At 61.5% G+C, this 227,198-nt stretch carries 206 protein-coding genes, 4 tRNA genes, 4 pseudogenes and 2 riboswitches (1 of these 216 running past the window's edge); of the genes and pseudogenes, 117 read left to right on the forward strand and 97 right to left on the reverse strand.

Going from position 1 to position 227,198, the window contains the following annotated elements; genetic code table 11:
• Positions 1-102 precede the first annotated feature (102 nt).
• The 6 genes from dnaA (at position 103) to gyrB (ending at position 9,290) form a co-directional block, all read left to right on the forward strand.
• Complete coding sequence (gene dnaA, locus ACM561_RS00005) at positions 103-1,530, forward strand: chromosomal replication initiator protein DnaA (protein WP_309774433.1); 1,428 nt, start codon at positions 103-105, stop codon at positions 1,528-1,530.
• A gap of 202 nt (positions 1,531-1,732) precedes the next feature.
• The gene (gene dnaN / locus ACM561_RS00010) at positions 1,733-2,851 is read left to right on the forward strand and encodes a DNA polymerase III subunit beta (protein ID WP_425907099.1); all 1,119 of its coding nucleotides are present in this window, start codon (positions 1,733-1,735) and stop codon (positions 2,849-2,851) included.
• 167 nt (positions 2,852-3,018) lie between these two features.
• Positions 3,019-4,170: a DNA replication/repair protein RecF gene (gene recF, locus ACM561_RS00015; RefSeq protein WP_425907101.1), complete on the forward strand. Its 1,152-nt coding sequence runs from the start codon at positions 3,019-3,021 to the stop codon at positions 4,168-4,170.
• A 194-nt stretch (positions 4,171-4,364) separates the two neighbouring features.
• Positions 4,365-5,447, forward strand: a complete 1,083-nt coding sequence (locus ACM561_RS00020) for a hypothetical protein (protein ID WP_425907103.1) — start codon at positions 4,365-4,367, stop codon at positions 5,445-5,447.
• The gene (locus tag ACM561_RS00025) at positions 5,444-6,508 is read left to right on the forward strand and encodes a hypothetical protein (RefSeq protein WP_425907105.1); all 1,065 of its coding nucleotides are present in this window, start codon (positions 5,444-5,446) and stop codon (positions 6,506-6,508) included. Before ACM561_RS00020 ends, ACM561_RS00025 begins: the two co-directional genes overlap by 4 nt.
• 340 nt (positions 6,509-6,848) lie before the next feature.
• A complete protein-coding gene (gene gyrB / locus ACM561_RS00030) occupies positions 6,849-9,290 on the forward strand; it encodes a DNA topoisomerase (ATP-hydrolyzing) subunit B (protein ID WP_425907107.1) in 2,442 nt (813 codons plus the stop codon).
• A gap of 155 nt (positions 9,291-9,445) precedes the next feature.
• Here the strand turns inward: gyrB and ACM561_RS00035 are convergent, their stop codons facing one another.
• The 3 genes and pseudogenes from ACM561_RS00035 to ACM561_RS00045 form a co-directional block, all read right to left on the reverse strand.
• Entirely contained in the window at positions 9,446-10,012 is a 567-nt protein-coding gene (locus tag ACM561_RS00035; RefSeq protein WP_425907109.1) for a PAN domain-containing protein, read from the reverse strand.
• Between the two features lie 225 nt (positions 10,013-10,237).
• Entirely contained in the window at positions 10,238-11,608 is a 1,371-nt protein-coding gene (locus ACM561_RS00040) for a glutamate--cysteine ligase (protein WP_425907110.1), read from the reverse strand.
• Between the two features lie 98 nt (positions 11,609-11,706).
• Positions 11,707-11,841 (reverse strand): annotated as a pseudogene (locus tag ACM561_RS00045) (MarR family transcriptional regulator); the annotation flags it as partial.
• Positions 11,842-12,255: 414 nt separating this feature from the next.
• On the opposite strand from ACM561_RS00045, the gene ACM561_RS00050 reads away from it, so the two are divergent.
• The 3 genes from ACM561_RS00050 (at position 12,256) to ACM561_RS00060 (ending at position 17,344) form a co-directional block, all read left to right on the forward strand.
• Positions 12,256-15,453 carry a hypothetical protein gene (locus tag ACM561_RS00050; protein WP_425907112.1) on the forward strand — a complete coding sequence of 1,066 codons (3,198 nt, stop codon included), beginning with the start codon at positions 12,256-12,258 and terminating at the stop codon, positions 15,451-15,453.
• A 179-nt stretch (positions 15,454-15,632) separates the two neighbouring features.
• Positions 15,633-16,559, forward strand: a complete 927-nt coding sequence (locus ACM561_RS00055) for a sulfite exporter TauE/SafE family protein (RefSeq protein ID WP_425909835.1) — start codon at positions 15,633-15,635, stop codon at positions 16,557-16,559.
• A gap of 2 nt (positions 16,560-16,561) precedes the next feature.
• Complete coding sequence (locus ACM561_RS00060) at positions 16,562-17,344, forward strand: TIGR02186 family protein (RefSeq protein ID WP_425907114.1); 783 nt, start codon at positions 16,562-16,564, stop codon at positions 17,342-17,344.
• Between the two features lie 19 nt (positions 17,345-17,363).
• Here the strand turns inward: ACM561_RS00060 and ACM561_RS00065 are convergent.
• The 3 genes and pseudogenes from ACM561_RS00065 to ACM561_RS00075 form a co-directional block, all read right to left on the reverse strand.
• Positions 17,364-18,634: pseudogene (locus tag ACM561_RS00065) on the reverse strand (NRAMP family divalent metal transporter).
• 184 nt (positions 18,635-18,818) lie between these two features.
• A complete protein-coding gene (gene pdeM / locus ACM561_RS00070; protein ID WP_425907115.1) occupies positions 18,819-19,559 on the reverse strand; it encodes a ligase-associated DNA damage response endonuclease PdeM in 741 nt (246 codons plus the stop codon).
• A 63-nt stretch (positions 19,560-19,622) separates the two neighbouring features.
• Positions 19,623-22,223 carry a ligase-associated DNA damage response DEXH box helicase gene (locus ACM561_RS00075; protein WP_425907117.1) on the reverse strand — a complete coding sequence of 867 codons (2,601 nt, stop codon included), beginning with the start codon at positions 22,221-22,223 and terminating at the stop codon, positions 19,623-19,625.
• 228 nt (positions 22,224-22,451) lie between these two features.
• On the opposite strand from ACM561_RS00075, the gene ACM561_RS00080 reads away from it, so the two are divergent.
• The 3 genes from ACM561_RS00080 to ACM561_RS00090 all read left to right on the forward strand — a co-directional run bounded on the left by ACM561_RS00080 (position 22,452) and on the right by ACM561_RS00090 (position 28,573).
• Positions 22,452-23,825, forward strand: coding sequence for an outer membrane protein (locus tag ACM561_RS00080; protein ID WP_425909836.1), 1,374 nt, complete (start codon positions 22,452-22,454; stop codon positions 23,823-23,825).
• A gap of 659 nt (positions 23,826-24,484) precedes the next feature.
• Positions 24,485-25,405 (forward strand): zinc metalloprotease HtpX, encoded by a 921-nt coding sequence (htpX, locus tag ACM561_RS00085; protein ID WP_425909838.1) that lies wholly within the window; start codon positions 24,485-24,487, stop codon positions 25,403-25,405.
• Between the two features lie 348 nt (positions 25,406-25,753).
• On the forward strand, positions 25,754-28,573 hold the full coding sequence (locus ACM561_RS00090) for a PAS domain-containing protein (protein ID WP_425907119.1): 2,820 nt from the start codon (positions 25,754-25,756) through the stop codon (positions 28,571-28,573).
• 133 nt (positions 28,574-28,706) lie between these two features.
• On the opposite strand, the gene ACM561_RS00095 is transcribed toward ACM561_RS00090, so the two are convergent.
• Entirely contained in the window at positions 28,707-29,375 is a 669-nt protein-coding gene (locus ACM561_RS00095) for an MBL fold metallo-hydrolase (protein WP_425907121.1), read from the reverse strand.
• A 290-nt stretch (positions 29,376-29,665) separates the two neighbouring features.
• Between ACM561_RS00095 and ACM561_RS00100 the strand changes: the two genes are divergently transcribed.
• Positions 29,666-30,157: an MmcB family DNA repair protein gene (locus ACM561_RS00100; protein ID WP_425907123.1), complete on the forward strand. Its 492-nt coding sequence runs from the start codon at positions 29,666-29,668 to the stop codon at positions 30,155-30,157.
• Between the two features lie 123 nt (positions 30,158-30,280).
• On the opposite strand, the gene ACM561_RS00105 is transcribed toward ACM561_RS00100, so the two are convergent.
• Positions 30,281-30,835 (reverse strand): ActR/PrrA/RegA family redox response regulator transcription factor, encoded by a 555-nt coding sequence (locus ACM561_RS00105; RefSeq protein WP_425907125.1) that lies wholly within the window; start codon positions 30,833-30,835, stop codon positions 30,281-30,283.
• A 91-nt stretch (positions 30,836-30,926) separates the two neighbouring features.
• Positions 30,927-32,267, reverse strand: coding sequence for an ActS/PrrB/RegB family redox-sensitive histidine kinase (locus ACM561_RS00110; protein WP_425907127.1), 1,341 nt, complete (start codon positions 32,265-32,267; stop codon positions 30,927-30,929).
• 306 nt (positions 32,268-32,573) lie between these two features.
• On the opposite strand from ACM561_RS00110, the gene ACM561_RS00115 reads away from it, so the two are divergent.
• Together ACM561_RS00115 and ACM561_RS00120 are read left to right on the forward strand one after the other, a co-directional pair.
• Positions 32,574-33,881: a polyhydroxyalkanoate depolymerase gene (locus tag ACM561_RS00115; protein WP_425907129.1), complete on the forward strand. Its 1,308-nt coding sequence runs from the start codon at positions 32,574-32,576 to the stop codon at positions 33,879-33,881.
• Between the two features lie 253 nt (positions 33,882-34,134).
• Positions 34,135-34,971 carry a M48 family metallopeptidase gene (locus tag ACM561_RS00120; RefSeq protein WP_425907131.1) on the forward strand — a complete coding sequence of 279 codons (837 nt, stop codon included), beginning with the start codon at positions 34,135-34,137 and terminating at the stop codon, positions 34,969-34,971.
• A gap of 74 nt (positions 34,972-35,045) precedes the next feature.
• Here the strand turns inward: ACM561_RS00120 and ACM561_RS00125 are convergent, their stop codons facing one another.
• Positions 35,046-37,223 (reverse strand): transglycosylase domain-containing protein, encoded by a 2,178-nt coding sequence (locus ACM561_RS00125; RefSeq protein ID WP_425907132.1) that lies wholly within the window; start codon positions 37,221-37,223, stop codon positions 35,046-35,048.
• A 295-nt stretch (positions 37,224-37,518) separates the two neighbouring features.
• On the reverse strand, positions 37,519-40,293 hold the full coding sequence (locus tag ACM561_RS00130) for a [protein-PII] uridylyltransferase (RefSeq protein WP_425907134.1): 2,775 nt from the start codon (positions 40,291-40,293) through the stop codon (positions 37,519-37,521).
• A gap of 287 nt (positions 40,294-40,580) precedes the next feature.
• Between ACM561_RS00130 and ACM561_RS00135 the strand changes: the two genes are divergently transcribed.
• Entirely contained in the window at positions 40,581-41,585 is a 1,005-nt protein-coding gene (locus ACM561_RS00135) for an Hsp33 family molecular chaperone (protein ID WP_425907136.1), read from the forward strand.
• 18 nt (positions 41,586-41,603) lie between these two features.
• Here ACM561_RS00135 and apaG read toward each other — a convergent pair whose 3' ends face one another.
• Positions 41,604-41,999, reverse strand: coding sequence for a Co2+/Mg2+ efflux protein ApaG (gene apaG, locus ACM561_RS00140; protein ID WP_079445262.1), 396 nt, complete (start codon positions 41,997-41,999; stop codon positions 41,604-41,606).
• 204 nt (positions 42,000-42,203) lie between these two features.
• Between apaG and ACM561_RS00145 the strand changes: the two genes are divergently transcribed.
• Genes ACM561_RS00145 through ACM561_RS00155 form a run of 3 tightly spaced genes read left to right on the forward strand, consistent with a single transcriptional unit; the run spans position 42,204 to position 45,162 of the window.
• On the forward strand, positions 42,204-43,451 hold the full coding sequence (locus ACM561_RS00145) for an OpgC domain-containing protein (RefSeq protein ID WP_425907138.1): 1,248 nt from the start codon (positions 42,204-42,206) through the stop codon (positions 43,449-43,451).
• On the forward strand, positions 43,448-44,209 hold the full coding sequence (locus ACM561_RS00150) for an SGNH/GDSL hydrolase family protein (protein WP_425907139.1): 762 nt from the start codon (positions 43,448-43,450) through the stop codon (positions 44,207-44,209). The genes ACM561_RS00145 and ACM561_RS00150 overlap by 4 nt, the downstream gene beginning before the upstream one ends.
• Complete coding sequence (locus ACM561_RS00155) at positions 44,209-45,162, forward strand: SGNH/GDSL hydrolase family protein (protein WP_425907140.1); 954 nt, start codon at positions 44,209-44,211, stop codon at positions 45,160-45,162. The genes ACM561_RS00150 and ACM561_RS00155 overlap by 1 nt, the downstream gene beginning before the upstream one ends.
• Positions 45,163-45,201: 39 nt before the next feature.
• Here the strand turns inward: ACM561_RS00155 and ACM561_RS00160 are convergent, their stop codons facing one another.
• A complete protein-coding gene (locus ACM561_RS00160) occupies positions 45,202-46,395 on the reverse strand; it encodes an O-succinylhomoserine sulfhydrylase (protein WP_425907142.1) in 1,194 nt (397 codons plus the stop codon).
• Between the two features lie 71 nt (positions 46,396-46,466).
• Positions 46,467-46,546, reverse strand: a riboswitch (SAM riboswitch).
• A gap of 172 nt (positions 46,547-46,718) precedes the next feature.
• Between ACM561_RS00160 and ACM561_RS00165 the strand changes: the two genes are divergently transcribed.
• The 4 genes from ACM561_RS00165 to ACM561_RS00180 all read left to right on the forward strand — a co-directional run bounded on the left by ACM561_RS00165 (position 46,719) and on the right by ACM561_RS00180 (position 48,827).
• Positions 46,719-47,825: a 2'-deoxycytidine 5'-triphosphate deaminase gene (locus tag ACM561_RS00165; protein ID WP_425907144.1), complete on the forward strand. Its 1,107-nt coding sequence runs from the start codon at positions 46,719-46,721 to the stop codon at positions 47,823-47,825.
• A 122-nt stretch (positions 47,826-47,947) separates the two neighbouring features.
• Positions 47,948-48,008, forward strand: a riboswitch (Fluoride riboswitch).
• A 55-nt stretch (positions 48,009-48,063) separates the two neighbouring features.
• Positions 48,064-48,273 carry a hypothetical protein gene (locus ACM561_RS00170; RefSeq protein WP_425907146.1) on the forward strand — a complete coding sequence of 70 codons (210 nt, stop codon included), beginning with the start codon at positions 48,064-48,066 and terminating at the stop codon, positions 48,271-48,273.
• Positions 48,270-48,650, forward strand: a complete 381-nt coding sequence (gene crcB / locus ACM561_RS00175; RefSeq protein WP_087881084.1) for a fluoride efflux transporter CrcB — start codon at positions 48,270-48,272, stop codon at positions 48,648-48,650. Before ACM561_RS00170 ends, crcB begins: the two co-directional genes overlap by 4 nt.
• Before the next feature lie 103 nt (positions 48,651-48,753).
• Positions 48,754-48,827 (forward strand) — tRNA-Gly (locus ACM561_RS00180).
• Between the two features lie 53 nt (positions 48,828-48,880).
• Here the strand turns inward: ACM561_RS00180 and ACM561_RS00185 are convergent.
• The 9 genes from ACM561_RS00185 to ACM561_RS00225 all read right to left on the reverse strand — a co-directional run bounded on the left by ACM561_RS00185 (position 48,881) and on the right by ACM561_RS00225 (position 53,812).
• Positions 48,881-49,222 (reverse strand): tyrosine-type recombinase/integrase, encoded by a 342-nt coding sequence (locus tag ACM561_RS00185; RefSeq protein WP_425907148.1) that lies wholly within the window; start codon positions 49,220-49,222, stop codon positions 48,881-48,883.
• Entirely contained in the window at positions 49,215-49,652 is a 438-nt protein-coding gene (locus tag ACM561_RS00190) for a DUF5681 domain-containing protein (protein ID WP_425909840.1), read from the reverse strand. The genes ACM561_RS00185 and ACM561_RS00190 overlap by 8 nt, the downstream gene beginning before the upstream one ends.
• Positions 49,649-50,428, reverse strand: coding sequence for a hypothetical protein (locus ACM561_RS00195; protein WP_425907149.1), 780 nt, complete (start codon positions 50,426-50,428; stop codon positions 49,649-49,651). Before ACM561_RS00195 ends, ACM561_RS00190 begins: the two co-directional genes overlap by 4 nt.
• A 581-nt stretch (positions 50,429-51,009) precedes the next feature.
• Positions 51,010-51,213 (reverse strand): cold-shock protein, encoded by a 204-nt coding sequence (locus tag ACM561_RS00200; protein ID WP_425907151.1) that lies wholly within the window; start codon positions 51,211-51,213, stop codon positions 51,010-51,012.
• Positions 51,214-51,349: 136 nt separating this feature from the next.
• The gene (locus ACM561_RS00205; RefSeq protein ID WP_425907153.1) at positions 51,350-51,709 is read right to left on the reverse strand and encodes a hypothetical protein; all 360 of its coding nucleotides are present in this window, start codon (positions 51,707-51,709) and stop codon (positions 51,350-51,352) included.
• Positions 51,706-51,840, reverse strand: coding sequence for a hypothetical protein (locus ACM561_RS00210; RefSeq protein WP_425907155.1), 135 nt, complete (start codon positions 51,838-51,840; stop codon positions 51,706-51,708). Before ACM561_RS00210 ends, ACM561_RS00205 begins: the two co-directional genes overlap by 4 nt.
• Before the next feature lie 294 nt (positions 51,841-52,134).
• On the reverse strand, positions 52,135-52,491 hold the full coding sequence (locus tag ACM561_RS00215; protein WP_425907157.1) for a cupredoxin domain-containing protein: 357 nt from the start codon (positions 52,489-52,491) through the stop codon (positions 52,135-52,137).
• A gap of 8 nt (positions 52,492-52,499) precedes the next feature.
• Positions 52,500-53,021 carry a DUF4142 domain-containing protein gene (locus ACM561_RS00220; RefSeq protein ID WP_425907159.1) on the reverse strand — a complete coding sequence of 174 codons (522 nt, stop codon included), beginning with the start codon at positions 53,019-53,021 and terminating at the stop codon, positions 52,500-52,502.
• Positions 53,022-53,116: 95 nt separating this feature from the next.
• On the reverse strand, positions 53,117-53,812 hold the full coding sequence (locus ACM561_RS00225) for an RNA polymerase sigma factor (protein WP_425907161.1): 696 nt from the start codon (positions 53,810-53,812) through the stop codon (positions 53,117-53,119).
• A 372-nt stretch (positions 53,813-54,184) separates the two neighbouring features.
• Here ACM561_RS00225 and ACM561_RS00230 point away from each other — a divergent pair, with 372 nt between their 5' ends.
• The gene (locus tag ACM561_RS00230) at positions 54,185-54,643 is read left to right on the forward strand and encodes a hypothetical protein (protein ID WP_425909842.1); all 459 of its coding nucleotides are present in this window, start codon (positions 54,185-54,187) and stop codon (positions 54,641-54,643) included.
• A gap of 362 nt (positions 54,644-55,005) precedes the next feature.
• On the forward strand, positions 55,006-55,602 hold the full coding sequence (locus ACM561_RS00235) for an SCO family protein (RefSeq protein WP_425907162.1): 597 nt from the start codon (positions 55,006-55,008) through the stop codon (positions 55,600-55,602).
• A 398-nt stretch (positions 55,603-56,000) separates the two neighbouring features.
• Here the strand turns inward: ACM561_RS00235 and ACM561_RS00240 are convergent, their stop codons facing one another.
• Positions 56,001-56,276, reverse strand: coding sequence for a glycosyltransferase family 2 protein (locus tag ACM561_RS00240; protein ID WP_425909844.1), 276 nt, complete (start codon positions 56,274-56,276; stop codon positions 56,001-56,003).
• A gap of 142 nt (positions 56,277-56,418) precedes the next feature.
• Between ACM561_RS00240 and ACM561_RS00245 the strand changes: the two genes are divergently transcribed.
• A complete protein-coding gene (locus ACM561_RS00245; protein WP_425907164.1) occupies positions 56,419-56,925 on the forward strand; it encodes a hypothetical protein in 507 nt (168 codons plus the stop codon).
• A 249-nt stretch (positions 56,926-57,174) separates the two neighbouring features.
• Here the strand turns inward: ACM561_RS00245 and ACM561_RS00250 are convergent, their stop codons facing one another.
• Positions 57,175-57,477 carry a helix-turn-helix domain-containing protein gene (locus tag ACM561_RS00250; protein ID WP_425907166.1) on the reverse strand — a complete coding sequence of 101 codons (303 nt, stop codon included), beginning with the start codon at positions 57,475-57,477 and terminating at the stop codon, positions 57,175-57,177.
• 9 nt (positions 57,478-57,486) lie between these two features.
• Here ACM561_RS00250 and ACM561_RS00255 point away from each other — a divergent pair, with 9 nt between their 5' ends.
• From ACM561_RS00255 to ACM561_RS00270, 4 genes are all read left to right on the forward strand, one after another.
• Positions 57,487-58,467: an IS1595 family transposase gene (locus tag ACM561_RS00255; protein ID WP_425907168.1), complete on the forward strand. Its 981-nt coding sequence runs from the start codon at positions 57,487-57,489 to the stop codon at positions 58,465-58,467.
• A 285-nt stretch (positions 58,468-58,752) separates the two neighbouring features.
• Positions 58,753-58,977, forward strand: coding sequence for a type II toxin-antitoxin system RelE/ParE family toxin (locus ACM561_RS00260; protein ID WP_425907170.1), 225 nt, complete (start codon positions 58,753-58,755; stop codon positions 58,975-58,977).
• 36 nt (positions 58,978-59,013) lie between these two features.
• Positions 59,014-59,337, forward strand: coding sequence for a helix-turn-helix domain-containing protein (locus ACM561_RS00265; RefSeq protein WP_425907171.1), 324 nt, complete (start codon positions 59,014-59,016; stop codon positions 59,335-59,337).
• Positions 59,338-59,500: 163 nt separating this feature from the next.
• Positions 59,501-59,686, forward strand: coding sequence for a YjzC family protein (locus ACM561_RS00270; protein ID WP_425907173.1), 186 nt, complete (start codon positions 59,501-59,503; stop codon positions 59,684-59,686).
• A gap of 312 nt (positions 59,687-59,998) precedes the next feature.
• Here ACM561_RS00270 and ACM561_RS00275 read toward each other — a convergent pair whose 3' ends face one another.
• Together ACM561_RS00275 and ACM561_RS00280 are read right to left on the reverse strand one after the other, a co-directional pair.
• Positions 59,999-60,469, reverse strand: coding sequence for a hypothetical protein (locus ACM561_RS00275; RefSeq protein ID WP_425907174.1), 471 nt, complete (start codon positions 60,467-60,469; stop codon positions 59,999-60,001).
• Between the two features lie 56 nt (positions 60,470-60,525).
• A complete protein-coding gene (locus ACM561_RS00280) occupies positions 60,526-61,896 on the reverse strand; it encodes a glycosyltransferase (RefSeq protein WP_425907176.1) in 1,371 nt (456 codons plus the stop codon).
• A gap of 78 nt (positions 61,897-61,974) precedes the next feature.
• On the opposite strand from ACM561_RS00280, the gene ACM561_RS00285 reads away from it, so the two are divergent.
• The 4 genes from ACM561_RS00285 (at position 61,975) to pyrE (ending at position 65,897) form a co-directional block, all read left to right on the forward strand.
• Positions 61,975-62,883, forward strand: a complete 909-nt coding sequence (locus ACM561_RS00285) for a transporter substrate-binding domain-containing protein (protein ID WP_425907178.1) — start codon at positions 61,975-61,977, stop codon at positions 62,881-62,883.
• Between the two features lie 56 nt (positions 62,884-62,939).
• Positions 62,940-64,571: a lysine--tRNA ligase gene (locus ACM561_RS00290; RefSeq protein ID WP_425907180.1), complete on the forward strand. Its 1,632-nt coding sequence runs from the start codon at positions 62,940-62,942 to the stop codon at positions 64,569-64,571.
• Between the two features lie 91 nt (positions 64,572-64,662).
• Positions 64,663-65,181, forward strand: coding sequence for a L,D-transpeptidase (locus ACM561_RS00295; protein WP_425907182.1), 519 nt, complete (start codon positions 64,663-64,665; stop codon positions 65,179-65,181).
• Positions 65,182-65,333: 152 nt separating this feature from the next.
• The gene (gene pyrE, locus ACM561_RS00300; RefSeq protein WP_425909845.1) at positions 65,334-65,897 is read left to right on the forward strand and encodes an orotate phosphoribosyltransferase; all 564 of its coding nucleotides are present in this window, start codon (positions 65,334-65,336) and stop codon (positions 65,895-65,897) included.
• 79 nt (positions 65,898-65,976) lie between these two features.
• On the opposite strand, the gene ACM561_RS00305 is transcribed toward pyrE, so the two are convergent.
• Both ACM561_RS00305 and ACM561_RS00310 read right to left on the reverse strand, forming a co-directional pair.
• Positions 65,977-66,549, reverse strand: coding sequence for a thermonuclease family protein (locus tag ACM561_RS00305; RefSeq protein WP_425907184.1), 573 nt, complete (start codon positions 66,547-66,549; stop codon positions 65,977-65,979).
• A 73-nt stretch (positions 66,550-66,622) separates the two neighbouring features.
• The gene (locus ACM561_RS00310) at positions 66,623-66,838 is read right to left on the reverse strand and encodes a DUF1674 domain-containing protein (RefSeq protein WP_425907186.1); all 216 of its coding nucleotides are present in this window, start codon (positions 66,836-66,838) and stop codon (positions 66,623-66,625) included.
• Positions 66,839-67,020: 182 nt separating this feature from the next.
• Between ACM561_RS00310 and ACM561_RS00315 the strand changes: the two genes are divergently transcribed.
• The 5 genes from ACM561_RS00315 (at position 67,021) to ACM561_RS00335 (ending at position 73,719) form a co-directional block, all read left to right on the forward strand.
• Positions 67,021-68,373 (forward strand): RsmB/NOP family class I SAM-dependent RNA methyltransferase, encoded by a 1,353-nt coding sequence (locus ACM561_RS00315; protein ID WP_425907188.1) that lies wholly within the window; start codon positions 67,021-67,023, stop codon positions 68,371-68,373.
• A gap of 127 nt (positions 68,374-68,500) precedes the next feature.
• On the forward strand, positions 68,501-70,255 hold the full coding sequence (locus ACM561_RS00320) for a heparinase II/III family protein (RefSeq protein ID WP_425907190.1): 1,755 nt from the start codon (positions 68,501-68,503) through the stop codon (positions 70,253-70,255).
• A gap of 193 nt (positions 70,256-70,448) precedes the next feature.
• Positions 70,449-72,041 (forward strand): bifunctional phosphoribosylaminoimidazolecarboxamide formyltransferase/IMP cyclohydrolase, encoded by a 1,593-nt coding sequence (gene purH, locus ACM561_RS00325; RefSeq protein WP_425907192.1) that lies wholly within the window; start codon positions 70,449-70,451, stop codon positions 72,039-72,041.
• A 41-nt stretch (positions 72,042-72,082) separates the two neighbouring features.
• Complete coding sequence (locus ACM561_RS00330; protein WP_425907193.1) at positions 72,083-72,739, forward strand: c-type cytochrome; 657 nt, start codon at positions 72,083-72,085, stop codon at positions 72,737-72,739.
• Positions 72,736-73,719, forward strand: a complete 984-nt coding sequence (locus ACM561_RS00335; protein WP_425907194.1) for a c-type cytochrome — start codon at positions 72,736-72,738, stop codon at positions 73,717-73,719. The genes ACM561_RS00330 and ACM561_RS00335 overlap by 4 nt, the downstream gene beginning before the upstream one ends.
• Positions 73,720-73,733: 14 nt before the next feature.
• Here ACM561_RS00335 and ACM561_RS00340 read toward each other — a convergent pair whose 3' ends face one another.
• The gene (locus ACM561_RS00340) at positions 73,734-75,122 is read right to left on the reverse strand and encodes an MFS transporter (RefSeq protein ID WP_425909847.1); all 1,389 of its coding nucleotides are present in this window, start codon (positions 75,120-75,122) and stop codon (positions 73,734-73,736) included.
• Between the two features lie 106 nt (positions 75,123-75,228).
• Between ACM561_RS00340 and ggt the strand changes: the two genes are divergently transcribed.
• The 3 genes from ggt (at position 75,229) to panE (ending at position 78,740) form a co-directional block, all read left to right on the forward strand.
• A complete protein-coding gene (gene ggt / locus ACM561_RS00345) occupies positions 75,229-76,983 on the forward strand; it encodes a gamma-glutamyltransferase (protein WP_425907196.1) in 1,755 nt (584 codons plus the stop codon).
• A gap of 117 nt (positions 76,984-77,100) precedes the next feature.
• Complete coding sequence (locus ACM561_RS00350; protein WP_425907198.1) at positions 77,101-77,697, forward strand: DUF2239 family protein; 597 nt, start codon at positions 77,101-77,103, stop codon at positions 77,695-77,697.
• Positions 77,698-77,819: 122 nt separating this feature from the next.
• On the forward strand, positions 77,820-78,740 hold the full coding sequence (panE, locus tag ACM561_RS00355) for a 2-dehydropantoate 2-reductase (RefSeq protein ID WP_425907199.1): 921 nt from the start codon (positions 77,820-77,822) through the stop codon (positions 78,738-78,740).
• A gap of 55 nt (positions 78,741-78,795) precedes the next feature.
• Here panE and ACM561_RS00360 read toward each other — a convergent pair whose 3' ends face one another.
• Entirely contained in the window at positions 78,796-79,488 is a 693-nt protein-coding gene (locus ACM561_RS00360) for a glutathione S-transferase family protein (protein ID WP_425907201.1), read from the reverse strand.
• Positions 79,489-79,705: 217 nt separating this feature from the next.
• On the opposite strand from ACM561_RS00360, the gene ACM561_RS00365 reads away from it, so the two are divergent.
• A complete protein-coding gene (locus ACM561_RS00365) occupies positions 79,706-80,512 on the forward strand; it encodes an undecaprenyl-diphosphate phosphatase (protein WP_425907203.1) in 807 nt (268 codons plus the stop codon).
• An 85-nt stretch (positions 80,513-80,597) separates the two neighbouring features.
• Here the strand turns inward: ACM561_RS00365 and ACM561_RS00370 are convergent, their stop codons facing one another.
• On the reverse strand, positions 80,598-81,566 hold the full coding sequence (locus ACM561_RS00370) for a complex I NDUFA9 subunit family protein (RefSeq protein ID WP_425907205.1): 969 nt from the start codon (positions 81,564-81,566) through the stop codon (positions 80,598-80,600).
• A 150-nt stretch (positions 81,567-81,716) separates the two neighbouring features.
• Between ACM561_RS00370 and ACM561_RS00375 the strand changes: the two genes are divergently transcribed.
• Positions 81,717-81,803 (forward strand) — tRNA-Leu (locus tag ACM561_RS00375).
• A gap of 428 nt (positions 81,804-82,231) precedes the next feature.
• Complete coding sequence (locus ACM561_RS00380; protein WP_425907206.1) at positions 82,232-83,053, forward strand: YkgJ family cysteine cluster protein; 822 nt, start codon at positions 82,232-82,234, stop codon at positions 83,051-83,053.
• A 39-nt stretch (positions 83,054-83,092) separates the two neighbouring features.
• On the opposite strand, the gene ACM561_RS00385 is transcribed toward ACM561_RS00380, so the two are convergent.
• From ACM561_RS00385 to ACM561_RS00400, 4 genes are all read right to left on the reverse strand, one after another.
• Positions 83,093-83,245, reverse strand: a complete 153-nt coding sequence (locus ACM561_RS00385) for a DUF2934 domain-containing protein (protein ID WP_425907208.1) — start codon at positions 83,243-83,245, stop codon at positions 83,093-83,095.
• 100 nt (positions 83,246-83,345) lie between these two features.
• Positions 83,346-83,498: a hypothetical protein gene (locus tag ACM561_RS00390; RefSeq protein ID WP_425907209.1), complete on the reverse strand. Its 153-nt coding sequence runs from the start codon at positions 83,496-83,498 to the stop codon at positions 83,346-83,348.
• 400 nt (positions 83,499-83,898) lie between these two features.
• On the reverse strand, positions 83,899-84,579 hold the full coding sequence (locus tag ACM561_RS00395; RefSeq protein ID WP_425907211.1) for an endonuclease/exonuclease/phosphatase family protein: 681 nt from the start codon (positions 84,577-84,579) through the stop codon (positions 83,899-83,901).
• Positions 84,576-86,600: a VTT domain-containing protein gene (locus ACM561_RS00400; RefSeq protein ID WP_425907213.1), complete on the reverse strand. Its 2,025-nt coding sequence runs from the start codon at positions 86,598-86,600 to the stop codon at positions 84,576-84,578. Before ACM561_RS00400 ends, ACM561_RS00395 begins: the two co-directional genes overlap by 4 nt.
• 307 nt (positions 86,601-86,907) lie before the next feature.
• On the opposite strand from ACM561_RS00400, the gene ACM561_RS00405 reads away from it, so the two are divergent.
• Complete coding sequence (locus ACM561_RS00405; protein ID WP_425907215.1) at positions 86,908-87,501, forward strand: tetratricopeptide repeat protein; 594 nt, start codon at positions 86,908-86,910, stop codon at positions 87,499-87,501.
• A 151-nt stretch (positions 87,502-87,652) separates the two neighbouring features.
• Here the strand turns inward: ACM561_RS00405 and ACM561_RS00410 are convergent, their stop codons facing one another.
• The gene (locus ACM561_RS00410) at positions 87,653-88,009 is read right to left on the reverse strand and encodes a hypothetical protein (RefSeq protein WP_425907216.1); all 357 of its coding nucleotides are present in this window, start codon (positions 88,007-88,009) and stop codon (positions 87,653-87,655) included.
• A gap of 477 nt (positions 88,010-88,486) precedes the next feature.
• Here ACM561_RS00410 and ACM561_RS00415 point away from each other — a divergent pair, with 477 nt between their 5' ends.
• From ACM561_RS00415 to lptB, 4 genes are all read left to right on the forward strand, one after another.
• A complete protein-coding gene (locus ACM561_RS00415) occupies positions 88,487-89,107 on the forward strand; it encodes a ribonuclease D (RefSeq protein ID WP_425907218.1) in 621 nt (206 codons plus the stop codon).
• Between the two features lie 230 nt (positions 89,108-89,337).
• A complete protein-coding gene (gene lptC, locus ACM561_RS00420) occupies positions 89,338-90,030 on the forward strand; it encodes an LPS export ABC transporter periplasmic protein LptC (RefSeq protein ID WP_425907220.1) in 693 nt (230 codons plus the stop codon).
• Complete coding sequence (locus ACM561_RS00425; protein ID WP_425907222.1) at positions 90,027-90,716, forward strand: LptA/OstA family protein; 690 nt, start codon at positions 90,027-90,029, stop codon at positions 90,714-90,716. Before lptC ends, ACM561_RS00425 begins: the two co-directional genes overlap by 4 nt.
• Before the next feature lie 198 nt (positions 90,717-90,914).
• Positions 90,915-91,931, forward strand: coding sequence for an LPS export ABC transporter ATP-binding protein (gene lptB / locus ACM561_RS00430; RefSeq protein WP_425907224.1), 1,017 nt, complete (start codon positions 90,915-90,917; stop codon positions 91,929-91,931).
• 59 nt (positions 91,932-91,990) lie between these two features.
• On the opposite strand, the gene ACM561_RS00435 is transcribed toward lptB, so the two are convergent.
• Positions 91,991-92,287 carry a hypothetical protein gene (locus tag ACM561_RS00435; RefSeq protein ID WP_425907225.1) on the reverse strand — a complete coding sequence of 99 codons (297 nt, stop codon included), beginning with the start codon at positions 92,285-92,287 and terminating at the stop codon, positions 91,991-91,993.
• A gap of 166 nt (positions 92,288-92,453) precedes the next feature.
• Between ACM561_RS00435 and ACM561_RS00440 the strand changes: the two genes are divergently transcribed.
• The 4 genes from ACM561_RS00440 (at position 92,454) to ptsN (ending at position 95,925) form a co-directional block, all read left to right on the forward strand.
• A complete protein-coding gene (locus tag ACM561_RS00440) occupies positions 92,454-92,843 on the forward strand; it encodes a DNA-directed RNA polymerase subunit N (protein WP_425907227.1) in 390 nt (129 codons plus the stop codon).
• 88 nt (positions 92,844-92,931) lie between these two features.
• On the forward strand, positions 92,932-94,572 hold the full coding sequence (rpoN, locus tag ACM561_RS00445; protein WP_425907229.1) for an RNA polymerase factor sigma-54: 1,641 nt from the start codon (positions 92,932-92,934) through the stop codon (positions 94,570-94,572).
• A gap of 56 nt (positions 94,573-94,628) precedes the next feature.
• The gene (gene hpf / locus ACM561_RS00450; RefSeq protein WP_079445226.1) at positions 94,629-95,225 is read left to right on the forward strand and encodes a ribosome hibernation-promoting factor, HPF/YfiA family; all 597 of its coding nucleotides are present in this window, start codon (positions 94,629-94,631) and stop codon (positions 95,223-95,225) included.
• A gap of 238 nt (positions 95,226-95,463) precedes the next feature.
• On the forward strand, positions 95,464-95,925 hold the full coding sequence (gene ptsN / locus ACM561_RS00455; protein WP_079445225.1) for a PTS IIA-like nitrogen regulatory protein PtsN: 462 nt from the start codon (positions 95,464-95,466) through the stop codon (positions 95,923-95,925).
• Positions 95,926-96,247: 322 nt separating this feature from the next.
• Here the strand turns inward: ptsN and ilvD are convergent, their stop codons facing one another.
• The 5 genes from ilvD to ACM561_RS00480 form a co-directional block, all read right to left on the reverse strand.
• Positions 96,248-98,092 (reverse strand): dihydroxy-acid dehydratase, encoded by a 1,845-nt coding sequence (gene ilvD, locus ACM561_RS00460; RefSeq protein ID WP_425907231.1) that lies wholly within the window; start codon positions 98,090-98,092, stop codon positions 96,248-96,250.
• 354 nt (positions 98,093-98,446) lie between these two features.
• Positions 98,447-98,713, reverse strand: a complete 267-nt coding sequence (locus ACM561_RS00465) for a DUF1150 family protein (protein WP_079445222.1) — start codon at positions 98,711-98,713, stop codon at positions 98,447-98,449.
• A gap of 99 nt (positions 98,714-98,812) precedes the next feature.
• Complete coding sequence (locus ACM561_RS00470; protein WP_009796516.1) at positions 98,813-99,238, reverse strand: Hsp20 family protein; 426 nt, start codon at positions 99,236-99,238, stop codon at positions 98,813-98,815.
• A 350-nt stretch (positions 99,239-99,588) separates the two neighbouring features.
• Positions 99,589-99,664 (reverse strand) — tRNA-Ala (locus ACM561_RS00475).
• A gap of 68 nt (positions 99,665-99,732) precedes the next feature.
• Positions 99,733-100,149 carry a TIGR02300 family protein gene (locus ACM561_RS00480; RefSeq protein ID WP_425907234.1) on the reverse strand — a complete coding sequence of 139 codons (417 nt, stop codon included), beginning with the start codon at positions 100,147-100,149 and terminating at the stop codon, positions 99,733-99,735.
• A gap of 145 nt (positions 100,150-100,294) precedes the next feature.
• On the opposite strand from ACM561_RS00480, the gene aroA reads away from it, so the two are divergent.
• From aroA to rpsA, 3 genes are all read left to right on the forward strand, one after another.
• Positions 100,295-101,641, forward strand: a complete 1,347-nt coding sequence (gene aroA, locus ACM561_RS00485) for a 3-phosphoshikimate 1-carboxyvinyltransferase (protein WP_425907236.1) — start codon at positions 100,295-100,297, stop codon at positions 101,639-101,641.
• Positions 101,638-102,276 carry a (d)CMP kinase gene (gene cmk / locus ACM561_RS00490; protein WP_425907238.1) on the forward strand — a complete coding sequence of 213 codons (639 nt, stop codon included), beginning with the start codon at positions 101,638-101,640 and terminating at the stop codon, positions 102,274-102,276. The genes aroA and cmk overlap by 4 nt, the downstream gene beginning before the upstream one ends.
• 417 nt (positions 102,277-102,693) lie before the next feature.
• The gene (rpsA, locus tag ACM561_RS00495) at positions 102,694-104,397 is read left to right on the forward strand and encodes a 30S ribosomal protein S1 (RefSeq protein ID WP_079445218.1); all 1,704 of its coding nucleotides are present in this window, start codon (positions 102,694-102,696) and stop codon (positions 104,395-104,397) included.
• Positions 104,398-104,556: 159 nt separating this feature from the next.
• Here rpsA and nth read toward each other — a convergent pair whose 3' ends face one another.
• Positions 104,557-105,294 (reverse strand): endonuclease III, encoded by a 738-nt coding sequence (gene nth / locus ACM561_RS00500; protein WP_425909848.1) that lies wholly within the window; start codon positions 105,292-105,294, stop codon positions 104,557-104,559.
• Between nth and ACM561_RS00505 the strand changes: the two genes are divergently transcribed.
• Genes ACM561_RS00505 through ACM561_RS00515 form a run of 3 tightly spaced genes read left to right on the forward strand, consistent with a single transcriptional unit; the run spans position 105,260 to position 106,948 of the window.
• On the forward strand, positions 105,260-105,460 hold the full coding sequence (locus ACM561_RS00505; RefSeq protein ID WP_425909876.1) for a hypothetical protein: 201 nt from the start codon (positions 105,260-105,262) through the stop codon (positions 105,458-105,460). The two genes, nth and ACM561_RS00505, sit on opposite strands and share 35 nt — an antisense overlap.
• Positions 105,461-105,470: 10 nt before the next feature.
• Positions 105,471-105,995, forward strand: a complete 525-nt coding sequence (locus tag ACM561_RS00510; RefSeq protein WP_425907239.1) for a DUF2244 domain-containing protein — start codon at positions 105,471-105,473, stop codon at positions 105,993-105,995.
• A gap of 53 nt (positions 105,996-106,048) precedes the next feature.
• The gene (locus ACM561_RS00515) at positions 106,049-106,948 is read left to right on the forward strand and encodes a methylated-DNA--[protein]-cysteine S-methyltransferase (RefSeq protein ID WP_425907240.1); all 900 of its coding nucleotides are present in this window, start codon (positions 106,049-106,051) and stop codon (positions 106,946-106,948) included.
• A 112-nt stretch (positions 106,949-107,060) separates the two neighbouring features.
• Here the strand turns inward: ACM561_RS00515 and ACM561_RS00520 are convergent, their stop codons facing one another.
• The 6 genes from ACM561_RS00520 to dnaK form a co-directional block, all read right to left on the reverse strand.
• The gene (locus tag ACM561_RS00520; RefSeq protein WP_425907242.1) at positions 107,061-107,684 is read right to left on the reverse strand and encodes a 2,3-bisphosphoglycerate-dependent phosphoglycerate mutase; all 624 of its coding nucleotides are present in this window, start codon (positions 107,682-107,684) and stop codon (positions 107,061-107,063) included.
• A gap of 18 nt (positions 107,685-107,702) precedes the next feature.
• The gene (gene dapB, locus ACM561_RS00525) at positions 107,703-108,515 is read right to left on the reverse strand and encodes a 4-hydroxy-tetrahydrodipicolinate reductase (RefSeq protein ID WP_425907244.1); all 813 of its coding nucleotides are present in this window, start codon (positions 108,513-108,515) and stop codon (positions 107,703-107,705) included.
• 94 nt (positions 108,516-108,609) lie between these two features.
• Complete coding sequence (locus ACM561_RS00530) at positions 108,610-109,203, reverse strand: NADPH-dependent FMN reductase (protein ID WP_425907245.1); 594 nt, start codon at positions 109,201-109,203, stop codon at positions 108,610-108,612.
• 284 nt (positions 109,204-109,487) lie between these two features.
• The gene (locus ACM561_RS00535) at positions 109,488-110,090 is read right to left on the reverse strand and encodes a class I SAM-dependent methyltransferase (protein WP_425907247.1); all 603 of its coding nucleotides are present in this window, start codon (positions 110,088-110,090) and stop codon (positions 109,488-109,490) included.
• A gap of 92 nt (positions 110,091-110,182) precedes the next feature.
• Positions 110,183-111,319: a molecular chaperone DnaJ gene (gene dnaJ / locus ACM561_RS00540; RefSeq protein WP_425907249.1), complete on the reverse strand. Its 1,137-nt coding sequence runs from the start codon at positions 111,317-111,319 to the stop codon at positions 110,183-110,185.
• A 151-nt stretch (positions 111,320-111,470) separates the two neighbouring features.
• Positions 111,471-113,369, reverse strand: coding sequence for a molecular chaperone DnaK (gene dnaK / locus ACM561_RS00545; protein ID WP_425907251.1), 1,899 nt, complete (start codon positions 113,367-113,369; stop codon positions 111,471-111,473).
• Between the two features lie 397 nt (positions 113,370-113,766).
• On the opposite strand from dnaK, the gene ACM561_RS00550 reads away from it, so the two are divergent.
• Positions 113,767-114,705, forward strand: a complete 939-nt coding sequence (locus tag ACM561_RS00550; protein WP_425907253.1) for a hypothetical protein — start codon at positions 113,767-113,769, stop codon at positions 114,703-114,705.
• Positions 114,706-114,893: 188 nt separating this feature from the next.
• On the opposite strand, the gene grpE is transcribed toward ACM561_RS00550, so the two are convergent.
• Together grpE and hrcA are read right to left on the reverse strand one after the other, a co-directional pair.
• Positions 114,894-115,487 (reverse strand): nucleotide exchange factor GrpE, encoded by a 594-nt coding sequence (grpE, locus tag ACM561_RS00555; RefSeq protein ID WP_425907254.1) that lies wholly within the window; start codon positions 115,485-115,487, stop codon positions 114,894-114,896.
• Positions 115,488-115,585: 98 nt separating this feature from the next.
• Complete coding sequence (hrcA, locus tag ACM561_RS00560) at positions 115,586-116,674, reverse strand: heat-inducible transcriptional repressor HrcA (RefSeq protein ID WP_425909849.1); 1,089 nt, start codon at positions 116,672-116,674, stop codon at positions 115,586-115,588.
• Positions 116,675-116,847: 173 nt separating this feature from the next.
• Between hrcA and rph the strand changes: the two genes are divergently transcribed.
• From rph to hemW, 3 genes are all read left to right on the forward strand, one after another.
• Entirely contained in the window at positions 116,848-117,561 is a 714-nt protein-coding gene (gene rph / locus ACM561_RS00565) for a ribonuclease PH (RefSeq protein WP_079445208.1), read from the forward strand.
• A gap of 142 nt (positions 117,562-117,703) precedes the next feature.
• Positions 117,704-118,339 (forward strand): RdgB/HAM1 family non-canonical purine NTP pyrophosphatase, encoded by a 636-nt coding sequence (gene rdgB, locus ACM561_RS00570; RefSeq protein WP_425907257.1) that lies wholly within the window; start codon positions 117,704-117,706, stop codon positions 118,337-118,339.
• On the forward strand, positions 118,326-119,486 hold the full coding sequence (hemW, locus tag ACM561_RS00575) for a radical SAM family heme chaperone HemW (RefSeq protein ID WP_425907259.1): 1,161 nt from the start codon (positions 118,326-118,328) through the stop codon (positions 119,484-119,486). Before rdgB ends, hemW begins: the two co-directional genes overlap by 14 nt.
• 135 nt (positions 119,487-119,621) lie before the next feature.
• On the opposite strand, the gene ACM561_RS00580 is transcribed toward hemW, so the two are convergent.
• Positions 119,622-120,842, reverse strand: a complete 1,221-nt coding sequence (locus ACM561_RS00580; RefSeq protein WP_425907261.1) for a penicillin-binding protein activator — start codon at positions 120,840-120,842, stop codon at positions 119,622-119,624.
• A 269-nt stretch (positions 120,843-121,111) separates the two neighbouring features.
• On the opposite strand from ACM561_RS00580, the gene rsmI reads away from it, so the two are divergent.
• From rsmI to ACM561_RS00605, 5 genes and pseudogenes are all read left to right on the forward strand, one after another.
• Positions 121,112-122,062: a 16S rRNA (cytidine(1402)-2'-O)-methyltransferase gene (rsmI, locus tag ACM561_RS00585; RefSeq protein WP_425907262.1), complete on the forward strand. Its 951-nt coding sequence runs from the start codon at positions 121,112-121,114 to the stop codon at positions 122,060-122,062.
• On the forward strand, positions 122,049-122,456 hold the full coding sequence (locus ACM561_RS00590; RefSeq protein ID WP_425907264.1) for a YraN family protein: 408 nt from the start codon (positions 122,049-122,051) through the stop codon (positions 122,454-122,456). The genes rsmI and ACM561_RS00590 overlap by 14 nt, the downstream gene beginning before the upstream one ends.
• A gap of 48 nt (positions 122,457-122,504) precedes the next feature.
• Positions 122,505-123,446, forward strand: coding sequence for a glutathione synthase (gene gshB / locus ACM561_RS00595; protein ID WP_425907266.1), 942 nt, complete (start codon positions 122,505-122,507; stop codon positions 123,444-123,446).
• A 45-nt stretch (positions 123,447-123,491) separates the two neighbouring features.
• Positions 123,492-124,193, forward strand: a pseudogene (locus tag ACM561_RS00600) (ATP-binding protein); the annotation flags it as partial.
• Positions 124,194-124,435: 242 nt separating this feature from the next.
• Positions 124,436-126,694 (forward strand): response regulator, encoded by a 2,259-nt coding sequence (locus tag ACM561_RS00605; RefSeq protein ID WP_425907267.1) that lies wholly within the window; start codon positions 124,436-124,438, stop codon positions 126,692-126,694.
• A 64-nt stretch (positions 126,695-126,758) separates the two neighbouring features.
• Here the strand turns inward: ACM561_RS00605 and coaA are convergent, their stop codons facing one another.
• The 7 genes from coaA to hisB form a co-directional block, all read right to left on the reverse strand.
• Complete coding sequence (gene coaA, locus ACM561_RS00610; RefSeq protein ID WP_425907269.1) at positions 126,759-127,715, reverse strand: type I pantothenate kinase; 957 nt, start codon at positions 127,713-127,715, stop codon at positions 126,759-126,761.
• An 83-nt stretch (positions 127,716-127,798) separates the two neighbouring features.
• Positions 127,799-128,122, reverse strand: a complete 324-nt coding sequence (locus ACM561_RS00615) for a phosphoribosyl-ATP diphosphatase (RefSeq protein ID WP_079445180.1) — start codon at positions 128,120-128,122, stop codon at positions 127,799-127,801.
• A gap of 76 nt (positions 128,123-128,198) precedes the next feature.
• Positions 128,199-128,975 carry an imidazole glycerol phosphate synthase subunit HisF gene (hisF, locus tag ACM561_RS00620; protein ID WP_425907271.1) on the reverse strand — a complete coding sequence of 259 codons (777 nt, stop codon included), beginning with the start codon at positions 128,973-128,975 and terminating at the stop codon, positions 128,199-128,201.
• 15 nt (positions 128,976-128,990) lie between these two features.
• A complete protein-coding gene (gene hisA, locus ACM561_RS00625) occupies positions 128,991-129,740 on the reverse strand; it encodes a 1-(5-phosphoribosyl)-5-[(5-phosphoribosylamino)methylideneamino]imidazole-4-carboxamide isomerase (protein WP_425907273.1) in 750 nt (249 codons plus the stop codon).
• Positions 129,728-130,378, reverse strand: coding sequence for an imidazole glycerol phosphate synthase subunit HisH (hisH, locus tag ACM561_RS00630; RefSeq protein ID WP_425907275.1), 651 nt, complete (start codon positions 130,376-130,378; stop codon positions 129,728-129,730). The genes hisA and hisH overlap by 13 nt, the downstream gene beginning before the upstream one ends.
• A complete protein-coding gene (locus tag ACM561_RS00635) occupies positions 130,375-130,899 on the reverse strand; it encodes a DUF2628 domain-containing protein (protein WP_425907276.1) in 525 nt (174 codons plus the stop codon). The genes hisH and ACM561_RS00635 overlap by 4 nt, the downstream gene beginning before the upstream one ends.
• A gap of 26 nt (positions 130,900-130,925) precedes the next feature.
• A complete protein-coding gene (gene hisB, locus ACM561_RS00640) occupies positions 130,926-131,519 on the reverse strand; it encodes an imidazoleglycerol-phosphate dehydratase HisB (protein ID WP_079445175.1) in 594 nt (197 codons plus the stop codon).
• Between the two features lie 363 nt (positions 131,520-131,882).
• On the opposite strand from hisB, the gene hslV reads away from it, so the two are divergent.
• The 3 genes from hslV to hslU are packed head-to-tail and all read left to right on the forward strand — an operon-like array spanning position 131,883 to position 134,295.
• Positions 131,883-132,437, forward strand: coding sequence for an ATP-dependent protease subunit HslV (gene hslV, locus ACM561_RS00645; RefSeq protein ID WP_425907278.1), 555 nt, complete (start codon positions 131,883-131,885; stop codon positions 132,435-132,437).
• Positions 132,438-132,440: 3 nt separating this feature from the next.
• Positions 132,441-132,950 carry a GNAT family N-acetyltransferase gene (locus ACM561_RS00650; protein ID WP_425907280.1) on the forward strand — a complete coding sequence of 170 codons (510 nt, stop codon included), beginning with the start codon at positions 132,441-132,443 and terminating at the stop codon, positions 132,948-132,950.
• Positions 132,951-132,993: 43 nt separating this feature from the next.
• Positions 132,994-134,295 carry an ATP-dependent protease ATPase subunit HslU gene (gene hslU, locus ACM561_RS00655; RefSeq protein ID WP_425907282.1) on the forward strand — a complete coding sequence of 434 codons (1,302 nt, stop codon included), beginning with the start codon at positions 132,994-132,996 and terminating at the stop codon, positions 134,293-134,295.
• Positions 134,296-134,514: 219 nt separating this feature from the next.
• Here hslU and ACM561_RS00660 read toward each other — a convergent pair whose 3' ends face one another.
• Genes ACM561_RS00660 through ACM561_RS00670 form a run of 3 tightly spaced genes read right to left on the reverse strand, consistent with a single transcriptional unit; the run spans position 134,515 to position 137,268 of the window.
• Entirely contained in the window at positions 134,515-135,084 is a 570-nt protein-coding gene (locus ACM561_RS00660) for a Smr/MutS family protein (protein ID WP_425907284.1), read from the reverse strand.
• The gene (gene mltA / locus ACM561_RS00665) at positions 135,081-136,643 is read right to left on the reverse strand and encodes a murein transglycosylase A (RefSeq protein ID WP_425907286.1); all 1,563 of its coding nucleotides are present in this window, start codon (positions 136,641-136,643) and stop codon (positions 135,081-135,083) included. The genes ACM561_RS00660 and mltA overlap by 4 nt, the downstream gene beginning before the upstream one ends.
• Entirely contained in the window at positions 136,567-137,268 is a 702-nt protein-coding gene (locus tag ACM561_RS00670; RefSeq protein ID WP_425907288.1) for a Tim44/TimA family putative adaptor protein, read from the reverse strand. Before ACM561_RS00670 ends, mltA begins: the two co-directional genes overlap by 77 nt.
• Before the next feature lie 423 nt (positions 137,269-137,691).
• Here ACM561_RS00670 and secB point away from each other — a divergent pair, with 423 nt between their 5' ends.
• On the forward strand, positions 137,692-138,180 hold the full coding sequence (gene secB, locus ACM561_RS00675; protein ID WP_425907290.1) for a protein-export chaperone SecB: 489 nt from the start codon (positions 137,692-137,694) through the stop codon (positions 138,178-138,180).
• A 150-nt stretch (positions 138,181-138,330) separates the two neighbouring features.
• On the opposite strand, the gene dnaQ is transcribed toward secB, so the two are convergent.
• The 4 genes from dnaQ to ACM561_RS00695 all read right to left on the reverse strand — a co-directional run bounded on the left by dnaQ (position 138,331) and on the right by ACM561_RS00695 (position 141,264).
• Positions 138,331-139,065: a DNA polymerase III subunit epsilon gene (gene dnaQ / locus ACM561_RS00680; protein WP_425907291.1), complete on the reverse strand. Its 735-nt coding sequence runs from the start codon at positions 139,063-139,065 to the stop codon at positions 138,331-138,333.
• Between the two features lie 124 nt (positions 139,066-139,189).
• Positions 139,190-139,789 carry a dephospho-CoA kinase gene (gene coaE, locus ACM561_RS00685; protein WP_425907293.1) on the reverse strand — a complete coding sequence of 200 codons (600 nt, stop codon included), beginning with the start codon at positions 139,787-139,789 and terminating at the stop codon, positions 139,190-139,192.
• Positions 139,790-139,805: 16 nt separating this feature from the next.
• Complete coding sequence (locus ACM561_RS00690) at positions 139,806-140,414, reverse strand: Maf family protein (protein WP_425907295.1); 609 nt, start codon at positions 140,412-140,414, stop codon at positions 139,806-139,808.
• A 7-nt stretch (positions 140,415-140,421) separates the two neighbouring features.
• Positions 140,422-141,264, reverse strand: a complete 843-nt coding sequence (locus ACM561_RS00695; protein WP_425907297.1) for a pyruvate, water dikinase regulatory protein — start codon at positions 141,262-141,264, stop codon at positions 140,422-140,424.
• 426 nt (positions 141,265-141,690) lie between these two features.
• Here ACM561_RS00695 and hemJ point away from each other — a divergent pair, with 426 nt between their 5' ends.
• Positions 141,691-142,113 (forward strand): protoporphyrinogen oxidase HemJ, encoded by a 423-nt coding sequence (gene hemJ, locus ACM561_RS00700; RefSeq protein ID WP_425907298.1) that lies wholly within the window; start codon positions 141,691-141,693, stop codon positions 142,111-142,113.
• Positions 142,114-142,392: 279 nt separating this feature from the next.
• Positions 142,393-143,658: a transcription termination factor Rho gene (gene rho, locus ACM561_RS00705; RefSeq protein ID WP_009796565.1), complete on the forward strand. Its 1,266-nt coding sequence runs from the start codon at positions 142,393-142,395 to the stop codon at positions 143,656-143,658.
• Positions 143,659-143,830: 172 nt separating this feature from the next.
• Here rho and ACM561_RS00710 read toward each other — a convergent pair whose 3' ends face one another.
• Complete coding sequence (locus ACM561_RS00710; RefSeq protein ID WP_425907300.1) at positions 143,831-145,861, reverse strand: thioredoxin domain-containing protein; 2,031 nt, start codon at positions 145,859-145,861, stop codon at positions 143,831-143,833.
• 104 nt (positions 145,862-145,965) lie between these two features.
• Here ACM561_RS00710 and mnmE point away from each other — a divergent pair, with 104 nt between their 5' ends.
• The 5 genes from mnmE (at position 145,966) to ACM561_RS00735 (ending at position 152,132) form a co-directional block, all read left to right on the forward strand.
• Complete coding sequence (gene mnmE / locus ACM561_RS00715; RefSeq protein WP_425907301.1) at positions 145,966-147,336, forward strand: tRNA uridine-5-carboxymethylaminomethyl(34) synthesis GTPase MnmE; 1,371 nt, start codon at positions 145,966-145,968, stop codon at positions 147,334-147,336.
• A gap of 165 nt (positions 147,337-147,501) precedes the next feature.
• On the forward strand, positions 147,502-149,376 hold the full coding sequence (gene mnmG / locus ACM561_RS00720) for a tRNA uridine-5-carboxymethylaminomethyl(34) synthesis enzyme MnmG (RefSeq protein ID WP_425907302.1): 1,875 nt from the start codon (positions 147,502-147,504) through the stop codon (positions 149,374-149,376).
• A gap of 174 nt (positions 149,377-149,550) precedes the next feature.
• A complete protein-coding gene (gene rsmG, locus ACM561_RS00725) occupies positions 149,551-150,249 on the forward strand; it encodes a 16S rRNA (guanine(527)-N(7))-methyltransferase RsmG (RefSeq protein WP_425907303.1) in 699 nt (232 codons plus the stop codon).
• A complete protein-coding gene (locus ACM561_RS00730; RefSeq protein ID WP_425907304.1) occupies positions 150,246-151,103 on the forward strand; it encodes a ParA family protein in 858 nt (285 codons plus the stop codon). The genes rsmG and ACM561_RS00730 overlap by 4 nt, the downstream gene beginning before the upstream one ends.
• A gap of 147 nt (positions 151,104-151,250) precedes the next feature.
• Positions 151,251-152,132 carry a ParB/RepB/Spo0J family partition protein gene (locus ACM561_RS00735; protein WP_425907305.1) on the forward strand — a complete coding sequence of 294 codons (882 nt, stop codon included), beginning with the start codon at positions 151,251-151,253 and terminating at the stop codon, positions 152,130-152,132.
• 64 nt (positions 152,133-152,196) lie between these two features.
• Here the strand turns inward: ACM561_RS00735 and holA are convergent, their stop codons facing one another.
• From holA to leuS, 3 genes are read right to left on the reverse strand one after another with little or no spacing between them, the layout of a single operon-like run.
• Complete coding sequence (gene holA / locus ACM561_RS00740; protein WP_425907306.1) at positions 152,197-153,225, reverse strand: DNA polymerase III subunit delta; 1,029 nt, start codon at positions 153,223-153,225, stop codon at positions 152,197-152,199.
• A 10-nt stretch (positions 153,226-153,235) separates the two neighbouring features.
• A complete protein-coding gene (gene lptE, locus ACM561_RS00745; RefSeq protein WP_425907307.1) occupies positions 153,236-153,820 on the reverse strand; it encodes an LPS assembly lipoprotein LptE in 585 nt (194 codons plus the stop codon).
• Positions 153,807-156,443: a leucine--tRNA ligase gene (gene leuS, locus ACM561_RS00750; RefSeq protein ID WP_425907308.1), complete on the reverse strand. Its 2,637-nt coding sequence runs from the start codon at positions 156,441-156,443 to the stop codon at positions 153,807-153,809. The genes lptE and leuS overlap by 14 nt, the downstream gene beginning before the upstream one ends.
• 142 nt (positions 156,444-156,585) lie before the next feature.
• Here leuS and ACM561_RS00755 point away from each other — a divergent pair, with 142 nt between their 5' ends.
• Together ACM561_RS00755 and ACM561_RS00760 are read left to right on the forward strand one after the other, a co-directional pair.
• Complete coding sequence (locus ACM561_RS00755) at positions 156,586-157,290, forward strand: glutathione S-transferase N-terminal domain-containing protein (RefSeq protein WP_425907309.1); 705 nt, start codon at positions 156,586-156,588, stop codon at positions 157,288-157,290.
• Complete coding sequence (locus ACM561_RS00760) at positions 157,287-157,961, forward strand: YggS family pyridoxal phosphate-dependent enzyme (RefSeq protein WP_425907310.1); 675 nt, start codon at positions 157,287-157,289, stop codon at positions 157,959-157,961. Before ACM561_RS00755 ends, ACM561_RS00760 begins: the two co-directional genes overlap by 4 nt.
• A 152-nt stretch (positions 157,962-158,113) precedes the next feature.
• On the opposite strand, the gene ACM561_RS00765 is transcribed toward ACM561_RS00760, so the two are convergent.
• Together ACM561_RS00765 and ACM561_RS00770 are read right to left on the reverse strand one after the other, a co-directional pair.
• Positions 158,114-159,127 (reverse strand): phosphotransferase enzyme family protein, encoded by a 1,014-nt coding sequence (locus ACM561_RS00765; protein ID WP_425907312.1) that lies wholly within the window; start codon positions 159,125-159,127, stop codon positions 158,114-158,116.
• 105 nt (positions 159,128-159,232) lie between these two features.
• Positions 159,233-159,781: a L,D-transpeptidase family protein gene (locus tag ACM561_RS00770; protein ID WP_425907313.1), complete on the reverse strand. Its 549-nt coding sequence runs from the start codon at positions 159,779-159,781 to the stop codon at positions 159,233-159,235.
• A 237-nt stretch (positions 159,782-160,018) separates the two neighbouring features.
• Here ACM561_RS00770 and ACM561_RS00775 point away from each other — a divergent pair, with 237 nt between their 5' ends.
• Together ACM561_RS00775 and ACM561_RS00780 are read left to right on the forward strand one after the other, a co-directional pair.
• Positions 160,019-160,705 (forward strand): response regulator transcription factor, encoded by a 687-nt coding sequence (locus ACM561_RS00775; protein ID WP_079445151.1) that lies wholly within the window; start codon positions 160,019-160,021, stop codon positions 160,703-160,705.
• Positions 160,706-160,859: 154 nt separating this feature from the next.
• Entirely contained in the window at positions 160,860-161,309 is a 450-nt protein-coding gene (locus ACM561_RS00780) for a cyclic nucleotide-binding domain-containing protein (RefSeq protein ID WP_079445150.1), read from the forward strand.
• A gap of 84 nt (positions 161,310-161,393) precedes the next feature.
• Here the strand turns inward: ACM561_RS00780 and ACM561_RS00785 are convergent, their stop codons facing one another.
• From ACM561_RS00785 to ACM561_RS00805, 5 genes are all read right to left on the reverse strand, one after another.
• Positions 161,394-162,209: an exodeoxyribonuclease III gene (locus ACM561_RS00785; protein ID WP_425907315.1), complete on the reverse strand. Its 816-nt coding sequence runs from the start codon at positions 162,207-162,209 to the stop codon at positions 161,394-161,396.
• A 50-nt stretch (positions 162,210-162,259) separates the two neighbouring features.
• Positions 162,260-163,006 carry an outer membrane lipoprotein carrier protein LolA gene (locus tag ACM561_RS00790; RefSeq protein WP_425909851.1) on the reverse strand — a complete coding sequence of 249 codons (747 nt, stop codon included), beginning with the start codon at positions 163,004-163,006 and terminating at the stop codon, positions 162,260-162,262.
• 383 nt (positions 163,007-163,389) lie between these two features.
• Positions 163,390-165,879: a DNA translocase FtsK gene (locus tag ACM561_RS00795; protein ID WP_425907317.1), complete on the reverse strand. Its 2,490-nt coding sequence runs from the start codon at positions 165,877-165,879 to the stop codon at positions 163,390-163,392.
• A gap of 12 nt (positions 165,880-165,891) precedes the next feature.
• Positions 165,892-167,142, reverse strand: coding sequence for an aminotransferase class I/II-fold pyridoxal phosphate-dependent enzyme (locus ACM561_RS00800; RefSeq protein WP_425907319.1), 1,251 nt, complete (start codon positions 167,140-167,142; stop codon positions 165,892-165,894).
• A 254-nt stretch (positions 167,143-167,396) separates the two neighbouring features.
• On the reverse strand, positions 167,397-168,617 hold the full coding sequence (locus ACM561_RS00805; RefSeq protein WP_425907321.1) for a ubiquinone biosynthesis hydroxylase: 1,221 nt from the start codon (positions 168,615-168,617) through the stop codon (positions 167,397-167,399).
• Positions 168,618-168,783: 166 nt separating this feature from the next.
• Here ACM561_RS00805 and tesB point away from each other — a divergent pair, with 166 nt between their 5' ends.
• From tesB to ACM561_RS00830, 5 genes and pseudogenes are all read left to right on the forward strand, one after another.
• A complete protein-coding gene (gene tesB, locus ACM561_RS00810; RefSeq protein ID WP_425907323.1) occupies positions 168,784-169,644 on the forward strand; it encodes an acyl-CoA thioesterase II in 861 nt (286 codons plus the stop codon).
• 283 nt (positions 169,645-169,927) lie between these two features.
• Positions 169,928-170,266, forward strand: a complete 339-nt coding sequence (locus ACM561_RS00815) for a P-II family nitrogen regulator (protein ID WP_425907325.1) — start codon at positions 169,928-169,930, stop codon at positions 170,264-170,266.
• Between the two features lie 175 nt (positions 170,267-170,441).
• Positions 170,442-171,758 (forward strand): ammonium transporter, encoded by a 1,317-nt coding sequence (locus ACM561_RS00820; RefSeq protein WP_425907327.1) that lies wholly within the window; start codon positions 170,442-170,444, stop codon positions 171,756-171,758.
• 389 nt (positions 171,759-172,147) lie between these two features.
• A pseudogene (locus ACM561_RS00825) lies at positions 172,148-172,485 on the forward strand (P-II family nitrogen regulator).
• Positions 172,486-172,522: 37 nt separating this feature from the next.
• Complete coding sequence (locus ACM561_RS00830; RefSeq protein ID WP_425907329.1) at positions 172,523-173,872, forward strand: ammonium transporter; 1,350 nt, start codon at positions 172,523-172,525, stop codon at positions 173,870-173,872.
• Positions 173,873-174,021: 149 nt separating this feature from the next.
• Here the strand turns inward: ACM561_RS00830 and ACM561_RS00835 are convergent, their stop codons facing one another.
• The 3 genes from ACM561_RS00835 to ACM561_RS00845 all read right to left on the reverse strand — a co-directional run bounded on the left by ACM561_RS00835 (position 174,022) and on the right by ACM561_RS00845 (position 176,184).
• Positions 174,022-174,222, reverse strand: a complete 201-nt coding sequence (locus ACM561_RS00835; RefSeq protein ID WP_425907331.1) for a Trm112 family protein — start codon at positions 174,220-174,222, stop codon at positions 174,022-174,024.
• 136 nt (positions 174,223-174,358) lie between these two features.
• Entirely contained in the window at positions 174,359-175,033 is a 675-nt protein-coding gene (locus ACM561_RS00840; protein WP_425907333.1) for an LON peptidase substrate-binding domain-containing protein, read from the reverse strand.
• A 215-nt stretch (positions 175,034-175,248) separates the two neighbouring features.
• On the reverse strand, positions 175,249-176,184 hold the full coding sequence (locus ACM561_RS00845; protein WP_425907335.1) for a tetratricopeptide repeat protein: 936 nt from the start codon (positions 176,182-176,184) through the stop codon (positions 175,249-175,251).
• Positions 176,185-176,473: 289 nt separating this feature from the next.
• Here ACM561_RS00845 and ACM561_RS00850 point away from each other — a divergent pair.
• The 3 genes from ACM561_RS00850 (at position 176,474) to ACM561_RS00860 (ending at position 181,265) form a co-directional block, all read left to right on the forward strand.
• Positions 176,474-176,548: transfer RNA gene (locus ACM561_RS00850), tRNA-Gly, on the forward strand.
• A gap of 555 nt (positions 176,549-177,103) precedes the next feature.
• Positions 177,104-178,792, forward strand: a complete 1,689-nt coding sequence (locus ACM561_RS00855) for a PAS domain-containing protein (RefSeq protein WP_425907336.1) — start codon at positions 177,104-177,106, stop codon at positions 178,790-178,792.
• A 232-nt stretch (positions 178,793-179,024) separates the two neighbouring features.
• A complete protein-coding gene (locus tag ACM561_RS00860) occupies positions 179,025-181,265 on the forward strand; it encodes a DUF2235 domain-containing protein (RefSeq protein ID WP_425907338.1) in 2,241 nt (746 codons plus the stop codon).
• 100 nt (positions 181,266-181,365) lie between these two features.
• Here ACM561_RS00860 and ACM561_RS00865 read toward each other — a convergent pair whose 3' ends face one another.
• On the reverse strand, positions 181,366-182,142 hold the full coding sequence (locus tag ACM561_RS00865) for an alpha/beta hydrolase (protein WP_425907339.1): 777 nt from the start codon (positions 182,140-182,142) through the stop codon (positions 181,366-181,368).
• Positions 182,143-182,350: 208 nt separating this feature from the next.
• On the opposite strand from ACM561_RS00865, the gene infC reads away from it, so the two are divergent.
• The 7 genes from infC (at position 182,351) to pheT (ending at position 188,247) form a co-directional block, all read left to right on the forward strand.
• Complete coding sequence (gene infC / locus ACM561_RS00870; RefSeq protein ID WP_425909852.1) at positions 182,351-182,890, forward strand: translation initiation factor IF-3; 540 nt, start codon at positions 182,351-182,353, stop codon at positions 182,888-182,890.
• A gap of 408 nt (positions 182,891-183,298) precedes the next feature.
• Positions 183,299-183,499 carry a 50S ribosomal protein L35 gene (gene rpmI, locus ACM561_RS00875; RefSeq protein ID WP_011508684.1) on the forward strand — a complete coding sequence of 67 codons (201 nt, stop codon included), beginning with the start codon at positions 183,299-183,301 and terminating at the stop codon, positions 183,497-183,499.
• A 71-nt stretch (positions 183,500-183,570) separates the two neighbouring features.
• Complete coding sequence (gene rplT / locus ACM561_RS00880) at positions 183,571-183,930, forward strand: 50S ribosomal protein L20 (protein ID WP_079445120.1); 360 nt, start codon at positions 183,571-183,573, stop codon at positions 183,928-183,930.
• Between the two features lie 33 nt (positions 183,931-183,963).
• Complete coding sequence (locus ACM561_RS00885; protein ID WP_425907341.1) at positions 183,964-184,464, forward strand: DinB family protein; 501 nt, start codon at positions 183,964-183,966, stop codon at positions 184,462-184,464.
• A gap of 5 nt (positions 184,465-184,469) precedes the next feature.
• Positions 184,470-185,552, forward strand: a complete 1,083-nt coding sequence (gene pheS / locus ACM561_RS00890) for a phenylalanine--tRNA ligase subunit alpha (protein ID WP_425907343.1) — start codon at positions 184,470-184,472, stop codon at positions 185,550-185,552.
• A 16-nt stretch (positions 185,553-185,568) separates the two neighbouring features.
• Positions 185,569-185,805 carry a methionyl-tRNA formyltransferase gene (locus ACM561_RS00895; RefSeq protein WP_425907345.1) on the forward strand — a complete coding sequence of 79 codons (237 nt, stop codon included), beginning with the start codon at positions 185,569-185,571 and terminating at the stop codon, positions 185,803-185,805.
• 3 nt (positions 185,806-185,808) lie between these two features.
• A complete protein-coding gene (gene pheT, locus ACM561_RS00900; protein ID WP_425907347.1) occupies positions 185,809-188,247 on the forward strand; it encodes a phenylalanine--tRNA ligase subunit beta in 2,439 nt (812 codons plus the stop codon).
• 51 nt (positions 188,248-188,298) lie between these two features.
• Here pheT and ACM561_RS00905 read toward each other — a convergent pair whose 3' ends face one another.
• Together ACM561_RS00905 and ACM561_RS00910 are read right to left on the reverse strand one after the other, a co-directional pair.
• Positions 188,299-188,967 (reverse strand): ATP-binding protein, encoded by a 669-nt coding sequence (locus ACM561_RS00905; RefSeq protein WP_425907349.1) that lies wholly within the window; start codon positions 188,965-188,967, stop codon positions 188,299-188,301.
• Positions 188,964-190,400, reverse strand: a complete 1,437-nt coding sequence (locus tag ACM561_RS00910; RefSeq protein ID WP_425907350.1) for a flavin monoamine oxidase family protein — start codon at positions 190,398-190,400, stop codon at positions 188,964-188,966. Before ACM561_RS00910 ends, ACM561_RS00905 begins: the two co-directional genes overlap by 4 nt.
• A 324-nt stretch (positions 190,401-190,724) precedes the next feature.
• Between ACM561_RS00910 and ACM561_RS00915 the strand changes: the two genes are divergently transcribed.
• From ACM561_RS00915 to ACM561_RS00965, 11 genes are all read left to right on the forward strand, one after another.
• Entirely contained in the window at positions 190,725-191,678 is a 954-nt protein-coding gene (locus ACM561_RS00915; RefSeq protein ID WP_425907351.1) for a YiiX/YebB-like N1pC/P60 family cysteine hydrolase, read from the forward strand.
• On the forward strand, positions 191,675-192,163 hold the full coding sequence (locus ACM561_RS00920; RefSeq protein WP_425907353.1) for a peroxiredoxin family protein: 489 nt from the start codon (positions 191,675-191,677) through the stop codon (positions 192,161-192,163). Before ACM561_RS00915 ends, ACM561_RS00920 begins: the two co-directional genes overlap by 4 nt.
• Before the next feature lie 228 nt (positions 192,164-192,391).
• A complete protein-coding gene (locus ACM561_RS00925; protein ID WP_425907354.1) occupies positions 192,392-193,129 on the forward strand; it encodes a sulfate transporter family protein in 738 nt (245 codons plus the stop codon).
• A gap of 175 nt (positions 193,130-193,304) precedes the next feature.
• Positions 193,305-194,282 (forward strand): signal peptide peptidase SppA, encoded by a 978-nt coding sequence (sppA, locus tag ACM561_RS00930; RefSeq protein ID WP_425907356.1) that lies wholly within the window; start codon positions 193,305-193,307, stop codon positions 194,280-194,282.
• 155 nt (positions 194,283-194,437) lie between these two features.
• Entirely contained in the window at positions 194,438-194,743 is a 306-nt protein-coding gene (locus ACM561_RS00935) for an integration host factor subunit beta (protein WP_009796612.1), read from the forward strand.
• Between the two features lie 84 nt (positions 194,744-194,827).
• Positions 194,828-195,175, forward strand: a complete 348-nt coding sequence (locus ACM561_RS00940) for a lipopolysaccharide assembly protein LapA domain-containing protein (RefSeq protein WP_425907357.1) — start codon at positions 194,828-194,830, stop codon at positions 195,173-195,175.
• 172 nt (positions 195,176-195,347) lie between these two features.
• Positions 195,348-196,025, forward strand: coding sequence for a phosphoribosylanthranilate isomerase (locus ACM561_RS00945; protein WP_425907359.1), 678 nt, complete (start codon positions 195,348-195,350; stop codon positions 196,023-196,025).
• A gap of 150 nt (positions 196,026-196,175) precedes the next feature.
• Positions 196,176-197,420, forward strand: a complete 1,245-nt coding sequence (gene trpB, locus ACM561_RS00950) for a tryptophan synthase subunit beta (RefSeq protein WP_079445109.1) — start codon at positions 196,176-196,178, stop codon at positions 197,418-197,420.
• Positions 197,417-198,283 (forward strand): tryptophan synthase subunit alpha, encoded by an 867-nt coding sequence (trpA, locus tag ACM561_RS00955; RefSeq protein ID WP_425907361.1) that lies wholly within the window; start codon positions 197,417-197,419, stop codon positions 198,281-198,283. The genes trpB and trpA overlap by 4 nt, the downstream gene beginning before the upstream one ends.
• Before the next feature lie 307 nt (positions 198,284-198,590).
• Positions 198,591-199,550, forward strand: a complete 960-nt coding sequence (gene accD / locus ACM561_RS00960; RefSeq protein ID WP_425907363.1) for an acetyl-CoA carboxylase, carboxyltransferase subunit beta — start codon at positions 198,591-198,593, stop codon at positions 199,548-199,550.
• Positions 199,547-200,875: a bifunctional folylpolyglutamate synthase/dihydrofolate synthase gene (locus ACM561_RS00965; protein ID WP_425907365.1), complete on the forward strand. Its 1,329-nt coding sequence runs from the start codon at positions 199,547-199,549 to the stop codon at positions 200,873-200,875. The genes accD and ACM561_RS00965 overlap by 4 nt, the downstream gene beginning before the upstream one ends.
• 165 nt (positions 200,876-201,040) lie before the next feature.
• Here the strand turns inward: ACM561_RS00965 and trxA are convergent, their stop codons facing one another.
• The 7 genes from trxA to ACM561_RS01000 all read right to left on the reverse strand — a co-directional run bounded on the left by trxA (position 201,041) and on the right by ACM561_RS01000 (position 213,645).
• On the reverse strand, positions 201,041-201,361 hold the full coding sequence (trxA, locus tag ACM561_RS00970; protein ID WP_011313390.1) for a thioredoxin: 321 nt from the start codon (positions 201,359-201,361) through the stop codon (positions 201,041-201,043).
• A gap of 96 nt (positions 201,362-201,457) precedes the next feature.
• On the reverse strand, positions 201,458-204,967 hold the full coding sequence (gene addA / locus ACM561_RS00975; protein ID WP_425907367.1) for a double-strand break repair helicase AddA: 3,510 nt from the start codon (positions 204,965-204,967) through the stop codon (positions 201,458-201,460).
• Positions 204,961-208,113 carry a double-strand break repair protein AddB gene (addB, locus tag ACM561_RS00980; protein ID WP_425907369.1) on the reverse strand — a complete coding sequence of 1,051 codons (3,153 nt, stop codon included), beginning with the start codon at positions 208,111-208,113 and terminating at the stop codon, positions 204,961-204,963. The genes addA and addB overlap by 7 nt, the downstream gene beginning before the upstream one ends.
• A 75-nt stretch (positions 208,114-208,188) precedes the next feature.
• A complete protein-coding gene (locus tag ACM561_RS00985; protein ID WP_425907371.1) occupies positions 208,189-208,911 on the reverse strand; it encodes a nucleotidyltransferase family protein in 723 nt (240 codons plus the stop codon).
• A 273-nt stretch (positions 208,912-209,184) separates the two neighbouring features.
• Entirely contained in the window at positions 209,185-209,505 is a 321-nt protein-coding gene (locus ACM561_RS00990; protein ID WP_425907372.1) for a PilZ domain-containing protein, read from the reverse strand.
• A 103-nt stretch (positions 209,506-209,608) separates the two neighbouring features.
• On the reverse strand, positions 209,609-211,132 hold the full coding sequence (gene tsaE / locus ACM561_RS00995; protein ID WP_425907374.1) for a tRNA (adenosine(37)-N6)-threonylcarbamoyltransferase complex ATPase subunit type 1 TsaE: 1,524 nt from the start codon (positions 211,130-211,132) through the stop codon (positions 209,609-209,611).
• Positions 211,129-213,645 carry a PAS-domain containing protein gene (locus ACM561_RS01000; protein WP_425907376.1) on the reverse strand — a complete coding sequence of 839 codons (2,517 nt, stop codon included), beginning with the start codon at positions 213,643-213,645 and terminating at the stop codon, positions 211,129-211,131. Before ACM561_RS01000 ends, tsaE begins: the two co-directional genes overlap by 4 nt.
• Before the next feature lie 372 nt (positions 213,646-214,017).
• Between ACM561_RS01000 and ACM561_RS01005 the strand changes: the two genes are divergently transcribed.
• On the forward strand, positions 214,018-214,263 hold the full coding sequence (locus tag ACM561_RS01005) for a hypothetical protein (RefSeq protein ID WP_425907377.1): 246 nt from the start codon (positions 214,018-214,020) through the stop codon (positions 214,261-214,263).
• Positions 214,264-214,281: 18 nt separating this feature from the next.
• Here the strand turns inward: ACM561_RS01005 and dut are convergent, their stop codons facing one another.
• From dut to ubiE, 4 genes are all read right to left on the reverse strand, one after another.
• Positions 214,282-214,740, reverse strand: a complete 459-nt coding sequence (gene dut, locus ACM561_RS01010) for a dUTP diphosphatase (protein WP_425907378.1) — start codon at positions 214,738-214,740, stop codon at positions 214,282-214,284.
• Positions 214,737-216,173, reverse strand: coding sequence for a bifunctional phosphopantothenoylcysteine decarboxylase/phosphopantothenate--cysteine ligase CoaBC (gene coaBC, locus ACM561_RS01015; protein WP_425907380.1), 1,437 nt, complete (start codon positions 216,171-216,173; stop codon positions 214,737-214,739). The genes dut and coaBC overlap by 4 nt, the downstream gene beginning before the upstream one ends.
• 66 nt (positions 216,174-216,239) lie before the next feature.
• Positions 216,240-217,808, reverse strand: coding sequence for a 2-polyprenylphenol 6-hydroxylase (ubiB, locus tag ACM561_RS01020; RefSeq protein ID WP_425907382.1), 1,569 nt, complete (start codon positions 217,806-217,808; stop codon positions 216,240-216,242).
• Positions 217,805-218,563, reverse strand: a complete 759-nt coding sequence (ubiE, locus tag ACM561_RS01025) for a bifunctional demethylmenaquinone methyltransferase/2-methoxy-6-polyprenyl-1,4-benzoquinol methylase UbiE (protein WP_425909854.1) — start codon at positions 218,561-218,563, stop codon at positions 217,805-217,807. The genes ubiB and ubiE overlap by 4 nt, the downstream gene beginning before the upstream one ends.
• 122 nt (positions 218,564-218,685) lie before the next feature.
• Here ubiE and ACM561_RS01030 point away from each other — a divergent pair, with 122 nt between their 5' ends.
• Both ACM561_RS01030 and mutM read left to right on the forward strand, forming a co-directional pair.
• The gene (locus tag ACM561_RS01030; RefSeq protein WP_425907384.1) at positions 218,686-219,066 is read left to right on the forward strand and encodes a glyoxalase superfamily protein; all 381 of its coding nucleotides are present in this window, start codon (positions 218,686-218,688) and stop codon (positions 219,064-219,066) included.
• Positions 219,067-219,099: 33 nt separating this feature from the next.
• On the forward strand, positions 219,100-219,981 hold the full coding sequence (gene mutM, locus ACM561_RS01035; protein WP_425907385.1) for a bifunctional DNA-formamidopyrimidine glycosylase/DNA-(apurinic or apyrimidinic site) lyase: 882 nt from the start codon (positions 219,100-219,102) through the stop codon (positions 219,979-219,981).
• A gap of 32 nt (positions 219,982-220,013) precedes the next feature.
• Here the strand turns inward: mutM and ACM561_RS01040 are convergent, their stop codons facing one another.
• Positions 220,014-221,348 (reverse strand): serine protease, encoded by a 1,335-nt coding sequence (locus ACM561_RS01040; protein WP_425907387.1) that lies wholly within the window; start codon positions 221,346-221,348, stop codon positions 220,014-220,016.
• Between the two features lie 121 nt (positions 221,349-221,469).
• On the opposite strand from ACM561_RS01040, the gene ACM561_RS01045 reads away from it, so the two are divergent.
• Complete coding sequence (locus tag ACM561_RS01045; RefSeq protein ID WP_425907389.1) at positions 221,470-222,270, forward strand: HesA/MoeB/ThiF family protein; 801 nt, start codon at positions 221,470-221,472, stop codon at positions 222,268-222,270.
• A gap of 156 nt (positions 222,271-222,426) precedes the next feature.
• On the opposite strand, the gene ACM561_RS01050 is transcribed toward ACM561_RS01045, so the two are convergent.
• Positions 222,427-223,428 carry a 2-hydroxyacid dehydrogenase gene (locus tag ACM561_RS01050; RefSeq protein WP_309773358.1) on the reverse strand — a complete coding sequence of 334 codons (1,002 nt, stop codon included), beginning with the start codon at positions 223,426-223,428 and terminating at the stop codon, positions 222,427-222,429.
• Between the two features lie 393 nt (positions 223,429-223,821).
• Here ACM561_RS01050 and ACM561_RS01055 point away from each other — a divergent pair, with 393 nt between their 5' ends.
• Entirely contained in the window at positions 223,822-224,325 is a 504-nt protein-coding gene (locus ACM561_RS01055) for an SH3 domain-containing protein (RefSeq protein WP_425909856.1), read from the forward strand.
• Positions 224,326-224,434: 109 nt separating this feature from the next.
• Here the strand turns inward: ACM561_RS01055 and irrA are convergent, their stop codons facing one another.
• Positions 224,435-224,941: an iron response transcriptional regulator IrrA gene (irrA, locus tag ACM561_RS01060; RefSeq protein WP_425907391.1), complete on the reverse strand. Its 507-nt coding sequence runs from the start codon at positions 224,939-224,941 to the stop codon at positions 224,435-224,437.
• Positions 224,942-225,429: 488 nt separating this feature from the next.
• Here irrA and fabA point away from each other — a divergent pair, with 488 nt between their 5' ends.
• Both fabA and fabB read left to right on the forward strand, forming a co-directional pair.
• Positions 225,430-225,954: a bifunctional 3-hydroxydecanoyl-ACP dehydratase/trans-2-decenoyl-ACP isomerase gene (fabA, locus tag ACM561_RS01065; protein ID WP_309773356.1), complete on the forward strand. Its 525-nt coding sequence runs from the start codon at positions 225,430-225,432 to the stop codon at positions 225,952-225,954.
• Between the two features lie 82 nt (positions 225,955-226,036).
• Positions 226,037-227,198: the 5' portion of a beta-ketoacyl-ACP synthase I gene (gene fabB, locus ACM561_RS01070; RefSeq protein ID WP_425907393.1), read on the forward strand. It continues 62 nt past the right edge of the window; 1,162 of the gene's 1,224 nt are visible here — the first part of the coding sequence; the start codon lies at positions 226,037-226,039; its stop codon lies off the right edge, out of view.

Below are 227,198 nucleotides of genomic sequence, written 5' to 3' on the forward strand. Positions count from 1 at the left end.
ATGGCCGAAACGAAGCGCCTCGAAGGATCACAGCGAATGCGTGGCCTTCCAGAGAAGCAGCCGCATCCGAACATCATCAAACCAGAAAAGTCGTCACGAGAAATGTCAGACACAGAACAGGAACGCTGGTCGCGTGTGAAGGGTCGATTGCGCTCGACCGTTGGAGAGGACATCTATTCGAGCTGGTTCGCGAGAATGGATCTGGAGAGCGTCCATGCCGAGAGTGTCCGCCTGTCGGTGCCGACGCGGTTCCTGAAAAGCTGGATCCAGGCGCATTACGCCGAGCGTGTGCTGGCCTGCTGGCAGGCCGAACTGCCGGACGTTCACCGGATCGATCTTACCGTGCGCTCGGCCATGCGCTGCGCTGCGCCCGTCAGGGAAGCACCCGCAACCGATGTGCACCGTCTCGAACGCAGTGAGGGCCGGAACGGCAATGAGCTGAAAACGGTTGCGACCGCGCCGGCATCGGCCAACCACGACGCCCTCGGCGGTTCGCCCCTTGACCCGAGGCTGACGTTTCAAAGTTTCGTCACCGGCCGCTCCAATACGCTGGCCCACGCCGCGGCGCGTCAGGTGGCGGAAGGCCGGCGCGGCGACAGCGTGATGTTCAATCCGCTTTACATCCACGCCGGCGTCGGTCTCGGCAAAACCCATCTGCTGCAAGCCGTCACGTGGGCGGGCAATGCAGGCACCGAGCGCAGAGTGCTATACCTGACGGCGGAGAAGTTCATGTATGGCTTCGTCGCCGCTCTCAAGACGCAGACAGCGCTTGCTTTCAAGGAAGCACTCCGCGGCATCGACGTTCTCGTCATCGACGACTTGCAGTTCCTGCAAGGCAAATCGACACAGGCCGAATTCTGCCACACGTTGAATGCGCTCATCGATGCAGGCCGCCAAGTCGTCATTGCAGCCGACCGGCCACCGTCCGACCTGGAAAGCCTCGACGATCGCGTACGATCCCGACTCGCCGGCGGGCTCGTGGTCGAAATGGGTTCGCTCGGCGAGGAGCTTCGGCTTGGCATTTTGAGATCGCGCGTTGAAGCTGCGCGCACGCATCACGCCAGTTTCGACGTGCCTGAACAGGTTTTGGATTATCTAGCGAAAACGATCACGCACAACGGGCGCGACCTCGAGGGGGCGATCAACCGGCTTCTGGCGCATAGCAAGCTCAACGCCCAGCCGGTCACTCTCGAAATGGCAGAGCGCGAGGTCCGTGACCTGGTCCGTCCCCAAGAACCGAGGCGCATCAAGATCGAGGACATCCAGCGGGTCGTCGCGCGACAGTACAATGTCAGCCGCTCGGACCTTCTGTCTTCGCGCCGCACCGCCAATGTGGTGCGGCCGCGGCAGGTCGCAATGTATCTCGCTAAAACGCTGACGCTGCGTTCCCTGCCCGAGATCGGCCGCCGGTTCGGGGGGCGAGATCATACCACCGTGCTGCACGCCGTCCGCAAGATCGAGGCGCTGGTGTCGAAAGACGTGACGCTCTCCGACGAAGTCGAATTGCTGAAACGCCAGCTTCAGGAATAGGCGCGGCGCGGCGGGAATTTTCTGCCAAAATGCCGGGAAAAGGCCGGACCGGAGCGAGCCATAGGCTTGCGCCGGACGGGCTTCCGCGCCACCTTGCGGTCCCGCCGAATTTAAGCAAAATCGGCGTTGAACTCGGGGTTTACGTGCCGCGGTCCCGCGGCATTTTCAGCACATGACGGGAATTTGATCGGACGGATTTGCAATGAAGGTCACCGTCGAACGCGCGCAACTGCTGAAATCGCTTAGCCACGTGCATCGCGTGGTCGAACGGCGGAACACGATCCCGATCTTGGGAAACGTGCTGGTTCGCGCCGAAACCGCCAAATTGTCGCTAAAGGCCACCGATCTCGATCTAGAGGTAACGGAAACGCTGGTGGCGGAAACCGGAACCGGCGGCTCGACCACGGTTCCGGCGCACATGTTCTACGACATCGTCCGCAAGCTGCCCGACGGTGCGCAAATCGTGCTGGAAGGCGACGGCGACCGCTCGGTTTTAACCATCCGCGCCGGACGCTCTCGCTTCACCCTGCAGACGCTGCCGGAGAACGATTTCCCGGACCTCGCGGCTGGCGACATGACGCATGCCTTTTCGCTGGCTGCAGCGGACCTGAAACGACTGATCGATCGTACCCAATTCGCGATCTCGACCGAAGAGACCCGCTATTATCTCAACGGCATCTACCTGCATGGCGCGGGCAGCGCAAAGAGCGCGACGCTGCGCGGCGTTGCGACCGACGGTCACCGCCTGGCGCAACTCGATCTCGCGCTGCCCAAGGGTGCTGAGGGAATGCCCGGCGTCATCATCCCGCGCAAGACTGTCGGCGAGGTGCAGCGGTTGATCGAGGACAGCGAGGCCGAGATCGGGATCGAATTGTCGCAGGGCAAGATCCGCTTCACCATCGGCCACGTCGTGCTGACCTCCAAGTTGATCGACGGCACCTTCCCGGACTACGGCCGAGTAATCCCGCAGAACAACGATAAGGAACTGGTCGTCGACAAAAAAGACTTCGAGGCCGCGGTCGATCGCGTCTCGACGATTTCCAGTGAGCGCGGCCGCGCCGTGAAGCTGGCGTTATCAGCGGGCAAGCTGGTTCTGTCCGTGACCAATCCTGATTCCGGCAGCGCCACCGAGGAACTCGAAGTCGAATACACCTCCGACGCACTCGATATCGGATTCAATTCACGCTATCTCCTGGACATCGCCGCGCAAATCGAAGGCGAAGCTGCGGTGCTGAAGCTCGCCGACCCCGGGTCACCAACGCTGGTGCAGGACAGGGATTCCAAGGGCGCGCTCTATGTGCTGATGCCGATGCGGGTGTGATGGCCCTTTAGCCGCACCCGGCGACAACGAACCAACATCAAAGTCACGCCCACGAAGGCGTGGCATACAGTATTCCGTTGGACATCCATTACCCGCATCGCACCTTATGGACGACCGGATCATCGTGCCTTCGCGGATGATGACCGGGGATGTGATAATCGTTGCCCATGATCCCCTCCCGCATTCGCCGTTTGAGCCTCACCCGCTTCCGCAACTATCGCGCCGCGACGTTCGAGACGCGTAGCGAGATGGTCGTGCTGGTCGGGCCGAACGGCGCCGGCAAGACCAATTGCCTTGAGGCCGTATCGCTCCTATCGCCGGGACGCGGGTTGCGGCGTGCTACGCGCGAAGACATCGCTGACAACACGGACGACGGCTCCTGGGCGGTGTCGGCCGAGGTGCAGGGCGCGCTCGGTCTTGCGACGCTCGGCACCGGCATCGACGCGCCGAACAATGAAGCAGCTCCGAGCGGCCGGCGATGCCGGATCGACCGCGAGCCCGTCGCATCGGCAGCCGCTTTCGGCGACCATCTGCGCATGGTGTGGCTGACGCCTTCGATGGACGGCCTGTTCACCGGATCGGCGTCGGAAAGACGGCGCTTCCTCGACCGCCTGGTGCTGGCGATCGACAACGATCACTCCGGTCGCGTCGCGGCGCTGGAGCGCAGTCTGCGCTCGCGCAACCGCCTGCTTGAGATGCGCAACTACGACGATCTCTGGTGCAGCGCCGTCGAACGTGAAACCGCAGAGCTTGCCGTTGCGGTCGCAGCGATGCGCGCACAAACCGTCACTCGCCTTTCCACCGCATTGGAGGCGCGCGGCGGAGCCTCCTCATTCCCTTCGGCAAGAATCGGCATCGGCGGCTGGATGGAAAACGCGCTGCTCACCGCGCCGGCCACGACAGTGGAAGACCGCTACCGCGAGATCCTGCGCGCGAACCGCGCCCGCGATGCCGCCGCCGGCCGCACGCTCGATGGCCCGCACCTCACCGACCTCGAAGTGACCTATGCGCCCAAGAACATGCCCGCGAAGGACGCCTCCACCGGCGAGCAGAAAGCGCTCTTGATCGGGCTCGTGCTGGCCCATGCGGGCCTCGTGGCCGAGATGACGGGGATCACACCGCTGCTGCTGCTCGACGAGGTGGTGGCGCACCTCGATCCCGACCGCCGCAACGCGCTGTTCGGCGAACTCAAAGGTCTCGGAGCCCAGGTCTGGATGAGTGGAGCTGACCCGGCCGCGTTCGCCAACGTCGGCGCCGGCAGCGAGATTTTCGACGTCGACTCGGGACGGATCGCCCGCCGAGCACCGGCATCGCTTTGAACCAAAGGTTCATCCTGCACGACTAGAGTCTGTTCTACGGCGTTGAATCAGATTCAATGCTCGTCCTTTGAACGGGGATGATCCTATCCGAAAATCGGCTCTCATTTTTCGGGACCATGCTCCAGGCTTTGTACGACATCCTGACCGGCACACTTGCCGCCCGCCCCTTTTGGTGTTCTCCGGAGATATCAATCATGCCCGCACCGAAATGCCGACCTCACGCGCCGGCACGTCGATACGTTCTGGCTGCATTCTCGCTGGCGTGGATTGCCGGCGCATCGGCAGCGATGGCGGAGAGCGGCATGGTCGAGGTCAACCAGTTGCCGCGCCTTCCGGACGCGCAGGAAACCACGGACTCGCAAACCGACCGCGTGGTCTACACGGTGCAGGGCGTGGTGCCTTCCACAGTCCAGTCGGTGAAGGCTTTGATGACCGACAATGGCTGGATGCAATATGTGCGGCCACTCGAGGAGACGGCGACCGGTCTGCTGTTCAAGAAGGGCGTGCATGGCCTGTCGGTATCCTTCACACAGGCGCTCGGCCGCCCGGACCGATCCGCGGTCCATTACAGCGCCAACCGGATCTACGCCGACGTTCCGTTTCCACCGGGAGCAACGGATATCGTCTACGATGAGCGCAGGCCTTACTTCGGCTGCACAGCCCACGGCAACACCGACGCTAATCTTGATTTCTTCAATCGCGAACTCGCCGCAACCGGGTGGACGGCGTTATCCGCCGACGACGCCAAGACGCGCTGGCCGAATGCCGCAATCGACGACAAGATCGACAATGGTGCGCGCGCCTATTTCAGGCGTGACGATCGCGACAGGCAGTTACCGATCATGGTGTCGTTACGGCGACTCGATGACGACAAAACCGCTGTCGACATCAGGGTCGCGCCATTTGCCCTGCCGCAAGATCTCCAAGCGGGTCCCGATATGGACGGCCTGCCGCGACCGGACCGCATCATAAACGCCGGAACCACCGGCAACGCGACGTCGGATCACCGGGAGGCGCACGCCACGGTGACCGCCGAGATGCCTACCGTGCTCGCCTTCTATCGTCGCGAACTGGCCGCACGTAACTGGAAGGAAGAGGCCAAGGGAGCGATCATCACACCGGACGAGGTGTCGCTCAATTTCACCTCTCCTGAAGAGACCGGCACGCTCAAGCTCGGCCACAAATATGATCTGACCCTCGTCAGCTTCGTCATGCAGGTGACCCCGGCCGCACTGGCCGCCCGGGCGCGCGCGAAAAGGCCGACGATGATTTCATGAAGGACGCGATGTCGATGGCGACGGAGCTGATCGCAGCCGACAGTGCTCATCGCGCGCAACAATCCGCGAAGCTGTCGGACGCTCCCTTGCATGCGCAGTCCGGCAAGACCACGCCAATCCCGGTGCCGGAAGGCGCGGAGAATGTCGAGTTCGATGGCTCAGACGGCAAACTCGAGTTTGAATCACAGTCGAGCGTGAAGGCGCTTGCAGGTTTTTATCGTAACGCCCTGAAGCCGCTCGGCTGGAAGGCTCAGCCTTCAGTCATCAACAATCCCAACATGGCCGCGATGCAGTTCTCCAAGGGCGGCAAGGAGATTTCGATCACCGTCATGCAGATGGGCCCGAAAACCAATGTCAGCGCGAACGGGTCGGGTCTCGAGATGGCGAATGCCGGCTCCAGTGCCACCGATGATCAGCCGGCTGCGAAAGCGGCTCCCAAGCCGCTTGAAGCAGAGCCGGATTCCGCGTTGCCGGTCCCAAAAGAACATACCTTGAGTTCCCTCTCAACGGGCAAGCTGCCGGGCAGCGATGCTCCGTTCCGCCAGGAACTCGAGGCCAGTATTCCGGCCGATCTGGCTTCCGTGCTTGCCTTCTATCGCGACGAACTGGGCAAACGCGGATGGAAGGAGTTGCCGGACCGCGCGATCACCCAACCGGATCGCGTCCAACTGGCATTCACCTCTCCCGATGGCCCGGCCATGTTGAAGCTCGGCCGCCAGAACGCCGAGACCACAGTCAACCTCGCGCAGAAGATTCCGGCCGCCGCCGCCAAGGGCGAAGTGCTGCCTAAGCCCGGTCAGGCGAGGCTGATGCTGGGCAACATGGGACAATCGGACGCCACCATCACCATCAACAAGCAGACCATCAAGCTGGCGGCAGGCGCAGGCGGCCCGCAATCAAGCCAGCATCCCGCGCTCGATTTGCCGCCCGGCAAATACAAGTACGCAACGAAGGTGGCCGGACGCCCCGCCAAGTCGGGTCAAATTGAGCTCGGCGCCGACGATGCCTGGGACCTGATGCTCGGGCCCGATGGCGATGTGCTGGCGCTACAGGCTTACTGATAACGCGCATTTCTACGCCGAGGTTCAAACCAGCCAACTGACTTGCTCCTCGGCGACCATCAGCTCGATGTATCGGATCCGCTCCTGATGCGGTTGAGCGGGTTGTTATCCGCCGCAATCGGAATGCTGCCGGGCGGCTGTTTTCAGAGGCGCGAATCGCCGTTTTAAGGGCGCCGCGAATCGCCTTTTTCCGTCCTTGAAAAACCAGATAAAAATCACATCTATTCAATGACTTGAAGTGGGTCACTTTGCGCTAGGCGCGGTGCCGCTTTCATGCCAGAAATAGACTTCTCAGCCGCATGTACCGCATATGTCTCGGGACACCTTCTGAAGGCCTTTCATGATCGAACCTGCCCGGCAGCAAATTGCCGATACCGAACCTGGCACGCCAATCGAATATGGCGCGGAATCGATCAGGGTTCTCAAGGGCCTCGACGCCGTGCGCAAGCGGCCGGGTATGTATATCGGCGATACCGATGACGGCTCCGGTCTGCACCATATGGTCTATGAAGTGGTCGACAACGCCATCGACGAAGCGCTGGGAGGACATGCCACCGCCGTCGAGGTCATCCTCAACGCCGACAATTCGGTGACCGTACGCGACGACGGTCGCGGCATTCCCGTCGACATTCACAAGGGTGAAGGCGTTTCCGCGGCTGAAGTCATCATGACGCAACTGCACGCCGGCGGAAAATTCGATCAGAATTCCTACAAGGTCTCCGGTGGATTGCACGGCGTCGGCGTCTCTGTGGTCAACGCGCTCTCCAGCAAGCTGAGCCTGCGCATCTGGCGGAAGGACAAGGAACACTTGATCGAATTCGCCCATGGCGATGCGCTGGCGCCGTTGAAAGTCGTCGGCGACGCCGGCGGCAAGCGCGGCACCGAAGTTACCTTTCTGGCATCGACCGAGACTTTCACCAGCATCGAATATGATTTCGCCACACTGGAGCATCGCCTGCGCGAACTCGCGTTTCTGAACTCGGGCGTCAACATCCTGCTCTCGGACATGCGTCACGCCGTCGAGAAGCGCGAGCAGATGATGTACGACGGCGGCGTCACCGAATTCGTCAAGTATCTCGACCGCAACAAGAAAGCGATGGTGCCGGATCCGATCATGATCCGCGCCGACATGAACGGCATCAATGTCGAGGCGGCGTTGTGGTGGAACGACAGCTACCACGAGAATGTCCTGTGCTTCACCAATAACATTCCGCAGCGCGACGGCGGCACCCATCTGGCCGGATTCCGCGGCGCGCTGACGCGGCAGGTCAACGGCTATGCCGAAGCTATGGCCAAGAAGGAGAGAATCGCGCTGACCGGCGACGACTGCCGCGAGGGCCTCACCGCAGTGCTTTCGGTGAAAGTGCCGGACCCGAAGTTCTCGTCGCAGACCAAGGACAAACTGGTGTCGTCAGAAGTACGGCCCGTGGTCGAGAACGTCATCAATGAGGCGCTCGCCGCCTGGTTTGAGGAACATCCCACCGAGGCGAAGCTCATTGTCGGCAAGGTTGTCGAAGCCGCTGCCGCCCGCGAGGCCGCGCGCAAGGCGCGCGAACTGACGCGGCGTAAGGGTGCGCTCGACGTCGCTTCGCTCCCCGGCAAGCTCGCCGACTGCCAGGAACGCGACCCGGCGAAGTCGGAACTGTTTATCGTCGAGGGCGACTCGGCCGGCGGCAGCGCCAAGCAGGGACGCAACCGCGAATTCCAGGCGGTCCTGCCGTTGCGCGGCAAGATCCTGAACGTCGAACGCGCGCGCTTCGACAAGATGCTGTCGTCGGAGCAGATCGGCACGTTGATCACTGCGCTTGGCACCGGCATCGGCCGCGAGGATTTCGATCTCGCGAAACTGCGCTATCACAAGATCATCGTGATGACCGACGCCGATGTCGACGGCGCGCATATTCGCACGTTGCTGTTGACCTTCTTCTTCCGCCAGATGCCGGCGCTGATCGAGGCCGGCCATCTCTATATCGCACAGCCGCCGCTCTACAAGGTGACCCGCGGCAAGTCCGAACAGTACCTGAAGGACGAGCGGGCGCTGGAGGACTATCTGATCGAGACCGGCCTCGACGACTGCGTGTTCAAACTCGCCACCGGCGAAGACCGCAGCGGACGCGATCTGCTGGCGCTGGTGGAGGACGCCCGCGTGATCCGGAACGTGCTGCAGAATCTGCATAACCGTTACAACCGCGAGGTGATCGAGCAGGCGGCGATCGCCGGCGTGATGAATCCGAGGATCACCGAAAATCTGGCCACTGCCAACGCCGCCGCCGATTACATCGCGAAGCGGCTGGACGCGCTCGCCGACGAAGTCGAACGCGGGTGGATCGGCCGCTTTGCGGAAGGTCAGGGCTTTTTCTTCGAGCGCACCGTACGCGGCGTCAAGGACGTCGCCATCATTGACGACGCGTTGCTTGGCTCGGCCGATGCACGCAAGCTGGATGAATACGCCGCGAAGCTGCAGGACGCCTATCCGCGGCCCGGCCTCTTGCGCCGAAAGGATACGGAAACCGCGATCCATGGTCCGGTCAGTCTGTTCGAGGCGGTGACCGACTCAGGGCGCAAGGGCGTGGCGCTGCAACGCTACAAAGGTCTCGGCGAGATGAACCCGGACCAGCTCTGGGAAACCACGCTCGACACCGGCGAGCGTACCCTGCTGCAGGTGAAGATCAAGGAGGTCGACGAGGCCGACGACATCTTCACCAAGCTGATGGGCGATGTGGTTGAACCGCGCCGCGAGTTCATCCAGGACAACTCGCTCAGCGCCAATGTGGACGTGTGAGTCTGTGACGCCTCAAAAGTTATCCAAACTCAATTGTCTGATTTCAGCTGTCTGATTTCGGCGGTACTTTGCGCGTCCCGCCGATAGGAATCCATGATGGCGGTTAAATCTATCGCAGGCGTGTCCCGGCCCAGCACGGATAGCGATTGCGCGAGCTATCGCACGACACCGGACGTGAATCCGGGTCTACGATGCGGCGGTTTGATTTCCTTTTTCAGGAAGCATCGCGCGGCTTTGCCGGCGTATCCCGGCCGCGCATAGGTCCAGGCCCGGCACTTGCTATCGGCATCGCAGGCATGCTTGCAAATCTGATCGGTGTCGGCTCTGTCGTCTTTCTTGACTTCGAAATTGCGATAGTCGCCGCCAGAGCGGTCGGTGGAAGTTTCTACCGGGCCGATCCGTCGCTCGATCACGCCCGCGCCGCGAACGCCGGACACGCAACACCGATTCGCGATCCGCGGCGGTACGGCATTCTTGAGCCAGCACACCGCGGTTTCCGACCGTTCGGTGGGATAGCTGAAGCTCCAGGCTCGGCAGTGGCGGTCGCGTTCGCATGCCAAGCCGCAATCGGCCGGATCTCCCGAGCGCAGCGGCGCCCGCAGATAGTCAGCGCCCGGTCGATCGAAATTCGTCTGGGCATAGGCCGGACGCGTCGCCGGAACGGAGATCAACAACAGCCCTGCCAGCAGCGTCAGGCCGACCTTGAGTGCATAGACTTTCATCACGTGCCGCAAAACGACGTATCCCGAACAAGGACGTGCGCGGATGGGATTCATTAAATCCCGACCTCGATGTACGTCGGATGAACAATTGCCGCGAAACAACCCGCTGACCCAATGATCCCTCGATTCGGCAGAATCGAATCTCCCACACCCGCAAAGCAAACGGAACGGATTTGTATTTATCGCCCGTTCCGCCGCCTGTTCGCGACGCGACCCAAGGCTCCTCTAAAAAGCGTATTCGCTATAGGCGGGTTCCACGGACCCAGCCCACGCGCCGTTGAACTTCTCCAGCATCTCCTCTGCCGGAGAGCGGCCCGAATCCAGAATTTGATCGAGCGGCTCCAGATGCCGCGACTCATCGCGACCGAAATGGTCGATACGGCCGCGCCGGCGCAGGCCTCCATGCGCCAGCATAAGGCACTCCTTGGCAATTTCGAACAGATAGTGATTCTTGATCCGAGCCTTGAACCCCAAGCGCGAGACGTCATCGCGCCACGCCTGCCGTTCCTGCGCATTCCAGCGCTTCGCGATGTCCCACGCAGCATCGAGAGTGGCGTCGTCATAGAGCAACCCGACCCAGAACGCCGAAAGCGCCGGCAGACGCGTCCAAGGCACGCCGTCGGCGCCGCGCATTTCCAGATACCGCTTGAGCCGCACCTCCGGGAAAATTGTCGACAGATGATTGGCCCAGTCCGAAAGGGTCGGCCGCTCGCCGGGGATGGCGTTATTCCTGCCGTCAAAAAAATCACGAAACGAGGAGCCGGATACGTCGATATAATTTTCGCCGCGCTTGACAAAATACATGGGAACGTCGAGCGCGTAGTCGACCCAGCGTTCGAAACCCATGCCGCCCTCGAACGCCCAGGGGATCATTCCGGCGCGAGCGTTGTCTGTGTCGCGCCAGATTTCCGAACGATACGACAGGAAGCCATTCGGTTTGCCTTCGGTGAACGGAGAATTTGCGAACAGCGCCGTCGCAACCGGCTGCAACGCCACCGACACCCGCAGCTTCTTGACCATGTCGCTTTCGGATGAGAAGTCGAGATTGGTCTGCACCGTGCAGGTCCGAAACATCATGTCGAGGCCGTAGCGGCCGACCTTCGGCATGTAGTCGCGCATGATCCTATAGCGGCCCTTTGGCATCATCGGAATCTGCGCCAGCGACCAGGAGGGCGTCATGCCGAGGCCGAGAAATCCAATACCGAGCGGCGTCGCGATCTCCTTGACCTGCGCCAGATGCGCTGCAAGCTCGGCTTGGGTTTGATGCACTGTCTCGACCGGCGCACCCGACAGTTCGAACTGTCCTCCCGGCTCCAGTGAAATCGCACCGCCCCCGGTGACGTCATAAAGACCGATGATGTTGCCCTGCTCCATGATCGGCTCCCAGCCGAGCAGCAGTTGCATACCCTCGAGCAAGGCGCCGATGCCGCGCGACCCTTCGTAAGGCACCGGGTCGTGGCCCTGAAGCGTGAACGGAGTTTTCTCGTGCTCGGTGCCGATGCGGAATTCGGACGAAGGCTTCGCGCCTGCCTCCAGCCAAGCCACGAGTTCGTCGCGCGATTGCAGCGGCGTCATATCGATCTGGTCACGCGCCATGAAAGATCCCGATGCGGGGCGTTGCGATCGAGCGCACGCGGTGTCGGTTTAGAAGAATATCGAGCCGTGGCCCGCAATCGCGAAAGATGAAAGAGACATCATCGCGCGGACGCACCGTCTCTCACTGCAAGCGCCTGAGCCTCATTGCAGGAACAACCGGGCCGGTCAAGCAGCCCGCAAAGCATTGCGGCGTCAACCGAGAGTTTGGAGCCGACTTGCCGCTCGACCGCCGCCAGAATTCTGACGGACCCAGTTCGTGGTCGCTGACTATTCGTTTGCGATGCAAAAGGTAGAGCTTACGAATCGGCTCGGCATAAATGACCTGACGGCTCCGGAATGGGCGCCCATTACTATTGGAAATAATCAGAGCACCATCACGAAAACCCAGTCGCACTGTAGAACCGAAATCCAACAATCTTTAGTTGTAAAAATAAAAACCATGCACGTTTAAGGTGTTGATCCTGCACGTCACCGTCTCAAAATGACACTTTTGGCGAGCAGCGCCCCAGTCTTTAACTCATTGTTTACCGTAACACGAAAAGGTTGAGCCTCGAGGGCGGGACCCGCGCCGGTTTGGAATTGTCTTATTCCAGACAGGCTCGGGGAACGTGAGGGCGCATCTTGCGCGGTCGACACTGGACGAAAGCATGAATTCGCGTGGATCGTCGAGCGACGACGGAATCGAACCATCCGATCGCGAGGGTGCGGACGCTGCCGCGCGGCGCGCCGGCGTATCCCGCAACGATGGGCTCAGCTCCGACGCTGGCGGTTTCATACCGGATCCAACGCAGCCGGTAGTCTCGAGCCAGGATGACCGCGACATGGCGGACATTCATCAGCGGCTGGATTCCATCACGCGCCAGATCGATCAGTTGTCGAGCCCGGCCGCAAACGGCGAACCCGCGGTCGCCCGCCAGCTCAACGATGCCATTTCGCGGCTCGATGCCCGGCTCGCCCGGGTCGCCGCCCAGACACCCGCAGAGAATACGCAGCAACATGCCTACAGGGCCGATCGAGGCGTAGCCGAGGTTTATAATCGATCGCCATCACCGGAGCCTGTCACGCTCGAAGTTGCGATAGCGGAAGTCATCGCGCGCCAGCACGAACTCGATGAGACTTCACGCGCGTCGTCCTCTTACAGCTCAGCACCTGCAGCCTCAGCGACGAGAACACCGCGACCGGCGGCGGATTTCTCCGGCCTCGAGCGGCAACTGTTCAAAATCACGAGCCAGATCGAATCGTTGCAACGCCCGGACGGGATCGAGCAGTCGATCGCCGCATTCCGCATCGAGCTGGCCGGTCTCCGTCATGTCATTACCGAAGCTATGCCGCTTCGTGCAATCGAGCCGATCGAAAACGAGATTCGTTTACTTTCGCAGCGCATCGACGAGATCCGTCAGAACGGCAGCGATGGTCAGGCGCTGGCGAATATCGAACGCTCCCTTAATGAAATCTACGACGCGCTGCGATCGCTGAAACCGGCGGAACAGCTCGCAGGATTTGACGACGCGATTCGCAATCTCGGCAGCAAGATCGATACGATCGTGCGGGGCAGCGGCGATACCGGAACGATGCAGCAGCTCGAGAACGCTATCGGCGCGCTTCGCGACATCGTTTCCAACGTTGCCTCCAATGACGCGTTGGTGCGGCTCAGCGACGAACTCAACATGCTGTCGTCAAAAGTTGATCAACTCGGCCGATCTGAGAGCCACGGCGATTCTTTCTCCGCGCTCGAACAGCGCGTGGCCGCACTGACGGCGACCCTCGAAAACCGCGAAAGCCCGGCCTCGGGCAGCAGTTCCGAACAACTTGAGGAGGCGGTGCGGGCGCTGTCCGAGCGTCTCGACCGGCTGCCGGCCGGCCACGACTCGTCCTCGGCGCTGGCGCACCTCGAACAGCGGGTCTCACTGCTGCTCGAACGCCTGGAAGCCGCCGGCGAACATTCAGAACCCAATCTTGGTCGCGTCGAGGAAGGTTTGCAGGACATTCTGCAATATCTGGAACGGCAGCAGACCGGTCTGGCGGCGATGGCCGAGAACGGTCCACGAAACGCCGGCCCAACCATGGACAGCGAGGTCGTCGAGGCGATCAAGCGCGAACTGTCCGAGATGCGCTTCTGCCAATCGGAAAGCGACCGTCATACCCAGGACTCGCTCGAGGCCGTTCACAGCACGCTCGAGCATGTCGTTGACCGGCTGGCGATGATCGAAAGCGACCTTCGCGCGGTTCGCGCCCAGCCCGTCCGGGCCGAGCCGTCCCACGACGGGATGCCGAAACAGGCGGCAGTTCTGCCGCCCAAGCCCGAATTGCCGAACCCCGTGCTGTCGCTGATGGCCACGCAGTCCGCTCCGGCCGTCACCGCAACAGCGGCGCCGATCCCGCGCGCCATGGCTGACGTTCTGATCCCCAAAAACACCATCGATCCGGATCGTGTTGCGCAATCCGCGACCGCGCCCTCGCCGCGTCATGCGGTCGATCCGGAGTTGGCGCCCGATCATCCACTCGAGCCTGGCACCCGTCCGGCAGGACGCGCAGCATCGCCGTCGGAGCGAATCGCGGCCTCCGAAAGCGCGACCGGCGACGCCGCCGAAGCCTCACGCGAACAGTCCGGCTCATCATTCATAGCCGCCGCGCGTCGCGCGGCGAAGGCGGCTGCCGCCGCTGGGCCACCCCCCGACAAGGCCGGACGAACCAAGGTCGCCATCGAACCGGCACGTCCCGCCACAGGCGGATCGAACATCACCTCCAAGATCCGCTCCCTGTTCGTTGCAGCGAGCGTGGTGGTCATCGTTCTCAGCAGTTTCAAGTTCGCGATGACACTGCTCGACGGCTCTCCGCGCGAGACCCTCAGCGAGAGCGGCCCGGCCGCTCCCGTGACGAAGCCGCCAGCCGACGCCGAATCCGGACCCGGCACTGAGACTCCGCCGTCGCCGTCGATGATCGCGCCCACACCGATCGACCGCCACTCGATGATTGCGCCGTCGGCCGGCGACAGTGCGGCGCCGACCGCAAACCCATCAGATGCGGCGCCTGCGAGCCAGCCGGAGACCAAATCCGCCGACGTCACCGGTACGGTCCCGGACGCACACACGCTCGAACCGGCTGCAACTCCGCCTTCCGAATCCCTCCCCGAGAGCATCGGCGGCGCTACGCTGCGCACCGCCGCACTCCACGGTGACGCCGCGGCCGCGTTCGAAGTCGGCGTTCGCTATGCCGAAGGCAAAGGCGTCACGGTCAATTACGACGAGGCCGCGAAGTGGTACGAACGGGCGGCGCATGCAGGCATCGTGCCTGCCATGTTCAGACTTGGCACCCTGCACGAAAAGGGGCTCGGCGCGAGTAAGGACGTCGATACGGCGCGGCGTTATTACATGCGGGCGGCCGACCGGGGTAACGCCAAGGCGATGCATAACCTCGCCGTACTCGATGCCGATGGCGGCGGCAAAGGCGCCAACTACACGAGCGCGGCGCAATGGTTTCACAAGGCGGCCGAGCGGGGAATAGCCGACAGCCAATTCAATCTCGGTATTCTTTATGCCCGCGGCATTGGCGTCGAACAGAATCTCGCGAAATCGTACAAGTGGTTCAGCCTCGCCGCCGCTCAAGGCGACGTGGATTCAGGGCGCAAGCGCGACGAAGTCGCCAAGCGACTCGATCCGCAGTCGCTCGCTGCGGCCAAGCTGGCGGTTCAAACGTTCGCGCCCACGCCTCAGCCCGACGATGCCGTCAACGTTCCCAGTCCTGCCGGCGGATGGGACAGCGCGACCGCAAAGCCCCACGCCAAAGCCGCGCCGCGCAAGTCCGCGACGGCGAATCCGACGGTAGCGCGGAATATCGCGCGTTAATCCAGATTCATCAACTTCGGGTGTGACGGCGGAGCAGTAGGCCGGCCGTCCTCAATTCTTTAACCCCGGCCGCCGATGATTTCGGTTATGCAGGGGTGCGGCTCGCGGCCGTGCCGCGACTGAAGGTCCAAGCTGCGAAGGCGCCGGCCAGCCAGCAGCCAAATCCGAAGACAACGCGCGTGCAGCTTTATCTCCCCATCGCCGATATTCCGGTCAACGTGTTCCTCATCCTGGCGATGGGGGCAGCTGTGGGGTTTGTATCGGGGATGTTCGGCATCGGGGGAGGCTTCCTGATGACGCCGCTGCTGATCTTTGTCGGCATCGCCCCGGCGGTTGCCGTTGCAACGGTCACCAGTCACATCGCGGCCTCATCTTTCTCCGGAGCGCTGTCCTACTGGCGCAAGCGGGCTGTTGATCCAATGCTCGCGCTGGTGCTGCTGAGCGGCGGCATTATCGGAACCATATCCGGGGTCTGGACCTTCACGCGTCTGCGCTCGCTAGGGCAACTCGATCTTTTGATCGCGCTGTCCTACGTTGTGCTGCTGTCCGGCGTCGGCGCGGCGATGTCCTGGGAAGGGCTACGCGCCATGCTTCGGGCCCGCAAAGGAGGGACCCTTCCGCTGCGCCGCTCGGGCGGCCATGGCTGGGTCCACGGCCTGCCGCTGAAAATCCGGTTCAAGCGCTCCAAGATTTACCTTTCGGCCATTCCGGTGATCGTCATCGGCCTCTTGATCGGCTTCATCGGTGCGATCATGGGCATCGGCGGAGGCTTCATTCTGGTGCCGCTGCTGATCTACCTGCTGCGCGTACCGACGTCGACTGTGATCGGCACCTCCATGATGCTCACACTCATCACCATGACGTTCGCCACGGTGCTGCACGCCACCACCAACCATCTCGTCGACGCTGTGCTGGCATTGATCCTGATGACCGGCGGTGTGACCGGCGCACAATTCGGCGCACGCGCCGGCCAGCGCATCCGGGGCGAACACCTTCGGTTACTGCTCGGGCTGTTGATTCTGGCGGTCGGTGTTCGCTTCGCGATCGAACTGGGTATCCGACCTACTGATCTCTACGCCGTCCGCGAAGCGACGGGCGGCATATGAGGATGCGCGCAACATGGTCGGCCGGACTTGCGCTGTTGCTAGGGGTCATGCTCGGCGCGGACGATGCGCGCGCCGAGCACCTTATCGTCTCCGTATCGAACCATCGCGTCACCGTCACGCCGAACTATTCCGGCGAGGAACTGGTGCTGTTCGGCTCGATCGAGCGTGACGGCGGTGCGCCGCTTCCGTCCGCCGGCTACAATCTCGTCGTAACTGTCAGCGGCCCTCCCGCAGACATGATCACGCGCCGCAAGGAGCGGTGGTTCGGCATCTGGGTGAACGCCAGTTCCCGGCAATTCCTCCAGGTTCCGGCCTATCTTGCGGTGTTCGCCGACCGGCCGCTGGACAAGATCGCCGCGCCGGACATCCTGCGCCAGCAACGACTCGGACTGAACAACGTGCTGCTGACGCAGCGCGTCGGTCCCGACTACGCCGACGTGGTACCGAGCGATCCGTTCCGGCGCGCCTTCATAAGGCTGCGAAGCGAACAAGGGCTGTACCGCGAGAACACCTCGGCCGTGACTTTCCTGACCCCGACCCTGTTTCGTACCGGCATCCCGCTCCCGGCAGAGGTGCCGATCGGCACCTACACCATCGGAATCAAGCTGCTTGCCGGTGGCACGCTGATCGCAAAGACCGATACGGCGTTCGAAATCGTCAAGGTCGGTTTCGAGCAGTTCGTGGCCACCGCCGCCAAACAACACGGCCTGGTTTACGGCGTGGCGACAGCGCTTATGGCGTTGACGGCCGGCTGGATGGCATCGATCGTTTTCCGCAGAGACTGAGGGTCTTGGAGTCATATCCCTACAGCGCCCATGCGACCGCCATCGCCACTACACCGAACGCCATTATGGCGGTGGCGAGCCAACCGAGCCAATACAGCGGGCCCCCTACCCTAAAATTACCCATGATCTCGTGGTGCCTCGCCACCAACATCAGCAGCACCATCACGGGCACCGCAAGCACACCGTTGATAACCGCGCTCCAGTAGAGCGCATGGATGGGGTCTATGGGGGTAAAATTGAGGACAATTCCGATCGCCGCCGACAACGCCAGCACCGCGTAGAACGCAGCAGCCTCCTTTGGCTTGCGCGCCAGCCCGACCGGCCATCGTCGTCCCTCGCCAACGGCATAGGCCGCCGAGCCCGCCAGCACCGGAATCGCCAGCAGCCCGGTGCCGACGATGCCGAGCGCGAAAATCACTTCCGCGAACCGGCCCGCAATCGGCCGCAAGGCTTCTGCGGCCTGGGCCGATGTCTGGATGTCGGTCTTGCCGGTGGCATGGAAAGTCGCGGCGGCGGTGAGAATGATCGCGATCGCGATCAAGCTGGAGAAGGCCATCCCGACGATGGTATCGGCACGGATGCGGTGGAATTCCTTTTGCTTGCCGTGATGCCTTTGGATCAGGGGTCGTTTTCGGGCATCGACACGCTGGTCTTCCGCTTCCTGCGAGGCCTGCCAGAAGAACAGATACGGCGAAATCGTCGTGCCGAGGATGGCCACGATGGTGGTGAGAAACGGTGCGCTGAACTCGACACGCGGAATCAGCAATCCTGCAAGCGCCTCACCCCAGGAGACATGCGCGACCGCGAGCGCGGCGACATAGGCGAACAAGCTCAGTGTCAACCACTTCAGAACAGCGACATAGCGCGCGCAATCAAGATCTGCGCCACGACCGAGGTGATGCCGAACAGTAGCACGTAGGCAAAGGCGGGACCGCCGAACAGCAGCCTGGACGCATCCGCCATGGCGCCAAGGTCGGCTGCGACGTTGATGGTGTTAGCGATAAACAGCAGCGAGACGATGCCGTTCAGCAGGCTTGCGGGATAGTGGCGGCAGACGTTGCCAGCGATGCCGTGTCCGGTGACGCGACCAACCCGCGCGGAAATCTCCTGAATCGCTGCCATCAGGGGAAACGTCAGCAGCATCGTCCAGCTTGCTCCGTAGCCGAGCTGCGCACCCGTCTGGCTGTAGGTGCCGATGCCGGAGGGATCGTCGTCCGCGGCCCCGGTGATAAGGCCCGGCCCGAGCGTTTTGAAGACATCACGAAACGGCCGTAAAGGCGCACCTTTCATAGGTGGCTCGTTCCGGCGTCCACTTTCCATGTTATTCGCGCGTTGTCGCTCTTGAATGTGTGTCTGAGCTCCGACCGCGTTGACAACACGGACCGGCCGTTTCCGGTTCCCCGTCCGTCTGACGCGGCCGACGGCGAACGAGCGCCGCGCGGCATTGTCCGAGTGAAATGAGCCGCGGCGGCTTTCAACAGCAGCGCGAGGCCGCGATGGCGTGCATGCGGCTGTCGCCGAGCACATGCGCGGTGACGTCGGCCGTAAAAATCTTGGCGAACGCCTTGTCGCGAATGCTGAGGCCTCCCGCAAAGGCGCCGAACGCCGGCATCACTGCCCGCAACCCGTCGCAGGCGAAACAGCGGCGCTCCATCGATCGGCCGCGCGTCGAGACCCTCGCCTTGGGATGCAGATGACCTGCGATTTCGCCGAAAGCGCCGGTCGGCTCATGGCGGAATACGATCTCACCCATCGCAACTTCTTCGGCGACAACGCCCCCGAGATCGGATGGCAACGCCGGATCGTGATTGCCGGAAACCCAGATCCAATCGCGACGCACCTGCACAGCCGAAAGCGCCTCGCGGTCCGGTGCGGACAGCCGTTCATGCGCTTGGCTATCATGAAAGCTGTCGCCCAGCGCGATCACCGTACGCGGATCGAACCGTGCGATGACCGCAGCGAGACGACCGAGCGTCGCAACCGTATCATAGGGCGGCAGCAGCACGCCGCGCATGGCAAAACTCGAACCCTTTTCGAGATGCAGGTCGGACACGACGAGCAAGCGTTCCCGTTCCCAGAACAGCGCCCCCGAGAGATCGGCCAGAAATTCGACGCCGCCGACAAGCACGGTCGCGCAGAACGAAACGTCGTTGATCGCAAGCACGTTCAAGAGATGATCCGAATCGGAAAGAGGCTCGTCGCTTTCATAGATCATGCGAACGATCTTCCGAAAAGAGCGGAGGCCATGGGAACACGGCAAATATGGACCGCGAGGGCATCACCGCTCCATCGCCTCCTTGACGAGATCGTCGGCTGCTTCCGCGAGCAACTCGTCGGACGCCTCGCCATAAACGGCCTCGCGGCCGATTTCCAGCATTACGGGCACCGCGAGCGGCGAAATGCGATCGAGCGGCTTGTGGGTAATCCGTCCCCTGATCCGCGCCAGCATATCGCTCAGGCGGCGGATATCCAGCAGTCCGGTCGCGGCGTCGGCGCGCGCCGCACGCAGCAGCACATGATCGGGCTGATGCTTACGCAGCACATCGTAAACAAGATCGGTCGAGAACAGCACTTGACGCCGGCTCTTTTCCGCCCCGGTGAAACGGCGGGCGATCAGACCCGAAATGATCGCGCAATTGCGGAAGGTGCGCTTCATCAACGCGGATTCCGCAAGCCATGCCTCGAGATCATCACCCAGCATGTCCGGATTAAACAACGCATCGAGATCGAGCCGACGCTGCCGGATCATCGACGAAGCGTCCCCCAGCATCCAGATCGCGAGCGCATATTCGTTGGCGACAAAGCCAAGCGGCCGCGCACGCGCACGCTCCAATCGCCGCGTCAGCAACATGCCAAGAGTCTGGTGCGCAAGCCGACCCTCGAACGGATAGCAGACCAGATAATGCTTGTCGGCTCGCGGAAAGGTTTCAACGATCATCTCGCACGCATGCGGCACACGCGAAAAATGAGACTGCAGCATCAACCATTCGCGCACCTGATCCGGCAGGCCGCGCCATGTGCGCTTGTCGTCGAGCAGGTTGCGAACCCGCTCGGCCAGATAGGTCGAGAGCGGAAACTTGCCGCCCATGTAGGACGGCACCTTCGGGCTCTCGTCATTGGCACGCGAAACATAGACCTGATCCTCGGACAGCGCCTCGTAGCGCACGATCTCGCCGCCGAACACGAAGGTGTCGCCGGCAACCAGGCCTTCGATGAAATACTCCTCGATCTCACCTAACATCCGGCCGCCGCGTGCGATCACGCCGGTCAAACCTTTGCCTCCATTTTGGCCGCCATGCCGCGAACGCACCAGCCTCACCTTCAGCATCGCCTCTTCCACGATGGTGCCAACGTTAAGGCGGTAGCTTTGCCGCACCTTGGGATTGGCGACGCGCCAGCGCCCCTCTTTGTCCTGCCGGATGCGGGCGAATCGTTCGTAGCTCTTCAGCGCATAGCCGCCGGTGGCGACGAAATCGATCACTCCGTCGAAATCAGCACGCGTCAGCGCCGCATAGGGTATGGCGGTTCGCACCTCGTCATAAAGCTCATCGGCGTGGAACGGCTCGCCGCAGGCGCAGCCCAGAACATGCTGTGCGAGCACATCGAGCGCACCGGAGCGCAACGGCGGCGTGTCCTGCGCATTTTCGTTGACCGCATCAATGGCGGCGCGGCATTCCAGCACTTCGAACCGATTAGCCGGCACTAAAACTGCGCGGGAGGCTTCATCAAGACGGTGATTGGCGCGGCCGATCCGCTGCATCAGCCGCGAGGCACCCTTGGGCGCACCGATATTGATGACGAGATCGACGTCGCCCCAGTCGACGCCAAGATCCAGGGACGACGTGCAGACCACCCCGCGCAGCCGGCCATCCGTCATCGCCTGCTCCACCTTGCGGCGCTGCGCGACGTCGAGTGAGCCGTGATGCAGCGCGATGGCGAGACCGTCGTCGTTGATGCGCCAGAGATCCTGAAACAACATCTCCGCCTGGCTGCGGGTGTTGACGAACACCAGCGTGGTCCTGTTGCGCCTGATGAGATCGTAGACCTCGGTCAACGCATGACGCGCCGAATGTCCCGCCCACGGCAGTCGTTCGCTGGTGTCCAGCATCTCGACAATTGGAGCGGCTGCGCCGTCGGCCTCGACAATGTCAGCCGAAACGGCCTTGCCTTCGGGCTGCGGCACCAGGAATCGCGCCAGCGACTCCGGTTCGGCCACCGTTGCCGACAAGCCGATCGTACGCATTCGCGGAGCGAGCAGCCACAGCCGGGCGAGCGCCAGTGACAACAGATCGCCTCGCTTCGAGGTCACCAGCGCGTGCAGCTCGTCGAGCACCACGCGCTGCAACGACGAAAACAGAAACGGCGCATCGTCCGACGCCAGCAGCAGCGCGATCTGTTCAGGGGTGGTCAGCAGGATGTCCGGCGGATAACGCCGCTGCCGCTGCCGGCGTGACACCGGCGTATCGCCGGTGCGGGTCTCGACCCGGATCGGCAGACTCATCTCGGTGATCGGGGTCTCCAGATTGCGAGCGATATCGACCGCCAGCGCTTTCAGTGGGGAAATATAGAGGGTGTGAAGGTGCCCTCCCTTTCCTGCAAGGGGAGAGGAAGAAGCGATGTCCACCAGCGTGGGCAGAAATCCGGCTAGCGTCTTGCCCGCGCCGGTGGGGGCGATCAGCAGCGCCGAACGGCCGGCACGGGCCTTTCGCAGCAACGCCAACTGGTGCGCACGCGGCGACCATCCCCGCGCCGCAAACCAGCGCAGAAAGCCGTCAGGCAGCAAGGGCTGCTTTTCGCGATCAGCGATTCCCACGCTCCGAGAAGGTAGGCCGTCCCGCCTGTCCGGTCGAGTTGGCGGGGATCGAAAGCGAATCAGCATCCCCCCGCAAACGGTCGGAGTGGGGTTCAGCGCGGCTTGGGAAGCGCGGACAAGCCGCGACGGGGTCCGGCATTGTTATGCCAGATGCTGATTTTGATGCTGATTTTGCAAGGTTTTCGTCGTCACCACATCATTCCCTATCAGGTGTGGCTACCGAACCACAGACAAGTTTCCCGTCGAAGCGTACAGTCTCGCGGTCATTTGCAGTCGGGGACCATCATAATGAAAATGAAAAAAATTCTGCTCGGCGTTCTGCTGGCGAGCACCGCGATGAGCGCCCAGGCGGCGGATCTTGCACCGCGGCCCTACACCAAGGCTCCGCCGATGGCCCCGGTCTATGACTGGACTGGCCTTTACTTCGGCGTGAACGCCGGCGTCGGGGTTGGTCGCAATCAAACCGTGCATAATTTTGGCCCCCCCGGGGCAATTTCGACGCATCTGCAGCCGCTCGGCGCGGTTGGCGGCGGCCAGATCGGCTACAATTGGCAGACCAATTCGTTCCTGGGCCCGATCGTATTCGGCGTCGAAGCTGACCTTCAAGGCGCCGACATGACCGACACCCGGACCAACTTTGTCGGCGCGCTCCAGTACAATCAGAGACTCAACTGGTTCGGCACGGCGCGCGGCCGCGTCGGTCTGGTTAACGGTCCGATGATGACCTACCTAACCGGCGGTTGGGCCTACGGTAACGTTGGCACCACAGTCATTCAAGGTGGGGTGCCGTCCGCGTTCGGCGGCGGACGCAGCGGCTGGACCTGGGGCAGCGGTGTCGAAGCCGCGCTCGGCGGCAACTGGACCGGCAAGATCGAGTACCTTTATCTCGATCTGGGCAATCAAACCTTCGCCGGTCTTCCCGGTCAGGCACTGCGTTCCGAGCTGCACGAGAATATCTTCCGCGCCGGCGTAAACTATCGCATTGGTGGCCCCGGCAGCCCGTACGTACCGACGGTCACGGCAAACTGGAACGGCCTGTATATCGGCGGCAATGCCGGCGGCGGACTCGGTCGCAACCGCAGCACCATCTCCGATGCGGCTGGAAACGCGCTCGCCCGATTCAATCTCGCGCCCAGCGGCTTCATCGGCGGCGGCCAAATCGGCTACAACTGGCAGGCTGGCAACATCGTCTTTGGCCTCGAGACCGACTTCCAGGGCTCGACCCTCGAGGACAACAAGACCTGCTTCGGCTGCGTGCCGGGGGCCTCTGTCAATTTCAATTCGAAGCTGCAGTGGTTTGGCACCGCGCGCGGCCGCCTCGGCTACGCCATCGGACCCTCAATGTTCTACGCGACCGGCGGTTTCGCCTATGGCAACGTCAAGACCGCGCTCAACACCCCGCTCAACAATTTTAGCTTCTCCAACACCCGCACCGGCTACACCGTGGGCGGTGGCATAGAGACGCCGCTTCCCATCGTGAACCTGTTCGGCGGCCCCCTGTTCGGCCCGAACTGGACCTCAACGACGGAATATCTCTACGTCGACCTCGGCCGCTCAAGCTTCAATATCGGTGGTGGGCCGTTCGTGCTGACGACCGGCGCACAGGAGCATATCTTCCGCACCGGTCTGAACTATCACTTCAATGCGCCGGCGGTCCCGCACTACTGATCGCAAAAGACCGGGGGTTCAAAGCCCTGGTCTGACCGAATAAATCTTGGGGGAGTGGGCAAGAAAGCCGCATCGCATCGCGATGCGGCTTTCTTCATGAACCGGTCGCGAGCGAAGTGGAATCCGGTTCGCCTGGAGAAAACGCGTCAAATCAGAAGACTCTAGCCGGGCAGCGCTCTTGCTCCGCGATCGAAACTCCACGGATACCCTGTCCTTGCGCGCGGCCTTACGATCGTAATGTCCGGCACGGTACGGGTCCGGCCAACGGCAGTCCGTTATTCAGGGGAAGCGGAAATAGCCCTCGCGCCATACCCCATCACCTGATCCAAGCCCCTCTGGGGCCGACCTTCTCGCCATTACCGAGTCCGATCACGCCGTCCGTTTCGGGACCGCTACCTTCGAACTTGTCGCTCCGGATCTCGCCGGATGACTCGGGGCTTCTGAGCGCTGGAACGGCGACGTTTCTGGTCCTGGAACTGGCGGGAGCGTCGCAGGCCATGCCCTATGCTGATCCTGAACCAGGTTTGGTCAGCCGATCGCTTCATAGAAGAAAAATCGATCCTATCCGGCGCCGCGACGGGCCGCCGCACTTGCGCGCCCTGATACGCAATTCCCATGTTCTGGATGCCGGCCACAAATCCGGGTTCGAGAGAGGTTTAATGAACTATTTCCGTACTGCGATCCTGCTGGCGGGGCTCACCGGCCTGTTCATGGGCGTGGGCTATTTGATCGGGGGCGCCAGCGGCGCGACGATCGCGCTCGTCGTCGCCGCCGCGACCAATATCTTCGCTTATTGGAACTCCGACCGCATGGTGCTGTCGATGTACGGCGCACATGAGGCCGATGCCGGCACCGCGCCCGACCTGCACCGGCTGGTGTCCGAGCTTGCTGCGCGTGCCAGCCTGCCGATGCCGCGCGTGTTCGTGATGGACAATCCGCAGCCCAACGCTTTTGCCACCGGCCGCAATCCGGAAAATGCCGCCGTCGCCGTGACGACGGGACTGATGCAGTCGCTGAGCCGCGAGGAACTAGCCGGCGTGATCGCGCATGAACTTGCGCATATCAAACATCACGACACGTTGCTGATGACCATTACCGCAACCTTCGCCGGCGCGATCTCGATGCTGGCGCAGTTCGGCATGTTCTTCGGTGGCAACCGGGACAACAACGGCCCCGGTGTCATCGGCTCGCTGGCGATGATGATCCTCGCGCCGCTCGGAGCCATGCTGGTGCAAATGGCGATCAGTCGCACCCGCGAATACGCCGCCGACGAGATGGGCGCGCGCATCTGCGGCCAGCCGATGTGGCTCGCTTCGGCGCTGGCCAAGATCGACAATGCCGCGCATCAAGTGCCGAACATGGAGGCGGAGCGCGTGCCCGCAACCGCGCACATGTTCATCATCAACCCACTGTCGGGACACGGTATGGATAACCTGTTCGCGACCCATCCCTCGACCGAAAACCGCATCGCCGCATTGCAGAAGCTCGCCGGGCAGTCCGGCGAAGGTCTTGCCCCCCGCCCGGCGTCCGACTCCCGCGGCCCCTGGAACAGTGGCCCTCGCCGGGGTCCGTGGGGTTAAGCGGCCCTTAGGATCATTCGCGGAAAGCGCGTGCAGTTCAGCTCACGCACAACCTGATATGCCAGGACGCTGATGCGCAAGGTCGAACGAGCATTCCTTTCGCCCCGCCCTCTTGAAAGCCTCGGAGTTTCTTCGGGCGAAGAAGTCATGCGCCGCGTGCTGGATCCCAAAGGAGGGCCGTCCGGCCGTGACGCCTAGAGGCTTGCAAGTACAATCAAGAACTTGCGGTCCGCGAAAATAATTGGAACCAAAGGGAGGGACAGCGCGTTCTGTGCCGATTGTGACCCGGTATGCGGCGTCATTGGGGTCACCCCTCCCGACGGGCTACCTAACAAAACTTGTCCATCAATGTTTGAGAAGGAAGGTGTCAGTTCCGGAGCCTTTCTCGCCGGAGGCGGGGAGATGGGTGATTTGACGCGCCGATTCGATTGGGCCTCTACATCGGTCGGCGCTTCGGATACTTGGCCGCAGAGTCTGCGCACGGCGGTTCGGATCATGCTGAACACCAACCACCCGATGTTCATCTGGTGGGGGCCGGACCTGATCCAGTTCTATAATGATGCCTATCGGCAGACCATTGGACCGGAGCGGCATCCCAGTGCGCTCGGGCAGAAGGGCAAGGAGTGCTGGACCGAAAACTGGGACATCATCGGCCCCCAGATCGAGCACGTCTTGGCCGGTCACGGTGCAACCTGGCATGAGGAGCAGCTTGTCCCGATCACGCGGCACGGCAGGCTGGAGCAGGTCTATTGGACCTACGGCTTCAGCCCCATCGATAACGATGAAGGTGTTGGAGGCGTGCTCGTCGTATGCCGCGATGTCACGCGTGAACATTTTGCCAGACTTGCCTTGCAGGAGCGGGAGACCGAGCTCGCGCGTGTGCAGGCGATTGGACGGATCGGCGGCCTCGAAGTCGATCTGCGCACCGGGCATCGCAGTCGCAAGTCGCCCGAGTATTTGAAGATACATGGCCTTCCGCCCGAAGCCGTCCACGAGAATCGTGAAGACTGGCTTCGCCGCGTTCATCCCGACGATCGCGCAATCGCCGAAGGGCAGTTCATCGATGCGGTGCGGGGCGGTGATCGCGAGTATGCGGTACGCTACCGTATCATCCGGCCGAGCGACGGCGAGACCCGCTGGATTTCCGCCCGATCTGTGATCGAGCGCGATGCGGAAGGGAAAGCCCTCCGTCTGTTCGGCGCACACATCGATGTCACCGATCAGGTCGAAGCGGAGCGTTCGATCCGCGAGCGCGAACAGGAATTTCGTACGCTTGCGGAGGCGTTGCCGCATCACGTCTGGACCGCCACGTCCGACGGCTCATTTAACTGGTTCAATCAACGCTTCTACGACTATGTCGGTACAAAACCGGGCGAACTCAGCGGCCACGACTGGAGTAAGATCGTCCATCCGGAGGACGCATCGACCGCTGCCGCCGCAAGAACCCGCGCGGTGAACAGCGGCGAACCCTATGAGATCGAGTTCCGGCTGCGGAGGTCTGACGGCAGCTATCACTGGTTTCTATCCCGCGCAGTGCCGGCGCGCGATGACGACGGTCGTATCACCCGCTGGATCGGCACCAACACCGACGTCCATGATCAGAAGCGGATCGCGGCAAAACTCGCCGAGTTGAATGCGACGCTCGCCGAGCGCGTCGAAGAAAAAACCCGCGAGCGCGACCGGATCTGGAACGTATCCCGGGACTTGCTGCTCGTCATGGACCAGAACGGCATTTGGCGCTCCGTCAATCCTGCCTGGACCAGGACGCTCGGCTGGAGCGAAGCCGAGCTGATGGAGCGCACCGCCGAATGGATCGAGCATCCCGAAGATATCGTTAAGACCCGAGTTGAGGTCCGCCGCCTTGCACGCGGCAAGGCTACCGTTCGATTCGAAAACCGGCTTCGTCACCAGGACGGCTCGTACCGGTGGCTGTCCTGGACCGCTGTTCCGGATCAGGACCTGATTTACGCCGTGGCGCGCGATGTCACTGCCGAGAAGGCGGCTGCCGAACGGTTGCGGGCGGCCGAAGAAGCGCTCCGTCAATCGCAGAAGATGGAAGCAGTCGGCCAGTTGACCGGCGGCATCGCCCACGACTTCAACAACCTGCTCACCGGCATCGTGGGCTCGCTGGATTTATTGCAGACGCGCCTCAATCAGGGGCGGACCGATCGCGCGGGACGCTACATCGAGGCCGCAATGACCTCCGCCAATCGGGCCGCGGCGCTGACGCACCGCCTGCTGGCGTTCGCCCGCAGACAGCCCCTGGTGCCGAAGCCGGTCAATGCCAACCAGCTGATCCTCTCGCTGGAAGACTTGTTGCGCCGAACGATTGGCGAGACCATTGAGCTGGAAATCGCTCCATCGAACCAGCTCTGGCCAACGCTCTGCGATCCTAATCAGCTCGAAAGCGCGCTGCTCAATCTCGCGATCAATGCACGGGACGCCATGCCCAGCGGCGGCAGGCTCACGATTACCACGGCGAACGTGACCCTCGAGGCCATCGAGTCCGGGGCCTCCGCCAAGCAACCGGGCGACTATATCTGCATCACCGTCGCCGACACCGGAACAGGCATGACCGCCGATATAGCGGCGCGCGCCTTCGATCCATTCTTCACCACTAAGCCGATCGGACAGGGTACCGGACTCGGCCTGTCGATGATCTACGGATTCGCCCGACAATCGAATGGCCACATCGCACTCGACACCATGCCGGAACGAGGCACATCGATCAGCCTGTCTCTGCCGCGCCATGATAGCATTGCCGAGGCTCATCAGGCGTCTCCCGTGAACAGGATCACCGCGACCGGGGAGACCGTGCTGGTGGTCGAGGATGAACCGGTCGTGCGCAGCATCATTGTCGAAATGCTGCACGATCAAGGTTATGTCACACGCGAGGCCGCGGACGGAGCGGCGGGCTTGCGGATCCTGCAACTGGACACGCCCGTCGATCTCCTGCTCACCGACATCGGGCTTCCGGGCATGAACGGACGCCAACTCGCGGATCAGGCGCGGGAACTCCGACCAGATTTGAAAATCCTCTTTATGACCGGCTATGCCGACAATGCCGCAAACGCCAAAGGCTTCCTCAGGCCCGGCATGGACATGATCACCAAGCCGTTCGATCTCAGCCATCTCTCGCAGCGTGTCCGCGACATCATTTCCCGCTGATATCGGCTTGCGAGGTGTGTGTCGGCACCATCCATTATCCATCGCCATGAAGATCGGAGTGGCGGCGGTCCTGCGCATTCGCGTGTCCGCAAGACGGACAGGCGATCAATCTTGGTCTCAACCTGGGGAGAAGTCACACGTTGCCGGTTAGGAACGGATTGCTTGCGCGCTCGTAGCCGATGGTCGACCCTGGGCCATGTCCGCAGATGAAAGCAACGTCATCCCCAAGCGGCAACAGCTTGTCGGTAATCGACTTGATCAGCATGGCATGGCTACCGCCGGGCAGGTCGGTGCGGCCGACGGAACCGTTGAACAACACGTCGCCGACATGCGCAAAGCGCATCTCCGGGTTGAAAAAAATTACGCTTCCCGGCGAATGGCCGGGACAATGAAGCACATCGAACGCGAGTTGGCCGAACTCGACCCGGTCGCCTTCCTCGAGCCAGCGGTCCGGGACAAAATTGCGCATTCCGATCATGCCGTAGTGGCATCCGCTTTCGACGACATGGTCGAGCAGGAACTTGTCAGCGATATGCGGACCCTCGATGGGGACCTTCAGCGCATCGCGCAACTCCGCAGCGCCGCCCACATGATCAATATGCCCGTGCGTCAGCCAAATCCGTCCGACGCTCACACCGGCCTTTTTAATGGCGGCCCTGACGAGCGGAATATCGCCTCCAGGATCGATCACCACCCCATCCTTGGTGGCTTCACACCACAACAGCGTGCAGTTCTGTCGGAACGGCGTCACCGGAATGATGGTGGCGCCGACTTTGGTGCTGGTTTGGTCGTCCCGGCTCATACGCGCACAATGCCGATTTTTACCGCCTCGCCAAGCAATTTAACGTCATCACCGATGACACACCGAGCCTAGCGCGTACTCCACAGAAGTGGATACCGTTTTGCGATCAGAGTACGCGCACGTTATTGATTGAGAGCATTTTCGTACGGCTAACCGGATTCCACTTAGCTGGAAAATGCTCTAAGCCCTTCCGCTTCTGACGGAATCAGAAGTAGAGTTCTATGGTTTTGATTTGACTCGTTTTCTTCACGCGAACCGGCACCCACGTCGCTCGAAGACGCTATAGTCGCATGGAAACGAATGCCGCTTACATCGCCCTTGTGGCCCTGCCGGATCGCCGCCAGTCGGAGACCGCGCTGGCGATTGCGCGCGGGACCGGGAGACTTTTGCGATCGCTTGGATTTGCCTGTCTCAGCGAATTGTCGCTTCCGTCCGGGCGCCGTGCCGATCTCGTTGCAGTGAATGCGCGCGGCGAGATCTGGATCGTCGAGATCAAGTCATCGGCCGAGGATTTGCGTGCGGACCGGAAGTGGCAGGATTACCGGGAGCATTGTGATCGCCTGTTCTTCGCTTTCACGCGCGATCTGCCGTGCGATATTTTCCCCGGCGATACGGGACTAATCGTTGCCGACGCCTATGGCGCGTACTTGCATTGCGAGGCGCCGGAGCACCGCCTGTCGGCACCGACGCGCAAGGCGGTGATGCTGCGCTTCGGGATGGCGGCGGCACAACGTCTCAATCGCCTGGCCGATCCGCAGGACCACACCGACGGTGAATTTTAAAGCATGATTGCGACACGAGGCCGCGCCAGCGCAAGGCGATAAGCCACTTCGCTCGAAACGCTGCGTCTGACTTAAAGCTGAAACGGCCGTCGCTCCCCCTGAAGAGAGGATGACAATTCAGCCTCAGCGAGGCGCGCGTTTCGCCAGAATACGTTGCAGCGTGCGGCGGTGCATGTTGAGCCGCCGCGCCGTTTCCGACACGTTACGACTGCACATCTCGTAAATGCGCTGAATGTGTTCCCAGCGCACGCGATCGGCCGACATTGGATTCGGCGGCACCTCGGATTTTTCCGTACCGCTGGCAAGCAGCGCTGCGACCACGTCGTCGGCATCGGCAGGCTTGGACAGATAATCGATCGCCCCCATCTTCACCGCCGTCACAGCGGTCGCGATGTTGCCGTAACCGGTCAGCACGATCGCTCGAGCATCGGGCCGCTCGCGCTTAAGCGCTGACACAACGTCGAGGCCATTGCCGTCGCCCAGCCGCAAATCGACCACGGCAAAAGCCGGCGCGGACTTTCCGATATGCGCAAGACCATCAGAGACGCTGTCGCATGAGGTCACAGTGAAGCCGCGCGTTTCCATGGCGCGCGACAGGCGCTCCAGAAACGGTTTGTCATCCTCAACGATAAGCAGCGAGCGGTCGGCTTGCGGGATAACGTCGGGGGTGGCGTTCACATTGATACCTCGCGCATGATTGGCCTGAAATCATATGATCGCTGAACACCGCACCGCAAGCAATTGTTGCCCAAATCCACGGCCGTGACCCCTATCCTATTGTCTCCGCAATCGTTTTTGCTGTTTCAAAACGGACACGTGGCCATACAATCCTGACCACCGCGCCATGCTCGGGAAACTTTCGGTTCTTGAAGGATACCTTAGCGCCGGTTCGCTCCAGCAAGGTTCGGGCGATAAAAATTCCAAGACCCAGCCCTGTGCGTCCGCCCTGGGCATCGCCGGCGTTGCGACGGCGCGACAGGTAAGGCTCGCCGATCCTCTTCAGAATGTCGGGAACAATGCCCGGTCCGTCGTCCGCAATGACGATCTCAACGCTGTCTCTGTCCCACCAAGCATTCACTTCGACCGCGCTGCGGGCGAAGTCGACGGCGTTCTCGAGAATGTTGCCGACACCGTAAAGGATCGCGGGGTTACGCATGCCGACCGGTTCGTGGTCACCTGCGGCCTCGATCCGGGTCTTGATATCGATGCCGAAGTCACGATGCGGGGCAACGGTTTCCTCAATTAGCGTCGACAGCGGCATACGATCGAAAGGCGCGCCAGATGAGGACAGTTGCGCGATCTTGGCGAGAATATCGCGGCAACGCTGCGCCTGCTCCCGTACGATCCCGAGATCGCCGGCGAGCCGTTGTGGATCCTGAGCGCCATTCTCCTGCAAGGCTTTTTCCAGCTCGCGCGAAATCAGAAAGATGGTTGAGAGCGGTGTTCCGAGTTCGTGGGCGGCCGCGGCAGCAAGGCCGTCGATCTGGGTCAGATGCTGTTCGCGGGTCAGCACCAGTTCGGTCGCCGCCAGGGCGTCGAACAGCTTGCGTGCCTGCTCCGTCACCTGGAATGTGTAGAGGCTCGTGACACCGATCGCCAGCACGATCGATAACCAGACTGCTATCAGATAGATCGGCGGCAAGACGAGCGGATTGGATGCATCCCACGGCAGTGGCAAATGCGTGAAGCCCAGCACCGTCGCGCAGGCGACCGCGAAGCCGCCGAGCGCCATGGTCATTTGCGTCGGCAAGGCGGTGGCCGAGATCAGTACCGGCGCCAGAAACAGATAGGAGAACGGATTCTGCAAACCGCCGGTGAAGAACAGCAGGGCGGCCAGTTGAGCAATGTTCAGCGCAAGCAGCGCAGCCGCATGCCAAGGCTCGAGCCGCTTCATCGGATTGAAGCTGACTTGCAAAGCGAGATTGAGTAGCGACGACAACCCGACGATCGTCAAACAGGGAGCGGTTGGCAGATCGAACTCAAGTCCCTGCTCGACAACGAAGATCGCCGCGAGCTGCCCCAATACCGCAAGCCACCGCAGCCGCAAAAGGGTGTCCAGCCGGACGTAGCGGCGGGGATGGCGGAAATCGGAAGCAGCAACGTCGGTCATTCTCGAAGACTAGAGCATCATTCTGAAAGGTGAGAACTGCTTTCGGAGGCATCTCAAAATAAAATGCGGAGCCGGCTTTCATTTCATGGGACCGGGCCAAGCCCGCATGAAATTTCCGAGACTGATAACGCGGCGCCACCTTGCGCGGCATAGCAGCGTTCTGGCCTCAAACGAGGCCGGAAAGAGATTTTTTCCACCTCAGGTTTCTCTAAAAGCATCAACCTACTATATCTAGGCAAGCGGTGGATTGACGCTCTGTATCGCAACGGTCACTATGTTGCGACGCAAAAAAAGGGGAACAAGCCAATGCCGATCGGTGAATTTGGACGGCTGCCGGAGATACCGGCGGAAGTCAGCCCGTCGATGACGGCGCCGATGTACTGGATGTACGAAATGGCTCAGGCGTCGCTCAACCCGGCTCGCGCCATCACCGATGCGACCAGGATGCTGTTCCAGAACCCGCTCAATCCGTGGGCGCATACCGAGTTGGGCAAATCCGTCGCTGCGGGTTGCGAACTGTTCGAGCGCACCACCCGCCGTTACGCGAAGCCGGAATGGGGCCTCCACGAAACCGAAGTCAACGGTGTGCGCACACCGATCGAGATCCGCTCGGTCTGGGAGAAACCCTTTTGTCGTCTGCTCCACTTCGATCAAATGCACACACGTCCACTGCGCGTGCCGCAGCAGCGCCTGCTGCTGGTGGCTCCGATGTCGGGTCACTACGCCACCTTGCTGCGCGGAACCGTCGAAGCGTTCATGCCGACGCATGACGTCTACATTACCGACTGGTCCGATGCCCGAATGGTACCGGTCGCCGAGGGGCGCTTCGATCTCGATGATTTCGTCGACTATCTGATTGAGATGCTGCATGTGCTCGGTGGAAACGTCCACGTCGTCGCTGTCTGCCAACCGTCGGTCCCGGTGCTGGCTGCCGTGTCGGTGATGGAGGCCGAGCGCGATCCGTATGTTCCGCTGTCGATGACGTTAATGGGGGGGCCGGTTGATACCCGCAAGAATCCGACCGCGGTCAACAATCTCGCCGCCGAAAGGGGCACCGATTGGTTCCGCAATAACGTCATCACCAAGGTGCCGTTTCCGCACCCTGGGGTGATGCGCGACGTCTATCCCGGCTTCTTGCAGCTCAATGGCTTCATCAGCATGAATTTCGATCGGCACATGAATGCGCACAAGAGTCTGTTCGAGAATCTCGTTAAAGGCGACGGCGACCTAGTCGACAAGCATCGCGATTTCTATGACGAGTATCTCGCTGTGATGGATCTGACCGCCGAGTATTATCTGCAAACGGTTGATCTGGTGTTCGTCAAGCACGCGCTGCCCAAGGGCGAGATGACCCATCGCGGCCGGCTGGTCGAACCTTCGAAGATCACGCGCGTCGCGTTGATGACGGTCGAAGGTGAGAAGGACGACATTTCCGGCCTCGGCCAGACCGAAGCGGCGCACGCGTTATGCACATCGATCCCAAACAACCGGCGAACCCATTACGTACAGAAAGATGTTGGTCACTACGGGGTGTTTAACGGGTCGCGGTTCAGATCGGAGATCGTCCCTCGCATCAATGACTTCACGCAGTCGAACGCCAGACAGCCAGCGTAAGCATCGCACGCTGCGGCCGCTGCATCGATCGCACGTAAATCCGAACGGAAACAATCGCCTGATCGATCCTGCAGTCAGGGGCGCGGGATCCTGCGGCGACCCTCCAATGATCGGTTCATTTCTTTCGTTTTCAAGAGATGAATTCGTTTTCATCACTTCGAGGGTCAACTCAGCCGAATGAAATGCAAATTTTTTGGTTCCTGCACCCCTTATATAGCCAATCAGGGATGGATTACCGCTGTATATTGGGCAAATGATTTGTTTTTGCGCCGATCGATTTGAGTGGCGCCGGATATGGCAGAATCCGGGCGAGATTTCCCGTCCCGGATTTGCAGACATGGCCCGTGCGCTCCTTTATCGACGTCCCGCCGAACCGTCCCGGCTTCTCATCAAGCATGGATCCCAGGTTTATTCAGTCCGCTTGCGCCGGCATCGTCGCGCGCGCCGCTACACCTTGCGAATCCATCCGAGTGACCGCGAAGCGATCCTGACAATGCCGCCGCGAGGAACGCTCGCGGAAGCGAAAGACTTTGCGCAACGTCACGGCGGCTGGATCGCGGCGCGTCTCGGGCGGCTGCCGAAGGCGGCGCCCTTCCACCACGGCGCGGTCATTCCGCTGCGCGGCATCGCCCATCGGATCGTGCATCGCGCCGGCGAGCGCGGTACCGTGTGGACCGAAACGCGCGATAGCGGCGAGCGTATTCTTTGTGTCGCCGGCGAACTCGAATATCTCGACCGGCGGGTCCATGATTTCCTGAAACGGGAAGCAAGACGAGACCTACAAAAAGCCTCGCAGCGCCATGCCGACGCGCTTGGCGTCAAGGTCAAGCGCCTTTCGATCCGCGACCAATCGAGCCGCTGGGGATCATGCACGTCCTCCGGATCGCTCTCGTTCTCATGGCGGCTCATCCTGGCGCCGCCGTTCGTGCTGGATTATCTCGCCGCGCACGAAGTCGCCCATCTCGTTGAAATGAATCACTCGCCACGGTTTTGGAAGGTGGTGGCTCGCATCTGTATTCATGTCGAGCGGGCCAAGAAGTGGCTCGACGTTGAAGGCAACGACCTCCATCGCTACGGTATTCAGGACTGATCGGACCGACAACTCTTCCGCTATAGCGTTTCGCGCGGAGACTCCGTCGTCACGATTTCCGTGCCGGGACCGCCTCAGTGACCGCCGAACAACCGGTCCACGAGCCAGCCATCCAGACCGCCAGCCGCTTCCGGCCGCACATTGGTCCGCACCGGCTGCGGCTGGCGCTCGACGGCGGGTGAAGGCGCCGGGACCGGTACGTCGACGGGTTGGCCGAACTGCGCGACTTCAGGCTGGAAGTTGCCCCGCTGTGTGCCGGGAATCGGCTCGGGCCGCACGCCCTGGTGCGCGGCGCGCATAAAGCGGGTCCAGACCTCCACCGGCAGGCCGCCGCCGGTCGCCTTGCGGGTCGGCGTATTGTCGTCGTTGCCGAGCCAAATCCCGGTCACGAGCCGCGCGGTATAACCGATGAACCATGCATCGCGAAAATCCTGACTGGTGCCGGTCTTGCCGGCCGCTGTCCATCCGGGAATCTCGGCCTTGCGCGCGGTGCCGCTGATGAGCGTCTGCTCCATCATAGTGTTCATCATGGCGACCCCGCGTGGATCGATCACCCGGTCAGGTGCTTCCTTCCCGCGCGCATAGAGAAGCTTGTTGCCGTCGACGGTGCGGATGCGCTCGACGACATGGGGACTGGCGGCATATCCGCCGTTTGCAAAGGGCGCGTAGGCCCCGACCAGCTCCAGCGGCGACACCTCTGAAGTGCCAAGCGCAATTGATGCGTTCGTCTCAAGTTTTGATGTGATGCCGAGGCGGTGCGCGGTTCGCACCACTTTTGCAGCACCGACTTCGAGTCCGAGCCGGACGGCGACGGTATTGAGAGACATTGCGAGCGCCTGGGTTAGCGTCACCGCGCCGAAGTATTCATGAGAGTAGTTCTCCGGCCGCCAGCCTTTGACGTCGAGCGGAGCGTCCTGACGGATCGTCTCGGGCGTGAGGCCGGCCTCGATCGCGGCCAGGTACACAAACGGTTTGAATGCGGAGCCGGGCTGACGCTTCGCCATGGTCGCCCGATTGAACTGGCTGTCGGCGTAGTTGCGGCCGCCGACCATGGCGCGGACCGCGCCGTCGGGCGTCATCGCCACCAATGCGCCCTGACTGACATTGAACTTGACGCTTTTCGCGGCCAGTTCGTCGATCAGGGCGGCTTCCGCCACGCTCTGCAATTTCGGATCGATGGTCGTTTCGACGACAATGTTCTGATCGACCTGGCCCACCAGATCATCGAGGACATCGCCGACCCAGTCGGCAACGTAGTTGGTGGTACCGGCGCTGGCCGGCTTCACGGCGTAGGAGGGTTGGGCGGCCGAGGCGTGCGCCTGTTGCGCCGTGATGAGGTGAGCGTCCGCCATTGCCGCGAGCACGATCTTTGCGCGGGCTTCGGCACCTTCCGGGTTGCGATCCGGCGCGAGCCGCGACGGCGACTTGACGAGACCGGCCAGCATGGCGGCCTCGGCGAGCGTAACGTTCTTCGCGGGCTTTCCGAAATACTTCTGCGCCGCCGCTTCGACACCATACGCGCCAGACCCGAAGTAAACGCGGTTGAGGTAAAGCTCGAGAATCTGCGCTTTGGTGTGCTTGCGCTCCAGCCAGAGCGCGAGTTCGACTTCCTGGAGCTTCCGCTCAAGCGTGCGTTCCTGGGTCAGGAACAGATTCTTGGCAAGTTGCTGGGTCAACGTCGAGCCGCCCTGCGATACGCCGAAGTGCAGCACGTTGGCAACGGCTGCGCGCAGGATGCCGATCGGATCGACGCCGTAATGCGAATAGAACCGGCGATCCTCGATCGCGATGAAGGCGTTCGGCAAATAGGACGGCACGTCCTTGAGCAAGACGTTGTTTCCGGCCATTTCGCCGCGCGTCGCCAGCATGCTGCCGTCCGCAGCGACAACCTGAATGGTCGGCGGACGTTTTGGAATTTCGAGCGACTGGATTGGCGGCAGATGCGCGCCGATATAGATCAGCAGGCCGACGACGGCGATAACCGCCCACAATGCGAGTACGGCGCCCCAATAAAACAGCCGCGAGAGACGCGCGCGTGTACGCTTCTTCGCTCGCCGTCCACCCTCACCCGGAGGCCTGCGCGGGCCTTCAGTATTCGGAGCGGCTGCTTTGCGCGGGCGCCTGTCCGGCGGCTTGTCGTCAGCAATCGTAACGCGGTCGAGCGGGTTGATGCGCAACTCCGAAAGCGAAGCTGCAAACCCGCTGAATACCGGCTCTTTGCGCCCGCTACGCTTTTTTTGTCCCCACGCCATACGCAACAACGCTCACGCCGACCCTGCACGCCAGTGTGCCGATTTCGAAGTTCGCACGTTCTTGCAGCAACCGTTGATGCGAACGTCAAAATCAGCCGGACCCTAGCGGCCGGGCTTTAAGGCGCGGTTACCTGAAAGTTAATGCAACATTAGGGCTGGAACCGCCGACCCAAGTCGAACAAGCCGCGTCCTGTCATCCGCGCGACGTTCACAGCCCGACCGGCTGGTCCGGCCAGAATGAGGGCCAAACCCATTGCAAGGCGGAGTTTGCAAGACGCTGCCTCCCGACGGCAAATTATTTCGCAGTGCTGCCGTTAGCGAGCAGATGGACCAGCGCGCGCTTGATCGCGGTCTGCCGTGTCGGAGCGGTGATCCGGGCGCCGAGCAGGTCGGTGACGTAGAACACGTCGCGCGCGCGCTCGCCGAATGTCGCCACGTGGGCCGAGGCGATGTTGAGGTTGAGCTTTGAGATCGCCGTGGTGAGCTGAAACAGAAGCCCAGGTCGATCGAGCCCTGAAACCTCGATCATGGTGTGGCGGTCCGACCATTGATTGTTGATGGTGACCTTGGGTTCGACCACAAACGGCCGCAGCCTCTTTCCCCCGGCGCGGCTCGGTATCACGTCGGGCAGGCGCAACCGGCTTTCAAGTACTTGCTCGATGATCTCGGCGATGCGGCCAGCGCGCCGGCCTTCGTCCTCGTCGCGCTCATATTCGCGTGAGATCGCGATGGTATCGAGCGCCTGCCCGTCGATGGTCGTATAGATCTGGGCATCGACGATATTGGCGCCGGCCGACGCGCATGCTCCCGCAATGATCGACAGCAGCCAGGGATGATCGGCGGTAAGGATCGTCAGCTCTGTGACGCCGCGCCCCTCATCGAAGCCGACGTTGATGTTAAGCTTCTTGCCGCTTCTTTCGCTGGCGCGCAGGAAGCGCGCGTGCCTGATCTTGTGCTCGAGATCGACCTTGAGCCAGTAGGCCGGATAATGCCGGACAATGTAGGCATCAAGCTCATGGTCGGGCCATTCGGTGAAAGCGGCACGGAACTCGGCCTCAGCCGCCGCCATGCGCTGCGCGCGATTGACCTCGGAGAAGCCGCCGGTCAGCACGGGTTCTGTCTCATAATAAAGTGTTCGGAGCAGCTGGGCCTTCCAGCCATTCCAGACGCCGGGGCCGACGCCGCGAATGTCTGCGGTCGTCAGGATGGTCAAGAGCTTCATCCTCTCGACCGACTGGACCACGGCCGCGAAATTCTCGATGGTCTTGCGATCGGATAGGTCGCGTGACTGGGCCACTTTGGACATCGTCAGATGCTGTTCGATCAGCCACGCGACCAGTTCGGTGTCGGCTGCGTTGAAGCCAAGGCGCGGGCACAATCTGCGCGCTACCTTGGCGCCTGCGATCGAATGATCCTCGGGCCGGCCCTTTGCAACGTCATGAAGCAGTGTGGTGATGTAGATGACGGGCCGGTGTTCGGGAAGGATCTTGCGCATCAGCTCGCTGGCGAGAGCGACCTCGTCATTGTCGCCGCGCTCGATATCCTGAAGGATGCCGATGCAGCGAATCAGATGCTCGTCCACCGTGTAGTGATGGTACATGTTGAACTGCATCATCGAGACGATCGTGCCAAAGGCACGGATGAACTGACCTAGCACCCCGGTCTCGTTCATCCTGCGTAGCACGGTCTCCGCGTCATTCGAGGTCAGGATCTCCATGAACAGCCGGTTGGCTTCCGGGTTTTCGCGAAGCTCCGCGTTGATCAGCCGTCGCGACCGCGTCACCATCCGTAAGGCGTCCGGATGGAAAGCCAGGTTGTTCTTCTGCGCGAGGCGGAACAAACGGATCAGATTGACAGGGTCGCGCTTGAAGAGATCGGGCGTCGCGAGATTGATGCGGTTGTTGTCGATGATGAAGTCGTCGTTGTCCGGAACCCGCCGAACCTCCGTGCCCCGCGGCCACAACATCACGCGGCTGAGAACCGGTGCCGGCTTGGCCTGCTGATCCTCGAGCTTCGCGCATAGAATTGCGGTGAGGTCGCCGACATCCTTGGCGGTCAGGAAGTAGTGCTTCATGAAGCGTTCGACATCCTGCATCCCCGGATGAGACGTATATCCGAGCCGGACCGCGATCTCCCGCTGCAAGTCGAACGACAGCCGTTCCTCCGCTCTCCCCGTCGCGAAGTGCAGGTTACAGCGTACCGACCATAGAAAATCGGCGCAGCGGCTGAAGGTCCGGTATTCGCGAACATCGAACACATTGCACTGGAGCAATTCGTGGCTTTCACGCACCCGATAGACATACTTCGCGATCCAGAACAACGTATGCAGGTCGCGTAATCCCCCTTTGCCATCCTTGACGTTAGGTTCGACCAGATAGCGCGACTGGCCGGCGCGGTGATGACGCTCCTCGCGCTCGGCAAGTTTAGCAGCGACGAATTCCGCCGCTGTTCCCCGCACCACTTCGGTGTCGAAGCGGCTAACCAGTTCGTCGTAAAGCGCCCGGTCGCCGGTGACGAAGCGGGCTTCCAGAATTCCGGTGCGGACGGTCATGTCGCCCCGCGCCTGCCGGATCGATTCATTGACCGAGCGCGTCGCGTGACCGACGTTCAACCCCATGTCCCATAGACAATACAGGATAGCCTCGGCGACCTGTTCGCCCCACGCCGTCTGTTTGTAAGGCAGAATGAACAGCAGATCGATATCCGAGTCCGGCGCCATCAGACCGCGCCCGTAGCCGCCGGTCGCCACCACGGCCATGCGCTCACCATCGGACGGAATGGGGGAATAATAGAGATGACGGGTCGCGGCCGAAAACGCCAGACGAATGATTTCGTCTTGAACGAAGCAAAGCCATTCGGCGCAGCGCCGCCCGTGGCGGTCACGCAGAAGCCTCGCCTGCGCCGCATCGCGCACTTTCGCGAGTTCGACCTTCAACAACCTGGACACGGCAGAACGGAAAACGTCCCCGTGCCCAGCATGCTTCTCGGCCAGCGCATCAATTTCGCCGATGATCCGGACGGTATCGAAACCGGCGCCGTCCGCCGCTTCTTTTGTCGTTGCGAGGTCCATCGCTTATCCGGATAACGGAGGCCGCGCGCGCTGTCACCGCAGTTTGTGAACTGCATGTGACGGATCCATGCTTCAACCACCGGTTTGAGCAATGATGCGCTTCAGCCGGCGTCTCCAGAATATCTGTTTTCTCATTGACGGAAATCCCCTAAATATTTGAAACGCGTGACTTTTATTTCTCCGCGGCTGCGCCGATATTCCGCAGCCCATCCTCAAACGGAGCTTTATATGACGCTCCTCCCTCTCACGGGGTTTCGATCCCGGCCAGTCGACCCCAGATAGAGGGCATGACCTCACAAATGCCCGACCCCGCCACGTCGCGTGAAACCCCCGTGCGCGCGCCCTCATCCATTCCGGTCGACGATGCCGTGATTCCGTTTGAGGTGAGCACACTCGACCTGCGCGGACGACTGACCCGGCTAGGGCCGGCGCTCGACGAGTTGCTGGTCCGGCACGACTATCCCGCACCGGTCGCCAAGCTGCTCGGCGAGGCGATCGTGCTGACGACGCTGCTCGGCTCATCGCTCAAGTTCGAGGGCCGGTTCATCCTGCAAACCCAGACCGATGGACCGGTGTCGTTCCTGATTGTCGACTTTCGGGCCCGGGCTGGGCTGCGAGCCTATGCCCGTTTCGACAAGGCCCGGCTCGGCGATGCTTCCGACTCTGGCGCGCTGCTGGGCCGCGGCCATCTCGCGATGACCATCGATCAGGGTCCGGACATGAACCGCTATCAGGGCCTTGTGGCACTGGAAGGCGGCAACCTCGAAGATGCGGCGCATGAGTATTTTCTGCGCTCGGAACAGATTCCGACGCGGGTCCGGCTCGCGGTCGGCGAGGAGTGGCGGCGGGAGGGGGATGGACCGAAGCGTGGCTGGCGTGGCGGCGGCATGCTGCTGCAATTCCTGCCCACGGCGCCGGAGCGCGCGCGCCAAGCCGATCTCCATCCCGGAGATGCCCCTGACGGCGGTGCCGTGCATACGGTGAGCGAGGATGATGCCTGGATCGAGGGTCAGTCGCTGATCGGCACCGTCGAGGACCTCGAACTGATCGATCCCGACTTGTCCGGTGAACGTCTGCTTTATCGCCTGTTCCATGAGCGCGGCGTCAGGGTGTTTTCGCCGCAAACGCTGCACGCGCGGTGTTCATGCTCACGCGACGCCGTGGCGGTCATGCTGAAGAGCTTCACGCCGGAGGACCGCTCGGGCATGGTGCAGGACGGCAAGGTCGCCGTGACCTGCGAGTTCTGCAATTCGGTGTACGAATTTACCCCGCAGGAAGCCGGCGTGGAGTAGGCGCGATTGGACGCGACTTTAGTTCAGCACGCGCTTGCTGTCGGGGCTGTCGAGCGAGAAGGTCGGAACGTCTATTTCGAAGGGTTCGCCGCTTCGGATCGAGATCATCTGGTAGCGGCCACTCATGAAGCCGGTGGCGGTCGGCAGAGGAACTCCGCTCGTGTATTCGAAGCGCTCGCCGGGCGCAAGCACCGGCTGCTCGCCCACGACGCCCTCGCCGCGGACTTCCTGCTTCCGCCCCGAGGCATCGGTGATGATCCAATGACGGGTGCGCAACTGCACGGTCTCGGGACCGGCGTTTATGATAACCACCGTATAGGACCAGAAAAAATGGCCTCGCTCGGCGGACGACCTCTCCGGCATGAAATTCGGTTCAACGGTGACTTCGATCTGGCGGGTAACGGCACGGTACATCGCAAACTCTCTAGTATTCGAGCGATCATAGCCAAAACAGGCGCATGAACCAGCCCCCTTCGTTGTGATCGCGCGTCAGCCTGGTTCCACACTATGATCCCGGCGGCAATATTGATTTTTTGCCACCGTTAGCGTGAAGCTGTCCTCCCGTAAATCCATCTCGATCGCGCAGGCGATTGAGATGGCCTTATCGAAGCCGAGCGTATGCCGCCAGTTACCGATCAGATTGTCGGAGCGCGCACGAGGGCGGCCCCTGCGGGCGTCACGCGCGATGCCCCGGTCGTTTTGATTCCGACCCCGCCGCGCGACCGCGAGCTAAGGCTCGATCTGTTTCGCGGGCTCGCGCTATGGTTGATTTTCATTGACCATCTGCCGCAGAACCTCCTGACCTGGCTCACTCTCCGCAACTATGGCTTCAGTGACGCCACGGAGATTTTCATCTTCATCTCGGGCTATACCGCAGCCCTCGTCTACGGACGCGCTATGCGCGAGCGCGGATTTGTCGTCGCCGCCGCGCGCATTCTCAGGCGCGTCTGGCAGATCTACGTAGCACATATCTTTCTATTCACGATTTTCCTCGCGGAAATTTCCTACGTCGCGAGCAGCTTCGAGAACCCGCTTTACACCGAGGAAATGGGCATCCTCGATTTTCTCAAGCAGCCCGACGTCACGATCGTGCAGGCACTGCTTCTGAAGTTCCGCCCCGTCAACATGGACGTGCTGCCGCTCTACGTCGCGCTGATGCTCTTTTTTCCGCCGGTGTTGCTGGTGATGCAGCGCAAGGCTGATCTGGGGCTAGCGCTGTCGGTCGGTTTTTATGCACTCACCCGGTGGTTCGATCTGGCACTGCCCGCCTATCCCAACGGGGTCTGGTTCTTCAATCCGTTCGCCTGGCAACTGCTGTTCGTGTTTGGCGCATGGTGTGCGCTCGGAGGCGCCAAGCGCATGTCGCGCATCCTGTCTTCGCCGGCGACGCTTTGGATTTGCGCCACCTATCTGCTGTTCGCTTTCTGCACCACGCTGACCTGGCATGTGCCGCAGCTCAATCATTTGATGCCGGACATCGCCGAACAGTGGATGTATCCGATCGACAAGACCAACCTCGCCGTGCTGCGCATCGTCCACTTTTTGGCGCTCGCCGCGCTGGCCGTCCGCTTCCTGCCCAGGAACTGGCCGGGATTGGCCTCGCCCTGGCTTAAGCCGCTGATCCTGTGCGGCCAGAATTCGCTCCAGATCTTCTGTATCGGGGTCTTTCTGGCCTTCGCTGGGCAGTTCATCCTCGCAGAATACTCCGGCGGCGCCACGATTCACCTCATTATCAGCATTTGCGGAATCCTGATCATGTCCGCCGCCGCATGGGTGTTTTCGTGGTACAAGAGGGTTGCGGGCAAGGGCGGAAGCCGCGCCAAACCTGCCGATGGCGACTCGGATCTTGCGGGAGGAGGAGCATGAGGACCGGCTTGGCGTCGGTCTTGATCGCGCTGGCCGCTTCATCGGCCAGCGTCTCCGCGTGTGCTGACGATGTGACCAAAAGCTGCGCCGTGCCGGCCTATCTGCTGACCAGCGATAGTACACTGTCCCGGGTCGCCTCGGCGGTCAGGGCGGGCGGCCCGCTCAACATTCTGGTGGTGGGCAGCCGTTCCTCATCAATATCCGGAGCCGAGGAGGAAGCCTATCCGGCGAAATTGCAGGCTGCACTTCGCGAGAAATTGCCGGGCATTCTCGTGAACGTGTCCGTGGAACTGGCTTTGCGCAAGACCGCAGAGGATGTCGCGCCGAGCCTCGGCAAGCTCGCGGAGGCGAAAAAATCAACTCTGGTGGTGTGGCAGACCGGCATTGTCGATGCCATCCGGTCCGTCGACATCGACGACTTTCGCGAGGCCCTCGACCAAGGCGTGACCTCATTGCAGAAAGCGGAAGCGGATGTCGTGCTGATGAACATGCAGTACAGCCCGCGCACGGAAACCATGGTTTCAATGACATCTTACATCGACAACATGCGCGTCGTCGCGCAGCAGCGCGACGTTCCAGTGTTCGACCGCTTTACAATCATGAGTAAGTGGAACGAGAGCGGTGAATTCGATCTCTTCAGCCCGGTGCGTGGAGCAAGCCTTGCCAAACGCGTTCACAGTTGTCTCGGTAGCGCCTTATCGACCTTCGTGATCGAGACCGCTCGCATCACCCCCACCGAACTCGGGACCAAACGTTGATGATGATCCTCCGCTTCCGCAGAACCCTCGGCCCGGCCGCGGCGGTCATGCTGGTGGCAGCATCGACCTCCACCGCACTCGCACAAACGTCGCCGGCCAACGCGACAGGCAGCACCGCACCAGTTTCTTCGGTCGCAACCGCGCAATCCGGCACGCCAACGCAGGGCCTGTCCGGAAGGACGATCGACAAGGTAGCGGCAATTGCTGCCCGCGCGCGCGACATCTTCAATCGCGTCCCCTGCCTGCCGCCGAAGGGTGTCTCGCAGTCGGTGGGATCACTGCCGCATGTGGCGGCCAAGCTTGCCGCTAACAAACCGGTTGTCATCGTCGCCTTCGGCTCGTCCTCGACGCAGGGTTACGGCGCGACGTCGCCAGAATTCAACTATCCGAACCGGCTAGCGGCCCAATTGCACCGCAAATATCCGGCCGCCGCCATCACCGTGCTTAATCGCGGCAAGGGCGGCGAGGACGCGCCCGAGATGATGAAGCGGCTGCGAACGGAAGTGATCGATGCCAAGCCGGACATGGTGATCTGGCAGGTCGGCACCAACGCGGTGCTACGCAATCTCGATCCCGCGAGCACCGCGAAAACTGTCGAAGACGGCGTCGCGACCATTCAGGCCTCCGGCGCCGATCTGGTCCTGATCGATCCGCAATACGCGCCCGCCGTCAATGCCAAGAGCGAGAATGCCGGCAGAATGGTCAGTCTGCTGAACCAGGTCGCGCACTACAGGCATGTCGGGATTTTCCCGCGCTTCGAGGTCATGCGCGACTGGCACGACCGGCAGTCGCTACCGTTCGACACCTTCGTGACCAAGGACGGCCTTCACATGAACGACTGGGGTTATGCCTGTTTCGCCCAGTTGCTCGGCGACAACATCATCAAGTCGGTGGATCAGGTCCAGGCTGGCGTCAGTTTACCGGCGGCCGCGACTGTCAATCGGCCGTTGTGAGACTTTACCACCTCTCCTTGTTGGAAAGGGAAGAAAGCCTCACACCTTTTCCAGTGCGGCAACGAGATCCTCGATCAGGTCGTCCCTGTGTTCGAGACCGGCTGAATAGCGGATGAAGCCTTCGCCGATCCCGAGCCCGGCGCGGACTTCCGGGGCGAGCCGCTGGTGGGTGGTGGTTGCCGGATGGGTGACGAGACTCTTGGCGTCGCCGAGGTTGTTCGAGATGCGCGCGAGCTTCAACGCGTTGAGACAGCGAAACGCCGCCGCCTTGCCACCCCTGACATCGAAGCCGATCAGCGTCGAGCCGGCGCGCATCTGCTTTTTCACCAGCGCCGCCTGCGGATGGTCCGGCCGGCCGGGATAGATGAGGCGGGACACTTTCGGATGCGACGCCAGTACGTCCGCGATCGCCGCGGCGCTCTCGGTTTGCTGGCGCACGCGGACGCTGAGCGTCTCCAATCCCTTCAGGAGAATCCAGGCGTTGAATGGCGAGATCGACGGCCCGGTCTGGCGTATAAAGGTCTGGAGATGATCCTGAACGAAAGCGTTCGACGACAGGATGACGCCGCCGAGCGTCCGTCCCTGGCCATCGATGTGCTTGGTGGCCGAATACACCACGACGTCGGCGCCGAGTTCCAGCGGGCTTTGCCAGATCGGCGTCGCGAACACGTTGTCGACGATCAGCCGCGCTCCAGCCTGATGCGCGATCTCGGCGATGCCGCCGATGTCGAGCACGTCGAGCGTCGGGTTGGTCGGACTTTCGATGAAGCAGGTTTTGGTGTTCGGCCGCATCGCCTTGCGCCATTGATCGAGATCAAGGCCGTCGACCAGCGTGGACTCGATGCCGTAGCGGGGCAGCAGGTCTTCGACCACATAGCGGCAGGAGCCGAACAAGGCCTTTGCCGCCACCACATGATCGCCCGCCTTCAGCGGCGCCAGCATCGCGGTGGTCACCGCGGCCATGCCCGTCGCGAGGGCGCGAGCGGTCTCCGCGCCTTCAAGCGCAGCCATGCGCTGCTCGAACATCGCGACCGTCGGGTTGGAGTAGCGCGAGTAGATGAAGCCGGGATCGTCGCCCTTGAATCGCGCCTCACACTGTTCGGCGGTGTCGTAGACGTAACCTTGAGTCAGGAACAGGGCTTCCGAGGTCTCGGCGAACTGCGAACGCAGCGTGCCGGAATGAACCAGCCGGGTTTCAGGGTGATAGCGGGGTGCGGACTTGGTCTCGGACATATGATCTCCTGCGTGTCCGCCGCGGAAAGCGGCCACAAAAAAACCGGCCTGGAAGAACTCCACAAGCCGGGATCACATTGTCCCCGGCCTGTTTAGCGACTTATTTAACGTGGCTGCAAGCCGGCCGGCTCAAATCACCACGGAACGCTGTCATGCCTAGTCCCGCCTCTCCCGTCCGTCAAGCCAATCAATTGACAATCGCAATCGGCTGGCTGCAAATCCGGATTCAGACGTCAGAACCCTGCCTCTCGCCGACGGACAAGCACTAAAAGCTCCCGCTCCTGTTTTAGGGTCGATATCGCCCAGGCCGTAAAGACGACATCGTGTCATTCTCGCTCCCTCCCGACGCCAACGGTATTCTGCCCGACCGCATGATTGCGGCGATGGCCGACGCAGGCCTGATCCTGCCGGAATATCCATTTGTCGAGAGCCAGATCCAGCCGGCAAGCCTCGATCTGCGGCTCGGCGCCATGGCTTATCGGGTGCGCGCCAGCTTTCTGCCGGGGCCGGACGCAACCGTCGCTGAACGCATCGACGAGCTCAAGCTGCACGAAGTCGATCTTTCCGACGGCGCGGTGTTGGAGACCAACTGCGTTTACATCGTGCCGCTGCTGGAGAGCCTGGCCCTGCCGCCCGAAATCATCGCCGCCGCTAATCCAAAAAGCTCGACCGGCCGCCTCGACGTGTTCACACGCGTGATCGCCGACGGCACCCGGCGCTTCGACATGATTGGCGCCGGCTATCACGGGCCGCTCTATGCGGAGATCAGTCCCAAGACGTTTCCAGTGCTGCTGCGCGAGGGATCGCGGCTGTCGCAGGTCCGCTTCCGCACCGGAGACGCCGTTCTCGATGCCCACGAGCTCGAAGCCTTGCACGGACGGGAGCGGCTCGTTGATGTCGACGACGCCGATCTCGTCAACGGCGTAGCGCTCAGCGTCGATCTTTCGGGCGATTATGCCAACGGCTTTGTCGGCTATCGCGCCAAGCGCCATACCGGAGTGGTCGATATCGACCGCCGCGGTGGCTATGTGGTCGGTGAGTTCTGGGAGCCGATCGCGGCGCGGCCGGACGGCAGCCTGATCCTGGATCCTGGCGAATTCTATATTCTCGCCTCGAAGGAAGCCGTTCAGGTGCCGCCGGACTACGCCGCGGAAATGGTGCCGTTCGATCCGCTGGTCGGCGAGTTCCGCGTGCACTACGCGGGCTTCTTCGATCCCGGCTTCGGCTATGCCGGCGCGGGCGGACAGGGTTCACGTGCGGTGCTCGAGGTGCGCTCGCGCGAGGTGCCGTTCATTCTTGAGCACGGCCAGATCGTCGGCCGTCTCGTCTATGAGAAGATGCTGTCGCGGCCCGACGCGATGTACGGCCAGCGCATCGGCTCTAACTACCAGGCCCAGGGCCTCAAGTTGTCGAAGCATTTCCGATTGTAAGATCGCAAAGGCCTGCTGCTGATTCCATCAGAAACGGAAAGGCTCTAGCCTCATCCTTTGATTGAGCATGATCTCATTTGAAAACCGGCTTCCACTTTTCCGGATCATGCTCTAGCATAACCGAAATCGATGGGGATGGAGTCCCCCGATAACCGCCGCAAGGCTAATGACTCCTACCGGGCGCCTTTGCGTCGGTAGGAGCTATTTCCTTCCCCGCTGCGCCCGAGAAGGGCGCGTGATGAACAGACTTCCGAGTTCGCTGTCGGTCTCGTTGTGGAGCGTCGGCGTTTGCTGGGTGGCCGTTGCGATCGGCTACCTGATGGAATCCCAGACGCTCCCGGTGATTTCCCTGTTGATCTCTCTAGCTGTTCTTCTGGCGATCCCACTGGTGGTCATCGGCGTTTTGGGCGGTACGGCCGAATGGCCGCAGAAGGAGCAAAAGCCTTGAAGTGGACGTATATCCTGGCCGTCGCGGCCGGCGGGTCGCTGGGATCGGTGGCCCGCTATCTCGTCGCCATCGGTTTCGGCAAATTGCTGGGCCCGAAGTTTCCGTGGGGAACGCTGGTCATCAATGTCACGGGGTCGCTTCTGATCGGACTGTTCGCCGGCCTGTTCGCTGTCCGATGGAGTCTGCCTCAAGCCGTACGCATCTTCCTTATCGTCGGAATCTGCGGCGGCTACACCACGTTCTCCACGTTCTCGCTCGATTCATTCTATCTGATCCAGCGGGGCGAAGTGGCTGCCGCCGCCTTTTACATGATCGTTTCCGTCGTGCTATCCGTTGGCGCGGTGATCGCGGGCTTACAGATCGTGCGGGTGCTTTAGAACGATCCTTCGGACATTCCCCGCTGTTGTGGAGCGGTTCGCTCGTTTGACGTCTTGGCGGGCTCACCGCCATCGGTTACATCAGGGGATGGAGCGCCGATAAGCGGGCGTAGTTCAATGGTAGAACGGCAGCTTCCCAAGCTGCACACGAGGGTTCGATTCCCTTCGCCCGCTCCAACACTTAGCAGAAATCGGACGGGCGGTTTTGCTATGGGTTTTGCAAGGTTCGTTCACTCTCTGGCCTCCAGCTTCCTGATCCGCGCCTTGATGGCCGCGCTGCGCCCGACATACCTGCGGATGATCTTCTCGACCGATTCCTCTTCCCACGCCAGCGTCTCCGCGATCTCGCGCATGGTGAAGCCAGCGATGTAGAACTTGGTCGCTGCGGTCCCGCGCAGGTCGTTGAAGTGCAGACCTCGATCAGCCATGCCAGCGTCGATCTTGGCCGTGTTGAATGAGCTGCCGAAACCGTCGGCTGTCCAGGGACGACGCTTGCTGCTAGTCAGGATAGTGGTCGATCGCTTGGGGATACGGGCGAGAACATCGCGTAGCGTACCATACAGATCATTCATTGCCGTCCATCCTTTGCTCGATCGCATGCAGGCGAATTTCCATTTGCGTGGTTTCGATCGCGCGCCGCTGCAGCTCAACAACGCCAGCGATCTCGACAGCCTCAACCGGTGAAAGCAGACCGGCCACCATGGCCGCCGTGACAGCCTCCATTGCGGTGACAACGTCACCGGCTGTTTTGATCGTCGGCAAAGCAACCGGCGCGGCTCGGCCTTTGCGCGGCGGCTCGATGCGGTCAACGATAAGCTTTTGCGAGGCTCGATCCCCGCGCTTCGCTTGTCGAATGATCTTGTCGACGATGGCCGCGCGGTCGTCCTCCGACATGCTCTCGATCAAGATCGTCGCACGGTTGCGGGTGCCCGGCTTGCGGCCTGACGGGTTTCCGGACGTCCCCCTTCTGGAATCTGCCGCCGCCTGCTTTTGACCTGTTATTTACAGGTGCTGCTGTCACGTGGAGGTCCCCAAACAAGGCCACCGGCAGGCTGAGCGCCGCCGATGACCAGATTTTCAGCAGTCACTTCTCGCACGGTTACGCTCCGGCAGGCCCATCTTGGCCCGATGTACTGGACGTGCCGCACGGGGCGCGACAACTGCTTGAAGATCGTACCGTTACCGATGAACTCGTGAACGGTGTGTCCGCCGGGCAAGGTTTTGGTGATCATGCGGTGCTGAAATTCGGGCATACCATCCGTGTTCGAGCTGGCCGTCACCGTGTCGGCGCGAATTTCGCTGAAGATGTTTTCGAGTGCTTGGCGGTCCGCCGAGATCAGCCCCAGGTCGACGCCTTTCCACTTCGCCGAGTGCCTTTGCATCTTTCGATGCATCCGGATGCCGTAGTTCACTAGCTCTTCGCCAGCCATCGGCGGCTCGGCGCGTTCGTTGTGCGAGCGCAGTGCCGCATCGGCCTTGGCTTGCATGTCGGCGAACGCGTTGAGGTCGGCCATGGGGCGCGCTTGCTTCTTCTTCAAGTCCGCAACGCTTGACGCCAGCGCTGCGAACTCGGAGCGGGGAACGCTGTCAGCAGCGACCCGGACGGCTTCTTCTTTTTCGTCAGCATCCTCGGACGTGTCTGACTGGGCTGCACCAGCCTTCTTCATCGCCGCGTCGAGCGCATCGCATCGCTCGCTGATCTTCAAAATCTGCGCGGTAACGTCGCCGCGCATCTCTTCCAAGGCGGCTAGCAGCTCTCTAACTTGTTCAGGGTCCATCTTGGTTATCTCCTATTTCGTTTCGCTTGATGGTCCCTGCGGGTACACCGTACAGCCATGCGCGAGTTTCTCAAAACGCCTTTGTGGATAGGGTTTCGGGGTAACAATCGATACGATTTGCATTCGATCGTACGTTGCGGCTATGGTGCGTGCGGTGGAAATCTCCGTGATCATTGGTCTTCGCCTCTTGGTGTCTCCTGTGTTGTCGAGCGAGCCGCGCTGGTCCCAAACCTAGCGCGGCTCGTTTCGTTTTAGTGAAAGACTACGCGACGGATGTACTCGCGCTGTCTATCGTGCTGATCCCGGCGCAAGAGCGGGTCCCGCCGGGATTAGCGAGCGCAAGACCCCCACGATCATTCCGACGCAACGTTGGACATAGCCGCTAAAGGCCATTGCTTTTTCGAGGTCATCAAGGGGTAGCAACTGATCCGGCCTGCAATGAAGCTGTAGCTCTGCATGGTGAATGGCGCGGTGCCGAATGCGTGTTGCACCGAAAACATTGGCAATGCGGAAAAGCAAATGGCCCGAAGCATTGCCCGGGCCATCCACATCGCGAGCGAGCGTACATCCGGCTCAGCTCACTAACCTATCCGCAGGTTCTCCGCGCTCTCTTTGCCGCGGTTCGCCACGACTTCGTAGGACACCTTAGCGCCCTCTGCCAGGCCGGTGAATCCTGCCTTCTCCACGGCAGAGATATGAACGAATACGTCCTTGCCGCCATTGTCGGGCTGAATGAAGCCGTAGCCCTTCTGCTCGTTGAACCACTTCACAGTACCAATTGCCACGTTAGTCTTCCCCAAAACATTGAGATGCGATTACAGCCCTAAGCTGTGACGAATGCAAGACGATCCCTTGGCGGGAATCATCGGACTCCCTGAAAAAATCAATATGTCCAAACAAAAGCTCCCCGATCGGTGGGCATCAGTGCCCCTGCAACACCAATAGAATGCGACCGCACGTCTTGAGGTATATGTTGTAATCGTAGCCCGGTATCGAAGCGGCCAGCCCCTTCACGCAATGAATCATGACCTGCATCACGGGGTAGGTAGGAGGAGCGTTGGCCAGCACGTCCCTCATTGCATCGAACTCGGCGAGTACCGCATCGCAGTGGCGACGCTCCGCCCTAATGCCCTTCGCGCACTCGACCTGGGCTTCCTCGGCGCGTGCGGCCGGAGCGAACATGAGCGACACTGCCAGTACCGCGGCAGCCAGACAATTCGTGAGAATGATCGGGCTGTTCTGAAACGAGAGCTGATAGATTTCTGCGGCGCTGCTTTTCATGGCGACGGTGCTACCTGTTGCGCTGACACGATCACGTTGCTGCCCGCTGCGTTCATGACTTTGACGTCGGTCTGCACATGGATGTGGCCGCCCGTCGCACCGCGCGATGGGTTCTTATATTCGTCGATCACTTTCCCGCTGATGCCCTGCTTGCGCACGCCCTCGCGGAACGGTCGCGGAACGTCCGGGGATTATTCCGGGACTTTCGCCCGTATCGGGGGATTGTGCGGTTGGGTTTTGCTTTTCGGCGCTACCCCTTTGATGTGTTTGGGACGCCTTTTGACCGGTTTTGCAGCTAAGTGCTTGGGGACGCTGAGACACGTCGAGCTTCCCAAGCTGCATACGAGGGTTCGATTCCCTTCGCCCGCTCCAACGTCGTCCGGCGGTTTCCTGCCGCCCGACCGTGCGCTTCCGGTACCCAAGGATTACGGCGCGATCGTCAGCCTGGCTTTCATATTGGGATGGAAGCGGCAGTAGTAGTCGATCATTCCCGCCTTTTTCAGAACGAGCTTGACGGTTTTGTTCGGCGGCAGCGTCACGTCCCAGTCGTCGTTTCGCGCCGTCGCGGTATGTGCGAAGATGTCCTCGTTGACCCATTCGATGGTGTCGCCGACCTTGGCCTCCGTCTCGACCGGCATGAAAGCGAGGTCCTGCATCGAAACTCGAACCGTCGCCGCGCGGGCCGCGGCGGATAGTCCCAAGGTCGCGACCCCCATACCTACGATGCTCAGGGCTGCGACTCCCAAGGCTGCGACAATCGGGAGATATCCGTCCGGCTTCATGGCGCGCCCTACTTCAGTTCGGCCGCGACTTGTTCGGCATGCTGCTCGTGGCCCTGGAAGATCTTCAGCCCCGTTTGCAACAGGCTCTTCAACTCGGCATTGCTGGCCGACGGAATGAGCAGAGTTTCAAGGGCGTCGTCGACCGCCTTGTGATAGGCGACCTCGTTGTCGACATAGGCCTTGTCGAACGCGGCACCCTTCAGCTTCGACAGCTCCTGGAGTTTGGCGGCGGCGTTCTTGGACAGCGTACGGCTGGTGTCGTTATCCTCGGGGGTGACCTTGAGTTTCTTGACCAGCGCGAGTGCCTTGTCGTTCACCGCCTCATGATCGCGCACCATATCGGCAGCGAAAGCCTTCACCTCTTTATTATTGGATTTCTTCAGCGCCTGCTTTGCAGCGGTGACATCGATAACGCCGGCAGTGTAGGCAATATGCGCAATCTGCGGATCGGTGAGTTTTGCGTTCTGTGCAAAAGCGGTGCTGCTCAGCAGCACAACAGCGGCGATCGCCGTGCTCAGTCGAACGAACATTCTTAATACTCCTGTGATGCCGCGATTCGAAAATCGCCGGACGTTTTGTTGCGACACACAGGATTGGATGCGGCCCCAGGGAACAAGTTCCCGAATTATTTGGTCAGACCAAGCCGGCCGAGAACCGCATCGGTGAGACGCGCGCAGCGTTTGCCGGCGAAAGGAAAGGCCTCCATCAAGACCGGGCCGACTTTCTTTTCCACGTTCGCGCGCAACATCGCGCGGGCACGATGAAGCCGCGTCTTCACGGTTTCCGGCTTGAGATCGAGGATCTCAGCGGTTTCCTCCACATTCATTCCCTCGATCACGCGAGTGATGAAGACAATGCGGAACGCTTCGGGCAATTCGTCAACCGCCTGCTCGACGACGTGCTGTATTTCGCGCTGGGCCATGGTTTTTTCGGGGTCATCGGAAACGGCGGACACGGGAAACTGGATGATCTGGGCGTTCGACGACCCCGGCTCCTCCAGCGTGGTCCAGTCGACGGTGGGGCGCAGGCGCCGCCGCCGGCCAAGCGCCTCGTTGATGGCGATGCGCGCCAGCCAGGTCGCGAGACGGGAGTCGCCACGAAAGCTCTCAAGATGCGTGAAGGCACGAACGTAGGTTTCCTGCACGACATCCTCGGCCTCGCTATCGTTGCGCAGGATACCGCGGGCGACCCGGTACAGTTTGCGATTATTCGCCTGCATGATGGCGCGGATAGCGCCTTCGTCGCGCGCACGAGCGCGGCGAACCAGTTCCAAATCGTTGTCGCCGGGGCCGACAACCAGCCGGGACTGAACCTGTTGCATGTCGCATCACTCCGGATCTCAGGATACTCCACCGTTAGAGGAATAGATGCGGCAAAGTCGGCCAGGTTCCCGGCTTTGGTTTGTTAACCATAATTCCGCTGTCCCGATGAATCGTCCCGTTCGAGCGGCGTGAGAAAAAGCAGATACAGGTTTTGCGTCGGTATCCGAGTAAATTGATCAAGCATTTCTTCATGCGAACTGGGTTCTCCTTAAGCCAACACGCTCCGGTAAGTGCAGCGCGTCGGCAACACTGAATTCGAATCTTGTTTTAGTGATCAAGGCGATCTGGACAAAACGCCGATCTCACCAGAGGCTACGGACTTGGAGTCGCACAAAGATCACCGCCGATTCGAAATCGACACGGGGCAGATGATGAGGGTCGTGACGGGATTGCTTGCAGCGATATTCCTGCTGGGACATGTTGTTGCAAGTCATGCCGTGGTTCGGATTGGAGAGGATCGGGGCGGCCGGATCGGAACCTATCTTGATAAATATGAGGCCGTTCGCAATTCTGGTCAGTCCGTCGTCATCGACGGTCTATGTGCATCAGCTTGCACCATCGTTCTCGGTACGGTCCCGCATGACAAGATTTGCGTGACGTCTCACGCTGCTCTCGGGTTTCATGCCGCTTGGGATATCGGATCGAACGGCCGCGCCGTCACCAATTCCGAGGCGACCCTTATGCTGTATTCGATGTACCCTTCCGCAATCCAGCGCTGGATCAAAGAGCGCGGTGGTTTGACGCGGCGCATGATCTTCCTGCGTGGCCGCCAACTCGCTGACATGTATCGTCCATGCTACCTTGACGCGCAGGCGTCGTCGGCGCGCTGATCTGACAGCGCCAATTCATCGTAAAAGTGGCCAATTCATCACCACGTGATCGCACCCGGTTGCGCTTGCCTTAAGGGCGGGACTGGCTTTATCTGAAGCCTCGCCGTGTCGGCAGGGCGCTGTGGGCGCGCTACGGAACCGCTGGGGTCTTCGAGACGCACGCTTCCGGCCTCGCCGCCCGCTTCCATAGCGTTTTCGAGCGAAGTGGCGACCTGCTCGCGTGAATAAAACGCGTCAAAACAACAATCTAGGGCTTCGCTTCTGATTCGTCAGAAGCGAAAATACTCTAGGCTGTTCCGCAAGTTACGAAGGCTTGATAGCGAGGACGTGGCCTTCGGAAGGCGCGACACCAAGGATAACCGATGTCAAATAGAGTAGCCCGTCCGCTGATCCTGTTTGCGGCCTTCGCCGGTAGTCTCGTCGTCGGTCTCACGGTGGTGCTCTGGCTGCTCGGCGGGCTCGCGGGCACGCGCACCGCAACGTCGATCGGCGGTGGCCCATTCAAACTGACCGACCAGACCGGTCAGACTGTCACCGAAAAGAGCATGGTCGGCCGGCCGACCATTATTTTCTTCGGCTATACCCACTGTCCCGACGTCTGCCCGACCTCGCTGTTCGAGATGTCGGAGGTGTTGCGGGCGATGGGGCCGGACGCCGACCGCATCAACGCCTATTTCGTCACGGTCGATCCGGAACGCGATACGCAGGAAGCGATGGCAAGCTATCTTTCCAGCTTCGATCCACATCTGAAAGGCTTGACCGGCGATCCGGCGACTGTCCAGAAAGCCCTGTCCGCCTTTCGGGTTTACGCAAAAAAAGTCCCGCTGAAGGATGGTGCCTATTCGATGGATCACACGGCGCTGATCTATCTGATGGATCGCGAGGGCCGCTTCGTCTCGCCGTTCGATCTCAAACGTTCGGCTGAAGCGGCCGCCGCCGATCTCAAGCGTTATCTGTAGCGCTGCCACCGTTGTGCCGCGGAGGACGGGCGTTCGCGAGGCGGCGGCTGATCGGATTTGCGGGGAAAGGCCATGCTCGGTCTTTTCCCATTTATACGGTTCGCTCAGCAGTTGATACAGCGCTCGCCACGCCGCAATCGAAAGACAGGCCCAATAGATCGGCGTCAACGCCAGGATCCAGCCCTGACGCAACTGCCCGCGCCGCGCGAGGCCCATCAGTCCGACCACGATCGTGGAGACGAACCCCGCGGCGATTGTGGTCAGATGCAGCGGCGTGACCGCGCCCGTGGCAAATCCGCCGCTGATGACGCCGGCATCCGCTAGCAAGCGCAACGTCATATCGACGACGAGGATCGGAAAGGTCAGCGCCGTCAGCACGTTGCCCCCGATGATAGCATTCAGCGTGAAAAACCCCTTTGCGCCTGCGTCCTCCATAACCGCCGGGGCCGGCGCATATGCACGCTCCAGGTCTGCATCCAACCCTTCATCCAACGCGAGCGCTGACGCAACCATCCGCCGAAACGCGCCGGCGCCTCCTCGAAAGTCGTCGACGCGAAGGTGGTCGATCGATAGCCGAAGCGCGCCAGCCGAAAGCCGAGGTCGGCATCCTCGGTGACGTTGTAGGCATCCCAGGCGCCAACCTCGCGAAGGACCGCGGTGCGAAAGTGCGGTATTAGGTAGCAAACTCACCAATCCGCCTGTCGGCCAGCTTTGGCAGTGGATAAGTGTGAGTTATCCACCTATTGGGCTACTGCCATTTGGCCCCATTGGGGCGAATCATTGATAAAAGGCTCTCCATTCAAGAGGGCCTTTGCCATGCGTGACATTCGGGATGATTTGAGGGAACGCCTCGCGGCTATCCAATCTGCATTCAATGCCGCCGTGGATGAGAACGAGGCCCAAATCGTCGCTATTCAAGCTGCCTATCGGCAAAAGGTGGACGCTTTTGAGCGGGAGCGCCAAGCCGTGCTTCAATTGCTGAGAATAGAGGAAGAGCGCTCTCAACCGGCGGAAGTTAAAGAAGGGCAGTCCGTTGCCAGACAGCCTGCATTGCCCCTTTCAGAGTTCATTCTGACCAAGCTCCACGCGCAAGGTCCGATGACGAAAGATCAAATCAGAGCCGAAGTTGACCGCGCCGGATATTTCGACGGAGAGGCAACAGGGCGAACGCTCCATCTTACGCTCATGAACATTAGCGGCTCCGGCGGTCGCGTTTGCAGGTTGATTGATGGCCGCTACGCCTGCCAGACCAAGGCCGGACATCAAACCCTCTTCGGGCCTACACAGTCCATCAACGGAGATGCGTCTCATGCTCTAATGTGAAAGGGCCCAAGCGAGAAATCGCTTGAGCCCTATGAAAGATTGGGGGTGCACAGTGCAGGGGCAAGGTTGTCCAGCCACGTCCCCGGCGGGTGCAAGTCCCGCTACCTCCACCTAGTCTTCTCCCGTAGCTGGGAGAATCGGAAGGCTCCGTAAAGGAGCCGGGAGAAGGGCCGCTCTCGCTTTGCTACCGGGGGTGGCCCGCCTCTTCCTTTCCTAAGCTAATAGATTCGATTGAATCCGTCCACAGCTCTACTGGGTTTTCCCCTTTGAGAAGATGATTCCGCATGTCTTGGCGTCGTCAACGAACGATAGGCCCTCGGCCTCCAATACAGCTCTCATTGCCGCTAGATTGTTCCTCGTCGGCTCCCTGCGGCCGGCCTCAAAGTCTCGCACCGTCGAAACGCCCACGCTCGCGGCTTTTGCAAGCGCGTCTTGAGGCCAATTTAGCCATGCTCGCGCGGCTCGACACTGTTCCGGAGTCATTAGCGGAATATGATGACTAAAAAGAATTTCGTCAAGGTCATAGATTTTCGTTGACGCCATCACTTTCATTACTTATCAATGAGGTCAACGGAAAACGTTGGCCTCATGTCGCAGCACTTCCTCCTCTCAGCAAAGGCGCGGACGCTAAGTCTGGCGAAAGTCGCGCGCCTTTCTGATGACGAGGCTTATGAGACGTTCCGGCTGATCCGCTGGGCTGCGACCGATGGCTCTCCCGTCTGCCCGCGCTGCGAATGTGCCGCCGTCTACACCTACACCACGCGCCGCTTGTTCAAGTGCAAGGCTTGCTCGCATCAGTTCTCGGTTACGTCGGGGACGATCTTCGCTAGCCGGAAGCTGCCGGTTCGCGACTATCTCTTGGCCATTGCGATCTTCGTCAACGGCGCAAAGGGCCATAGCGCGCTTCAACTGAGCCGCGATCTCGATTGCCAGTATAAGACCGCTTTCGTGATGGCTCACAAAATCCGAGAGGCGTTGGCTTCGGAAGATCATGGCGCAACCGCCTCGGGCGAGGTCGAAGTTGATGGCGCTTACTTCGGCGGCTACGTGAAGCCTGCAAACCATAAAGGTAACCGCCGCGACCGTCGCCGCATCGTCAACCAAAACGGCAAGCGCCGCGTCGTGGTCATCATGCGCGAGCGCGGCGGCCGCACGTTGCCTTTCGTGTTCAAGAGCGAAGATGCTTCTCTCGTGAAGATCGCACAAACCGTTGCGCCGGGCAGCATCATTCATGCCGACGAAGCGACACATTGGGACGCGCTACATGCGCGTTTCCTGACGAAGCGGATCAATCACAGCGAAAGCTATTCGGACGGCGACGCTTGCACCAATCAAGCGGAGTCGTTTTTCTCTCGGATGCGCCGCGCCGAAATCGGCATTCATCACCGTATCGCGGGCGACTATTTGTCGGCCTACGCGGGTGAAATGGCGTGGCGTGAAAACAACCGCCGCGTCAGCAATGGCGAGCAATATCTGATGGTAGCGGACGCTGCTTTGCGGCATCCCATCTCGCGCCAGTGGAAAGGCTATTGGCAGCGATAGATCAATTAAGCGTGAGATTTCAAAGAGATTGGAACGAACTACGCCAATGGCGCATTATTTCGTTGACTTGGTACTCCAATGGAGTAGTCTGAGTGCATAAGCGGCGCTCAAATCCTTTGGAGACTATCATGTTCAATGCGGGTTCATACTACATTACTATTGCTGAGATGACTGACTTTATTGACGATTCAAAAAGTATTTTCACCGACGAAGAGTATGACGATTTGGTCCTTTTTCTTGCGGAATATCCGGATTCTGGGGAGTTGATCCCTGGGCACCGGAGGCGTGCGTAAGCTGCGTTGGCGCGCCAAAGGGCAAGGCAAGCGCGGCGGTGCGCGTGTGATCTACTACTTTAGGGACTTGAATGTTCCTGTGTATCTCCTCGCCGTCTATGCGAAGGGTGAGAAACTGAATCTCACAGAGGGGGAGAAACAGGAGATGAGCAAGATGGTCGATCTTATCGTTGAGGCTGCACTGGCTAAGCGTTTCACCGTCGTTAAGAGAGCCTAGGAGATAATATTTCTGCCGATTTATAGAGAGGGTGTCATGTCCGGTCGAAAGATCCTCAAAGGCCTTACAGAGGCCGTGGCTCACGCGCGAGGAGAGGCGACGAATGTTCGTGAGCGCAGTATCCACATCGAGGATAGCGTTGATGTGCGAAATATCCGCAAAAAGCTCTCGCTAACTCAGCAAGAGTTTTCGCTGCAGTTTGGGTTTAGCTTGGCGGCTGTCCGCCATTGGGAACAAGGCAGTCGCATTCCCGAAATGTCGGCTCGCGTGCTTCTTACCTTAATTGATAAAGACCCTGATTATGTTCGTCGTGCGCTGGGGATGACTGACGAAGAGGAGCGTGCCGTAGTTTGCGGATAAGTTAGCCCACAATTGAAACGAAAAAGCCGCCGGGTCTGATCACCCGGCGGCTTCGAGAACCGCCCCGCGTGGATGAGAGCCAACGTGGGACAGGCCTGGTAGGCGGCTGATCTTGAATCAGCCGTAGCCTGCGGTCAACCGGGCTCTCGCATGGAGAGCCATTATGGCTAAGACTTTTCGACCAGGTGAAGAAGCTCCGCGCTCCGGCCAATATGAACAACTCGGCCCGCGCGGCGGACCCACGGGGGAGGAACGCACCGTAGTTCGCGGTGAGCCGCTTCCACCAACTCCAAAACCAGACATGAGCTATCGGTTGGTCGATCGAACCAAGCATCGCAGCGGTCGCTAGGTGGCGGCTTATGGGAACTTGGCAAGTCGCTCTTGTACGAGAGCAGGGCGTAGAATTTGGCGTGGTCGTAGTTCGTGATCACATCATCGACAATCCAAGCGAGCGTGAAAGCGTTCTCCGTGCATGGACCGCAAAACTAGGTCGTCCATGCGCATTGCTGGGTGGCACGCATCACAGGTCTTTCGGTCGGCGCGACATCGTCAACTGGTTAGCAAATGTCCATCCGTCACAACTTCCTTGGCGGCAAATGACCGTAAACTAACGCTTCAAGCAATGACCCGGCCTATCGGGCCGGGTCATCCGGTCAATGTTCTAACAGCGCAGTGTCCGCAGCATCCACATCACGTTGCCCGTCGTATCCACTGAGGACCGAACCTCGCCCGCTTCGCGAAGTATGCGCAGCGCCTTTGACGCCCGCCGCGTCACATCGGTAATTAGCTTGCGGTCTCGCGCATCTTGACCACCAACCGCGACCACAGCTTGCGCTATCTCCCGACTTGTCATCGGCGCTGTAGCGCCCCGCAATTCATCTAGGACTGATCGGGTTAGTTGGCCCCTGCCAAATAGCACCTGCCGCTTCTGGCGCGGCATTTCGGCGTCTAGATCGCCGGTGTAGCCGAGCGTCCCTAGCACCCGGTCCAATGCGCCGATGTCGTTTTTGATTTCCGCCATCCGGTCGCGAATGCGCTCGGCTTCGTTGAACAGATCGGCGCGCTTTTTCAGCAAGCCAGAAATGGTGTGTTCGTAGGTGTCGGTACGGGCAAGGCGGATGGAGTCAGACATAAGCCGAAAGGTCGCAAAACGCGGCTCGCTAGACCATCCGTTGCTTGGTGAGTTTGCTACCTAATACCGCGAAAGTGGTTCGACGATCCGCCGAGCGGCAATGGCACACCGAAGGATGCGAGCCCGGGCAGAAAGACGTCGAACTGTCCGGCATATTCGGCGGCAAACATGCGCGAGAGCCAACTGTCCGACTGGTTTTCAATGCAAAGGCTGGCCTGCACGCAAGCTACATCGACGCCTTGAGTGCGGAAGGCATCGAGCGCGCCGCGTAGCTGGCTGGGATCAGGACGATCTTCGGCATCGAACACGGCAGTGAAGCTGCCGCGCGCGAACGGCAGCGCGCAGTTCAACGCCTTCGGTTTGGTGCGCGGCCCTTCCGCCGGAGCGAGCAGGACCTGGACTTGCGGCATCGGCCCTAGCCTTGCCAGAGCGGCGCGGGTTTCGAGATCGTCAAGCTCGATCACGATGATGGCGTCGAGCTTTTCGCGCGGGTAGTCCAAGGCTCCTATGGCTTGTAAGAGCGACGCGACCGATGAGGCCTCGCGATAAAGCGCCGCAATCACCGTGTAGACCGGCAAACAATCATCGGGAATGCGTGCCGGGCTCCGGACCGAGCGCCGCGGCATCAAGCTGGCCACGAGCCGCAGGCCGATAAATGCGAGGAACCACAGCGCCAGCGCGCTGCTCCAGATGTCCGGGGCGACCGTCGGCGTCAGCGTCAGCATAACGCTCAGGAGGACAGTCTCAGCAAGCCGGCGCATTGTGCGTATCCCGCGCCCGCGGAAGGTGTCGTCGGCAGCCGGCGCGGCGGATAGGGCCGGGAATCGTCGGCCGAGCGCATTGGCGGCGGAGCGGCCGAGCGCGTCGCCCGCCTCCTGCCGCAGCAGAAATTGATCGAGGTTTTGCTTTGATGTCAGCAGGACCCGGTCGCGTAAAGATGGATAGGCGGCGGCGAGACGGCAGAGTCGCCGTGCCGTGAACCCGCGCGGCGCGACAACCCAAAACAACTGTCCTCGCTGGCGCAGCGGAAGCAGCCCGTGTTGTGCGACGCGGGATAAGTAACGATCGGGCAAGGGGCAATCGGAGCGGGAAATCTCGGCGAACGTCTCGATCGCAAGACCGGTTTGAAAGGAAAGTGCTTGCAGATAAACGTCTTCATCAATGACACCCGACCGGATCAGCGCTTGATCTGCGCCGGTGCCCACTTCCCGGCCGCGCGCTTCGGCAGCGCTCAGCAGCGCCGGAGCGAGAACATGCCGCAGGCAATCCAGTTCGCTCGCCGGACCGGGCTCGGGGTCGCCCAGCCAGTTATCGTTGCTCGACCGGGGGATGCAAATGAAGCCGGGAGCAAGCGCCGAACTCTCAGGCACAGCACGGCGGAGCGCGTCGGCCCGGCCGCCATCCTCTAAACGATTCTGCCCCGGCAAGTCGCGTCCCCACGCAAACGATACTCGCATCCCGTTCCGGATGGTCTATAAAACCCTCCGTTCGAAAAGCCCCCGTCAATGCAACCACAGATTACAGTTTCCGACAACGAAAGATTGATCCGCCGCGGCGCGGCCACGCTGGGTTGTTTGCTGACCGCCGGCTGGATACTGGTTGCCGGAGCAGCGACCGGCTGCGCGCGCGCGCAGACCGCAACCGTCGCGCCGCAGGCCGTGCCGGGCTTCTGGGATCCGCGCCACCGTCCGGACCGGCCCGATCTGTCCCGCCTCACCGTGATTCGTTTTTTGACGGAAACCGACTATCCGCCCTTCAACTATACCGGTCCCGACGGCAACCCGGCCGGCTTCAATGTCGATCTGGCGCGCACCCTGTGCGAGGAGATCAAGGTCACGTGCACGGTACAGATGCGGCGGTTCGAGACGTTGGTGGACGCGCTTTCCAGTAACCGGGGCGATGCCATCATCGCCTCTCTCGCGGTCACTCCGGAATTACGCAAGCGTGTGGATTTCACCGACCCTTACTATCGAACGCCTGCCCGCTTCGTGTCACGGCGCGACGTCGTCATGTCCGAGGTGCGCCCGGAGTATCTCGAGGGTAAGAAGGTTGGCGTCATCGGGGGGTCCGCGCACGAGGCCTACCTCAAGGTTTTCTTCACCGACGCCGAACTCCACGGCTATCCGAACGACGAGACGCTGCGGCAGGCGCTGCGCCGGAACGAAGTCGACTTTATTTTCGGTGACGCCATCTCACTGGCGTTCTGGATCAACGGCACCGATTCGGAAAGCTGCTGCGCATTCAGCGGTGGCCCCTTTATCGAGAGCCGCTATTTCGGCGAGGGCATCGGCATTGCTGTGAAAAAGGGCAATGACGTGCTGCGCCAGACACTGAACTGGGCGCTATTCCGGATCTGGGAGAAAGGCCGGTATACCGATCTGTGGCTGCGGTATTTTTCCGTCAGTCCGTTTTAGAGCACGATCCTGAAAAAATGTGGCGCAGCGGAAGACGCCGCGCCATGGAGAGCAGAATGTCTGACGTCCCATCAGCGAGCGATCTTCGTGAACTCGCCGATCAATCTAATGCGTGGCCGTTCGAACAGGCCAAGGCGATCGTCGCTCGTCTGAAGAAGGCACCGAAGGATGAGGTGCTGTTCGAGACAGGCTACGGCCCCTCCGGCCTGCCGCATATCGGCACCTTCGGCGAGGTCGCGCGCACCACGATGGTGCGTCACGCCTTTCGCGTGCTGACCGAAGACAAAATCAAGACACGGCTGCTGGCGTTTTCCGACGACATGGACGGCTTGCGCAAGGTGCCGGACAATGTGCCCAACAAGGAACTGCTGGCGCTGGACCTCGGCAAGCCGCTGACGAAAGTCCGCGATCCCTTCGGCACTCATCCGAGCTTCGGCGAGCACAACAACGCCCGGCTGCGCGCTTTCCTCGACACCTTCGGTTTCGACTACGAGTTCGCCAGTTCGACCGCCTACTACACGTCGGGCCGCTTCGATGCGACACTTCTGAAGGTGCTTGAAAAGATCGACAAGGTGATGGCGATCATGCTGCCATCCTTGCGCGAGGAGCGCGCGGCGAGTTATTCGCCGTTTTTGCCGATCTGCCCGCGCACCGGCGTGGTGCTGCAGGTGCCGATTGTCGCGCACGACGCGGCAGCTGGCACGGTTTCCTACGACGACCCCGAAACCGGAGAGCGGGTCACAGTCCCCGTCACCGGCGGGCACTGCAAATTGCAATGGAAGCCGGACTGGGCGATGCGCTGGACCGCGCTCGGCGTCGATTATGAGATGGCCGGCAAGGACCTGATCGATTCGGTCAAACTGTCTGGCAAAATCTGTTCCGCGCTCGGCGGCACGGCGCCGGAAGGCTTCAATTACGAACTGTTCCTCGACGACAAGGGCCAGAAGATTTCCAAGTCGAAAGGCAACGGCCTGACCATCGACGAGTGGCTGCGCTATGCCTCGCCGGAATCGCTGTCGCTGTTCATGTACCGCGAACCGAAGGCGGCGAAGCGGCTGCATTTCGACGTGATCCCGCGCAATGTCGACGACTATCAGCAGTTCCTCGAAGGTTATCCGCGTCAGGATGCGAGGCAGCAGCTCGCGAATCCGGTCTGGCACATTCATGCCGGCCACCCGCCCGCGGCCGACATGCCAGTCACATTCCAGTTGCTGCTGACGCTGGTCTCGTCCTCGAACGCGGAGAATGCCGAAACCCTGTGGGGTTTCATTGGCCGCTATCGGCCGGGCGTCACGCCGGCGACCCATCCGAAGCTTGACGCACTGGTCGGCTATGCCATCAACTATTACCGCGATTTCGTGGCGCCGACCAAAACGTTCCGCGAGCCGACTGCGAGCGAACGAGCCGCCTTGCAAGACCTGCGCGATGCGTTGTCACAACTGCCCGCAAACGCATCGGCAGAAGACATCCAGAACACGGTCTACGAGATCGGCCGCCGCGAACCTTTTCTCAACCACAAAAAGCTCGCCAAGGATGGACGGCCCGGCGTCTCGCTCGACTGGTTCAACATGCTTTATCAGGTGCTACTGGGTCAGGAGAAGGGACCGCGCTTCGGCTCGTTCGTCGCGGTCTACGGCGCGCAGAATGCCATCGCGATGGTCGACGGAGCATTGGCGCGGGCGGGTTAGCATCTTTCTCCCTCCGCTCATTTGATGCAAACAGATTTGAAGCAGGACTTTTTTGAAGCGGACTCCTTTTGAAGCGGCTTTGGAGCGAAAAATGTTGAGGCGGGTTGCGGCGGTGTTTGCCGCCATGATCGCAATGGGCTTTTCCGGCATCCCATCAGCCGAAGCGCGGCCTGATATGGTCGGCTATCGGGGCGACTATGCGCCCGGTACCATCGTCGTGAAAACCAACGAGCGCCGGCTGTATCTAATCATCGATTCGGATCGCGCACTGCGATATCCCGTTGGCGTCGGCAAAGCCGGCAAGCAATGGACAGGCACCGCGCGCATCGAGGGCAAGTATCGCGACCCCGCCTGGGCGCCGCCGGACGATGTGAAACGCGACAATCCGAAAATCGCAGACGTGATCGCTGGCGGTTCACCGGCGAATCCGATGGGCGTCGCGGCGATGACGCTTTCCGGCGGCGGGCAATATGCCATTCACGGCACCAACCGGCCGGGGACGATCGGCCGCTTCGTGTCATACGGCTGCATCCGCATGCATAATGCCGACATTGACGATCTCTACCGGCGCGTGTCGGTCGGCACGCCCGTGGTGGTAACGCAACAATAGATCGCGACGAGTCGCGAATATGCTCGACATCGGTCTACTATCTGAGGAATCATTGTCACGGCGACTGGTTGAGCGTATAGACCGACTTCTTTCCCATACGCTGATAGGACACGATGGCCCGTCAATTCGCCACATCGACTGAGCCCGAAGCCATGGCTGAAGACAGCAAAGTCCGCCAAAGGGCTTTTGAGATTATCAAGGCCCGGTCGTTCGGTCGCGGCGACATCAAATTGTCTTCCGGGAAAAGCAGCACGTTTTACTTCGATATGAAGCCGACGATGTTGTTTCCCGAAGGAGCCCATGCGCTGTCCGAACTCATTCTCGCTCGTCTTTTCGGCAAGGGCATAGATTTTATCGGTGGATTGGAGATGGGAGCGGTCCCGCTGATTTCGACCGTTAGCCTTCTCAGCCACATCAAGAATGAACCGCTTCCTGGCTTCTTCGTTCGGAAAGAGGTCAAAAAGCACGGAACCCAAAAGCTCATCGAAGGGGTTCCCAACGGCGGCCTCTCCGGCAAGAAGGTTGTCATCCTGGAAGACGTCACGACAAGCGGCGAGTCAGCCATGATCGCTGTGTCGGCCGCCCAAGCTGCAGGCGCCGAAGTCGTGATGGTGTTATCGATCGTCGACAGAGGCGAGGGGGCCGTGGCCGTTTATAAAGGGAGAAATATTGAATTCGACTCCCTGTTCACCGCGAGCGAATTCCTGGATTCTTAAACTTCTGAGGCAATCACAAACGCGGCAGCGCATCGTCCCGACAAAAAAAGCCGCGGCTCACGCGGCTTTTTTGCGGTGATTACCGGCTCACGCTGTTGCACCAGCTTTCGCGATGACCGCCATGATAGGCGCGGGCAAGACCGCTCGCCACCATCGCCGCTGCGATGTCGGAGGTTCGCGCCGTCGCGGCATCGGCAACCACGCGTCCATTATATTTGTCGGGGCCGATATTGGCGATCGTGACGCCGCCCTCGTCGAGCAGATCCCGCAGCCGGGCGCTGGCGGCTTTCGCTAGCCGAAGTTCCTCGGAACATGAGGCCTTCATTTCCGCTGTGTCGATGCCGCGTAGCCGCACCCGCGTCGTCATATCGAGGCCGGGCCACAAATGAACCAGCGCCTCGAAGGTATCGCCATCGATCGTCCTGATCACGTCGACCTGGTGCCGTCCCGCCGAACCAGCGGCGCGAGCCCAGATCGCCCGCGTCTCCGTCGGAGTTTGGGAGTCAACGACCTGCGGCCAGCCAATCCAGCTCCGGATCGGGAGCATGGTTCCGGCCACCACGCCCACAATGAATATCCAGGGCAGAACCGGCGACAATCGGTGGCGCCAGCGCGGCCCGGGCAATGCATTTATTCTGGTATATGGGTACATATTCCTAGCATAGAGCGAGTCGGGTCACCCGGCAAGCCTACACAAGCGGTGGCTGGAGGAAAAAGCGCGCCGCTCAGAAATCCGATGCAATGCCGTTGCGTTCCCAATCGCCGAACCGCGTCGGTTCGGGACCTTTCGGCCCCAAAACCTCTTTAGCCCATGCAGATGTATCGGTCGGCGCGGCGCGGCGAGCCTCGGCCTCGGCAAGCGCGCGCTGAGCCGCCGACGTCGGCGACTTGCGCGGGTCTATCTCTGCACTCCGCAACAACGCGGACGGCTCGTCGCTCATGCATATTCTCCGGTCAGCGAGACGAAGCGTATGAAATCGGTTTCCACAGATCATGCAAATGCGTGAAGATGGTGGCGATTCTTATATTTGGCTTATTCGCATGTCATAAATCTGGATCCGCCGCGACGGACGCACAGCATGCGTCCGTCACCCCTGATCCCCTTAAGCGATGTGCCTGCCTCATGCCGTCCACCAGATTCGCACCGCCGACCGAGGCTCCGGGCCTTGCGGCCCGGCGCATCGCAGCGGATATCCTCGACGGCGTCCTTCATAAGCGTCGCACCCTCGATGAACAGCTCGAGGGTCCCACCGCGCATCCCGCGCTGAAATCGCTTGCCGACCGCGACCGTGCCTTGATGCGGCGTCTGGTGGCGACGATCCTGCGCCGACTCGGAACCCTCGGCCATTTACTGTCGCGGTTGCTCGATCGCGGCATTCCGACCGATGCGCCGCGGGCGCAAAGCGCGCTTTTGATCGGCGCGGCGCAGATTCTCTGGATGGACGTGCCGGATCATGCCGCTGTCGATCTGTCAGTACGGCTGGTGCAATCCGACCGCCGCGCGGCGAAATATGCCGGACTTGTCAACGCGGTGCTCCGCCGCTGCGCGCGCGAAGGCCAGTCCCTGATCGATGAGGTCCGTTCCGAGTCGCTTGATATCCCGCCATGGCTATTGGCACGTTGGTGCGGACACTACGGCGAAAGCACCGCAAAAGCGATTGCCGACGCGATCAACCACGAGCCCGCCCTCGATCTCACCATCAAAGCCGACGCGGCACACTGGGCGACACGACTGCACGGCGAGGCCTTGCCGACCGGAACCGTTCGCACCTCGCTGCAAGGTCCGGTGACGATGCTGCCGGGATTCTCCGAGGGGCAGTGGTGGGTACAGGACGCCGCCGCCGCGCTGCCCGCGCGACTGTTCGGCGATGTCGCCGGACGGCGGGTCATCGACCTCTGCGCGGCGCCGGGCGGCAAGACAGCCCAACTCGCGCAGGCCGGTGCAGACGTAACCGCGATCGACCGATCACCAAATCGGGTAGCGCGGCTACGCGAGAATCTTGGCCGTCTATCGCTGAACGCGCGGTCGCTCGTCGCCGATGCCATCGACTGGCACGATGATGTCGCCGGCGACGGCTTCGACGGCGTGCTCGTCGATGCGCCCTGCTCCGCAACCGGCACCATCCGCCGTCATCCGGACGTGGCCTGGCTCAAGCAGGAATCGGATATCGCGGCGCTGACCACCCTGCAACAAAAGCTGCTGAAAAAGGCGATCACGCTGCTCAAGCCCGGCGGAACACTGGTCTATTGCACCTGCTCGCTGGAACCCGAGGAGGGCGAACAGGTCGTTGCCACGCTGCTTGCATCCGAACCAGGCATCCGGCGCGTGCCGGTCAGCGACGCCGAAGTGGCCGGACTGTCTGATATCGTGACGCCCGCGGGGGATCTGCGCACTCTGCCCTGCCATCTGCCACACGATGATCCCACGCTGGGCGGACTAGACGGCTTCTATGCGGCACGATTGACCAAGTCCTGATTCGCAAAGCGAGGGCGAGAGATTCGCGGCATTTCAAGATGGTGCGTTGCCGGCCTTTCCGGATTAAAAGGACTCAGTCCTCATCACTGCAAAAGGATTCGCGGGAATCCTCACACCGAAGGCGCGCGTGTCGGTCGCTCATCGCAGACGCATTTCAATTCTGATCGTCCGCCGTTTCGCTCGTCGGACGATTGCGCGCGCCAGCGACGGGCCTGCGGCGCTTTCGCGGCTATGGCCCGGCCGCGCCGACCGCCTGACCATCGCACCACACGACCTTCGTACGGCCGACGCCACCCGCGCCGCCGAAATTTATGCGGGCCGCTTCGTATTCGCGGGCAAGATCGTCACCTGTCACTCCCGCTCCGTTTTCGACCTCGAACCGCCGTCCGAGGATTGGGAAGCCGCCCTGCTCGGCTTCGGCTGGCTGCGGCATCTCCGCGCCGCCGATACGGCGATTACGCGCGCCAATGCGCGATCGCTGATGGAAGACTGGATCTCGAATCCCGCGCGCAGGCGGCCTGTAGGTCGGCGCGCCGACGTCATGTCGAGGCGCGTGATCTCGCTGCTGTCGCAGGCCCCGCTTGTGCTCGGCGATGCGGATGGAAAATTCTACCGCCGCTATCTGCGCGCGCTTGCCCGCGACATCCGTCTGTTACGTTTCGGCCTGCACGACGCGCCTGACGGCGTGTCACGGCTGCAGGTTCTGATCGCGCTGTGCTACGCCTCGCTGTGTCTTGCCAACCAAGCCCGCACCATCCGCAACGCGACCCGTAAGCTCTCCGAGGAATTGCGGCGGCAAATCCTGCCCGACGGTGGACATGTCTCGCGCAATCCGGGAGCTTTAATCGAACTGCTGATCGACCTGCTGCCGCTCCGGCAAACCTTTGCCGCACGCAACATCGCACCGCCGCCGGCGCTGCTGAACGCCATCGACCGCGTGATGCCGATGCTACGCTTCTTCCGTCACGGCGACGGCGGCTTTGCGCTGTTCAACGGCATGAGCAGCACACCGTCCGACCTTTTGGCGACGCTCCTGGCCTATGACGACACCCGCGGCATACCGATGGCCAGCATGCCGCACACGGGCTTCCAGCGGATCGACGCCGGCGCGACAATCCTGATCGTCGATGCCGGGCCGCCGCCACCACCGAACCTCAGCGAGGAAGCGCATGCCGGCTGCCTGTCGTTCGAGCTGTCCTCCGGACTGAACCGGGTCGTCACGAATTGCGGAATGTCCTCGACCGGCCGCGAGACGTGGCGTGTCTTTGCGCGCTCGACAGCAGCGCATTCCACGCTGGTCTGCCATCAAACGTCCTCGTGCCAGTTCGTCGAACAATCGGCGATGAAGCGGCTGCTCCAGGGGGCGCCGATTGTCAGCGGTCCGGCCCACGTCGAAACTTTTCGCGAAACCAACGACGACGGCGAGCGGCTGACGGCTTCGCATGACGGCTATCTCGCTCGGTTTGGTCTGATCCATCGCCGTGTGCTGACGATGGCACCGGACGGCTCGCGGCTGGAGGGTGAGGACATGCTGGCGCCTGCTCCCGGCGGCCGCATCAAAGGCGGCCAGATTCGTTACGCATTGCGTTTTCACCTCCATCCGTCCGTCAAGGCCAGCCGCCTCGATGATGCGCATGCCGTGATGCTGGTTTTGCCAAACCGCGAGGTCTGGACGTTCGAAGCGGCCGACGACCGGGTCGAGCTCGAAGACAGCGTTTTTCTCGCCGGCAACGACGGTCCTCGACGGTCCGCGCAGATCGTGATTCACCAGAATGCCCGGGAAGTCCCCCGAGTGCGTTGGGGTTTCGTGCGTTCGACGACGTCGGCCGCGGTCACCAACGCCCGGCGCAATGCGCGGCGCGAACCGGAATTGCCGCTGTAGACGAAATGTGCCGGCGGCCTCGCCAGAGCAGGCCGGTTTCATCACCGGTAAATTCATGCTAACCGGCTGCGTTAAAGCTGTCGGCTTTGATGGAATCAAAGTCGGCACCGGGCTTCCGTTTTGACGCGTTTTCTTGACGCGAACCGATACCCTCCTCGCTCGAAAACGCTATGACCTTCCAGGATCGACAATCATGACCGACCGACCGCGCCGCGTGACCCGCGCATTGCTTTCCGTTTCCGACAAGACCGGCTTGACCGAGTTCGCCCGCGCGCTTGCCAGCCTTGGCATTGATCTGGTGTCGACCGGCGGCACCGCCAAGGCGATCGCAGCAGCAGGATTGAGGGTCAGCGATGTCTCCGACCTGACGGGCTTTCCGGAAATGATGGACGGCAGGGTCAAGACGCTGCATCCAAAGGTACACGGCGGCCTGCTCGCCATCCGCGACCATGCCGATCATGCGAAAGCCATGAAGGACCACGGCATTGCCCCGATCGACCTGCTGGTCGTCAATCTCTATCCGTTCGAGTCGACGGTCGACAAAGGCGCTGCTTACGAGGACTGCGTCGAGAATATCGACATCGGCGGCCCCGCGATGATCCGCGCCGCCGCGAAAAACCATGATGACGTCGCGGTCGTGGTCGAACCGCAAGATTATCAGGCGGTGCTCGACGAGCTCAACGGCAACGCGGGCGCGACCACGTTGAGCTTGCGCAAGCGCCTCGCCGCAAAAGCTTACGCCCGGACCGCCGCCTATGATGCCGCGATCTCCAACTGGTTCGCGCTGCAGCTTGAGACCGATGCCCCCGACTATCGCGCCGTCGGCGGACGTCTCGCGCAGACTTTGCGTTACGGAGAGAACCCGCACCAGACCGCCGCATTCTACCGCACGCCGGAGCGGCGCGCCGGCGTCTCCACCGCGCGGCAATTGCAGGGCAAGGAATTATCCTACAACAACATCAACGACACCGACGCGGCCTATGAATGCGTCGCCGAATTTGACGCGGCGCGCACCGCGGCCTGCGTCATCATTAAGCATGCGAACCCCTGCGGCGTCGCTGAAGGTTCAAGCCTCACCGAAGCCTATCGCAAAGCGCTCGCCTGCGACCAGACTTCGGCCTTTGGCGGCATTATCGCGTTCAATCGCACGATCGACGCCGACGCCGCCAATGCGGTAGCCGGCATCTTCACTGAAGTCATCATCGCGCCCGATGCGACCGAGGAAGCGATTGCGATCATTGGTAAGCGCAAAAACCTGCGGCTGCTGCTGGCCGGTGGCGTGCCCGATCCGCGCGCGCGCGGCCTGACCGCGAAGACCGTCGCTGGCGGACTTTTAGTGCAGGGTCGCGACAACGCTGTTGTCGACGACATGTCGCTCAAGGTCGCAACCAAGCGCGCGCCGACCGATTCTGAAATGCGCGACCTGCGCTTTGCCTTCCGCGTCGCGAAGCACGTCAAGTCAAACACCATCGTCTATGCCAGGGATCTGGCCACCGTTGGCATTGGCGCGGGACAGATGAGTCGCGTCGATTCCGCGCGCATCGCAGCACGCAAGGCGGAAGATGCGGCGCGCGAGCTGAACCTCACCGGGCCGCTAACCAAAGGCTCGGTCGTGGCGTCGGATGCGTTCTTCCCATTCGCCGACGGAATGCTCGCCTGCGTCGAGGCCGGCGCCACCGCGGTCATTCAACCCGGCGGTTCCATGCGCGACGAAGAGGTGATCAAGGCCGCCGACGAGCACGGCATCGCCATGGTGTTCACCGGCATCAGGCATTTCCGTCATTAAAAGCGAGATACTACACGTTGAGATGGATGCGGGCAGAACGGATGAGACCTGTGATAGGCGGAGCGCTTCTGCTGCTGGGCGTGTCGTCGCTACCCGTGCTCGCGGGCAACGGTGAGGGTATCACCAAGCCGCCAGGCAGAGCGACAACCTGCACACCGTGTCACGGCCGGAATGGAGAGGGACAGCCAGCAAGGGGCATTCCACGCCTTGCTGGTCTCAATGCGGAATACCTTGAACGTCAGCTCGATGGTTTCAATAACGGCGCGCGCAAGAACCGTGTCATGCTGATGATCGCATCGGATCTGTCCAACGACGAAAGAAAGGCGCTGGCCAACTACTATGCGGGCATGACGACACCGAAGCCCGAAACCGCTCCCGCTGATCAAGCCGTGATCGCGGCCGGAGCGAAGATTGCCGCGACCGGCGATCCCTCGAAAGACTTGCCCGGTTGCGGACAGTGCCACGGTGCAGCCGGCCTTGACGCGGGAGCGAACTTTCCCCGCCTCGCGGGACAATCAGCGCTTTATATCGAGAAAACACTTCGGTCGTGGAAAGCCGGTGATCGCAAGGTCGATCCCATGGGGGTGATGGCCAATGTCGCAAACCAGCTGACCGACGATCAGATCAAAAGCGTGGCCGCCTATTACGAGAGCTTGCCTGTGGCAGCACCAATTCACGGCTCGGAGACCAAGCCATGAGAGGCAATCCTGTTGCACCCTCGATCCCGGCAGCAGTTGTTCTCGTCCTCGCAGCCATCGGGTTCATCGGATACATGCCATCCTCCAGCGCTGCGGCCCCGCTGACAGGCGCAACGCCGGAGCAGCCTCTGGCACAAAAAACGGAAGCCGTGCATCCTTCCTACACGCCACCCGCGGAGAGTGACATTCCGGACGGGCCATTCGGCGACATGATCCGGCTCGGCGAAGCGATTGTTCACGATACTCAGAACAATGCGAAGGGCTTCTTCGGCAACGATCTGCAGTGCTCAAACTGTCACCTCGATCGCGGCCGTCAACCGAACGCCATGCCGTTGGGCGCCGCCTATCTTCTTTATCCGGCCTATCGCGCGAAGAACGGCCACGTGAATACCTTTCAAGAGCGGCTGCAAGGTTGCTTCCGCTTCAGCATGAACGGCAAGGCGCCCCCGTTCAACGACAAGGTGCTGGTGGCGCTCGAGACCTACGCGTACTTCCTGGCGAAGGGCGGTCCGACCGGCGTTGCCGTCAAGGGCCAGGGCTATCCCGAGCTGAAAGCGCCAGATCAGCCGGCGGACTATGATCGCGGCGCGAAAGCCTACGCACAGAATTGCTCGTCTTGCCATGGCGCCGATGGCGCAGGACAAAAATCGGCCGGCGGACAAACCGTGTTTCCGCCGCTATGGGGACCGCGCTCGTTCAACTGGGGCGCGGGCATGGCCTCGATCAACATTGCCGCCGGATTCATCAAGGCCAACATGCCGCTCGGTCTCGGCGGCTCGCTGAGCGATCAGGAGGCGTGGGACATCGCAACCTACATGGACAGTCAGGAGCGACCGCAGGATCCGCGGTTCGTCGATTCGGTCGCGGAAACCCGCAAGCGATTCCACGACGAGCCGACATCGAAATACGGCCTGGTCGTGAACGGCGTCCTGCTTGGCGAGAAGTCGCCGCCGTCAGGGACGATCAACGCGGCGGATTGAACGCGAAGGCACGGCTACTCCCGCACGCGCGACAGCAGTGCAAGCCCAGCGACGAAGAACAACACCAGCACCGCCATGCCCGCCTTCTGGCTTGCGGTGATCGCGGTGATGAAGCCGACCAGCAGCGGGCCAACGAACGACGTCACCTTTCCGGTCAGCGCGAACAATCCGAAAAACTGCGCAATGCGATCCTTCGGCGCCAGCCGGATCAGCAACGTGCGCGAGGCCGCCTGCAACGGACCGCCGGCGCCGCCGATCAGGCAGCCGAGGATGAGATAGGCTTTTTCCGCGGGTGCTGCGAACAACCCGCCGCCGGGCACGGGCGGCGCGACCTTCACGAACAGGATCGAATCCTTGTCGACCATCAGGATCGCCACGATCGCCAACAATAAAACAGTCATGCTCGCGGCGATGACGAATTTCGGACCCACCCGGTCGTCGAGCTTGCCGCCGATCCACGCGCCGAGTGCGCCGGCAATCGCGAGCAGAATGCCAAAGGTTCCGATCTGGATGGTGTGCCAGCCGAAGGTACCGGCGGCATAAATGCCGCCGAACGCGAACAGCGACACCAGCCCGTCGGTGTAGATCATGTTGGCGAGCAGGAAGGTCGCCAGCGACCGTCGTTTCGGCAATTCGCGGAGCGTGCCGCGCAACTCGATCAACCCTTCGCGCAGCGCCGCTCGCACCGGACGCTTGGCGGGGAAATCCAGCGTGAGCAAAAACATCGGCAGGACGAAGACGACGAACCAGACGCCCGTCAGCGGGCCCGTGATGCGATCGCCCTGGTGGGTTGCGGGATCGAGACCGAACAACGGCGTCATGCCGAACAGCGTTTTGCCGGTGGCGGGATTAGCGGCGAGGAAACCCAGCACCAGGATCAGGCTGAGGATGCCGCCGATATAGCCGGTGGCCCATCCGGTCCCCGACAGACGGCCGATCTTGTGCGGCGGCACCAGCGACGGCATCATCGCATTGTTGAACACGGTGGCGAATTCGACGCCGATGGTGGCGATGCCGTAGGCGATCAACAGCGGCAGGATCAGGCTTGAGTCACCGGGCTTGCCGATCCACATCAGGCTGGAGCCGAGCACCAATAGCGCGCCGAAGGCCGCGATCCACGGCTTGCGCCGGCCGCTGGCGTCGGCAATGGCGCCCAGCACCGGCGAGGCGAGCGCAATCACGATGCCGGCCGCGCCAGTCGCAAATCCCCAAAGCGCTTGCCCTTCTGCCGGTGTCGCCGCCACGAAAGTCGCGAAGTAAGGTGCGAATACGAAGGTCGTGATCAGCGTGAAATAGGGCTGCGCCGCCCAGTCGAACATGATCCAGCTGGCAATGGCGCCACGAGAGGCATAACGCTCTCCGAAATTCGCCCTATCCGCCGGCAAGGCTGTCGTCACCGTCATGCCCGATATGTTGTGTCGAATCATGTGGGCGTCTGACCTTGCGCCTGAGTTCCTATAGCATTGCTCCCATCAACAGAGCGACCCCTCCAGATCCGGAACCGAATGGATGATCCACCGCGAGCCGCGTCGGTACCTATTTTCCGTGATCGCCTGCGTGATCGTAGCATTAGCGCAGCTCTCGTCGCCCGCCGTCGCGCAGGATGCACGCGGCACGGCTCCTGCCGCGACCTCCGATGCGGCCCGTCCGGTTGCTGCCAAACACGGCATGGTGGTGGCGCAGGAGCGGCTCGCGGCCAAGATCGGGGCACAGGTGCTTGCGCAGGGCGGCAATGCGGTCGATGCAGCGGTCGCGACCGGCTTCGCCCTGGCGGTCACCTACCCGCGCGCCGGAAACATCGGCGGCGGCGGGTTCATGCTGATACACCTCGCCGATTCCAGACGCGACATCGCCATCGATTATCGCGAGACCGCACCCGATGCGATCAGACGCGACATCTTCCTCGGCGCAGACGGCGCGCCCGACCCGGCGAAGTCGCGCGATTCCGCGCTCGGCATCGGTGTGCCCGGCACCGTCGCGGGGCTGGTGCTGGCGCTCGACAAATACGGCTCGGGCAAGTTCACCCTCGCCCGTCTTCTCAAGCCTGCGATCACGCTGGCACGCAACGGACTCGAAATCGCCGACGACAACGCCGATACACTGTCGGAATCGCATGACCGTCTCGCGCGCTGGCCGTCCTCGATAAAGATTTTCGCGCACCCCGACGGCACTCCGCTGCGCGAGGGCGACCGGCTGGTCCAAACCGATCTGGCCGCCACCCTGAACGCAATCGCCGAGCACGGGCCGAAGGGTTTCTATGAAGGTTCGGTGGCCTCGAACCTAGTGAACGCGATCGACGCCGCCGGCGGGATCATGACGCTTGAAGACCTCAAGTCCTATCGGCCGCTGATCCGAGAGCCGGTTCGTGGCAGGTATCGGGGCTACGACGTCGTTTCGATGCCGCTATCCTCGTCGGGCGGCACCGTGCTGCTTGAATCGCTGAACATCCTCGAAGGCTTTCCGATGCGCGATCTGCATCAGGGATCGTTGGATTCGCTGCATGTGCTGGTCGAGGCGATGAAGCGCGCTTATGCGGACCGCGCCCGCTATCTCGGCGATCCCGCTTTTGTCAACACCCCGGTTAAAACCCTGCTTGCGAAAGGCTACGCCGCGAAGCAGCGCGCGTCGATCGACATGATGCACGCGACGCCTGCGGCCGCCGTGCCCATGCGGCCGCAGCGCGAGGGAGACAACACCACGCATTTTTCCGTGGCCGACTCCTTCGGCAATGTGGTCAGCAACACCTATACGCTGAACTTCAGCTACGGCGTCGGGCTGGTGGCGGAGGGCACCGGCATCCTGCTCAACAATGAGCTTGACGATTTTACCGCCGCGCCGGGCGCGGCAAACGCCTTCGGGCTGGTCGGATTCGAGGCCAACCTACCCGGCCCCGGCAAGCGACCACTGTCTTCGATGACTCCGACGATCGTTCTGAAGGACGGAAAACCGGTGCTGGTGACGGGATCGCCCGGCGGCAGCCGCATCGTCTCCACGGTCCTTCAGGTGATTGTCAACGTGCTCGACTACGATATGAACATTGCAGCCGCAGTCCACGCGCCTCGGCTGCATCATCAGTGGCTGCCGGACGAGGTCCGCGCCGAACAGGGATTCCCCGATGGCATCATCGCGGGATTGCAGGCGCGAGGCCACACCGTCGTCGTACCGCTGGGACAGACTTCGGCCAACTCCATCGCCATCACCCCGGACGGGTTGTTCGGTGCGCCGGACCCGCGTACCCGCGGGTCGCATGCTGCGGGATATTGAGTCCGGCGCACCGTTTGGAGCCGAACGATACGGCTCGCAATATTTATCCGGGTAATATTGACGGATTAATTATATCCGGGTAATAAATGCCAGCCAACCCACAGCTGGACACCTCCGATGATGCATGACCAGACCTCCTGTTTTACCGCTTTCGAGGGCCAGCGGCGGATCGCATCTGGCCCGCTCACCGATGTCGCGCTCGCGGTCAAACACGCGGGCGCGCGCACGACCGCTCCGATCGCAATCTACAGCGACGAAACCGGGCGCCCGATCGACCTCGATTTGCGTGGGTCCGACGATGAGATCGCGGCTCGCCTGCGGCAGACCTTGCCGGTGGAAACAACCGAAGCCAGCGGGGCCTCCAAACCGGACGAACCGCGCGGCCGCGGCCGGCCGAAACTCGGCGTGGTCGCGCGCGAGGTGACGCTGCTGCCGCGGCACTGGGAGTGGCTGAGCGCGCAACCCGGCGGGACGTCGGTCGCCTTGCGCAAGCTGGTCGACGAGGCGCGCCGCGCAAATAGCGACAGGGATCGCGGCCGCGCGGCACGCGACGCCGCCTATCACTTCATGTCTGCGATGGCGGGCGATCTTGCAAACTTCGAGGAAGCCGCACGTGCGCTGTTCGCCAACGACCGGCGGCGGCTAGCGGCCCTGATCGCCGGCTGGCCAGACGACATCCGCGATCACATCGTCAAGCTGGTGGAGCGGATTTGACATTCGCTCCATGGTCTGGCGCAAAACAGACGATCGAGCGGCTGATCTGACGAAACAGGAACGAGCCTTGCGCCGCGCGAACCTGCGTCGAAGAAACTTAAAAGGCAAAACAGAACAGATCGATGCGCATTCTCGTTGTAGGAGCCGGCGCGACCGGCGGCTATTTCGGCGGCAGACTGCTCCAGGCCGGTCAGGACGTCACCTTCCTGGTGCGCCCCAAACGGGCCGCTGAGCTGGCGAGCGCCGGTCTCGTCATCAGGAGTCCGCACGGCGACGCGACGCTGACCAATCCGCCGACGGTGCTGGCCAGCGGCTTGAGCGAGACGTTCGACGTCATCCTGCTGAGCTGCAAGGCCTTCGATCTCGATGACGCGATCATTTCATTCGCGCCTGCGGTCGGGCCGCGGACGGCGATCATCCCGTTGCTCAACGGGATGCGGCACATGGAAACGCTCGATGCGAAATTCGGCCGCGAGCGCGTGCTCGGCGGCCTGTGTTCGCTCGCGGTCACGCTCAACAAGATGCGTGAAGTCGTCCAGCTCGCGCCGATGCAGTCGCTCGGCTTCGGCGAGCGCGACGGCGGCACGAGCGATCGCGTCAGGGCCATCGCTGCGGTCTTCGCCAGCGGCGATTGCGGATCGCAGGCATCCGACGACATCGTGCAGGACATGTGGGAGAAATGGGTGTTTCTGGCGACGCTGGCCGGCGCCACCTGCCTGATGCGCGCGTCCATCGGACAGATCGTCGCCGCGCCCGGCGGCCGGGATTTCATCCTCAGCACCCGCGACGAAATCGCCGGCATCGCGAAGGCCGCCGGTCACCCGCCACGCGAGGCGATCATGACCCGCACCACCGGAATCCTGACGACGGAGAACTCGCCGCTGACCGCCTCCATGTTCCGCGACATCGAGGCCGGCGCGCGGGTCGAGGCCGATCATATCATCGGCGATCTCATCACCCGCGCCGAGGCCGCGAAGCTGCCGGTGCCGAAGCTGCGCACGGTCTACACGCATCTGAAGGCTTACGAGAAACGGCGCGAATGACTCCCACGCGGCAAGCCCGCCGGCCAAAGCGGCCGCCGGAAAATCCAGGTCTTTTTTAGAAGTCCAGGTCCACGTAGGTGCGCGACGCCGGGACGCCCGCCAGCCACTCGCTCAGCAATGGACGGAACGACGGCCGCGACTTGATCCGCGCATACCACGCCTTCGCCGCCTCGTCCTCGACCCACGGCACGTCGCCGAGATAATCGATCGCCGATAGATGAGCCGCTGCGGCGAGATCGGCATAGGTCAACCGATCGCCAGCCAGATAATTCCGCGTTCGCGCCAGCCAGCCGATATAGGCCAGATGATAGCGCACATTCGTCCGGGCAGCACGCATCACGTCGGTCTCCGGCGGACCGCCGCCGATCTCCTCTCCCATGAAGCGCTTGTAGATGCGTTCGGTCACCAGCGGACCGGAAACCTCCTCGAAGAATTTCTCGTTGAACCAGGCCATCAGACGGCGCACCTCGATGCGCTCGGGCATCGAGGTCGGCAACAGCCGACGCTCGCCGATACGCTCGCCATAGGTCTCATCGAGATAGTCCGCAATGATACCGGCGCCGGGAACCGCGGGGATGCCTTCGGCGATCAGCACTGGCGTGGTGCCGGCCGGATTGAGTGTCAGGAAAGCTTCACGCCGCTCCCACACCCGCTCTTCCACCGGCCGGACATCGAGTCCGTGTTCGCCGAGAATCAGGCGAATAAAGCGCGATTGCGGACAGAATGGATGGTGAAGCAACGTGAACATGGGGCCCTTGATAAGTTTGCGATGCTTAAGAAACTATCTCCAAAGCGTTAACGGCAGAGCGTTAGCGGCACGCGCGCCTCCGCTGAGCTGTCGAGTAGCGGGTGAAACTGCGTTCGCCCGGGCCAGATTCATGGATTTGGGCATTGCTGCCCTGCGGCGAATAAGCGAGAAGGACGCATCGTTCGCAGTCGACTAGAATTCAGGGTAGGTCCTTCCCATGATTTCCGATGTGATCAGAGCCGTGATTCTCGGCATCATTGAGGGCGTCACCGAATTCCTGCCGGTGTCCTCAACCGGCCATCTGCTACTGGCGGAGCGCTTCTTCGATCTCGGTTCGGGGAACTTCTGGAACACATTCACGGTGTTGATCCAGCTCGGCGCAATTTTGGCGATTGTGGTCATCTATTTTGCGAAACTGTGGCCGATCGCGTTCGGCATGTTCTCCAGTGCCGCGGACCGGCGCTTCGTCATCGGCGTGCTGGCGGCCTTTCTGCCGGCTGTGATCGTCGGCCTGATCGCCGGCAAGTACATCAAGGAACTGCTATTCAATCCGTGGGTGGTGTGCTTCTCGCTGATCGTCGGCGGCGCGGCTTTAATGTGGGTCGATCAGCTCGATCACCGGCCGCGCGAACACGACGCCACGGCCTTTCCGCTGCCGATGTATATATGGATCGGCATCGCACAATGCGTTGCGATGATTCCCGGCGTGTCGCGCTCCGGCGCCACCATTGTCTCCGCGATGCTGCTCGGCGCCGACAAGCGCGCGGCGGCGGAGTTTTCGTTCTTCCTCGCGATCCCCACCATGATCGGAGCGTTCGCTTATGATTTCTACAAGAACCGCGCCGACATGACGACCGACAATCTCGGAATCGTTGCGATCGGCTTCGTGGCATCGTTCGTCACGGCAATCATTGTTGTCAAGGCATTCCTGAGCTACGTCACGCGCAACGGCTTTACGTTCTTCGCCTGGTGGCGGGTGATCGTCGGCACGCTCGGTCTGATGGCGCTGGCGCTGGGGCGGTAGAGCCCGCCGGACCATCATCATCGGATCAACTCGAAAATCCACGAAGCTCATCGCTTCGTCGCTCATACTTTCTCAACGATAAAGGTCACGCCCCCTTCGGCGCGAACTGACCGGCCTTGCGGAAGCGCCAGAGATATTGCGGCACCACCGCCTCCATCGAGTCCGGCGCGATCCCCAGCCCTTGCAGCGTCAGGCCCGCGGCCGTCGCCGCGTCGGAAACGATATTGTCGGTCTTGAGCAGCGTCACCTGATCCGGCGTCAGCTTCAGCGGCCCCGGCGCGAACTGCAGGACCATCGCCTTGAGCCGGGCAATCGCGAACGGCAGTGGCACCAGCATCCGCTCCCGTTCGATGACGCGGAGAATGATCTGCATGATCTCGCGCATCGAGAGCACCTCGGGGCCGCCGAGTTCGTAAACGGCGCCCGCTTTGGTCCAGCCGTCGACCGCGTCGGCCACGGCGGTTGCGACGTCGCCGACATAGACCGGCTGCATCCGGGTCCTGCCGCCGCCGATCAGCGGCAGCAGGGGGGACATCCGCGCCAGCGCGGCAAACCGGTTGGTGAACTGGTCCTCGGGGCCGAACATCACCGACGGCCGCAGGACGGTCGCAGATGGCACCGCCGCCAGTACCGCCCTTTCCCCAGAGGCTTTGGCGCGGGCGTAGGCCGAGGCCGAGGTCGCATCGGCACCGATTGCCGAGACGTGCACCATGCGGGCGCCGGCGGCCGCGGCTGCCTCCGCAATGGTGGCGGCGCCTTTAGCCACCACGGCGTCGAAAGTCTGCCGGCCGTTCTTGGTCAGGATGCCGACCAGATTGACGGCCACGTGGGATCCCCGCATGGCCGCGCCGACCGACCCCGGATGGCGCAGATTGACCTGCACGGCATGGATCTGGCCGACCTTGCCGAGCGGCTGCAAATGTCCGGCCAGTTCGGGGCGCCGAACACCAACCCGGATACGGTAATCCCGCTTGGCGAGAGCGCGCACCACATACCGGCCGAGGAAGCCCGAGCCTCCGAAAACCGTGACGAGCGTGTCCGAATGCGATGCCATGATGCGGTCCTCAAGGGCGATAATTTCAGGTCTAGAGAATGGATATTCCGCCATTCCGCGGCACGTCAACCGGCGGACCGCTCAGCAGGCTATTGAGGACGCCTTCAAGGATTTGACAAGCGCGCGGCCGATGCCTACTAACCCGGCCGGGCCCAGGTGGCGGAATTGGTAGACGCGCTGGCTTCAGGTGCCAGTGGCTGCAAGGTCGTGAAGGTTCGAGTCCTTTCCTGGGCACCACGCTCCTACGGGAGACTTTCCTTTCAATAAGTTACGCCCTATCAAAGTGTTGCGCTTACCCGACTGTGTTACAAGGGTGGGCTACAAATGCTATTTCGGTTGGTGCGGCCGATGAAGCGCGATGGCTCCCGCATTCCGATTTTCGTGTAACGGATTCCCGTAGATGCGCGCATCACCAGGCTACCGCACTCGCGGCGAGCTCTATCGCATTTGGGCAGACGCTGAGAATCGCGCCCGGAGCCCTTACCAATGAGCAAAAGCCCGGAGGACGAAAGCGGATTTCCGATGTGAATCGGACCGGCTCGGAATCGAGACGATGTGCGGCGCATTCCCGTAGAATAGCTCACTCGGAACTCGAAGGAGGCGGCTACTCAACGAAAGGGTGGGAAGAGGCGCGCCGCAGCTGAGTCATAAGTAGGAAAAAAGCGATGGAAGCGATTTCGCAAGTTGCTCTCGCGGTCGAAAAAGGCGCAACGACGGTTCGTGGCATTATCGACGTGACCGGGTTGTCTCGTCTGAAAGTCGAACGCGCATTGCAATCGCTTGAGAAGCAGAAGCGGATTATTCGCGACAGTGAAGGCTTCAAGCCAACCGGCATGCCGACGAAACCAAACGTCCGGCAATGTGGATCGTGCAACTGCTGTTGCGATATCCTCGAGGTGACAGCGGTCGCAAAACCGGTGAATGAGTTATGCAAGCATTGGGAGACCGGCAAAGGATGCACCATCTACAACGATCGTCCTCAAATGTGTCGATCGTTCACGTGCGCCTGGCTGCAAGGTCATTTCAACGACGACTGGTTTCCCGAGAAGGCCCGCCTGGTGATGCATTTCAGCGGGGACACGGTCAACGTTCAGGTCGATCCCGAATATCCCGACCGATGGCGACAGGAGCCGTACTTCAGCAAGCTGTGCGAGTTGTCACTCAATGGGATAAGGGCGAGAGGAAACCCCGGCTATGCCACCCTCATCTTCATCGGTTCTGACAAATTTCTCCTGCTCGGGCGAACCGCCGTCCCCGATCCGACGCTTTTCGGCACGGCGTTCGTACCCGTCACGCCCGAAACCTTCCGTTATTGGAGGGCACGGTCGCAGGAGCATGCGCAACGCCTGAATGAACGCGCGGCTGAGATTCAGCGGATACAGCAGGAATTTGGATATTGCGCGATCCCCGACGACGAAGATCCCTATCCACCTTATCGGCCTGCCCTTCTCCGATTGTCGAAACATCCAACCGATAAATTAGAATAGTCCGATCGGACCTGGCCGACTGGTGTCATTCAGTCCGCGCTACTCGTTCTGAATGGAATCTGCTTTTTCTTCGCCGGATAAATCTTTCTCGGCCTGAAAATAGAACTCCTCATCCTTCCCGGAAGGGAAGCCTTCTTTCTGCCATAGCTCATACGCACGGCGGCGAATCTGTGCCGGGGTGGGTTTTCTCATCATTGATTTTGGATCGGACGATGGAATTTTGAGAGAGACTGCCCTGCGAGCGGAAAAGCTCGCAGGGCAGCTCGCGATGCGGCGATATGGCCGCCAGCCCTCAGGCTGCGAAGTACGCGATATAGACAACTATGAATGCGGCCACGACCAAACCGGTTCCTGCCACGAGAACGTTGCGCACCGTGGGTCCGCGCTCTGCGCCCCGTGCTTCCATTGCGGTTTCGACGATGTGTCCGTTTTCCATCTTTGCCATTCGATCGCTCCTAAAATCTGTTGGGTATCCGTTCTGGAACTGCGTATCGCTCAGGAAAGAAAAACGGGCTACCTCGGAGATCGTTCCTCCAGGCTGCGCGCGTCGTTCTTTAAACGGCAGATACACTAAGCAGCAGTGCGATCAGTGAGTGGGTTCCACCCGTCTCGCCAGATGAGCGTCGGTCCGCGATGAACACCTGTATTTATTTTCGGATACGCCGAACGCCCACACACCTTCGCGCCGGTCTACGAACCGGCCGGACTAACTTCGATTTCCCATGACCAGTCACTCGCAAGCGCGAATCCCGCGCGTATCGAGACGCGAACCCCAATCGCCCGCATGCACCGATCCGCGCTTGCCTGGTTCGGTCCTTGCTCCGCCTGCGGAACCTAAGCGTGGCCTAGGAGAACGTCACGTCGGCGATGACCGGCAAATGATCCGAGCAAGCGCGGGCTTCCGGATCGGTCCATGCCCTGGCGATACGTCCCGTCCGCACAGTGTAAATGCGATCAAGTCGAAGCACGGGACACCATGATGGAAAGGTGCGCAGTCTGGTCCGCACAGGACATCGCTGCGCCAGTATTCGCCTGACCGATTTGACCCAGAACCAATCGTTGAAATCACCGAGCACGATCGTTCTGGGAGCATCGATGAGATTGACGATTGCGCGAGCCTGCTCCTGACGCTCGCGGATGCTCAGCCCGAGATGGGTAGCGATCACTGCGACCTCCCCGATCGGGGACTGAATACAAGTGGAAATCGCCCTGCGCGCCTCTCGCTCCCGGTATGAAACATCCACAATGGTCGGTGCCCGGATGAAGGGCCACTTACTCAGCAAAACCTGTCCGTAATCGCCATCCGCCGTGACGATCGACCTGGCATCGACGTTATGCGCGCCCACGACACCTGCAAGACGCTCGAAAGGATTGTCGCTGCGTCCACGAGAGTCGATCTCCTGCAGTCCCACAATATCGGGCGACCATTTCCGAATGATCGAAGAGACCGCCCCGATGTCAAATCGCGGATTGAGGTTGAATGTGCCGTGTACGTTCCACGTCATCACGCGGATTGTCAGCGTCATGCTTTCCGCCCGGCGAGCCAGGTGACGACAAACTGAGCCGCGAGGCAGATCGCAATCCAGATAACAATCGTCAATCCGAGAGGAACCACATTCGCCCAGGATTCGTTCTTCGCAAAATCGGCGATCTGTGAACCCAGCGCAGCCATGACCACGATACCCGGCATCATGCCAAAAATCGTACCCACCAGGAAGTCTCTCAATTTCAACTGACTCGCGCCCGCGACAACGTTGACGATCGAGAATGGTGCGAGCGGGACCATCCGGAGGATGGCGACCGCGATAATCCCCTTCCCAACCAGCCGCCCCTGAACGCGCAGCGCGCGAGGCCCGAGAAGGTTTTGCAGCCGTTTGTGGCCAAGATAGCGCCCAATCATGAAGAGTAGAGAGGCGCTCAAAATGACCCCTGCCACAGCAGTTATAGCGCCGGTCCAGGGTCCCAATGCTGCGGCTGTCGCTGCGATCAGAACCACGACAGGAAATATGATCAAACCGCCGAGCACAAAGCAGGCGACCGCGATGAGCGCAGCAAACGGGGAGTCGTGCTGACTCATGATGGCCGACAAAAAGCCGATATCAGCGTAGCTGCGCAGCGGCGTGTAACGCCAGAACAACGCCAGGGCCATAAGCATAAGCACGAGGCCCGCCGTTCCGAGGATGGTTCTTATGGTCCACATTCTGTTTGCGGCGCGTTTGAGATTCAAAGGTATGCGGGGATCGGCAATGGGTTGGATGAAATCATTGAGCGCACGAAACGAAACCTGACCGACCTCGATCGGCTGCAACGCCTTGGTCGCTCCCGCTACTGCATAAGCATCGAGGAACCGCAGCAGACGAGATTCATTCTCAGCAACTTCTTCTTCGGCCGCGCCGCAAAAATGACCGATGAGTCGCCGACGCAACCTGCGAACAAAGTCGCGGTGGGCTTCGGTCGTCGCTTCAAAAACAAGGTCGCATTCGTTATCCGCACCCATTGAGCGGTTGTTGAGATTGGCCGATCCGATCCGGACGAGATCATCGTCGATAATCATCAGTTTGCTGTGGACCATGATAGGCTGGCCTGCCGTAGACGGATGAAGAATGCGCAATCGTTCCGTGACGCCGGCTTTCTTGAATGGATCAAGAAAGGAGTCGCGACCGCTCTGCATCGCCCGCGACTCAAGCCATGACGAATGTAGCTTCGGCACGATAATCAGCACTTGAAGTGATGGGACAGCTGCCATCCGTTGGGCGAGGAGCTCGGCGATCTTCCCGACACTGATGAACTGGTTTTCGAGGTAGACAAACGTCGTCGCGACGCCAATCAACCTTTCGAACAGGAGTTCAACCTCGTGAACGTCCTCGGATGAGTGGCTTGCCACCTCTGTTCTAGCGATCCCGACGGTGACTTCCCGGGCCCCGATCGGTACGGATTTCGGCCACCGGTCGTCGCCGGCAGAACCGACCTTCTCAAAATTGCAACCCGCCGCCTGCCAGCGCCGCATCGCAAGCTCACCGAGAGCCGCTGCCGCTTCGCCGTCGACCATGCACTGGACGTCATGGAAGGGGGGATAGCGCTTTCCTTGCGGATCTTTTCGAAATGGATGCTCGGGAAGATGGTCGCTGGTATCCCAGCGCCGGATCGTCAGGTCGAGCCCACCGACAAAAGCCAGCGAGTTATCGACGACGACAAATTTCTGGTGCTGCGCCGATCCAAGCGGAAGGCACGAATCCCAGCAGAAACGAATCCTGTCATTGGCCGCATCGGCGAATTTGGCAGCAGAACTGACTTCGCGCTCGGCGGCGTACAGCGCCGCAAAGTCCCAAATGAGAATGTTGATTGTGAGTTTGGGCTTGAGTTTTAACAGCGCCTTTAGAAAAGGGGCCAGCGAAAGCGGTAATCCGTCGTTGACGACCCCCGAGGGCCCGACCAGCGGGGTTTCGCTATGAATATCCCATCCAACAATCTGTATTTGTGTTTCGGCCCGCAGAAAGGATTCCCGCAACGCCGCGAAGTATTCGGCGGCATCATTGAGAACCGCCATTCGAGGCGCCCGGCACTTGAACCACACGGTTTGTCCCGGTATGAGAATCGAGGAATTCGTAAGCAGGTCGAATCTCCAATAGACGCTGCGTGCGAGGAACTGCTGGTGGATAGAACGATGCTTGATCTGCCGAGTTCCACATACTAACGCTGAGTTGCGCGCGTTGGCGAGCCTTCAATCCCCGTACCGGAAACAGCCCTGCTTTGCTGTCGCCGAGGCGCCGGAAGCACCCACTGCCAATGGGTAGGAATTAGTGGCATACCGGCTTTCTTGCTAAACTCATCCATGCGTCAGGAGTGCACCGTTCATGGCCGTGTCCGATATCATGCTGGCGGCGAGGCTGAACGATCAGGCCGAGCTCTTTAAAGAGCAGGGTCGCTACGCCGAAGCCGAACCGCTTTACAGACAAGCGCTGGCGATCTGCGCGAAGACGCGCGGGCTCGAGCACCCCTCTGTCGCGCTAGGGTTGACCGATCTGGCCGAACTCTACGGCCTTCAGGGCCGCTACGCCGAGGCCGAGCCGCTCTGCAAGCGGGCGTTGGCGACCTGGAGAAAAACCCTCGGGCCCAATCACCCCGATCTCGTGCAATCGCTGAACGGTCTGGCCAAACTGTATATCGCCCAGAGCCGCTACGCCGAGGCCGAGCCGCTCTACAAACGGGCTGTCGTCATCTTCGAGAAGGCGCTCGGCGAGGGTCACCCTTCCGTCGCGTCGGCGCTGGACAATCTGGCCTCACTCTACAAAGTGGAGGCCCGCTACGCCGAGGCCGAGCCGCTCTACAAGCGAGCGCTGGCGATCCGGGAGAAAGGGCTCGGCCCCGATCACGCCGATGTCGTGAAATCCCGAAGCAATTTGGACGACTTGTATAGCGCCCAGAAGGGGAGCACCGGCAGTCCTTAGAGCCTTTTTCGCTTCTGATAAAATCACGCGAATCGGCATCCACTTCGCTCGAAAACGCTGCCAGGATGAGCGTCGGCTAAGGTGACGGTGAACCATGCCTGCGCCAAGACCGCCGCTGAGAAAGGCCGCCTGGATGCCGTGTGGCGCGCGTTTATGGCCGTGTTTCTACCGCCGTGCTGGATGAAGCCGCCAAGCTTGAGGCGTTGGATGGCGGGTTCTGTTTCTTCCGCAGTTCCCGCAGGACGATCAAGACCGGCGATAGAAAAACGAGCAGAAGCCCGAAGACCACGATCCCCAGAAGAATCGCCTTAAACGCCGACCAGACTGCGAGCAACAGGTGCATGAGCGTCTTAAGAATGAGCGCCACCTCCCCGTATACCATCGCCGGATAGCCCAGCGCGTACATTATCCACCCCGCCAGGATCGACAGGACGACTGCCGGCAGCAAGATCGTCAGCAGCCGGAGGTTTATGATGGAAAGTACCTGTTCCTTGATATCCGCCTGCATCGCTACCTTCGCCTCCAGCTACTCCGCTGCCCGGAATCGTATCGTCGTGAAACTCACCACGCAAGGATCAGGACGGCCTGTGGCGGGCCGAACTGCGGCCTGGCGATGGTTTCAAGGTTTATGGTCAATTCTGCACTTAACGCCCCAGTGCCGGTCGGTTTCCATCGTCTTGCACAGCGGATGCGCATCGATCCGTTCTTTTCGTCGATCTCCAGCGCATCGGATTTTTCTTTGTATCGGAAGTATTCATGAGCCACTCGGCCTTATGCGCTCGGAGCAGCCGGCCATTCAGGTCTTTCAGAGGGACCGCCCATCGTTTGTTAGAGCCCTTCCGCTTCTGATAGAATCAGAAGCGGGGCTCTATGATCTTGATTTGACGCGTTTTCTTTGCGCGAACCGGTGCCCACTTCGCTCGAAAACGCTATAGTCATTGCAACGATATTTTAGCCCCAATCGATTCGACGAGGCCGAGACATCATGACCATCCGCCTGCACCGTGGCGACCTGCCGGACCAGGACCTTACGCGCTACACCAGTTCGGCGGCGATCGATACCGAGACCATGGGCCTCAACCCGCACCGCGACCGGCTGTGCGTGGTCCAGATGTCGCCGGGCGACGGTTCGGCCGACGTCATTCAGATCGGCAAAGGGCAGCGTGACGCGCCGAACCTGAAGAAGCTTCTCGGCGATCCGGCGATCGTCAAAATCTTCCACTTCGCGCGCTTCGATCTCGCCGCGCTGTACAACGCATTCGGCGTGATGCCTCGGCCGGTCTACTGCACCAAGATCGCCTCGCGATTGACCCGTACCTATACCGATCGGCACGGCTTGAAGGATCTGGTGCGCGAGGCTCTCAGCATCGACCTGTCGAAGCAGCAGCAATCGAGCGATTGGGGATCGCAGGCCCTGAGCGACGCGCAGCTCGCTTACGCCGCTTCCGACGTGCTGCATCTGCACGCTTTGCGCGCCAAGCTCGACATGATGCTGGCGCGCGAGGATCGCACCGCGCTGGCGCAAGCGTGTTTCGAGTTCCTGCCGACGCGAGCGAAGCTCGATCTCTCCGGCTGGGAAGCCGACGACATTTTCGCGCATTCGTGAGCCGCGAAGATCGCCGCCTCGTGGTCGGCCTTTCGCCTTTCGCCCCCTTTCGGTCACACTCCTCGTCCTCGGTGGGGCAGGCTTCGAGGGGCAAAGCGGCTAATGCAGCAAACGCGCTCGGCGCCCACAGCGACCGGAAGATGCGCTAGCAGGTGTGCCGCCGCACGATGTCCGGCTGCGAAGACCCCCATTTCGGGGTAGGATAACCAGAACAGGCGCCTGGAGCAGCGGTGTACTCGGTTCACAATCCCACCTATCAAGCCGGAATGCAGGCCGGGCTGGAAGCAAGGTTCGCCCGCGCCGCCCGACACAGCCGCATGGTGCGGGTATTGCGGATCGCGGTGCCGGGGGCGGTCGGGCTGGCGATGGCCGCGCTGATCGGGATCGCGACCTTCAATCCCTTCCGCGCACTGGCGAGCCTGCCGCTCGACATGGATAATCTCGTCGTCTCCGGCACCAAGATCACGATGGAATCGCCGCGCCTCGCTGGCTTCACGCCGGATAAGCGGCCCTACGAGATGCAGGCGACGACGGCGACGCAGGACGTCACCGACCCCGATCGTGTCGAACTGCATACCTTGCGGGCCAAGGTGCGGATGGAGGACGACTCGACGGTGACCCTGAATTCCCGCACCGGGATGTTCAACACGAAAACGCAAGTGCTCGACCTGCATAAGGATGTCCTCATGCAGTCTTCGACCGGATATGAGGCGCGGCTGACCCATGCCATGGTCGATATGGGCCGGGGCACCGTCACCTCGGACCAGCCCGTCGATGTCAAACTGCTGAACGGAACGCTGACCGCCGACACCATGCAGGTCACCGAAAAGGGCGACGTGGTGCGATTCGAGAAGAATGTCGTCATGCATCTGGTGATGGACCGCCCTCCCGCAACTGCCGGTGCGGGCGGCGATACGAAATGAATTCGACCGTGCCAAGTTTTCGCTGCTTTCCCCCGGTTTCCCGTATAGCTCTCCTGCTGCGGGGCGGATTGGTCGCCGTCGCCGTGATGGCTGTCGGCGAAGCGGCCGGACAAAGCTCGGTGCAGGGCGTTCCCAACGCGATGCAGGGTTTTTCCCAGAATCGCGATCAGCCGATCCAGATCGAAGCCGCCGCGCTGGAGATGCGCGATAAGAAAAAGGAGGCGACCTTCTCCGGAAACGTCAAGGTGGTGCAGGGCGACACCACGATGACATCGAAGACGCTCGTGGTCTATTACGAGGGCGGCAGTTCGACCGCTGACGGCAAGACAAAGGCACCAGCCAAGACGGCGATGAAATCGGCGGAACCGGGCCCATCGGGTGCATCCTCGATCAAGCGGCTGGAGGCCAAGGGCAGCGTGGTCGTGACCCAGAAGGACCAGGTCGTGACCGGGGAAACCGCGGTGTTCGACACCAAGACAAATCTGGTCACCATGCTCGGCGGAGTTGTTCTGACCCAAGGCAAGAACGTATTACGCGGCGACAGGCTGATCGTAGACATGACCACCGGCGTTTCCCGTGTCGAATCGAAGAATGGGCGGGTACAGGGCCTGTTTCAGTCGTCCGGGCAGGGAGGCCCGCTGGGTGGACCGATGCAGCTCCCCGGATCCACACAAAAACCTAAATGATATCAGCTAATTGTCTAAGGACCTGGCGGCAGGAAGTTGAATCCGCAGTGGCTTGTTTGTATCTACCGCGAGCGGATTTAACGCTGCCGAGGCGGAGGCGGGTGTTGCGGGCAACGGATGTTTCCTCATTCATGGTGAGGCGACGAATCAGGCACGCTGCGGGCAGGCGAACGACCGTGAGAGGCTGAGCAGGCGCCCATGGTGGATCTCTTCAATGTATTCCGTAAACGGCCGCAGAAGCGCGGGGCGCAAGCGTTTGCGCGGACCCGGACGGACATCACGGCACTCGGCGATACCATTGGCGACATGCTGACCAATCCGGTGCGCGACGCACCACCGATCGCTCACGGGACCCGTCGCAACGCTCCGCCGGCCCCGCCCGTTTCGCAACCCCGGGTTCCGGCGCGCTCAGCGCCTGAAGTGTCCCGGCCAGAAGCTTCCCGGCCGCGCGCCGCCTCCAACGGGACCGCCGCGCCACGGATGGCCGCGCGTCCTGGTTACCTTGCCGTACACGGGGTGGAAAAAAGTTTCGGCTCCCGTCAGGTCGTGCGCGGCGTGAGCATCTATGTCCGCCGGGGCGAGGCGGTCGGACTTTTGGGTCCGAACGGCGCCGGCAAGACCACCGTATTCTACATGATCACTGGTCTGATCCCCGCGGATCGCGGCGCTATCGAACTCGACGGTCACGACGTGACCAAACTGCCGATGTATCAGCGGGCGCGGCTCGGGATCGGCTATCTGCCGCAGGAAGCCTCGATCTTCCGCGGCCTCAGCGTCGAGCAGAACATTCGTGCCGTGCTCGAGGTCGTCGAGCCAAGCAAGAAGAAGCGCGAAGCCGAGCTCGACGCGCTGCTCGAGGAATTCAACATCACGCGCCTGCGGAAATCGCCATCGATCGCGCTGTCCGGCGGCGAGCGCCGGCGCGTGGAGATCGCGCGCGCGCTGGCCACACGCCCGAATTACATGCTGCTGGATGAACCATTCGCCGGCATCGACCCGATCGCGGTCGGTGATATTCAGGATCTCGTGCGCCATCTGACCAATCGCGGCATCGGCGTGCTCATCACCGACCACAATGTCCGCGAAACGCTCGGCCTGACCGACCGCGCCTACATTGTCTATGCGGGCGAGATCCTGACCGAGGGCAGCCCTGAGGCGATTGTTAACGACCCCGACGTGCGGCGCCTGTATCTGGGCGAGGAATTCCGGTTGTAAAGTCGTCGCCGCCAGACTTTTCCGCTCGATCCTTGCAACGCTATGCGCGATTCGACCTCTCACCAGGGGTCGTCATTGACATCGACATCAATTACCGGACCGTCGTCAAAGTTGCGATAGACGCCGGCGCCCGGCGCCCCGTAGCGGGAACGATAACCGGGGCGCTCATAGACGCCATCATCGTCATCATCATCCTGCCAGCGTTCGACTAACGGCGGCGCGTGCGTGCGGTAGCAATTCCCGTCGTCGTCGCAAATCATCTGCGGGGCTTCGCCGGTGAAGGAGAAATCCGCGGCAAACGCGGGGAGCGCGAATAACAATCCCGCGGCGGCGGCAAGAAGGCTGGTCTTAAACATGTGCAGTTTCCTCGCGTGCTTTGCTTGGCGGCGGCCGGCCAACGCCTGCCGAAGCTAAACCGCGCCGATGGCCGAATTGGGAACTTCCGCGGGCGTATCGGCGGCGGGCCGACCCCCGTCTCGCCGCATTCTTCGTTCTTTCTCGTCGACAAAACGGGAGCGTGAAATGAAGACAGTCCTTGCTGCAATTGCCTCACTCGCGCTGCTATCGTCGGCGGCGCCGGCGCAGGAACGTGCCGGCAGCGCTGCGCTCGGCGCGTTGTCGGGCGCGGTGGTGTTGGGTCCGGTCGGGGCGGTCGCCGGCGCGGTGGTTGGCTATACTGCGGGGCCGTCGATCGCGCGTTCGTGGGGGCTGCGCGGCTCATCAGCCAAGTCGCGACGGCAATCCTCCAAACAAGGGCATCGGGGACGGACGACCGTGACCGATAGCGGCGGCCGCGCACCCGATGCGCAGACGGCAAGGCGGAACGCAACATCTACATCCGCGATGGCCGCTGAACCGCGTGCGGTTCCCCCGAAAGTAACGCTGCCTCCGGTACAAGCCCTCGATTACTAGGCCAAAAGTCGGATTGTCATCGTAAAGCGTGTACATCCGGCCATAAAAAAGGTAAGCAAGAATCGGACCATTTTGGACCGCTCTTGGCATGGCGCTAACGCAGAAACTCGAATTTCGACAGTCCCAGTCGCTGGTGATGACGCCGCAACTCATGCAGGCGATCAAGCTGCTGCAACTGTCGAATCTGGACCTTTCGGCGTTTGTTGAGGAGGAACTCGAGCGGAATCCTCTGCTGGAGCGCGCGAGCGAGGACCCCGACCCACCGGCCGCCGGAGGGTCGGCCGTAAGGGACGCTGAATATTCAAACGGTGACGAAGCGGCGGCGTTCGCGGACCACGGCGCAGGCGAGGGCACCGGTGGTCAGGATTTGGAACCCGCGCCCGACGAATGGATGAATCGCGATCTCGGCAGCCGCGCGGAGATCGAACAGACCTTCGACAGCGGCCTGGAAAACGTTTTTCCGGAAGAACCGGCCGAGGCTGCGGCGCGGACCGCGCAGGATGCCGCACCGGTCACGTTCACGGAATGGGGCGGCGGTGCCTCGAGCGATGATAGCTACAATCTCGAAGCCTTCGTCGCGGCGGAGATAACACTCAGCGAACATCTCGCCGAACAGCTTGCGGTGGCCGTCACCGTACCGGCGCAGCGCATGATTGGACGATATCTGATCGATCTCGTCGACGAGGCTGGTTACCTGCCAGCCGACCTTAGCGAAGTCGGCGACAAGCTCGGCGCCAGCGAAAGCGAGGTGGCGGCCGCTGTCGCGGTGTTGCAGACTTTCGATCCACCCGGCATCTGCGCCCGCAGCTTAAGCGAATGCCTTGCGATCCAGTTGCGCGAGAAGGACCGTTACGATCCGGCGATGCAGGCGCTGGTCGAGCATCTCGAGCTGCTGGCGAGGCGTGATCTCGCAGCCTTGCGCAGGATCTGCAGCGTCGACGACGACGACCTCGCCGAGATGGTCGGCGAAATCCGTCATCTCGATCCCAAGCCAGGCTTGAGGTTCGGCACCACGCGCACGCAGACGGTGGTGCCGGACGTGTACGTGCGGCCCGGTCCGGACGGCGGCTGGCTCGTGGAACTCAACAGCGATACGCTGCCGCGCGTGCTGGTCAACCAAACGTACTATGCCGAATTGTCGAAGACGATCCACAAGGACGGCGACAAGACCTATTTCACGGACTGCCTGCAAAACGCGACCTGGCTGGTCCGCGCGCTCGACCAGCGTGCCCGCACCATTCTCAAGGTGGCGACCGAGATCGTGCGGCAGCAGGACGGCTTTTTCGCGCATGGCATCGCCCATTTGCGACCACTCAATCTCAAGACCGTGGCGGATGCGATCCAGATGCATGAGTCCACCGTGTCCCGCGTCACTGCTAACAAATACATGGCGACAAATCGCGGCGTCTTCGAGTTAAAATATTTCTTCACGGCTTCGATCGCCGCGGCCGACGGCGGTTCCGCCCACTCGGCGGAGTCGGTCCGTCACCACATCAAGCAACTGATCGATGCAGAAGCGCCGTCGGCTGTTCTGTCCGACGACACCATCGTGGAAAGACTTCGCGAAGCCGGAATTGACATCGCCCGCCGCACCGTCGCTAAATATCGCGAAGCGCTGCGAATCCCTTCTTCAGTGCAGCGCCGCCGCGAAAAGCAGAATCTGCTTGGCGGCACGCAGACGGCGTCGGCTCCGTCGCCAAACCGCTCGCGCAATGCCGCACCGGCTTGATTGCGCACCCGCGACGCCCGATAATCTCTCCCCACTCATGATCGATGAGGCTTGTCATGACACTTCGAATCTCGGGCAAGAGCATTAACGTCGGCGAGGCGCTGCGAGGGCGCCTCAACAACCGTACCGACGAAGTTCTCCGAAAATACTTTGATGGACAATATTCGGGCCACATCACGCTGAGCAAGGACGGTTTCGGATTCCGCACCGACTGCGCGCTGCATCTGGATTCTGGAGTAACGCTCGAGGCTGAATCTAATGCCGCGGATGCCTATGCGAGCGCCGATCAGGCGCTGTTGCAAATCGAAAAGCGTCTGCGCCGCTACAAGAGCCGTCTCAAGGATCGCTCGGCGCGCAAAGCGCACGCCGCTGCGGAGGCGATCGCCGGGCTCGACGCGCCGAGCTACGTTATCGAGGCGCCAGCTGTGGACGGCGAAGACGAGGTCACCGCCTTCAATCCGGTGATCATCGCAGAAACCGTCACCTCGCTGAGGCGGCTCTCGGTCAGCGAAGCGGTGATGGAACTCGACTTCACCGGCGCACCCATGTTGGTGTTCCAGCATGGCTCCAGCGGCCGCGTAAACATGATCTATCGCAGACCTGATGGCAATGTGGGCTGGATCGACCCGCCGTCCGTCAACGGCGCGGCCTGACTTGTTGCCATTGACACTTGGGACGACGATCCATACGGGCCGCGGCCTTCCCGATCGGTCTGCATAAAAGTTCGGGAATTGGCATCGGGCTCGCGTTAGACTATAAGGCCGGTCATCCTGGCCGGAGGGCCGCGAACCGCTTAGCGTGTGCGTTCGCCCATATGTGGGCTCACGTTTGTTGCTGCTTGTCTGACGTGTCTTTCGCAACCTGACGGCAAACCTCACCTCGGAACGTCATATGATGATTACCGACCTGGTCGCACCCGAGGCGATCATTCCTGCATTGAAGGTCAACAGCAAGAAGCAGGCGCTGCAGGAACTGGCCGCGCGTGCCGCTGAATTGACGGGACAGAACGACCGCGCGATTTTCGAGGTGCTGTTGCGGCGCGAGAAGCTCGGAACCACGGCTGTCGGCTACGGTGTCGCGATCCCGCACGGCAAGCTGCAAAAACTCGACAAGATATTCGGTCTTTTCGCGCGACTCGACCGTCCGATCGATTTTGAAGCAATGGATGGGCAGCCAGTCGATCTCGTCTTCCTGCTGCTCGCTCCCGAGGGCGCCGGCGCGGATCATCTGAAGGCGCTGGCGCGGATCGCACGGCTGCTGCGCGATCAGGACATCGCCAACAAGCTGCGCGCCTCCCGCGATGCGCAAGCGATCTATTCCGTGCTGGCGCTGCCGCCGGCGACAGTCCCCTGATCGCTGCGAATCCTGTAAATCCTGGAGCGATTCTTATTTTGACGGAACGGACCACTCCGACATTTGCGAACTCGCGTGAAGAAAACGCGTCAAATCAAAAAGCTGGAGTCTTTCATCGTTTCCGTGAAAAGAAGGTTCTAACGCTTCGGGCAAACATTCACGACAGGCACTGGATCTGTCATGCCCGATCTTGGGTCAGACACACACGTCGTTCTGTCTCGGGGCATTCGAAGACATGGATGCTCAGCCCATAGGCGGACAACGTTCGCCGTTCGGTGAACGGCAATGCCCGACCATGACGAAAAGCATCAACCCGAGCACGCTATTCCTTCACCACACGCACGGCGCCGAGCGCGGCGCTGGTGGCATGCGCAGCGTAGGCCTTCAGCGCCATCGTCACGCGGCGCTTGCGCGGAGCGGCCGGCTTCCACGCCTTGTCGCCCCTCGACTCCATCGCCGCGCGGCGGCGCTCCAGCTCAGCGTCGCTGACGTCGAGATGAACCTTCCGGTTCGGAATGTCGAACGCGATGACGTCACCTTCCTCGACGAGACCGATCGCACCACCCTCCGCTGCTTCCGGCGAGACATGGCCGATCGACAAACCCGACGAGCCGCCGGAGAAGCGGCCGTCCGTGATCAGCGCGCACTGCTTGCCTAGCCCCTTCGATTTCAGATAGCTGGTCGGATACAGCATCTCCTGCATTCCGGGGCCACCGCGCGGCCCCTCGTAACGAATCAACACCACATCCCCTGGCTTGATTCTGTTGCCAAGGATGGCGTCCACCGCTGCATCCTGGCTTTCGAAAACGCGCACGGGACCTGAGAAGGTCAGGATGCTGTCGTCCACGCCCGCGGTTTTCACGATGCAGCCGTCGCGCGCGATGTTGCCGTAAAGCACGGCGAGACCGCCGTCCTTTGAAAAGGCGTGTTCGGCATCGCGGATGCAACCTTTGGCGCGGTCGGCGTCGAGCTCCTCGAAGCGCTTGTCCTGACTGAACGCGACTTCGGTGCGGACACCCCCCGGCGCGGCCATGTAGAAGGTGCGCACGCTCTCGCTTTTCGTCCGCTTGATGTCCCAGCGCTCCAGCGCGTCCTTCAGCGAGGTGCTGTGAACCGTCGGCAGGTCAGCATCGATCAGGCCGGCGCGATCGAGTTCGCCGAGAATGCCCATGATGCCGCCGGCGCGATGCACGTCTTCCAGATGCACGTCCGGCACGGAGGGTGCGACCTTGCACAAGACCGGCACGCGGCGCGACAGCCGGTCGATGTCCTTCATGGTGAAGGGCACCTCGCCTTCGTAGGCCGCGGCGAGCAGATGCAGCACGGTGTTGGTGGAGCCGCCCATCGAAATATCGAGCGTCATCGCGTTTTCAAACGCCTTGAAGCTCGCGACCGAACGCGGCAGCACCCGCTCGTCGTCCTGTTCGTAATAGCGCCGCGCGAGATCGACGATGAGATGTCCGGCCTCGACGAACAGACCCTTGCGGTCGGCATGGGTGGCGAGCACAGAGCCGTTGCCGGGCAATGCGAGGCCGAGCGCTTCGGTCAGGCAGTTCATCGAGTTGGCGGTAAACATGCCCGAGCACGAGCCGCAGGTCGGACATGCCGCGCGTTCGAGCGCCTCGACATCGGCGTCGCTCACATTGTCGTCGGCGGCAGCGACCATGGCGTCGATCAGATCGACGGACTTGACCTTGCCGTTGAGTGTGACCTTGCCCGATTCCATCGGGCCTCCGGAGACAAACACCGATGGAATGTTGAGGCGCAGCGACGCCATCAGCATGCCGGGCGTGATCTTGTCGCAATTGGAGATGCAGACCATGGCGTCAGCGCAATGCGCGTTGACCATGTATTCGACGCTGTCGGCGATGACCTCGCGCGAGGGCAGACTGTAGAGCATGCCGTCGTGGCCCATCGCGATGCCGTCATCCACCGCGATGGTGTTGAATTCCTTGGCAACGCCGCCGGCCTTCTCGATCTCGCGCGCCACCAGCTGGCCGAGATCCTTGAGGTGAACGTGGCCGGGCACGAATTGGGTGAAGGAGTTGACCACCGCAATGATCGGCTTGCCGAAGTCCTCGTTCTTCATACCGGTGGCGCGCCACAAGCCGCGGGCGCCGGCCATGTTGCGACCGTGTGTGGAAGTGCGGGAGCGATAGGCAGGCATAAGGTTTTTCCCGAAGGTTCAACAGCTTGGCGTGACCATACAGGCAGGCCGCTCAAGGTCAAATGCAACCGTCGAATGCTGTCATCCGCGAAGGCCTCGCGCGGCCGGATGCGGGGCCTCGATAAAGATGATTTGGGGATCGGATCGATCATGATCAATCGATCGCAATATTTTGCGGGTCGAATGCCGGCGGAACACCGGCTAGCCTCTCCTCCATCCCCGCTCCAGAAAGCGACAGCGCTCAGCGCGCCGCCGCTTCCCGCCAACTCCGCCGCGCAATCGACGCGGCTCATTCAACGGATACTTGCTCGTATTCTGATCGCAGGCCGGTACCCGTTTTTTGCGGCATGACCGCTAGTGAACGCTGACGGCCTGCAATTCGTTGCTCCAGGCGCTCGCGACCGCGGCCTCGCGCGAATCGGTGAGCATGATCGGCGTGCCATCAGCAGCATGCAGTGCGAACAGCATGAGACCGGGCGCGATTTTCGGAGCCTGCGGAAACAGATCCGGCACGTCCTCGGAACGAACCTGCTTCACATAGGCAATGTGGCCCTCGCCAAGCTGCGCCAGCGCTTCGGTCGAAACGTTTTCGGGTCGGAACGTAGAAATCACTTCACTCATGGTCTCGACTCCTTTTGCTAGACTAAGCGGTCGAGTCCGCTACTCGTTGCACCCGAAAGCTTTTTTTGCCGGATAACCGGTCTTTTTTCGGGTCATGCATCATTCGTGTTCATTGATCGCGATTGTCTTAACGACCCTTTCAGGTTCCGGCCTGGCCAGATCGATAGACAATAGCCCGTTTTTGAGGTCCGCGCCCAGCACCAACATCCCCTCCGCCAGCACAAAGGTACGCTGGAAGTGGCGCGCGGCAATGCCGCGATGGATATATTGCCGGGCTTTATCCTCCTGTTGCCGGCCCCGGATCACAAGCTGATTTTCCTCAATGGTCACATCAAGCTGGTCGCGGGTAAATCCCGCCACCGCCAGCGTGATCCGCAGGCGTTCGGGCTCACCGCTGTCACGGTCGCACCGCTCGATGTTGTAGGGAGGATAGCCGTCAGCGCCTTTGACGACGCGGTCGAGCGCCCGCTCGATCTCGTCGAATCCCAAAAGGAACGGACTGGACAACGAAGGAACACGAGACATTACAAAGTCCTCTCGAAGCGACTTTGACGCGCGCGACCAGCAAAAGTGAAACCCGGCTTTGCGTCCGGTCGCGCGCCAACTTTATTGGCGCATGATCCGGATCGCCGAACCGCCACACTTCAGCGGATCAACGCGTAGGGCCCTTGCGGCACCCCCGCTTGACCGACTGGTAGTCCCAGCCGGTCAACTCAAAATATGGCATGATTTGCACGCCATTCAAGATGTGCGACATACCCATTAAGGCTTTGGAATTAGGTCAGGATCGCGCCATTTGTCCTCACAGGCGCTAAAAGGGATGTCGCTTGTCCGGCGCCGGCATACATCGCCACGCCTTGGAAGATGACGGCATATGGTGGAGCCAGGCGGGATCGAACCGCCGACCTCTTGCATGCCATGCAAGCGCTCTCCCAGCTGAGCTATGGCCCCTCGACCGACTCCCACCCAATGGGAGCGGCACGATTTGCAAAGACCCAGAACACAGTTCAGGGCCGATCTCAAGTCTCCTCGTCATCTCCTACGTCACCGATGATATCGGTCACATCCTCGTCGCCCTCCTCCTCGTCGGCGATGAAGGTGGAGTCATCGTCCTCGTCGTCGTCGAGGCTGTCGTCGATCTCGATATCATCCTCGGACTCCGGGACGACGGCCTTCTTGACCTTTCCACTGTTCTCCTCGGCATCGGCCTCCTCCAGCGAAACCAGTTCTTCGGTCTCGGCCTCCGGCGTAGCGTCGGATGTGGAAGACACAGAAGCGGCGGCGCGGGCGGCCTCGCCGCGCCCCCGAACCGGCGCCACGACGATCGGCACGACCTCGCCGGTATAGGGCGAGATCACCGGGTTCTTATTCAGATCATAGAACTTCTTGCCAGTCGTCGGGCAAATGCGCTTGGTTCCGAGCTCGGATTTGGCCACGTGTTGGAATCCCGGGAGTTCTTGAAAAACGGTGCTTCACTTGGCTAGTTGCGGCGGCCCTGTCAATAGCGCTTTGCAGACCGGCTCGCAGGCGTGACGCGCCGTCGTCCCTGTGATACCAGCTGCCACAACGGGGACGTGCAACTTGACTCTTTCCGGCCAGACCATGCCGCTTGAGGCGCGAAAATGCCAGTCATTGACCGGGCGCGTCAGGGTGCCCGGAGACAAATCGATTTCCCACCGGGCGCTGATCCTGGGCGCGCTGGCGGTTGGTGAAACCCGAATCTGGGGCCTTCTCGAGGGTGAGGACGTGCTTAACACGGCCCGGGCGATGCAGGCGCTGGGAGCGAAGGTCGAACGGACGGACGACAAAGGCGGGATCGTCTGGTCGGTGCGCGGCGTCGGCACCAGCGGATTCGCGACACCCCAGGCGCCGCTTGATTTCGGCAATTCAGGCACTGGATGCCGCCTGGTGATGGGCGCGGTAGCCGGCTGCCCTATCAGGGCAGCCTTCGATGGCGACGGCTCGTTGCGCTCGCGGCCGATGCGGCGCATTCTCGATCCGCTGGAATTGATGGGCGCGCGGGTGATCTCGCAAAGCGACGGCGGCCGCCTGCCGCTGACGCTTGAGGGCGCGCACGATCCGCTGCCGGTCGTTTACCGCACGCCGGTGGCCTCGGCGCAAATCAAATCGGCGGTGCTCCTGGCGGGATTGTCCGCTCCGGGGGTCACGACGGTCATCGAGCGCGAGGCTAGCCGCGACCACACAGAGCTAATGCTGAAGCATTTTGGCGCCGACATCGTGTCCGTGGCCGACGAGGCGCACGGCCGCCGGATATCGTTGACCGGGCAGCCCGAGCTGCACGGAGCCGGGGTCACTGTGCCGGCCGATCCGTCATCGGCAGCGTTTCCGATTGTTGCCGCGCTGATCACCGCAGGCTCCGACATCGTACTAGACGACGTGATGACAAACCCGTTGCGAACTGGCCTGTTCGTCACGCTGCGCGAGATGGGTGCGTCGATCGAGGAGAGCGAAACACGCCTTGATGCCGGCGAACCGATGGCGCAACTGCGCGTGCGCGCATCGAAGCTGCGCGGGGTCGAGGTGCCGGCGGAACGCGCGCCATCGATGATCGACGAGTATCTCGTGCTTTCGGTCGCCGCAGCTTTTGCCGAAGGCACCACCGTAATGCGCGGCCTGCACGAATTGCGCGTCAAGGAATCCGATCGCCTCGAAGCTGCCGCAGCGATGCTGCGCGTCAACGGCGTCGCAGTCGAGATCGTCGGCGACGACCTGATCGTCGAAGGTCGTGGCCGAGTGCCCGGCGGCGGTCTCGTCACCACCCACATGGATCATCGCATCGCGATGTCGGCGCTGGTGATGGGCTGTGCGTCGGATGCACCGGTCAAGGTCGACGACATCGCCTTCATCGCCACGAGCTTCCCCGATTTCGTTCCGATGATGCAGCGGTTGGGAGCGGATTTCGCATGATCATCGCCATCGACGGACCCGCCGCTTCGGGAAAAGGCACGCTCGGCAAGCGGCTGGCGCATCACTATCACTTCCGCCATCTCGATACCGGGGTGATCTATCGTGCGGTCGCGAAGGCCCTGCTCGACATCGGCGCGGACCTGGCCAACGAGGCACATGCGGTCGCGGCCGCGCATGAGCTCGACCCGGAAAAATTCGGCCATCCGGCCCTGAAAACCCGGGCGATCGGCGAGGCCGCCTCGGTGGTCTCGGCGTTTCCCGGAGTGCGCGAGGCGCTTCTGACCTTCCAGCGCCAATTCGCAGCCGAGCCGCCCGGCGCGGTGCTTGACGGCCGTGACATCGGAACCGTGATCTGCCCGGACGCCGACGTGAAGATTTTCGTGGTGGCCGATCCTGTCGTGCGGGCCCGGCGGCGCACGCTGGAAGCGCGGGCGCGCGGCGAGGAGGCCGATGAGGCGGTGGTTCTGGCTGATATCCTCAAGCGCGACGAGCGGGACCGCAACCGGCCCGTTGCGCCGTTGAAGCCGGCCGCGGACGCCCATGTGCTGGACAACTCCCATCTTGACATTGAGGCCGGCCTGAAAGCGGCGATTGCGATCGTCGAGGCTGTGAGGCGCCGTCCAGACCGCGCGTGATTCATCAGAAGCGGAACTCTATGATTTTGATTTGACTCGTTTATTCACGCCACCCGGCATCCACTTCCCTCGAAACCGCTGTAGGACGACAAAAGCCTTGTTCGTTTGCGGCTTTGAAGGTATATCCACGGCATCCGGACCATCGTCGAAGTGTCGAGGCTGTCCGAGCGGACCGGCCGGAATTTCAAATTCCCGCCGCCATTGGAGGAATGTCCCGCTCAGTCTCCATATCGATCGTCCTTACGATTGATCGCTCGTATCGGGCTCCGGACCAAATCATCGTCTCGAACGTGAAGGCTTCTGCCGGCCCGTTGTTGCTCTCTGCACGACGGTCGTCAGGACTGCGGACCCTGACCCTTCCCGCGCGAAACGCACATCAACCCGAACGGCCGGCAAGTACCCCGCATTGGAGAACAAATGGCTTCGACTGATACCCTCAATCCGTCCCGTGACGATTTCGCCGCGATGCTCGATGAGTCTTTCGCTGGCGGCAGCCTGCAGGAAAGCTCCGTCATCAAGGGCAAGGTGGTTGCGATCGAGAAGGACATGGCCGTCATCGATGTCGGCCTCAAGACTGAAGGCCGCGTGGCGCTGCGCGAATTCTCCGGACCCGGTCGCGAGAGCGCCCTGAAGGTCGGCGACGAGGTCGAGGTGTTCCTTGATCGCATCGAGAACGCGCTCGGCGAAGCCGTGCTGTCGCGCGACAAAGCGCGCCGCGAGGAAAGTTGGGGCAAGCTCGAAAAAGCATTCCAGAATAACGAGAAGGTGCACGGCGTCATCTTCAATCAGGTCAAGGGCGGCTTCACCGTCGATCTGGACGGCGCCGTCGCCTTCCTGCCGCGCTCCCAGGTGGATATCCGTCCCATTCGCGACGTCGGTCCGCTGATGAACAACACGCAGCCGTTCCAGATCCTCAAGATGGATCGCCGGCGCGGCAATATCGTGGTCTCCCGCCGCACGGTGCTGGAAGAGACCCGCGCCGAACAGCGACAAGAGTTGGTGCAGAACCTCGAAGAGGGTCAGGTGATCGACGGCGTGGTGAAAAACATCACCGACTACGGCGCCTTCGTCGATCTTGGAGGCATCGACGGCCTCCTCCATGTCACGGATATCGCCTGGCGCCGCGTCAACCATCCGACCGAAGTGCTGGCGATCGGCCAGACGGTGAAGGTCAAGATCATCAAGATCAACCACGAGACCCACCGCATCTCGCTCGGCATGAAGCAGCTGCTCGACGACCCCTGGCAGGGCATCGAAGCGAAGTATCCCCTGAACTCCCGCTTCACCGGCCGCGTCACCAACATCACCGATTACGGCGCCTTCGTGGAGCTGGAGCCGGGCATCGAGGGTCTAATCCACGTCTCGGAAATGTCCTGGACCAAGAAGAACATGCATCCGGGCAAGATCGTCTCGACCTCGCAGGAAGTCGAGGTGCAGGTGCTCGAGGTCGACAGCGTCAAGCGCCGCATCTCGCTCGGCCTCAAGCAAACCATGCGCAATCCCTGGGAGGCATTCGTCGAGAAGCACCCGGTCGGATCGACCGTGGAGGGCGAGGTCAAGAACAAGACCGAGTTCGGCCTGTTCCTGGGCCTGGAGGGCGATGTCGACGGCATGGTCCACCTCTCCGACCTCGACTGGAAGCAGCCGGGCGAGCAGGTCATCGACAACTTCAAGCGCGGCGACATGGTCAAGGCCGTCGTGCTCGACGTCGATGTCGAGAAGGAGCGCATCTCGCTTGGCGTCAAGCAGCTCGAGGGCGACCCGTTTGCCGAACCGGGCGACGTCAAGAAGGGCGCGGTCGTCACCTGCGAGGTGCTTGAGGTCAAGGACGGCGGCATCGAGGTGCAGATTTCCGGCACCGAGTTCCAGACCTTCATCAAGCGCTCGGAACTGGCGCGGGACCGCAACGACCAGCGCAGCGAGCGTTTCGCCGTCGGCGAAAAGGTCGATGCCCGTGTCATCCAGTTCGACAAGAAGGCCCGCAAGGTGCAAGTCTCGATCAAGGCGCTCGAAGTGGCCGAAGAGAAGGAAGCCATCGCGCAGTATGGCTCCTCCGACTCTGGCGCGACGCTGGGTGACATCCTCGGCACCGCCCTGAAACAGCGCACCGACACCAAATAAGCGCAGCAAAAAAGTCCTACCTCGCGTCAAAGGCCCCGGTTCGCCGCCGGGGCCTTTTCGTTTTTTCGCGAAAGCATGCGCTGCCGATCCGATTCACGGGAACTTAGTGCGGGGTATCTTGTTACTGTTGAGAATATAGGTATCTGCAAAGCAGGACGATTATGACCGGGAGCCCTCTAGCGTCTTTTCGGGCCAACGGCACAGGTCATTGATTGGGCACACTGCGCAGCGCGGAGATCGCGCTAGGCAAGTGTAGCGTCCATGCAGGATCAGCCAGTGATGCGCATGCAGCATAAATTGGTCGGGGATGACGCGTTCAAGCCCAAGCTCGACGTCAAGAGGCGTCTTGCCTGGCGCCATACCGGTGCGATTGGCGACGCGGAAAACATGAGTGTCAACCGCCATGGTGTGTTCCCCGAAGGCCATGTTGAGCACGACATTGGCGGTCTTGCGTCCCGCGCCGGGCAACGATTCGATCCCTGCCCGGCTGTGCGGAACCTCGCCATCAAACTCCGCAAGCAGTTTTTCCGAGAGCGCGATGATATTTCTCGCCTTGGTGCGATAGAGCCCGATGGTCTTGATAAAGTCGCGGACCTTCTCCTCCCCGAGCGCCAGCATCCTGGCTGGCGTGTCGGCGATAGCAAACAACTCCCGAGTGGCCTTGTTGACGCCGGCGTCGGTCGCCTGAGCCGACAGCACCACGGCGACGAGCAGCGTGTAGGGGTTGAGGTGCTCGAGCTCGCCCTTGGGCTCGGGATTGGCTTTGCGGAAGCGCACAAAGGCTTCGCGGACTTCGGCCGGCGTCCAGGGCTTAAGGGGTGGCGAGAGCACCGCGGATCCCTGCGTCGCTCTAGATGGCTGCTTGGCCTTGCAGATCGGCCCCGCCGGCTTTCCGATCTTCTTTTTCTTTGCCGCCCGGAGCGGCTCCGATTTCGCCGCGGCGGTTTTTTGCTGCCGAGAATTCGCCGCAGGGCTGTTCGAGGGTGGTTTGTCGGTCCCGGCGCCAGCGGGCTTCAGCCTTGAAAATGTGCGGCGGGTGTTTTTAGACATGATCGTGGTATAGTGGATTTCCAATGACATTAGACCATACACAGCCTGGTCCGAAGTTACCCGAACAGACGCTGTTTTCAGCGCTGCTGACGCCCCATCGCTCGTTGTCTCAAACCGGATTTGTTGTGATGATGACGATTGTAGCCGTGGGAAGCTTTGTCGCGGGAATGATATTCCTGATGATGGGCGCCTGGCCGGTGTTCGGCTTTTTAGGTCTCGACGTCCTCGCCATCTACTGGGCTTTCCGCATCAACTTCCGGCGCGCCCAAGCGACCGAGGAAATCTCCATCACCCATTATGAGTTGCGGGTGCGGCGCACCAGTCACCGCGGTCACATCGTCGAGTGGGTTTCCAATCCGCTGTGGGTGCATCTCGACCAGAAAATCCACGAGGAATATGGCATTGAGCGGCTTTATCTGGTTTCGCGCGGCCGCCGGATTTCGATCGCAAGTTTTCTTGGTCCGGACGAGAAGTTGAGTTTCGTTAAAGCCTTATCAGCAGCGCTCCAGCTCGCAAAACGCGGACCGACCTACAATCTGGCGACCTGAGGGCCGCGGTAAATCGGGTGGCCGCGAGACGGCAGCCGTTTTACATCTTGGGCATGATGACGCTCACGAAAAATCTCGCTCCGAATGATTCTTGCATCACGGACGCTCCGGGTGCCGCATTGCGTGACTACGACGCCGTACGGCGAGCTATCGCCTTCATCTCGGAAAACTGGCGCTCGCAGCCTCCCATCGCAGCGATGGCTGACTCCGCTGGAGTGACGCCCGACGAACTGCATCAGCTGTTCCGGCGCTGGGCAGGCCTGACTCCGAAGTTGTTCATGCAGGCGCTGACGCTCGACCACGCCAAGGGACTGTTGCGCAATTCAGCCAGCGTGCTCGATGCAGCCCTCGACTCCGGACTCTCCGGTCCAGGCCGCCTGCACGACTTGTTCATCACGCATGAAGCGATGTCACCCGGCGAATGGAAGAATGGCGGCTCCGGCATGAAGCTCGCTTTCGGCTTTCACCCCTCGCCATTCGGAGCCGCGATCGTGATCGCCAGCGACCGCGGACTTGCCGGCCTCGCTTTCGCCGACCCAGGCGAGGAGCAGACCGCGCTGGCCGACATGAAACGGCGGTGGCCCAACGCAACCTATGTCGAGGATCAAGCCCAAACGGCGATGCTGGCGCAACGCGTGTTCGATACGAGGCTCTGGCGAGCAGATCAGCCGCTGCGTGTGGTTCTGATCGGGACGGATTTCGAGGTTCGGGTCTGGCAGACCTTGCTCAGGATTCCCATGGGAAAGGCCACGACCTATTCGAGCATCGCTGCCAACGTCGATCGCCCGAACGCCTCGCGCGCTGTGGGCGCCGCCGTCGGCAAGAACCCCGTATCATTCGTCGTGCCCTGCCATCGCGTGCTCGGCAAAAGTGGCGCGCTGACCGGGTATCACTGGGGACTCACCCGCAAGCAAGCAATGCTGGGGTGGGAAGCCGGGCAGATCGGCCTATAGCCTTTTCGAGCGAAGGGGAATCCCGGTTTGCGTGAAGAAAATGCGTCAAATCAAAAAACTAGAGTCTTCACTGGTTCCGTGAAGCGGCGAAAAGACTTTAGAATGAAGTTTATCAGGCCGCGAGATCAAGTTTCGAGGCCACCGTCGCATCGGCATTGAGCCGATAGATCACGGGCGCACCGGTTGCCAGTTCGCGCTTGAGAATCTGCTCCTGCGATAGTTTTTCCAGCACCATGACAAGCGCGCGCAGCGAATTGCCGTGCGCCGCCACAAGCGTGCACTCGCCACGGAGGACGCATGGCAGGATTTCCTGCACGAAGTACGGCAGCGTGCGCGCCAGCGTATCTTTCAAGCTCTCGCCGCCGGGCGGAGGCACGTCATACGAGCGGCGCCAGATCAGCACCTGTTCGTCACCCCATTTCTTGCGAGCCTCGTCCTTGTTGAGACCCGAAAGATCGCCATAGTCCCGTTCGTTCAGCGCTTGATCTTTCCTGACCGGAATTCCGGTCTGGCTTAATTCCTTCAGCACAAGGTCGAGCGTGTGCTCGGCGCGGATCAAGGTCGAGGTAAAGGCAACGTCGAAAACAAAGCCCTGCCCCTTCAGCTTGCGCCCTGCATCCTTCGCTTCCGTCACGCCAAGATCCGTCAGATCCGGATCCTTCCAGCCAGTGAACAGATTTTTCAGATTCCATTCGCTCTGGCCGTGACGCACGAGCACCAGAAGACGTTCGCTCATTCTGCCTGCTCCGTTTCTCTAAACGCCCAACCCAAGCACGTCGGCCATTGAATAAAGCCCGGGCGCCTTGCCGCGCGCCCACTTCGCGGCCTTCAACGCACCATGGGCAAAGATCATCCGGTCTTCGGCGTGATGCGACAACGTTATGCGCTCATATGGACCCGCGAAGATGACGCTGTGATCTCCGGACACGGAGCCGCCACGGAGCGAGGCAAAACCGATGTCGCCCGCTTTGCGGGCGCCGGTAAGGCCATCTCGCCCGCGTACCGCGCGCTCATCCAGCCCGATCTTGCGGCCGTCAGCCGCCGCCTGTCCCAACATCAACGCGGTGCCCGAAGGCGCATCGATCTTGGCTCTGTGATGCATCTCGAGAATCTCAATATCGAAACTCTCGTCGAGTGATTGCGCCATCCGCTTCACCAGCGCGGCGAGCAGATTAACGCCCAGACTCATATTGCCCGACTGCACAACCGCCGTGCGTGAGGTCACGCTTCGGATCACCGCCATATCCGACGCTGAGAGTCCCGTGGTGCCGATGACATGAACCAGGCCCCGCTCGGCAGCGACGGCAACATTCGCGATGGTCGCGGCCGGAACCGTAAAATCCAAAATACCGTCAGCATTTGCCGATAATGACCAGAGATCGGCCGACACTTCGATTCCGCTGGCGGGAAGTCCGGCCAGGACGGCGGCGTCTTTCCCGATCAGCTCGGATCCGGGCGCCTCAAGCGCGCCGGCCAGCACTGCGTCACCGCTTTCCGCGATCGCGCGCACCAGCGCGCGACCCATCCGGCCGCCTGCTCCTGCAACGATCAAACGCATGTCAGCCACGACTCCTCAAATGCTTTTCGGGTATAGCGGGGGCTGCGTTTCGCGGCAACCGATCAGGTCTAGATCAGCGCAGTGCCTCACATCAGGCGCGGCCTCATCGCGTATCCCCGGCGATGGTGATCAACTGGCGTACCATCTTTTTCAGCGCATCCGCATCCGCCGAACGCTTCAACCGTTCCATATCGTCATAGGCGTCATCAGCAAACGACAGCGCGAGCTGATTAGGAATCACCATCGCCCCGCACGCCGTAAGGATCAGACGCAACTGAGCCAGACATCTTGCGCCGCCAAACCGGCCCGCGGAGGCCGAGGCGATCGCGAACGCACGTTCATGGAAAACCTGACCTCGTCCTTCATGCGGACTTTGTACGCACGATATCCAGTCGATCGCATTCTTGAGCAGTGGCGGCAGCGAGGCGTTGTAGTCGGGCGTCACGATAAGAATCCCATGATGCGCCCCAATCATCTGCTTGAGGTTGGTGGCGCTTGCGGGCACGCCGGAATTTGCTTGCAGATCGGCGTCGTAGATCGGCATCGGGAAATCTCCCAGCGAAATTCGGGTGACCTCGACATCGGCTCGAGCAAATTCCTCGGCTACGACGGCGGCAAGCCTTGCATTCTGCGAGCCGGTGCGAAGCGAGCCGGGAATGATGAGAATTTTCGGTGCGAACAGAGCTGTCGATCGCATTGCAGGGACACCAGCCGCCACGCTCGTGCCCTGAATCTGAAGTTTGCCTCATGTGCGGCGCCTTCCAGAGCGGACTTCAGATTCGAACGGGCACTAGCAAGTTTATAATTCTCTTTCCCCGTTTTACGGAAACGGTGAAAGACTCCGTCTATTGATTAGATGCGCTTCTTCACGCGAACCGGATCTCACTTCGCTCGAAAACGCTATCGTGTGGTTTGGGCTCAGAAGTTCGCTTGAACCGCTCGCAGAGAAAAAAGCGAGCCTCTGAACCGCCACCGAGCGCATCAGCCCTTGCGATAGACCCAGACGCGTGCAGGAGGGAGGTTCATCCAAATCCGCTCGGACGCTTCGGTCGAAATACCAGGGAGAGATTTGGGAATGGGAGGGACGACCGAATAGGTGAACTGCACGAACGGGGCGCCGGGGGCGAGTGTCGCAAAGGCGTCCCGGATCAACTTGAGCCGGGTCAACATCGGCTTGGTGACAAGCGGCAGCCCGGAGACAATTGCCGAGGCGCGAGCGCTCAGCACGTTCCACAGCGAATCTCGCAACGTATAGGCATCACCCTGCACAACCGTTGCCTGCGGGTAACGGTCGCGAAGCAGCGCACAAAAACCAGGATCATATTCAACCAACACCAACCGCTTCTGATCGACGCCGTGCTCAATCAGCGCGTTGGTGATCGCACCGGTCCCCGGTCCCAGTTCGATGACCGGATCAGACGATCCGACATCGACATACTGCGCCATCGTGCGTGCCAGGATGCGGCCGGACGGCATGACGGCACCCATATGGAGCGGCTTTTCAATCCACGAGCGGAGAAAACGTACCTCGTCGTCAAGACGAAGGGGTTTCTTTGACGCACGCGCGGACAATTGCAAAGGCATTTCGCACCCAGGTGGGTCACTACTGGCAGGAAGTCAGGCTTAAGTTATACACAGGTACAACCGACAATCGACACGGTCAAGCAAAACGGTCATTACGGAGTGGCGCGAGTGCCGAAGAAGTCTTTGACCTTAGTGAAGAAACCTGCCGTCTCGGGTTGGGTCTCACCCGAAGATAGCTTTTCGAACTCGACCAAGAGATCCTGTTGCCTCTTGGTCAGATTTTGCGGCGTTTCGACCACCATCTGCACATACATGTCGCCGGTCTGACGGGAGCGCAGCACTGGCATCCCCTTTGTTGCAACGCGGAAACGGCGGCCTGACTGGGTCCCAGACGGCACCCTCACCTTGGTCTTGCTCTTGTCGATGGTCGGCACCTCAAGTTCTCCACCAAGCGCGGCAGTGACCATTGAGATCGGAACGCGACAATGCAGATCGGCACCGTCTCGCTGAAAGAACTCATGCGGAGCCAGCGAGAGGAAAATGTAGAGATCACCCGGGGGGCCGCCACGAATTCCCGCCTCACCCTCGCCGGCCAGGCGAATGCGGGTGCCATCCTCGACGCCGGCGGGAATATTGACCGATAGCGAGCGTTCCCGGTTGACGCGGCCTGACCCGCCGCAGGACGGACAGGGATCCTCAATCATCTGGCCCCGCCCCTGACAGCCAGGACAGGTGCGCTCCAGCGTGAAGAATCCCTGGGCTTGGCGAATCCGGCCAGCGCCGCCGCACATCGAACAGTTCTTCGGCTTGGTCCCGGCCTTGGCGCCTGTGCCTGAGCAGGATTCGCAAGTCACCGAGACTGGGATTTCGACCTGAGCAGTCTTACCCTGAAAAGCCTCCTCCAGCGTGATCTCCATGTTGTATCGAAGATCTCCGCCTCGTTCGCGACCGCCGGTACGACCGCGCTGGCCGGCCATTCCAAACAAGTCCTCGAAGATGTCAGAGAATGATGAGGCGAAGCCGGCTCCGAACCCGGGGCCACCGCCACCCATGCCGCCCTGCTCGAACGCGGCATGACCGAAGCGGTCGTAAGCCGCCCGCTTGTTGCCGTCCTTCAGAACTTCATAGGCCTCGTTGATTTCTTTGAAACGCACCTCACTGGACGCGTCGCCCGGATTCCTGTCCGGGTGCCATTTCATCGCCAGCTTGCGGAAGGCCGCCTTGAGTTTGGTGTCGTCCGCACTCCGCTCGACCTCAAGGGTTTCGTAGTAACAGCGCTTGGTCGACATCAGTCCATTCCGCCCGAACGTCGTTTTATCCCGGAAAACGCGTCAGAAATTCGCTTGTCGCTGGATGCGTCCCGCCTAAACAAACATGACCCCCTCCTCCGAGACGCGCTGCGCACTCCTTGGGGGCCGGGGCCATGGTCATCCCTGCCGATTAAGCAGACTTCTTGTTCTTGTCGTCGTCGACTTCGGTAAATTCGGCATCGACGACATCATCCTTCGCGGCGTCCTTGGCCGCATCGGCCTCCGCCTGCTGTTTGTACATGGCCTCGCCGAGTTTCATAGATACCTGCGCCAACGTGTTGGTTTTAGCCTTGATCGCCTCGGCGTCGTCGCCCTTCAGCGCCTCCTTCAGATCGCTGACGGCATCCTCAATGGAGCGGCGTTCGCTTTCCTCGATCTTCGAGCCGTGCTCGGCGAGAGCCTTCTCGGTCGAGTGCACCAGACTGTCGGCGTGGTTCTTGGCGTCGACGGACTCGCGTCGCTTTTTGTCCTCGGCTGCGTTCACTTCCGCGTCCTTGACCATCTTCTCGATGTCGGCCTCCGACAAGCCTCCCGAGGCCTGGATACGGATCTGCTGTTCCTTGCCGGTCGCCTTGTCCTTCGCCGAGACGTTGACGATGCCGTTGGCGTCGATGTCGAACGTCACCTCGATCTGCGGCATGCCGCGCGGAGCGGGCGGAATGCCCATCAGATCGAACTGGCCGAGAACCTTGTTGTCGGCCGCCATCTCACGCTCGCCCTGGAAAACGCGGATGGTGACGGCATTCTGGTTGTCCTCGGCTGTTGAGAACACCTGGCTCTTCTTGGTCGGGATCGTGGTGTTGCGATCGATGATGCGGGTGAACACGCCGCCCAGCGTCTCGATGCCGAGCGACAGCGGCGTGACGTCAAGCAGCAGCACGTCCTTGACGTCGCCCTGCAGCACGCCGGCCTGGATCGCCGCGCCGATCGCGACAACCTCGTCCGGGTTGACCCCCTTGTGCGGCTCCTTGCCAAACAACTGCTTGACGACTTCCTGGACCTTCGGCATGCGGGTCATGCCGCCGACCAGCACCACTTCGCCGATTTCGCCCGCCGTCAGGCCGGCGTCCTTCAGCGCCTTGCGGCACGGCTCGATCGTCTTCTGAACCAGATCGTCGACCAGCGCCTCGAATTTGGCGCGGGTGAGCTTCATCGTCAGATGCTTCGGACCTGACTGGTCAGCGGTGATGAACGGTAGGTTGATTTCGGTCTGCGTGGTCGACGACAGTTCGATCTTGGCCTTCTCGGCGGCTTCCTTCAGCCGCTGCAAGGCCAGCTTGTCGTTGCGCAGGTTGATGCCCTGCTCCTTCTGAAATTCGTCGGCCAGATAGTTGACCAGGCGCATGTCGAAGTCTTCGCCGCCCAGGAACGTATCGCCGTTGGTCGACTTCACCTCAAACACGCCGTCGCCGATCTCGAGGATCGACACGTCGAAGGTGCCGCCGCCCAGATCGTACACAGCGATGGTGCCGGCCTTCGACTTGTCGAGGCCATAGGCAAGCGCGGCCGCGGTCGGCTCGTTGATGATGCGCAGCACTTCGAGGCCCGCGATCTTGCCGGCGTCCTTGGTCGCCTGGCGTTGCGCGTCGTTGAAATAGGCAGGAACTGTAATGACAGCCTGATCAACCTTCTGACCGAGATGTGCCTCGGCAGTCTCCTTCATCTTTTGAAGCGTGAAGGCTGAAATCTGCGACGGCGAATAGGTCTTGCCGTCGACCTCGACCCAGGCGTCGCCGTTGCCGGCTTTCGAGATCTTGTAAGGGACAAGCTTCTTGTCCTTTTCAACCGTGGGGTCGTCGTACCGCCGGCCGATCAGACGCTTGACGGCGAAAATGGTCCGCTCGGGATTGGTCACAGCTTGGCGCTTGGCCGGCTGCCCGACGAGACGCTCGCCATCATCGCTAAAGGCAACGATGGACGGCGTGGTCCGCATCCCTTCCGCGTTTTCGATGACTTTCGGCGCCTTGCCGTCCATTACCGCCACGCACGAATTCGTGGTGCCGAGGTCGATCCCAATGACCTTTCCCATGGTCCTCATATCCTTCTTGTTGCGGCAGTCCGGCCAGGCCCTGGCGGCACCCTCATCCAGACCCCCAGATATCAATTACTCGCGATTAGCGACGGTGAGCCTCATATAGGAGGGGGGGTGGGGGCTGCAAGGACCAGACCACTCTCCACCGGATGAAAACGCGATTCTTTTGCAATCCCGGACAGCCAGGGACGGCCCGAATAAGCAGATAATTAACCCAGCCTCACCGGACACCTTGGTCTCATAATCAAAACGGTGGTAGGCCGCCGCACAACAGCGACGAGAGGTTCGGCCGATTGCCGACGAATCATGCGCTTGAGGCGGCAGTCAAATCCCCTTCCAGAACCGCCAGCCTGGCGATCATTGAACGGCCTTAATGCAAATCCAATAAGCGCGCATGAGACACCTTCTGCACGTATTGATCGCTCTTTGTATATTGAGCAGCGCAAATCCGGCCCTCGCCGACGACGTGGTCTATGCGCCGGGCAGCCGGATCGGGCTGGTTCCGCTGATAGGTCTGACCCCGGCAAAGACATTTCCGGGCTTCGAAACCGCGGATCAGCGGGTCAAGGTCATCGTCGCCGAACTCCCCGTCACCGCCTTCAGAGACGTGGAAAACGTCGCCAAATCGAACGTGGCCGACCCTCGAGGCCAAAAGCCGCAAGGCCTCGAGACCGCGAGCGGACAGGGTTATTTCGTCGTCGAGGCGGCCAAGAACGGCGACGACAATGTCCGGCGCTATTCAATGGTGATTTCGGGCGGTACATTTTCCGGATACGTCGCAGCGCAGGTGCCAGAGAACGTCGGAAAGATCTATTCCGATGAAGCGGTGCGAAAGATGTTCGCAACGGTCGCCTTGCGCAAGGACGTACCGGTCGAGGAGCAACTCGGCCTGCTACCCTTCAAGCTGAGCGAATTGAGCTCCTTCAAATTGATCCGCACACTAGCACCAGGAGCAGTTATCCTGCTTTCCGATGCAGAAGCGGAAAACGACATCGACAGCAAAGCCTTTATGATTATCAGCCCGATCGGTTCGGTCCCGGAACGACCGGACGATCGGGACAGGTTTGCGCGCGATATCGCGGCCACGATCCCGAACCTGCGTGAGGGACGTATCACCATGTCGGAGTCGATGCGGATCAACGGATCGCCCGGTTTTGAAACGCGGATCGACGGCACTAACACACGAACGAATACGCCAGTGACGGTCGTGCAGTGGCTGGTGTTTGGCAGCGGAAAAACGGCAATGCGTCTGATCGGAAGTACACCGCGGGATGGGTGGTCTGAAGCTTTTTCGCGCTTCCGCGCGGTTCGTGACGGTATCCGGCCGCGCTAGTGGAGTGAATTTGACATTCGCGACCCACCTAGCCGGGCGTCCCGGGCGTGAATGTCGAATTCAAAACTACCAGCAACCAATATCGGCCAGTGGTCTTTGATTCTCGCATTCAAGCCCAAGGATATACTTCGCTATAAAGCGCATTCAGTCGGCTGACATCGCAGTATTTAAGTCCGCGAGCGGCGGATTCATTCGGACGCGGCTGCCTTGGCTCCGCCCTTCGCAACGCCTACCAGCGCCGGACGCAACACCCGCTCGCCGATCATATAGCCGGCCTGAATGACCTGCGCGACCGTGCCGACGGGGATGGACGAATCGGGAACTTCGTACATGGCCTGATGAACGTTGGGATCGAATTTTTCGCCAGCCGGATCGAACCGCTTCACACCGTGTTTTTCCAGCGCGTTGTGCAGCGAGCGCTCGGTCAGCTCCACGCCCTCGATCAGGGCTTTGAGTCCGGGGTCGGCGGCCGCGCGTGCCTCGGCGGGCACCGCATCAAGCGCGCGTTGCAGATTGTCGGCAATATCCAGCACGTCGCGAGCGAACCCCGAGATGCCGTAGGTTCGCGCGTCCGACACCTCCCGCGCGGTGCGCTTGCGCAGGTTTTCCATCTCCGCCAACGTGCGCAGCATTCGGTCCTTGGCGTCCGCAACCTCCTTGGTCAGCGCTTCAACCACCCCCTCCTCGGGATCGTCGGGCATGATGTAAGGCTTGGATACCACTGGCTCGGCCTCCGGAGCCGGATCGCCGGAATTATTTGATTTGCCGTCGGAATCGGTCATTACACAGCCTTCTTGCACATGGTCTCGAATTAAAAGGGATGGTCGTGCGGGATATCGTGCTTCAGGCGTAAAAATCAAGCGCAGGGCGGCGGGCGGGCTCAGCCGCCGAGCATCTGGCTGACAATGCGGGCCGCGTAATCCACCATCGGAATCACGCGCGCGTAGTTCAGCCGGGTCGGTCCGATCACTCCGAGAACGCCGACGATGTGGCCGGCGCCATCGCTGTAGGGCGCGATGATCGTCGAGGAACCGGACAACGAGAACAGCTTGTTCTCCGAACCGATAAAGATTCTTACGCCGTCGGCGCGTTCGGCGCGGCCAAGCAGATCGATCACGCCGCGCTTGGTTTCGAGGTCGTCGAACAGCAGCCGCACGCGCTCGAGGTCCTCCATCGCATGCAAATCTCCGAGCAGGTTGGCATGGCCACGCACGATCAATTGCCGGTCGTCGCTGTCGCCGCCAGACCAGCTCGCAATTCCTGCCGCGATGATCTTTTGTGTGAGCTGATCGAGCTCCGCCTTGCTCTGCGTCAACGCTGTCTCAAGCTCGAGCTCTGCCTCGGCCAGCGTTCGGCCGCGAATTCGGGCGTTCAGGAAGTTTGACGCCTCCGTCAGCGCCGAAGCCGGGACGCCCGAGGGGAGCGTCAGCACGCGGTTTTCAACCTGCCCGTCTTCGGCGACCAGCACGACCAGCGCCTTATCAGGCTCCAGCCTGACGAACTCGATATGCTTCAACCGTACATTGGATTTCGCCGTCAGAACCACCGCCGCCGCCCGGGTCAATCCGGACAGCCGTGTCAAGGCCTCACCCAATGCAGCCTCGACCGATTGCGCCTTGCCCACCGACGCGAGTTGAGTCTGGATCGACTGGCGCTCCGGCTCGGTCAGATCGCCGACCTGCATCAAGGCATCGACAAAGAACCGCAGGCCGAGCTCGGTCGGCAACCGGCCGGCCGAGGTATGCGGTGCATAAATCAGCCCAAGCTGTTCGAGGTCCGACATCACATTGCGGACCGACGCTGGCGAGAGCGGCACCGCGATGAGGCGGGAAACGTTGCGGGAACCCACCGGTTCGCCCGTTGCAAGGTAGCTTTCGACGATCTGCCGAAAAATGTCGCGCGACCGCTCATTCAACTGGGCAAGCCCGGCGTTCGGCGCAATCAGACCGATCGGATCGTGATGGGCCAACGATATCTCCCGCGTATAATGTTTGTCGGGCCTGGGACTGGATCTAGTTTGTCTCTCCGGCGCACCAGTTACAAGCAGCCTTTGGCAATCGCAGTTCTGACCCTTGCCGGTGCGGCTCCTCACCCCTAAAAGCACGGCACGATGATTTTCATAAGAATAGCTGGAGGGTTCCCATGCGGCCTAGCCGCCGTGCACCGGATGAACTGCGCGCCGTGTCGCTGGAACGTGGCGTGGTCAAATACGCCGAAGGCTCCTGCATGGTGAAATTCGGGGATACCCATGTGCTGGTCACCGCGACGCTAGAGGAGCGACTGCCGCCGTGGCTCAAGGGCCAGGGCCGGGGTTGGGTGACCGCCGAGTACGGAATGCTGCCGCGCGCCACGCTGGAGCGAACCCGGCGCGAGGCCTCCGCCGGCAAGCAAGGCGGCCGGACCGTCGAAATTCAGCGCCTGATCGGCCGCTCCTTGCGTGCCGCAATCGACCTCGAGGCGCTCGGCGAACGCCAGATCACGGTCGATTGCGACGTCATTCAGGCCGATGGCGGCACGCGCACCGCATCGATCACCGGCGCATGGGTCGCGTTAGCCGACTGTGTCAACTGGATGAAGGCCCGCAACATGCTCAAGGCCAGCGTGCTTCGAGACAATGTCGCAGCGATCTCATGCGGTATCTACAATGGCACGCCCGTCCTCGATCTGGACTATGCAGAAGATTCGGAAGCCGACACCGATGCAAACTTCGTGATGACCGGCGAGGGACGCATCATCGAGGTGCAGGGAACCGCCGAGAAGACACCTTTTTCCGACGACGAATTTTTTGCGCTTATGGCGCTGGCGAAAAAAGGGGTCGCGCGGCTGGTTGATTTGCAGAAAATGGCGTTGGCGTGATTCGTTCTGGGCGTGCTCTGCGGGACGCTCCTCCAATAGCGAGCAAAGTGGGTACCGGTTCGCGTCAAGAAACCGCGTCAACACAAGAAACCGGAGCCTGACTTTGAATTCCATCAAAGTCGGAATGGCTTTAGGATCGGCCATGAATCGTCGGATCGCCGGCAAGCTCGTGATCGCCACCCACAATCCCGGCAAGCTCGCCGAGATGCGCGAGCTACTTGCGCCGTATGGCGTCGAGGCGATCTCCGCAGGCGAGCTCGGTCTCAGCGAGCCTGAGGAAACAGGCGATGATTTCCGCGCCAATGCTCGGATCAAGGCGACCTCTGCAGCCCAGAGCGCAAAGCTTCCGGCTTTTGCCGATGATTCCGGTCTGGTCATCGATGCACTCGATGGCGCACCGGGCATCCACTCCGCGCGCTGGGCTGGCGAGACCAAGGATTTTTCCGCAGCGATGGCCCGGATCGAGCGCCTGCTGCAGGAGCGCGGCGCGACGAGCGCGGAGAAGCGCAAGGCTCACTTCGTTTCGGCGCTCTGCGTCGCATGGCCAGACGGCCATCTCGAGGAAGTCGAAGGACGAGTCGACGGCACGCTGGTCTGGCCGCCGCGGGGCGCGGCCGGATTTGGCTATGATCCTGCGTTCCTCCCGGACGGACATACGCGCACCTTCGGCGAGATGACGGGCATTGAAAAGCACGGGCTTCCGCCGCGTGGCCTTGGCCTGTCGCATCGCGCCCGCGCGTTCGTGAAGCTGGCGGAGATTGCTCTTGATCGTCGCTGATCCGACCACTTCCTTCGGCATCTATGTGCACTGGCCGTTTTGCCTGTCGAAATGCCCTTATTGCGATTTCAACAGTCATGTCCGCCACGCGCCGATCGATGAAGAGCGCTTCGTTCGTGCTTTCCAGCGCGAGATTGAGACCACCGCCGCCCGCGCGCGCGGTCGAGAGGTGTCCTCCATTTTCTTTGGCGGCGGTACCCCGTCCTTGATGCGACCGCAGACCGTTGGCGCGATACTCGACGCAATCGGAAAATATTGGGGCGTCGCTGATAACGTCGAGGTCACGCTGGAAGCCAATCCGACCAGCGTCGAGGCCACGCGATTCCGCGGCTATCGCGCGGCGGGCGTCAACCGCGTGTCGCTCGGCGTGCAGGCGCTCGACGATTCTTCGCTAAAAGCTCTCGGACGCCTGCATACCGCACACGAGGCGTTGGAGGCGGTGGCGATCGCGCGGTCCGTCTTCGATCGCTATTCCTTCGATCTGATTTACGCGCGTCCCGACCACACGCCAGAAATGTGGACCGAGGAACTGCGGCAGGCGATCTCGGAAGCGGCGGAGCATCTGTCGCTCTACCAGTTGACTATCGAGGAGGGTACGCCGTTTTTCGACCTGCACGCAGCCGGAAAACTCAAGACCCCCGACGAAGCGATTGCGCGCGCGCTGTACGACGTCACGCAGGACGTTTGCACGCGTCACGGCATGCCAGCCTACGAGATCTCAAATCATGCGCTGCCCGGCGCGGAATGCCGGCACAACCTGCTTTACTGGCGCGGCCAGGAATATGCGGGAATCGGACCCGGGGCGCATGGTCGCCTTGACATCGACGGCATCAGGCATGCCATCGCCACGGAAAAGCGGCCGGAAGCCTGGCTCATGCGGGTCGAGGCGATCGGCAACGGAATCGTCGCCGACGATCTGCTGAACAGCGAAGAGCGCGCTGACGAATTCCTGCTCATGGGACTGCGCTTGCGCGAGGGCATCGATCCGCAGCGCTACGCGGCGCTATCGGGCCGCCCTCTTGATCCGCGGCGAATCGCAATCCTCCGTGACGAAGGCGCGATTACGATCAGCACCGATGGCCGCCTGCGCGTCACGCAGGATGGCTTTCCCCTCCTCGATGCCGTGGTGGCCGATCTCGCCGCCTAGAGCTATGCTGGCTTTGATGGAATCAAAGCCGGGCTCCAGCATTATCTCACTTCTCAAATACTGGAATCGATCACGTTCATGATTCTGGATCGATTCGATCCAGAATCATCGTGATTTGACGACGCGGGCTACAGATCAGGCGCCAAAACTTTTTGGCGAACCTGCCGCTGGCTGGCCGCCGCCGGATGCGACTCGCATGACGGCGAGGCCCCGCTGGTTGGTGCCGTCGGAACGGAACCGAAACAGACCGTCGATGCCGGCGAAGCCTGACGCATTGGTCAGCGTCTCGGCCGCGAAGCGCTGCGGGCCTTGGGTGCGCGCAAGAGCCGCCACCAGCGCGACGGCGTCATAGGCAAGGGTGGCCGTACGTACCGGATCGCCGCCATACTTGGCGCGGTAGCGCCCTGCGAAGCTGCGGAAACCGGATGGATCAGGGGCGGCATAGAGGCCGCCCTGCAGCGACGCGCTGGCGAATACGCGAGGATTGTCCCACAGACCGGTACCCAGAAGCTGGACATTGCGCAGATTCGCACCCGCCGCGGCGAGCGCGTCAACGACTGAAACCACCGCATCGCCGTCATCGGCGATCAGCAGCGCATCAGCCGAGCGGAGCGACTGCGCCACCTTCCGTGCCGCACTGGCGCGATCGGCGCCATATTTCTCGAATGCGACGATACGCCCGCCGCGATGGCCAACTGTCTGTTTGAAGGCCGCCTCAACGACATTGCCATAGGCATTTTCGGGCACCATGGCAGCAAACGAGCGCTTTCCGGTGCTGGTGGCATATTCGACGATTCGGTTGACGTCCGATTCAGGGAGAAAACTCAGAAGATAGACGCCCCGGCCCGCCACGCTTGAATCAGTCGAGAACGCGATCACCGAGGTGCCGCGTGTCCGCGCCACCTGAGCAACCGCCGGAACAGACGCTGCGAACAGCGGACCGAGAATGATTTCGGCTCCTTCATCGAGCGCTTGTTGCGCTCCCTGTTGCGCACGCTGCGCCGTGCCGGCTGCGTCCTTGACCAGCAACTGGACGTTTGGGTTCTGAAATTCCGACAGCGCCATCTCGGCCGCGTTTTTCATCGACTGCGCCGCAACGCTCGCATTGCCTGCGGCCGACAATGGAAGGATCAAACCGACCTTGACCTGACCCGTACCGATTGTAGCTGCCTGCTGAGGCGGACCGGCCGCCTCTGGCTGCGGAGAAGAACCGGAAGAACTGGAAAAATTGTTCGTCAGCGTTTGCTGAACGCCCGAGCAGGCGCCAAGCAGAGGCGCGCCGATGACAAGGCCCAGCGCGGCTCGCCGAGTCGCTCCCTGGCGCTCAGATTTCGGTTCGAAGGGATCCTTCATCATTATCCTTGCAGTGCACCCATTCCGGAAAGGTCCGGGCACAAGCCCCTCGGAATCAGCCATATTGCCGATGCCGCCAGTAAACCAAAACAAACGGATCGTGTCCGCCCCGAATTTAGCTCCATACCCAACCTTGGGTACCGCGGAACATCGAAAAGCATGGGACGGACCCGTTCGCACGCTATCTTTGTGTTATCCGGGTTCGGCACCGAAGACGCGTCTTGACACGAGCCGAACTCATTTTTCTCGAAAATGTTATAGAACGTCGCAGTATGCGTGCAAAACTCGCCTCTCTGAAATCGGACGAAACCCCGGGGACCCGGACCTTTTCCATAGCGGGCCATCAACTGGTTGCCCCGACGGCCACGCCCGGTCTTCACCTGGTCGCCACGCCGATCGGTCATCTCGGAGATATCACCTTGCGGGCGCTTGAGACCCTCGCAGGCGTCAATATCATCGCCTGCGAGGACACCCGCATCACCCGCCGCCTCACCGAACGCTACGCGATTACAAGCGTGCTCAAGCCTTACCACGAGCATAATGCTGCGACAGCCCGGCCGAAAATCCTGGCGCAGCTGGCACAAGGCGCCTCCATCGCCCTGGTCTCCGATGCTGGCACACCACTGATTTCCGATCCGGGCTTCAAGCTGGTGCGTGAAGCGTGTGCCGCTGGTCATCAGGTGATCGCGGTTCCGGGACCATCTTCGGTGCTAGCGGCGCTGTCCATAGCAGCGCTGCCGACGGACCGGTTCTTCTTCGAGGGATTTCTGCCGGCAAAGGAGGTCGCGCGCCGCACACGCCTTGCCGAACTCGCAAGAATCGATGCCACGCTGGTCATGTTCGAGTCCGGCAGTCGTATCCGGGATTCCTTGCACGACCTCGCGGCCATCCTCGGCAATCGCGACGCCGCGATCTGCCGCGAACTAACGAAGCTGCACGAGGATATCCGCCGCGCGACCCTCACGGAGTTCGCGCAAGCGGCCGAAACGCTGGAAACGCGGGGTGAATTCGTCCTGGTCGTCGGACCACCAACGGCTGATGCCGGCACGATGTCCTCCGACCAGCTGGACGATCTGCTGCTGACGTTGTTGAGGGAGGGCAGCGTCAAAGACAGCGTGGCTCACGCTGTCGAAATCTCGGGCCGCCCCCGGCGTCAAGTCTATGCCCGCGCGCTTGAGCTCGCCGGACAGATGAGGGACAGTGACAACAATGGCAGCAGGTAAGGACCGTTCCCGAAACAGCCCAGAGGCGGCAGCGCCCGAGCGCGTCGCGGCGTTTCGCACCGGTCTTTCGGCGGAAAGTCTCGCCGCAGCCTGTCTGATCGCCAAGGGCTACCGGATTTTGGCACGCCAGTTCCGCACGCCTCATGGCGAGATCGATATCGTGGCCCGCCGGCGGCAACTTCTCGCTTTCGTCGAAGTCAAAGCCCGTCGCAGCCTCGACGATGCTGCCTATGCAGTGACGCAGAGACAACAACAGCGGATCATCAACGCAGCCCAAGCCTGGCTGATGGCGCACCCCGAACATGCGACTTTCGAATTCCGCTTTGACGCCATGCTGATTGCGCCGCGACGTCTGCCGCGTCATCTGTTAGGTGCATTCGACGCCAGCACATAGCCTGACCTATTCAGACGCTTTCGCATTGACACAACCCGGACCAACAAGATGAAACTGAAAGTCGCCGTTCAGATGGACCCGATCGCGCGCATCAACGTTCGCGGCGATTCAACCTTTGCACTGTTGCTAGAGGCACAGCGACGCGGCCACGAAATCTCATACTACACGCCGGATAAGTTATCGCTTCGCGGCGAGGACGTGGTTGCGTCGGTCCAGCCGTTGACCGTTCGGGATCAGGAGGGCGACCATTATACGCTCGGTGAAGCGGCGCGTGCTTACCTAGAATCCTTCGACGTCGTATTGCTGCGCCAGGACCCTCCGTTCGATCTCGCCTACATCACGACGACTCACTTGCTCGAGCGCATTCATCCGAAGACGCTCGTGGTCAACGACCCGGCAAGCGTGCGCAATGCGCCGGAAAAGCTGTTCGTGATGGATTTTCCGGAGTTGATGCCACCGACGTTGATTTCGCGCAATCTCGACGAGATCCATTCGTTTCGTGACGAGCATGGTGCGGTGGTCATGAAGCCGTTGCATGGTCACGGCGGAGCCGCAGTGTTTCGCGTCACGCCGCAAGACATGAACTTCGGATCGCTGTTCGACATGTTCTCGGTGACGTTTCGCGAGCCGTGGGTGATCCAGCGATTCCTGCCCGAGGTCAAACAGGGCGACAAGCGCATCATCCTCGTCGACGGCGAATTCGCCGGTGCTATCAATCGCGTGCCTGCCGTTGACGATCTGCGCTCCAACATGGTGCGCGGCGGCGCGGCGCGGGCAACCGACCTCTCTCCCCGCGAGAGCGAGATTTGTAAGCGCATCGGTCCGGCGCTACGCGAGCGCGGTCTGTTGTTTGTCGGCATTGACGTCATCGACGGCTTGCTCACCGAAATCAACGTTACCTCGCCGACCGGAATTCGGGCGATTGCCGCGTTGGGCGGCCCGGATGTCGCCGGAAAAATCTGGGACGGGATCGAGGCGAAGCGCCAATAGGCTCATCTCGAAATCCTGCTGCTTATGTTCCCTTAATGTTCTTGGGGGGGCGGCACGCGCGCCAAACCCGGTGAAATCTCGCTCGCGCATAACGGCGTCCTGTTTCTCGACGAGTTGCCGGAGTTCGATCCGCGCGTGCTGGATTCGCTCCGGCAGCCGCTCGAGAACGGCGAGATCGCGGTGTCCCGCGCCAATCATCGCGTGACCTATCCCGCGCGTTTCATGCTGGTGGCGGCGATGAATCCATGCCGCTGCGGCCATGCCTTTGAGCCTGGCTACGCCTGCAAGCGCGGCCGCATCGATCGCTGCACCGCAGACTATCAAATGCGCATCTCGGGACCTCTCCTGGACCGGATCGATCTGCGCATCGAAGTGCCGGCTGTGACCGCCTCCGATCTCATTCTGCCGCCTTCGTCGGAAGGTTCGGCCGAAGTCGGCGCTCGTGTTGCCACGGCACGTGACATTCAGGCAGCACGCTATGCAGCGCTCGGCCTTCCGAATGTCCGGACCAACGCCGAAGCCCCCGCGGCCGCGCTGGAAGACATCGCGCAACCGGATGCACAAGGGCTGAAGCTACTCCGCGACGCCGCGGAAAGCATGCGTTTGTCGGCGCGCGGCTATCACCGGGTACTACGCGTCGCCCGCACGCTCGCGGACCTCGATGGCGCTGACAAGATCGGCCGGCTGCACCTTGCCGAAGCTCTGTCCTATCGCGCGCTCGCCGACGACATCAAACGCGCGGCCTGACAGCGCTCGCCTCCGTCCGCGACGGATCACCAAGTTGCCGCCGCGATTTGCCTCGCGACGACGTCACTGTGACGTCTCGATAAGACCTCGTTAACCTTGTTCGCATCCGACCGGTTTCCGGTGTGGCCCTCGAGGACTTCCGCAATGTCATGCTTTCATGCTGACAGGACGCACACGCTGCGCGTACTTTCGTTGGCGGCAATCCGCCTCCGACGAGTGCTGCAGGAAATTCGGGAAGGTCGATGGCCGCGCGATTATTCTGGATGAGGGCACGCCTGCGCAGACTGATCCGGCAACATCCCCGGCTGAATGTTGCTTTTCGTTCCTTCGTGACCTTTTCCATCACGTTCGGAGGTGCCTACGGTTTCATTGCCGGAAGCCGAAGCGCCGAGTACGACCCTCACGCCTTCGCAATCGGCATCAGCTTTCTGTTCGCGCTCGCTTGTGTCGCGCTGGCGATCCAGAGCATGCGCTTGCGCAGGATGCGCAGGAAAATTCGCAAAGTTGCTCTCCACAATGAAGCGCTCGCTGATCGCAATTGGGAGCTGAAGGAAGCGGAGGAGCGCGCGCGTTGCCTTTTCGAGTCGCAGGGCGATCTGATCGTTTTGCGTGATGGAACCGGCACCATCACTTCGGTGAATGATGCCTATTGCATCCTGGCTCAGCGATCGCGGACGGAGCTGCTTGGCAGCCGGTTCGCGCTCCCCGTTCTCGAGCAAAGCGAGAGCGTGATTGAATCGAACGGCACGCGCATTTGCGATCAGCGCGTCGAAACCGCACTGGGTCCCCGCTGGATTGCATGGCGCGAAGCCTTGATGCGGGTCGACGCCAACCATCCAGCAGAACTGCAATGCGTCGGCCGCGACGTCACCGATCGTGCCGAGACCGAGCGTGTGCTCGGTGAAGCGCGGGATCACGCGAACGCGGCCAACCAGGCCAAATCGCGTTTCCTGGCGATGACGTCGCACGAGTTTCGCACACCACTTAACGGCATCATCGGCATGAGCGGATTGCTGTTGGAAACCTCGCTCACGCCCGAACAGACGACATATGTCAAGGCAGTGAAGGCATCCGGAGATGCATTGTTATCGCTGATCGAGGAGTTGCTCGACTATTCCAAGATCGAGGCCGGGAAGATCGACCTGGAACGCCGCCCTTTCATCCTGTGCGATCTGATCGAGGACATCACCGAACTGCTGGCGCCGCGTGCGCAGGCCAGGCAGCTTGAAATCGCCGCCTATATCGATGAGGCCCTACCAACCGAAGTGATCGGAGACGCCGCGCGCTTGCGCCAGGTGCTGCTCAATCTTGCAGGCAACGCAATCAAATTTACGGCGTCCGGTGGCGTTGCGCTGACCGTCGCCCCTGGCGTCGCGCGGGACGACGTCCGTTTCATGGTCCGTGACACCGGAATTGGCATTGCGCCGGATGCGCAAGCTCGGATTTTCCGTGATTTCGAGCAGGCCGACGATCAGATTGCGCGCAATTACGGCGGATCGGGACTGGGGTTAAGTATCAGCGATCGCATCGCCAAACGGATGGGTGGGCGCATCACGCTGCAGAGCAAGCCGGGTACCGGTTCGACATTCGAGGTTTCAATCCCTCTTCCTGCTCACGAGAGCGCACCAGAACGAAAGCGCTTTGTCGCGCCGGATCTGGCGGGACATCCAGTCATGCTCGTGGCGCCTCAGACCATCGAGACATCGCTGCTCGCCCGGCGCCTGGAGCGATGGGGGGCCGAGACCTGCACGACATCGGACCTCGCAGTTGCTTACGCGCTGCTTCCGGAGCGAGCGTGGCACGCCGTGCTTGTCGATCATGCGATGGGCGGAGATGGGATCTGGCGGCTCGGTCAGGCTGCCCGCCAACATGCGGCACGCCGGATCGTCATGGTCACGCCATCCACAAGACAGGACCTTCAGGCCACCGGCGCCGCGGCGTTTACGGGTTATCTTGTCAAGCCTTTGCGAGCTGCGTCGATCGCAGCGCGACTGTCTGCGCCGACCGAGGACTCGACCTTCCTTCGCACCACTAACAGCCAACCTGATTGCGACAGGCTTGAAAGACCCGAGGCATCGACCACGACTTCCGCACCAAGCCTTTCAATTCTCGTCGCGGAGGACAATGAGATCAATGCGCTCTTGACGCGATCACTTCTGACCCGCCTCGGGCATACCGTCATCGTCACCGCAAACGGAGAAGAAGCGCTGGAATCGTGGGACGCCGCCCTAGCCGCAAGTAAGCCCTACGATCTCGTCCTGATGGACGTCCAGATGCCGACCCTCGACGGCATTGAGGCCACCAGGAAAATTCGCGAACGAGAAGCCGCCCGGTGCGGCCGCCGCACGACCGTCTTGGCGTTGACCGCCAACACGCTGATTGACGATCGTTATGCCTGCTTCGAGGCAGGCATGGATGGCTTTCTCGTCAAGCCGCTCGATCGCGAAAGATTGGCCGACGCGCTTGCGGGATTGATGGCCGCCCGTCACGTCCCGGCCTGAGGTAACCTGCACCAGTGCGCACGTCTCGCTGCCAATGAGACCTGCCTTTGCGCACGAGAAATCTCTAAAGCCGCCTTAGCGCGACCTGCTCGACGACATGATCGGCCCCCTTCTTGAGGATCAGGTTCGCACGGGGCCGCGTCGGCAGAATGTTGTCCTCCAGATTAGCCCGGTTGGTGCGCTCCCAGATTGCAATGGCCGTTGCGATCGCTTCATCGTCCGACAGCAGCGCGTACCGATTAAAATAGGACCGTGGATCCTGAAAGGCTGAATCCCGCAGGGCAAGGAAGCGGGTCACGTACCAGTCGCGCAGCACCGGCTCTTCGGCATCGAGATAGACAGAGAAGTCGAAGAAATCGGAGACGACCGGAACGGCCCTGCCGTCGCGCGGCAGCGGCCCAGTCTGCAGAACATTGACTCCTTCGACGATCAGAATATCGGGTTGACTGACCTCGATCCAGTTATGAGGGACGATGTCGTAAGTCAGATGCGAGTAGACCGGTGCGCGCACTGGCGCACGGCCGGCCTTGATGTCACTGAGAAACGACAGCAGAACCGGCAAGTCGTAACTCTCCGGGAAACCTTTTTTCTGCATCAAGCCGCGTCGCTCTAGCACCGCGTTCGGAAACAAAAATCCGTCAGTCGTGACAAGTTCGACTTTGGGGCGCGGCGACCATCGTGCGAGCAGCGCCTGCAACACGCGCGCCGTCGTCGATTTTCCAACTGCAACCGACCCGGCAACACCGATGATATACGGCACCTTGCGATCATGGATGCCGAGAAACTGACGCTGAGCAACAAAGAGACGCTGCATCGAGGCCACATAGATCGACAGCAGCCTGGACAAAGGCAGATAAATTTCCTCGACCTCCACGAGATCGAGGCGATCATGCATCGACCGCAACGCCGCGATTTCATTCGCGGCCAGCGTCATAGGCATATCGTGGCGGAGTTTCGCCCATTCGGCACGAGGGAAAACCCGATACGGATTATATTGCTGCTGTTCTGCCCGCGAATCCATGAAGCTTGCCTCGGGGCTGGAGCATGATCCCGAAAAGTGGAAACCGGCTTTCGGAAAAAACCATGCTCAAGTTGAATCGGACTCTAGTCGCGATTGCGGGCGGCTTTCTCTTCGAGTCCAGATCTCGTCGTGCGTTGCGCCAAAACAGCTTCGACATCTTCCAGCGTCACATCCCTGGCCTTCAACAGCACAAGGAAATGAAACAGGAGATCAGCACCTTCGGCGATCAAATGATGCCGATCATTCTCGACCGCCGCGATGACCGTCTCAACAACTTCCTCGCCGAGCTTCCTGGCGCAATGTACGGGACCCTTGTCGAGCAGCTTTCGCGTGTAGGACGCATCGCCCCCGGATGCAGCTCGGGCGTCAATGATGGCAGCAAGATCATGGATCGTGAAACGCGGCATAATCCGTCTACTCGTCCGGTCGTACTTTGGCACACGACAATTGTTGAATACCTAGCACTTATGCGATCCAAAGTCGTCAGGGATCGAGCCGCATGGCCAGCCCGGCGCGAACCATATGCTCCTTGGCTTCGCGAATGGTAAATTCGCCGAAATGAAAGATCGATGCCGCAAGGACCGCCGTGGCATGGCCTTCGCGAATTCCATCGACCAGGTGATCGAGATTGCCGACGCCGCCGGACGCGATCACGGGCACGGAAACGCTGTCGGATACCCGCCGGGTCAGCGACAGATCGAAGCCCTGGCGGGTGCCGTCGCGATCCATCGACGTCAGCAGGATCTCGCCCGCGCCGAGCGACACCACTTCCTGCGCATATTCGATCGCATCGATGCCGGTGGATTTGCGTCCGCCATGAGTGAAGATTTCCCAACGGTCCGCGCCGCCGGCCCGTGAGACCCGTTTGGCATCGATGGCGACCACGATGCACTGGTCGCCGAACTTTTCCGCGGCCTCTTTGACGAACTCGCGCCGGCTCACCGCTGCGCTGTTGATCGAGACCTTGTCCGCTCCGGAGCGTAGCAAGGTGCGGATATCATCGATGGTGCGAACGCCGCCGCCCACGGTCACCGGCATGAAGCAGGCTTCCGCGGTACGCCGAACCACATCCAACATGATGCCGCGATTTTCGTGCGTTGCGGTGATGTCGAGAAAGGTGAGTTCGTCGGCACCGGCGGCATCGTATGCAACCGCCGCTTCCACGGGGTCGCCCGCATCCCGTAGGTCCACGAAGTTGACGCCCTTAACGACCCGTCCATCCTTTACGTCAAGACAGGGTATGACACGGACCTTGAACATCGTCGCCCGATACTTTCAAGCCGCCGCACGCGCGGCGTGGATCAGCTTCAGCGCTTCAATCGGATCGAGCCGGCCATCGTAGAGCGCCCGTCCAGCAATGGCGCCCGCGAGCTTCTTCGCACGCGGCGCGAGCAGCGCCTCTACATCCGCGATGGAGGCAAAGCCACCCGACGCAATCACCGGAATTGAAATGCTGTCGGCGAGCGCGATCGTGGCATCGAGGTTCAGACCCTTCAGCAAGCCATCCCTGGCAATGTCCGTGAAGATGATCGCCGCGATTCCAGCGTCCTCGAACCGTCGCGCGATGTCGAGCGCCGACACTTCCGATGTCTCGGCCCAGCCTTCCACCGCGACTTTGCCGTCACGCGCATCGAGACCGACCGCAACGCGCCCCGGAAACGCCCTGGCGGCTTCCTTGACCAGAACAGGATCGCGCACCGCGGCCGTGCCGATGATGACGCGCGCAACACCCTTGCCGAGCCAGGCTTCGACCGTTTTCAGATCCCGAATGCCGCCGCCGAGCTGAACCGGCAGGGCAACGGTTTTCAAGACCCGCTCAACCGCATCCGCATTCACGGGCTTACCGGCGAACGCGCCGTCGAGATCGACCACATGCAGATACTCGAAGCCTTGTGCGGCGAATGCGCGCGCCTGCTCCGCGGGATCAAGATTGAAAACGGTCGCGCGCGCCATATCGCCCTGCTCGAGGCGAACGCACTGACCGTTCTTGAGATCGATGGCGGGGAAGAGGATCACGGTTTCCATCTCAAGAAATTGGCGATTAGAGCCAGCCCGAATCGCTGGCTCTTTTCGGGATGAAACTGAGTGCCGATCGCGGTGTCCTTGCCGACGATCGCCGTCACCGGACCACCATAGTCGGCGCGCGCGAGCACGTCGGTCTCATTGGCGGCGTTCAGGTGATAGGAGTGCACGAAATAGGCGTGATGGCCCTTCGGTCCCAATGGCAGACGCTCGAGCACCGGATGCTCCCGCACCGGATCGAGCGTATTCCAGCCCATGTGGGGAATCTTCAGTCGCTCGTCGCGCGGCGAAATTTTCTCGACGTCACCCGCGATCCAGCCTAGCCCGTCCGTTGTCACGTGCTCCCTGCCCCGCGTCGCCATCAGCTGCATCCCGACGCAAATGCCCAAAAACGGACGCGCTTTATCGCGCACCGCCTCCGTCATGGCCTCCACCATGCCGTCGAGCGCATCAAGGCCCTTGCGGCAATCGGCGAACGCGCCGACACCGGGCAGTACCACGCGATCGGCCCGGAACACCACATCCGGATCGCGCGTCACGATGATCCTTTCCGAACCTTCCATGTTGCGCGCCGCGCACTCAAATGCCTTGGCGGCCGAATGAAGATTGCCGGAGCCATAGTCGATAATCGCGGCTGTCACCGCCTGAACCCGGGCTGAGGAAACAGGCCGACGATGTCGCCGCGCAGCGTCGACGGCGGAAGGGCATGGTCCGAAGCACCTCGGGTCGGCGGCGGCGCGCCGCGATCGATCGCCAAGGGATCGAAGTCCGCGTCCCGCATCGCTCGCCAGCGATCGAAAAAGCGCCGCTCAGCAGCTTCCTCGTCGTCTGCGACAACGACGTCGAGCGGGCGCCACTTTTGCCGCGACAGCGTCCAGCGCCGCAAACTCGCCGCTTCCAATCCCATCAGCACGGCGATCACGGCCATCGCCGCTATGCGTGTCCCCCCGCTGACGCGCAGCAGCGTCATCGCGGCTTCCACCGCGATCGACAGAATCAAATACCCACCGAGCGCCAACCAAAGTCGTTGGTAAAGCAGCCACAATGGACCGAACACAAAAGCCCCAAACGAAAAGCCATCGCGAACGAACACGAAATTGTCCGTGGTGCCGCGCACGTCTGGCCCGTCGACCGGTGGCGCATGGACTGTATAAACCGACATTGCACTCTCCGCTGACAACGAAACGGTCAGCCGCCGAGCTGACCCTTTGTTGATGGCACTTCGTCCGCAGCGCGCGGATCGATCGCTACCGCTGCACGAAGCGCTCGCGCCAGACCCTTGAAGCAGGATTCGGCGATATGATGGCTGTTCTCGCCATATAGCGTCTCCACGTGCAAAGTCACTCCCGCATTGACGGCAAAGGCATTGAACCATTCGCGCACCAGTTCGGTGTCGAACTCACCGATCTTGTCGCGGGGGAAATCGACCTTGAACACGAGCACCGGCCGGCCGGAGATATCGATCACGATCCGGGACAACGTTTCGTCCATTGGCATATAGACGCTGGCATACCGGCTGATGCCAACCATCGAGCCGAGCGCCTGCTTCACAGCCTGGCCCAGCGCGATGCCGACATCCTCCGTCGTGTGGTGGTAATCGACGTGGAGATCGCCGACGGCTTTGACCGTGATGTCGATCCGCGAATGGCGGGCGAGCAGATCCAGCATGTGGTCAAAAAAGCCGATGCCGGTTGCAACCTTCGACACACCGGAGCCATCGAGGTTGACCGCGACCTCGATGTCCGTTTCCTTGGTCTTGCGCTTGATGCTCGCCGTGCGCATGAAAAGCTCTCTGCCTCGCGCATGATCCGCCTCCGCCAGAGTGTAAGCGGTTGGGCAACAAGATCACGCGCCATCTAACGATCTGAGCGCGTCGGACACAAAATCGATATCCACTCCTGCTGACCGCGCTCTGATAGAACGCGGCTCTTTTAACAGGCTCAGGTCCCCTTCGCTACTGCGGGATGATGCATTTTGCTGGTGTTCTTCGAGCATGGTGACTAGTGGAGGGATTTGACATTCGCCACCCATTTGCCGCGGGCACCGAGATGCGAATGTTGGAATCGGACCACTGGAACGGAATCCAACGCCGATTGCAACGCGGCGCGGCAATGCCTAAATCTGGCGGGTCATCAAGGGGTTCATATGCAAGCATCACAGCCGGAGGTGTGGCACGGCACCACGATCCTGACCGTCCGCAAGGGCGGCAAAGTGGTCATTGGCGGAGACGGTCAGGTCTCGATCGGACAGACCGTCATCAAATCCAACGCGAAGAAGGTCAGGAAGCTCGGAAAAGGCGACGTCATCGGCGGCTTCGCCGGCGCCACCGCCGATGCCTTCACCCTGTTCGAGCGGCTGGAAAGCAAGCTCGAACAGTATCCTGGCCAACTCACCCGCGCCGCCGTCGAACTCGCCAAGGACTGGCGAACCGATCGCTATCTGCGGCGGCTGGAAGCCATGATGCTTGTTGCGGACAAAGACGTCTCGCTGGTGCTGACCGGGACCGGAGACGTTCTGGAGCCCGAATCCGGCGTAATGGCGATCGGCTCGGGCGGGAATTACGCGCTTGCAGCCGCAAGGGCCCTGATCGACTCCGACAACGATGCCGAGGCCATTGTCCGCCGTTCTCTCGATATCGCAGCCGATATCTGCGTTTATACCAACCGCAATGTCACGATCGAAACACTGGCCACGGATTGAGCGATGGCTTACGGCTTTCGCCCGATGACCGCCGCCGATTTGCCGACAATCCGGCGCTGGCTCAAGGTGCCGCATGTCGCGGAATGGTGGCATGACCCGACTGAACAGTTCGAGTTCGTCAGCGGCGACCTCGATCATCCGGACCTGGCGCAGTTCATCGTCACCGACGGCGCGCGCGACTTCGCCTATCTGCAGTGCTACCGGCTCAGCGACTGGCATACCGGCCTCGGCGAGCAGCCTGACGGAACGCGCGGGCTCGATCAGTTCATCGGCGAAGCTGACATGATCGGACGCGGCCATGGCTCCGCATTCATCCGCGCCTTTGCCGACAGGCTGCTCATGGAGGGCGTGCCGCGTATCGTGATCGATCCCGATCCGGACAATGCCCGCGCGATTCGAACATATGAGAAAGCGGGCTTTTATCGCGACCGTCTCGCGGCAACGCCCGACGGCCCCGCGCTTCTGATGATCCGCGACGCAAGAGTGTCGCCGGCCGGCGCTCCATCATTATGAACCGCTTGCCGCGGATCGAATCGTAACCTACCTAGTGGTGGTCATGACAGACTTCTCTCCTCGCGAAATCGTCTCCGAACTCGACCGTTTCATCGTTGGCCAGACCGACGCCAAACGAGCCGTCTCCATCGCGTTGCGCAATCGCTGGCGGCGCCAGCAATTGACCGGACCACTGCGCGAGGAGGTGTTGCCGAAGAACATTTTGATGATCGGCCCGACCGGCGTCGGCAAGACGGAGATCGCGCGACGGCTGGCAAAGCTTGCAAACGCACCCTTCCTCAAGGTGGAGGCCACGAAGTTCACCGAGGTAGGATATGTCGGACGCGACGTCGAACAGATCGTCCGTGATCTTGTGGAGGTCGCGATCGGCCAGACCCGCGAGCGCAAGCGTAAGGACGTTCAGGCACGCGCACAGCTTGCCGCCGAGGAGCGCGTTCTGGATGCCTTGGTCGGCGCCAATTCGAGCGCCGCCACGCGTGATTCCTTTCGCAAAAAATTGCGGGCAGGTGAACTGAACGACAAGGAAATCGAGATCGAGACGCAATCATCCGGTGGAGCGCCGATGTTCGAGATTCCTGGCATGCCGGGAGCACAGGTCGGTGCGATCTCGATCGGTGATATTTTCGGCAAGATGGGCGGACGAACCAAGACCCGCCGGCTGACCGTCTCGGATTCCCATGAAATCCTGATCAATGAAGAATCTGACAAGCTGCTCGATAGCGATCAGCTCACGCTGGAAGCGATTGCTGCGGCCGAAAATAACGGCATCGTGTTTCTCGACGAGATCGACAAGATCTGCGTGCGTGACGGGCGCAGCGGCGGCGACGTCTCGCGCGAAGGCGTGCAGCGCGACCTGCTGCCGCTAATCGAAGGAACGACGGTCTCGACCAAGCATGGCACGGTGAAGACCGACCATATCTTGTTCATCGCGTCAGGCGCGTTTCATATTGCCAAGCCTTCCGATTTGCTCCCCGAATTGCAGGGCCGGCTGCCGATCCGCGTCGAACTGGAGGCTCTGACACGCAATGACTTGCGGCGCATCCTGACCGAGCCAGAGGCCTCGCTCATCAAACAATACGTCGCGTTGATGCAGACCGAGGAGGTCACGCTCGACATCACCGATGATGCCGTCGACGCGCTCGCGGATATCGCGGTTGCGGTGAATTCAACCGTGGAGAACATCGGTGCAAGACGGTTGCAGACCGTCATGGAGCGGGTGCTCGATGACATCTCGTTCACGGCCCCTGACCGCAAGGGCGAGACGGTCCGCATCGACTCCGGATATGTCCAGAAGCATATCGGGGATCTGGCCAAGAATGCCGATTTGAGCAGGTTCATCCTCTAGAGTCTGTCACCGCGTCACGGAAACGGTGAAAGATTCTATCTTTTGTTTTAACGCGTTTTCTTCACACGAATCGAATTCCATCCTCGGGTCAAGCCCGAGGACATGCTTCGCTCGAAAACGCTATGGAGACTGATTCCGACATCAGACTCGAGCGCTGGCTTTTGATCGCGCCTTTTGGTCGCGGATGATCCAATCCCGAAAACCGGTTCGTTTTCGGGATTATGCTCTGACTCGGCGTCGCAACCGCACGTAAAGCGCTCCCTCGCCGCCATGGCCGGAATGCGCCTCGTCGAAACCCACGACCAGCGAGCGAAACTCGGGGAGAGCAAGCCATTGCGGGACCTGCCGGCGCAGTACGCCCCGCTCGGAGTCCAGCCCCCTCGCGCGGCCCTTACCGGTAATGACAAGCACGAAGGTAAGGCCATCGCCCGACGCATTTTGCAAAAATTGCAGAAGGGCTCGATATGCCCGCGTTTGCGTCATGCCATGCAGGTCGATCCGAGCATCGATGTCTTTCCGTCCTCGGGACAATTGCGATCGCTCGCGGCGGGTGAGCGGCACTGGCTGCGGGCTATTGAATCTGGCCGTTTTTTTGATTGAGTTTGATTCGGACCACGCAATCCTGGCGGATTTCACTTCAAGCCGGGGTTGCGATGGATCTGGCCGGGGCCGTTTGCGCAATGGCTTGGCTTGCCCTGCAACGCTTTCCCACAAATGGCGCTCTTCCTCCGTAAGTACGCGCTGGCGGCTCGGCCGCGCGGATGCGTCGGGCGACAAGCGGCGTTTCATCGCGCCCAGCGATGCCAGCGGCGGCGGTAATGGGTGCGATGCCGCCGGTTGTGCACGGATCTGACCTCAGGCCGCGCCGAGGGCAGCGGGGTGGCGTTCGATGGCGCGGCTTTCGCCGCTGGCACAGGAGCAGCCCCGGCTTGTTCACCCGCGGGAAAAGAAGAGGGCGCGGAGGTGCGCGGGGTGTTGGCCGGCTTCTGATCGTTGGGCGGAAAAAGCTTTGCGATTCTTGCCGAGGGTCGTGTTTGGGGAAGCGGCATGGTTCTGGCGCGAGCTACCGGATCAAGGCTGTTCGGGACGAGCATGACGAAGTGCATATGGTGTCGCAGACGGCCCGACACCCGCCCCGCTTCCGAACCGGCGCCGAAGTAAAGGTCCGCGCGAGCCGGACCAAGAATCGCCGAGCCGGTATCCTGCGCGATCATCAGTCGATGAAACGGCGTTTTCGCCTGTTCGGATTCGATCGGCAACTCGCCTTCGATAAAGAAAGGCGTGCCATAGACATGCAGCGATTTGTCGACCGCAATCGACCTGCCCGGCGTCAAAGGCAGACCCTGTGCTCCGATCGCCTCGTCGTTGTCCGAGAGCTTCACCTCATGAAAGAACACATAGGAGCGGTTCTGCCGGCGCAATTCCTTGGCGCCATCGGGATTGTCAGTCATCCACTGCCTGATGCGTTGCATCGACATCTGATCCTTCGGGATGATGTTGCGTTCGATCAGGATACGACCGACCGCGGTATATGGATATCCGTTATAGGAATCATAGTTGATGCGTATGGTCGAGCCATCCTCGAGCCGAACGCGCGCTGAGCCCTGGATTTGCGTGAAGAGCAGATCGGTCTGGCTCTTGAGCCAACAGATTTCGAGACCGCGGCCTTCGATCGCGCCATCCTCGATTTCGGCGCGATCGTAGTAGGGGACCAGCTTTCGGCGGCCAATCTTGCGATACACCGGCCCGCTGTTGGGCAGGCTCGGCGCGCTTTGCGTGAATCCCCGGACAAAAAGGTTCGAAGGGCGCCGGTAAACGGGGACGGTGTAGACATCCGTTCTGGCGCGCGACCCGTCGATGATTGGCTCGTAATAGCCGGTAACGAAGCCGTCCGTTTCGCCGAGACGTGAAATGCGCACGGCCCGGAAATGGTTTTCGAAGAAGGCTTTCGCTTTGGCGTCGTCTGAGACGTTGGCCGTCTTCGCCGCTCGGCACGGCTCCCGCAAGGTTGCGCCGAGCGCCTTCTGACTGACGGCCGTTATACGCCGCACAGTGACTGCGCGGCAGCTGGCGCGAAAAGCCTTGAACGCGTCAAGATGATTGTCGTTGTTCCAGCCAGCGATGCCAGCCCAGGAAACCGGCGCGTATTGACCACCAACGATCTCGAGCGGCCCGACCGAACGATGGCGGCTATCGTGAGCCTGGACGGCGACAGGCACAATCGCAGCGGCGATGCACAATCCAACCGCGCACCTTCTAATCCGATAAAGATCAGCTGGCGCTTCCGGTGCCAACCAGTTTCCAGTTCGGATCGCGCGACGAGATATCGCGGGCAAACGTCCAAACATCGGTAATATCGGAAATTCTCTCAGGGTTTCCGTCGACGATCACTCCGGTCCTGTCGCGGGTGACAGAAATCATCTGCGAAATGAAGCGGACCGTCAGTTGCTCGGCGCCGTCTCGCAGTTCCGCACCGATCAACTCGGCTTTATCGATTGATACAAATCGCGTTTCGGTCTTCTGCTCGAGTCTCTCTCTATCCTTGATAGCCGCATCAAAGCTTTCATAGACATCCGACGATAGCAGGTCCTTCAAAGTCCGGCGATCCCCGTTGGCGAATGCCAGTACGATCATCTCATAGGCACTGCGTGCGCCGCTCAGGAAATGCCCGGGATCGAAGGAGGAATCCTGGGCCGCAATAGCATCGAGCCCTAAAGCGAGTGTGGTGCCCGGTTCAGCCAAATTCTTCCAGCGATCGGAATTTGGCCCCACATCGGCGGTGGTCGTCGCGGATGACTGATTGATCACGGTTCCCGGCACCGGAACGACGTTGTTGTCCTGGGTACCACGCAGGACTTCCCGCGTAGCATCGTAAGGCGGACGCTCACTTCCTGTCCGCTGCCCGAGAACACTGCGCAGACGCAGGAAAATAAAGACCGCCAGCGCCAGGAAAATGATGGTGTAAATATCCACGTCGTCTTCACTTTCTGATCGGCTAGGATCACGACCTGCGAACAAACGTCCGGCCGTGGGCCAGGTTCGCATCGGACGGCCGGATTTATTTAAGTACGAAACATAGTCCGGCCAAGGGCGGATTTTAGCATAACGAGCGGACCAGGGAGGGTGCCTCCTTTGCCAAGTTGACCAAACATAGCGCGTTTCCGATCAAAGGGGAAAGTCAGATTGCAGGCAGAAAGCGCATTCCCTCAACAGTTTGAGGGCACGGGCGAAAGGTCTGCGGTGCGGCCGAGGGACGCCCCCGGTTCACTGGCGCGTCCGCCGTCCTTGTGGACAGCGGCAGGCTTATGTTAGCCACTCGCCCCGACGCGGCACTTCGCTCTTCAAGCAGGCGCATCGTCTGACAAGTCGGCTTGAAGTTTTAGGAGAGAGAGATCCATGACCAACGGCAACGGCACGCCTCCCGAGGCAGCCCCTTCACCCCAATTGAACGTGCTGGCCCAGTACACCAAAGATTTCTCTTTCGAGAATCCCAACGCGCCCGCCTCCCTCGCGCCTCAGCAACAGCCTCCGTCGATCAGCGTTCAGATCAATGTGGGCGCCAGCAACGTGGCGGAAAACGACTATGAGGTGGTGCTTAAAGTCGAAGGCAAGGCTGAACATACCGGCAAGCTGATGTTCAGTTTCGAGCTCGCCTATGCGGGCGTGTTCCGGATCGTCAACGTCCCCCAGGAAAATCTTCACCCCCTGGTCATGATCGAATGCCCACGGCTGCTGTTCCCATTCGCTCGCGAAATTGTCGCCACAACCGTTCGTGGCGGCGGATTTCCGCCACTGATGCTCGACCCCATTGATTTTGTAAGCCTGTATCGACAAAACATGGAGCGTCAGGCCGCTGCCGCTGCGGCGCAACAAAAGCCAAGCTAATCCCCGCAAGCGAGGCTGTCCTCTCTTAGAGCAGCTTTGCTTCTGATTGAATCAGAGGCAAAGCTCTAGATTTGTTGTTATGACGCGTTTCCTCACGCGAGGCCGGTACACACTTCGCTCGAAAACGCTGTGGGGTCATTCATACCGGTATCAGACGCCAGCCCGTTCCAGGACCAGCTTCAGCTTTTCGGATTCCTGCGCGAGGAATTCCGTCCAGATCGCCTTCTCGCCGAGGGTAGCAACGAAATCCCGATGCGCAATGCGGTCGGCCTCGGTCACGCGCGAGGACAGCGGCATCGTTCGCTGACGTCTCGGCAGTTCCAAAGTTCCGCCGGATTGGCGGGACGTGGTTTCAGCCAGGATCAATTGCGACTGGCGCGCGCCGATGAGATCAATATAGACCTCCGCAAGCAGCTCGGCGTCGAGCAATGCTCCGTGTTTGGTGCGGCGGCTATTGTCGATGGCATAGCGCGAGCACAGGTCGTCCAGCCGGTTTGAGACGCCCGGATGTTTTCGACGCGCCATCAATAGCGTATCTACCAACCGCTCGCGGCCGATCGCCTGCCTTTTAAGTCGATCGAGCTCGGCATTGATGAAACTGATATCGAACGATGCGTTGTGAATGATCAGAGGCGCATCACCGATAAATTCCAGAAACTCATCGACGACGTGCGCAAACAGCGGTTTGTCGGCAAGGAATTCGCTCGACAGGCCATGTACCGCGAACGCCTCTTGCGGCATATCGCGTTCCGGATTGATGTAGCGGTGGAACGTTTGCCCCGTCGGCATGCGGTTGAATATCTCAACGCAACCGAGTTCAACCAGACGATCGCCTCGCAGCGGATCCAGGCCGGTGGTTTCGGTATCGAGAACGATTTCGCGCATGCGCTTTCGTGATATTAGAGCGTTTTCCAGCGAAGTGGATGCCAGTTCGCATGAAGAAAACGCGTCAAATCAAAATCATAGTGCTCGCTTCTGATTCCCTCAGAAGCGGAACGGCTCAGGAGAATCAAAGCCGCCGCCGCGGCATCTTAGCAGCTGCTGCCAAGATTTCCCGGATTTGCGCGCGCACGTGATCAAGACCGTGCGAGGTATCCACTACGAAATCCGCCCGCGTGCGCTTTTCGGCATCCGGCAACTGCCGGGCAAGAATCGCCTCCAGCTTTTCGCTCGTCATGTTGTTGCGGGCCATGATGCGCTTACGCTGAACGTCAGGCGTTGTCGTGACGACAACGACCGCGTCGACATCTTGCTCGCCGCCGGTTTCAAACAGCAACGGCACATCAACCACCGCTACCGCTGCACCTGACCGCTCAGCCTGCTCGAGAAACGCGCGACGGTAGACATGCAACATGGGGTGCACGATCTCCTCAAGCCGCTTCATGGCTGCGGTATCGTGCACGACCTTTGCTGACAATTTCTCACGGTCGACTTTGCCGTCGACGGTCGTTCCGGGAAACGTGGCCTCAATCACCGGAGCCGCCTCTCCTTCATAGATTGTGTGAACGGCCGCGTCCGCATCGTAAACTGGAATCCCCGCTTCCGAAAAAAGTCGGGCGGTGGTCGATTTCCCCATTCCGATCGAGCCGGTCAGCCCTAGCACCAGCATATGCGAACATCCGCTGTTACAGCGATAGCAACTCTTGAGAGCGCAGAAAAGCAAGCAGCGGCAACAGCGGCAAGCCTAGAATGGTGAAATGATCTCCTTCGATCAGGCTAAATAGATGGATGCCGAGGCTTTCGAGCTGATAGGCGCCGACACTGGAGGAAGCCGCATCGCCAGCCGCGTCCAGATACACTCTGATCGTGTCCTCGCTCAGTTCCCGCATCGTCATCCGCGCGACTGAGACATATTCAAACAGCGGCTTACCATCGCGCACGACCGAGACGCCGGCGTGCAAAAGATGAGTCCGCCCAGAAAGCGCATGCAGATGTGCGACCGCGCGCTCGCGGCTCACTGGCTTATTGAACAGACAGCCATCGCATTCGAGCGTTTGATCCGCGCCGATGACGTAGCGTCCGGGTGAGCGCAGCGAAACCTCACGAGCTTTTTCATAGGCCAAACGGGCCGCGATCTCACTGGCGGTCGTGAGGCCGGAACTTTGCTGGACGGTTCGCTCGTCGATCGCAGCCGGGACTGTCTCGAATAACAGACCTGCATTGGCGAGCAATAGTTGTCGCACCCGGCTTTGCGACGCCAGTATCAGGGGTTTTGATTCGCGCCATATCGCCATTTCCGGCCTACCCCGGACCACGCTGCCGGCGCCTGTCCGCAACCAGCTTCATGATCGCCGCGGCTGTCTCCTCGATCGACCGGCGTGTAACATCCAGTTGAGCCCAGTCGTACTTCACACTCAGGCGGCGGGCGTGGATCACTTCGTCCGTAACAGATTGGCGATCTATATAGGCCTCATTGCCTGGTCCTGCCCCGATGCTCAACAACCGGTTCTGCCGGACCTGAATCAGGCGCTCGGGTGTTGCATGAAGACTGACAACCAAGGGGTTCTTCAACGATTCGAGTTGACGCGGAATCGCGATGCCCGGCACTAGCGGAACGTTCGCAGCGCGGATGCCGCGGTTGGCAAGGTAGACCGACGTTGGCGTCTTCGAAGTGCGCGACACACCGACCAAAACAACGTCCGCCTCCTCCAGACCTTCGACGTGCTGTCCATCGTCATGCATCATCGTGTAGTTCAAAGCGTCGATACGCTTGAAATAGTCCGCGTTCAGCGTGTGTTGGGCACCAACGCGGCCGGTGGTATCAGCGCCAAGGTAGGCCTGAAACAGCTGCATGACTTGGCCGATAATCGAAAGGCTTGGGCTGTTAATCGCCTGGCACTTGGCCTCGAGGCGCGCCACCAGATCCTTTTCCAGCAGTGTGAACAGAACGATTCCCGGCGCTTCCTCGATTTCCGCAAGAACGCGATCGAGCTGCTTCTGGCTGCGAACCATAGGGTAGACGTGTTCAATCGGCGTGACATCGGCATATTGGGCGGCCACCGCGCGTGAAACGGTGATCAGCGTCTCGCCAGTCGAATCGGAGACAAGATGAAGATGAAAATTGCGGCCGGTCACGGGTGCCATGGACCTGCATACCCTGTGTATCGTTGTGGAGACCTAGCCACAATTTCGCTTGTTCTGCGACAGCTACGGGATAACCTTGATTTTTCTTCACAGGTCTCCTGAAGGCAAAACTCTGACCGCCGTCTCGGAAGATAGTAGGGCTGTGTGGACTTGTCTCTTGATAATCACGTGCGAATGCGGGGTAAGTATCTGGCTCCACGATGATCTTTTGATTGATCGTGAATACCTTGGAATCTCGTGCCTATGTGGGCAAGTTACGGAAAAGACGGGGACGACATTGCGTTCGCCCAATTCACCGTCACTTAAACTCAAACTGAAGAATCTTAAGACTTTCTTTAGAAAGAGTCGCTTGCGGATATCACTCCGATTCTGGCAGGTACTGGACGCGCGGCGGATCGTAAGACCGAGACCTGAACGAGACGATCGATGTACGAGTGGATTAAAGCCTTTCATGTCATTGCGATCATTTCCTGGATGGCGGGAATGCTTTATCTGCCGCGACTGTTTATCTATCATTGCGATGCGGAGATCGGCTCGAAGCAATCCGAGACGTTCAAGATCATGGAGCGCAGGCTCTTCAAAGCCATCATCAATCCGGCAATGATGGTGGCTTGGGGACTCGGTCTTTATATGATGTGGGAGCGTCAGTGGTATTCGGTCGGCTGGTTTCAGGGTAAATTGGCGCTCGTCATCCTGATGTCCGCCGTTCATGGCTATTTCGCCCGCCGCGTACGCGATTTCGCGGCCGACCGCAATGTGATGAGTCAGAGATTCTATCGTATTATCAATGAGGTTGTAACAGCCCTCATGATAGGCATCGTTATTCTGGTCATCGTCAAGCCATCTTAGGCCCGAAAACGGCCGGCAAGAGTCTGTCAGCACCTCCTTGCGCGAAGGCAATCAATTTTCTATATTGTGCGCATCCCACCCTACGCAGGCGGATGTGGTCGCGTCCCGGTTTCTAAATCGAACCGGTCGCCACGTCAGGTTTGAAGCCTTTCGGTGTCCTTCCTCGCTCGAGGTTTTTCCCGGTACGGGCAGGACTGCGGACTTTTCTTTCGGTCGTCGTCCGCATCTTCACGAAACCGCCTGGCAATCCTCCTCAAGCATTCCACAGGACTTCTCCCAATGCGGGAAATGAAACTTCAAGACCTCAAAGCCAAGACTCCAGCTGAACTCGTCTCGTTTGCGGAAGAGCTTGGGGTCGAAAATGCCAGCACCATGCGTAAGCAGGAGCTGATGTTCGCGATTCTGAAGCAGCTTGCCATCCAGGAAACCGATATCATCGGCGAGGGTGTCGTTGAGGTGCTCTCGGACGGCTTCGGCTTCCTGCGCTCGCCGGACGCTAACTATCTGCCTGGTCCGGACGATATCTATGTTTCGCCATCGCAGATTCGCCGCTTCGGCCTGCGAACCGGAGATACCATTGAAGGACACATTCGCAGCCCCAAGGAGGGCGAGCGCTACTTTGCGTTGTTGAAAGTCAACACGCTCAATTTCGAGGATCCTGAGAAGTCCAAGCACAAGGTCAACTTTGACAACCTGACGCCTTTGTTTCCCGATCAGCGGTTCCGGCTCGAGCTGGAAGATCCCACTCGTAAGGATTTGTCGGCGCGGGTCATCGATATCGTCGCTCCGATTGGTAAGGGTCAGCGCGCCTTGATCGTGGCGCCGCCGCGCACCGGCAAGACCGTGCTGATGCAGAACATCGCGCACTCCATCACCGCCAATCATCCCGAATGCTATCTGATCGTTCTTCTGATCGATGAACGTCCCGAGGAAGTCACCGACATGCAACGCTCGGTGAAAGGCGAAGTCGTGTCTTCCACTTTCGACGAACCGGCGGTGCGCCATGTCCAGGTTGCCGAGATGGTGATCGAAAAGGCCAAGCGTCTGGTCGAACACGGTCGCGACGTCGTTATCCTGCTCGATTCGATCACGCGTCTGGGCCGCGCCTACAACACCGTGGTGCCCTCCTCCGGCAAGGTGTTGACAGGCGGCGTCGATGCTAACGCCTTGCAGCGGCCAAAGCGGTTCTTCGGCGCGGCGCGCAACATCGAGGAAGGCGGCTCACTGACCATCATCGCCACCGCGCTGGTCGATACCGGAAGCCGTATGGACGAAGTGATCTTCGAAGAGTTCAAGGGTACCGGCAATTCGGAGTTAATCCTCGACCGCAAGGTCGCCGACAAGCGAACCTTCCCGGCGATCGACATCGCCCGCTCCGGGACGCGCAAGGAAGAGCTGATCACCGATCCGCAACTGCTCAAGAAGATGTATGTGCTGCGGCGCATCCTCAACCCGATGGGTACCATGGATGCGATCGAGTTCCTGCTCGACAAGCTGCGCAACACCAAGAACAACGGTGAGTTCTTTGAGTCGATGAATACTTGATCATTCGAGCTTGGGTGCGCGGCTCTCGCGCAAGCGAGAGTGTTTGGATTCTCATCCTGCTTTCGAGTTTCCTAGAGCATTATCGTTTCTGATTGAATCAGAAGCGAACCTCTAGATTATCGTTTTGACGCGTTTTCTTCACGCGAGCCGGTCACCACTTCGCTCGAAAACGTTATAAAGTCCGGCTAAGGGCCTCGGGATGGATCAACGGCAGCGAGCAGGACTGACCGCGGCAGATGAAAGCGGCGCTTTGCGTCACCGCCGTAATCTTTGCTCGCGCTGAATGATCCTGCGGCAGCGCATCGGCATGCGGCGCGTGCAGTACGATGCTTGTCGCGTGCGGCAGTTTTCGTGCGGCGCTGAGCAACGCGTCGGCTTGTGCGCCCTCGCCGACCACGACGATCTCCGCGCCGCTGAGGCGAAGATCAAGCGCATTCATGAGCGACAGCTGGCCAAAGCCGTTCTCGGTCGCGCTCGGCTGCAAGGCAGCGAAGAGGTTGTCGATGCAGTCGCGCCATTTTGTGGCGCCGGTCAGCGCGGCGAGCCGTACCAGGTTTTGCGCGATCAGTCCGTCGTGGTTGGGGATGGCGTCATCGGCAGTCGAATGCGGCCGCACGATCAGCCCTTCGGCGTCGTCGGCCGTCAGATAATAGCCGCCATGGTCGACATCGGCGTAGTGCGTGTCCAGCGTGGATTGCCAGCGTAACGCCTGCGCAAGATATGCGTTGTCGCCGGTCGCTTCGAACAGAGCGAGCGCGGCGCGTCCCATCGCGGCATAGTCGGACGCGAGCGCCGGAATTAAAAGTCTGCCTTCGCGCCAGGAATGACCGAGCCGTTCGTCGCGGGTCATGTTGGTTCGAATAAACTCGAATCCCGTTCGCGCGATTTGCAACCAGTCAGGCTTGTCGAAGGTGCAAGCGGCGTGAACGAGAGCGGCGATCATCAAGCCGTTCCAGTCGGCGAGAACTTTATCATCGAGTCCAGGACGAACCCGGCTTTCCCGGTGCGCCAGTAGCTTTTCGCGCAGCGCCCGCATGTGAGCGATGTCGTCGCTGGCCACATCGATGCTTCTGAGGCGGTTGGGAATATTGTGACCTTCGAAATTGCCGTTTGCGGTGATGTCATAGCGTGCGGCAAAATCGGCGGCGTCGGCATGGCCGAGCACCTCATTGACCTCTTTCAGAGACCAAACGTAGAACTTGCCCTCCTCGCCTTCGGAGTCGGCATCCAGCGACGAAGCAAAGCCGCCCTCGGCCGTCAGCATTTCCCGGCGCAGCCAATCGATCGTCTCGATCGCGCGGTCGCGATACAACGGATTATTGCTACGTGCATAGTCGAGCGCGAGCAGATCAAGGATCTGTGCGTTGTCGTAAAGCATCTTCTCGAAGTGCGGCACCAGCCATCTGTTGTCGACCGAATAGCGTGCATAGCCGCCGCCAAGGTGATCGTAGATACCGCCTTGGCTCATTTGGGTCAGGGTCAGCGTTGTGGCCGAGAAGAAGCGGGCGTCGTGGGTGCGCGCACCGGCGCGCCAGAGAAATTCCAGCACCGAACACTGCGGGAATTTTGGTGCGCCCTGCAGGCCGCCGTTCACCGGGTCGGTTGAACGCGTGATGGCGACGGCCGCGTTATTGAGTTCGGCAACGCCGAGATTGGCCGGGTTTTTCGACTTGGCGCGTTCGGAAAGCCGTGCGATCAGCGCGTCGCGGTTGCGCGCGATTTTATCAGGCTGATCGCGAAAGACCTGCGCCACTGATTGCAGAACGTCGGTGAATGCCGGGCGGCCGAAGTCCGGTAGCTTCGGAAAATAGGTGCCGCCCCAAAACGGCGATCCATCGGGCGACAGGAACATCGTCAGCGGCCAGCCGCCCTGCTCTCCGAGATGGTGCAGCGCGCTCATGTAGATCTGATCGATATCAGGGCGCTCCTCGCGATCGACCTTGATGCAGACGAACAGTTCGTTCATCACTGCGGCGACTTCGTCGTCTTCGAAGCTTTCGTGCGCCATGACATGGCACCAGTGACAGGCTGCGTAACCGATAGACAGTAGGATCGGACGGTTGGTCCGCTGCGCCTCAGTGAGCGCCTCGGGTCCCCATGGCCACCAGTCGACGGGATTGTGCTTGTGCTGCAGCAGGTAGGGACTGGTTTCCTTGGCCAGACGGTTCGCAGGGCGGTCTGACCCCGTAGCGACGTGATTCATATCGGAGTGTCCTTCTGCGAATCTGCGATAACGGAAAACGTACGGCGGGGTTCGTTGCGATAGCTTTGAAGTTCAGATCATCGAAGTAGTCCAAGACATAAGTCATGCATCCGCGAGAACAAACGATCTTTGCGCTGTCGTCGGGTCGGCCGCCGTCGGCGATCGCTGTTGTGCGTGTGTCCGGCCCTGAAGCTGGCACCGCACTTCGAGACCTCGCAGGCGCAATTCCCGTTGCACGTACGGCGAAGCGCGTATTGCTGCGCGACCGGGCCGGGGAAGCCATTGATGATGCTATTATCTTGTGGTTCCCCTCGCCTGCGAGCGCAACCGGTGAAGACGTTGCGGAGTTTCACATTCACGGTGGCCGAGCTGTGCTGAACGCCTTATTTGCGGCGTTGTCGTCGATCGACAATACGAGAACTGCGGAACCGGGAGAGTTTACCCGGCGCGCCTTCGAGAATGGCAAGATTGATCTCACTGAAGCCGAAGGTCTCGATGATCTGATTCATGCCGACACCGACCGGCAGCGCCGTCAGGCCTTGCGTCAGTTGCAGGGTCTGCTCGGCGATCGCGCGCGAGGTTGGCGCAAGGAGCTGATCGATGCCTCGGCCCTGATCGAAGCCGGAATCGATTTCGTCGATGAGGGCGATGTACCGGAAGACCTGCTGAAACCGGCGCTGGAGAAGATCGCGCAACTCCGTCGCGAGATCGAACAAACCCTTGCGACATCGGCACAGAGTGAACGCCTGCGTGACGGTCTGACTGTCGCGATCGTTGGCCCTCCAAATGCCGGTAAGTCGACGCTGCTCAATCGTCTTGCCCGTCGCGAAGCGGCGATCGTGTCGCCGCACGCGGGAACGACGCGTGACATCATCGAAGTTTATCTCGATCTCGATGGCTATCCAGTGACGCTTATCGACACGGCCGGCATTCGCGAGACTGACAATCCCATCGAGCAGGAAGGCGTACGGCGAGCCCGCGATCGGGCAGCGTCGGCCGATCTGGTGCTGTGGCTTTCGGCCGATCACAGCGCCGAGCCGGATGAATCAATTGTCAACGGAGACGTTTCACTCTGGCTGATACGAAACAAGATAGACCTTTCAAGCCCGGAGCATGATGGGGCGAACCTGGGGCAGGTCGAAACGAAAATGGAGCAATGCGCGCCGACGCGGCAATTTCGGATTTCGGCGGCGCGGGGTGATGGCGTCGATGAATTGGTGGCGGCGCTCTCGACTTTCGCGGGCGTCTGGCTTGGACGGGGTGAGACGGGCGCAATCACGCGATTGCGGCATCGCAACATACTGCGGGATGCTGCAGCATCGCTTGTAAAGGCTGAGGCGCTGGCTGGTCGGGGCGACGAACTTGTCGCCGAGGAGTTGCGAATTGCTGTTCATTTTATCGGGCGGCTGCTCGGCCGTGTCGACATAGATGATATTCTAGATTCACTTTTTTTAGAATTCTGTGTCGGAAAATAGTGCAACATTGTTCATTTTTTCGGTGTAAGGCAAATGTGCCCGGGAGGTTTGATGATGCAGGTGTTTCACGTGAAACACCTGCCCTTGTGTTCGAAGGACGAACTTTCGGATTCTGCTAGCCTGAGATAGAAGTCGCATCGGGTATTGGCGAGAAGCCGAGAACTTATGGCATCAGCATTCGACGTGATTGTGATCGGGGGTGGCCACGCCGGCTGCGAGGCCGCGTCCGCGTCCGCGCGAACCGGCGCGCGAACCGCGCTGGTCACCCATCGGTTTAGCACCGTGGGCGCGATGTCCTGCAATCCAGCGATCGGCGGACTCGGCAAGGGCCATCTGGTCCGCGAGGTCGATGCCCTCGACGGTCTGATGGGGCGCATGGCCGATGCTGCCGGCATCCAGTTCCGAATGCTCAATCGTCGCAAGGGCCCAGCCGTCCGCGGCCCGCGAGCCCAGCAGGATCGCAAGCTTTACGCCGTGGCCATGCAGGCGGCGATTCGCGAAACCTCTAATCTTGAGGTGATCGAAGGCGAGGCGGACGACCTGATTGTTTCCGGTGGCAGGATCGCCGGCATTCGACTGATCGATGGCCGACACTTCACGTCAGCCGCGGTCGTCGTCACCACCGGCACCTTTCTGCGCGGTTTGATCCATCTCGGGGAAAAGAGCTGGCCGGCAGGGCGGGTCGATGAAGCACCTGCACTCGGCCTGTCCAGGTCGTTCGTGCGGATCGGCTTCGCCCTTGGCCGGCTAAAGACCGGAACCCCGCCACGGCTCGATGGCGCCACCATCGACTGGGCCGCGGTCGAGATGCAGCCGGGGGATGATCCGCCGGAGCCGTTCTCGGTCATGACCGAGCGGATCACAACGCCCCAAATCCAGTGCGGCATCACTCGCACCATGCCGGCGACGCACGAGGTGATCCGCGCCAACGTGCATCGCTCGCCAATCTATTCCGGCCAGATCACCAGCTCAGGTCCGCGCTATTGTCCTTCGATCGAGGATAAGGTGGTTCGCTTCGGCGATCGTGACGGACATCAGATCTTTCTCGAGCCGGAAGGCCTCGACGACAGCACGATTTATCCCAACGGGATTTCGACCTCGCTGCCGGAAAACGTGCAGCTCGCGATACTCGCGACCATTCCCGGCCTGGAGAAGGTCAGGATGACCCGTCCGGGCTATGCCATCGAATATGACCATGTCGATCCTCGCGAACTTGAACCGACCTTGCAGACCAGGCGAATGCCCGGGCTGTTTTTGGCCGGCCAGATCAACGGCACGACCGGTTACGAAGAGGCGGCGGCACAGGGTCTCGTTGCGGGGCTGAATGCAGCATTGGCCGCGGGCGGCGGCGATTTGGTCGTGTTCGACCGTGCCGATGGCTATCTCGGTGTGATGATCGATGACCTTGTGACGCGCGGAATCACCGAGCCCTATCGGATGTTCACCTCCCGGGCCGAGTATCGGCTGACGCTCCGCGCCGACAATGCGGACCAGCGGTTGACGGACAAGGGAATTGCCATCGGATGCGTCGGGGCAGGGCGCGCGGCTCATCATCGGGGCAAGATGGCGGCCTTGCGCGCGGCAAAGGCGCTAGCGATGTCGCTATCAGTGACGCCGAACGCGGCAGCCCGCTACGGACTCTCGCTGAATCGCGACGGCCATCGGCGGTCTGCGTTCGAATTGTTGTCTTATCCGGAGATCGGCTGGCATGAGGTGGCCGCGATCTGGCCGGAGCTGTCGGCCGTCGATCCGGGAATAGCTGCGCATCTTGAGATCGATGCCAAATACAACGTCTATCTGAAGCGCCAGACTGCCGATGTCGAGGCGTTCCGTCGCGACGAGAGTCTGGTTCTCACCGGCATCGACTACAGTGCGGTGCCGGGCCTCTCCAATGAAGCCCGAAACCGGCTGGAAAAGGCCCAGCCGCGCACCGTGGGGCAGGCGGGCCGTCTCGACGGACTGACGCCGGCCGCGCTGGGGATTCTCGCCGCCTATCTGCGTCGGGAAACGCGGAGGAAGGCGACTGCTTCTGCGCGATGATCTAGTTCAGTCGACTGAAATGTTTCACGTGAAACAATTTCTAGCTGGATCCGGACCAGGCCAGCGGACGATGATCGGCGGCATCTCGCGATTCGCCGAGTGCTGTCGGCCAATGGCCGACTAATCCAAACCGCGTCTGGTAAGGAATCAGAGGCGGGTCTATGTTGGCCCCCGATGCCCACGCCCGAACGAGAGCGCTCCCCAACCTCGGCTACCGACAAGATGGCCGCGTTGGCGCTTACCCCCGTTTCACGTCAAATCGAGGCGCGGCTAGACGCCTATGTCGATCTGCTGGTCCAATGGCAGACAAAAACCAATCTCGTAGCGTCGTCCACGCTGCCGCAGCTCTGGACCCGCCACATCGCGGATTCCCTTCAGCTTCTAACGCTGGCTCCGAATGCAAAACGCTGGGCTGATTTCGGCAGCGGCGGCGGCTTTCCCGGTGTCGTGCTTGCCTGCGCGCTTGCGGGCGTTGAGGGCGCGCGCGTCGATCTAATCGAGCGTAACGCTAAAAAAGCGGCATTTCTGCGCGAGGCCGTTCGGGTCACCGCGTCACCGGGCATTATTCATCTGATGGATATCGGGGATTATGTGGACAGATTGGAGGATCGGATCGATTGCGTGACCGCGCGTGCGCTGGCGCCTCTACAAGTGCTGCTCGGCTTCGCAGAACCCTTCGTAACAAAGGGCGCCACCGCGCTGTTTCTCAAGGGCCAAGATGTAGAAGCTGAATTGACGGAAGCTACTAAATATTGGAATATTAAGCCTCGGATTCATTCAAGTTGCACCGGCGGACAAGGCTGGATCGTGGAACTCGATCATATCGAGCGGCGTGATCGTCCTCAGGCAAAACAGGCATGGCGTGGTGCATGACGGTAATTGATGAAGTCTACCGACACGAAGACGGAGGCGAATCTCACGTCCGCCATCCCCGCATCATTTCGCTCGCCAATCAGAAGGGTGGTGTCGGCAAAACCACGACCGCGATCAATCTTGGCACTGCACTGGCCGCGATCGGGGAGCGCGTCCTGATCGTCGATCTCGATCCGCAAGGCAACGCCTCCACGGGTCTCGGCATCGACCGGCGCGATCGCAACGTTTCCACTTATGATGTGTTGATCGGCGAAGCACCGCTGCGTGACGCCGTCGTGCCGACCGCGGTGCCGCGCCTGCACATCGCCGCCTCGACCATGGACCTCTCCGGTCTGGAACTTGAGCTCGGAACTACAAAGGACCGTGCCTTCCGTCTGCGGGACGCGATCACCGCGCTCTACGGCAATGCCGCCGATGCTGCCGATTACACCTATGTGCTGATCGACTGTCCGCCATCGCTCAATCTTCTCACTGTGAACGCGATGGCGGCGTCGGATGCGATCCTTGTCCCGCTGCAATGCGAGTTCTTCGCCCTCGAAGGTCTGTCGCAGCTGTTGCAGACTGTCGAGCAGGTGCGTTCAACGCTCAATCCGAATCTGTCGATCCACGGCATCGTCCTCACCATGTTCGACTCGCGCAACAACCTGTCGAACCAGGTGGTCGCCGACGTGCGCCAGTTCATGGGCTCAAAAGTCTACGACACCATGATCCCACGCAACGTGCGCATTTCGGAAGCGCCGTCCTACGGCAAGCCGGTGCTGGTCTATGATCTCAAATGCAGCGGCAGCGAAGCCTATCTGAAACTTGCGACCGAGGTGATTCAGCGCGAGCGCGAGTTGCGTACGGCGCATTGAGGATTGGACGTCATTCGTGGGGCGCGTGAGTAACTCGATGAGTGCTGCCATGATGTGCAACCTGCTCTCCTCCACAAGGGGAGAGAAGAGTGACCTTATGTTTCCTTCAAGTCTGGAGTGCAGCGCGTGAATCCAAGGGAGTTGGCGATGGCCGACGAAGCGCGTTCTCGACTGGGACGCGGTCTTGCAAGTCTGATCGGCGACGTCGGTGGCGAGGCCGCCCATGCCGAGCGTCCGCGCGTGCAGCGCAAGGTGCCGATCGAGTTTTTGAAACCGAATCCGCGCAATCCACGTCGCGCGTTTTCCGATGTCGAACTCGGCGAGTTGTCCGACTCCATCAAACAGCACGGCGTCATCCAGCCAATCGTGGTGCGGGCCGTGAAGGGGACGCAGGATCGCTTTGAGATCATCGCCGGCGAGCGCCGCTGGCGCGCGGCGCAGTCCGCAGGGTTGCACGAGGTTCCGATCGTTCCGGTCGAGGTCAGCGATCATGTCGCGCTCGAAATCGCGATCGTCGAGAACGTGCAGCGCGAAGATCTCAATGCGATGGAAGAAGCGCAGGGCTATCACGCGCTCGCCAATGAATTCAAACACACTCAGGATGACATTGCGAAGATCGTCGGCAAGAGCCGCAGCCATGTCGCAAACATGATGCGGCTGACAAAACTGCCGGACGATGTGCAGGCGCTGATCACCTCCGGCGAGTTATCGGCAGGCCATGCGCGCGCGCTGATCGGCGTGCCCGATCCTTCCGCGGCGGCGAGGCGCATCGTCACGGAAGGTCTCAATGTGCGGCAGACTGAGGCGCTTGCGCATGAGGAGGGCGTTGCCGAGCGCAAGCCGCAGAAGGCCCGCGCTGACAAAGCGCAGAAGGACTCCGATACGTTGGCGCTGGAAAAGCGCGTTAGCGACGCGCTCGGCCTTGCAGTGACGGTCGATCACAAAAATCCCGGCGGCGTCGTGCAGATACGCTATCGCGACCTCGAACAGCTTGACGAGATTTTGAAAAGGCTGGATTCGAAGGGGTGAGACGAATTGCTTTCACATCGTCCCGCATATGCGAGGCGAAGGAGAGAGGTCGTTGTGCTTTGCGTCACCCTCTCCGCCGTGCATTCACCGCGATCGACATCAGAGCGCGTTGCGCGATCGCGGAGGCCAGCGCCGCTTGCTTGCGGGTTTCCAATGCGGCGCCGGCAAGCTGATCCATCACCTGTATCAGCCGCGCGGCGCTGAAATTGCTCAACGCCGTTTCCACGGTCGTCTTGCGCGAAAAATGCAATCGCGGAAATCCGCTATCGGCGGCCGATGAGGCGGACGCGCCGCCCTCCATTAAAAGCGCCGCCTTGTGCAGGGCGGCGACCTGACGCTGCGCGGCCAAAATGACGAGGCCCGGATAGGTGCCAGCGACCATGGCCTTGGCGAATTCGGTTTCGACCACCGTCGGCTGTCCGGCGAATGCGGCGTCGATGACGGGATCGAGTTTGAAGTCGGATGCGTCAGAGACCACGGCCATGACGTCGATGAGCGTGATCTCGCGTTGCCCATGAGCATAGAGCGCAATCTTGCGCAGCTCATTGCGCGAAGCCTGACGATCACCGCCGAGCAGGGACATCAGCGCCGCGCGGGCATCGGGCGCGATCTTCAGGCTCGAGAGGCGCAACTCCTCGTCAATCAACCGCGCCAGATCGCGTTCGGTGTCGGGATAGCAGGCAATTGCCACCGCGTTCTTCGCGCGCTCGCAAGTCTTGCGCAGCGGTGATTCCGGCCTCAGCTCGCCGGCTTCGATCACGATCCGGCAATCCTGGATCGTGGCGTTCGCCAGCACATCGACGCCGCTGGCAAAGCTGCGTGACCCCGCCTTGATCCGGATCGCGCGGCGGCCGCCGAACAGCGGTACCGTCATCGCCTCATCGACGAGACGCGACGGCTCAGTGGCGAGATCGTCGCCGTCGAGCCGAACCAACGAAAACGGATCGTTGGGATCTTCGACGGCCGACGCTATCAACGCGTCAGCGCGCTCACGCACCAGACCGGCGTCGGGACCGTAGAGCAGGACGATCGGGCGGGCCAAATCGGGCCGGGCGAGAAAGCTGTCGATGTCCTTTCCGCGCAGCGCGACCATTCGCCGGCGATCACGTGCCGGCGTAAAAGAACGCCGCCAGCCGGGTATTGATATTCTCGGCGATTTGCTGCGCGGCGCGGTCTTCCGCATCGCGATAGGCACGCGCGCGGGCGAAACGCTGGAGCTGGCCGGGAATGTCATAGGAGGTGCGGGAGAAGGTGGTCGCGTTCAGGACGGTCTTGCCGGTGGCAACCTCGATCAGCTGGTAGCTCGCATTGATACCGTATTGCTCGTTGGAGGGCAGCGCGGTGTTTGGGTCGAGCATCAGCGACGAGCGGTTCGTGGTGAAGCGGATCTGAAGCTGGTGTGTCGGGGGCGCTCCGGTGGCGCTGCCGTAAAGCTTGAATGCAAGCGCGTTACGAAGGGTGACACCGATCCGCGCATCCGGAGACCCATTGGGTTTATCGATCGGCAGGAGTTCAACGCCCATCAGCCTGTCGCGAAGCGCCGGGCTGCCGTCGGCCTGTTCGGCATACATCGGACGGAAGCAGCCAGCTGTCAGCGCGGCCAGCACGGCAATGATGCTTAACCGGGCTGCGATGCGCGGATTGGCCCATTTTCCAGCCCGGCGACCCGACAAACTACCCCACCACATTCACGATCCTCTGCGGAACGATAATGATCTTTCGAGCCTGCTTGCCGCCCAAGGCCTGCTTTACCGCATCGAGCGCCAAAACGGCAGCCTCAATTTCCGGATTTCCCGCGCCGCTGGCCACGGTCACTTCGCCCCGCTTTTTGCCGTTCACCTGCACCGGCAGCGTGAGGGCGTCTTCAACCAGCAAATCGGGCTCGATTTGTGGCCAACTGGCTTCCGAGACCAAGCCAGCCTGGCCGAGCGCCTGCCAGCATTCCTCGGCGAGGTGCGGCATCATCGGGCTGAACACCTGCACCAGAATGATGGCTGCTTCGCGCAGGCTCCAGGCGAGATCTGGTGCCGGGGCGGACTTGTTGCTGCGGGAGCGAGCAAGGGCGTCGGCCAGTTCGTTGGCGAACTCGCGGATATTGGCGAGGCAGACGTTGAAGTGCAGCCGCTCTATTCCCGTGGAGACCTTGTCGAGCGCGCCATGGGCCGCCTTCCGTAGCGCCAAAGCATCGGTGCCGAATGCCGCTGGTCTCTCTTGCGGCGCGGCCTTGCCGGCCTCGGCCGATTCATTGACCAGCCGCCACAGCCGCTGCATGAAGCGCGCCGCGCCCTGTACGCCTTCCTCGCTCCAGATCACGTCGCGATCCGGCGGCGAATCCGATAGCATGAACCAGCGTGCGGTATCGGCGCCATAGCTGCCGATGATGTCGTCGGGATCGACGGTGTTGCGTTTCGACTTCGACATCTTCTCGACCGCGCCGATCTCGACCGGCTCGCCGGTGGCGATCAACGTGGCGCGGCGGTTGTTGCCGTCGACCTCGATCCGCACCTCCTCGGGCGAGGCCCAGCCGCCGTCAGGCTTGCGGTAAGTCTCGTGCACCACCATGCCCTGCGTGAACATGCCCTTGAACGGTTCGTCCATGCTGACATGGCCGGTGGCCTTCATCGCGCGGGTGAAGAAGCGCGAATAGAGCAGATGCAGGATCGCGTGCTCGACGCCGCCGATATACTGGTCCACCGGCAGCATCCGGTCGACGACTGCGCGCGTGGTCGGTGCGTTGTCGTTCCACGGATCGGTGAAGCGCGCGAAGTACCACGACGAATCGACGAAGGTATCCATGGTGTCGGTTTCGCGGGTGGCCTGCGCCCCGCATCGCGGACAATCGACGTGCTTCCAGGTCGGATGATGATCGAGCGCGTTGCCGGGCTTGTCGAAGGTGACATCCTCCGGCAGCGTCACCGGCAAATTCTCGTCCGGCACCGGAACGACGTCGCAGGCCGGGCAATGGATCACCGGGATCGGACAACCCCAGTAGCGCTGGCGCGAGATGCCCCAGTCGCGCAGACGGAAGTTCACCTTGCGCTTGGCGACCGGAGCGTTGCCGCGCGTCTCGCCTTCCAGGCGCTTCGCGACTTCTTCCTTTGCCGCATCAGTGGTCATGCCATCGAGGAAGCGCGAATTGATTACGCGGCCATCGCCGTCATAAGCGGTGTCTGTGATGACGAACGTTTTCGGATCCTGTCCTTCGGGACAGACCACCGGCGTATTGCCAAGCCCATACTTGTTGACGAAGTCGAGGTCGCGCTGATCGTGGGCCGGACAGCCGAAGATGGCGCCGGTGCCGTATTCCATCAGGATGAAGTTGGCGACGTAGATCGGCAGCTTCCAGTTCGCATCGAACGGATGCACGGCCTTGATGCCGGTGTCGAAACCCATCTTCTCCGCGGTGTCGATCTCGGCCTGCGCGGTACCGCGCCGCTTGCACTCGGCGATAAAGTCGGCGAGCGCGGGATTGTCTTTCGCCGCCGCTTGCGCGAGCGGATGATCCGGCGCGATCGCCATGAATTTCGCGCCGAACAGGGTGTCCGGCCGCGTGGTGAAGATTTTCAGCTCACGCTCACCGTTCGGCGTCGTCGCCGCGTCGAGCGCGAAACGAATCAAAAGGCCCTCGCTGCGGCCGATCCAGTTGCGCTGCATCAGCCGCACCTTGTCGGGCCAGCGATCCAGCGTTCCGAGCGCCTCTAACAGGTCCTGCGAATACTTCGTGATCTTGAAGACCCACTGGTTCATCTCGCGCTGCTCGACCACGGCGCCGGAGCGCCAGCCGCGTCCGTCGATCACCTGCTCGTTGGCGAGCACGGTCATGTCGACAGGATCCCAGTTGATCTTGCGCTTCTCGCGCTCGGCGAGACCGGCGCGCAGGAAGTCCAGAAACATCTTCTGCTGGTGTTTGTAATAGGAGGGATCGCAGGTCGCGAACTCCCTGGCCCAGTCGAGCGACAGCCCGATCGAGCGGAGCTGCTTCTTCATGGCTTTGATGTTGTCGTAGGTCCACGCCCTCGGCGCGATCTTGCGCTCGATCGCGGCGTTCTCGGCCGGCAGGCCGAAGGCGTCCCAGCCCATCGGATGCAGTACGTTGTAGCCCTTGGCGCGCATGTAGCGCGCGATCACATCGCCGAGGGTGTAGTTGCGGACATGGCCGATGTGGATGCGCCCGGATGGGTACGGGAACATCTCCAGCACATAGTATTTTTCACGCGGGTCATCGTTCTTGGTGGCGAAGATCGCCTGCCTGTCCCACTCGGCTTGCCAGCGCGGTTCGGCGTCACGGGCGTTGTAACGTTCTGAGGTCATGGAATTGCAATGTTTTTCGTGATTTGCAGCCGCTCGACTAGGCCATGAAGCGGACCGGGGGTCAACGGGTCGGGCGGACGGTTTGCAAGCGGTGTGGTTTTGCGGTGTAAGCGGGGAACGTTTCCCGCCTTCCGGAGTGACGATGGCCGACCTTTCCGCTTTTTCGATCACCCGCCGCTGGCCGGCGGCCCACCCGGAGCGTCTGCAGCTCTATTCGGTGCCGACGCCCAACGGGGTGAAGGTCTCGATCATGCTGGAAGAAACCGGGTTGCCCTATGAGCCGCATTTCGTCGATTTCGGCAGGGATGAACAGAGGAGTCGTGAATTTCTCTCACTCAATCCCAACGGCAAGATTCCCGCGATCCTCGATCCCGATGGGCCCGGCGGCAAGCCGCTCGCATTGTTCGAGTCGGGCGCCATCCTGCAATACCTTGCCGAGAAGACCGGACAGTTTCTGCCAGCCGATCCGGCGCTGCGCTGGCAGACCCTCCAGTGGCTGCACTTCCAGATGGGCGGCGTCGGGCCGATGTTCGGACAGGTGGGATTCTTCCATAAATTCGCAGGCAAGGATTTTCAGGACAAGCGGCCGCGCGACCGCTATGTAACGGAATCGAAGCGGCTGCTCGGCGTGATGGACGCGCATCTGGCGACGCATCGGTGGTTTGCGGGAGACGACTACACCATCGCGGATATCTCGATGCTCGGCTGGGTGCGCAACCTGATCGGATTTTACGATGCGCGCGATCTCGTCGGGTTCGATCGTCTTCGTCATGTCGGAGGCTGGCTGCAGCGGGGTCTGGCGCGGCCGGCGGTGCTGCGCGGTCTTGCTATTCCGGCGCGACAATGACCACTGATGAGGCGGCGCCGATCGATGGTTTTGCTTCCGTGGAAGCCGGGATTGTTCGTGCGTGCCGGGACGCGCAACGCGAACGCTCCTCGGTGACGTTGGTGGCGGTGTCAAAAACCTTCGATGTCGGCGCGATTACGCCGGTGATCGCAGCCGGCCAGCGCGTGTTCGGGGAGAACCGCGTGCAGGAAGCCAAGGGGAAGTGGCCTGCCTTGATAGTGGCGCATCCCGGTCTCGCGCTGCATCTGATCGGCCCGCTGCAGTCCAACAAGGCGAAGGACGCCGTGGCCCTGTTCGATGCCATCCATTCGGTCGACCGCCCGAGCCTTTGCGAGGCGTTGGGAAAAGAGATCAAGACTCAGAACCGGCGGCCGGATCTGTTCGTGCAGATCAACACCGGCGAGGAGCCGCAGAAGGCCGGCGTCGCGCCAGCGGATGCCGACGACTTCATCGCGCGCTGTCGCGACACTTATGGTCTCACGATCTCAGGCTTGATGTGCATTCCGCCGATGGATGATGCGCCGGCGCCGCATTTCGCGCTTGCCGCCAAGATCGCCAAGCGCAACGGACTCACGCAGTTGTCGATGGGGATGAGCGCGGATTTCGCCATAGCGATTTCGCTCGGCGCGACGCATGTGAGGGTGGGCTCCGCGATCTTCGGGACGCGGTAGTTTTCCTTCTCCCCTTGCGGGAGAAGGTGGCATGGACGTCCATGCCGGATGAGGGGTCGTGGATACGAAGACAATCACCTCTCACCTGCTTTCGCTTCGCTCAGGCACCCTAAGGCGCAGCTTGTCGGCTCAAGGCCGATCCCAAAGATGGGTCAGATGCGAGCCGCCAGCCAGCCGGGCCTTTTGTCGAGGATGGGCGACCACGCCGCCAGCCACTCGCAGAAGCGTTGCAGATACGCCGGGCCGAAGCTGCTGAGACCCCACCGGTGGCGGCCCTCCAAGTGTACTGCGGTCAGCCAGATGCGTTGGGTCAGCAGGAAGGCCGGCAAGGCTTCGTAGTCAACCTCGGGAATGCGCCTAACGTCCTGATATCCACGCAGGAAACTTGAGATCAAGTTCGTGGCCTCGTCGCCAGGGTAGCGGAACAAGGTCACGCCTCGGGCGAAGCCAGAGATGTCGTTGGCGCGCCAGCCCCAGGCAGCGCAGTCGAAATCCAGCACCGTGGCTGTTTCGCCGTCGAAATGCAGGTTCGAGGTGTTGAGGTCGCCGTGGCACATGGCCATCGTGAGCCCAGGCGTCGAGGCGATCAGGTCGTGCAAGCGTCGCACGGTCTGCTCGAAGGTGGCGCGAGACTCGGGGGCCAGGAGGGCACCGATCACCTGCAGCGGACGGTCGAGCACGTCGGGCCCCAACCAGCCGGGGCGGTCGGAAAAGGCCGGTAGACCGTCCAGGGCCAAGTGCAGCCCGGCTGCCACCCGCCCATAAAGGTCGGCGTTCTTCGGGCCCCCCGCTCCGTGGAAGACGAGGTCGGCGCCGGGCGCCTCCTCGAAGAGGACCGCTGGCCGCAGTGCTTCGGGTGCCTCCAGCTCGAGGACGAAGCCGTTGCCGTCGTGTAGGGCGACAGGCCTAGCGACGTGTGCCCCACGCGCCGCGACGGCCTCGATGAGCGCCATCTCTGACCGAGCCTGCGCCAAGGTCCGCCAGCCGGCCTGATAGACCCTGAGGTAGTAGAGCCGACCGCCGGCTTCGAGCTGATAGGTGTCGTTGACGAACGAGCGGAAGAAGCGGCAGGCCTCAAAACCGGACAGGCCCTCGAACAGGCCGGACAACCGGGTACGCAACGCTTCCGTGTCGAAGATCGAGTGCGCGGCTCGGAGCATCTGCATGTGATACCGACGTGCGCTTCCAACTGCCAGCCGCAAAGTGCATCGCCCCAAGAGCGAGCTTCGTTCGTCTCGGCTCCCGCAAGGGAGAAGGAAAGCTCTTCAGCTTCACCCGATCATGATTTTCGTGAGTGGGCCGATCCGCCGCAACAGCCGCAGCATGGCAGGTTGCGTCATCGCCACGCATCCGGCGGTCGGGCCAAAGTTGTCGCGCGCCAGATGCAGGAACACAGCGCTGCCGCGCCCTGCGATACGGGGGCGGGTGTTGTGATCGATTTCGATGATGAAGTCGTAGAGATGATCCTCGCGCGTCAGCCGGTCGCCGGTTGCGCTCTGCGTCAGCCGAATCGGCCGGTTGTAGCGCCGGTCGGCCGGATCCTCACACCAGGCATCAGCGGGTGTGATCGCGCGAACCGGCAGAAATGTTTGTGGCCGTGGATGCCGATCGGGTCGCCACCACACCCGTATGGGCCGAAAAATTCCCTTTGGGGTGCCGCCATCGCCCTCGCGTTTGTTGGCCCGGATACCGCCGCGGCCAAGCGCCACCGCAATTGTCCGCCCTTCCGCGATCAGCCAGCCTTGCTGCGGTCGCCCGGCGGCGGCCCGAACGTGGATCGTCGCAAGCGGTCGATCACAGGAATGTGTCGTACAAGGCATTGAAAAGTCTTAGCTTTACATGGAAAGAGGAAGGCTTGCGCATTCCCTCAGCCGAAACGCCGATCCTGCATGTCATGACAGGGAACATTCATCCAAATTCTCCCCAGTCTGGGGTAGACTCTGTTTGAGCGATGAATCGCTACAAAATTCATGCGCCCGACGAATCGGGACTTAAATACCTGATGAAGGTAGCTGGCGCGCCCGCCGGGTGTTTCAGCCGCCAGGAGGATTGCATAGATGGCCAACGCCCGCAAAATCCTGATCGTGGACGACGATAACGATCTGCGCGATACGCTGGTCGAGCAACTGTCGTTGCATGAGGAATTCGAGGCGTCCGCCGTTGATACCGGCGCGAAGGGCGCCAGCGCGGCCAAAGCCCATTCGCCCGATCTCGTGCTGATGGACGTCGGCCTGCCCGACACGGATGGTCGCGAAGTGGTGCGCAGTTTGCGCAAGGGCGGCTTCAAGGCGCCGATCATCATGCTGACCGGTCACGACACCGATTCGGATACGATTCTGGGCCTTGAGTCCGGCGCCAATGACTATATCGCCAAACCGTTCCGCTTTGCGGTGCTGCTGGCGCGCATCCGCGCGCAGTTGCGTCAGCATGAGGCCAGCGAGGACGCGGTATTTTCGGTCGGACCCTATAGTTTCCGGCCCGGCGCCAAAATGCTGACGACCGCCAATGCCAAGAAGGTACGGCTGACCGAGAAGGAAACGGCGATTTTGCGCTTCCTCTACCGGGCCGGGCAGATTCCGGTGTCACGCGAGACCTTGTTGCAGGAGGTCTGGGGATACAACTCCGGAGTTACCACGCACACCCTGGAAACTCACATTTACCGGTTGCGCCAGAAGATCGAGAATGACGCTGCCAATCCGGAGATTCTGGTGACCGAAGCGGGTGGCTACAAGCTGGTGCCCTGATTCTGATGGAATCAGAAGCGAGACTCTATGGTAGTTTCGAGGCGTTTCTTTCCGCGAGCCGGTATCCACTTCGTCCAAAAACGCTATAGGTTGACGACTCGTATCAGCTCCCGTCAAAACAGCTTTTGGGTGATCCGGAGCCGACCGGTTTAGCATGTCGATCGACGATGACGTTGTCCTGCTTGAGCGCGTCCCGACCCTGCGCTTGCTGGGCGCCGAGGCTTTGCGCGTGCTTGCCATCGGCGCCGAACAGCAGCAGTTCGCCAGCGGCTCGATCCTGTTTCGCGCCGGTGACGAGGCGGATGGGGGGTACGTCGTTCAGGAAGGCAGCTTTCGCATCCACGTCCCGGACGGCCACGATCGGGAAGTCGTCGCCGAGTGCGGCACGCTGATCGGGGAACTCGCTTTGATCGTCCCGATATCGCGGCAGGCCACCGCGATCGCGCGGGAATACTCGATGGTGATCCGCGTTTCACGCACCCTGTTTTTGCGCGTGCTTGACAGCTATCCCGCCGCCGCCCACCGCCTTCGCGACGAACTCGCCAACCGCACCCGGCAAACGACCAGCGACATCCTGATGGCATCGGCGAAACTGAGTAGTTAGGGCATGTTTCTCCCACGAGGAGAGACCGGATCGTATCAGCCGATCCGGCTGAAGGAGGTGCGGCTGCCATCGTGGCGTCGGTACTCACACCTCGATCACCGCCGTCACCGGCACATGATCGGATGGACGCTGCCAGCCTCGGGCGTCGCGGGTGATGCGGAAATCTCGTATTCCGCCGCGCAGCGCTTCGGAGACCCAGATATGGTCGAGTCTGCGGCCGCGGTTGGCGGCAACCCAGTCGGCGGCGCGATAGCTCCACCACGTATAGACTTTCTCCGACATCGGAATCCGCGCGCGAGCGATGTCGATCCAGTTGCCGTGATTCTGCACGCCGAGCAGCTTCTCGCATTCGATGGGCGTATGCGAGACGATTTTCAGGAGTTGCCTGTGCGACCAGACGTCGTTCTCATGTGGCGCGACATTGAGATCGCCGACCAGCACATGCCGGTCGCCGTTGCCCGGATGCAGCGGCGCACAGGCTTTCATCTCGTCGAGAAATTGCAGCTTGTGGGCGAACTTCGGATTGAGCACGGGATCGGGAATGTCGCCACCCGCAGGCACATAGAAGTTATGTAGCACCAGCGGCGCGGCGAGACCCGCCTGGTCGCCGAAGATCACACTGACGTGGCGGGAGTCGATCTTGTCGCAGAACGTGCGGATGTTGCTGGCGTCAAATGGCAGCTTCGAGACCACCGCCACCCCGTGATATCCCTTCTGCCCGTTGAGCGCGACGTGCTCATAGCCGAGTCGGCGGAAGCGTTTCAGCGGAAAGGCGTCATCGGGGCACTTGGTCTCCTGCAGGCACAACACGTCCGGCCGTTGCGCTTTCAGAAACTTGGCGACCAAATCGATGCGTAGCCGCACCGAATTGATATTCCAGGTGGTGAAGGTGAGATGCATGATTTCAGTGAAGACGTCGACCGCGTGAGACCCCTGTGCGTGGTAGCGTCTCAGTTGTTCGTCGAGGTCGGATAATTGGTATAATCGATCTTAAACAGAGCGGGATCGAGCTTCGCCGTGGCATTGAGATTGTAGATCGCCACCGTGGTGTCGTAGCCCTGCGGATCGGTTATGGTCCACTGCTTGAGCTTGCCGTCCTTGACGCCGACCATCAGCATGAGACGGGAGGTGCCGACCAGCGCCTGCTTCTCTTCGATGGTGACGCTGATGTAGAGATCGTCCGACGTCACGGCGACGACGTTGGTATCCCTCATCAGGTCGATGCGGTCCGACAGCAGATAGCGCAGCGGCGTTTGCGCCAGCGGGTACACATCCTGGGTCGCGAGCTTGGTGTCACGAACAACGAGCGACGAGCCGTCGGAAATCATCGCGATCGGTGACGGAGGGTCGTATTCGAACCGTACTTTGCCCGGCTTCTGGATGTAAAATTCGCCGGTTGATCGGCTGCCATCAGGGCCGACCTGCACGAAATTTCCGGCAAGCGTCCGCAGCGATGATAGATAGGCACTGACTCGTGCCGCCGCCGCTTTCTGATCCCCGCTGAAAGTTGCAAAAATATTGGCCGGTACATTGCGGCGCGGATCGGGAATGATCGGGTCCGGTGGCCGCGTGGTTCCGGTAACCTCCGGCTGGGCCGTCTGCACCACCATCGCCGCGGGAGCCCCGTTGCGGGCCTCAGGGGCCGGTTGCGGGAGCGGAACGGCCTCGGCGAGGGTAGGCGGAACAAGAAGACCCATGGTCAGCGCCGCCGCGAGCCGGACCACGCCGAGGCGCGCGCGGATCGGACGACTGGCCGCGGATGAATGTGTCACGTCTCTGCTCAATGTTTCGTCCTGTCCGCTCAAGGTGTGCTTTTCTAGAGCGGTTTGCATTTTGACGGAAACACCCTGCTCCGTCATGACCGGGCTTGTCCCGGTCATCCACGTCTTTTTTCGTTGAAATTCCAAAGACGTGGATACCCGGCATAATGCCGGGCATGACAGGCTTCTGATTCCATCCAAAAGAAACATGCTCCAAGCGATTCGCGCTGCCGCGGATATCGCTTTTCCGGACGGGTCTCGCGCGTCGCTGTGGCGATTTCGCGGCTCCGGAAACTCGATCATCGTCATACCGTCATGGATCAGAAGTGGCCTTCTTCTTCCTCGATCAGGATTTCGCGCTTTCCTGCGTGATTGGCCTGCCCGACGATGCCTTCGAGTTCCATGCGCTCCATTAGCGAAGCGGCGCGGTTGTACCCGATCTGGAGACGGCGCTGGATATAGCTGGTCGAAGCCTTGCGGTCGCGCTTCACGATTGCGACCGCTTGCGAGAACAGATCGCCCCCGCCGTCGCCGCCCATGCTCGTGCCGTCGAACACCGCGCCGTCATCGCCCTCGGCGGGCTCTTCGGCCGTGACCGCCTCGAGATATTCGGGAGCGCCTTGCGTTTTGAGATGGCGAACCACCTTCTCGACTTCTTCGTCGGATGCGAACGGCCCGTGCACGCGCGAGATGCGGCCACCGCCGGCCATGTAGAGCATGTCGCCCTGGCCGAGCAGTTGCTCGGCGCCCATCTCGCCGAGAATGGTGCGGCTGTCGATCTTGGACGTCACCTGGAAGGCGATGCGGGTCGGGAAATTGGCCTTGATGGTGCCGGTGATGACGTCGACCGACGGACGCTGCGTCGCGAGGATGACGTGGAGGCCGGCCGCGCGCGCCATCTGCGCAAGACGCTGGACCGCGCCTTCGATATCCTTGCCCGCGACCATCATCAGGTCGGCCATTTCATCCACGATGATGACGATGAAAGGCAGCGGCTCGAATTCGAGCTTCTCTGCCTCGTAGATCGCCTTGCCGGTTTCCTTGTCGAAGCCGGTGTGCACCGTGCGCGTCAGTTCCTCGCCCTTGGCCTTCGCCTCGACGAGGCGGGTATTGTAGCCGTCGATATTGCGCACGCCGAGCTTGGCCATCTTCTTGTAGCGCTCTTCCATCTCGCGCACGGCCCATTTCAGCGCGACCACCGCCTTCTTCGGATCGGTCACCACCGGTGTCAGCAGATGCGGGATGCCGTCATAGACCGAGAGTTCGAGCATCTTTGGATCGACCATGATGAGACGGCACTGATCGGGCCGCAGCCGGTACAGCAGGCTGAGAATCATGGTGTTGATTGCGACCGATTTGCCGGAGCCGGTGGTGCCGGCGATCAGCATATGCGGGGTGCGCGCGAGATCGATGATGACCGGATCGCCGCCGATGGTCTTGCCGAGGCAGAGCGGCAGCTTGGCGACCGAGTCGGTTGCCTCCCTCGCGGTGAGCAATTCGCGCAAGTAAACTTTTTCGCGATGCGCGTTCGGCAGCTCGATGCCGATGGCGTTGCGGCCGGCGACCACCGCGACGCGCGCCGACAGCGCGCTCATGGAACGCGCGATATCGTCGGCAAGGCCGATGACGCGTGACGACTTGATGCCGGGCGCGGGCTCGAGTTCATACAGCGTCACCACCGGTCCGGGATTGGCTTTCACGATCTCGCCGCGCACGCCAAAGTCGCCAAGCACGCCTTCCAGCGCCCGCGAATTGGTTTCCAGTTCGGACTTGCTGAGCGGCTGGCGATCGGAGGCGCGCGGCGCACTCAGAACGTTGACCGAAGGCAATTCGAACTTGCCGAGTTTCTTCGCTGGCTGATGGGGAGCGGCCTTCCGGCGCGGCGCGCTGACAAACGGCGCATCATCGCTCTCCTCCTCGTCGTCCGCTTCGTCTTCGTCGTCGTCGTCAAGGTCATCGTCAAGGTCGCTCCGGGCCGGCGCCAGGGAGGGAGCGATATGTCCGCCGCCGAGGTTCGGTTCCTGACGCTCGAACGCCAGCGCCCCCGATTTCTGCGGCGCGCTCGACACCAGCGACTTATAGGCCAGCGTGAGCAGTGCCCCGAGCCTGAGGCGCTTGAATCGCGCCTTCGCGCTCATCATCGCGTGAACCGCCCAGCCCAGCGAGACCGAGGCGTGGTCGCTGCCCTCATCAAACGGCCGGTCGTCCTCGATTTCGCGCGACTCGTCGGCGGGCCGCGATCTGATTCCGCTGGCCCAAAGGAATGTCGCGGCCATGACCGGCAGGAAGATCGCGCCGAGCACGATGCTCTGCAGCACGCTCGCCGGGCCGAACAGAATCGCGGGCGCCCGCACCAGCGCGTCGCCGACCACGCCGCCGAGACCGGTGGGCAGCGGCCATGCGCCGTTGTGAGGCCAGCAACTTGCGAATCCGGCGGCGGTTATGGTGCAAAGAATCCAGCAGCCGAGACGTGTGGCTTCGCGATCGAACGGGCGATGGGTCAGCATCCGCCACCCCCAGATCGCCACCGGCAGGATCAGCATGATCGCGCCGAGACCGAGAATCTGCATCAGAAGATCTGCGCCGATCGCGCCGGGATAGCCGAGGACGTTGTGGATCGCGCGCGAGGTGGCGTGGCTGAGGCTCGGGTCCTGTACCGACCACGTCATCAGCGCGGCCGCAGCCGCACCGGACAATGCGATCATTCCGAGCCCGGTGAGTTCGCGCAAGCGCCGGCCAAGCGGCTCGCGGATCGACGGCGGTATATGATCGACGATGGGGAAAAGGCGTTCGATCGCTGCCATGCTCATGGGATCCCGCGATTAATCGAGAGTTTTCACCAGCCGATGCAATGCCTCGGCCGTTGTTTCAGTGTCCGCTACCAGCGCCAGCCGGATATAGCCCGCGCCGGGATTTAAGCCGTCGGCTTGCGGACGCGCCAGATAGCTTCCGGGCACGACGCGAATGCCGGCTTCCTTGTAGAGCCTGACGGCCACGGCCTCGTCGTCGCCATAAGCGGAGACATCCAGCCAGATGCAGAAGCCGCCGGCCGGGCGGCTGTAGCCGAAGCGATGGCCGAGGATCTGGTCGGCGAGGTCGAACTTGAGCCGGTAGAGCCGGCGGTTCTCCTCGACATGCGCTTCGTCGCCATAGGCCGCCACCGCGACATGCTGCAGCGGCACCGGCACCTGAGGCGACGCGACGTTGCGCAATTCATGAAACGCGGAAAGGAATTTGCCATCGCCGGCCGCGAAACCGACCCGTAGCCCCGGCAGGTTCGAGCGTTTCGACAGCGACTGGAACGCGACGACATTGGCGAAATCCGGCCCCGCGCATTCCAGCGCGCTGCCCGGCGCGTCCCGCGTATAGATTTCCGAGTAGCATTCGTCCGAGAACACGAGGAAGCCGTGACGGCGCGCCAGCGCGATCAGGCGCGAGAGGTAATCGCGCGAGGCCGTCGTTCCCTGTGGGTTGGCGGGGGAGGCGAGATAGATCGCGACCGTCCGCGCCAACGTGCTCTCATCTATGGAATCGAGGTCGGGCAGGAAACCGTTGGCGCGCGTGGTCGGCAGGAAGATGGTTTCGCAATGGGCAGCGCGTGCGCCCGCGCCATAGGCCGGGTAAAACGGGTTCGGCATCAGGATGGCCGGCGCGCCCGCGCGAGGCGCGACGTAGCGGGCGGCGGCGATCGCGGCGAAAAACAGCCCCTCACGGCTGCCGTTCAGCACCAGAATCTCGGTCTCGGGATCGACGGCACGGGGCAGGGCGAAGCGCCTCGACAGCCAGTTTGCGGCCGTGCGGCGGAACGGCTCGATCCCCCGCGCCATCGGATAGCGTCGGAACTCGTTGATATATTGAGACAATATCGGAGCGACGAAGTCGGGCGGCGGGTGCTGCGGCTCGCCCAGCGACAACGTGATCAGGGGTTGTCCTGGCTCGTGGGGCGCAAGCAACTCCGCCGTCCGCGCGAACGGTGACCGCTCGCTCGGCGTCGTGGACGCAGCTCTGCTGGCGGCGGACTCGGCCGGACTGACGGCGTCTGGCGCCGCGCGCGATGAAGCGGTGGTTGCCATCGGTTAAGCGTCAACACTTTCAAGACGTTCGGCCGCACCCAATAGCCGGACGAAAGACAGTTGAGTACCATAGGTACGGCGAGGTTAAGACGCGATTAACCATCGACGGGAGGGCGGATTTTCTTGTTATGTTCTTGTGAATGCATAATGACGTTGCGGCGGCCCGTGACCGCGACCGGATTTGCTTCCCGAAATAACAAATACCGAGGAGCGAGGTCTCCCAGCGTCTGCGGGAGACCACCGACTTGCCGCCCCTAAAGCGCCTCGCCCTTTAGCAGCCGCGGCACTTCGCCGGTCAGTCCGGCTGCCTGCCGGATGAAGGCGTTCTTCAAAGGCGGCATGCGGTCGACCAGACCGAGGCCGATGTCGCGCATGCCGCGCAGCAGCGCCGACTCGTTCGAGAACAAAACATTGAGCGTGTTGGTGGCGAAGCCCATCGCCATGGTGTCAAAGCGCCGCCAGCGCTGATAGCGCTCGAGCACGCTGGCCTGCCCCGGATCGATGCCGAGCCTGACAGCGTCGACTATGGTTTCCGCCAGCGCGGCGACATCCTTCAGTCCGAGGTTGAGGCCCTGACCCGCGATCGGGTGAATCACATGCGCTGCGTCGCCGACCAGCGCGAGCCGCTCGGCGATGAACGATCGCGCGACGAAATAGTGAAGCGGAAACGCGCGCGGCTTGTCGAGCGCCTTGATCTCGCCGAGGTGCAGACCGAAGCGCTGCTCCAGCTCGTCATGAAATTCTTCTTCCGGAAGTAAGACGATGCGCGCGGCGTCGGCACGCTTCTCGGTCCACACCAGCGACGAGCGCTTGCCCGTCAGCGGCAGGATCGCGAACGGCCCGGCGGGGAGAAAATGTTCTTCGGCGCGGCCCTGATGGTCGCGTTCGTGGCCGACGGTGACGACGATGCCGGACTGGTCATACTCCCAGCCGTGGGTGGCGATTCCGGCGCGCTCGCGCAGCCTTGAACGCGCACCGTCGGCCGCCACCAGAAGGCTCGCGTCAATCGTCGAGCCGTCGGCCAGCGAGACCATGACGCCGCCCGGCCGCACGTCGTTTCCTGTCACCGCGGTGGCGCGCAACTCGACGCCGGCCGCTTCCGCGCGCGACGCCAGTGCCTCGATCAGATAACGATTCTCGACCATGTGCGCGAACGGTTCGCCCGGCTCGACCTCGCCGGTAAACGTCAGAAATGTCGGGCGGGTGGCGTCCTCGAGCTTGGAATCCGTGACCACCATATCGAGGATCGGCTGCGCGGTGCCGGCGACTTCGTTCCAGACCCCGAGCGCTTCGAACAGGCGGCGGCAGGCGGCAACGATGGCGGTGGCGCGCGGATCGCGGCTCGGCCGGTTCGCCAGCGCCGGATCGGCGACCACGATCGGAACCCCAGCGCCCAGCCCCTGACGTAGCGCCAGCGCCAGCGCCAGTCCCGCGAAAGCGCCGCCGCAGATGACAATGCTCTGTTGTGTCGTCATGGTACGCCTTGCTTCTGTGCTGCCGCAGTATAGCCGGGCGAAACGGGTTTCCAAACGTTGCTTCTTTAGCAACCGCTTTGCCCGCGTCGTCGTTCCAGGACGCTGGAGGCCGCGAACCCGGGATTAACGGTATGACAACGCATGAGTTCATGATGAAGGCGTCGCGATGTCCAAAAGTTTGATCGATCTGATCGCGATCCTCGATCTGGAGCCGATCGAGGAAAACCTATTCCGCGGCAACAGCCCGAAGACGGGCTGGCAGCGGGTATTCGGCGGGCAGGTGATCGCGCAGGCGATGGTAGCGGCCTGCCGCACCGTCGAAGGCCGCCTGCCGCATTCGCTGCATTGCTATTTCATTCTACCGGGCGACCCCGAGATCCCGATCATCTATCAGGTGGAGCGACTGCGCGACGGCAAGAGTTACTCGACGCGGCGCGTCACCGCGATCCAGCATGGCCGCGCCATCTTCTCGCTCATGGTCTCGTTCCATGCGGAAGAGGAAGGCGCCTTCAATCATCAGGACCGGATGCCCGACGTGCCGCCGCCGGAGAGCCTCTCGCCGGAGGAATTCGTCAAGCAGCCGATGTTCAAGGAAGTGCCCGAATTCATCCGCCGTTACTATGAATCGGACCGGCCGATCGAACTGCGCCCGGTCGAACTCAACCGCTACTTCGGCGAGAAGATCGAGGACGGTCGTGTCCATGTCTGGATCCGCACCGCGTCGAGTCTACCCGACGACCCGGCGCTGCACATGTGCGCGCTGGCCTATGCGTCGGATTTCGCTCTGCTGGATGCGGTGATGGCGCGCTACGGCCGCACGCTGTTCGACAAGCACATGATGGCGGCATCGCTCGATCATGCCATGTGGTTTCACCGCCCGTTCCGCGCCGACGAGTGGCTGCTCTATGCGCAGGATTCGCCGAGCGCCGAGAACGGCCGTGGCCTTGCCCGCGGCCTGATCTTCAGGCAGGACGGAACGCTGGTCGCATCCGTGTTGCAGGAAGGCTCGGTGCGCGAGCGGCGCTAGAGCGGTGTCAGCGCATTTCCCGGGGCAAAAACCATAGACGGTTCGGCATGAACTTCCCCAAGAGCGCATCGGCCCTTGGCGGCGGACCTCCGTCAGTTGCGACGACGCGAACCTGGTTCAGGCGAAAAACCGGCCCGTCCGTGCCGAGGTCTCCACACTGTGACAAACCCTCGGCATGTTTTTCGTCCAGGCTGCAAGTTTTTTGTGCGAGTTGCACGGAAAGATGTCAGACTCAATCGTGCGAAGTCAGCTAACGTATTGTCCATTGAGCGGAAGCGCCATCATGAAATTCGTCGTCGCCGTTATTAAACCTTTCAAGCTCGACGAGGTCCGCCAAGCGCTGACCGCGATCGGGGTGCATGGCATGACCGTGACCGAGGTCAAAGGCTACGGCCGCCAGAAGGGCCATACCGAGATCTATCGCGGCGCCGAATATGTCGTAAACTTCCTGCCTAAGCTACGGATCGAGGTCGCAGTGTCGTCGGAGCTTGCGGACAAAGCGGTGGAGGTCATCACCGCGGCCGCGCGCACCGGCCAGATCGGCGACGGCAAGATCTTCGTGATTCCGATTGATCACGCCCTGCGCATCCGCACCGGCGAGACCGACGGTGACGCGCTCTGACGATGTTGAACGCGTTACCCCGGATGCTGCGCGCAGCGCTGCTGAGTCGGGGCCGTAACGAAGATGAGGCTTGAGACAGTCCCGGCTCTGCGGAGCAGTGTGAAGAACGCTGCGTCGCCTCCGGGACATAAGTCTTGTTTGAGCAAATAAGCGAAGCGAAGACCGAGGAACGACAATGGGGGCACTTTCGCGTTGGGCAGCACGCGCTGCGACGACGGTCTTTGCAATTGCAATTTTGGCAACAACAGGCACACCGAGCCTCGCGGCCAGCGATGCTCCGACGGTGAACGCCGCCGACACAGCATGGATGATCGTCGCCACGGCCTTCGTGCTGATGATGACGATCCCGGGGCTAGCGTTGTTCTATTCGGGAATGGTGCGCAAAAAGAACGTGCTGGCGACGATGGCGCAAAGTCTCGCAGCGGTTGCGGTGATTTCGATTCTGTGGGTGGCGTTCGGTTACTCGCTGGCGTTCACAGGCGACGGGCCGTGGCTGGGATCGCTCGGCCGCATGTTTCTCGCCGGTATGAGCATGGACGCCGTCAATCCTGCGGCAAAGACCATCCCCGAAGCGCTGTTCATGCTTTACCAGATGACCTTCGCGATCATCACCGTGGCGCTGGTGGCGGGCTCGGTGGCCGACCGGATGCGCTTCTCAGCCTATCTGCTGTTTTCGATCGGCTGGTTTATCTTTGTCTACATTCCGCTTGCGCATTGGGTGTGGGGCGGCGGCTTCCTCGGCGCTGCCGGCGTGCAGGATTTCGCGGGCGGGCTGGTGGTGCATCTCAGCGCCGGCGTAGGGGGGCTGGTCGCGGCGAAAGTCCTCGGTAGCCGTCACGGCTATGGTTCGGACAATTTGTCGCCCTACGATTTGTCCCTCGCTGTGATGGGCACGGGGCTTTTGTGGGTCGGCTGGTTCGGATTCAACGGTGGCTCCGCGCTGGCTGCGAATTCGCGCGCGGTGATGGCGATTATCGCCACGCATCTCGCCGCCTGCGCGGGCGCGCTGACATGGGCAGCCATCGAGTGGGCGACGCGGCGCAAGCCCTCCGTACTCGGCATGATCTCGGGCGCGGTTGCGGGTCTCGGCACGATCACGCCGGCCTCCGGCTTTGTCACGCCCCTGCAAGGTATCGTCATCGGAATCCTTGCCGGACTGATCTGCTACTGGGCCTGCACTAGCCTCAAGCATCGCTTCCGCTATGACGATTCGCTCGACGTATTCGGCGTCCACGGCATTGGCGGAATGACCGGGACCCTGCTGCTCGGGGTGTTCGCGACCTCGTCGATCGGCGGCGTGCCCGGCCTGCTTGAAGGCAACCCGCGCCAGTTGCTGCTGCAGCTCTATGGCGTGGCCGTCACCCTGCTCTGGTCGGGTGCGGTGACTTACGGCCTCCTCAAGCTGGTCGGCGCTTTCGTGGCGCTACGGGTCTCCCGCGAGAACGAGCTGGAAGGACTCGACATTTCCCAGCACGGCGAGGCGCTGCAATAGCCGCATGACGACTTCGATATGACGGCGTTTTCCTTGGATCGGTTCTGGTTTCAGAACCGGGCTTTTTCTGATCGGCACCGGTGTTTCGAACCTCTCGAACGCACTCCTGATGCCTTCCCCTTGAGCAAAACATCCCCGAAAGCCGGACGCTGCCTTTCTTTTGGGCAGATGTGGTCAGGTTTTGAGCGGAGCGTTCCGCCCGATGTCGCACCGCGTGGCAGCCGAGCCAAAAAACCTTGAATTCACAGGTCGTTAAGCAATTGGGCCGGTTTGGCACAGCATTTGATTCCCTGGTTCCGGCTGCGCCTGCGCCGCGACCCTTCCCGGCGCGGAGTCTCAGCCGAGACCGCCCGGCATGTTGCAGCCGGGCCCAGGCGGGGGCCGGACACATGAAAATCGTTATGCCGATCATCAAGCCCTTCAAGCTCGAAGAGGTCCGCGATGCCCTGACCGCGATCGGCGTGCACGGTCTGACAGTGACGGAAGTCAAGGGATACGGCCGCCAGAAAGGCCATACGGAAATCTATGCGGCGCCGAATACACCGTGAGCTTTCTGCCGAAGATCAAGGTCAAGGTCGCGGTCAATTTAGGCCTGGTCGATGCGGTCGTCGAAACCATCGCCTCGGTGGCGCGAACCGGCAGGATCGGCGACGGCAAGATCTTCGTCATCAACCTCGAGCATGCGGTTCGCATCCGCACCGGCGATCTCGATGCCGCCGCGATCTGATTTCGCGCTCATCCTTCCTCAATCAGGAGTAAAGCACATGACGTTCGAACGCCCGGCCCGCGCGGGACTGGCCATCGCGGCGATACTCGCCGCAGCCGGCCTTGCGGGATTTGCCGACGTCGCGCTTGCCCAGAGCGCCGCAGCGGCCGCCCCTGCCGCGCCACCGCCGCCCAAACTGGATTCGGGCGACACCGCGTGGATGCTGACCTCCACCGCGCTCGTGCTGATGATGACGATCCCCGGCCTCGCACTGTTTTACGGCGGCATGGTGCGCAAGAAGAATGTGCTCGCCACGGTGATGCAGAGTTTCGCCATCACCTGCCTCGTCACCGTGCTCTGGATGGTGATCGGCTATAGCTGGGCCTTCACCGAGGGTACGAACTTTCTCGGCAGCGCCTCGCGCATGCTGCTGATGGGCATGGGCACGGACTCCATCGCCGCCGCCGCGCCGACGATCCCGGAAACGGTGTTCATGTGCTTCCAGATGACGTTCGCGATCATCACGCCAGCGCTGATCTGCGGCGCGATCGCGGATCGGATGAAGTTCTCGGCGATGATGTGGTTCATGGGCCTGTGGTCGCTATTGGTCTATGCGCCGGTCGCGCACTGGGTCTGGGGCGGCGGATTCCTCGGCGGTCTCGGCGTGCTGGACTTCGCCGGCGGCACCGTGATCCATATCAACGCCGGCGTCGCGGGCCTCGTCTGCGCGCTGGTGCTCGGCAAGCGCAAGGGTTACGGCAGCGAGAACATGGCGCCGCATAACCTGGTGCTGACCATGATCGGCGCGTCGCTCTTGTGGGTCGGCTGGTTCGGTTTCAACGCCGGTTCGGCGGTGACGGCGGGCGGACAGGCCGGCATGGCGATGGCGGTGACCCAGATCGCAACCGCCGCCGCGGCGCTGGCCTGGATGGTCGTCGAGTGGGGCTTGCGCGGCAAGCCGAGCGCGCTCGGCATCTGCTCTGGCGCGGTCGGCGGTCTCGTCGCCATCACCCCGGCCTCCGGCTTCGTCGATCCGTGCGGTGCGCTGGTCATCGGCGCCGTCGCCGGCATCGGCTGCTACTGGGGCGCCACCGGCCTCAAGCACATGATGGGCTATGACGACAGCCTCGACGCCTTCGGCGTCCACGGCGTCGGCGGCATCATCGGCGCGCTGCTCACCGGCGTGTTCGCCCGCACCGCCATCAACAAGGCCGGCACGGGCCTGATCGACGGCAACGCCCATCAGGTGATCGTCCAGATCTACGGCATCCTCGCCACGATCGTGTACGACGCCATCGTCACCCTGATCATCCTGCTTGCCATCAAGGCGGTGATCGGTCTGCGGGTCAGCGGCGAGAACGAACGCGAAGGTCTCGACATCAGCCAGCACGGCGAGATGGTGCAATGACGCGAGAGCACGGCTGCGGCGCTCCGAGTGGCGTCGCCGCCGTCAGGACGATGCCTCTTCCGATGAGAAATGAAGAGCCAGGCGCTGCGCTCGCTCCGTTCGCCTGGTCGAAACGACGGAAGCGTGCATCATCCTCGCTCGATTTACCCTCACTCGATCTTCCTGGCCTCTTCCGGCAGCATGATCGGAATGCCGTCGCGGATCGGGTAGGCCAACCGGGCCGAGCGCGAAATCAGCTCCTGCCGCGCGCCGTCGAATTCCAGCGGCCCCTTGGTCACCGGGCAGACCAGAATCTCCAGAAGCTTTGGATCGACGGTATCTTCGGAACGATCGGAGGGGGGCGGCGTCATGCGGGTCTCTTCGAAGGATCAAGCCGGGCGGGTGGGTTCATAGGGGTTGTGGTTGAATCTGACATTCGCTTGCCGAGTTTGCCGCACGTCGGTGGCGAATGTCCAATCCACTCCACCAGTTGAGACGCTTCGTTAGCTACTGCAATCCGGGGTCGCCGCTGGTGCGTTTTTTTGCGAGGTCCATTTCGGTCACCGCGATCAAGATTTCCGCGCGGGTTTTAAGGTCGGTTGCCTCCAGCATCGCCTGCTTTTCCAACGGGCCATAGGGCGACATCATCGCCAGAGCGTTGACCAGTGCCTCGTTCGGGGCGTTCTCGATGTCGCTCCAGTCTACCTTCAAGTCGTTGACCTTGAGAAAATCGTTCAGCACCTCGAGCAGCCGTTTGCGGTCGACGGCGTCCTCGCCTTTGCGTGCGGTCAGATCATCGGCGTAAGCAAAGAAATCGACCTTGCACTGGCGATAGGGCGTCAACACCGTCAGCTCTTCCACGACCTTGAAACGCGAGACGCCGGTGAGCTCGAGGATATAACGGCCGTCGCCGGATTCGGCGAACTGCGTGATGCGCCCGACGCAGCCGACATGGAACAGCTCCGGCTTGTCCTCGCTCGCAGAATGGGCGATGTCGGGCTGGATCATGCCGATCAAGCGATGGCCGTCCCGGAGCGCGTCGTCGACCATTGCGAGATAGCGCATTTCGAAGATGTTGAGCGGCATTTGGCCGCGCGGCAGCAGCAGTGCGCCGGGCAGAGGGAACACTGGTATCACTTCGGGAAGGTCACCGGGTCCGCGGTATTCGGCATTGATGGGCATGAACGAGTCCGGTGGCTAGCGCCTATTCCGCAAAAGTGGATACCGGTTTTGCGATGAGAATAAGCGCAAGTTATTTAAGTGAGAGCATTTTCTAACGTCTAACCGGATTCCACTTAGCCGGAAAATGTTCTCACGGGCAAAGCTTGTAGCGGTCCTTCCCTGTCTTACATTCGCAGGCCGTTCGCTGAACGGACGCAAATGTGAGACCGGACCGCTTAAGAAAACAGGATCGTCGACAGGCGTTTGCGTCCCTCGACGGTGGCTTCGTCCGCGGCGCCCCACGCTTCGAAGAATTGCACGAGTTGCCTGCGGGCGGCATCATCGTTCCATTTGCGGTCGCGCCTGACGATTTCCAGCAAGTGATCGGTGGCTTCGCTGCGTTGGCCACCGGCGTTCAGTGCGGTAGCCAGATCGAATCGCGCCTGATGATCGAGCGCGTTGGCCGCAACCTTCTGCTCGAGTTCGACGACCGGACCGAGTGAACTCGCCTGTTCGGCGAGGTCGATCATGGCCTGCACGGTTGTCACCGCGGCGTCGCCGCGCTTCGATTCTGGCACTAGCGCGAGTGTTTGCTTGGCTTTGTCGATCGCGCCGGTGGTCGCATAACAACGCGCAAGTCCGGCGATCGCCGGAAGATTGGTGGCGTCGATACCGAGAACCTCGGCATAGACCTCGGCCGCCGTGGTCGGGTCGCCTGCAGCGAGCGCGGCTTCCGCCTCTTGCAAGATTTCCTCGATATTCGGAGTGCCGGGCGCCGCCCCTGCGCCTTGCGTCAGCTTGTCGATGAAGCTCTTGATCTGGGTCTCGGGCACAACGCCCATGAAGAAGTCCACCGGTCGCCCACCGGTAAAAGCGAACACCGCCGGAATCGACTGATTACCGGTTTGTGCCGCAAGCTGCTGAAAAATGGCAGGATGCTGGTCGATATTCATCTTCGCCAGCTTGACCTTGCCAGCGGCGGCGCGCACCGCCTTTTCCAGGATCGGGGTCAATTGGCGGCATGGTCCACACCACGGCGCCCAGAAATCGACCAGTACCGGCTGGCGCATCGATTCCTCGATGACATCCTTCATGAAGGTCTGGGTCGTCGTCTCGTTGATCAGATCCGACGCCTGCTGTGGCGGCTCGCTGCCGTGCTCGACTATGGTCACGTGATCCTCGCCTGATGTCCCCGGAAGGAGCGGTCTGCGCCGTCCCAAAGTTCGCATATCCTTGCTAGCACGATCCGAACCCATAAATTGGTCCCTGCGCGGAAATATTGCAATTGGCGGGCGGAGCATCGTTCCCTCCTGGTTCTCCGATGGCTCCGGTATCGCGGTTGCCATCCAGTATGGAGGGGACTTAGGGCAGACGACCTCATATCTGGCTGTTGCATTCGCGCGCCGCATTTGGCATAGCTCTGCCCTTCGGCGGCAGTCGATCGGCTGCCTGTTTTCGGATGCGGGTGTAGCTCAGGGGTAGAGCACGACCTTGCCAAGGTCGGGGTCGAGGGTTCGAATCCCTTCGCCCGCTCCAATTTTCCCGTGTCCGCGTTCCAGTTGGCCCTCGGCAACAGGCTGACGGAACATGCCCAGACCATAGGCGACAATCACGTGCGGAACGGATTTGTCGCTGGTCCAGATGGTTCTTTGTTCCAGCTCGAAGTGTTCGAGATCGCAGCGCACCATGCTGACGGCCTGCGGGGGCGTCTTTGATGGCGTTCTGACCGCCGAGTCTGGACCAGACTCACGCGACTCAATGCATACCGAGGCCGCAGCAGGCGGCGGTTATGAATGTTGCACGTCTTCAGGAAACAAGTCGCTGCCATCGCGGTGCAACAAAGGCGGAGAAAATTTCCAACGGTTGCGTCGTAGCCGATGCGTTAGAGGCGTTCGCTATTGAAAACGCTAAGAAAAACGGAAAATCCGGGGGCTGCCTAAGCTCTCTGACACCGCGGCGCTACGGGTATCCCTTAAGCATTTAAGACCAATTAACCTCGTTTTAACCGGTTCCATTCATCATCAAGTTACCAAGCTTCGCCCGCGAGTCGTGAGCTTTGGTAGTCTTGGATCTAACTCCTGGGGAGGATCAATGTTTTTCTTCAAAAAATGGTCGATCGCGAAAGAAAATGCTGCGAAAGCCGCAGCGATCAGCAAGTCTCAAGCCGTCATCGAGCTCGGTATTGATGGAACGGTCATCACGGCTAACGAGAAGTTTCTCAGCATACTCGGTTACACGCTGGCGGAGGTTCGCGGAAAGCACCACGGCATGTTCGTGGAGACCGACGAACGGTCCGGCGCCGCATACCGCGACTTCTGGGCCAGGTTGAATAAGGGCGAGACCCAATCGGCCGAGTACAAACGCATCGACAATCACGGCCGGGAAGTCTGGGTTCAGGCGTCCTATATTCCGGTGCTGGATTCGAGGGGGAATCCGACAAAAGTTATCGCGCTCGCGTCCGATATCACCGAGAAAAGAATCAAGAATCTGGAAAACGCAGGTCAGGTTTCCGCCATCGAACGCGCGCAGGGCGTGGTCGAATTCAAATTGGACGGCACGATCATTACCGCGAACAGAAACTTCCTTAACGCGATGGGCTTCGCCCTTAGCGAAGTGCAGGGGAAGCATGATGGCATGTTCGTGGAGCTGTCGGAGCGGTCAGGTGCAGCCTATCGCGAACTCTGGGCCAAGCTCAATCGCGGCGAGACTCAATCGGCCGAGTACAGGCGGTTTGGTAAAGGTGGAAGAGAAGTCTGGATTCTCGCGACTCACAATCCGATCGTGGACGAGACCGGAAAGCCGTTCAAGGTTGTCGCGTTCACGACTGACGTCACCAAACAGAAATTGAAGGCGGCTGAGCTGGAGGGCCAAGTTGCGGCCATCGGAAAGTCGCAGGCCGTCGCCGAATTCGGAATGGATGGAAAGATCCTTACCGCGAACGATAACTTCCTGAAAGCGTTTGGCTACTCTCTCCTCAACGAGGTCCAGGGCAATCACCATCACATGTTCGTGGAGGCCGGTGAACGATCCAGCGCCGCCTATCGCGAATTCTGGGCCAAGCTCAATCGCGGCGAGTCACAGTCAGCCGAGTATCAGCGTATCGGCAAGAACGGCAAGATCGTCTGGTTGCAGGCTTCTTATAATCCGGTCCTGGATTCGAGGGGCAAACCCACGAAGGTTATTGAAGTCGCGACCGATATCACCGCCAGGAAGCTCGAGGCGCTGGAAAACGCGGATCAGCTTGCCGCCATTGAACGCGCCCAGGCAATGGCCGCATTCAAACCGGACGGTACGATTATCGCTGCTAACGACAAGTTCCTGAAGGCGATGGGTTACACCCTCGGCGACGTTCGTGGCAAGAATGACGGCATCTTCGTGGAGGCTTCGGAGCGTGCAGGTTCTGCCTATCGCGAATTCTGGGCCAAGCTCAATCGCGGCGAGGCTCAATCGGCCGAATACAAGCGCATCGGGAAGGACGGCAAGGAAGTCTGGATCCGGGCCTCGTACATTCCGGTCCTCGACGCCAAGGGCAAGGCGATCAAGGTCATCCAATATGCCACGGTGATCGAATCTGACCGTAGCGAAGAGATGGTGCAGGAGGCGCCTGTGTCGTTGGCTGATCAGGCTGAAGCGTCGAGCTTGAGCATGGAGCGGCTGGAGACCCGTCGCAAGAGCGAGAGCGTCGGTCCGTCGCCCCTCGCCCAGTTCCTGACAAGCCTTCGCGCGGGATTTAGCTCCGCGATGGCATCCTCGACGAAAGCTGTCGCCAATTTCTTGTGACGATTGGTTGATCAGGAGAACGATGGGGTTGATGGTCGATGCTTTGGCGATGACCGAACCCATCGTGAATGTCACAGGAATGAGTTAGCCGTTGCCAACCTTCCTCCCTCAGTTGGCAAGGCTAACTGGCCGCGATTGAGTTGACGCTAAGAGAAGCGACGCCCGCTGCGGGCGTCGTTGGCTTTTGAGAGAAGGCGGATTAACATCGGGCGACATCGTTCCGGGAGTTGGCATGGGCCGGAAAATCGTTCTGCTCTCTGATGGCACCGGAAATTCCGCGGCGAAGGTCTGGCGCACCAACGTCTGGCGCACATTCGAAGGGCTAGATCTTTCCGGATCGGATCAGGTGGCGTTCTACGATGACGGCGTCGGCACGTCGTCGTTCAAGCCGCTCGCCGTGCTCGGCGGCGCGTTTGGCTTCGGGCTGAAACGCAACGTTATCGATATCTACAAGTTCGCCTGCCGCAACTGGCTTGACGAGAGTGACCAGATATTCGGCTTTGGCTTTAGCCGGGGCGCCTTCACCATTCGCGTGGTGATGGGGCTGATCCTTAATCAAGGACTGATTGCCGCCGCCACCGAGGAAGAACTGGATCGCAAGGCGCGCGCAGCCTATCGCGCCTATCGCCGCGAACGCTATCATACGGTCTGGCGCATCGAGCATCTGTTCAGGGCTTTGCGCGATCTGGTTTGGCGCGACAATTACAACAAGGCGGACAATCGCGTGATCCAGCGCATCCGCTTCGTTGGCGTGTGGGATACTGTCACCGCCTACGGGTTGCCGATCGACGAGATGACGCGAGGCGTCAGCCGCTTCATCTGGCCGCTGCAATTGCCCGACCACAAGCTCGATCTGACGCGGGTGATGCGGGCCTGCCAGGCGCTGTCGATCGACGAGGAGCGAACCACTTTCCATCCCGAATTGTGGGATGAGAGCGGAGCACAGTCTGCCCGGCTTCGCGGGGACGGTGAGCGCTATCTTGCCGACGAGCAGGTGAGTCAGGTCTGGTTTCCTGGCGTTCATTCCAACGTCGGCGGCGGCTATCCGGACGATTCACTGGCTTATATCTCACTGGTCTGGATGTTGCGGGAGGCGCAGGCCTGCGGTTTGCGCTTCAAGTCGGATCAGGGGGCACCGCCAGCCGATCCCGACACCTTCAAGCATGCCGTCGCAATGTGCGACAAGGATGGCCGGCTCTATGATCCGCGCAAGGGTGTCGGCGGATACTATCGTTACGGGCCGCGCAAGCTCGAACTTCTCTCCAACTACGCCTACACGAAACGGGACGTGGTGTCGGTGGCGAGACCGAAGATTCACGAGAGCGCTTTGTGCCGAATCGCAAGCCGTGCCCACGCCTATGCGCCGGTGGGGCTTCCCGCGGTCTACGATATCGCGACTTACGATGGGCGAATCATCACGCCCGATGCGTTCGGGCTTGAAACCTCGGATGAGGCGGCGAAACGCGCCGAAACGCAAGAACATGTCTGGAACCAGGTGTGGAAGCGCCGCATCGTCTATTTCCTCACTGTTGGCGTTTCGCTTTGGCTCGTGCTCTACCCTCTGTTGCGCAAGCTGCCTGCCAAGGACGAGTATCTCAGCCCGGTCCGCTGGATCTCGGACATCATCCGCCTGGTCGGCGGCTTCCTGCCCGGATTCGCGCAAACCTGGATCGACGGCTACGCCCGCAGCCCGGTGCAGTTCTCACTCCTGCTCGCCGCCGTGATTGTGCTGATCGCCTGGAGCGCACGACTCGCGGCCGGCATCTCGGATAAGATGGGCGCGATCTGGCGGCGCGCCCCGTGCGCGCCCACCAAGGGACCGACAAACTGGATTTATCGGCTGCGCACCAGCCGCATCTACGTCGCTTTTCACGACTGGCTGAAGCGGCGCGGCGCGCCGGCATTCTTTGCGCTTCTTTTTGTCTATCTCGGCATCACATTGACGAGCCACCTTCTCTACAACGTTCAGGACATTGCCGGCTTCACCTGCCGCGAAAACTCCCAAGCGAAAGCGCTAACTCGCGGCGAGGAAGCCAGCGTGACCTTCGCTACATCCGGCCTGTGCAACAACACCGGGATTTTCGTCCAGGGCAATGGCGCGCGCTATGTGGTCAAGGTGGAGACCGCCGAGCCGTTCCGGGACGGCGGCATTTCGTCTCCGCTCGGCGGATTCTACTCGACCGATGCGCCGAACTGGCATCAGCAGCTGGCGCTGGTGCTCGGCGTTCCCTTGCGCCGCGAACTGACGCGGCCGTGGTTCCGCCTGGTTTTGCGCTACGGCGCGGTTGGCGGCGAGGAGGTGTTTCTCGATCCCGATCCGGAAGACGGCACCATCGAGGCCGTGATCCGGCCGACACGCAGCGGCGAGTTGCTTGTGTTCGTCAACGATGCGGTGCTTGGCATTCCCGGATTCTACGACGCATTCTATCGCAACAATGAAGGCTCCGCCAAACTCACAGTTAAGCGCAGATAAAGCGGCCTTCCGGTTGCTCGAGCCGGTTAGCCCGCCGAGGAACGTTTCGAGATGAGGAGGATGCTCGCCGCGGCCGGGCATGATCGGCCATCCGCTGGGTTCAGAAGAACTCCGCCACCGCCGCCAAAATGCGCGCGATGTCCTGTGGGCGCGACAGCCGGTGGTCACCGTCCTGAATCATGGTCAGCACCACGTCATCGCTCGGCAACCGTTCGGTCAGCGTTAAGGCGTGACGCCACGGCACGTCGAGGTCCTGCGCGCCCTGCAGGATGCGCACCGGACAGCCGGTCGAGATGCTGCGGTCAAGCAGCAGATGGTTGCGGCCCTCCTCGATCAGTTCGCGCGTGATCGGGTAGGGATCGCCGTAATCGGACGGCCGCAGCCAGACGCCATCAGTTTCGATGGCATGTCTGGCCTCCGGCGAAAAGGTCTTCCACATCAACTCCTCGGTAAAATCCGGCGCCGGTGCGATCAGCACGAGGCCGGTGAGCGTGGCGCGGGAGGATGCCCGTCGCGCGATCGCGCGCGCGAGCAGAAGCGCCATCCAGCCACCCATTGATGAGCCGATCACCACCTGCGGCCCCTCGCAAAAAGCGTCGAACACCGCGAGGCTTTCCTCGAGCCAGCGTCCTATGGTGCCATCGGTGAACTCGCCGCCGCTAGTCCCATGACCGGAGTAGTCGAAACGAACGCAGGCCAAACCGCGTTCGGCCGCCCACGAATCGAGCGCCAGCGCCTTGGTGCCCGCCATGTCGGATTTGAAGCCGCCGAGCCAGAACAGGCCCGGGGAGTCGCCGTGCCGCGCCTGCACTGCGATCCGGCGGACGGCGTCGCCGCCGCCGACCTCGATAAATTGCGCTGTCGTCTCGCTCGTCATGGCGTCCGTCCGTTTGCGTATTTCCAGCAGTGCCGCTCCCCCATTTGAATGCCTGCTCGATGCGGAACAAGTAGCGGATCGAAATTGACCGGCGTGACCAAAATACCTCGCGCTCGATGGTTTTGCCCCGCGTTAAATTCCCCCGCTTGCCCGCAGCCGCTTATTCCTTCAGAGTAGGCGCTTCTTTCACAACATTGGAGAGCCACCCATTCGCCGTCCCAGTAGAGCGCCAATGCCCGTCGCGAAAGACGGACCGCGCACCAACGATGAAATCCGCAATGCCCAGGTTCAATTGATCGATCAGGACGGCACCAACCAAGGTACCGTGGAAACGATCGCCGCCATCAAGATGGCCATGGATGCCGGTATGGATCTGGTCGAGATTGCCCCGAACAGCAGTCCTCCCGTCTGCAAGATTATGGACTACGGGAAATACAAGTTTCAGGCCCAGAAGAAAGCCGCTGAAGCCCGCAAGAAGCAGAAGGTCGTCGAGATCAAGGAGATCAAGCTCCGTCCGATGATCGACGATCACGACTACGACGTGAAAATGAAGGCGATGCAGCGGTTCTTCGAGGAGGGCGACAAGGTCAAGATCACCCTGCGCTATCGCGGCCGTGAGATGGCTCACCAGGAGATTGGCACCAAGTTGCTCGACAAGGTGAAGGCCGACGTCGCCGCCTACGCCAAGGTCGAGCAGGACGCCAAGTTCGAGGGCCGTCAGGTCGTCATGGTGCTGGCACCGCGCTGAGGGCTGCGTTCATCTCTTTAAGAGTTCGAACAAAAATTGGCTCGCTAGACATCTGGCGGGCCAGTTTCGACGAGCCTCTGTAAGACCCAACCTGCAAGCGGAGAGGGAGCGCGCCGTGTCTGTTCCAAGCGACTTAATTCCAGCGATTTTTTAAGCGGGGCATGTCTCTCCCGGAAAGCCCCTTCGGCGGGGAATAGCGATCGTTCTTTCCGTAAATCGTTGCCAATCCGGCCATCCTCTGCCATAAGCCCGATCTTCGCCGCCCGGCTGATTCAAGGGCTGCCGTGGCGACGACCATGCCGGCGATGTCATTTCAGGTATAGTCGAGCATTTTCAACGCTCTAGCGAGCATTTCGCCGCAAAAAGCGCCCCTTGGGGCGCATTTTTTCGTGGCAACAGGAGAGCCAAATGCCCAAATTGAAGACCAAATCGGGCGCTAAAAAGCGCTTCAAGGTGACCGGAACCGGCAAGGTGGTGTCCGCCCACGCCGGTAAGCGACATGGCATGATCAAGCGGACCAAGAAGCAGATTCGTCAGCTTCGCGGCACCCGCATCCTGTTCAAGACCGACGGCGACAACATCAAGAAGTACTTCTTGCCGAACGCCTGACGGCCGACCTGTTGCAATCCCGCCGCGCCGAGCGGCGTCAAATTCACCAGTCACTTTGAAGGAGATCGGTCATGGCTCGCGTCAAGCGCGGTGTGACGGCTCATGCCAAGCACAAGAAAGTCTACAAGATCACCAAGGGTTTTTCCGGCCGCCGGAAGAACACCATTCGCGCCGCGAAGGCCGCCGCCGACAAGGCCGGCCAGTACGCCTTCCGCGACCGCAAGCGCAAGAAGCGCACCTTCCGCGCCCTGTGGATCCAGCGCCTCAACGCCGCCGTCCGGCCGTTCGGCATGACCTACAGCCGCTTCATCGACGGCTTGTCGAAGTCGGGCATCACGGTCGACCGCAAGGTGCTGTCGGATCTCGCCATCAACGAGCCCGCCGCGTTCCAGGCGATCGCCGAGAAGGCCAAGGCCGCGCTCGCGGCCTGAGCCTTCGCGACGGTCGGCCGTCGGGAGCGACGGATGATCGAGATCAGCTATGCCCGGCGGATGGCCCGGTACAACCGCTGGCAGAACGACAATCTTTACACGGTGGCCGACGGGCTGTCGGACGGCGAACGCCGCCGCGATCGCGGCGCGTTCTTCGGCTCGATCCACGGCACGCTCAATCATCTGCTTTGGGCAGACCGCATGTGGATGAGTCGGTTCTCGGACTGGCCGAGGCCCGGTTGCGGGATCGGCGAGTCGCCGACGCTTGTTCCCGACTGGAGCGAACTCAAGCGCGAGCGTCGCGCCGCGGACGCCCGGCTGATCGAGTGGGCCGACGGTCTCGATCCGGACTGGATCAAGGCAGATCTTACCTGGTTCTCCGGCGCGACCGGGAGCAACGTGACCAAGCCGCGCTGGCAGCTCGTGATGCATTTCTTCAATCATCAAACCCATCATCGCGGGCAGGTTCACGCGATGCTGACGCAGGCGGGCGGCAAGCCGCGCGAGACCGACTTGTTCATCATGCCGGAGTAAAAGGGATGGCCGACATCGAGATTCTCGAACAGGAGCTGACCGGCGCTGTCGACAATGCAGGCGACGAGGCCGCGCTGGAGGCGGTGCGCGTCGCGGCGCTCGGCAAGAACGGCGCGGTGACGGCGTTGCTCAAGACACTTGGCGCGATGTCCCCGGATGAACGCAAGACGCGCGGCGCTTCGATCAACATGCTCAAGGATCGGGTGGCCGCCGTCATCAACGCACGCCGCGAGGTGCTGAAGTCCGCCGCGCTTGATGTCCGCCTCGCGTCGGAAACCATCGACGTCACGCTGCCGCTGCGCGAGGCGCCCGCGGAAGCCGGCCGCATCCATCCGCTGAGTCAGGTGTGGGACGAGGTCACCACGATCTTCGCCGACATGGGTTTCGCGGTCGCCGAAGGCCCCGATATCGAGACCGACGACTACAATTTCACGCGGCTAAATTTCCCCGAAGGCCACCCGGCGCGGGAGATGCACGACACCTTCTACTTCAATCCGAAGGAGGACGGCTCGCGCCTCTTGTTGAGAACGCACACCTCGCCGGTGCAGGTGCGCACCATGCTGAGCAAGACACCGCCGATTCGCGTCATCTGCCCTGGCCGCACCTATCGCAGCGACTCGGACCAGACTCACACGCCGATGTTCCATCAGGTCGAGGGGCTGGTGATCGACAAGTCATCGCATCTCGGCCACCTCAAATGGATCCTGCACGAATTCTGCAAGGCCTTCTTCGAGGTCGACAACGTCAACATGCGTTTTCGTCCCTCGTTCTTCCCATTCACGGAGCCGTCGCTGGAAGTCGATATCCAGTGCCGCCGCGACAAGAACGAGATTCGCTTCGGCGAGGGCGAGGACTGGCTGGAGATTCTCGGCTGCGGCATGGTGCATTCGAACGTGCTGAAGCTGTGCGGCATCGATCCCGAAGTCTATCAGGGTTTTGCCTGGGGCATGGGGATCGACCGTATCGCCATGCTGAAATACGGCATCGCCGATCTGCGGCAATTGTTCGAAGGCGACGTACGCTGGCTTAATCACTACGGCTTCAGGCCGCTCGAGATCCCGACGCTGGCGGGGGGATTGAGTACTTAATTTTGCGGAGATCTCGATGGCCTGGATCAGTGCGATTTCTCTTGGCGAATCGACAGGCAAGATGCAGTCGACGCAAGTCGAGGCAATCGTCAAAATATTTGAAACGGATGGTGCAACTCGTATCGTTCAAATCGATACTGGTGGATCTATGGACCGCCAAAATCCAGGTAAACAAAGTCAAACGATCCAGTTCGGAAGAGAATCAGCGAAGCAACTGTTCGATATTTTCAAAGACACTTACGGTTTCGAGTAGACAATGAAATTCACCCTCTCCTGGCTGAAAGAGCATCTCGACACCGACGAGCCGCTCGACAAACTTGCCGACAAGCTCACCATGATCGGGCTCGAGGTCGAGCACATCGCGGACAAATCGAAGACGTTCGCGCCGTTCACCATCGCGCGCGTGGTCTCCGCCGCGCAGCATCCGAATGCCGATCGTCTCAGGGTCTGTATGGTCGATACCGGCGAGACCAGCGACAAGGGTGAGCCCGCTTATATCCAGGTGGTATGCGGCGCACCGAACGCGCGCGAGGGCCTCGTCAGCGTGTTCGCGCCGCCTGGCACCCACATTCCCGGAAAGAACATCACGCTCGGCGTCGGCACCATCCGCGGCGTCGAGAGCCGCGGCATGCTGTGCTCGGCGGCCGAGCTTGAAATCTCCGAGGATCACGACGGCATCATCGAATTGCCGGCGGATGCGCCGGTCGGTGTGGGATATGCGGAATGGGCCGGGCTCGGCGATCCCGTGATCGAGATCAACCTGACGCCGAACCGGCAGGATTGCACCGGCGTGCACGGTATCGCGCGCGATCTGTCCGCTGCCGACATGGGCCGCTTCAAGGACCCGACCATCAAGCCGATCAATGGCGAATTTCCCTGTCCGGTGAAGGTGACGGTGGAGGATGCCGCGCTGTGTCCTGGCTTCGCGCTGCGCCTCGTGCGCGGGGTGAAGAACGGCCCGTCGCCGGAATGGCTGCAAAAGCGCCTGACTTCGATCGGTCTGCGCCCGATCAACGCGCTGGTCGACATCACCAACTTCATGACCTACGACCGTGCTCGTCCGCTGCACGTGTTCGACGCGAAGAAGGTGCACGGAAATCTCACGATCCGCCGCGCCCGCGACGGTGAGACGCTGCTGGCGCTCGACGGCCGCACTTACACGCTCGATCCGAATATTTGTGTTATCGCCGATGACAAGGGCGTCGAATCGCTCGCCGGCATCATGGGCGGCGAGCAATCCGGCTGCGACGAGACCACCACCGATGTGCTGATCGAATCGGCGCTGTGGAGCGAGATCAACATCGCGCAGACCGGCCGCAGGCTCGGCATCAATTCAGACGCGCGCTATCGCTTCGAGCGCGGTGTCGATCCCGCCTTCATGGTGCCCGGGCTTGAGATGGCGACGCGGCTCGTCATCGAGCTTTGCGGCGGCACGCCGTCGGAGAACGTCGTTGCCGGACAGGCGCTGCCCGATGATCGCGTGATCGATTTCCCCTTGAGCGAAATCAAGCGGCTGGCGGCTATCGATGTGCCTCTGGTCGAAGTGCGGCGCATTCTCGGCCATCTCGGTTTTATGGTGGCCGGCAGCGGGCCCGTTGTGAAGGTCGCTGTCCCCACTTGGCGCACTGACGTTCAGGGCAAGGCCGACATTGTCGAGGAGATCGTGCGCATCGTTGGCGTCGACAAGGTACCGATGACGCCGTTCGATCGGGGCGACGCGCCGCGCAAACCTGTGCTGACGCCGATCCAGTCACGCACCCGACGCGCGCGGCGTGCGCTGGCGGCGCGCGGCATGGTCGAAGCCGTCAACTGGTCGTTCATCGCCAAGCCGCAGGCCGAGCTGTTCGGCGGCGGAAGTAAGGAACTGGCGCTCGCCAACCCAATTGCCTCTGATCTTTCCGACATGAGGCCGAGCCTGCTGCCGGGTCTCGTCGCGATCACGCAGGCCAATGCCGACCGGGGCTTTCCCGACGTCGCGCTGTTCGAGGTCGGGCAGATTTTCAGAGGCGACGGTCCGCAAGATCAATTCATGGCCGCCGCCGGGCTTCGCCGCGGCATGGCCTCGTCGGCGGGTCTCGGGCGGCACTGGTCGGGCGCGGCCACCGCGGATGCGCTTGATGTAAAGGCCGATGCGCTTGCCGTGCTGGCTGCCGCCGGTGCGCCGGCGCAGGCGTTGCAGATCGCGATCAGCAGTGAATCGAAAAACTTTCCAGCATGGTTGCATCCGGGACGATCGGCTGCGATCCAGATCGGACCGCAGAACGTGCTCGGCTATTTCGGCGAACTGCATCCCCGCGTGCTCGAAGCGCTGAAGGCCGATGGTCCGCTACTCGCATTCGAGGTGATTCTCGACCGCATCCCGGAGGCCAAGCAGAAGCCGACTCGCGCAAAACCGGTGCTGGAATTGCCGCCGTTCCAGCCTGTGGCGCGCGACTTCGCGTTCATCGTCGATCGCGTTGTGAAAACGGCCGATATCGTGCGCGCGGCGCAAAACGTGGACAGAAAGCTGATCTCGGGCGTCACGGTGTTCGATATCTACGAAGGCAAGGGCATCGATGCGGACAAGAAATCGGTTGCTATCGCGGTGACGCTGCAGCCGCGTGACAAGACGCTGACCGATCAGGAGATCGACGCGGTGGCGGCGAAAGTTGTTGCCGAAGTCGCGAAAAGAACCGGCGGGAGCTTGCGCGGTTAAAGCGTCTTGACGCGAAGCGGATACCGGTTCGCATCAAGAAAACTGGAACGATTACGCAGGCACAAGATCGCAGTAGGCAAATCCCTCGCGCTCGACAATGTCGCCGCGTACGACCTCGATTCGTTGCGAGAATATCGGCGCGGCAAAAACGAAAGTGTGGAATTCGCCGTTCTCGCCGCACGGATCGATTCCGGCCGGAAGGTCCTTCAGTAGCCTCTCATCGAAGTTGCGTCCGGCAAACGAACGGTCGAGCTTCGCTCGGTCGATCGAGACCAGATGCGCTTCCAGCCCGCTCGCGATCATGTCGCGCGCAAGCGCCGAAGTAGGCCGGCGCCACAATGGAAACACCGGCGTGATACCAGTGCCGGCGAGCTTTTGTTCGCGATAGGCGCGGATGTCCGCGAGAAACAAATCGCCGAAGATGACATGCGTGATGCCGGACCGCTTTGCATCCGCCATCGCCCGCGTCATGCGCTCTTCATAGGCATCGTTTGGGCACGGATTGGGAATCGGCACGACAAGCGGCGGCAGTCCTGCGGACGCGAGTTGCGCGTGCAAGAGCTTTTCGCGCACGCCGTGGATCGAGACGCGGCCGTAGCTCTCGTTCACCGTGGTCAGTGCGCCGACGACATCGAACGCGCCCTCGCGGCGAATCTCATGCAGGGCAAAGGCGCTATCTTTGCCTGACGACCATGAAATCAGCGCCCTGGGTCGCGTCATCGGGGCAGCGGAAAGCCGAAGGCGTCGTTTGCACCTCGCGACGGCGTTCGTCTGTCGTGTCGCGATGGCTTGTGCTTTGACGCTGACGGCTGTACCGGCTCCTTGCTCGCGCCGATTTTCCGCAGCGCGGCGTCAGCCGCTCGCTCGCCGCTCTCCCATGCGCCGTTGACGGTACCCCACAGCGTCTCGTGCGCGGCTTCACCGGCGAGAAACAGGTTGCCGAGCGGCTCCATCAGGATTCTCCGCGAGGGGTGGCCGCCAGGTTCTGCAGCCGACATCGCCCCGAGCGCATAGGGGTCGGCGTTCCATCTGGTCACGGCGGACTGCTTCACCCCAGCCGCAGCATCGCTACCGAACAACCTTGTTAACCACTCCGTGGCGAAGGCCGTCATCGCGCTTGCTCCTTGTGCCGACAGATCGCGGCCGAAGCTGCCTGCGATATCAATCGTGCACAACGACGATCCGCCCGCGTTCGCCACGAGAAGCGCGGTCTTTCCGTCGTTGCTCTGCTCTATCATGGTTTCATTGTGTCCAAGGCCGAGCGGATTGTTGGGCAGCCACAGCGCGATGCGATCGTAGCTGCCGAGCGACAATTTCGCAGCCGCGTCGAGCGAGCGCTTCGGCAAGTCGGGCGTGAAGCGGATGTTGCCTGCGGTCAGCACATTGACGGATACGGTGACGATGACGGCGCGTGCGTCGATACGGCCCGCGGGCGTCTCGACTCCAATGGTGCGGCCTGCCCAGGTCACCCGGCTGACAGGCGTCGACAAACTCACCGGTATGGCTTGGCCGAGCGTCGCGAGCAGCACGCCGAGGCCATGTTTGCAATCAATCGCGGCGTTGCGCTCAGGCGCGCTCGCTCGATCCATCACCGAGAGATCTTTCAGATCCTTTCCAGTGGCGCTGGCGCCGAGCACGAAATCGATCGTCTGAGCCCAAACGTCGAGATCGCCGGGCAGCACCGAGGCGCAGGCGACGTCGATCTTCCCACGCGCGGCCTCGCCGATGGCGCGCCGTGCGCGCACCAGCGCCGCGAGGAATTGCTCGGTTTCGCCCGCCCGCGCGTTACGCCGCCCGATGCGGATTTTCTGGCCGAGCGGGGCCGGAAACACCTCCGTACCCACGCTTCGCGCCAGCCGGATCATCGGATTAGTGTCGGGCTCAAACAGCCAGCGTGCGCCGCGATCGAACGGCGTTCCGAAAGTCCTGGTATCGGTGTGACAGCGTCCGCCGATCCTGTCTGCCGCTTCCACCACAAGCACGGTGCGATTCGCGGCCTGAATCCGTCGCGCCGCCGCGATGCCTGCGGCGCCTGCGCCGATCACGACGATCTCGGCATCGCGCGGCAGCGGCGCGGCCGGCGCGCGGCCGATGCCCATTCCTGCCACACAGGCGGCGGATGCCGACAGAAAATCGCGGCGTGTCATTCTCATGGCATGGTTTCCAAGACTCAAATGCAGGAATGACCGATGTGGTGGTTCTAAAAAATCGCTTTCCGTTTTGCATGTCCAAAAAGCGAACGGTCTTGAAACCATGCCACCAGAGAATCGTAGATTTTCAGTGTTCTTTTCGAATCCGAGGGTCTGGCAGGCTTCGGATTCGGGACACGGCGAACTTGCCGCATCAATCAGCCTGCGGCAACTGTCATGGTGAATCGATGGTAATTTCGCGATTGCAGCTATGAACCGAATTGCAACGGGTTTTGGCCATGGTAAGGAGGGAAAACCGGTCAGGTCGAAAGGCGGAGAGAGACTGCCATGGGTTTCGTGCTCGATACGGTCGGAAAATGGATTGCGGCGTACCTCCAGAAGGAGCTGCCGGGGTACGAGCCGTTCACGCCGAGCGATCCGGAGCGCGTGCGCGGCCTCGTTCAGGAGGGCGACGTTCTCCTAGTTGAAGGCAATAGTCGTATTTCCGGCATCATCAAGTATCTGACGCAATCGACATGGTCGCATGCTGCGCTTTATGTCGGCCCGATCGACGGCGCCAGCGAGCCCGATGGCGAGTCGCATGTGCTGATCGAGGCCAATGTCGGCGAAGGCGTCATCTCGGCGCCGCTGTCGAAATATCTTCCGTATCACACCCGGTTGTGCCGCCCGGTCGGGCTGTCGCACGAGGATCGCGTTACGGTGTGCCGCTACGCCATCAACCGGATCGGCTTCGGCTACGACACCAAGAACATCATCGATCTGATGCGTTACCTGATTCCGCTGCCGGTGCCGCAGCGCTGGCGGCGGCGCATGATCGCGTTCGGGTCCGGCGATCCGACCAAGATTATCTGCTCGGCGTTGATCGCGCAGGCGTTCGGCGCGGTGCGCTATCCGATCCTGCCGAAGATCACCCGCGCCGGCAGCCGCAACGCCCGGCGCGAGATTCTGCACATTCGCGATTCCTCGCTCTATATGCCGCGAGATTTCGATATCTCGCCCTATTTCGAGATCGTCAAGCCCACGATCGTGCGGGGTTTCGATTACCTCTCGCTTCATTGGGCCGACAAGCAGAAGCCGCTCGCGGAAGTGGCGGGTGTTTTGGACCCGATTCAAGTCGGGGCAGGCGCTCCGTCGTTCGCCCCCGCGCCGGTCGAAGAAATGATCGCCGACGAAAGCTCCTCGCCGCGGCCGCGACATCAGTCCTGCGTGCCCGCCGCAACATCCGACCCGGAGAGCGTGCCGGACCCGGTCCTCAAGTGGCCTCGCGAGGCAATTCCATGACCGACGCCGACATCACCGCTCCCGAACTTGCCGTCTCGCAATGGTTCAACACGGCCGAGCCTCTGACGCTGGCTGCACTGCGCGGCCGCCCGGTGCTGCTCCATGCCTTCCAGATGCTATGTCCCGGCTGTGTCGCGCATGGCACGCCGCAGACGCAGCGCGCCTATGAGTTGTTCAAGGCGACCGATCTTCAGGTGATAGGTCTGCACACGGTATTCGAACATCACGCTGCAATGACGCCGATTTCGCTTCAGGCCTTTATTCACGAATACCGGCTGACGTTTCCGATCGGCGTCGATGCCGCGGGCGATGGCACCCCGCTGCCCGTCACCATGGGCCGATATGGAATGCAGGGCACGCCGACCAGCATCCTGATCGGCCGCAACGGCCGCATTGTTCATCACGGCTTCGGTCAGCAGAGTGACATGGCGCTTGGCGCCATGGTCGCGGCCGAACTCGCGGGCGCGCAGACCTACGCCACCTAGAGCCTTTCCGCGGTTGAAAGAATCAAAAGCGTGGCTCTACGGTTTTATCTGACGCGTTTTACGGAAAGCCGCTCCACACTTTTCTCATCCCGCTCTTGTGCCCCAGTCCGAAGTTCGCATCTCGCTTGCATTCGCGCTCCTCGGCGCGGTCGTCGTCGTTCCGTGCTCTTGCCGGCGCGGATCGCGGTGTTTATCTGAGCGCAGGATTCCTTGGGGAAACGCACCCTCATGATCGGCGCTGCTGTCAACGCCCTTATGCAAATACTGTCGCCGCCGATGCGCGCCATCCTGTGGCGCGCGATAGGGCTCGCGCTTGTGCTGATCGTCGTGGTCTCGGTCGGACTGCAGCGGCTCTTGAGCTGGCTCGCCGGATCGAGCGAACTCTGGGCGGAGACCATGCTGGGGCCGGCCTTCCACACACCGCTCAATATTCTCGCCTGGGTCCTTTCAATTGCCGCAGGCTTAGGCATCGTGTTCGGCGCGGTGTTTCTGATGCCTGCGATCACCTCGCTGGTTGCTGGCGTGTTCGTCGACGACGTCGCGGAGATCGTCGAGCACGAGTATTATCCAGCCGACCGCTCGGGCGCGGCATTGCCGATTGGTCTTGCGATGGCCGAGGGCGTCAAGACGGCGCTGCTGACGCTGCTCGTCTATCTGATTGCGTTGCCGTTCGTGTTCGTAGGCGTGGGCGTGATCGTGTTCTTCGTTGCAACGGCGTGGCTGCTCGGCCGGGAATATTTCGAGCTTGCGGCGATGCGGTTCCGTTCACCGGCGGAGGCCAAGGCGATGCGCCGCGATAACGCTTCTACAGTGTTTATGGCCGGACTCATCATCGCAGCTTTCGTGGCGATTCCGATCGTCAATCTGGCAACGCCGCTGTTCGGCATGGCCTTCATGGTCCACCTGCACAAGCGGCTGTCGGGGCCGCGACCCGAGTTAATCACGCCGGACCGGCGCAGCCGCTAGCCGGGAGCCAGGTCAAACGGCCAGGTGAAACGGCACGGTTTCACGTTCCGGCGCATGATCGGAGCCGGCCATGCTTTCTTCATATTACGCCGCGATTGGTGTAGTTTGACTAGCCCAAATGTCATGCACCGGCGACGGTGTGATCGACCGCAATATTCGTTGAGGAGAAATGTCGATGTCGATGGAATCCGACGTGATCGTCGATCGCCGCAGGTTGCGCCGCAAGCTTACCTTCTGGCGCGTGGCGTCGGCTTTGATCGTGATCGGCGCGATCGTTGCGGTCGGCGCTTACGCCACGCCCTGGGGCGGCAAGCTGACCGGCGCCTCCGCGATCCAGCGCGTCAGCATCGACGGTCTGATCCGCAGCGACCAAAAGCGAGTCGAGGCGCTGGAGCGACTCGGAAAGTCGAACGCACCCGCGGTCATCGTCCACATCAACTCGCCGGGCGGCACCACCGCCGGGTCCGAAGAGCTTTACGACGCCCTGACGCGCCTGAAGGCCAAGAAACCGATGGTCGTGGTGGTGGAAGGGCTCGGCGCGTCGGGCGGGTATATCGCGGCGCTCGCTTCCGATCACATCGTCGCGCAGCAGACGGCGCTGGTCGGCTCGATCGGCGTGCTGTTTCAGTATCCGAATTTCACCGACCTTCTGAAAACCGTCGGGGTCAAGGTTGAGGAGGTGAAATCGTCGCCGCTGAAAGCGGCCCCGAACGGATTTGAACCGACCAGTCCAGAGGCGCGGGCCGCGATCGATGCCCTGGTGAAGGATTCCTACGCCTGGTTTCGCGGTCTAGTGCAGAACCGGCGCGGCATGGACGATGCGCAGCTCGAGAAAGTCGCCGATGGGCGCGTTTTCACCGGAAGACAGGCGGTAGCTCTCAAGTTGGTCGATCAGCTTGGCGACGAAAAGGCTGCGATCGCGTGGCTTGTGGCGGAAAAGAAAGTCGCGCCCGACCTGCCGGTGCGCGATTTCAAGTTGTCGCCGCGTTTGACCGATCTGACGTTTATTCGCACCGCCGCGTCGGTGGCGTTTGACGCGCTGGGATTGAGCAGTATCGCTCGACAGGTTGAGCAGACCGGTATCGTAGGAGCGGCAGATCGCCTTAATCTCAATGGAATGCTGGCATTATGGCAGCCCGCACCGTCGAACTGAGGTCCGAGCCGGTCGTGAGCAGGCATTTTGCGCCGCGAGGAACCTCGGATGCTGCGATGCAAGGCATCGCGGCACGGCTCGAATCGCATTTAGCGTCTTGACAGTCCTGACCATTTCCAAGGAAATGGGCCTCCCACGCATGGGCCTCAGTCTCGATGATCAAATCCGAACTCGTTCAACGCATCGCCGAACACAACCCGCACCTCTACCAGCGGGATGTGGAGAACATCGTGAACGCGATCCTCGATGAGATTGTCGCCGCTCTTGCGCGGGGTGATCGCGTCGAGTTGCGTGGTTTTGGTGCGTTTTCAGTTAAACATCGTCCTGCCCGCGCGGGCCGTAATCCGCGTACGGGAGAACACGTCCCGGTCGATCAGAAAAGTGTACCGTTTTTCAAGACCGGTAAGGAGATGCGTGAGCGGCTCAATCGCGAGAATGCGACGAGCGAAGCGAGCGCGTAGAAACGTTCAGGGGAGCGGCCCCATCAATCGGCGAGTGAACCTGTCAGCACGATTGCCGACTGACGCTGCGTCGCGAGAGAGATCATGCGCAAATTCCTCACCGGCTTGATCCTGATTCCGCTTGGTGTCCTTTTCATCGTGTTCGCGTTCGCCAATCGCCACTTGGTGACGGTGACGTTCGATCCCTTCGGTGGAAATGACCCTGAGACCGGCGTCACGCTGCCGCTGTTCATTCTCATTATCGCGGTTGCGATTTTCGGCGTGGTAGCCGGGAGCATCGCGACCTGGCTCAGGCAGCGCCGCTGGCGGCATACGTCTCGCCAGTACGAGACGGATGCGCGAGAGGCGCGCGTGGAACTGGCTGATCTGCGATCACGCTACGAGTCGCGTGAGACGTCGCGGTTGCCGGACTTAACCCGGCGGACCGGATAGCGCCCTTTTGGATCGATTCGATCCAAATCATTGTGATTGGCCTCCGGCCGCAAGGAAAAGAACGTTCAAATGGCGTTCTCGCCCGGGCGAGACAAGCCGCTTGCGACGTTGTAGAACTCCCATCGCGCTTGATAGCGGCGATCGGCCGGCTTGCGCCGGATCATTCGAGACCATGCCCCTGATCGTCAAGATATGCGGCCTGTCCACCATTGAGACGCTTGACGCTGCTTTGCAAGCCGGCGCCGATATGGTGGGCTTCGTATTCTTTCCACCGTCGCCGCGGCATCTTGAGCTTCAGCGCGCGCGAGAACTCAGCCCGCAGGTGCGAGGCCGGGCGGGCAAGGTGGCCCTGACCGTCGACGCCGACGATGCGACGTTGAGTGGAATCATCGAGGCCATGCGGCCGGATCTGCTGCAACTGCATGGCAAGGAAACCGTTGCCCGTATCCGCGAGATCAAGCGGCTGTTCGGCCTGCCCGTGATGAAGGCGATCGGCGTTGAAACCGCCGCCGATCTTGCAGAGCTGCCGGGCTATGCCGCCGTCGCCGACCGCCTGCTGTTCGATGCGCGTCCGCCAAAGGACGCGACCCGGCCGGGCGGACTCGGCGTGCCCTTTGACTGGCGCCTTCTGGAAAATCTGTCCCTCGAAGTGCCATTCATGCTGTCGGGAGGTCTGGCCGCAGGCAATATCCACGATGCGGTGTGCATCACCCGCGCTGGCGGGGTCGATGTCTCGTCAGGCGTGGAAAGCGCGCCGGGGGTCAAGGATGCCGGAATGATCAGAGATTTCATTCGTGCCGCGCGAGCGGCGGAAACCAGTTTGCGCGAAGTGACCTCGCATGTGGAGTAGTCTCGGAGAACTACGGCAGCCGTCATGCTTGCGCAGAGCGGTCGTAGATTGCGTAAATTTGTCTGCGCCGCAGGCATCAACCTTTATCGAAATTCACAGCAAGCAAGACGTGGATGGCCGGAATAAATCCGGCCATGACGAAGGGTGAAAATGAATTCCCTCCCCAACTCCTTCCGGTCCGGCCCCGACGAACGCGGGCATTTCGGCATATTCGGCGGCCGATTTGTGGCGGAAACGCTGATGCCGTTGATCCTCGATCTTGAGAAGGCCTATGCCGATGCCAGGGTCGACGCCTCGTTCCAGCGCGACATGGCGCGCTATCGCAAGGACTATATCGGCCGGCCGTCGCCCTTGTATTTCGCCGAGCGTCTCACCGAGCATCTTCGGGAAATTTCCGTGGCCTCGGGCCGCGCTGGCGGCGCCAAGATTTACTTGAAGCGCGAGGAGCTGAACCACACAGGTTCGCACAAGGTCAATAACGTGCTCGGCCAGATTCTGGTGGCGCGGCGCATGGGCAAGAAGCGCATCATCGCCGAGACCGGAGCCGGACAGCACGGCGTTGCCACCGCAACGCTATGCGCGCGCTTTGGCCTCGACTGCGTGGTCTATATGGGTGCGGTGGATGTGGCGCGACAGGAGCCAAACGTCATCCGCATGGAAATGCTTGGCGCCAAAGTGGTGCCGGTGCAGTCCGGCACCCGCACGCTGAAGGACGCGCTGAACGAGGCGCTGCGCGACTGGGTGACCAACGTGCACGACACCTTCTATTGCATCGGCACGGTGGCGGGGCCGCATCCTTATCCGATGATGGTGCGCGACTTCCAGTCGATCATCGGCGACGAAACCCGCCAGCAGATGCAGGAGGCCGAGGGCCGGCTGCCGGATTCGTTGGTTGCCTGCATCGGCGGCGGCTCCAACGCGATGGGGCTATTCCATCCTTTCCTCGACGAATCCTCGGTGGAGATTTTCGGCGTCGAAGCGGCGGGTCATGGCCTCGATAAGCTGCATGCGGCTTCGCTCACAGGCGGACGGCCGGGCGTGCTGCACGGCAACCGCACCTATCTCTTGATGAATGACGACGGCCAGATCCAGGACGCGCATTCCATTTCCGCGGGGCTGGATTATCCCGGCATCGGTCCGGAGCATTCGTGGCTGCACGAGACCGGCCGCGTCACATATCTCTCCGCGACCGACGAGGAGGCCCTGGCGGCGTTTCAGCTGCTCACGCGGCTGGAGGGCATCATCCCGGCGCTGGAATCGTCGCATGCGATCGCGCGGGTCATCGAACTCGCACCCGAGCGACCGAAAGATCATCTGATGGTGGTCAACCTCTCGGGTCGCGGCGACAAGGACGTGCCGCAGGTCGGCGATATTCTGAAGGGCAGGAAGAAGTGACCACCCGTATCGACACGCGCTTTGCTGAGTTGCGGAAGCAGGACCGCTCGGCCTTCGTTACCTTTCTGATGGCGGGCGATCCGGACCCCGTGACCTCGCTCGCTATCATCAAGGCGCTGCCCAAGGCCGGCGCGGATATCATCGAAATCGGAATGCCCTTCACCGATCCGATGGCGGATGGTCGGGTCATCCAGGCTGCGGGCCTGCGGGCGCTGAAGGCGGGCATGACGCTGACCAAGACCCTCCAGATGATCCGCGATTTCCGGAAAGACGACGATTCGACGCCGATTGTGCTGATGGGTTACTACAATCCTATCTACATCTACGGCGTCGAGAAATTTCTTGACGATGCGAAGGCAGCTGGCATCGACGGTCTGATCGTCGTCGATCTGCCGCCGGAGGAAGACTCCGAATTGTGCATCCCGGCGATGAAAGCCGGGTTGAATTTCATTCGCCTCGCAACGCCGACGACTGACGACAAGCGGCTGCCGGCAGTGCTCGCGAATACGTCCGGCTTCGTGTACTACGTCTCGATCACCGGGATCACCGGCAGCGCGGCGGCGAATTCGGCGGCTGTCGGCGAGGCCGTCGGGCGCATCAAGCGCCATACGAGCCTGCCGGTCTGCGTCGGCTTCGGCATCCGCACCCCGGATGCGGCGCGCGGCATCGCCGAACGCTCCGACGGCGCGGTGGTCGGCTCGGCGCTGGTGGATGTGCTCAGCGGCAGCCTTGACGCCGAAGGCAAGGCGACGGCCGAAACGGTCAACGCGGTCGCCGGTCTCGCGGCGTCGCTGGCCGAGGGCGTACGGTCCGCCAAAGCGGGTGAGAAGGTGTGTAGGGATTTTCGGCGCACCCCTCTATAAGAATTGGAGCGGAAGGCCCGGAAATACCGGTTTCAACACTCCCTTGCGGAAGAGAGACCCAAGCCGCATCTATGCGCGGGAAGGCCGCGAGGGGGTCGCTCCTTCGCGTTATTTAAGCTATAGCGTTTTCGAGCGACGTGGATACCGGTTCGCGTGAAGAAAACGCGTTAAAACAACAATCTAGAGCTTCGCTTCTGATTCAATCAGAAACGAAATGCTCTAGAAAACTCCGGCGGAGCGCCCCTTTGCCTTGCGCCGGCACCGCTGCGCACCGGGGGTATTGCTGCTCGGTTATGGAGCGTCTTCGATGAATTGGTTGACTAACGTCGTCCGGCCGAAAATCCGCAATATCCTCAAGCGGGAAACGCCGGATAATCTCTGGATCAAGTGTCCCGACACCGGACAGCTCGTGTTCTACAAGGACGTTGAGAGCAACCAGTTCGTCATCCCCGGATCGAACTATCACATGCGCATGAGCGCGGATGCGCGGCTGAGCTCGATCTTCGATAACGAGACTTGGTACGATGTGGCGTTGCCGGAGGTGCCTGCAGATCCGCTGAAATTCCGCGACGAGCGCAAGTATGTCGACCGCATCAAGGACGCCCGCGCCAAGACCGGGCTCCATGATTCCGTGAAGGTCGGGTTCGGCAAGCTGGAAGGCTCCGCCGTCGTGGTCGCGGTGCAGGACTTCGATTTCATGGGCGGCTCGCTCGGCATGGCGGCGGGCGAGGCGATTGTGCGAGGTCTCGAACTTGCGGTCGAAAAACAATGCCCCTTCATCGTGTTCGCGGCGTCGGGCGGCGCGCGGATGCAGGAAGGCGTGCTGTCATTGATGCAGCTGCCCCGCACCACGGTCGCGGTACAGATGCTGCGCGAGGCATGCCAGCCCTATATCGTGGTGCTGACGAATCCGACCACCGGCGGCGTCACGGCCTCCTATGCGATGCTTGGGGACGTTCAGATCGCGGAGCCCGGCGCGCTGATCGGCTTCGCCGGAGCCCGCGTCATCGAGCAGACCATACGCGAGAAACTGCCGGAGGGTTTTCAGCGTGCCGAATATTTGCGCGACCACGGCATGATCGACATGGTGGTGCATCGTCACGAGCTGCGGCCGACGCTGGCGCGGCTGTGCCGGCTGTTGACCAAGGCGCCGGAAACGATCGAGGCGGCGCCAGAACCAGCTTCTCCTGTCCCGCCGGATGAGCCGGCCGAACCGGCTGCCGTTCCGGAGGCTCCGCCGGCGACGCCAGCCGCACCTCCGGCGTGAGCGCCGTTCCGCCCCCGTATACGCCGCTTGATGACGTCGTTGCGCGGATCTCGAAGCTGCATCCGAAAAGGATCGATCTCACGCTCGGCCGGATGTGGCGCATCCTCGACCGGCTCGATCATCCCGAACGCAAGCTGCCGCCGGTCATTCATGTCGCCGGCACCAACGGCAAGGGTTCGACCATTGCCTATCTGCGCGCGATTCTCGAGGCTGCAGGTTTGCGCGTGCACGTCTTTACCTCGCCTTACCTGGTGCGGATCAACGAATGCGTGCGGCTAGCCGGAACGCTGGTCGCCGATGACCCATTGCGTGACGCGCTGCTTGAATGCGAGCGCGCTAATGGCGGCGATCCGCTCACTCTTTTCGAGATGAAGACGGCGGCGGCTTTTCTGCTGTTTGCGAAAAATCCCGCCGACGTGCTGTTGCTCGAGGTCGGCCTCGGTGGCCGGCTCGATAGCACCAACGTCGTCGAAACGCCGCTGGCGAGCGTTATCACGCCGGTCGGCATCGATCATGTTGAGTTTCTCGGCGGCACGCTGATGCAGATTGCCGGCGAGAAAGCCGGCATCATCAAGCGTGGCGTGCCGGTGATCTCCGCCGAACAATTGCTGGAGGCGCAGGCTGTGATCGAGCAGCGGGCGAAGCAGATGCGCAGCCCACTGCACGCCGCCGGCCAGGACTGGCACGTCCACGTGGAACACGGGCGACTGGTCTATCAGGACGAACGCGGTCTGCTCGACCTTGCCGCGCCTCGGCTGTTCGGCCGGCATCAGTTCGACAATGCGGGCCTTGCGATCGCGACGCTGCGGGCGCAGGACCGGTTCAGCATCGAGACAACGGCGTTCGAGCGTGGCGTCACCGGCGCGGAATGGCCGGCGCGGATGCAGCGGTTGACATCCGGTCGGATCGTGGATCAGGCGCCGCGCGACGCCGAGCTTTGGCTCGATGGCGGGCACAACGCCGATGGCGGACGGGTCGCGGCGGCGGCGCTCGGCGATCTTGAGGAGCGGCTGTCGCGGCCGCTGGTGGTGATAACAGGCATGATGGGCAACAAGGACGCGCAGGGCTTTCTCGCCAACTTCGCCGGCCTGACGCGCCATGTCATTGCCGTGCCGATTCCGAACATGGAGAACGCGATGTCTCCGGAGGTCCTGGCGGAAGCGGTGCGCGCGCTCGATATGCGTGCCGAAACTGCGGTGAGCGTCGGGACCGCGCTGCAATCGGTCGCGCGTCTCGCTTACGAAATTCCGCCGCGCATTCTGATCGCCGGATCGCTGTATCTCGCCGGCCACGTGCTGGCGGAGAACGGCACGCCGCCGATCTGACTCCTTTTCCCCTCCCGTAAGGAAGGAAAAAGCACGACACCTGCTAGAGCGCGTTTTCGAGCGAAATGGAATCCGGTTCGCGTGAAGAAAACGCGTCAAAGACTCTAGACCCAAACAAAACGGCCGGCGTTGAGCCGGCCGTTTGCGGGATTCGGTGCGAAAAGATCAAACTGTGGCAGTGATCCACTGCTCAAGTTTTTGCTTCGGTGCGGCGCCGACCTGACGCGAGGCCAGCTCGCCGTCCTTGAAAATCATCAGGGTGGGAATCGACATCACGCCGTATTTCGAGGCCGTTCTCGGGCTCTCGTCGACGTTCAGCTTCACGATCTTGACCTTGCTGCCCATCGCGCTGGAGATTTCGTCCAGCACCGGGCCGATCATGCGGCAAGGGCCGCACCACTCCGCCCAGAAATCCACCACGACCGGGCCAGTCGCCTTGAGCACTTCCGCTTCGAAATTGGCGTCCGAAACCTTGCCAACAGCCATGGAATACCTCGTTGTGTCGATGAGATCGTGCGCTACGAACGAATGCACGTGAACTGCGATCAAGGTAAGAAGACGATCTTCCCGGGTCAAGGTTTCTCACACGGAGATGATTGCTTCCAACCCGGCATCGAGCACTGTGGCTGAAATCTCCATCATTTCAAGCGCCTCGGTCCAGAGCAGCGCCGCCTTGACAGGCAGTTCCGGGTACAGGCTTGCAAGCACCGCGCGATAGAGCGCGAGCTGGCGGATATAGGCCGGCGGAACGCCGGCAACGTTCGGGGGTGGTGCGTGGTCGGTCTTGTAGTCGACGACCAGAATCTCGTCGGGGGTTACCACGAGCCGGTCAAGCTGGCCGGATACCAGCACGGGATCGCCCCGCCGCGTCGTCAACCTTCCGGCAATCGCGACCTCGGCCCGACTGCCCGCCGCGAACACGGGCGCAAACCTCGCATCATCGAGCACCGCCATGACCTGCGCCGCCAGCGCGTCGCGCTCGGCGGCGCTCCAGCCATTCGTGTTGCGTGCGAGATAGGAAAGTGCCGTGTCTCGGCGGCGATCGCGCGGCAAGTCCGGCAGGGATTGCAGGAGGCGATGCACCAGCGTGCCCCGCAGTCGCGCGCGGTGGCGCTGATCCGGGAAAGCGCTGGCCGGCAAGCGATGATGCACGGCCTCGTCAGTATCCGAGGGCTGTAGCGATCGGCTTGCGGGCGCTTCCGGCGTGGCCATGCGGTGCAGCCAGGGCGGCGGCAACGTAATCTCGGCGACGGCAGCAGCAGTAGCTGCCGGCCCTGCGGCATCCGATTCGGCTTTCCCCGGCCGGGCGAAACGCTTGACCTTGCCAGCCACGGTTTCGAACTCCTGCATCGCAAGGCCGGAATTGCCCAGACCTGTCTCGATCAGGTCGTACCAGGAGAACTTTCGGACATCTTTGCGGTTTCCTGGCTTGCAGCCGCCGATGATCAGGCGGTCCGCCGCGCGCGTCATCGCGACGTAAAGCAGACGGCGATATTCGTGCTCGGTTTCCGTGGTCATGGCTGCGCGGGCTTGCGCCACGCAAGGCGGATCCTCGGCCTTCTTGCCGGCCCATATCGTCACGCCGGCAACGCCGGCGAGGGCATTGCCGCGCGCCATACGAATCAGGCTGAGACGCTCGGTGTCGGCTGGCGATGTCGACGTGTCGGCGAGAAACACCACCGAGGCTTCGAGTCCTTTCGCGCCATGCACGGTCATCACGCGCACTTCGTCGCGCGAAATTTCCATGTCGCGCTTCACCTCGGTATCCGCAGCGCGCAACCACGCCATGAAGCCTTGCAGCGACGCGGGGGCCTTGCGCTCATAGGTCAGCGCCAGTTCAAGAAACTCATCGAGCGCATCATTGGCTTCATGGCCGAGCCGACGCAGGATGCGCCGTCGTCCGCCATCGATCTCTCCTTGGCCGCCCAGGAGCCACGCGAAAAGCGCGAACGGCGTCTCGCGTGTGGCGCGACTTTCGCACCGCTTGAGGCGCTCGAGTGCGTCACGGAGTCTATCGTTAGTTGGCGCATGCTCGGCGAGCGCGTCGCGCAGCGAGCCTTTGCGTTGCCATGCCAGCGTGAACAGGTCGTCGTCGTCGAGGCCGAACAGCGGGCTTTTCAGCGCCACTGCAAGCGCCAGATCGTCCCGCGGCAGTAGCAGCGCATCCGTAAGGTTCATCAGGTCGATGATCGCGATGTGCTCGGTCAGCTTGAGGCGGTCGGCGCCGGCCACGGGAATGCCGGACTGCTTCAGCGCCTGGATGACGGCGTCAAAGGTGTTCCCGCGTCGCCGCACCAGCACCAGGATATCGCCATAGCCGAGCGGGCGGCGGTTGCCCAAATGTCCGGTCATGGTGCCTTGCGTGATCAGCGTCTTGATCTCGGCCCGGATGCGCCGTGCAAGTTTGACCTCGGGGCTGGTTGCGGTGACCTGATCGAACGGCGCGCGCCAGCCCTCGATCTCCTCGCGCTGGTCGCGCTCCTCCAAATTCCAGAGGTCGACGATGCCGGGTGCGGCGTCCGCCAGCGATTCATGCACGGGATGGGCACCGACCGCATGGATGCTGGAATAGATATTCGGATCGCGGAACACATGGTCGACCGACTCGAGGATCGTCTTCCCTGAGCGGAACGAGTAGATGAAATCCTCCTTGCGAAACGGAAGCTCGGCATCGCGGAATTTCTGCTCCAGCTTGCGCCGCCGCTCGTCGAATTCGCGCGGGGCCGCGCCCTGAAATGAGAAAATCGACTGTTTCTCGTCGCCGACCGCGAACACGGTTCGCTTAACGCCTTCGCGCGCGCCTTCGCCGGTGGTGAAGTCGGCGATGATGCGCTCGACAATGTCCCATTGCTTTGGACTCGTATCCTGTGCCTCGTCGATCAGCACGTGATCCACGCCGCGATCGAGCTTGTAGTGGACCCATCCCGGCGATGTCTGCTCCAGCATCTGAAGCGTCTTGTCGATCAAGTCGTCGTAATCAAGAAGGCCGCGCTCGCGCTTCTCGCGCTGGTAGTTGGAGGCGACTGCGGTCGCGATGATCAGCAGGGATTGCGTGCGGTCGCGGATGTTGATGGCGCGTCGGCGTTCGAGCAGCGCGATCACACGGGTGCACTCGCGATCGAGCATTTCAGCGATGTCGGGTCGGACATCGCTGATCTTCTTTGTAACGAAGGATTTGCGCCGGCCACCATCCCCGGTCAGGAAGACGTCGAGATAGCGATCGGCTTGCGCGGCGTCTCCCACCATGGCGTGCGCCTCGCGCAGACGCTTCGCTTGATCCTGATCGGTCGAGCTGCCGGTCGCAAACACCGCAGCCGCGGAAAGCCATTGCGCGCGCGGTAGGTTCGGCCCATCGACGATCTCGCGCTCGACATCCTCGACGCGCTCGGCTGGATCGACACCGAGCGTATCGGCAACATCCCGGATCGTCTGCTCGATGCCGCGGTCTTCGGTCCGGAGCATGACGTGATCGCGGCTGAGACAGGCCTGGTTGACGACGTCCCGCAGCGTCGAATCAGCGGCCGCGCCCATGGCGTATCGCAGCGCTCGCCCGGCCGGACTGTCCGGATTTTGCGAAGCATCAAGCATGATACTGATGCTCGCGCGCTCCATTATCTCGGTCTGGTCGCGCTCGTCGAGCACGGTGAAGCGCGCCGGCACCTGCGCCTCGAACGGAAATTGTTGCAACAGCCGCGTACACAGCGCGTGAATGGTCTGCACCTTCAGGCCGCCCGGCGTTTCCAGCGCGGATGCAAACAGTTTGCGCGCCCGTTCTCGCCATTTCACGTCAGGCTGCGCGATACCGACGCCGCGCAGCGCTGCGTCCAGCGCCTTATCGTCGAGCGTGACCCAGTGACCCAGCGTTGAGAACACCCGCTCCGCCATGTTCGCGGCGGCGGCCTTGGTGAAGGTGATGCAAAGGATGCGCGCCGGGGAAACGTCGTTGAGCAACAGGCGGATCACGCGCTGCACCAGCACGTGAGTCTTGCCCGATCCGGCGTTGGCGGACACGAACACCGAGGTTGCCGGATCGGACGCGCGCTGCTGGCGGGCGCTGGCGTCGGGATGAACAGGGCGGGACGCCTTCACCATTCCTCTAACCCCAGCCCGCCCGCCGCCGACCATTCCTTGACCCGTGCGAGATCGTCATAGGCACCGTAGCGCGTTTTCCACATCGGCAGGTCGAGCGATGCATAGCCCTGTTGCTCGTCGTCGAAAGCGCGGATCAGCGCGGTGAGTTCTTGAAGAGCACGATCGGCTGCCTCATCCGGCGATTGTTTGTCGGTCTTGCTGTTGTTGAGATCGACCTGACGTGGCTCGCCGGGTGGGTTGTTGCCGCTAAGCCGGACATACACCAGCTCGCTGACCGATGCGCCGGAGGGAATGCCCGCGAAGCCGCCCTTGCGCAGGATCGCGGATTCCAGCGTAAGCTGCGGCGACAAAGCGAGCCGCACCTGCTTGTTACTCGGTGGGCTGCCGGTCTTGTAGTCGAGAACGGCAAAGCGACCGTCGATGAGATGCTCGATGCGGTCGGCGCGCGCCGACAGAATAAAGTTGCGTTCACCGTCGATCTGGATCTCGATCTTGCCGCTAACCTCGGCGTCGATCTTCACGAGTTGCGTTCGTCGCGACGCTTCCCATTCTGCGAACCACGCCGCGATGCGCTGGAAGCGTGGCCACCACAGCGCGCGCGCCTCTGGCCGCTGCATCAGCGGCGCGAAACGGCTTTCGCCGATAGCGCGCAACACGTCCTGCGGATCGTCGGGCAGGTTTGCCGGATGCAGTTTTGTAAAATCGCCGAGCGCGTTATGAATCGCCGAACCGCGGTCCGCCGCCGACAAAGGCATATCGACGGCCTCCAGCGGCAGGAGTTTCAGAATGTGTTTGGCGTAGATCGTGTAAGGATCGCGCAGCCAGTCCTCGATCGCGGTTACGGACAGCCGCGTCGGCCGCGCGGCGCGCGGCGGCTTCGGCGCAGGCTGCGCGATGGGCGTGACCTCGTCGGGCCGATCGAGCGCTTCCGCATATTGAATGTATCGCGCTCCCGCCTGTTTCGCAGCCGTCCAGCGTGTCGTGCCGGCGACGGCTTCGAGCCGATGCAGGAAACGGGATGCAACCGCCGGCGACCCTCCGGCCTTGGCGGCATGGCTGAGGATGACATCCTCGGCCCCGAGAAGCTGAGTGAAATCGTGCGCGGAAAGCCCGATGCGCCGTTCCGGAAGATCGAGCCCGAGTTCGTGTCGCATCGGCCGGCTGAGCCAGGGATCGGTCGGCGGCGCGGGCGGCCATACGCCCTCATTGAGTCCGCCGAGAATGACGCGGTCGCATTGAGTGAGACGCGCTTCCAGCGGTCCGTAGATACGCAGGCTCGCCGGGGTCGTCTGCGGCCGGCGCACGACGCGGTCGCCGAACGCGGCCTCGAACGTTTCCGGATAGTCCGCGATCTTGACTATCAGGCCGCTGCGATCACCCGCCTCGCGCAAATCGTCGAACGCGGTGGCGAGTGCAGAGCCGGAGTGGTTGTCGAATGCGCCGGTAATTCCTCGCTCGTCATACGACAGCGCGTCGATTACCTGGCGATGCTGTTCGGCGAGGACGGTGAAGTCCGCCGATCGCGATGTTCCGTCTCTTTCGAGCGGCGCGAGTGCATCCCGCAAGACCGCGATCAGGTCGCGGGCTTCGTCAAGCTGGTGCGGCTTCAGCGCGGCGCGGGGCTCGCTGCGATGCAGAGACGAACTCTCGCCGCGATCGAGCTTGTCGCGCTCGTCGCAGAATCGCGCAAACTCGTCCGCGATTCCCTTGCTGCCCGGCGGCGGCCGGGTGCCGCGCAGGATCGTAAGCTCCAGTGTCGTGATTGCGCGCGCCCATCCTCCAGCGGAGCGACCGAGCCGGCACAGCGGATGCTTCAGCAGGGCCAGCAGGGTCGGCGGCTCCAGACCGTTGCACGCCGTTTCGGCGACCAATCGTGCGAATATTCCCGCAGATGTGTCCATCAGCCGGTCGCCGCCCGAATCGTCAAAGGCGAGATTCCAGCGGCCGAGCGCCGCCATCACCCGGCGCGCCAGCGCTCGGTCGAATGTCACCAGCGCCGCGGTCTTGTTCAGGTCGCGGGCCTCGCGCATGGCGACGGCGATGCTGAGCGCTTCCATTTCGGGATTGGCGGCGGCGATTACGGCGAGGCTTTGCAATCCGGCCGCGATCTTCTCGGTGACCTCGGGCTCGGCAAGCCGGGTGTGCCATTGGGCGGTCGCCTCCGCCGGCCGCATTGCCTCGGACGCCAGCATCTCGCGTCCGTATGGCGCAGGGGAGCCAAGCGCTCTCACGTCGCTCCGCGCGACGCCGAAGCGCGCGAGCAGGCCGTGCAGCGCGAACTGGGGATGACCGGCGGCGGGCGGCGTGATGAATGCGCCGCTTTTATCCTTGCGGCCGCCAATCAGTTGCCATGCGTCTTCATCGAGGTCGGTATCGAGCCCCGGCAGCACGACGGCGCCCTTCGGCAGAGTGGCGATGATATGCAGCAGTTTTGCAGTCGATGGCATCGAGCCGGTGGAGCCGGCCGCGATCACTGGTCCCGCATGATGGGTGAGGAGACGCGCGGCTTCGGCTTCGATCAGGCGATCGCGCCGCGCCACCGGTTCGATCCGCTCCTTTTCCTGAAGATGATCCGGCCAATAGTCCCGCGCGATCTTCAGGAAATCGAGCGTGAGCTGCCAATAGCGATCGAGCGCCTCGGGCACGAGCCCGTCGAGCGCGCACCAATCCACGCCGCGCGTCGCCATGTCATCCATCAGTCGCGCGAGATCCTCGGCAAGCGTCAGCGTCGAGGCCGGGCCGCCGAGAACCAGCGGCGCCTGCGCCGGCTCTCCGGGTTTCAGCCGATTCGCCCATGCATTGATAAGCTGCGCGAGCGCGAGACGGCGCGCGAGCCCGTCGAGCGCCGGCGGCAATTCGAGCGTCTCTGGCGGTAGCGAGACTGCCTGCGCGAAAGCCAGTTCGTCCTCATCGATGCCGCCGAGCGCGACGATACGCGGCAGGATAACGGCGTCGAGATGCAACACGTCGAGGAAGATATCGCGCGCCATGCGGCCGGCGCGGCGGGTCGGCAAGTAGAGCGTGGCTTCGGCAAGTCGTTCGGGCTGCGCGCGCGGACGGAATCCCTCGATCAGCTCGCCGTCGACCAGTGCGGTGATGACGGTATGTAGAAACGGTGCCGATGCGGGGACGTTGTGGACGCGCATGAAGGATCCTGATTCGAGATCAGGCATATCATGACACGGGCAGGAGAGGAGCGGCGACCGGTTGAAAGGCAGGCGTCAGATGACGCCCGCGAGGACCGCTTTCTCGGCCGCCTGGACGGCATCGGGTGTTCCGACATGCATCCAGACGCCGTCGAGCCGCAGCCCGAACAGCCGGTCCCGCTCATTGGCGAGATCGAACACCTTCGTCAGCGGAAACTCGCTTAGGGGCGTGTCGGCGAACAATGCGGGCGACATAATGGCGGCGCCGGCATAGACAAACGGCACGACCTGATTTTCTTTCCGCCTGCGAAGCGCTCCGTTGGAGAGCATAGCGTAATCGCCGCTGCCACTGTAGCCGATGCTGTTCGCGGTCGGCGCCATCAGCAGCAGAATGTCCATGCGCGCGGGATCGAAGGCCTCGGTCAACCGCATCAGGTTGGAACGCGCGCCGTCGATCCACATCGTATCGGCATTAAGATGGAAGAACGGTGCCTCGCCGAGCAGCGGCAGGGCCTTGACCACGGCGCCTCCGGTGCCCAGCACCTCATTGCGCTCATCTGAGATAATGATCCGCGGCCTGATGCGGTGCGCGACATGATCGATGATCTGATCGGGAAGATAGCGCACGTTAACGACCGCTTCTTCGACGCTGGTCTCCGCCAACTTGTCCAGTACGTGATCGAGCAGCGGCTTGCCGGCCACTGGCACCATGGGCTTGGGCATCCGCTCGGTCAGCGGCCGCATGCGCAGGCCGAGGCCCGCGGCGAGCACCATGGCTTTGGTAGGAGTAACTGGCATGTCTTAGCTCACGCACATCGTCGATTCAGCGAACTATAGCGGTTTCGAGCGAAGTGGATACCCGGTTCGCGTGAAGAAAACGCGTCAAATCAGAGTCATAAAGCCACGCTTCTGATTTCATCAGAAGCGTATCACGCCGCGTTGCGAATCGCACTGATAACTCCGGCGATACGCGCCCGAGATGATGAGGCGCCCATGATAGCGGAGGGGTTGCCGGATTGGATGGTGGGATGCGGGCGGAAACCGCACCGCGCTTCTTCATTCGCTCCAGGATCAGGTGTCCGCCGTGACGCTGTTTTGCCGACCTGTCTTTTTCTTTTTGTCGCTCTGCTTCAGGAAATTGACGCCAACCTGGTCGCCATTGACCCAGGCCAGTTCGCAGCGACGATAGGCAAGACCCGTGGATGACAGCAGCAGAAAAAACTCCTTGAGATGCAGGCCTTCGATGGAGCCTTCGATAGTCAGCTTGGCGCCGATTTCCGATACGTCCTCGATGGTGCAGTCGCGGCGCCAGGTGCCGTCGATGCCCATCATGCGCGCGCTGTAACCGCGCTCGAAGGTGACGCGCTCGCCTTTGCGCCGTTCTACACCCATGATGTGCTCCGCCTTGGAATGACGACTCTGCCGCGATCCGCGGGATAGATCTAGGGCTCCGAAGCTACGGTGCTACTTCTAAAAAGGCGTAAAATAAAACGGTTCAACCCGCCGGAGGCGGAACGTGATTCTGATACCACTCTTGGGCCGCTGATAACGCCGGGTGAGCCAGCGAGCGGGTGAGATAGGTCCAGATCCGGGGTTGATGTCGCAGATAGTGCGGTTTGCCATCGCGCCGATTGAGTCGCGCGAACGTGCCGAGCAGTCGGGTGTTGCGTTGTGCCGATATGATGGCATACAGCTCGGCGAAACCGGCGGGATCGAACCGCGCTTCCGATTCCAGCCGCGCCTTCACGTAGCGGGTAAGCAACGCGAGTTCGATCGATTCGGGAACGTCCACCCGCGCATCCTGCAAAAGCGAGACCAGATCGTAGGCGGCGGGACCGAGCACGGTGTCCTGAAAGTCGATGATGCCGACCTTTCGGATATCTCGCTGTTGCTCCAACCAGATTAAATTGGGCGAGTGGAAATCACGCAACACCCAGGTTCTGGACGCAGCACTCGGTTTCGCCAGCAATGCGCGCCAGATTGTCGTGAACTCCGCGCGCAGGTCTTCGCTCGGTTCAATGCCGCGGTCGATCAGATACCAGTCCAGCATCAGGCCGACCTCGACCAGCATCGCTTCGGTATCGAACACCGGAATGGTGTAGGCGATGTTCGCCGCCACCGGAAGCGTGTCGGGCAGTGTCTGACAATGCAGCGCGGCCAGTAGATCGGTAGCCGTTTGATAGCGCTCGACGATCGGCGTCGGCGGCGTGCCTTCGACGAAGCTGGCGCTGCCGAAATCTTCGGTAATCAGGAATCCCGACTCCAAATCGGCATGATGGATCACCGGCGCGGAGAAGCCTTGGTCGCGCAGGCCGCGGGCGATCGCGACGAAGGGCTTGATGTCTTCGGCAAGATGCACCGCCGCGCTGTAGGATTTGCCGTCGTGGATCGCCGGTCCATCGGGTCGCCGTGGCGCGTTCATCAGGATGAAACTGCCATCGCTGCAGATTATCCGGGCGTATGAGCGCGTCGAAGCGTCTCCGGGCATGCGGCGCCGCTCCGCGTCCAGACACCCGGCATCGTCGAGGAATCGGCGAAGCGCGGCAAGCCGCGCAACCTGCGAGGCGGCCTTGCCATACCCGGTGATTTCGGCGGCGCGCGCGGCTAATCCGAGTGCCGGACTGTGGCTGATGGCGATGTCGATCCGATCAGCAGGCAGGCTGCCGGCTGCGCGGTCCGGCCATTCGATCAGGACCAGCGTGTCTTCGGGCAGCGGCGCGAGGCCAATCTCCTCAAGTTCATCGGGGCCACCGATGCGATAGAGGTCGGCGTGGAGCAGCGGACAGGGTGGCAGATCGTAGTGTTGCGCCAGCGTGAAGGTCGGGCTCGGCACCTCGATCGTGTCGTCGCCCGCGAGATACCGGATCATGGCGCGGGCGGCGGAGGTCTTGCCTGCGCCGAGATCGCCGGACAGCGTGATGACGTCCCCGGGACCGATCAGGAGCGCGAGGTCGGCCATGAGATGAGCGGTCGCAGTCTCGTTGAGGAGCGCGGTTGCGAATCTCGACGGTCCACTCATTCGGCGGCGTTTCGGTGGGCGGTTTGGTCAAGCGGAAAATCACACACGACCCGGGTGCCGCTCTTGGTGGTGGAATCGAAATGCACGCGTCCGCCATGGAGTTCCACGAAGGAGCGCACCAGCGAGAGGCCCAGGCCGGGGCCGCGATGGCGCGATCCGTTCGCGTGGCTTTCGAACCAGTCGAACACCTTGTCCTTGACGTCGGGCGAAATGCCGGGACCTTCGTCCATCACGGCAAATCTCACGCTGTGCTCGGCGCGCCGGGCGCTCACCGTGATCACGGCGTCCGGCGGCGAGAAATTGGCGGCATTGGCAAGCAGGTTATAGAGAACCTGAACGATGCGGCGCTCGTCGCCGATGAAGTTGCCGATGTCCGGATCGACATCGACATTCAGCACGATTCGATCGCGGGTTAGGCGGTCCTGAATGCCTTCCGCTGCCGCCGCGATGGTCTTGCGGACATCGACTGGCCCGAGCTCAAGCGTCATGGCGCCGGCGTCGATGGTGGCGAGGTCGAGGATGTTGTTGGTCAGCGCCAGCAGCGCGTCGGTCGACGAGGTGATGTAGTTGACATACTCGGCTTGCTTCTCGGTGAGCGGCCCCGTGCCGGGATCGTTCATCAGATGCGCGAAGCCGATGATGGTCGTCAGGGGCGAGCGAAGTTCGTACGAGACGTGATGGACGAAATCGATTTTCATCTGATCGGCGGTCTCGAGCGCATCGTTGCGCTCGCGCAGCGCGCGCTCCACGTTCTCGCTATCTGTGATGTCATGGAAGGTCAGCATGGTGGCGCCGTCCGGAAGCGGCATGGTCATGCAGTCCAGTATGCTACCGTCCTTGCGCTCGAGCTTGAGTGGCACTGAGGTGCGATTGTCGATGCCGGTGACCGCCCTGCGGATCGTCTGCCAGGCGTCATTGTCGTCGAACAACGGTTTGCACCACGCCTCGACCGTATCGATATGCGGTTGCTGCGAGAGCGCCTCGGGCGAAAGCTTCCACATCCGCGCAAAGGCGGGATTGAAAAGCTGCGCGCGTCCGTTACTGCCGAAAACCGCGACTGCTTCGGTCAGGCTGTCGAGGGTCTCGCGCTGCACGGTGATGAGCCGGTCATATCGCCGAGCCAGATTCAGGCTTTCCGTGACATCGTCAAACAGGTAGGTGACACCGCCCTCCGGATTCGGCGTGGTGACGATGCTGAGTGCGCGCCCGTCCGGCAGATACCATACGTCCTTGACGGCCTCGTTGGCGCGATAGGCTTCATGTAGGCGTGCTTTCCATGCGCGGAAGTCCGGCTGCTCCGGTAATTTGCGCGCCGCGCGCAGGCGATCGAGCACGCTGGAATCGTCGGGATTGCCGTCGAGAAAGGGGCGGTCGAGGTCCCACAGCCGTCGATAGGAGTCGTTGTAGAACGCGAGCCGCTGCTGCCCGTCGAACACGGCGACGCCGGATGACAATTGGTCGAGGGTTCGGCGATGTGCGTCCGCCATCCGTTCCAACGCCTGCCTTAGCTCCGTAGCCTCGCTGACGTCGAGCGCGACGCTGGCGCTCCCGCCGGTGGTCCGCAGTGCGTGGATGTCGTGCATGCGCCGCTCGCCGCCGATGACGATCGGCAACCGCGCGGTAAAAGTGGCATGATCGTTCAGCGCCCGCGCCATCGCGATACGGTCCTCGCTGTCGAGCAGTTCGAGATTGCGCTGGATGGCGTCAGTTGCGTGGGCGGCGTCGGTGGCGCGCGCATAGGCCGCGTTGGCGAAGGAGATATTGCCGTCTTCGCCTCTCGCCCAGAGCGGCCATGGCGCTGCGGCTGCGAACGCCCGCAGCATCTCTGTTTCCGCCAGGAGACTGTTGTGACGCAGAGTCATCTCGGCGAGGTCGCGCCGCAAACCGCCAAGATCGCGGATACGCACGATGGCCTGGCCGCCGATGGCGCGGCCCATCGCTTCTACAGTGCGTCCGGCCGACGTGACCAGATTGAGCAGAAAGCCTTCTCCGGCATTGCGCAGCGCATCGACCGCGTGATCCATCTGCAACGCTGGCTCAGGCAGCAGCCAGGTTCCGAACGCCAAAACCCGCAAGGGCTGTTTTGTATCCTGTGGTAACAGCAGCGCGGTATCGCCGCTGACCTGGGGACGGTCCTCGCCAGCGCCCCACGAAATCAAAATCTGCGGTTCCACGAATAGAAGGGCGCGAAAGCGGTCGGCCTCCGATTGAAGTTCGCGGATTTCAGCACGCAGCCGCTGTTCGTTCGCGGCGGCGCGGATGCGCGTGCGCATCAGCAGGATAGCGGCGACCACCGAGAAACTCAGTACGCCGAGCGCCATTGCCAGCGCAGTCAAATCCTGCCGACTGAGATTCATGAAAGTCTGGAGCAGCCGCTCGGCCAGCGCTGGTTCGGCTGCCCAAGCGGGCGATATGTCAATGAGGCTGACCGCGCCGGCACCGGCGATGCCGCCCGGCACCAGCGAGGTGCATGACAGTAAGGTCCGACGCATCACGCCGATTACGCCTGACATCTTTGCCCCAAAACCGCACGACGATGTTCGACCGGCAGACCGTTCGCCGTTCACGAATCGACCACCATTATGCTTAAGCGGACTCGGGGGGTAAGAGTCCAGACCGTGAACGGGAATCCGGCAATGGAAAAATGCGCGGCCGCGACATTTTCGAAACGATTTTCTTGAAGATGCGCGGCAGGGGCTAAAGCGGGATGAGGTTTGATTGAATCGTCATGTCCGGTTCTATTCCAGACACCCGTCTTGACATATGAATCCCACCAAAGACGTGGATGGGCGTCATCCTGGCGCCCGTTTCCTCCCCGACGGTGGCCGAAACTGAGTCGGGTCGCCGCGCGCTTAGTCCCGCGCGCAAGAGGAGGAGGAGCCGTCATGTTACGATTAGCAATCGCGTTTGTATTGGCACTGGCCGCGACCGCGGCCAACGCGCAAGATACCAAGTCTGGACAATCGCACACGCCGGCTGTTGGCAGCGCGGATGGGACACGGCCGTTCCTATTTGATGGACGATTGCCGGGTGACGGAGTCCGGCGGGGAACGCTCGACGAAGATCATCACCCCAACGCCGGCGCCATCGTGGTGCCGCCGAAAGCAAACGAGCCCGCGCCCGAACGATGAGTTCGCGCACCAGTGAAGCTAGCGTCCGGTCGAACCGAATCCACCGCTGCCGCGGGTCGTTGCCGACAACGACACTGCGCGCGCGAGTTCAACGCGCGTCACTGGCGCCACGACCATCTGTGCGATGCGTTCACCGCGGCGGATGGTGAATGATGCCGTTCCGAGGTTAACGAGGAGGACGTTGATCTCGCCCCGATAATCGGCGTCCACGGTGCCGGGCGAATTCAGCACGGTAACCCCATGCTTGGCAGCGAGGCCGGAGCGCGGCCGCACCTGCGCCTCGAATCCGTCGGGCAATGCGATGATCAGCCCGGTCGGAACCATCGCATGCTGTCCGGCTGCGAGAACCAGCGGCGCCTGTTCGGGAATCGCGGCGACGAGATCAAGGCCGGCCGCCTGGCTGCTTTGGTAGCAAGGCAGCGGAAGACCCTCGGCATGAGGCAGTTGCACGACCTCAACCTTGATCGGGCCGCTCACTTCGACGAAGCCGTCACGGTTGAGACGATGCGTTCGATCAGCATTGCGGCCACCTCTTCCTTGGTCATGACGGCGAAGGACTCGGTCTTGATCTCGCCGCCTTCGCCGCGCGTCAACAGATGCACCGTGTTTCGGTCGCCGCCCATCACGCCGGTTCCGGGGGAGACATCGTTGGCGACGATCCAGTCGCAGCCTTTGCGTGCGAATTTTGCCTTGGCATTCTCGATGAGATGTTCAGTTTCGGCGGCGAAGCCGATCACGAGGGGCGGGCGTTTGTCGCGCAGGTTTGAGATAGTTGCGAGGATGTCCGGGTTCTCTGTCAGTTGCAGCGGCGGAATCCCGGCCGTGGTCTTCTTCAATTTCTGCACGCCTTCGTGCGCGACGCGCCAGTCGGCAACCGCAGCCGAGAAAATCGCGATGTCGGTGGGCAGCGCGGCTTCCACAGCCGCCAGCATCTCCCGCGCGGATTCGACATGCTCCACGGTGACGCCGGCGGGGTCATCGAGGTCGACCGGACCGGAAATCAGCGCCACCTCGGCTCCGGCTGCCTGCGCCGCCGCTGCAATGGCAAAGCCTTGCTTGCCCGAGGAGCGGTTGGCGATATAGCGCACGGGATCGATCGGCTCGAGGGTCGGTCCTGCGGTGATCAGGATTCGGCGGCCCTTCAATGGTTGCGCCTGCGGAGGCCTGAGAATCCGCTCGGCGGCGGTCGCGATCGTCACAGGCTCGGCCATGCGGCCAACGCCAGTCTCACCCGCTTCCGCCATTTCACCGGCGTCAGGACCGATCATGGCGACGCCATCGCGCGCGAGCTGCGCCACGTTGCGACGTGTCGCCGGGTTGTTCCACATCAGCGGGTTCATCGCCGGTGCCAGCAAAATCGGCTTGTCGGCGGCGAGCAAAATGGCGCTCGCGAGATCGTCAGCGTGGCCGTGTGCCATCTTTGCCATCAGGTCGGCGGTTGCAGGCGCTACCACGATGAGGTCACAGTCCCGCGCGAGCCGGATATGGCCCGCGTCGAATTCGCTTCCGGGGTCGAACAGGTCGGTATAGCAACGCTCATCTGAAAGCGCCCCGGCGCTCAGGGGCGTGACGAATTGCTGCGCAGCATTTGTCATGACGCATCGCACAATAAAACCGCGCTCCTTCAATCGTCGGATCAGATCGAGCGCCTTATAAGCGGCGATCCCGCCGCCAATGATCAGTGTTATTCTAAGTAAACTATTGATATTAAGCAATAAATTATGCGCACGTGGGATTGTTGCGTTGCGGGATATGTTGCTGGCGGTGGTGACCGCCGGTGCAGCGGGAGTTGCAGCCTCGCGCAGGATAACGCGGACCTCGTCCTCGACCGAACGGCCGTTGCGGGCGGCCCGCATCCGCAACCCGGCCTTGATGGCGTCGTCGAGCTTGCGGATGGTCAGGCTGGCCATGATAGTCCTGCGATCACATATGATTGCATTGATATCAGTCGATAGGTGTCACTGCAATCAAATCGATCAATGCGCGGTCCAAAGCAGACCCATAAGCGCCGCGGCGATGACCCATAGTGCCAGAATGTTCCAGCGCTGACTGCGTTCTTCAGCCCGCTTGATCTCCGCAATGGTGTCAGGCCCCAATGTCAGCCCTTCTCGCGCCATCGCCTCGAACTGCTCGATGAGAGAAACCGTTCGCGAGGCGATCGCCGGCAACCCACCGAGCAGGCGGCCAAGCTCGCCTGCGCCGGCCATCGCGCCCTGCATCCGTCCGATCGGGCCGAGATTCTCCGTAATCCATTCGCGGACGACCGGATCGGCCACTGTCCAGATATCCAATTTAGGGTCGAAGCTGCGCGCCACCCCTTCGACCACCACCATGGTCTTCTGCAACAGGATCAGTTCGGGGCGCGTCTGCATGTCGAACAGGCCGGTGACCTCGAGCAGCAGCGTCAGCAGCTTGGCCATCGAGATTTCCTCGGCGGTGCGATTGTGGATCGGCTCGCCGATGGCGCGGATCGCTTGCGCGAAATTCTCCACCGAGTGATGACCCGGCACATAACCGGCCTCGAAATGCACCTCGGCGACGCGGCGGTAGTCACGCGTGATAAAGCCGAGCAGAATTTCGGCAAGGAAACGCCGCTCTTTCAATCCCAGCCGTCCCATGATGCCGAAGTCGACCGCGACCAGCCGGCCCGATTCATCGAGAAACAGGTTGCCCGGATGCATGTCCGCGTGAAAGAAGCCGTCGCGCAGCGCGTGGCGTAGAAAACTCTGGATCACCTTGCGGCCGAGCTCGGGCAGATCGGCTTTCGCCTGCGCAAGACGCGCATGATCGTTCAGCGCGATGCCGTCGATCCACTCCATCGTCAGCACGTTGTGAGTGGTGCGATCCCAGTCCACAGTAGGAACGCGAAAGTCCCGATCGTCGCGGGTGTTCTCCGCCATCTCCGACAGTGCGGCCGCCTCCAGCCGCAGGTCCATTTCCATCGCTACCGATCGAGACATGGTGTTGATGATTTCGATGAGGCGCAGCCGCCGCGCTTCGGCCGAATGCGCTTCTGCCTTGTTGGCGACGAAAAAAAAGTCCGAGAGGTCGCGTCGAAAGCGTGCGCCGACGTTGGGCCTCAACACCTTGACCGCAACCTGCTTTCGGACGCCGTTCTTCTCGACCTCGCCGCGATGGACCTGTGCGATCGAGGCTGCCGCCACCGGCGGTCCGAAACTTGCGAAAACCTGTGTCACGGGTCTTTCCAAAGACGCCGCGACCACCGCTTCAGCTTCCGCTTGTGAAAACGGCGGCAAGCGGTCCTGCAGGCTTTCCAGATCGCGAGCCATGGCGATGCCGATGACATCGGGGCGCGTGGCCAGAAATTGTCCAAGCTTGAGATAGGCTGGCCCGAGTCGCGTTAGCGCGCGCGTTAGCCGCGAGCCGGATTTCGCGCCGCGGCGCTCGACGAGGCGTGCCATGCGCAGCGCGAGCTGTCCGGGCGGCGGCACCAGCGAGGGATCGACGACGCCGAACACGCCTTCGCGCGCGAACACGAACGCGGCGCGTGCCAGCCGCGCGACGTGGGATAATGCGGAGATCACAAACGCCAGCCCGAGTGTAGTGCGACGATGCCGCCGGAGAGCGCCTGCCAGGTCACGCGGGCGAAGCCGGCGTCACGGATCATGTCGGCAAAGGCGTTCGGCTTCGGAAAATTGCGGATTGATTCGACCAGATACTGATAGGAGTCGGTGTCGCCTGTGACGGTGCGGCCGAGCGGCGGGATCACCTTGAAAGAAAACAGGTCGTAGATTTTGTCGAGTCCCGGCACATCGACCGTCGAGAATTCGAGACAGAGAAGCCGGCCGCCTGGCTTTAGCACCCGAAACGCTTCGCGCAGCGCGGCGTCGATGCGCGGCACGTTGCGGATGCCGAAAGCGATGGTATAGGCGTCAAAACTGCGATCCGCGAACGCCAATGCCTCGGCGTTACCTTCGACGAACGACACCTGATGATCGAGATGCGTCTTGATGGCGCGCTCGCGGCCGACCGCGAGCATATCCGGATTGATGTCGCAGACGGTGGTCTGAAATCCGTGGCCCGCGGCTTTCGCGGCCCGAAAGGCGATGTCCCCGGTGCCGCCTGCGACATCGAGCAGCGAAAACGGCGCATCGCTGCGCGGCGGGTTCAGCGCCGTGATCATCACATCCTTCCAGACACGGTGCAGTCCGCCGGACATCAGATCGTTCATCAGGTCGTAACGCTGCGCCACGCTGTGAAAGACGTCGTTCACCAGCGTCTGCTTGTCCACCAGGGGGACCTCCCTGAAGCCGAAATGCGTCTGGTCCTCTCGATCCATGCCCATTTTCTCCATGACCGAACCATAGCCTGCCATGCTGCGCTGCGCTACAAGCCAGGTCGATCTGAGGATGGATCGCCATCGGAGAGTGGTTAACCGGCGACATCAAGAGGGAAGCGTCCATGTCTCCAAAGTTTGCCAGCGTGACCCCCACCCTCCGGATGTTCGATGTCCGCAAGGCGCGGGAGTTCTACCTCGATTTTCTCGGCTTCAAGGTCGATTTCGAACATCGGTTCGAGCCGGATCTGCCGCTCTACATGGGGATATCGCTGGGCTCGGCGGTGCTGCATCTCAGCGAACACCATGGAGGCTGCTCGCCCGGCGCACGGATCATCATCGAGACGACGGGGCTTGCGGATTATCAGGCTGGGCTGCTTGCCAAGCGTTACGGCTATGCCCGGCCGGGATTGGAGCGCCAGCCCTGGGGGGCTACCACCATGACGGTGACCGATCCGTTCTATAACTGGCTGGTCTTCAGCGAAGAAAACGAGACCCCGGCTTAGAACGCCGGAGAATCCCACGAAACGAGTGCAGCGGTGCCTGAACTTCCCGAGGTCGAAACCGTACGCCGCGGCTTGCAGCCAGCGATGGAGGGAGCGACCATCGTCCGCGCCGAGACCCGGCGCAAGGACCTGCGGTTTCCGTTCCAGACCGATTTCGTCGCCCGCCTGGAGGGCCAGGTCGTGACCAGGCTCGGGCGGCGGGCGAAGTACCTGCTGGCGGACCTCGCATCCGGCGACGTGCTGTTGATGCATCTCGGCATGTCCGGATCGTTTCGCGTGATCGATGCGGCTGGAGCCGCGGCTCCGGGCGATTTTCACCATCGGCGCAACGAGGGCCGCGTCCACGATCATGTGTGCTTTACGATGTCCACCGGCGTCGAGATCGTGTTCAACGATCCGCGCCGTTTCGGGTACATGAAGGTTGTCGCGCGCGAAGCGTTTGACGACGAGCCGCTACTGAGAGGACTCGGCCCGGAGCCGCTTGGGAATGAATTTGACGCGGCGATGCTGGCGCGTTCGTGCCGCGATAAGAAGACCAGCCTGAAGGCCGCGCTGCTCGATCAGCGCGTGGTCGCGGGGCTCGGCAACATCTATGTGTGCGAGGCGCTGTTTCGCGCACGACTTTCGCCGCGCCGTCTCGCCTCGACGCTTGCCCTGAAAACGGGTGCGCCGTCTGAGCGCGCCGAACGACTGGTCGCTGCCATTCATGACGTGCTCAATCAGGCGATCAAGGCGGGAGGCTCCTCGCTTCGCGATCATCGTCAGACCACGGGCGAACTCGGTTACTTCCAGCATTCGTTTCGGGTCTACGATCGCGAGGGCGACAAGTGCCGGACGCCGGCATGCAAGGGCACGGTGAGGCGCTTCACCCAGAATGGACGCTCGACGTTCTGGTGTCCGGGTTGCCAGACGTAACCCGGTTCAGCCAGCCGAGTGGATGGGCCGACTTATCTCCGTACGCAGATGACGCGAACCACGGCGGCTTCTGCATCAAGCGTTCCGTCGGACGTCACATCGTTCGCTTTCAGAAAATCGCGGACGGCTTCCACTGGAGCGAGCACGGCCTGTGCGGCCGGCGCCACATCCGAAAGCCCGGCGATGTCCGCCGGCTTCAGGAGTGCAAGCCCTGCGAGCTTTCCGTTTGCATCGAGCGCCGCCGCGCCGGAAAAACCCAAGGCCGGCGCCGGCGTCAGCATCAATTCATCGCCGCCCTGCGTCACCGAGGCCTTGACGCGACTGACGGCGGAGCCGCCGCCCTGGTTTTGCGGATCGGTGATGCCGACCAGATCGACGCCGCCTTTTGCCGCATCGCGACCGAGCGCGATCGGATGCAATCCATGTGCGCCGTAGATGCGCAGTAGCGCGAGGCCGTGATCCTTGTCGTCGGCGATCCGATCGGCATTGCCATGGCCCGCGACGACAATCGACCGGCATCCGTCGGTGGCGTCGCGTCCGGTGATGATCGCGCCGTCGCTGCTGACGGTCACGCCGCTTGCATATTCCACCATCTTGCGAAGCGCCGGACCGTTCGCCGGAAACGGGTCGAATGCGCTCGACATGGCGATCACCACCGGCTCCATGATGCCTTCGGTGGCCTGATCGTAGAGAATGGTCAGGATGCGTGCCTCGCTATCGCGGAGTTGGCCGCGCATGTAGAATTTCTTCAGACCTTGTGTGCCTGACAGCACGAAGATATCCGGTTTGACGGCGCTATAGTCGATCTTGCGACCGACGGGCTGCTTGCGTTCGTGGTCGACAAGCCTTGCGGTTGTGAGGCCGGCTTCCTTGCGGCGCATGACGAAGATCTGGATCGTGCCGGTTGAAGAACTCCATTTCGTGCCTTCGCCCTCGCTCGATTGCTGCGGCACCAGCCTCGCCGGCAGGCCCAGCCGAACGCCGATAGCGGCATCGGCGGCGATCTTCCAGCCGACATTCGCGCGCGCTTTCCGCGCCGCCGCGGCGAGAACGCCGCGTTCCTGCGGGTTAAGCACGCCGGTCTGCTTGCCGCCCTGATCGTTCTGGAATGCTTTGATCGCGGTGATGAGCCTGTCGCTGACCTCGCCATTGATGAGGCCGTTATAGTGGCTGGTCCATGCCAGGTCGGATTGAAGTGCCTGAAGCGCCGCGGGTGCCATCGCGCTCACGGTATCGGCCGGGGTTTGCGCCGGCGGGCGGGCGGCTGCCGGTTTGTTTTTCGCGCTTCCGGCAGTGCCGCCGGTTTGCGCTTGGGCATACATCGTGGTGGCCACGATCATCAATGCCGCGGCCATCGTCGCTCGCATGGCAGCTTTCGCCTCCGTTGAAACGGCGCTATTGAAACACATCTGCTTGGTCGGTAACAGCAGCCACTGAGGTTCAGGCCACGTTGCGGCGCTGGATCGAGAGACGAGAACGATAGGGACGATGCTGAGCGCCGACGAACTTGAACGCTATGCCCGCCACATCGTGATGCGCGAAGTCGGCGGCCCCGGCCAGAACGCGCTGCGCAATGCGCGCGTGCTGATGATTGGAGCAGGGGGTCTCGGCGCGCCGGCGCTGATGTATCTGGCGGCCGCGGGCGTGGGTACGCTCGGCGTCATCGATGACGACGCGGTGACGCTGTCGAATTTGCAGCGCCAGATCATTCACGCGACGCCGGATATCGGCAGTCCCAAGGTTCAGAGCGCCGCTGACAAAATCCGCGCGCTCAACCCGCACGTCGCATTCCACGCCCATCACATGCGGCTGGATGCGGCGAATGCGTTGTCACTGTTTGCAGACTACGACGTTGTCGCCGACGGCTCGGATAATTTCACCACGCGCTATCTGGTGGCCGATGCCTGTTATCTGGCGAAAAAGCCGCTGGTGACCGCCGCGCTCGGGGTGTTCGACGGATCGCTGACGACGATCCGCGCGCACGAGACGAATGCCAATGGCGAGTTCAATCCGACGTACCGTTGCCTGTTCCCCGAACCGCCACCGGAGGGCACGGTGCCGAGCTGCCAGCAAGCGGGCATTCTCGGCGCGCTGGCCGGTGTGCTCGGCTCGATGACGGCGTTAGAAGTGATCCGTGAGATCGTTGGATTCGGCGAGGGGCTGGTCGGGCGTTTATTGATGGTGGATGCGCGCGCGATGCGGTTCGAGACGCTGAATTACAGGCGCGATCCGTCGAATCCGCTCAACGGCGATCATCCGACCATCACGGATTTAAGCGCGTATCGCTAGAGCGTTTTCGAGCGAAGTGGAATCCGGTTCGCGTGAAGAAAACGCGTCAAATCAAAAAGCTAAAGTCTTTCACCGTTCCGTGAAGCGGTGAAAGAATCTAGTCGCAGAGCTTCTTCCCTTCGTGCAAGGGGAGGAGAAAAAGCAAGGCGCGCTGTCTCACAACATGCTCGGTAGCACGCGGTCCGGCGGCTTGTGTGCATCGAGGAAGGTGCGAATGTTGATGATGACCTTCTCGCCCATCTCGACGCGGCCCTCGATGGTGGCGGACCCCATATGCGGCAGCAGCACGACCTTGCCGGCCTTGGCAAGGCGGACCAGCCTGGGGTTGACGGCGGGTTCGTGCTCGAACACGTCGAGCGCTGCGCCGGCGATTTCGCCGGCCTCGATCAGTTTCGTCAGCGTGTCCTCGTCGATGACAGTGCCGCGCGCGGTGTTGACGATGTAGGCGTCCTTGCGGATCAGCTTGAGGCGGCGCGCCGACAAGAGGTGGAAGGTGGCCGGGGTGTGCGGACAGTTCACCGAGATGATGTCCATCCGTGCCAGCATCTGGTCGAGCGAATCCCAATAGGTCGCGCCGAGCTCGTCGGCGATCTTCGGCGCCACGGGCTTGCGGTTATGGTAGTGGATTTGCAGGCCGAAGGCGTGGGCCCGGCGCGCCACGGCCTGACCGATGCGTCCCATGCCGATAATGCCGAGCCGCTTGCCGCCGAGCCGCCGGCCGAGCATCCAGGTCGGCGACCAGCCCGGCCAGTCACCGCCCGCGGTCAGCAGCGCGGCGCCCTCAATGAAACGGCGCGGGACTGCGAGAATCAGCGCCATAGTCATGTCGGCGGTGTCTTCGGTGAGAACGTTCGGCGTGTTGGTGACGGTGATGCCGCGCTCGTGCGCGGCGACGACATCGATATTGTCGACGCCGTTGCCGAACTGCGCGATCAGCTTCAGCTTGCAATCCGGCTGTTTCAGCACGGTCCCGTTAATATCGTCGGTCACCGTCGTGACCAGGATGTCGACGGTGCGGACGGCGTCCATGAGCTGTTCGGCCGTCATCGGCCGGTCGTCAAGATTGAGCCGCGCGTCAAAGAGTTCGCGCATTCGGGTCTCGACCGAGTCCGGCAGCTTGCGCGTGACGACAACCAGAGGCTTTTTCTTGATCGACATTTGATGCTCTCTAGTTTCCGATTTTCGAAATTCGTAGACCCCTGCGGCAACCTTTGATGAAACATCGGAGTGACGCGGTGACACCACGCGTTCGAGTTCGGAAACTGCCTGTGGCAACCCGCAATCCAAGCGAATCAGGTTCTGCGGACATACCGTTCAGTCCCTGTTAACCCACACGTTCGAAACTGCAGTCGCTGGCTGATATCGGCTGTCTCCCTGGTATCCCGGGTCCCTCGCATCTTCTGTGCACTTTCCCGGTCATCCTGGGTTTGATCCTCTCTAGCAGAAGGTCGTGCCAAGGCAAGACGGGTCCGGAAGACGGGGTGGCCGGTTCGGGTGGTATGGTGGACGTCTCGGGGGCAGGTGATGATGGTGAAATGGCGCACTATTTCCATGGTGTTCGCAGCAGCGATGCTGAGTGCGGCCGGGGTCGAAACCACCGCCGCCGCCAAGGACTCCGCGCTATCCACCAGCGGACTGCCGGTTCCGCGTTATGTGAGCCTGAAGTCCGACCACGTGAACGTCCGCGCCGGTCCGACCAAGGATAACGACGTCGCCTGGGTCTATACCAAGGCTGGCCTCCCCGTCGAAATCACTGCGGAATTCGAGAATTGGCGCCGCATCCGGGACTCCGAGGGAGCCGAGGGTTGGGTCTATCACTCGCTGCTGTCAGGCCGTCGCACCGCAGTCGTCACGATGAAGACGAAGAACGACTTCGCGCTGCTGTATGATCGCGCGGATGTTCAAGGCAATGTGGCTGCCCGCTTGCAGGCTGGCGTCGTGGCGCAGGTCAAACATTGCGCGTCGGGATGGTGCCATGTTGCGGGTGACGGCTTCGACGGCTGGATCGAGCAGCAGCGACTCTGGGGCGTCTATGCCGATGAGAAAATCAACTGATTGTTGTTCGGCCACGTTCGCCGGAACGTTGGACTAAACACCTCTCACAAAAACAAATGCCCGGCGCAAGGCCGGGCAGCGGGAACATCGTTCGAAACTGCGAGTCGGATCACCGCTTCTTGCGCAGCCGCACAACCATATCGATACGGCTGATCTCGTAGCCTTCCGGCACGTTCGGCATCTTCGGCATCACCAGATGCGGATCGGGGATGTCGACCAGTTCGTGATTGTTCTCAAGATAGAAGTGGTGATGGGCAGTGACGTTGGTATCGAAATACGTCTTGGTGCCATCGACGCTGACCTGGCGCAGCAGTCCGGCGTCGGTCAACTGATTGAGCGTGTTGTAAACGGTGGCGAGCGAAACAGGAACCTTGGCGAGAGTCGCTTCTTCGTAAAGCATTTCCGCCGTGAGATGGCGTGCGCCCTTGCCGAACAACAGCCAGCCAAGCGCCATACGCTGCCGGGTCGGCCGCAGCCCGACCGATTGCAGCATTTCGTTGACATCGTGCCAAGGGCAGCCGGTCAGCGTCGGCTGCCGCCCGTTACCGACCGCCGATACATCATGGTCGTCCTCGGTCACAACTACGATGTTCTCGCTTGTACTCACGCCATGCATCCGAAAAACTCTTAATCCAACCGTCAACCGTTCCCCAAGGGAGCTTGCTGTCTTGTACTATAGGAAAGAAGGTCCTTAGATGCAAGTTTTTCGCAACTAGAACGGCTCAAAACTCGTATCCGAGTTCCGCGCTTTTCAGCGGGCCTGACGCGTGCGGAGTAAAATTATATATACTTATCAATAAGTTAAGTTTTTGGTCGGATCGCAAGTTGGGACGAAGGGTAGCTGTCCCCGTAACCGTCACCTTATAATCGGCTTGGCAGGTCAGGCGAATCGCACGGTTGCCCGCCTCGCTCGAATCATCGCTTGCATCACATAGGATCGCCAGACGCTCACGCGAAACGGGCGCTCTTTGCCCCCTCCGGACCCTGTGTTAGAGAGCCACAATGCGCTGATCTTTAGGATCAGTGTCCGTCTCAGTTGAAAAAGCACACGTCTCGTGCGCCTTTCCAACCATCATTGTCCAACAGAGAGAAAGGCCACGCAGCATGCAGGACCGGCGCAGCAGCTATGATTACGAGGGTTTGCTGGCTTGCGGCCGGGGGGAGCTGTTCGGGCCGGGAAACGCCCAGTTGCCTTTGCCGCCGATGCTGATGTTCGATCGCATCACCGACATCACTGAAGATGGCGGGGAGTTTGGAAAAGGATTGATCCGCGCCGAACTCGACGTCAAACCCGACCTCTGGTTCTTCGGCTGCCATTTCAAGGGCGATCCGGTGATGCCCGGCTGCCTTGGCCTCGATGCGCTATGGCAGATGGTTGGATTTTTTCTGGGCTGGACGGGCGGTGAAGGCCGTGGACGTGCGCTCGGTATCGGCGACCTGAAGTTCTCCGGTCAGGTGCTGCCGCACATTCGCAAGGTCGTCTACAATGTCGACGTCAAGCGGGTGATGCGCTCGAAGCTCGTGCTCGGAATCGCGGACGGGTGGCTTTCCGCCGACGATGATATTATCTACCGCGCGAAAGACCTGAAGGTCGGCCTGTTCAAGCAGGATGCAAAACCGGGGACGTGACGGCCGAGGTCGCCGGATGATGCAGGTTGGGTTTTTGACGAGGACGTTTCATGAGACAACATGACTTTGATGCGAGGCGATCATGAGGCGGGTGGTCGTCACGGGGATGGGCATTGTCTCGTCGATCGGAAACAATACTCAGGAAGTGCTGTCCAGTCTCTTCGAGGCCAAATCCGGCATCACGCGCGCGGCGAAGTATGCGGAGCTCGGTTTTCGCTCTCAGGTGCAGGGTGCGCCGACGCTGAATCCGGCCGACGTAATCGATCGTCGCGCGATGCGCTTCCTCGCCGAAGGTGCGGCATGGAATCACGTTGCGATGGAGCAGGCGATCCGCGATTCGGGTCTAGAGCCGAATGACATCTCCAACGAGCGAACCGGAATCATTATGGGTTCCGGTGGCCCGTCCGCTCGTACAATCGTGGAAGCGGCTGATATAACGCGGAGCAAAGGCCCCAAGCGCGTCGGCCCGTTCGCGGTGCCCAAGGCGATGTCATCCACCGCGTCGGCGACGCTCGCCACCTGGTTCAAGATCAAGGGGGTCAACTACACCATTTCGTCGGCCTGCGCGACGTCCAACCACTGTATCGGCAACGCCTATGAGACCATTCAGTTCGGCAAGCAGGACATCATTTTCGCCGGCGGTTGTGAGGAACTCGACTGGTCGCTCTCGGTGCTGTTCGACGCCATGGGCGCGATGTCCTCGAAATACAACGATACGCCGGCGACAGCCTCGCGTGCCTATGATGTCAGTCGCGACGGCTTCGTGATCGCCGGCGGTGCCGGTGTCGTGGTTCTGGAAGAACTCGAGCACGCGAAGGCTCGCGGCGCACGCATTTACGGCGAAGTCGTCGGCTATGGCGCCACGTCTGACGGCTACGACATGGTCGCGCCGTCGGGCGAGGGCGCCGAGCGCTGCATGAAGATGGCGATGTCGACGGTGAAAACGAAAGTCGACTACATCAACCCGCACGCGACCTCGACGCCAGCGGGGGATCCGCCGGAAATCGAGGCGATCCGCAAGGTGTTCGGCACGGGTGACAAGTGCCCACCGATTTCCGCTACCAAGTCGCTGACGGGACATTCGCTCGGCGCGACCGGCGTACAGGAAGCGATCTATTCGCTTCTGATGATGAACAACGGCTTCATTTGCGAAAGCGCCAACATCACCGAACTCGATCCGGTGTTCGCGGATATGCCGATTGTGCGTAAGCGTATCGACAACGCCAAAATTGGCACGGCGATGT

Origin of the sequence: Nitrobacter sp. TKz-YC02, from assembly GCF_049852135.1 — a bacterium.
Classification (GTDB): Bacteria; Pseudomonadota; Alphaproteobacteria; order Rhizobiales; family Xanthobacteraceae; genus Nitrobacter; species Nitrobacter vulgaris.

What these genes read in the sequence shown, in the direction of transcription:
- ACM561_RS01005 (WP_425907377.1), top strand. Translation starts at nt 214,018, where the DNA reads ATGTTACGATTAGCAATCGCGTTTGTATTGGCACTGGCCGCGACCGCG.
- secB (WP_425907290.1), top strand. Translation starts at nt 137,692, where the DNA reads ATGACCAACGGCAACGGCACGCCTCCCGAGGCAGCCCCTTCACCCCAA.
- ACM561_RS00985 (WP_425907371.1), bottom strand. Translation starts at nt 208,911, where the DNA reads ATGCCAGTTACTCCTACCAAAGCCATGGTGCTCGCCGCGGGCCTCGGC.
- ACM561_RS00155 (WP_425907140.1), top strand. Translation starts at nt 44,209, where the DNA reads ATGATGATCCTCCGCTTCCGCAGAACCCTCGGCCCGGCCGCGGCGGTC.
- ACM561_RS00760 (WP_425907310.1), top strand. Translation starts at nt 157,287, where the DNA reads ATGACCACTGATGAGGCGGCGCCGATCGATGGTTTTGCTTCCGTGGAA.
- holA (WP_425907306.1), bottom strand. Translation starts at nt 153,225, where the DNA reads ATGGTCGCGCTGCGCGGAAAGGACATCGACAGCTTTCTCGCCCGGCCC.
- ACM561_RS00435 (WP_425907225.1), bottom strand. Translation starts at nt 92,287, where the DNA reads ATGTTTAAGACCAGCCTTCTTGCCGCCGCCGCGGGATTGTTATTCGCG.
- ACM561_RS00990 (WP_425907372.1), bottom strand. Translation starts at nt 209,505, where the DNA reads ATGGGTGTAGAACGGCGCAAAGGCGAGCGCGTCACCTTCGAGCGCGGT.
- mnmE (WP_425907301.1), top strand. Translation starts at nt 145,966, where the DNA reads ATGCATCCGCGAGAACAAACGATCTTTGCGCTGTCGTCGGGTCGGCCG.
- ACM561_RS00405 (WP_425907215.1), top strand. Translation starts at nt 86,908, where the DNA reads ATGGCCGTGTCCGATATCATGCTGGCGGCGAGGCTGAACGATCAGGCC.
- ACM561_RS01045 (WP_425907389.1), top strand. Translation starts at nt 221,470, where the DNA reads ATGCTGAGCGCCGACGAACTTGAACGCTATGCCCGCCACATCGTGATG.
- ACM561_RS00150 (WP_425907139.1), top strand. Translation starts at nt 43,448, where the DNA reads ATGAGGACCGGCTTGGCGTCGGTCTTGATCGCGCTGGCCGCTTCATCG.
- ACM561_RS00415 (WP_425907218.1), top strand. Translation starts at nt 88,487, where the DNA reads ATGACCATCCGCCTGCACCGTGGCGACCTGCCGGACCAGGACCTTACG.
- ACM561_RS00820 (WP_425907327.1), top strand. Translation starts at nt 170,442, where the DNA reads ATGGGGGCACTTTCGCGTTGGGCAGCACGCGCTGCGACGACGGTCTTT.
- ACM561_RS00945 (WP_425907359.1), top strand. Translation starts at nt 195,348, where the DNA reads ATGCCCCTGATCGTCAAGATATGCGGCCTGTCCACCATTGAGACGCTT.
- ACM561_RS00860 (WP_425907338.1), top strand. Translation starts at nt 179,025, where the DNA reads ATGGGCCGGAAAATCGTTCTGCTCTCTGATGGCACCGGAAATTCCGCG.
- pheS (WP_425907343.1), top strand. Translation starts at nt 184,470, where the DNA reads ATGGCCGACATCGAGATTCTCGAACAGGAGCTGACCGGCGCTGTCGAC.
- ACM561_RS00380 (WP_425907206.1), top strand. Translation starts at nt 82,232, where the DNA reads ATGGAAGCGATTTCGCAAGTTGCTCTCGCGGTCGAAAAAGGCGCAACG.
- ACM561_RS00400 (WP_425907213.1), bottom strand. Translation starts at nt 86,600, where the DNA reads ATGGCGGTTCTCAATGATGCCGCCGAATACTTCGCGGCGTTGCGGGAA.
- pyrE (WP_425909845.1), top strand. Translation starts at nt 65,334, where the DNA reads ATGGCTGAAGACAGCAAAGTCCGCCAAAGGGCTTTTGAGATTATCAAG.
- ACM561_RS00530 (WP_425907245.1), bottom strand. Translation starts at nt 109,203, where the DNA reads ATGCGATCGACAGCTCTGTTCGCACCGAAAATTCTCATCATTCCCGGC.
- ACM561_RS00520 (WP_425907242.1), bottom strand. Translation starts at nt 107,684, where the DNA reads ATGAGCGAACGTCTTCTGGTGCTCGTGCGTCACGGCCAGAGCGAATGG.
- dnaK (WP_425907251.1), bottom strand. Translation starts at nt 113,369, where the DNA reads ATGGGAAAGGTCATTGGGATCGACCTCGGCACCACGAATTCGTGCGTG.
- hpf (WP_079445226.1), top strand. Translation starts at nt 94,629, where the DNA reads ATGACACTTCGAATCTCGGGCAAGAGCATTAACGTCGGCGAGGCGCTG.
- ACM561_RS00265 (WP_425907171.1), top strand. Translation starts at nt 59,014, where the DNA reads ATGTCCGGTCGAAAGATCCTCAAAGGCCTTACAGAGGCCGTGGCTCAC.
- ACM561_RS00365 (WP_425907203.1), top strand. Translation starts at nt 79,706, where the DNA reads ATGATTTCCGATGTGATCAGAGCCGTGATTCTCGGCATCATTGAGGGC.
- ACM561_RS00915 (WP_425907351.1), top strand. Translation starts at nt 190,725, where the DNA reads ATGGGTTTCGTGCTCGATACGGTCGGAAAATGGATTGCGGCGTACCTC.
- ACM561_RS00350 (WP_425907198.1), top strand. Translation starts at nt 77,101, where the DNA reads ATGATGCATGACCAGACCTCCTGTTTTACCGCTTTCGAGGGCCAGCGG.
- ACM561_RS00390 (WP_425907209.1), bottom strand. Translation starts at nt 83,498, where the DNA reads ATGGCAAAGATGGAAAACGGACACATCGTCGAAACCGCAATGGAAGCA.
- ACM561_RS00465 (WP_079445222.1), bottom strand. Translation starts at nt 98,713, where the DNA reads ATGAGTGAAGTGATTTCTACGTTCCGACCCGAAAACGTTTCGACCGAA.
- ACM561_RS00095 (WP_425907121.1), bottom strand. Translation starts at nt 29,375, where the DNA reads ATGAGCCGGGACGACCAAACCAGCACCAAAGTCGGCGCCACCATCATT.
- ACM561_RS00730 (WP_425907304.1), top strand. Translation starts at nt 150,246, where the DNA reads ATGACGGTAATTGATGAAGTCTACCGACACGAAGACGGAGGCGAATCT.
- tesB (WP_425907323.1), top strand. Translation starts at nt 168,784, where the DNA reads ATGTCCAAAAGTTTGATCGATCTGATCGCGATCCTCGATCTGGAGCCG.
- ACM561_RS00025 (WP_425907105.1), top strand. Translation starts at nt 5,444, where the DNA reads ATGAAGGACGCGATGTCGATGGCGACGGAGCTGATCGCAGCCGACAGT.
- ACM561_RS00550 (WP_425907253.1), top strand. Translation starts at nt 113,767, where the DNA reads ATGAGACACCTTCTGCACGTATTGATCGCTCTTTGTATATTGAGCAGC.
- ACM561_RS00330 (WP_425907193.1), top strand. Translation starts at nt 72,083, where the DNA reads ATGAGACCTGTGATAGGCGGAGCGCTTCTGCTGCTGGGCGTGTCGTCG.
- rpoN (WP_425907229.1), top strand. Translation starts at nt 92,932, where the DNA reads ATGGCGCTAACGCAGAAACTCGAATTTCGACAGTCCCAGTCGCTGGTG.
- ACM561_RS00215 (WP_425907157.1), bottom strand. Translation starts at nt 52,491, where the DNA reads ATGAAGCCGGACGGATATCTCCCGATTGTCGCAGCCTTGGGAGTCGCA.
- ACM561_RS00865 (WP_425907339.1), bottom strand. Translation starts at nt 182,142, where the DNA reads ATGACGAGCGAGACGACAGCGCAATTTATCGAGGTCGGCGGCGGCGAC.
- ACM561_RS00580 (WP_425907261.1), bottom strand. Translation starts at nt 120,842, where the DNA reads ATGATGAAGGATCCCTTCGAACCGAAATCTGAGCGCCAGGGAGCGACT.
- ACM561_RS00385 (WP_425907208.1), bottom strand. Translation starts at nt 83,245, where the DNA reads ATGAGAAAACCCACCCCGGCACAGATTCGCCGCCGTGCGTATGAGCTA.
- ACM561_RS00315 (WP_425907188.1), top strand. Translation starts at nt 67,021, where the DNA reads ATGCCGTCCACCAGATTCGCACCGCCGACCGAGGCTCCGGGCCTTGCG.
- ACM561_RS00920 (WP_425907353.1), top strand. Translation starts at nt 191,675, where the DNA reads ATGACCGACGCCGACATCACCGCTCCCGAACTTGCCGTCTCGCAATGG.
- ACM561_RS00780 (WP_079445150.1), top strand. Translation starts at nt 160,860, where the DNA reads ATGTCGATCGACGATGACGTTGTCCTGCTTGAGCGCGTCCCGACCCTG.
- hslV (WP_425907278.1), top strand. Translation starts at nt 131,883, where the DNA reads ATGCAAGCATCACAGCCGGAGGTGTGGCACGGCACCACGATCCTGACC.
- ACM561_RS00075 (WP_425907117.1), bottom strand. Translation starts at nt 22,223, where the DNA reads ATGCTGATTCGCTTTCGATCCCCGCCAACTCGACCGGACAGGCGGGAC.
- dnaQ (WP_425907291.1), bottom strand. Translation starts at nt 139,065, where the DNA reads ATGCGCGAAATCGTTCTCGATACCGAAACCACCGGCCTGGATCCGCTG.
- rsmI (WP_425907262.1), top strand. Translation starts at nt 121,112, where the DNA reads ATGCGTGCAAAACTCGCCTCTCTGAAATCGGACGAAACCCCGGGGACC.
- coaA (WP_425907269.1), bottom strand. Translation starts at nt 127,715, where the DNA reads ATGGATTCGCGGGCAGAACAGCAGCAATATAATCCGTATCGGGTTTTC.
- ACM561_RS00115 (WP_425907129.1), top strand. Translation starts at nt 32,574, where the DNA reads ATGCCGATCGGTGAATTTGGACGGCTGCCGGAGATACCGGCGGAAGTC.
- ACM561_RS00185 (WP_425907148.1), bottom strand. Translation starts at nt 49,222, where the DNA reads ATGAATGATCTGTATGGTACGCTACGCGATGTTCTCGCCCGTATCCCC.
- ACM561_RS00800 (WP_425907319.1), bottom strand. Translation starts at nt 167,142, where the DNA reads ATGGCAACCACCGCTTCATCGCGCGCGGCGCCAGACGCCGTCAGTCCG.
- apaG (WP_079445262.1), bottom strand. Translation starts at nt 41,999, where the DNA reads ATGTACCGTGCCGTTACCCGCCAGATCGAAGTCACCGTTGAACCGAAT.
- ACM561_RS01040 (WP_425907387.1), bottom strand. Translation starts at nt 221,348, where the DNA reads ATGCGAGCGACGATGGCCGCGGCATTGATGATCGTGGCCACCACGATG.
- ACM561_RS00370 (WP_425907205.1), bottom strand. Translation starts at nt 81,566, where the DNA reads ATGGCATCGCATTCGGACACGCTCGTCACGGTTTTCGGAGGCTCGGGC.
- ACM561_RS00035 (WP_425907109.1), bottom strand. Translation starts at nt 10,012, where the DNA reads ATGAAAGTCTATGCACTCAAGGTCGGCCTGACGCTGCTGGCAGGGCTG.
- ACM561_RS00515 (WP_425907240.1), top strand. Translation starts at nt 106,049, where the DNA reads ATGATGACGCTCACGAAAAATCTCGCTCCGAATGATTCTTGCATCACG.
- gyrB (WP_425907107.1), top strand. Translation starts at nt 6,849, where the DNA reads ATGATCGAACCTGCCCGGCAGCAAATTGCCGATACCGAACCTGGCACG.
- ACM561_RS00885 (WP_425907341.1), top strand. Translation starts at nt 183,964, where the DNA reads ATGATCGAGATCAGCTATGCCCGGCGGATGGCCCGGTACAACCGCTGG.
- ACM561_RS00470 (WP_009796516.1), bottom strand. Translation starts at nt 99,238, where the DNA reads ATGTCTCGTGTTCCTTCGTTGTCCAGTCCGTTCCTTTTGGGATTCGAC.
- ACM561_RS00250 (WP_425907166.1), bottom strand. Translation starts at nt 57,477, where the DNA reads ATGAAAGTGATGGCGTCAACGAAAATCTATGACCTTGACGAAATTCTT.
- ACM561_RS00090 (WP_425907119.1), top strand. Translation starts at nt 25,754, where the DNA reads ATGTTTGAGAAGGAAGGTGTCAGTTCCGGAGCCTTTCTCGCCGGAGGC.
- ACM561_RS00895 (WP_425907345.1), top strand. Translation starts at nt 185,569, where the DNA reads ATGGCCTGGATCAGTGCGATTTCTCTTGGCGAATCGACAGGCAAGATG.
- ACM561_RS00290 (WP_425907180.1), top strand. Translation starts at nt 62,940, where the DNA reads ATGTCTGACGTCCCATCAGCGAGCGATCTTCGTGAACTCGCCGATCAA.
- ACM561_RS00235 (WP_425907162.1), top strand. Translation starts at nt 55,006, where the DNA reads ATGTCAAATAGAGTAGCCCGTCCGCTGATCCTGTTTGCGGCCTTCGCC.
- ACM561_RS00775 (WP_079445151.1), top strand. Translation starts at nt 160,019, where the DNA reads ATGGCCAACGCCCGCAAAATCCTGATCGTGGACGACGATAACGATCTG.
- ACM561_RS00805 (WP_425907321.1), bottom strand. Translation starts at nt 168,617, where the DNA reads ATGACGACACAACAGAGCATTGTCATCTGCGGCGGCGCTTTCGCGGGA.
- ACM561_RS00130 (WP_425907134.1), bottom strand. Translation starts at nt 40,293, where the DNA reads ATGGACCTCGCAACGACAAAAGAAGCGGCGGACGGCGCCGGTTTCGAT.
- ACM561_RS01000 (WP_425907376.1), bottom strand. Translation starts at nt 213,645, where the DNA reads ATGTCAGGCGTAATCGGCGTGATGCGTCGGACCTTACTGTCATGCACC.
- ACM561_RS00690 (WP_425907295.1), bottom strand. Translation starts at nt 140,414, where the DNA reads ATGGCGATATGGCGCGAATCAAAACCCCTGATACTGGCGTCGCAAAGC.
- ACM561_RS01050 (WP_309773358.1), bottom strand. Translation starts at nt 223,428, where the DNA reads ATGTCGATCAAGAAAAAGCCTCTGGTTGTCGTCACGCGCAAGCTGCCG.
- ACM561_RS00160 (WP_425907142.1), bottom strand. Translation starts at nt 46,395, where the DNA reads ATGTCCGAGACCAAGTCCGCACCCCGCTATCACCCTGAAACCCGGCTG.
- ACM561_RS00790 (WP_425909851.1), bottom strand. Translation starts at nt 163,006, where the DNA reads ATGGGTCTTCTTGTTCCGCCTACCCTCGCCGAGGCCGTTCCGCTCCCG.
- ACM561_RS00255 (WP_425907168.1), top strand. Translation starts at nt 57,487, where the DNA reads ATGAGGTCAACGGAAAACGTTGGCCTCATGTCGCAGCACTTCCTCCTC.
- recF (WP_425907101.1), top strand. Translation starts at nt 3,019, where the DNA reads ATGATCCCCTCCCGCATTCGCCGTTTGAGCCTCACCCGCTTCCGCAAC.
- ACM561_RS00110 (WP_425907127.1), bottom strand. Translation starts at nt 32,267, where the DNA reads ATGACCGACGTTGCTGCTTCCGATTTCCGCCATCCCCGCCGCTACGTC.
- ACM561_RS00440 (WP_425907227.1), top strand. Translation starts at nt 92,454, where the DNA reads ATGAAGACAGTCCTTGCTGCAATTGCCTCACTCGCGCTGCTATCGTCG.
- rpmI (WP_011508684.1), top strand. Translation starts at nt 183,299, where the DNA reads ATGCCCAAATTGAAGACCAAATCGGGCGCTAAAAAGCGCTTCAAGGTG.
- tsaE (WP_425907374.1), bottom strand. Translation starts at nt 211,132, where the DNA reads ATGAGTGGACCGTCGAGATTCGCAACCGCGCTCCTCAACGAGACTGCG.
- purH (WP_425907192.1), top strand. Translation starts at nt 70,449, where the DNA reads ATGACCGACCGACCGCGCCGCGTGACCCGCGCATTGCTTTCCGTTTCC.
- ACM561_RS00080 (WP_425909836.1), top strand. Translation starts at nt 22,452, where the DNA reads ATGAAAAAAATTCTGCTCGGCGTTCTGCTGGCGAGCACCGCGATGAGC.
- ACM561_RS00835 (WP_425907331.1), bottom strand. Translation starts at nt 174,222, where the DNA reads ATGACGCCGCCCCCCTCCGATCGTTCCGAAGATACCGTCGATCCAAAG.
- ACM561_RS00615 (WP_079445180.1), bottom strand. Translation starts at nt 128,122, where the DNA reads ATGCCGCGTTTCACGATCCATGATCTTGCTGCCATCATTGACGCCCGA.
- rplT (WP_079445120.1), top strand. Translation starts at nt 183,571, where the DNA reads ATGGCTCGCGTCAAGCGCGGTGTGACGGCTCATGCCAAGCACAAGAAA.
- rdgB (WP_425907257.1), top strand. Translation starts at nt 117,704, where the DNA reads ATGAATCGTCGGATCGCCGGCAAGCTCGTGATCGCCACCCACAATCCC.
- grpE (WP_425907254.1), bottom strand. Translation starts at nt 115,487, where the DNA reads ATGACCGATTCCGACGGCAAATCAAATAATTCCGGCGATCCGGCTCCG.
- ACM561_RS00335 (WP_425907194.1), top strand. Translation starts at nt 72,736, where the DNA reads ATGAGAGGCAATCCTGTTGCACCCTCGATCCCGGCAGCAGTTGTTCTC.
- ACM561_RS00125 (WP_425907132.1), bottom strand. Translation starts at nt 37,223, where the DNA reads ATGGCGTGGGGACAAAAAAAGCGTAGCGGGCGCAAAGAGCCGGTATTC.
- ubiE (WP_425909854.1), bottom strand. Translation starts at nt 218,563, where the DNA reads ATGGATCGAGAGGACCAGACGCATTTCGGCTTCAGGGAGGTCCCCCTG.
- hisB (WP_079445175.1), bottom strand. Translation starts at nt 131,519, where the DNA reads ATGCGCACGGCGAGCATCAAGCGCAAGACCAAGGAAACGGACATCGAG.
- ACM561_RS00935 (WP_009796612.1), top strand. Translation starts at nt 194,438, where the DNA reads ATGATCAAATCCGAACTCGTTCAACGCATCGCCGAACACAACCCGCAC.
- mltA (WP_425907286.1), bottom strand. Translation starts at nt 136,643, where the DNA reads ATGTTTGGACGTTTGCCCGCGATATCTCGTCGCGCGATCCGAACTGGA.
- addA (WP_425907367.1), bottom strand. Translation starts at nt 204,967, where the DNA reads ATGGTGAAGGCGTCCCGCCCTGTTCATCCCGACGCCAGCGCCCGCCAG.
- ACM561_RS00205 (WP_425907153.1), bottom strand. Translation starts at nt 51,709, where the DNA reads ATGAAAAGCAGCGCCGCAGAAATCTATCAGCTCTCGTTTCAGAACAGC.
- ACM561_RS00795 (WP_425907317.1), bottom strand. Translation starts at nt 165,879, where the DNA reads ATGAGCATGGCAGCGATCGAACGCCTTTTCCCCATCGTCGATCATATA.
- ACM561_RS00360 (WP_425907201.1), bottom strand. Translation starts at nt 79,488, where the DNA reads ATGTTCACGTTGCTTCACCATCCATTCTGTCCGCAATCGCGCTTTATT.
- ACM561_RS00855 (WP_425907336.1), top strand. Translation starts at nt 177,104, where the DNA reads ATGTTTTTCTTCAAAAAATGGTCGATCGCGAAAGAAAATGCTGCGAAA.
- rpsA (WP_079445218.1), top strand. Translation starts at nt 102,694, where the DNA reads ATGGCTTCGACTGATACCCTCAATCCGTCCCGTGACGATTTCGCCGCG.
- ACM561_RS00220 (WP_425907159.1), bottom strand. Translation starts at nt 53,021, where the DNA reads ATGTTCGTTCGACTGAGCACGGCGATCGCCGCTGTTGTGCTGCTGAGC.
- ACM561_RS00650 (WP_425907280.1), top strand. Translation starts at nt 132,441, where the DNA reads ATGGCTTACGGCTTTCGCCCGATGACCGCCGCCGATTTGCCGACAATC.
- ACM561_RS00770 (WP_425907313.1), bottom strand. Translation starts at nt 159,781, where the DNA reads ATGCCTTGTACGACACATTCCTGTGATCGACCGCTTGCGACGATCCAC.
- ACM561_RS00230 (WP_425909842.1), top strand. Translation starts at nt 54,185, where the DNA reads ATGAGGGTCGTGACGGGATTGCTTGCAGCGATATTCCTGCTGGGACAT.
- ACM561_RS01030 (WP_425907384.1), top strand. Translation starts at nt 218,686, where the DNA reads ATGTCTCCAAAGTTTGCCAGCGTGACCCCCACCCTCCGGATGTTCGAT.
- ptsN (WP_079445225.1), top strand. Translation starts at nt 95,464, where the DNA reads ATGATGATTACCGACCTGGTCGCACCCGAGGCGATCATTCCTGCATTG.
- ACM561_RS00735 (WP_425907305.1), top strand. Translation starts at nt 151,251, where the DNA reads ATGGCCGACGAAGCGCGTTCTCGACTGGGACGCGGTCTTGCAAGTCTG.
- dnaJ (WP_425907249.1), bottom strand. Translation starts at nt 111,319, where the DNA reads ATGTCGACCAAGCGCTGTTACTACGAAACCCTTGAGGTCGAGCGGAGT.
- cmk (WP_425907238.1), top strand. Translation starts at nt 101,638, where the DNA reads ATGATCATCGCCATCGACGGACCCGCCGCTTCGGGAAAAGGCACGCTC.
- ACM561_RS00425 (WP_425907222.1), top strand. Translation starts at nt 90,027, where the DNA reads ATGAATTCGACCGTGCCAAGTTTTCGCTGCTTTCCCCCGGTTTCCCGT.
- fabA (WP_309773356.1), top strand. Translation starts at nt 225,430, where the DNA reads ATGCAGGACCGGCGCAGCAGCTATGATTACGAGGGTTTGCTGGCTTGC.
- ACM561_RS00840 (WP_425907333.1), bottom strand. Translation starts at nt 175,033, where the DNA reads ATGCCCATCAATGCCGAATACCGCGGACCCGGTGACCTTCCCGAAGTG.
- ACM561_RS00040 (WP_425907110.1), bottom strand. Translation starts at nt 11,608, where the DNA reads ATGGCGCGTGACCAGATCGATATGACGCCGCTGCAATCGCGCGACGAA.
- ACM561_RS00830 (WP_425907329.1), top strand. Translation starts at nt 172,523, where the DNA reads ATGACGTTCGAACGCCCGGCCCGCGCGGGACTGGCCATCGCGGCGATA.
- lptB (WP_425907224.1), top strand. Translation starts at nt 90,915, where the DNA reads ATGGTGGATCTCTTCAATGTATTCCGTAAACGGCCGCAGAAGCGCGGG.
- lptE (WP_425907307.1), bottom strand. Translation starts at nt 153,820, where the DNA reads ATGTGGTGGGGTAGTTTGTCGGGTCGCCGGGCTGGAAAATGGGCCAAT.
- ACM561_RS00285 (WP_425907178.1), top strand. Translation starts at nt 61,975, where the DNA reads ATGCAACCACAGATTACAGTTTCCGACAACGAAAGATTGATCCGCCGC.
- ACM561_RS00815 (WP_425907325.1), top strand. Translation starts at nt 169,928, where the DNA reads ATGAAATTCGTCGTCGCCGTTATTAAACCTTTCAAGCTCGACGAGGTC.
- ACM561_RS00510 (WP_425907239.1), top strand. Translation starts at nt 105,471, where the DNA reads ATGACATTAGACCATACACAGCCTGGTCCGAAGTTACCCGAACAGACG.
- ACM561_RS00755 (WP_425907309.1), top strand. Translation starts at nt 156,586, where the DNA reads ATGGCCGACCTTTCCGCTTTTTCGATCACCCGCCGCTGGCCGGCGGCC.
- ACM561_RS00050 (WP_425907112.1), top strand. Translation starts at nt 12,256, where the DNA reads ATGAATTCGCGTGGATCGTCGAGCGACGACGGAATCGAACCATCCGAT.
- panE (WP_425907199.1), top strand. Translation starts at nt 77,820, where the DNA reads ATGCGCATTCTCGTTGTAGGAGCCGGCGCGACCGGCGGCTATTTCGGC.
- sppA (WP_425907356.1), top strand. Translation starts at nt 193,305, where the DNA reads ATGTCGATGGAATCCGACGTGATCGTCGATCGCCGCAGGTTGCGCCGC.
- ACM561_RS00275 (WP_425907174.1), bottom strand. Translation starts at nt 60,469, where the DNA reads ATGTCTGACTCCATCCGCCTTGCCCGTACCGACACCTACGAACACACC.
- rph (WP_079445208.1), top strand. Translation starts at nt 116,848, where the DNA reads ATGCGGCCTAGCCGCCGTGCACCGGATGAACTGCGCGCCGTGTCGCTG.
- pdeM (WP_425907115.1), bottom strand. Translation starts at nt 19,559, where the DNA reads ATGATCTATGAAAGCGACGAGCCTCTTTCCGATTCGGATCATCTCTTG.
- ggt (WP_425907196.1), top strand. Translation starts at nt 75,229, where the DNA reads ATGATCCACCGCGAGCCGCGTCGGTACCTATTTTCCGTGATCGCCTGC.
- accD (WP_425907363.1), top strand. Translation starts at nt 198,591, where the DNA reads ATGAATTGGTTGACTAACGTCGTCCGGCCGAAAATCCGCAATATCCTC.
- ACM561_RS00225 (WP_425907161.1), bottom strand. Translation starts at nt 53,812, where the DNA reads ATGCAACAGGTTCAGTCCCGGCTGGTTGTCGGCCCCGGCGACAACGAT.
- ACM561_RS00170 (WP_425907146.1), top strand. Translation starts at nt 48,064, where the DNA reads ATGAACAGACTTCCGAGTTCGCTGTCGGTCTCGTTGTGGAGCGTCGGC.
- ACM561_RS00270 (WP_425907173.1), top strand. Translation starts at nt 59,501, where the DNA reads ATGGCTAAGACTTTTCGACCAGGTGAAGAAGCTCCGCGCTCCGGCCAA.
- hemJ (WP_425907298.1), top strand. Translation starts at nt 141,691, where the DNA reads ATGTACGAGTGGATTAAAGCCTTTCATGTCATTGCGATCATTTCCTGG.
- ACM561_RS00660 (WP_425907284.1), bottom strand. Translation starts at nt 135,084, where the DNA reads ATGAAACGCCGCTTGTCGCCCGACGCATCCGCGCGGCCGAGCCGCCAG.
- mnmG (WP_425907302.1), top strand. Translation starts at nt 147,502, where the DNA reads ATGGCATCAGCATTCGACGTGATTGTGATCGGGGGTGGCCACGCCGGC.
- rho (WP_009796565.1), top strand. Translation starts at nt 142,393, where the DNA reads ATGCGGGAAATGAAACTTCAAGACCTCAAAGCCAAGACTCCAGCTGAA.
- ACM561_RS00605 (WP_425907267.1), top strand. Translation starts at nt 124,436, where the DNA reads ATGGCCGCGCGATTATTCTGGATGAGGGCACGCCTGCGCAGACTGATC.
- ACM561_RS00395 (WP_425907211.1), bottom strand. Translation starts at nt 84,579, where the DNA reads ATGACGCTGACAATCCGCGTGATGACGTGGAACGTACACGGCACATTC.
- ACM561_RS00695 (WP_425907297.1), bottom strand. Translation starts at nt 141,264, where the DNA reads ATGGCACCCGTGACCGGCCGCAATTTTCATCTTCATCTTGTCTCCGAT.
- rsmG (WP_425907303.1), top strand. Translation starts at nt 149,551, where the DNA reads ATGCCCACGCCCGAACGAGAGCGCTCCCCAACCTCGGCTACCGACAAG.
- ACM561_RS00635 (WP_425907276.1), bottom strand. Translation starts at nt 130,899, where the DNA reads ATGTCGGTTTATACAGTCCATGCGCCACCGGTCGACGGGCCAGACGTG.
- ACM561_RS00135 (WP_425907136.1), top strand. Translation starts at nt 40,581, where the DNA reads ATGACCTCACAAATGCCCGACCCCGCCACGTCGCGTGAAACCCCCGTG.
- gshB (WP_425907266.1), top strand. Translation starts at nt 122,505, where the DNA reads ATGAAACTGAAAGTCGCCGTTCAGATGGACCCGATCGCGCGCATCAAC.
- hisA (WP_425907273.1), bottom strand. Translation starts at nt 129,740, where the DNA reads ATGGAAACCGTGATCCTCTTCCCCGCCATCGATCTCAAGAACGGTCAG.
- ACM561_RS00340 (WP_425909847.1), bottom strand. Translation starts at nt 75,122, where the DNA reads ATGACGGTGACGACAGCCTTGCCGGCGGATAGGGCGAATTTCGGAGAG.
- ACM561_RS00925 (WP_425907354.1), top strand. Translation starts at nt 192,392, where the DNA reads ATGATCGGCGCTGCTGTCAACGCCCTTATGCAAATACTGTCGCCGCCG.
- ilvD (WP_425907231.1), bottom strand. Translation starts at nt 98,092, where the DNA reads ATGCCTGCCTATCGCTCCCGCACTTCCACACACGGTCGCAACATGGCC.
- htpX (WP_425909838.1), top strand. Translation starts at nt 24,485, where the DNA reads ATGAACTATTTCCGTACTGCGATCCTGCTGGCGGGGCTCACCGGCCTG.
- ACM561_RS00060 (WP_425907114.1), top strand. Translation starts at nt 16,562, where the DNA reads ATGCGCGCAACATGGTCGGCCGGACTTGCGCTGTTGCTAGGGGTCATG.
- ACM561_RS00905 (WP_425907349.1), bottom strand. Translation starts at nt 188,967, where the DNA reads ATGACGCGACCCAGGGCGCTGATTTCATGGTCGTCAGGCAAAGATAGC.
- ACM561_RS00120 (WP_425907131.1), top strand. Translation starts at nt 34,135, where the DNA reads ATGATTTGTTTTTGCGCCGATCGATTTGAGTGGCGCCGGATATGGCAG.
- ACM561_RS00100 (WP_425907123.1), top strand. Translation starts at nt 29,666, where the DNA reads ATGGAAACGAATGCCGCTTACATCGCCCTTGTGGCCCTGCCGGATCGC.
- ACM561_RS01055 (WP_425909856.1), top strand. Translation starts at nt 223,822, where the DNA reads ATGGTGTTCGCAGCAGCGATGCTGAGTGCGGCCGGGGTCGAAACCACC.
- ACM561_RS00305 (WP_425907184.1), bottom strand. Translation starts at nt 66,549, where the DNA reads ATGTACCCATATACCAGAATAAATGCATTGCCCGGGCCGCGCTGGCGC.
- hisF (WP_425907271.1), bottom strand. Translation starts at nt 128,975, where the DNA reads ATGTTCAAGGTCCGTGTCATACCCTGTCTTGACGTAAAGGATGGACGG.
- hslU (WP_425907282.1), top strand. Translation starts at nt 132,994, where the DNA reads ATGACAGACTTCTCTCCTCGCGAAATCGTCTCCGAACTCGACCGTTTC.
- ACM561_RS00785 (WP_425907315.1), bottom strand. Translation starts at nt 162,209, where the DNA reads ATGCATCTCACCTTCACCACCTGGAATATCAATTCGGTGCGGCTACGC.
- ACM561_RS00295 (WP_425907182.1), top strand. Translation starts at nt 64,663, where the DNA reads ATGTTGAGGCGGGTTGCGGCGGTGTTTGCCGCCATGATCGCAATGGGC.
- ACM561_RS00940 (WP_425907357.1), top strand. Translation starts at nt 194,828, where the DNA reads ATGCGCAAATTCCTCACCGGCTTGATCCTGATTCCGCTTGGTGTCCTT.
- coaBC (WP_425907380.1), bottom strand. Translation starts at nt 216,173, where the DNA reads ATGGCCAGCCTGACCATCCGCAAGCTCGACGACGCCATCAAGGCCGGG.
- trpB (WP_079445109.1), top strand. Translation starts at nt 196,176, where the DNA reads ATGAATTCCCTCCCCAACTCCTTCCGGTCCGGCCCCGACGAACGCGGG.
- ACM561_RS00535 (WP_425907247.1), bottom strand. Translation starts at nt 110,090, where the DNA reads ATGCCTTTGCAATTGTCCGCGCGTGCGTCAAAGAAACCCCTTCGTCTT.
- coaE (WP_425907293.1), bottom strand. Translation starts at nt 139,789, where the DNA reads ATGCTGGTGCTAGGGCTGACCGGCTCGATCGGAATGGGGAAATCGACC.
- ACM561_RS00710 (WP_425907300.1), bottom strand. Translation starts at nt 145,861, where the DNA reads ATGAATCACGTCGCTACGGGGTCAGACCGCCCTGCGAACCGTCTGGCC.
- ACM561_RS00910 (WP_425907350.1), bottom strand. Translation starts at nt 190,400, where the DNA reads ATGAGAATGACACGCCGCGATTTTCTGTCGGCATCCGCCGCCTGTGTG.
- leuS (WP_425907308.1), bottom strand. Translation starts at nt 156,443, where the DNA reads ATGACCTCAGAACGTTACAACGCCCGTGACGCCGAACCGCGCTGGCAA.
- ACM561_RS00590 (WP_425907264.1), top strand. Translation starts at nt 122,049, where the DNA reads ATGGCAGCAGGTAAGGACCGTTCCCGAAACAGCCCAGAGGCGGCAGCG.
- ACM561_RS00765 (WP_425907312.1), bottom strand. Translation starts at nt 159,127, where the DNA reads ATGCAGATGCTCCGAGCCGCGCACTCGATCTTCGACACGGAAGCGTTG.
- ACM561_RS00410 (WP_425907216.1), bottom strand. Translation starts at nt 88,009, where the DNA reads ATGCAGGCGGATATCAAGGAACAGGTACTTTCCATCATAAACCTCCGG.
- ACM561_RS00020 (WP_425907103.1), top strand. Translation starts at nt 4,365, where the DNA reads ATGCCCGCACCGAAATGCCGACCTCACGCGCCGGCACGTCGATACGTT.
- dnaA (WP_309774433.1), top strand. Translation starts at nt 103, where the DNA reads ATGTCAGACACAGAACAGGAACGCTGGTCGCGTGTGAAGGGTCGATTG.
- ACM561_RS00310 (WP_425907186.1), bottom strand. Translation starts at nt 66,838, where the DNA reads ATGAGCGACGAGCCGTCCGCGTTGTTGCGGAGTGCAGAGATAGACCCG.
- irrA (WP_425907391.1), bottom strand. Translation starts at nt 224,941, where the DNA reads ATGCATGGCGTGAGTACAAGCGAGAACATCGTAGTTGTGACCGAGGAC.
- addB (WP_425907369.1), bottom strand. Translation starts at nt 208,113, where the DNA reads ATGCGCGTCCACAACGTCCCCGCATCGGCACCGTTTCTACATACCGTC.
- ACM561_RS00245 (WP_425907164.1), top strand. Translation starts at nt 56,419, where the DNA reads ATGCGTGACATTCGGGATGATTTGAGGGAACGCCTCGCGGCTATCCAA.
- pheT (WP_425907347.1), top strand. Translation starts at nt 185,809, where the DNA reads ATGAAATTCACCCTCTCCTGGCTGAAAGAGCATCTCGACACCGACGAG.
- trxA (WP_011313390.1), bottom strand. Translation starts at nt 201,361, where the DNA reads ATGGCTGTTGGCAAGGTTTCGGACGCCAATTTCGAAGCGGAAGTGCTC.
- ACM561_RS00195 (WP_425907149.1), bottom strand. Translation starts at nt 50,428, where the DNA reads ATGGACCCTGAACAAGTTAGAGAGCTGCTAGCCGCCTTGGAAGAGATG.
- dnaN (WP_425907099.1), top strand. Translation starts at nt 1,733, where the DNA reads ATGAAGGTCACCGTCGAACGCGCGCAACTGCTGAAATCGCTTAGCCAC.
- ACM561_RS00145 (WP_425907138.1), top strand. Translation starts at nt 42,204, where the DNA reads ATGCCGCCAGTTACCGATCAGATTGTCGGAGCGCGCACGAGGGCGGCC.